Here is a 230686-nt window from a genome sequence, read left to right on the forward strand (position 1 = left end):
TACCTCTCTGAAGGCTCCCCTCGATACACGAAGGGGAGCGTGATCGACTACCTGAAGGGTCTGTAATCATGGCGTACACAGAGAAGCTTCCCAGCGGAAAGTTCCGCGGCGTTGCCAAGCAGGGCCGCTCAGTCCTGGGCAAGAAGACCTTCGCCAAAAAGAGCGATGCCCTCGCCTGGGCGCAGCGGCTGGAGATTGCCGCTGAGGGCGGCCTGGACGTGGCCGGCGGCAAGGCGAAGGTCAAGGACCTCATGAAAGAGTGGCTTGTGATTCGCGAGGCCACGGTCATTCCCGGGACTTACTCTGTCGACGTGAACGTCGTCGCCAAGATGACGCCATCCCTCAGGGCGCGATCGGTTGCCACGATCACGCCCGGGGATCTCGAGAAGTGGTACGTCCACCTGCGGAAGAACCACGACCTCAGCGATGGATCGCTCAAGCGATACCGTGAGTCGCTATCGTCGTTCTTCAAGTGGGTCATGGAGGACAATCGCCGCGCGGACAACCCCGTCCGCCGGTCGAAGCTTCCTGCTGTGGTCGACCCCCCGGAGGAGATGCACCCGTACTCAAAGGCGCAGCTGAAGCTGGTCTTCGAGCGCTGCTCGCGATTCTCGGAGCACAACGCGAAGATCATCTACATCCTCGGATGGACCGGGCTGCGCTGGGGTGAGGCCCGGGCGCTGCGTGTCCGGGATGTCAACCTCACCGGGATGCCCTACATGCGGGTCACGCGATCTCAGTCAGAGACGCGCAAGGTCAAGTCGACGAAGGGGCGCAACGCCCGCACCGTGCCGATCGTTAACGAGGTCCTGCCCTACGTCCTCGAGCTCATCGAGGGCAAGGGCCCTGACGATCTGGTCTTCACCGGCCCGAAGGGTGGGCAGCTATGGCGCCAGTCGTTCCTCATCTCGACGCACTTCGATCGAGTAGGAATGGATCGGCGGATCCATGATCTGCGGCACACTGCCGCGTGCATCTGGCTGAGCGATGGAGTGGACCTCGCGACGGTCCAGGCGTGGCTCGGCCACGCTTCGGCATCGACGACAAACCTCTACCTCCACCACCTGGGGACCACGGCGGATCAGGCAGCGCTCGATAAGCTCAATTCCTAGTGGGGGTCCACATGGGGTCCATGTCCCATGTGGGTCAACCCCGCCTTCCCAGTGGAGCTAAGGGGAATCGAACCCCTGACCTTCTCATTGCGAACGAGACGCTCTACCAACTGAGCTATAGCCCCTTTTCGACTTCAGCTTACGCCTGCCCCCTGCCCTTGATCAAAATCGCACGAGCGGTATGGGACCTCGTGAGGCACAGTGTGTCACCTGGGGCGGGCCCGGTGGAGCCACTTGAACTCGGCGAGTACAGTCGAACGAGAGTCCCCTCTACGAAAGGACCGACAATGGCAGAAGAATTCGGAACAGTCGTCATCGGCGCAGGCCTGGCAGGAGGCACCGTGGTCGAATCGCTGCGGGATGCCGGTTACACCGCTCGGATCGCGCTCGTCGGCACCGATCCCGCGGCTCCGTACTACCGCCCGGATCTGTCGAAGAAGGTGATGATCGAGGGTTCGGATCCCGCCGACTCGGCCCTCCGAGGAGAAGACTGGTACTCGGCCCACGACGTCGAGACGTTCTTCGGCACCTCGGTGACCGCGGTCGACACAGATGCTCAGACCCTCACTCTCGACGACGGCGGTGACCTGTCCTATGGTCAGGTGATCCTCGCGACCGGATCGGTGCCCCGAACTCTTGATGTCCCCGGCGCTCAACTGGGCAATATCCACACTCTCCGCGACGCCGGGGATGCCGTGGCCATCCGGTCCCAGTTCGGTGAGGGCAAGAAAGTCGCGATCATCGGCGGCGGCTGGATCGGCCTCGAAGTTGCGGCCGCAGCGAAGTCTCACGGCTGCGATGTCACGGTCATCCTCCACACCGATGCTCCCCCGCTCTCCGGTGTCCTCGGGCAGGAGCTCGGAGAGTACTTCGAAGACCTGCACCGAAAGAACGGAGTGAACTTCCTCAAGAACGCGGACACGACAGCCTTCACCGGTGACTCCGCTGTCGAGGCCGTCGAAACGTCTGCCGGAAGTGTACCCGCCGATCTCGTCGTCATCGGAATCGGCGCGGATCCCGCCGTCGATCTGGCCACCTCGGCGGGTTTGACGACCGAGAACGGCGTGATCGTCGACGAACAGATGCGCACCTCTGATGGCAGCATCTTTGCCATCGGCGATATCGCGAATGCGAAGAACGTTCTGCGCGGTGAACGTCTGCGCGTCGAGCACTGGGACAATGCAGTTCGCCAGGCCGAGGTCGCAGCCTCGACGATCAGCGGCGGGACCAAGACCTACGACTGGCAGCCGTATTTCTACACCGACCAGTTCGACCTCGGCATGGAATACGTCGGTCAAGGCGAATCCGAGGACGACGTCGTCATCCGCGGCGACAAGTCCAGCGGCGAATTCATCGTGTTCTGGCACCGAGCCGGCAAGGTCACCGCGGCCATGAACGTCAATGTCTGGGACTACGGCGACGAGCTCCGCGCCCTCATCGGCAAGGAAGTCAGCGCCGACCGTCTCGCCGACGAACAGGTGCCGGTCGGCGAACTCTGAGTCCGAGAACGTCCGAGTCGGACGGATCGCCGATCCATCGTCGACGCCGCGGGGCCGGTGACCGAATGTCACCGGCCCCGCGGCGTGCGTACCGACGTGGCAGAGAGGAATTCGCGCAGATGCGCTGCGAACGCCGCTGGATGACTGCGGTGCCAGTCATGGCCCATCCCGGGGACGAACCGGAGTTCGGCTCCGTCGATGCCTTCCGCCAACTCCCTGGCCGCAGGCCTGTTCGCGATGTCCCGCGTTCCGCACCACACTGCAGTCGGCACCCTCACCTCGCCGAGGCGGTCCCGCAGATCGGCGGCTTCGACCGCCGCGTACATGGCCAAGGTCTCGGACTTCGTCGATCCGTATGCGGCGAATGCCCGTTCCGGCAGTCGGATGGAGATCTGCCATTGCAGGCGCATCATCCACTTCGGCGGCCTCACCTGTCCACCGGAGAGAATCAGCGCGTCGAGTGCGCCGGGGTCGGCCCGGGCCGCGACCACCGTCGCCACCATCGCACCGAGGGAGAGTCCGCAGACCACTGTCGACTGCTCCGCTTCGATCCTCTGTAGAACTCGATCCGCGGCGTCGGACAAGTCGAACATTCCGTCGTCGATGACGCCGAGTTCGCCGAGGTCGATGGCGTTGCACGACCAATCGGCCGGCAGTTCGGCGATGACGTCGTCCCAGACGTCGGCGCGCTCACCGGCGCCGTGGAGGAAGATCAATTGCGGATTGGCGGCGTTCATCGCGTCTCCTCGGGTCTCGTGATCATTCTAGATCCCGCTCTGGCATCCTGGTAGACATGGATTCGCTCTTCGCCGATGAGGCCTTCGACCGCCGACCGAGAATCGTCGCCCCCGGCGCGGTCTGGGTACCGGGTTTCCTCAGCGCCGAGGCGCAGCAGTGGATCATCGCCCGCTATGCCGATTGGCAGTCCGGTCCGGTTCCTCCCCATGCGACGACGATCGCAGGGCATCCGATGAGTGTCACGACGATCGGGCTGGGCTGGCATTGGCAGCCCGGGCGCTACGACCGCCGCGCCGTCGACGTCAACGACAAGGTGGTGCTGCCCTTCCCCGATTGGATGACCCGTCTGGGCCGCCAGGTTCTGCAATCCACAGCAGCGGTCGTCGAGGCTGCACCGGATCTCGCCCCGGGTACAGCCGCCGCGTGGGGATTCGACCCCGCCGACTACCACCCGGATGTGGCCCTCGTGAACTACTACGACGAGCACGCGAAGATGGGTATGCACCAAGACAAGGACGAATTCGATCCTGCTCCTGTCGTCTCCTTGTCATTGGGCGATACGTGCCTCTTCCGGTTCGGGAACACGGAGACCCGCAACCGTCCCTTCGAGGATCTGCGGTTGGCCTCGGGTGACGCCTTCGTCTTCGGCGGCCCTGCCCGCTTCGCCTACCACGGGGTCAGGTCGATCCAGCCGGGAACTGCACCGGATGCGGGACGACTGAACCACCTCGGCGGGGGCAGGATCAACATCACGATGCGCACGACCGGACGGAACTGAGCTCACGTGATCAATGGCCGGGCAGACCCGACTGACTGAGTCGGCTCAGGAGTCCTTCGCGTCGGGGTCGATGTCGACAACCCCTTCGGGCGGCGCTGCCAGCCGATTCGGTGACGTCTTCCGGAATACCGGCTGTCCGGACAGCACCGCCGACCTGGCCAGGGTGTTGCTCGCAACCGAGGACACGATGATCAGGCACAGCACGGCGATGACCGCCATGATCAGCGAACTCCAGGAGAACCCGGACGCGTAGAGGTCGTAGATGAAGGCCGCGATGACGATGAACGGCATACCCAGTCCGGTGGCCGGAGAGAACACATTGATCCGAGACAGGGCATCACGAACCCTGAACATCGCCAGAGCGGAGCCGAGCAGCAGCAGGGAGCCGGTGATTCCGAAGATCCCGACGAGGGTCGTGGCGAGTGCTTCATTCATCAGCGGTGCCCCCTCGTGAGGATTCGGGACAGAGCGATCGTGGCGAGGATGCCCACCATGGACGACAGGAAGATCACATCGAGGACGATCGACGAGGACACGGTGATGCCGAGCATGGTGACGATGGCGATCGCCGAGAAGTAGATGAGGTCCGAGACCACCGCGCGTGAGCCCTGATCGCGAGCAGTGAGCACGCGGATGAGGCCGATGATGATGGCGGCGGCGAGGATGACCGCACAGATGCTTGCGATGACGATCACGGACGGCCTCCCTGCGGATCGGCGTGTGGCCCCGGTGCTCGTCCGCGGGTCATGGACAGCAGTCGGGATTCCATATCGATGAGTCCGTCGAGAGCGGATTCCTCCGACTCCTCGAACAGAGCATGGACGAAGATCACCGGCGGGGTCGTCGACGTGCCGGCGGCGATCGCTGTCACCAGGGTGCCGGGAGTGATGGTGATCGACGATGCGAAGAGCGTGACTTCGAGGTCGGTGGCGCAGCGCATCGGCAGTTCGACGATCATCGGCTGGGCGTAGTCGCTGCGGAAGAGTCGGGAGATGATGGTCGCCGAGCCCGTGATGATCGCCCAGACGATGAAGCCGACGTATGAGATGCCGTGGATGACTCGCATCACGGTGCCATCACCGCCTCGATGTAGTCACTGTGATCGAGCAGACCTTCGGCTGCCCGATGCGTGAGGGCGAGCAGAGGCTCCGGGAAGCAGAAGAGCGCAACGGACAGCCCGATCATGATCGTGGCGGGCACCAGCAGTCGGCCCGGGATGCGCACGCTGCGCGTGATCGGTTCGGCCGGAGCACGCCCGGTCTCAGCCGAGTCCGGACGGAACGTCTGCATCGGCGGTCCCCAGAAAGTGTTGCGCCAGGTGCGCTGAAGCGCCAGCAGACTGATCAGTGCGCCCGCGACGATGACGGCGACCAGGACCCATCCGAAGCCGCCGCCGGTGTCCGTGGAGGCCCTGACGAGTCCGACCTTGCCCCACAGTCCCGAGGTCGGCGGCAGACCGACGAGTGAGAAGAGTCCGAGGATCATGAGGACGGTCGCCCACCGCTCTCGTGAGGCGAGCCCCGAGAGCTTGCGGAAGGAACCGGTGCCGTAGGTCTGTTCGACGGCACCCATGATGAGCAGGAGGCCTGCCATCGTGATCATGTGGTGCATCATGTAGAAGGCACCGGCACCGAGAGCCGCCGAAGTCAGCAGTGTGACGCCGATGAGGATATGGCCCACACCAGCCGTCATCTGGAATCCGAGCACGTTGCGCACTCGCACCTGCCCGAATCCGGAGACCGCACCGATGAGGATGCTGGCCACCGCGACGATGAGGATGACGGTCGCCCACGGGGCAGGTTCACCGTAGACGGTGGTGTAGATGCGATAGATCGCATAGAGCCCGACCTTCGAATGCAGACCGGAGAACAGCGACATCATTCCCGCCGAGGTGTTCGGATAGGAGCGGACGAGCCACCCGTGGAAGGGCGCGCCGCCGGCCTTGACGAACAGGGAGAGCAGCACCACGCCCAGAGCGATCGCGGCCTGTCCGGTCGGGCGGCCCTGATCTGCCAGGACAGCGAGGTTGACGGTTCCGGTGGCTCCGTAGACGAACCCGACACCGATGAGCAGCATCGTCGAGGTCAGCAGGTTGACCATGACGTAGAGACGTCCGATGCCGAGCCTGCGCCAGGTACCGGTGACGGCGATGAGAGCGTAAGCGGGCAGCATCATCACTTCGACGAAGACGAAGAAGTTGAACAGATCACCGGTCAGCAGCGCACCGTAGACGCCGGTGAGCATCATCAGGATGAGGGCCGGGACGAATCTGTACTGGTCCTCTCCGGTGGAGATGAGGAACAGGCTGCTGACGAGCGCTACGAGCGAGGTGAGCACGAGCATGAGCGCGGTGAACGTGTCCGAGACGAACACGATCGCCAGGCCGGGCACATAGTCACCGACCGAATGGGCGATCACCGAGGTCGAGGCGTGCACCCCGAGCAGGACGATGCCACTGCCGCCGACGAGCACAGGAACGGCGAGCAGGAGCAGCCGGTCGAAGGTGCGTGAGGTGATGAGCACGCTCAGGGCCGAGGCCAGGAGCGGGATGCCGATGAGCAGGAGGAGCAGTGCGGAGTTCATGAGTCGCGCTCCTCCCCTGTCTCGGGATTGCGTTTCTGATCGTCATCGTGGCCGAGCACGGCCAGCGCGAGCATGAAGATGGTCACCGCCAAGGTGATGACGATGGCGGTGAGGACGAAGGCCTGAGGCAGCGGATCGGCCGCCTCGGCGAGGTCACCGCGCCCGGCCAGAGGTTCCCCTCTCCACGCGCCGACGCCAGCCGAGAGCAGGATGAAGTTCGCGGCATGGGAGATGAGGGTGAGACCGAAGACTCCCCGGACCATGGAGCGCTGCATCATGAGGTAGACGCCGCCTGTGGTGAGGACGCCGATCGTCAGTGCCAGGATCATGCTTCCTCCTCATCTCCGTCGGCTGGTGGATCCCCGTGGAGGATATGCGTCGAATTCGCGCGCACCTTCGCCTCCCCGGACGCTTCGACGCCGCGGCGGCGGCTGCGTTCGGGGCGTTCCCCGCGGATGGCCTCCATCGGACCGCTCAGCTCACCGTAGAGCAGTTCATCGGCACGTTCGCGTGTGCGTTCGACGTCTCGGCGGATGATGCCGTTGGTGAGCACATCGTCTCCGGCCGGCGTGGCCGCGGAGTCCGAGACGCCGAGGAGGTTGAACGAGAGCAGCATGAGGCCGAGTACCGCCAAGTAGACGCCGACGTCGAAGAGCATCGATGTCGTCCAATGCTGACCGGCGAATTCCGTGTGCATGGGCTGGAGGAACGAACCGGCGAGCAGGAGACCGATGATTCCTGTGACCACCGCCGTGGCGACTCCGGAGCCGATGAGATAGAGCGGCGCACGCGGCGGACCGAGCGCCCGGTCCTTCGGCGTGGACAGGTAGGCCAGACCGATGACGGCGGAACCGACGAGGGCGGCGATGAATCCGCCTCCCGGGGAGTTGTGACCGCGCCAGAAGATGAGCAGGGAGCTCAGCGCCAGCAGCGGCCCGAGAACCTTCAGAGTCAGCTGCAGAGGGATGACGTTCGGCCACGCCTCGTGGACAGCTCGATATGCGGTGGTGCCTTTGGGGCGGATCGACACCCACGGGGGCCTGGGCGGTTCCGGGATGTTCTCGGCCGGCGGGTCGATGAACTTGTCCTTGACCGTCGACATCACCGCGACGATGGCGATTCCGGCCATGCCGAGGACGGTCAGCTCACCGAGGGTGTCGAGTGCACGGAATTCGACGAGGATGGTATTGACGATGTTGTCTCCGCCGCTGATGTCCGGAGCCTTGTCGAGATAGTACTGGCCGAGGGCGGAGCGTTCCCGACGGCCGTTGAGCGCCAGAGTCAGTCCGGCGACGCTCGCGCCGACGATGATCGCCAGGAGCAGACGCGGTGTCTGCTTGCGCTTCGGGTACTTCCAGAACGAGCGCGGCAGCTTCTGCAGCACGAGCATGATGACGATGATCGTCATCGCTTCGACGAGCAGCTGTGTCAGGGTGACGTCGGGGGCGCCGAGAGCGAGGATCTGCACGGTGGCGAGGATGCCGATGGCCGAGAGCGCCACAACGGTGGTCAGTCGTGAGTGCGAGGTGCAGAGGACGAGCACAGCCACGGTGATGAGGATGAGCAGAATGATGTCCACCGGACGGCTGAGGTTCTCCTGCAGCGGCGGCAGTTCGGCGAAGACGACAGGCAGGGCCCCGATGGCGAGCACGCTCAGTCCGCCCAGGGACAGAGCGAGATAGGGCCCTGAGTTCATCGGCCGGACGAAAGCGGAGAGCCCGTATCCCAGCCGTTTGAGAGTCTTCGTCAGTGAGTCGATGACATCGGCTCCGTCGAAGGGCAGCGTGGCTTTGTGGAAGAAGACGAAGACTCGTGATCGGCGGAGGATGATGAACACGCCGATGACGATGATGAGCCCGGAGGCGAGCAGTTCGATGTTGAACCCGTGCCACAGCGCCAGGTGCACGTGTTCCGAGGCTGTCGGCACCGCTGCCCGCACCACCTGGTCGAGCGGGGTGTCGAGGAGGAACAGGACGAAGCTCAGCGGCACCGAGGCCAGGATCGGCAGGGCCGCTGCGATGAGCATGACGGGTGAACCGCGGTGGATGCGGCGCTCCTCGGGTTCGCGGCCGTCGATGAAGCTGCCCCAGACCGTCTTCGCGCAGTAGGCGAAGGTGAGCACCGAGGCACCCACGGCGACGAGCAGAGCCACCCAGCCGGCCCAGGGCCCGCCCGGGGTCTCCCCCAGCGCAGTGAACAGAGCCTCCTTGGACACGAATCCCAACAGCGGCGGAATCCCGGCCATGGACGCACAGCCGATGATCATCACCGTGAACGCCGCCGGGGCGGTGCGCATGAGCTTCGGAATCCGTGCGAGGTCTCTGGTGCCGGCGAGGTGATCGACGACGCCGACCATCATGAACAGGCCGGACTTGAAGAGTGCATGCGCGATGACGTGGAGGGTGGCGGCGGCGATCGCAGCCTCGGTGCCGACACCGATGACCGCGGTGATGAGCCCGAGTTGGGACACTGTCGAATAGGCCATGAGCTTCTTCACGTCATGTTGGTTGAGCGCGAACCAGCCGCCCAGGCAGGCAGTGAGGAGTCCGGCCGTCACGAGCAGGACGTTCCATGCCGGCGTGGCGTGGAAGGTCGGTGAGAACCGGAGCATGAGGAAAATACCGGCCTTGACGACGGCTGCGGCATGCAGATAAGCCGAAACAGGTGTGGCGGCGGCCATCGCATCGGGCAGCCATGGGTGGAAAGGGAACTGAGCCGACTTCGTCATGGCTGCAACGCCGACGAGCAGGGCCACGAGCGTCGTGACTTCGGGCTGGCCCGCCCACACCGGGGAGCTGATAGCCTCCGCGAGGTTCGTCGTCCCCGTCACGGCGATGATCACTCCGGTGGCCACCAGCAGACTGAGGCCGCCGATGAAGGTGAAGAACATCGTCCGCAGGGCCGGTGCCTGCCCGGGGGATCCGGACCGGGCGATGAGGAAGAACGACGCCAGGGACGTCAGCTCCCAGCACACGAACAGCACGAGCACATCGTTGGTCAACACAAGGGCGACCATGGAGAAGGTGAAGATCACCATCAGCCAATAGAAGCTCGTATTGCGTCCAGGGCTGAGATAGCGCGTCGAATAGACGAACACGACCGCACCGATGATCAGCGCGACATAGGTGAACACGACACCGATTCCGTCGGCGCGCAGCGCCAGGTCCACCCCGAGGCTGGGAATCCAGGGGTAGGACACTTCCGGATTCCGCCCGGCCATCACCTCGGCGGCGGTGGGAGTGAACAGGGCTGCCACGCCGAGATAGGCGATCGCCAGCGGCCAGCCGCTCTCCCGACCCGCAGAACGGGTGAGAACGGGGGTGAGTGCGACGAGTGCGGCCAGAGCGATTAGCGTTAGGATCATGACCGGGCCTCAACGGCCGCGGGCACAGGTGATCGTTCCTTCACTCACTGATCCTTCGTGCGCAAACTGATAGACACAGGCTTTCGAAGATTCAGACTATCGACTCGGAGTTCCATGAGCAAAAGCACAAAGAGCCCCCAATCATCCCCGAGGCTGTCGGTCTTCTTCGACGCACGCTTCACCCGCACGACTCATCACGACGGGATCTCCCGGTACGGTTCGTGTCTGCTCGCGGCCCTGCTGACGGCTGTCGAGGGCACGGAGATCGACGTGACCGTGATCATCAGCGATGAGGCTCAGTTGGCTCTGCTTCCCGAATGCTCGTGGGTGCAGCTGAGCGATCCCACCTCCCCCGCCGAGGTGGCCATCGCCGGGAAGCTCAATGCTCTGGGCGCCGATGTCGTGTTCTCGACGATGCAGACGATGGGCTCGTTCGGACGCCGCTACGGACTCATCCTGACCATCCACGACCTCATCTACTACTCCCACCCCGAACCGCCGGGTGACCTGCCGCTGCCGGTGAGGCTGCTGTGGCGGGCGTATCACTTGAGCTTCTTCCCGCAGCGGCTGCTGCTCAATCGTGCCGATGCCGTGGCAGCTGTCTCCGAGACGACGAAAGAGCTCATCGCCGCAAACCGGTTGACGGATCGTCCGGTGCAGGTGGTGTCCAATGCCGCCGAGGCGGTCGCTGTGCCGGCGCGGACCGTGAACCGACACGATGCGAAGACGCTCATCTACATGGGTGCGTTCCTGCCGTACAAGAACGTCGAATCCCTCATCCGTGCGCTCGAGCACCTGCCGGGGTGGACCCTGCACATCGCCAGCCGCATCGATGGCCGGAGGGAAGCTCAGCTGCGAGCCCTCATTCCCGACCGGGCGAGGGTCGTCTTCCATCGGGGAATCAGCGATGAGGAGTATGCACGTCTGCTCGACAAGTCGACTGCCCTGGTCACGGCTTCGCGGGAGGAGGGCTTCGGTCTGCCCGTGATCGAAGCGATGGCCAAGGGAGTGCCCGTGGCCGTGTCGGATATTCCGATCTTCCGGGAGATCGCCGCCGAGGCGGCCGAATACTTCGACCCGGAAGATTCGCAGTCCATCGCGAACGCGGTCGACCGGCTCACCGATGCCGGCAGGTGGGCGGAGCAGTCCGCGGCCGGCAGGCGTCAGTCACAGGTCTTCGATTGGGCGAAGTCGGCAGACTCGCTGGTCGGCCTTATCAGATCAGTCGCGGCCAACCGCAAGACAGAGGGCTGAGTCCGCGTGGGCACCGATGCACGGATGTCCGCTTCCGGCTCGGCAGTGGCGCAGCAGCCGGTGACCGATCCCGCAGCGGTGCGACCGATCGACTCAGTGGGAGAGCGTGCCCCAACTGCGCAGGACCCATCGGTCTCCGGTGTACCCGAACTCTCCGTGACCGCAGTTTCCGAGGAGCCCGAGCCGGCCGGTCCCGTTCATCTCCAGGAGGATTTCGGCGGCGGCGCGCAGCACCGCACCGTGGGCGACGATGGCGATCGTCGAGGCTTCAGCGGACTGCACGATATCGGTGATGGCGTCGGCGACTCGGCGGCCCGACTGGGTACGCGATTCTCCTCCGGGAGGTGCGATATCGGCTCCGGAGGCCCATTCGGCGAGTTCGTCCGGCCAGGTCTCCGCCACCTCGGCGCGGGTGGAGCCTTCCCACTCGCCGAAGGCGGTCTCGCGCAGTCGCTCATCGCGAACGGGTTCGAGAGCGACGTGTGTCGCCAAGCTGTCGGCGGTCGCAGCGGCGCGCGAGAGGTCGGAGGAGACGATGAGTTCCGGTTCGAGTTCGGCGAGCCGCCTGGCGACCTGATCGGCCTGCGCTCGGCCGGTGTCGTTGAGGGGGACGTCGGACTGTCCCTGGAACCGTCCGGCGACGTTGAAGTCCGTCTGTCCGTGACGCCAGAACAGAACGGTCTTCGTCATGTGTCCGAGCCGGGTTCGGGCAGCTGCAGATCAATGACCGGGACGTCCTTCCACAACCGCTCGAGCGTGTAGTATTCGCGCTGTTCGGCGGAGAAGACATGGACGACGATCTCGCCGAAGTCGAGCAGCACCCAGTCCCCTCCCCGGCCTTCGCGGCGCAGCGGGGTGCGGTCGTGGACGAGCTGCACTTCCTGTTCGATCGCGTCGATGACCGCGCCGATCTGGCGTTCGTTGTCGGCGGAGACGATGAGGAACGCGTCGGTGATGTAGAGCGTGGAGCTCACATCGAGGCCGATGATGTCGGTTCCGAGCTTCTCGTCCGCGGCTTTGGCCGCGGTTCGAAGCAGCTGGGTGGATTCGGCGATCTCGCTCACAAGATCCTTTCGCATGGATGCGGTTATCGAGGTGGTGTGTCCCGGGTGTTGCTCAGAGGAACATGACGAGGGCGATGACGATGAGGGCAAGAGCGAAGAATGCGGCCACGCCGAGGACGATATAGGGCATCTTCGAAGGCTCTTCGCCCATGAGGATCTGACCGTCCTGCCCGGTCACCGAGCTGGCACGGATGCGTGAGCCGGGAGGGTTGACGGTCTCTTCGTCTTCGTAGTCGGCGTTCGGCAGCGACCAGGCTTCGGGCACAGCGTCCATCGGCCGGGTCTCCGGATTGGCGGCCAGGGCGCGTGCCGCGTCGTCGGAGCCTGCGTCGCCGCCCGAATCATCGGTCCTGCCGGAGTCTGAGCCGGACTGCGGCTCGTCGGCACGACCGGACAGCGGCGTCTGCGGTCCGCGAGCATCGCTCTTGCGAGGTTCATCGACCTCGGGGATCTGCGCCGAGGCGGCCGTGACGACGCGGACTCCGGATGTCGAAGGCGGCTGCACGATCGGCATCCGCCGCGACCGAGACGAAGGCTCGGACTCGTCCTCGGCATCTGCTTCAGGCTTCGCAGCCGACTTGTCTTCCGGTGCAGATTCATCCGCGGGGGTTGCTGCAGCGGCAGCACCCGTGGTCGGCTTGTCGGTTGATGTGTTCTGATCCTCTGCGTCCGGCTCGTCCGGGGTCTCGGCAGGCTTCTCGCCCTCTTCCTCGGTGCCCAGTGCAGGAGCGTCGCCGTCGAGAGCCGAGTACGGCATCGACAGTGCGTCATAGGGTTCGCTCTCCACGGTCGTCGGCCGCGGAGCCGAGGCAGGCGTGACAGGCGCCTCGAAGTCGCGGGCGGCGACCTCGTCGGAGGCTCCCCCGAAACCGGCGGTGTCATAGGATTCGTGCTCAGTCACAGCGGACTTCGCGTCGGATTGCGAATCGGCTGCCGATTCCTTCGCAGCGGCTGCCGAAGCTTGAGTTTCGGCGGAGTCTGCTGTCGGCGTCGCAGATTCCGAGCTCGAGTCCGCGGATTCGGATTCCGAGACTTCCGGGATCGGTCCTGTCAGTCGACCTTCGGCAGCGGCCTGGCGTTCGGCCAGTTCCTTCTCGTCGGCCACAACGGGCATCGCGCCGGTGGACAGATCGCCGTACAGCGAAAGTCCGTGTTCGCGCAGGTATCGCTTCTTCTCAGCGCGCGATTGGAAGTGCGGCAACGGGGTTCTTGTCGGGTCGAGACGGTCTTCGGCATGTACCGGCGGCCGGGACTCCTGCGGGTGATCCGATGCCAGGGCGCCGCGCTCATGGCTGGTCCGCGGCGAGGGCTCGGGGTCGATGCGCGAGGCGGTGTCGTCACTGGTCTCGGCGGCGGGTTTCGCACCGGGCTTCTTCGGGGGCAGCGGACTGAGGAGTCCGGCGCGAGAGTTCGGAGCCTCCTTCGGCTGCTCAGGAACCTCTCGTGCTTCGAACGCCTGTTCCGCCGCCAGCCTTTCGGCTTCCCGCCGTGCTCGACGTGACGTGAACTGCTCCTCAGCCATTCTCACTCCTGTACAACTCGTATTTCGCGATGTACTGCACTACGCCGTCCGGTACGAGGTACCAGACGGGTGCACCATCCATCACCCGTTGTCTGCAATCCGTGGACGATATCGCCAGCGCAGGGATCTGCACGAGACTCAGTCGGTCGACCGGCAGTCCCTCACCGCGGAGTTCGTGCCCGGGCCGGCTGACCCCGACGAAATGGGCCAGGGAAAACAGCTCATCCACATTCTTCCACGTCAAGATCTGAGCCAAAGCGTCCGCGCCGGTGATGAAGAACAACTCGGTATCGGGACCGTAGCTGCTGGCAAGGTCGCGCAGCGTATCGATCGTGTAGGTCGGACCCGGTCTGTCGACGTCGGCTCGGGAGACGGTGAACCGCGGATTCGATGCCGTGGCGATGACGGTCATCAGGTACCGGTGCTCGGCGCTGCTGACCTCTTCGACGTCCTTCTGATACGGCCGTCCCGTGGGGACGAAAACCACCTCGTCGAGGTCGAAGGTCGCCTGGACCTCACTTGCCGCGACGAGGTGGCCGTTGTGGACGGGGTCGAAGGTGCCGCCCATGACACCGACTCTGCGTCTGTGCTCTGCCATATCAGTGGCGGTGCGAGATGCCCTTCCACGACCGAGACACAATGCCCATCGTGATGAAGATCGCCAGGGTGATGAGTCCGTACCAGATCGGATCCATCGGCAGCTCCACGTGGGCTGCGTGCTCCCCACCTTCGGCCGCGGCGGCCATAATGGCTGCGTTCACGTCATTTCTCCTTACTCAGTGATCCGTCGCGCGCAGAGCGCTTCGGGGTCGTTACCTTCTCAGTTTCTCATGAACCATCCGGGAATCCGGCATCGACATGAATTCTTCCCTCTCCGATGTCTCCCCTGGTCGGGCGGTGAGTACCCTGATCGCGGAGTGTCGGAGTCGATTCGGGCTCAGGAACGGACCTGGCCGTTGCCCATCATCACCCATTTCGTGGTCGTCAGCTGTTCGAGTCCCATGGGGCCGCGAGCATGCAGCTTCTGGGTGGAGATGCCCACCTCCGCACCGAAGCCGAGCTCTCCCCCGTCAGTGAATCGCGTGGAGACGTTGACTCCCACCGCCGCTGCATCGATGGCGGTGACGAAGGTGTCCGCGTTGTCGAGGTCCTTCGTCACGATCACCTCGGTGTGGCCGGAGCTGTAGGCACGGATATGGTCGATGGCCTCTTCGATACCGGAGACGAGCTTGATGGCGATCTCCAGTCCCAGGTACTCCTTGGCCCAGTCTCGCCGCGACACCCGTCGGACCTTCATCCCTGCCGGTGCCAGTGCCGAGACGTCCGAGTCTGCGTGGACGATGACCCCGGCGCCGTCGAGGCGTTCCAGGATCTTCGGCAGCACTCGTTTCGCGGCTTTCTCATGCACGAGGAGGGTCTCCAGTGAGTTGCACACGCTGGGTCGATGCGTCTTCGAGTTGAGGACGAGGTCGACGGAGGTCTTCACAGTGGCGGTGGAGTCGATGAACATGTGCACATTGCCCACACCGGTTTCGATGACGGGCACGATCGATTCCTGCACGACCATGTTGATGAGGTCGGCGCCGCCTCGGGGAATGAGCAGATCGACGTAGTCGCGGGCGTGCATGAGCACGTTCGCGCCTTCGCGTCCGTACTGGTCGATGCCGTTGATCGAGTCGGCAGGCAGTCCCGCCGATTCGACGGCGCGGCGGAGGATGGAGATGATCTCAGTGTTCGAGTTCTGTGCAGCCGATCCTCCGCGCAGGACCGAGGCGTTTCCGGATTTGAGTGCGAGGACGGCGATGTCGACGGTGACGTTCGGACGGGCTTCGTAGATCGCTCCGATCACGCCCATCGGCACACGGTTCTGGGTGAGTCGGATGCCGTTGGGCAGGGTGCGTCCGACGACGACGTCGCCGACGGGATCCGCGAGATCGATGACGTCCTCGACGGAGTCCGCGATCGCCGCGATGCGATCGGCGTCGAGGCGCAGACGGTCGAGCAGAGACTCGCTCATTCCGTTCTCGGTGCCGGCGGCGATGTCGGCGTCGTTGGCTTTGGCGATGCGGTCGGTGCTGCTGCGCAGCGCCTCGGCGATGGCGCCGAGAGCGGCATTCTTCTCGGCGGTAGAGGTCGTTGCCAACAGGCTCGAGGCGGATTTGGCGTTGCGGACGATGCGGGTCACTCCGCGCACGGTCTTCGGGTGGATCTCGGCTGCTGCTGTCATGTGCTATCTCCCCCCGCTCACCTGTGTGAGAACGAGATCGTTTCGATGGATGACCTCTTTACGGTAATCATTTCCCAGACGGGTGCCAAGTTCCTCGGTCGTGGAACGGAACATCAGCGGCAGCTCGTCCGAGGAGAAGTTCGACATACCGCGGGCGATGACCTCGTCGTCGAGATTGCGGATCTCGACCGGGTCCCCTGCTTCGAAGTCTCCGCTGCAGGAGGTGACTCCCGCGGCGAGCAGGGACGTCCCCCGGGAGAGCACAGCTGTTTCGGCTCCTCTGTCGATCGTGACCGAGCCGAAGGTCCGGGCGAGATGGCGCAGCCACAGCAGGCGGGTGCCCCGTCGTCTGTGGGTGACAGCGAAGTATGTGCCCACGGTCTCCCCCGCCAGCGCCGAGGCGGCCTGCGGTGCCGAGGTCAGCACCGCCGGGATCCCCGAATCGGCGACCATGATGGCGGCATCGACCTTCGTGGCCATTCCGCCGGTGCCGGTTCCGGCCGTCCCGACACCGCCGATGGCGAGGTCATCGAGGTCGCTGGGTCCGTGCACACGGCTGATCAGGCGGGAGCCGGGCTGATCCGGGGGTCCCGAGTAGAGCGCATCGACATCGGAGAGCAGCACGAGCGCATCGGCGTGAGCCAGGTGAGCGACGAGGGCTGCGAGCCGGTCGTTGTCTCCGAAGCGGATCTCCTCGGTGGCCACGGCGTCGTTCTCGTTGACGATGGGCAGCGTGCCCAGGGCCAGGAGTTTGTCGATGGCGCGCTGCGCGTTCTTGTACTGGGCGCGTCGGATCAGGTCATCGGCGGTGAGCAGCACCTGGCCGGGAACGAGGTCGTAGCGTCCCAGCGCTCGCGTGTATGCGGCCATGAGCAGTCCCTGACCGACCCCGGCCGCCGCCTGCTGGCTGGCGAGGTCTCGAGGGCGCTTCTTCAGCCCCATCGGCTCCAGTCCGGCCGCGATCGCGCCGGAGGAGACGAGGATGACCTCATGACCGGCTGATCGATGCGCCCCGATGACATCGGTGAGCGCGATGAGTTTGGCTTCGTCGAGTCCGCCGTCGATCGTCGTCAGCGAGGACGATCCGACCTTGACGACGATGCGACGGGCTCGGGCGATGTCGTCACGGAACGATCCTGCGGAAGAGTCCGCCTGAGCTGCGGCGCTCACTCCTCGCCGGCTCCCTCACCAGACTCTGTCGCAGGTGCACCGAGGCGGCTCTCGCGGTGTGCTCGTTCGGCCAACCGTTCTTGTTCGAACTCGGCCCGGGTGGCGGCCTTCGCGTCCATCTTCTCGTGATAAGCGGCCTTGCGTTCCTTGCGTGTGGAGCGCGTTTCCTCGTCGAGTCGGGCGTCCGATCCGCGGGAGCCGAGCAGTTCGGCTCCGCCGACGGTTGTGGGATCCCAGTCGAAGACGACGCCGTCGTCTCCGCCGACGACGATGGTGTCGCCGGGTTTCGCTCCGGCCTTGAAAAGAGCCTCTTCGACGCCGAGGTGCTCGAGGCGGTCGGCGAGGTAGCCGACGGCTTCGTCGTTTCCGAAGTCCGTCTGCTGCACCCACCGACGAGGCTTGTCGCCGAGGACGCGGAACAGCGGGCCATCGGAGGTGCGTTCGGAACGGACTTCGAATCCGCGATCGTCGACGGCCTTCGGACGGATGACCACGCGCTGCGGTGTCGCTTCGATCTCGGCGCGACGTTCCCGTTCGGCGAGCACGATCTCGGCCATGGCGAACGAGAGTTCCCGCAGACCGGCATGGCTGACTGCCGAGATCTCGAAGACCCGGTATCCGGCGGCCTCGAGATCGGGCCGGACGATATCGGCAAGGTCGCGACCGTCGGGGATGTCGATCTTGTTCAGCGCCACGAGCTTCGGGCGCTGCGAGAGCGGCAGGAGTCCGCTCCCGTCGTCGAGGTCGACGGCATAGGCGGCGAGTTCGGATTCGATGATCGTGAGGTCGGAGACGGGATCACGTCCGGGCTCCCACGTGGCCATGTCGATGACATGGACGAGGCCGGCACAGCGTTCGACGTGGCGGAGGAACTCGAGGCCGAGTCCCTTGCCCTCAGATGCGCCGGGGATGAGTCCGGGAACGTCGGCGACGGTGTAGCGCGTGTCGCCGGCCTGAACGACCCCGAGGTTGGGCACGAGTGTCGTGAATGGGTAGTCGGCGATCTTCGGCTTGGCGGCCGACAGCGCAGCGATGAGGCTCGACTTGCCCGCCGATGGGTATCCCACGAGGGCGATATCGGCGATCGTCTTGAGTTCGAGCACGAGGCTGAGGGTCTGCCCGGGCTCTCCGAGGAGCGCGAAGCCGGGGGCCTTGCGCTTCGTCGAAGCCAGCGCGGCATTGCCGAGACCGCCGCGGCCACCGGCGGCTGCTGTGAATTCGGTTCCTTCTTCGACGAGGTCGGCGATGACGTCACCGTTGGTGTTCTTCACCACGGTGCCCTCGGGGACGTCGACGATGAGGTCTCTGCCGTCGGCGCCGTGGCGCAGATCGCCCTTGCCGATCCCGCCGTCGTCGGCACGCACGTGCGGACGGTGGTGCAGGGGAAGCAGGGTGGTGGTCTGACGGTCGACGCGGAAGATGATGTTGCCGCCGTTGCCGCCGTCGGCGCCGTCGGGCCCGCCGAGCGGTTTGAATTTCTCGCGCCTGATCGAGGCACACCCGTTCCCACCTGCGCCTGCGGCGAGGTGAACGGTGACACGGTCTACGAACTCGGTGGCCATAATGTCCTTATATCAGATGAAGGGTGAGTCGTTCGACTCACCCTTCATGCTCCCTTTTCAGGGAGAGATCATATTGACGACGGAACGGATCCGGGAAGGATCAGGCTCCGACGATGTTGACGATCTTGCGACCGTTGCGGGTTCCGAATTCCACGGCACCGGCGGTCAGAGCGAAGAGGGTATCGTCTCCTCCACGGCCGACATTGGCTCCGGGGTGGAACTTGGTTCCGCGCTGGCGGACGATGATCTCGCCGGCCTTGACGGCCTGGCCGCCGAAGCGCTTCACGCCGAGGTACTGTGGGTTCGAGTCGCGACCGTTGCGGGTCGAGCTGACTCCCTTTTTGCTTGCCATGTGAGAAGTCTCCTCTTACTTGATGTTCGTGATCTTCAGACGGGTGAGGTCCTGGCGGTGGCCCTGACGCTTCTTGTACCCGGTCTTGTTCTTGTACTTCTGGATCACAATCTTGGGACCGCGGAGTTCACCGGCAACCTCAGCGCTGACCGAGACCTTCGCCAGTGCGTCGGGATCGGTCGTGACCGTCTCACCGTCGACAAGAAGTACGGCATCGAGTTCGACGCTGTCTCCAGCCTTCGCCTTCATTCGGTTGACTGTGATGATATCGCCGACGCTCACCTTTTCCTGGTGGCCTCCGGCGCGGACGATGGCATAGACCATGGTCGAACCCTCTTTCTGTTGAAAACAAACGAACGGCGGTTGTCCCTTGGCTGCCGCAGAACGAGTCCCGCAGACATCCCATTGAGAGGAATCACCAGCCGTGGTGCGTCACGCGCACCGACGATCAATTCTAGTCGAGAGTGCACAGCAACGGCAAACCCGCCGCTCATGCTCGAGGGGAAGACCTGCCCATTGTGAGCCATCTCTCGTTCACTCCCGGAGGCAGGCGGCTCCCCGGGCACGTCGACTCAGCTTTCGCGCGTCTCCGCGATGCGCTCGTGCCGGCGGATGACCTCGGCGACGATGAACGCCAGGAACTTCTCTGCGAACTCCGGATCGAGATGGGACTCCTCGGCGAGTTCTCGCAGTCGGGCGACCTGCCTGGCTTCCCGCGACTCGTCGGCCGGGGGCAGACCGTGGTCGGCCTTGAGTTCACCGACGCGTTCGGTGAGTTTGAAGCGCTCGGCGAGCAGGTGAACGAGGGAGGCATCGATGTTGTCGATGCTGCCTCGCAGCTCCTGCAGCCGTTCGACTGCGCGTGTTCTGTCGTCTCTGTTCTCATCCACGCTCCCAGTCTATCGATGCCCGGACATGCCCGTGCGCCGCATCCGTTTGGGCGCGGCGCACAGGCATCCTTGATCGAGCTGGTGCTCCTCCGATGTCGACGGAGGTCGGGATTCAGGCGGGCTGGTCGACAGGGACGGCGTCGGCGGTGTCCGGGTCGTTGAGCGTTCCGGCTTTCCGGTCGGCGAGGTATTTCCTCATCTCCTTCTTGACCACCGGCATGAGCATGTAGAGGCCGAGGATATTGATGAACGCGCACATGAACAGGGCCGCATCGGCGAATTCGACGACCTTGGAGAAGCTGGCGATGCAGCCGACGACGACGAAGAGGCAGACGAGCGTGCGGAAGATCATGATCGTGGCTTTCGAGCGGCCGAACAGATAGCTCCACGCCCGCTCCCCGTAATACGCCCATGTGATGAGGGTCGAGAAGGCGAACAGTGCGACGGCGATGGCCAGCAGGATCGGGTACCACGAAGCGACGGTGGAGAATGCATCCGAGGCGAGAGCAACTCCGCCGATCTCGCCCTCACCGAGGTCATTTCGGTACGAAGCCTGGTTGGCCACGATGATGGTCAGCGCGGTCATGGTGCAGATGATCACCGTATCGATGAAAGGCTCGAGCAGTGCGACGAATCCTTCGGAGATGGGGCGACGGGTCTTGACAGCGGAGTGGGCGATGGCCGCCGAACCGATGCCGGCTTCGTTCGAGAAGGCCGAACGCTGGAAGCCGATGATCATGACTCCGACGATGCCGCCGGCCACTCCCTGAGGGTTGAACGCTCCAGCGAAGATCTCGCCGATGGCGTTCGGGATGTTCGCGTAGTTGAGACCGAGCACGAGGAGGCATGACACGACGTAGAAGATGGCCATTCCAGGGACGAGCTTGTCGGTCACCTTTGCGATCGAGCGGATGCCGCCGAGGATCACCAGGGCCACGAGCCCCGCAAAGATGAGTCCGAACACGAGTGAGGCAAAGGGGCCGGCCAGGAAGCCGTCATCGCCGCCGGTGGCGGTGCGGACCTGGGCGAAGGTCTGATTGGCCTGGAACATGCCGCCGCCGACGACACCGAAGATGAGGATGGCGACGGCGAAGAGTCCGGTCAGAGCGGTCGCCACGGGCTTCGAGAAGCGTCGGAACGCAACGGGGAGGTATTTGAACGGACCGCCGTGGACGACGCCGTTCTCGTCGATCTCACGGTACTTCACCCCGAGGGTGCATTCGACGAACTTCGTGCACATGCCGAGGAGGCCGGCGACGATCATCCAGAAGGTCGCTCCGGGGCCGCCGAGGGCGATGGCTACGCCGACACCGGCGATGTTGCCGAGGCCCACGGTGCCCGACAGGGCAGAGGCAAGGGCTTGGAAATGGGTGACCTCACCCGGGTCGGACTTCGACGAGAATTTTCCGCGGATGATCTCGAGAGACAGCTTCGCCCCTCGAGCCTGGATGAAGCCGAAGTAGACGGTGAAGACCGCTGCGGCGAAGATCAGCCACAGGACGACGAAGGGGAATGAGAAGTCTCCGAAGGTGAGCGGAAAGAAGATGATGCTGCCGAACCATGTGGCGATCGGGTCGAACCAAGAGTTGATGGCATCGTCGACCGGTGAGACCGGCGCTGCTGAGATATGAAGATTGTCCATAGTGCGACAACCTACTGAGACTTGCGTCACATTCAAGCGTTCCATGTTGTGGGATCGTTTCAGTTATCGAACCGTTACCAAATGGGGCGTTCGCGGGACTTTTGAGATCCGCGTCTCATTACCTGACTTAGACTGGGGGCATGACTCAGAATCCTCAGCAGCCCGGTCAGCGACCGAATCGATCCTCGGGCCCGAACCCCGATCGCGGCCCCGTCCCCAGCGGTGATCAGAGCACACATATCCAGGCCGGACACAGTCAGCCCGCGGCCTATCCCGGGGCTGAAGCAGTGACGAATCCCAATGGCCACTATGGTTCGCAGGGTGCTCAGTCCGGGTCGATCGGCGGTTCGGGCACGACGCCACCGTATGGCCCGCCCGCCGGCGCCCAAGCGAACACCGGTGCGCCGCCGCACCACCGTGAAGGCACACCGCTGCCACCGGCACCGCAGAGTCGTCGCACGGACGGACAGCCTGCCGGTTCAGGTCCGGTCCCGTCCACCGGGTCCGGACCTGTCTCGTCGCAGGCACCGCCCCCTGGGAACCGACGGTCCGCTTCGCAGACGCCGAATTCCCACCGCGGCCCATCCGCCTCGGGGCAGGGGAATTCTGCCCCCAAGCGCATCGTCTCCCCCGATGGCGAACGTGTCCGAGAGAAGCCGGCGGGCGGGGTCTCAGGCTACTTCGCGATCGTCGGCGCCATCGTTCTGCTGCTCCTCGCCGTGCTCCTGGGCATCGTCGGGTTCGTCATGACCTTCGCCCAGGTCGCGGTCGGTGTCGTCCTCTTCATCGTGGCCGTCCTCAGCTTCATCGCTTCGATGTTCCTGTTCAAGGGCTGCACCTCGGTGGCGCCCGGACATGCCGTCGTCCTCCAGCTCTACGGCAAGTACGTCGGAACGGTCAGGCAGTCGGGTCTGCGATTCGTCAATCCCTTCTACACGAAGGATCAGATCTCTACGCGCATCCGCAACCATGAGACCTCGACGCTGAAGGTCAATGATCTCGACGGCAATCCGATCGAGATCGGCGCCGTGGTGGTCTGGCAGGTCCGCGATACCGCACAGGCGATGTTCGAGGTCGATGATTTCGAAGAGTTCGTCGCCATCCAGGCGGAGACTGCGGTTCGTCACATCGCCAACTCCTATGCCTACGATTCGTCGGATCCCGGCCGTATGTCGCTGCGTGACAACGCCGACGAGATCACCTCGCGGCTCTCCGATGAGGTCGCTGCCCGGGTCATGGCTGCGGGAGTCACGATCATCGAGTCGCGCATCACCCAACTGGCGTACGCCCCGGAGATCGCCCGTGCCATGCTCCAGCGGCAACAGGCCACGGCCGTCGTCGCCGCCCGCCAGCTGATCGTCGAAGGAGCTGTGGGCATGGTCGAGACGGCGATCGAGGAGATCGAAGGGCGCCAGATCGTCAGGCTCGGTCAGACCGAACGCAGCGACCTCGTATCGAACCTGATGATCGTCCTCTGCGGTGACCAGGCCGCACAGCCGACGATCAGCACCACCCGCAATCAGCAGTCGGCAGGCTGACCTCCCGGAGCTGGGTGTACCGCACACCGCAGCGCCCCGTCGACGTCATCCGTCGGCGGGGCGCTGCCGTGTGTCTCAGCTCAGGAGAGGTGTTCAGTCCTCACCGATGATGACGAACGAGGCAGGCAGCTGCTCCTGCTTGGGGGCAGGGGCCCTCTTCGCCGGTTCGCGCTTCTTCGCCGGAGTGCTCTTGACCGGTTCAGCGGCGGCGACCTTCGTCTCGCTGTCCGCGCCAATCATCAACGGCAGATCCTTCGGCTCTTCGGCGACTGGCTTCTGCTCGGCTGCCGGCTTCTGTTCAGCGGACTGTGTCTGCTCGTTCGCAGGCGTCGCTTCCGCCGGTGTGTGCTCAGCGCCGTTCGACTTCTCGTTGCCACTGGGCTTCTCGTCGGGCGTCGCGGCCTGCGAGTCGTCGCTCCGGTTCGAGCGCGAACGTCGCCGGCCGTTCCGTGAACGCGATCGGGACTTGCCGTTCTCGCCGTTGTTCGCCGAATCATCGGACTGAGTCTGAGCGTCGGACGTCGATTCGGGCGAATCGGCGTCATCCTTCTTCAGGGTGGCCTTCGCGATCGCGGCGACGGCTGACCGAGAAGCGTCCGATGACACTGTCTCATCTGTCGATTCGGCCTCATTGTGCTTGGACTTCGAGCCTGAGTCTCCCCGGCGCTTGCGGTCACGGCGGTTGTCGTGGTTCGCCGAGCGGCCGCCGCGGTGCGCCTTCGATCCGTCTTCTTCCGAACCCGGCAGCAGCAGGCCCCTGCCGGTGAGGTCTTCACCGGCGCTGACCAGGGATTCGGCGAGTCCGGTGCCGATGCGCTTGCGCGTCATCTGCACGAGTCCCAGCGATGTCACTTCGGCCACCTGATGCTTCGTCCGGTCGCGACCGAGGCACTCGACGAGGCGGCGCACCACAAGGTCGCGGTTGGACTCGAGCACCATGTCGATGAAGTCGACGACGATGATTCCGCCGATGTCGCGCAGGCGGATCTGCCGAATGACCTCCTCGGCGGCTTCGAGGTTGTTGCGGGTCACCGTCTCCTCGAGGTTGCCCCCGGAGCCGGTGAACTTGCCGGTGTTGACATCGACGACCGTCATCGCTTCGGTGCGGTCGATGACGAGTGAACCTCCCGAGGGCAGATTGACCGTGCGCTGCAGCGCCTTCTGGACCTGCTCTTCGATCCGGTAGTGGTCGAAGATGTCCTCGTCCTCGTTGTAGCTGTGGACGCGATCGAGCAAGTCCGGGGCGACGGATTCGACATACTCGTGGATGGTGTTCCATGCGCCGTCGCCGTCGATGACGAGCGAGCTGAAGTCCTCGTTGAAGACATCACGGATGATGCGCACGATCATGTCCGGCTCGCTGTAGAGCAGCTGTGGGGCCAGCACCTTCGTCGACTTCGACTTCTTCTCGATCGTCTCCCACCGTTTGGCGAGACGTTCGACATCACGCGAGAGATCGGAGTCGGTGGCGCCCTCGGCAGCGGTGCGCACGATGACGCCGTTCGAATCGCCGACGAGCTGTTTGAGCAGCTTCTTCAGGCGTGCGCGTTCGTTGTCGGGCAGCTTCCGCGAGATTCCGGTCATCGAATTGCCCGGAACGTAGACGAGGAACCGCCCAGGCAGAGAGATCTGGCTGGTCAGGCGGGCGCCCTTATGTCCGATCGGATCCTTCGTCACCTGCACGAGCACGGCGTCGCCGGGGCTGAGCGCGGTTTCGATGCGGCGCGCCTTGCCGTCCATGCCGAGGGCGTCCCAGTTGACTTCACCGGCGTAGAGCACGGCGTTGCGGCCCTTGCCGATGTCGATGAATGCCGCTTCCATGCTCGGCAGCACGTTCTGAACCTTGCCCAGGTAGACGTTGCCGATGAGCGAGGACTGCTGCCGGTTCTCCTTGAGGTAGTGCTCGACAGCGATCCCGTCTTCGACGACGACGAGCTGGGTCTGGTCGCCGCTCTCCCGCACCAGCATGGTCCGCTCGACGGACTCACGTCGAGCGAGGAATTCGGCTTCGGTGATGATGGGGCGGCGACGTCCGGCTTCGCGGCCCTCCTTGCGACGCTGGCGCTTCGCCTCGAGACGGGTCGAACCCTTGAGCGAAGTGACTTCGTCGCGGTCGGTGCTGCGGGTGCGAGACCGACGACGGCGGCGACGACGCGAACCGCCGTCGGAGTCATCGTCACCATCGTCCGTATCCGAATCGTCGGAGTCCCTGTGGTCGGACTCCTTGTGATCGGAGTCTTGATGATCCGACTTCGAATGCGAGTCCTCGGCGTCCGCATCGGAGCGTTTCGAACCGCGATTGCTCGACCGAGATCCCCGCTTCGACGACTTCGCGTCCTGGTTGCCGGCAGAGTCCGAGGAGTCGTCCTCGGGGTCCTTCGAGTCGTCGTCGGAGTCCGAGGAATCGTCGTGGGAGTCATCGCGACCCCGCGATCGGCGCCCGCGGCCGCCTCGCCGCCGACGCGGACCGCTGGAGGAATCGTCCTCACCACGGTCGTTCTGACGGTTTTCCTGTGGGGACGACGTGTCCTCATCGGAGTCGTGGGAATCTTCCCAGTCGTCGTCGGAGTCATCGTCGTCGATCGTGATGACCTCGGCGTGTTCGGCCTTCGGCACCTGGAAGATCAGGCCGCCGTCATAGGGCACAGCCGGAGTGGTGCGGGGTTCGGGCGCGGCAGCCGGAGCGGCCGGGGCCGCGAAGGGATTGCGCGGGTCGAAGCTCGGCGATGCCTGCGACGCAGCATCGGACTCATCGTCATCATCGTCGTCGACATCGGCATTGTCAGAGTCGTCGTGATCATCGTCAGCGTCGTCGTCTGAGTCTCCGCGGACGAATTCCTCGAAGACGAGTCCCCGATTGGCCACGGCATCGCGTGCGGACTTCTGCCCGCCTCGGCGAGGAGTCGGTTCTTCGTCCTCCTCGTCGTCACTGTCATCGGCATCGCCGATACGCAGCGACTCGGCCGCCTCGGCGATGTCATCGAGGCGCGCACGCACGCTGTCGTCGACATCCTCGTGTTCGGCGTTCTTGGCACCCGCCGACTGCTGCAGATTCGCGAGGTCCGCGAGAATGCCTTCGGTCGGATCTGTCGACTCTGTGCCGTCGTTCGACGTATCGTTCATCGTATCTCCCAGTCCGAAGACGCCGTCCACACCGTACGGATCTTCGGATCCTTGCATGGTCCGCAATGGACCGAAACCTGTGGATGGCACATCCGGCTCGCGCTCAGCGCGTAGGCCTTCCGTGCTGCCTCATCTTGTTGTCGACCTGCGAGGTCATACCCTCGACTCGGTGGAGGCACGTCTCCTGCTCGGTGTGAGAACAGGTATCCGTCCGACCATTATGTCACAGAAGTGCCTCTGCGCTGAGGTTTCGATGGGGACGGGGTTTGCCGCACGGGACATGGCCAGGCATTCTTGAGGAGTGAACACCACACTGACTCAATCCGATGACCTCGAGTCCGCCGACACCACCTCGTCGTGGGTGCTGAGATCGGTGCCGTTCGGGATCTTCCTCATCATCGCCTCTGCGATCGGCTTCCTCGCCTCGTTCTCCCTGTCGGCGGAGAAGTACGAAAAGCTGGCGAACCCGGACGTCGTGCTCTCGTGCGACCTCAACCCGTTCTTCTCGTGCGGTTCGGTCATGGAACATGCCGAAGCCGAGCTGCTGGGCTTCCCCAATCAGCTCATGGGCGTGGCGGCCTTCATCATCCCGCTGCTGCTCGGTGTGCTGATCCTGTCCGGCACCCGCCTGCCCCGCTGGGTGATGGTGGGATTGAATATCGGACTGGGCTGCGGCGTGGCGTTGGTGATGTTCCTGTTCTACGTCTCGATCTACAAGATCGGAGTCGGCTGCCCGTGGTGCATCATCGTGTGGACCGTGACGATTCCGATGTTCATGGCCGTCACCGCCCGCAATCTGCTCACCGGAGCCTTCGGTCGGCGCGCCGCCGACAATGCCGTGCTGAGGGTCCTGGCGAAGGAGAACATCGCCCTGTCGGTGCTGTGGATGCTCGTCATCTTCGCCTGCATCGTCGTACAGTTCTGGGCGTTCTTCTCCAACCTGTTCTGAGGCTCCGCAGCCAGTTCTGAACGTCTGGCTTTGTCCGCAGATGCAGTGAGGGTGCCCCACCAAACGGTGGGGCACCCTCACTTATTCGACCGGCTCGGCTCAGACGTCGGCCGCATTCGGTCTTCTGCCTGTCATCAGCCTTCGGCCGGGTACCAGATTCCGATCTCGCGTTCGGCCGATTCGGTGGAATCGGATCCGTGGACGAGGTTCTTCTGCACCTTCTCACCCCAGTCGCGACCGAGATCGCCGCGGATCGTGCCGGGGGCTGCTGCCGTCGGGTCGGTGGCGCCGGCCAGGGACCGGAAGCCGGGGATGACGCCCTGTCCGGAGGCGATGATCGAGACGATCGGCCCTTCGGACATGAAGTCGACCAGCGGCTGGTAGAAGGGTTTGCCTTCGTGCTCGGCGTAATGGGCTGCCAGTTCGGCGGCGGTGGCCGAACGGAGATCCAAGGCGTCGATCGCATAGCCCTTGGCTTCGATTCGGGCCACGATCTGTCCGACGAGTCCGCGAGCGACTCCGTCGGGCTTGATGAGGATGAGCGTACGTTCCATTCCGGTCCTTCCAATGTCGTGTGGACGTCGGTCCACAGTCTACCCGGGCACCGAGGCGCTCCCGCCTCGGCGTTCTCACAGTTCAGCCGCGCGCGGCGACCTCACGATCGATGCGAGCCGACCAGTACACGGCCACGGCCCACAGGGCGATGAACAGCGCTGCGACGAAGAACATCGAGGTGAGAACGAAGCCGGAGGCCAGCAGCAGCCCCTGCACGACCCATCCGATGATCACACCGGGACGTTTCTCACCGATCCGTCGCGGCAGCAGGATGACGGCGATGATGGCCAGCACTGCGATGACCGAGGCGCCGATGAGCAGCTGCGCCAGGGTCAGGGTCTGCGCTGACTTCACCGACAGGCCGAAGGTCGTGAGCACGGCGAAGTAGACGACGACGAGCTCGCAGATGAGGATCGATCCGCAGAGCACGGGGTACTTCGATTTCATCCCTCCTCCCCACGTCCGAGCAGCAGGCGCGCTTCGGCCACTGTGTAGATGGAGCCGGTGACGACGATTCCCGGACTCTTCGCATCGACGCTGTTGGCCAGGTCGATGGCTTTCATCAGAGCGGCATTGAGATCGGAGGCGACGATGACGGAATCCTCGTCGACCCATTCCCGCGCCGCCTCGGCGAGGTCGCCTGCCGGCAGCGCACGGGAGTTGAGATTCTCGCTGACGACGAACACATCTGCGCTGCGATGAAGCTCTTCGATGACACCGTCGCTGTCCTTGTCCGCCAGCATCGCCAGCACGATGACGACATAGTCGAAGTCGAACGCCTCGTCGAGGGTCTCGGCCAGCACATGCGCGGCATCCGGGTTATGGGCGCCGTCGACGACGACGCTCGGTCCCGTGCGCAGGAGTTCCGCGCGGCCCGGTGACGTCACGCGGGCCAGCCCCTCGGCCACCGTCTCCTGATTGAGCGGCTTGTCTTCGGCTCCCAGGAAGGCCTCGGCCGCGACGATCGCGACCGCGGCATTGTGGGCCTGGTGAATTCCGTGCAGCGGCAGGAACAGGTCGGAATAGACGTCTCTGCGGCCCTGGACCGTGATGAGCTGACCGTCGACGGCCCGCTGCCGGTCGAGGAGACGGAAGTCCCGCTCCTCAGCGGCCAGCGGAACCTCACGACGGGCAGCTTCCTCGTCGAGGACCGCCTGGGCTGCCTCGTCCTGGACAGCAGACACGGCAACAGGTTCGGGAGCCGGGCTGTCCTCGACGCTGCGGTCGAGGATCCCAGCCTTGGTCCCAGCGATCTCCTCGATGGTGTCGCCGAGGAACGCCTGATGATCGAGACCGATCTTCGTGAACACGCACACCTGGGCATCGGCGACGTTCGTCGAATCCCATCGTCCGCCCATGCCGACCTCGGTGACGACGACATCGACCGGAGCATCGGCGAACACGGCGAAGGCCAGAACGGTCAGCGCTTCGAAGTAGGTGAGCTTCGCGCGTCCTTCGGATTCGAGCTGGGCATCGACGATCTCGAGGTACGGGGCGATCTCGTCATAGATGCGCACGAAGGTGTGAGCGGACACGGGGGCGCCGTCCACGGAGATCCGTTCGGTCACCGAATGCAGGTGCGGACTGGTGAACCGGCCGACCCGGAGCTCATGAGCGGTGATGAGCGAATCGATCATCCGTGCCGTCGACGTCTTCCCATTCGTGCCCGTGATCGTGATCGTCGGGGCCGCAGTGTGGATATCGCCGAGGATCTCACACGCCCGCCGAGTCGCGTCGAGGCGCAGCTCGACCTGCGTCTCCCCCGCCCGGGCCAGCAGCAGGGCATAGACCCGGGCGAGCTCGGCCCGAGTGGCCTCATCGACGGCCGGTTCGGGCGGAGCCTCCGAAGCTTCTTCGTCCACGCTCTGCGGTTCCACGTCGGAGGTGGGGTCCTCGTCCGGGAGGGGCCCGTCGATCGGGGTGTTGTCCTCGGTCATGCCCGCTTCACCGCCAGACGGGTGCCGCCGGGGAGCTCTTCGGGGGTGAAGACCTCGGCATCGGCCGCGACCGGGCCGAAGTTCAGAGCGGTCGTCAGGGTCTCACCGGCGATGAGGTCGATGTGAGGCTCGAGCGCGGCGACCACCTCGGTGCCGGCTTCGATGGTGACGGCGATCCGGTCGGAGATGTCGAGATCGAGCTGCTTGCGGATGCCCTGGATGGCGCGCACGGCATCTCGTGCCATGCCTTCGGCCTCGAGCTCGGGTGTGACCCGCGTGTCGAGGGCGAGGAAGCCGGAGTCGAGTGCCGCGAGCTCCATGCCCTCGGTGCCGGATTCGGCCACGGATTCGAGGGTGTACTCGCCGTCGACGAGTTCGATTCCGCCGCTGACGACGGTGCCGTCGGTGACGGACCAGTCGCCGGACTTCGAGGCCTTGATGACCTGCTGGACCTGTTTGCCCAGACGGGGTCCGGCGGCACGGGCGTTGACGACGAGATTCTGTGACAGGGAGAATCCGGCGGCCTCCGCCTCGGCGACGTCGAGGACCTCGACGGTACGCACATTGAGCTCATCGGCGATGATCTCGGTGAAGTCGGAGCTCAGGTCCGTGTCGGTGGCGACGGTCAGCTGCGACAGCGGCAGGCGCACCCGCAGCTGGTTGGCCTTGCGCACCGAGGAGGCCGTTGAGCAGATATCGCGGGTGAGGTCCATTGCCGCGACGAGGTCGGCGTCGGCGGGGAATGCCTCGGCGTCCGGGTAGTCGGCCAGGTGCACCGACCGCTGCCCGGTCAGTCCGCGATAGATCTCTTCGACCGTGAACGGCAGCAGGGGTGCGGCCACACGGCAGAATGCCTCCAGGCAGGTATAGAACACGTCGAAGGACTCATGCGTGTCGGTGCCGCCGTCCCAGAACCGGCGACGCGAACGACGCACATACCAGTTCGTGAGCATGTCGAGGTAGTTGCGCACGAGTTCGCATGCCGCCCAGATGTCGAGGCCTTCCATCGCCTCGGCGAACTCGGTGATGAGGTCGTGCGTCTTGGCCAGGAGGTACCGGTCGAGGACCTGGGACGAGTCGTAGCGGGACTGTGCCTGGTAGCCGGTCTTCTCCCCCGCCGGGCCGTCGGCCGCGTTGGCGTAGGTGGCGAAGAACTGCCATGTGTTCCACAGCGGGAGCACGACCTGGCGGACACCGTCGCGGATGCCCTGTTCGGTGACGACGAGGTTGCCGCCGCGCAGGATGGACGAAGCCATGAGGAACCAGCGCATGGCATCCGAGCCGTCGCGGTTGAAGACCTCGTTGACATCGGGGTAGTTGCGCAGGGACTTCGACATCTTCTGCCCATCCGAGCCGAGCACGATGCCATGGGAGATGCAGTTCGTGAATGCGGGGCGGTCGAAGATCGCTGTGGCCAGGACGTGCAGCAGATAGAACCAGCCGCGTGTCTGTCCCACGTATTCGACGATGAAGTCGGCCGGGAAGTGGTTGTCGAACCATTCGGAGTTCTCGAACGGATAGTGCACCTGGGCGTAGCTCATCGAGCCGGAGTCGAACCAGACGTCGAAGATCTCCGGGATGCGCTGCATCACCGATTGACCCGTCGGGTCGTCCGGGTTCGGACGGGTGAGGTCATCGACCCACGGGCGGTGGAGGTCGACGTCTCCGGAGTCGTTGCGCGGCAGACGTCCGAAGTCGGCTTCGATCTCGGCCAGGGAACCGTAGACGTCCGTGCGCGGGTAGGCCGGGTCGGAGGAGATCCACACGGGGATCGGCGAGCCCCAGAAGCGGTTGCGCGAGATCGACCAGTCACGGGCGTTTTCGAGCCATTTGCCGAACTGTCCGTGCTTGACGTGGTCGGGCACCCAGTTGATCTGCTCGTTGAGTTCGACCATGCGGTCCTTGAACTCGGTGACCCGGACGAACCAGGAGGACACCGCACGGTAGATCAGCGGGTTCCGGCAGCGCCAGCAGTGCGGGTAGGAGTGCTCGTAGGATTCGTGGCGGACCAGCAGAGCACCCCGCGATTCCATCGGACCCGTGTGGTTGCGCAGATCCTTGATGATCGCCTTGTTGGCGTCGAAGACCTGCTGGCCGGCGTAGTCGGGAACGGTCGTATCGAAGCGACCGGCGTCGTCGACGGGACGGGCGGCCGTGATTCCGTAGGAGTCGGTGAGCTCCTTGTCCTCTTCACCGAAGGCGGGTGACTGGTGGACGATTCCGGTGCCGTCTTCGACGGTGACGAAGTCTGCGGCCAGGATCGTGTGCATGTTCTCGCCGAACTCCTCCTGACGGCCCTCGAAGTACGGGAACGGAGGTTCGTAGGATGCGCCGACGAGTTCGCTGCCGGGGAAGGTGCGCACAACCTGCGGTTCGGCACCGAGTTCACGAGCATAGGCACCCAGGCGCGCCTCGGCGAGGATGAGGGTCTTGCCCTGAAGCTCTTCGGCTCCGTCTTCACCGGGGATCACTGCGACGAGCGGGATCTCCGGGTTGACGGCCACGGCCTGGTTCGACGGAACTGTCCACGGGGTCGTCGTCCAGATGAGGACCCACTCGTCGGAGTCCTTGAGTCTGTATCCGAGGGTCACGGCCGGATCCTGACGCATCTTGTACACGTCGTCGTCCATGCGCAGCTCATGGTTCGACAGCGGCGTCTCGTCCTTCCAGCAGTACGGAAGCACGCGGTAGCCCTCGTAGACGAGGCCTTTGTCCCAGAGCTGCTTGAACGCCCAGATGACGCTTTCCATGTATTCGACGTTGAGAGTCTTGTAGTCGTTGTCGAAGTCGACCCACCGGCCCTGACGGGTCACATATTCTTCCCATTCCTGGGTGTAGCGCAGCACCGAGGAGCGGCAGGCGTCGTTGAATGCGGCCAGTCCCATGCGGCCGATCTCGGACTTGTCGGTGATGCCCAGCTGACGTTCGGCTTCGAGTTCGGCAGGCAGCCCGTGGGTGTCCCAGCCGAAGCGGCGGTCGACCTTCTTGCCGCGCATCGTCTGGAAGCGCGGGACGACGTCCTTGACGTAGCCGGTGAGCAGGTGACCGTAGTGGGGCAGGCCGTTGGCGAAGGGAGGTCCGTCGTAGAAGACGAATTCGTTCTCGCCGTTCTCGCCGGCATCGCGCTGGGCGATCGATGCCTTGAAGGTGTTGTCCTCCTGCCAGTAGCGCAGCACAGCGTCTTCGATGGCAGGGAAGTTCGGGGACGACGAGAGTCCGAAGGTCGAGGTCGAAACCTTGGGATAGAGAGGCTGAGTCATGAGCGTCCTTCTGGGTCACTGCGGTCACTGTCACGAGGACGACAGTCTGCCGCGGTACCACCTCGCTTATCCGCAGTCCGACCGGTTCAGGTCGGTCAGCGGATCGCTCATTCACTCAGACGATGACGGGTCCACCCGTCCGGGTCTACTGAGAACGCGGCGTTTCGAACGCTGGTTCCGTTCTTCCGGATGCTCCCCGGTGATAGCCGGATCGACGCAAGACAATCGTATACCGTCGACTCCGCCCGAGACCACTCGGCGGCGCGGGGATCTCCCTTGCCGAGGCGGCCCCGGGCTGGAGCCGTGGGTGCTCACAGCCCCCGGTTGCGTGCGACCTTATGCTGAGCGGCCTGGGCGATCGGTCGGATGACCATGAGATCGACGTTGAAGTGGTGGGGCCGGGTGAGGGTGTAGACGACGGCGTCGGCGACGTCGTCCGCGGTCAGCGGGTTCTCGACGCCTTCGTAGACCTTCGCGGCCTTCGTCTCATCACCGCCGACGCGTTTGACGGTGAACTCGTCGGTGGCGACCATTCCTGGTGCGATCTCGATGACGCGCACGGGTTCGCCGGCGAGCTCGAGGCGCAGGGTCGCTGCCATCGAGTGGGTGCCGTGCTTCGCAGCGACGTAGCCACCGCCGCCTTCATAGGCCTGATGGCCGGCGGTTGAGGACATGACGACGATGTCTCCGCGGCCGGAATCGATGAGAGCCGGCAGCAGTGCTTTGACGACGCGCAGGACGCCGAGGACGTTGATGTCGAACATGTCCCGCCACCCGTCGACCGATGCTTCGGCGACGGTGTCGGTTCCGAATGCGGCGCCGGCATTGGCCACGAGGGAATGGACGGCTCCGCCGGCGAGCACCTGTTCGGCCATGGACACCACGGCGGCGTCATCGGTGAGGTCGGCGACGATGTAGTCGGCTCCGGTCTCCTCGGCGAGGGCCTTGAGCTTGTCCTCACGGCGAGCCACGGCGACGACGTCCCAGCCCTGCTCGCGCAGCTGTCGGACCGTGGCCGCACCGATTCCGGAACTGGCTCCTGTGACTACTGCTCTGAGCTTTTCCATCTGTGTTCTCCTCTGTCGGGTCTGTCGGCGGGTTTGAGTCTGGATTCCGGAAGCGGGGTTTCCTGTTCGCATCTCAGTCTACGGAGTCGGCTCTCGGCCGCGTGCGGTGTCTTCTGAGCCGAGATCGGTCTCGAAAGGGCCGCTCCCGGCCGGCTCGGGTGGCGTCGTTTCTTCCGGGGTCGTCGACGCGGCAGGTGGGGCACCCTTCGCGCCCGGTCGGAGTTTCTTCACGCTCGGTCGGGTGTGCGGGTTGCGGGGCCCGCCTTCGCCGAAGACGGCACGGAAGCCGGGGATCTTCACTGCCACCCAGGTGACTGCGGCGCAGATGATCGCATAGGCGATCGGCATGATCACGGCGTGGAGGAGGACGCCTGGCACGGTGTCAGGCAGGCCCATGGCATTTCGGACAGGGTAGAGCAGGAGCGGATGGAGGAGGAACACACCGAAGGAATACGGGTAGAACCGGTGCAGCAGTCCGAAGCCTTCGCGCAGATGGAAATGCAGGAGGAGGTAGGCGGCCATGGAGGCGAGGACGACTCCGGGGGCGAGGTATTCATACGGGAACATCCACGGCTTCTCGCCGGGACCCAGACCTGCCCAGACCGCGGTTCCGGCGACCGCGATGATGAGGCTGACCCACGCCAGGACTGCACCTCTGACCGAGAGCACGATATCGCGCAGCACCCAGCCGAGGATGTAGAAACCGGCCATCGGCAGGAACCTGGTGGCGATATTGGCTTCGCCGACGTCGAAGACCATCGACACCCACTGGTCGGTCATGCCGATGCCGAGGAAGATCAGACCGGTCCCCCACTGCAGACGGCGGGAGCCATGGACGCTCAGCAGGCGGAAGAACGGGGTGAGCAGGGTCAGACCGGCAAGGACGTAGAGGAAGTAGAGCTGGACGAAGGGCGATCCGGTGAGGATCGCGATGCCCGGGTTCCAGGTGTCATCGTCGGGCTGCAGGTAGTAGCGGCGGAACAGAACGTACACGACTGTCCAGAACACGAGGGGGATGCCGATTCGCCAGACACGTTTGGACAGGAACCTGCGCGGTTTGCTGCCCCGGTCGGGGTCGAGGGCCAGAGCCCCGGAGATCATGATGAACACGGGCACCGACCACCGGCAGGCGGAGTCGATGGTGTTGGCCAGCCACCAGTCGGGTCCCATACTCGCGAAGTTCTCTTCGACGACGGTGCCCAGGGAATGGATGGCTACGACGGCGATGATCGCGATCGCACGTGCCGGATTCATCCACGCGGTCGACGTGGGCGGCGGATTCTCTGTCGGAATTCGGTCCAAGGGCGCCATGTGTCCATGATGTCATTGCCCGCGGCGCAGGCGACTCACTGCGCCTTCAGGGTGTGAGCCGTCCCACGCCGTCGGACTGGGGCGGCCGGGGCGCGAGTGCTGCACTCGAGCTCCGGTCGGGCTTCGCGCGGCCACTGGCGCGAACCGGTTTGGCCGATCGCGAACCGGGTGAGAAAATCAGCAATTATGAACACACCTGCCTTTTCGGACTCGACGCACGAGTCAGTGAACCTTCCTGACAAGCCGGCCCTCGAGGGGCTGCGGGACAAATGGGACGCCGCGTGGAGCGAGCAGAATGTCTACGCCTTCGACGTCGACACCGATCGCGAGCAGGTCTACTCGATCGACACTCCCCCGCCGACCGCCTCGGGGTCGCTGCATGTCGGACACGTGTTCTCCTACACCCAGACCGACATCATCGCCCGCTATCAGCGGATGACCGGCAAGAACGTGTTCTATCCCCTCGGCTGGGACGACAACGGCCTGCCGACCGAACGTCGCGTGCAGAACTACTACGGAGTCACCTGCGATCCCGGCCAGTCCTACGACCCGGACTTCCAGCCGCCGGAGAAGGCACCGAAGAATTCGCGCGACTTCGTCAAGGTCTCTCGCCAGAACTTCATCGAACTGTGCGAGAAGCTCTCCGCCGAGGACGAGAAGGTGTTCGAAGACCTCTTCCGCTCCACCGGACTGTCCGTTGATTGGAAGTACACATACCGCACGATCGATGACGATTCGCGTGCGGTGAGCCAGCGGGCCTTCCTCACCGATCTGAAGAACGGGCATGCCTATTCGCAGGACGCACCGACCATGTGGGACGTCACCTTCGGCACTGCTGTGGCTCAGGCCGAACTCGAGGATCGTGAGCGCGAAGGCGCGTACCACAAGGTGAAGTTCTTCCCCGAGGGCGCTGATGGCCTGGCCGACACCTCGGCGGAACCGATCATCATCCTCACCTCGCGTCCGGAGCTCATTCCTTCGGTCGTGGCGCTCGTCGCCCATCCCGATGACGAACGCTACGCCTCCCTGTTCGGCACGAATGTCGTTTCGCCGCTCTTCGGTGTCAGCGTCGAGATCCGCGCCCATGAGCTTGCGAAGTCCGATAAGGGCACCGGCATCGCCATGGTCTGCACCTTCGGCGACCTCACCGACGTCACGTGGTGGCGTGAACTCGATCTGCCGACCCGCGCGGTGATCAACCGAGGCGGCCGCCTCAACCTCGAGGTGCCCGAGTGGATCGCGAACTCGCCGAAGTCCGATGCTGTGGCCAACTATGAGGCGCTGGCAGGAAAGACGACGTTCTCTGCGCGCAAGGACATTGCGCAGATGCTCATCGACTCCGGTGACCTCATCGGTGAGATCGAGCCGATCACGCATCCGGTCCCGTTCTACGAAAAGGGCGACAAACCGCTCGAGGTCGTCACCAGCCGTCAGTGGTACATCCGCAACGGCGGGCGGTCGGCCGAGCTGCGGGATGCGCTCATCGCCCGCGGTCGCGAGATCGAGTGGCATCCGGGGTACATGCGCTCCCGCTACGAGAACTGGGTGGAGAACCTCAACGGCGACTGGCTGGTCTCCCGGCAGCGGTTCTTCGGTGTCCCGATTCCGCTGTGGTACCGCCTCGACGCTGATGGTCAGCCCGATTATGATGATCCGATCGTGCCCGAGTCGCTTCCGTGCGACCCCATCGCCGAGGCTCCCGCCGGCTTCACCGACGACCAGCGTGATGTGCCCGGCGGGTTCACCGCAGACCCGGATGTCCTCGACACCTGGGCGACGTCGTCGCTGACGCCGCAGCTGCTCGGCGGCTGGTCGCGTGACGAGGAGTTCTTCGACAAGGTCTTCCCCTTCGACCTGCGTCCGCAGGGACACGACATCATCCGCACTTGGCTGTTCTCCACCGTGGTCCGGGCGAACTCGCTCAACGATGCGGCACCGTGGAAGCACGCCGGCCTGTCGGGGTGGATCCTCGATCCGGACCGGAAGAAGATGTCGAAGTCCAAGGGCAATGTCGTGGTTCCGTCGGACATCCTCGGCGAGGCGAAGCCGGGATTCGGTCCTGACGCGGTCCGCTACTGGGCGGCCAGCGCGAAACTCGGTGCGGACACCGCTTATGACGTCACACAGATGCAGATCGGCCGCCGGCTGGCGATGAAGCTGCTCAACGCCTCGAAGTTCGCTCTGGCACAGGGTGTGCATGCCGGTCTCATCGGTCAGCTCGGCGCCGTCACCCACGATCTCGATCGGGCCCTGCTGGCAAAGCTTGCCGAGGTCGTCGAGCAGGCCGGGAAGCATATGGCCGCTTACGACTATGCTCATGCACTGCGTGTGACCGAGAGCTTCTTCTGGGAGTTCACCGATGACTATGTCGAGCTCGTCAAGGACCGTTCCTACGGCTCATCGGGATCTGACGATCAGCTGTCGGCGCACGTCACCTTGGCCACTGCTCTGGATGTCCTGCTGCGTCTGTTCGCTCCGTTCACTCCGTTCGTCACCGAAGAGGTCTGGTCCTGGTGGCGCACCGGTTCGGTCCACCGTGCGCCGTGGCCGGCAGATGAGGTGCTGAGCCATCCGGAATCGTCCGTCGATCCCGAGCTGCTAGCCTCGGTGGCAGCCGCACTGACCGAGATCCGCCGCACGAAGACCGAGGCCAAGGTGTCGCAGAAGACCGAGGTCGCTTCCGTGACCATTCAGGCGCCGGCCACCGTCGTCTCCGCGATCACGGCGGCAGAAGGCGACCTCACGGCGGCGGGCCGTATCAAGTCCCTGAGCACCGAGGAAGCCGGCGATGAGATCACCATTGCCTCGATCGACTTCGTCGACCAGGACTGAGCCGAACACCAGCCGGCCCTGACTGTCAGAAGAAGCAGCTTCCGGCCCCACCGGCTGAACTGAGACCCGAACTGGTCCCGCAGAGCCCCGCGACATTCGTTCCTCCGCAGCGTCGGAGCAGTGGATGCCGTGGGGCTCTGTTCATGTTCCGGAACGGATACACGAAATGACCGGGGTCTGCGTTCTCTCCGCCGTACTATGGTTATCGACCACTGAAGAAACACCGAAGTCCTCCCTGAACGAAAGGTCCCCAGAACCGTGAGAAGCGAACTCTTTTCCAAGCGCAACGCCGAGGTCCAGAACCAAGAGCGGTGGACGCTCCAGTCGAACAAGATGCTGCGTTCGGTGGTCACGCCGAACGCGCCGATGATCGCTACCAAGGGCGCGATGGTCGCCTATCAGGGCGATGTCCGCTTCACCCACCAGGGGTCGAAGTCGGTCGGCCAGTTCATGAAGAAGGCAGCCACCGGCGAGGGCGGAAACGTCATGCGCGTCGAGGGACACGGAGAGGTGTTCTTCGCCAGGGAGGCCTCGAACATCTTCATGATGGCGCTCGAAGGTCCGCAGGACGCACTGACCGTCAACACCGCGAATCTGCTCGCCTTCGACGACGCGCTCAGCTGGGAGATCAAACGCATCAAGGGCGGTGTCGGTGCGATGGTCAGCGGTTCGGGACTATTCAACCTCGAACTTGCCGGCCAGGGCACTGCCGCCATCTGCTGCAAGGGTGAGCCCATGGTCCTCGACTGCTCGCAGCAGCCGACCTTCGTCGACCCGCAGGCCGCCGTCTGCTGGTCCTCGGCGCTGGCCCCGCAGATCAAGACCGACGTCAGCGTCGGCACATTCTTCGGTCGCGGCTCCGGTGAGTCCGTGCAGCTGGCATTCCACGGCCCCGGCTTCGTCGTCGTCCAGCCCGCAGAGAACGCCGTCTACTCGGCCACCACCAGCTGACGCACCTGGCGGCCGTCCGCAGCATCACCACGCTGACGCACCCCCGACCTGCAGCTTCGGCAGCGAGTCGGGGGTGTCGTCGTCTCCCCCGCGCATCTCCCCATGTTCTCGCATCGGGCGCCCCTCACCCGTCGTGACTCAACGCCTTGGTGCACAACGGTGTTTCGACAGGACGGGAGAGGGATGCGCCAGCACCGGGGCGTAAAGACACCAACGCGGTAGAGCGAGAGCAGCACTGAGAGATGCGAAAGTACTGGAGCGTCATGGCTCTTGCAATCCGGTGCGAGTGGTACGCGGCAAGCTGCGCGACAATACCCGAAAGCGCAGAAGAGTCGGGCTATCCTGACATGTCGGAGAAACCGAGTCCGCTTGGCTCATTCGGGGCTCGACGTCGACTCTCCGCTGGGGCGTCAGGCGTTCAAGCGCACGGGTCCGGGGTGACCGGGAATACTGGCCGGAATGGAGCAGTCCCTCCGGGACGACGACTCGCGCTGATTCGGGGACGACTCGTAGCAGGAGTACGGTCGAACGTCAGGTCTGCTTGATGGATCAGGCAGTGGGGACAGTGTGCTCGTGCCCGCCGCGTTCGACCCGGTATTTCCGGAAGGTCGGAAAGGCCACCGCACAGGCGAGCACGAGAACGATGACGGCGATGCCGCCACCCGCCGAGGCGACCGTGGTGTCTGTGACTGCAGCAACGGAGCCGTGGAGGACGTCCGCGATACGAGGTCCGCCGGCGACGACGACGATGAACACTCCCTGCATCCGACCGCGCATCGCATCGGTTGCGGCTTCCTGGAGCATCGTCTGCCGAAAAGCGCCGGAGACGATATCGGCTCCTCCGCCGACCGCCATCGCAGCCAAAGCGACGACGAGTGCGGTCAGCCAGAACCCAGCCGCCAGCTCAAGGGACAGTCCGAACACCGTCATTGCCGCACCCCAGACGACGATGGCGACGATGACGGCCAGTCCCTGGCGCTCCACACGTGAGACCCACCCCGAGAAGATCCCGGCCAATGCACTTCCGCCGGCCAGCGCGGCGAAGAGCAGCGAGAAGACGATGCCGCCCTCAGGCGGACCGTCGAAGGTCTCCGCGGCGATCTGCGGGAACAGGGCCCGTGGCATTCCGAAGACCATCGCAATGATGTCCACCAGCAGAGAGACCATGACGACGGTGTTCGTCCGCAGATACCGGAACCCGTCGACGATGCCTTTGAACCCCGACCGAGTATCGAGCTGTTTCTGCGGCGGCAGCGACGGCAGTCGCATCACTGCGTAGAGCGTAGCGAACAGGAACACGGCGTCGATGACGTAGAGCAGCTGGTACCCGAACAGAGGGATCAGCGCTCCGCCGACGACAGGGCCGACGACGGCGCCCAATGTCATCACAGTCATGTTCAGCGAGTTCGCCGCGGGCAGCAGGCCGAGCGGGATGATCGACGGCAGCAGAGCTCCCCGAGCCGGCTGGTTGAGTGCGAAGAATGCCTGCTGCATCGAAAACACCGACAGCAGCAGCCAGACATTGTCGATGCTGAGCACCGCGATGAGGGCAAGTATCGCGCTCGTGACGATCAGACCGACCGTCGAGATCACGAGCAGTCTGCGTCGATCGATGACATCGGCCAACGATCCGCCCCACAGCCCGAAGACGATGAGAGGAATCAGCCCGAACGCACCGGCGAGCCCGACATACCCGGACGACCCGGTGATATGGAAGATCTGTGCGGGGATCGCCACAACAGTCATCTGCGCACCGATGACGGTGACGATATTGGCCACCCACAGTCGTCGGAACGACGCGTAGCGCAGTGGGCGTGTGTCGGCCAGGAGTCTCATGCGAAAAGAGACTCAGGCAGACTTCTTATTCGTCCTGTTCCGTGACTTCGGCACGAGGGTCGGGGCGACATTGGATTCGACGACGTCCTTGGTCACGACCACCTCGGCGATGTCTTCGCGTGAAGGCACATCGAACATGACCGGCTGCAGGACCTCTTCCATGATCGAGCGCAGGCCACGAGCGCCCGTGCCGCGCAGCAGAGCGAGATCGGCGATCGCCTCAAGTGCCTCGGTCTCGAATGTCAGGGAGACATTGTCGAACTCGAACATCCGCTGGTACTGCTTGACCAGGGCGTTCTTCGGTTCCGTGAGGATCGACATCAGCGCTGCCCGGTCGAGGTTGGACACAGTGGCCAGCACCGGCAGGCGGCCGATGAACTCCGGGATGAGGCCGAACTTGAGCAGATCTTCGGGAAGGATGTCCGCGTAGAGGTCCTCTTCGTCGTTCTTCGACTGCAGCAGGGCGCCGAAGCCGATTCCGTGCTTGCCCTTGCGGCCGGCGACGATCTCCTCCATCCCGGCGAAAGCGCCGGCGACGATGAAGAGCACATTGGTCGTGTCGATCTGCAGGAAGTCCTGGTGCGGGTGTTTGCGCCCGCCCTGCGGCGGCACCGACGCCTGGGTGCCTTCGAGGATCTTCAGCAGTGCCTGCTGCACGCCCTCACCTGACACGTCACGGGTGATCGACGGGTTCTCCGACTTGCGAGCGATCTTATCGATCTCGTCGATATAGATGATTCCGTGCTCGGCACGCTGGATATCGAAATCCGCGGCCTGAATGAGTTTGAGCAGGATGTTCTCGACGTCTTCGCCGACGTAGCCGGCTTCGGTCAGCGCGGTGGCATCGGCGACCGCGAATGGGACATTGAGGCGTTTGGCCAGCGACTGGGCGAGGTAGGTCTTTCCCGAGCCGGTGGGACCGACGAGCAGAATATTCGACTTCGCGATCTCAACCTCGGACTCGCTGGAGCCGAGGGTCTTCTCGTCACCGGACTGCAGCGAACGGATGCGCTTGTAGTGGTTGTAGACGGCTACCGACAGTGCCTTCTTCGCCGGTTCCTGACCGACGACGTACTCCTGGAGGAAGTCGAAGATCTCACGAGGTTTGGGCAACTCGAGTTCGGCCTGCTCCGGACTGGATTCGCTGAGCTCCTCTTCGATGATCTCATTGCACAATCCGATGCATTCATCGCAGATGTAAACACCAGGTCCGGCGATGAGTTTCCGAACCTGCTTCTGAGACTTCCCACAGAAGTTGCATTTGAGCAGGTCTGCTCCGTCCGCACTGCGAGCCACTGTCACAACCTTTCGCCAGGACGCTTGGCCCCAACTCTACCGCTCGTGTTTCCTGTACCTCAATAGCTTCCCATACGTGGCTGACACGAGCCCCCAGCCACGACTCGGTGTGTCGGCGGAAGGAACCGAGAACGGGTCCGTCCGATCACAATCGCACGAACCCGTTCTCAGTGTTTCCCTGTCCTCCGACAGGTGATCAGCTCGCGTTCTTGCGCGAAGAGAGCACCTGGTCGACGAGACCGTAGTCCTTGGCCTGCTCGGCCGTGAGGAAGAGGTCGCGTTCGATGTCGTTCGAGACCTGAGCGGCCTCCTTGTTCGAGTGCTTGGCCAGAGTTCCCTCGAGCCATTCGCGCATCCGCAGCACCTCAGCGGCCTGGATCTCGAGGTCAGAGGCCTGACCCTGTCCCTGCCCCTGCATCGCGGGCTGGTGGATGAGCACTCGCGCGTTCGGCAGGGCCAGACGCTTGCCGGGAGTGCCGGCGGCCAGCAGCACGGCAGCTGCGGAGGCGGCCTGACCGAGGCAGACGGTCTGGATCTCCGGCTTGATGTACTGCATCGTGTCGTAGATGGCCGTCATCGCCGTGAACGACCCACCCGGCGAGTTGATGTACAGAGTGATGTCGCGGTCAGGATCCTGCGATTCGAGGACGAGCAGCTGAGCCATGACATCGTCGGCGGAGGTGTCATCGACCTGTGCGCCGAGGAATACGACGCGGTCGTCGAAGAGCTTCGTGTAGGGATCCTGGCGCTTGAAGCCATAGGGTGTGCGCTCTTCGAACTGCGGCATGACATAACGCGACTGCGGCATGTTCGACGCCGTCGAACCCGGCATAAAGTTCATTGAATTCATTCTTCCCTCACTCCTGCTCAGTTGTTCTCGACGTCGGACGCGCGGGTGACCATCTTGTCGATGAATCCGTATTCGAGCGCCTCTTCGGCGGTGAACCAGTGGTCGCGGTCGTTGTCCTGGAGGATCTGCTCGAGCGACTTCCCGGTCTGCTGAGCAGTCAGTTCGGCCATCTGCTTCTTCATGTGCAGGATCAGTTCGGCCTGGATCTTGATGTCGGTGGCCGTGCCGCCGATGCCGCCCAGCGGCTGGTGCATGAGGATGCGGGCGTGCGGGGTCGCGTAGCGCTTGCCCGGGGTGCCCGAGGAGAGCAGGAACTGTCCCATCGAGGCGGCCATGCCCATGGCCACGGTGGAGACATCGGGCTTGATGTACTGCATCGTGTCGTAGATGGCCATTCCGGCGGTGACGGAGCCGCCGGGCGAGTTGATGTAGAGCGAGATGTCCGCTTCGGGATCTTCGGCGGCCAGCAGCATCATCTGCGCGCAGATGGCGTTGGCGTTGTCGTCACGCACTTCCGAACCGAGCCAGATGATGCGCTCTTTGAGAAGACGATTGAAGATGTGGTCGTCCAGACCCATTCCCCCACCGGCGTCGAGGCCGACGGGAGCTGTCATGTCGTATGCGCTCACGTTTCACTCCTGTGTTCTGTGGATGGCTTGTTATGGACTCTAACCGCTCTCCCCCGGGTTTTAGTCCGCGGCGAGGCCCGTGTTCGCCCTCAGCGTGATCGGACCTGCGCAGATGCGAAGACGGTGGGTGCGGATCGTGATCCGTACCCACCGTCTCATCAGGATTCCACCGCCGAGGCGGCTCGTCCTCAGTTCTCTTCGGCGGCCTCTGCAGGTGCTTCGTCCGCGGCTCCCGCGCTCTGCGCAGTCGCGTCGGCATCCTCGGCGCCGGCTTCCTCGGCGTCGTCCCCGGCGGAGGTGAAGGCCTCCATGTCGACGACGTTTCCGGCGGTGTCCTTGACCGTGGCACCGGCGAGGACGGCGGCCAGAGCCTTGCGGCGCGAGACCTCACCGACGAGGGCGTTGACCTGGCCGGAGCTGTCGAGCATCTGGGCAAACTCGTTGGGGTTCATTCCGTACTGCTGCGAAGCGGAGATCAGGTACTCGATGAGTTCGGGCTGGCTGACCTCGACGTTCTCGGCTTCGGAGACCGCATCGAGGATGAACTGCGTGCGCAGGTTGCGCTCGGTCTCCTCGGTGACCTCCTTGCGGTGCTCGTCGTCGTCCGAACGGTTCTCGGACTCGAGGTGACGCTCGACCTCGTCGGTGACGATCTTGGCCGGGACCGGGACGTCGAGGGTCTCGATGAGATGCTCGAGGACCTTGTCCCGCGCCTGGACGCCCTGCTCGGTCTCCTTGGCCTTGCCGGCCTGGACGCGCAGGTCCTCCCGCAGTTCGTCGATCGTGTCGAACTCGCTGGCCAGCTGAGCGAAGTCGTCGTCGGCCTCGGGAAGTTCGCGTTCCTTCACAGCACCCAGGGTGATCTTCACGGTGCCCTGCTCGCCGGCGTGCTCGCCGCCTGCGAAGGTGGTCTCGAAGGTCGTGGTCTCTCCCGCGGAGAGGCCGTCGAGCGCTTCGTCCATGCCTTCGAGCATCGTTCCGGCACCGACCTGGTAGGAGATGTCGGAGGCGGTGTCGATCTCTTCGTCACCGATGGTGGCGACGAGGTCGAGGGTGACGAAGTCGTCCTTGGCCGCGGGGCGCTCAACGGCGACGAGGGTTCCGAAGCGGGTACGCAGCTGCTCGAGCTCTTCGTCCACATCGGCGTCGGTGACCTCGATGGGGTCGACCTCGATGTTGATCGTGTCGTAGGCAGGCAGCGTGACCTCGGGGCGCACGTCGACCTCGACGGTGAAGCCGAGTTCGCCGTCTTCGGTTCCGTCGAGTCCGGGAACCTCGGAGATCTCGACCTCGGGCTGGCCCATCGGCTTGAGGTCGTGCTCTTCGACCGCGTTGCGGTAGAAGTCGTCAAGACCGTTGTTGATGGCTTCCTGGATCACAGCAGGACGGCCGATGCGCTGATCGATGATGCGCGCGGGGACCTTGCCCTTACGGAACCCGGGGACGGTGACCTGGGCCCCGATGGTCTTGTATGCCTCGTCGACGCTCGGTTTGAGTTCGGCGTATGGGACTTCCACGCTGATCTTGACCCGGGTGGGGTCGAGTTGCTCGACGGAGCTCTTCACAGTGTGACCTTTCAAATTCGACAGTCATGCATTTTCGGTCATCTCCGACCTGATCATCCGGGTTCGTGACCGCAAACGGTCATCTCACAGCCTGATCGGTCATCTCGTGACCTTAGAGGGAGCGAAAGTCCACGAATAGTTCGCGCACGTCCGCAAGACGCAATCCCCTATGTTACGCGAAACCCCGCCCGATACGCGAAACCGGGGTGATTTCACGAGCTCGTTCCACCTCGGTGCCCATAGAGTTCGTCGAGGGTGATGATGACGTTGGCCGCAGTCCACGACAGCGGCGCCACGGAGACCGGATCGCCGTCCCCGCTGATCTTCTCCGGCAGGGACCCTGCGCTCGTGCGGTGCTCTGCCAGCCAGTCGAGGATCGATTCGGCTCGGTCGCTGAGCCCGAGGCGCGCGAAGCCGAGCGCCATGAGCGACGTCGACGGCGTCCAGCTGGAGCGGTCGATGATCCAGCCGTGTCCGGGCTTGATCCCTCCGGCCGGCTGTTCGAGGTGGTCCCAGACGCCGGCGAGAACCTCGGGTTCGAGCGCGTAGATCCCCTCTGACCGATTCGACACGAGCCCGGCCGCAGGCAGGTAGGCGATGGCCGAATCCGATCCGCCCGAGGTGGGGTACCGCTGCATCCCATTGGCTCCGAAGGTTCGAGTGAAGGTCGCTCGAAAATCATCCGCTGCGAGCAGAACGGCTGCCGCATCCTCGCCGAGGCGGCCCCACAGTTCCGGATCCGCCTTCGTCAGTGCGGTGAGTGAGTTCATCCCGACCAGAGTCGGTCCGGCCAAGCCGAGGGTGACCTGGGATTCTCCGACCTCCCAATAGTCCGGGCCGACCGGAGGCAGGCTGCGACCGCGGTCGGTGAGGTCGAAGAGACGCCGGGTGGTCCGTCGCAGAAGGTCATCGAACTCGCCGAGGTCGAACTGAGCGGCCGTCGCCCTGGAGACCGAATGCACTTCGGAGATCGCCCACAGGACGAGACCGAGGGAGTCGAACTGCGACTCGCGATCGTCCGGAGGCAGTCCGGTCGACGGGTCGACGCGGGCGGCAAACGACCCGTCGACCGCTTGCACGGACTGCAGGCAGCGCAGATGGCTCCATGACAGTTCCGACAACCCGACCCGCGCCAGAGCCACTGCAGAGAAGGCCGTGTCCCGCGGCCAGACATAGCGCCAGGCATCGGCCCATCCGGCGACCGGCGCGGGCAGCTCGTCGCTGAGGACCCATAGGTCGAGCAGGGCGGAGACAGCGAGGTCGCGGCGATGGGCAGGCAGCGTTCCCAGCCACGATTCGCATCTGTCGAGGAATTCCCGCTGCCTCCGGGCCGGGCCCGGATCGGACAGATCCGGCATGACTCGTGACTGTGCGGGCAGGCGTCGTGCGGCGACGGCGTCGAGGGCCTCACGCCGGCCTGATCCGGTGTAGGCGGCGGTGACCGAGCGGACGGGATCCGGTTGGGCCGCCTCGGCGAGGGCTGCGGTGATCGCCGAACCGAGACCGATCGCACCGATCCCGGCGACCGCTCCGGTGAGCATCGCTCGCCGGCTGGGCCGGGCGATCGCCGACGCAGTGTCCCGCTCATCGCGCAAGGGCGTGCTCTGCGGCGGCTGATCGACTGTGGTCATCTGAGGATCTTACCCGTCCGGGAATGAAGAAACCGGCCAGACCATCAGGTCAGACCGGCTTGTGGAGGGGATGACGGGAATCGAACCCGCACCATCAGTTTGGAAGACTGAGGCTCTACCATTGAGCTACATCCCCGTGTTGCGAGTTCGACTATAGTCGAGAACTTCTTCGAGCGCCAAATCGACATTCGGTGACCTGTGTCACCCCTGCGATCTCAATGTGAGGTGCATCGCATTGACGGGTTTGCGCGATTCACAAGGTGCACGTCGCGACCCGCCTGTGGTTAGATAGGAGCCGTCGCGGGATGTGGCGCAGCTTGGTAGCGCATCTGTTTTGGGAACAGAGGGTCGCAGGTTCAAATCCTGTCATCCCGACAGACTCCAGCCGCCCGGACCGATCGGTCCGGGCGGCTTTCTCGTGCCCAAATACGCTGGCCCCAATTACTACCTGAGGGCGGCCCAGATACCTGGCGCTAGGTTGCTCAGCCGCCGTCAGGTAGTACCAAAGGAGACATCTCAGGTGAGGCTCACGCCTCGAAGTCGATGACCTGCCTGACGACCGTCCCGTCGGAGAGCGCGTCGAAGGCCTCGTTGAGCTCGTTCAGCTTGATCGTGTCGGAGATGAGCTCCTCGACGGGCAGCTTGCCTTCTCTCCATAACTGGGCATAGACGGGGATATCCCGACTCGGCACTGCCGACCCCAGATAGGAGCCGATCACGGTCCGGGCCTCGGCTGTCAGGGTCACCGGGGTGATGTGAGACTGCGCGTCCGGGGCGGGCAACCCCACCGTCACAGTCGTCCCGCCGACGGCTGTGGCCGTGAACGCGGTCTCGAAGGCCCGAGCATGCCCGACGCATTCGATGACGATCGGAGCCTTCCGCTCCCCGAGCTGTTCGGGGGTGTAGACCTCGATGGCGCCGAGTTCCTTCGCCCGCACCAGCTTGTCGGGGTTCGCGTCGACGCCGATGACTCCGGCCGTCTCGATCGACAGAGCCGTGATGAGCGCGGCCATTCCAACTCCGCCGAGACCGACGATCATCACCTCATCATCCGGTCCCGGCCGTCCCGCATTGAGCACCGCTCCCCCGCCGGTGAGCACGGCGCAGCCGAGCACCGCAGCGATGGAGGCGGGAACATCGTCGTCGACGGGAACCACGGATGCCCGGTTGACCACTGCGTGAGTGGCGAACACGGACGCACCGAGGTGGTGGAGCACCTCGGCGCCGGTGTCGTCGTGGAGACGCACCTTGTGTCCGTCGAACGGCAGGGTCCCTGCTCCGTTCGTCGCACTGCCAGGCGTGCACGGAAGTTTTCCGTCGGTGCGGCAGTTCGCGCACTCCCCGCAGCGAGGCAGGAACACTGTGACGACCTGTTGGCCGATCTCGAGATCATCGACGCCGTCGCCGAGCTTCTCAACGACTCCCGCGCCTTCGTGCCCGAGCAGCATCGGCAGCGGGCGGGGACGGTTGCCGTCGACGACAGAGAGATCCGAGTGGCAGACCCCGGCCGCCGTCATCCGAATGAGCACCTCACCGGGACCCGGCTCATCGAGTTCGAGGGTCTCAACCGACATCGGCTGCGACTGAGCAAATGGCCGAGGCCGCTGCATCTCGCGCAGCACAGCGCCGTGGATCTTCACAGTGTTCTCCCTCTTACAGAGCCTGCCGGCCCTGCTCCTCATACTTCGCCATGATGTCGATGCGGCGTTCGTGGCGCTCATCGCCGGAGAACGGCTCGGCCAAGAATGCATCGACGATCGCGATCGCTTCGGCTTCCGGGTGCTGGCGGGCACCGACGGCGACGATCTGCGCGTTGTTGTGCTGACGGGCCAACTTCGAGATCTCCGGGTTCCAAGCCAGAGCGGTGCGTGCACCCTTGACGAGGTTCGCGGCCATCTGCTCGCCGTTGCCCGATCCGCCGATCACGACTCCGAGTGCTTCTTGACCGGCGGCTTGATCGTCGACGACGGCCTGTGCCGCGGCGATGCAGAAGGCCGGGTAGTCATCGAGCGCGTCATATTCAAGGGCGCCGTGGTCGACGACGTCGTGCCCGGCCGACTCGAGGTGCGCCTTGAGCACCTCCTTGAATTCGAATCCGGCGTGGTCGGTGCCGAGGTGAACCTTCATATGTCTGCCTTTCGGTGGGATCTGTTGATCGATCGAGTCCGCTGATTGTGCGGACCGTTGAGTCTCAGTCGAAGTTCGGGCCCTGGTCACGTGTGCGCTTGAGTTCGAAGAATCCCGGCGTCGAGGCGACCGCGAGGACTCCGTCAAAGAGGCGTCCGGCGTCCTCTCCCTTCGGAGCGGGGGTGACGACAGGACCGAAGAACGCGGTTCCGGCGACACGGCAGATCGGTGTGCCGACATCGTCGCCGACCAAGCTCAGAGCCTCGTCGTGGGAGGCCTGGAGCTGCGCGTCGTAGTCATCGGTCTCGCCGTACTTCATGAGGTCGGCGGGCAGCTGAAGTTCGGCCAGAGCCTCGGACACTGCCTTCTCGAAGTCCTTCTCTCCGCCCGGGTGGATCCTTGTGCCGATCGCGGTGTAGAGAGGTTCGGCAATCTCCTCACCGTGCTCGGCGATCGCGGCGGTGACGATGCGCATCGGGGCCAAGGCCCGGTTCATCAGTGCCCGGTAGTCCTCGGGAATGTCTTTGTCCCGATTGAGGAAGTTCAGGCTCATCGGGTGGAACTTCACCTCGACGTCGCGGACCTTCGCCACTTCGAGTCCCCAGCGTGAGGTCATCCATGCCCACGGGCAGGCCGTGTCGAACCACAGATCGAGTGTTTCCTTGCTCACTGTCTCTCCTCCGTCAAACGCTCGCGGGTCCCGTGCCGGGCACCCATCGTGTCAGTGCTCAATCTATCAAGACCGGCCATCCTCGGTGACGGTGGCCGAATCGCGATCAGTCGCACCGACACCTCCGCAGCGGAGCCTGTCCATGAAAGAATGACCGAGTACACCCGGTTCCCGAAGCGAAGGTCACCTCACTGTGCCGCAACACAATCTCACACGCGACGAAGCACGCGAACGTTCAGCCATCGTGGACGTCACGAGCTACGAGCACACTCTGATCCTCACAGGAGTCGGTGAGAGTTTCCGCGTCCGTTCACGTATCCGGTTCACCGCGGCAGCGGATTCGACGACATTCATCGACGCCATCACCGCGAGTGTCGAGCGCGTCCGACTCAACGGCACCGACCTCGACCTCGCCGAGGTGGTCGCACCGGCCCGCATCACCCTTCCCGGCCTCGCCGCTGAGAACGAACTCATCGTCGATGCCCATTTCGCCTATATGAACACCGGAGAAGGTCTGCACCGATTCGTCGACCCGATCGATGACGAGGTCTACCTCTACTCTCAGTTCGAGGTCCCTGACGCCCGCCGTGTCTTCCCCGTGTTCGAGCAGCCCGATATCAAGTCTCCGTACTCCTTCACCGTCGTCGCGCCGGAGAAGTGGACCGTCGTCTCGAACTCCCCCACTCCGACTCCGAGCGACGCGAAGGAGACCTTCGCCGAGCTCGGAGAGGAACCGCAGGAGGGCATGGCGGTGTGGCAGTTCGCCCCGACCACGCCGATTTCGTCGTATATCACCGCGATCATCGCCGGCCCGTATGAGTCCGTGCATTCGCAGCTGACTTCCTCCGACGGTTCGATTGTTCCTCTGGGCCTCTACTGCCGCGCGTCTCTGCTCGAACACCTCGATGCGACGAAGCTGTTCCGGATCACGAAGGCCGGTTTCGAGTTCTTCGAACGCGAATTCGGTGTCTCCTACCCGTTCGAGAAGTACGATCAGCTCTTCGTGCCCGAGTTCAATGCCGGAGCGATGGAGAATGCCGGCGCCGTGACGATCCTCGAGAACTATGTGTTCCGGTCACGTCCAACCGAGGCTCTTGTTGAGCGCCGGACCGTCACGATCCTCCACGAGCTCGCCCATATGTGGTTCGGCGACCTCGTCACCATGCGCTGGTGGAACGATCTGTGGCTCAACGAGTCCTTCGCCGAGTTCATGTCGACGCTGGCGACGGCCGAGGCCACCGAATTCGCCGATGCGTGGACGACCTTCGCCACGATCGAGAAGTCCTGGGCCTACCGACAGGATCAGCTGCCGAGCACGCACCCGATCGTCGCCCCGATCGAGGACCTTGCCGACGTCGAAGTCAACTTCGACGGAATCACCTACGCCAAGGGCGCTTCCGTGCTCAAACAGCTCGTGGCCTGGGTCGGTCGCGAGGAGTTCTTCTCCGGCCTCAAGAGCTACTTCGACAAGCACGCGTGGTCGAACACCGAGCTCTCCGATCTGCTCACGGAGCTCGAGGCCACCTCGGGCAGGGATCTGGAGAGCTGGTCGAAGCTGTGGCTGGAAGAATCCGGAGTCAACCTCCTCGAGGCCGTCGTCACCACTGAAGCCGGTGATGGCACGGCCAAGGCATCGGGAACGGACGAGCAGACGATCTCGAGCCTGCGCGTGACTCAGCAGCCCTGGTCGATTCCGGGTCAGCCGACCCCGTCGCTGCGTCCGCACCGGCTGGCCGTCGGCTTCTATTCGGACAACGGGCAGGGACGTCTGCAACGCACTCATTCCTTCCCCCTCGACATCGACGGAGAATCCGCAGAGGTGGACGAGGCTCGAGGCCTGGCCCTGCCCGATGTCATCGTCGTCAACGACGCCGATCTCAGCTATGCGAAGGTCCGCTTCGACGCCCGCAGCATGGACACTGCGGCGAACAGACTGGGTGACTTCGACGATTCGCTCACCCAGCTCCTCGTGCTGGCAACGCTGTGGGATGAAGTCCGTGACGGAGAACGGCCCGTCCACGACTACATCAACACCGTGCTCACGCACCTGAGCGCCATCACCCATTCCTCCGGACTGCTCACACAGATGCGCCAGCTCGATACCGCGGTCGGCTCCTACCTGCCGCCGCAGGAGCGCGAGGCGATGCACGCCGAGGTGGCTGACCGTTTCCTCGAGGTCCTCGAGGCGACCGAGGAAGGATCGGACCAGGCCTTCCAGTTCGTGCGCGGATTCATCCGTCACGCGACCACACCCGTTCAGCTGGAGCGTCTGAAGTCCTGGCTGCGACCGGAGACCGAACGCGTCTATGGGATCGCCCTGGACACCGATCTCACATGGGAGATCATCATCGGCCTGTGCTCGAACGACGCCGTCGACGATTCGACCGTCGAGGAGATGAGCCGCAGAGACCCCAGCGCCACCGGCGTCCGCCACGCCGCGACCGCACGGGCCAGCCGCCCCACCTCGGCGTCGAAATCGCAGACCTTCACAAGGATGGTCGACGATGCAGATCTGCCGAACTCGGAACTCGGGGCGCTCGCTCTCGGCTTCGGCACCGGGCTGCAGACGAACTCCGGGGATTCCATCGCCGCCGAGGCGCCGCTGCGGTCCTTCGCCGACGAATACTTCGCACGGGTGGCAGGCTGGTGGGAGACGCGCACCCTGGAGATGGCGCAGACGATGACTCTGCGGCTGTACCCACCGGTGAGTTCTGCCACAGTCGACGCCACGTCACAGTGGCTCGACGATCACCCCTCAGCGCCGAAGGGCCTGGTGCGGCTGATGCGGGAGAACCTCGCCGATGCGAATCGGGCGCTGCAGGTTCAGCGTGTGTCCAGCGCTTCCAAGGGATCATTGAACCTTCACAGTTAGTCTCGAAAGATCATGACAACCGATGCAATAGACTCCACTGTTCAGAACGCAAGTGACTTCGATTGGGCAACGTTCCTCCTCGGCGCTCCGCTGAAGATCACCGTGATCATCATCGGCGCCATCGTCGTCAACCTCATCATCCGGCTCTTCATCCGCCGGTTCACCACTGCGGTGGCCAAGGGCACGGTCGGCAGCGAGAAGGCCGAAAGCGCGGGACGAGCGAAATTCTCCGCCACCGCGCTTGAGGCTCAGCGGACCGGGATCGATGAGCAGACGATCAAGCAGCGCCGAGCCCAGCGGGCGAAGACCGTGGGGCGCATGCTGTCGTCGGTGACGACGATCCTCGTCAGTGTCATCGCGGTCCTCATGATCCTCGATGCGCTCAGCTTCAACATCGCCCCGATCCTCGCTTCTGCCGGTATCGCCGGTGTTGCCATCGCCTTCGGTGCTCAGGAGCTCGTCCGCGACTACCTGTCGGGATTCTTCATCGTCATCGAAGACCAGTATGGAATCGGTGACACCGTCGACCTGGGCGAAGCCGTCGGCGAAGTCGAGGACGTCGGCCTGCGCCGCACCCAGATCCGTGACCTCACCGGCACCCTGTGGCATGTGCGCAACGGCGAGATCCTGCGTGTGGGCAATCTGTCCCAGGGTTGGGCTCGTGCCGTGCTCGACATCCCGCTCGACTACCGGACCTCGATGGATGAGTACCGCGAGATGACCGCGGACATCACGCGCACTCTGCGGAAGGATCCCGAGCTGGCCAGTGCGATGTTGGAGGATCCCGAGATCGCCGGTGTCCAGTCGCTGTCGGGCTCCCACCGGGTCATCCGCACGATGGTCAAGACCAAGCCGAACCTGCAGTGGATGGTCGAGCGTGCCTTCCGTGCCGAACTGATGACCCAGCTGGCAAAGCGCGGCGGACAGATCGGTATGGTGCAGGAGACGGTTCTGCGCACCCTGCCCGCTCAGGAGAAGGCGATGGCTCCGGCAGTCGCCGAGGATTCCGAGAATCCCTCGCCTCTGCCCAGTGACCAGGAGATCCGCAGCACCGTGCAGGAGGACTCCCCCAGTGAAGGATCGAGCGATGTCGCAGACAACTGACGGTTCCATCTTCGAGGCCGTCGGCGGGCATGACACGTTCACCCGCCTCGTCGACGTGTTCTACCAGCATGTCGATGCGGATGCTCAGCTCATTGCGATGTATCCCGACGGCCATGAGCTGGAGGGGGCGAAGCACCGTCTGCAGATGTTCCTCGAGCAGTATTTCGGGGGACCGTCGACCTACCAGGAGCAGCGAGGTCACCCGCGACTGCGGATGCGGCATTTCGACTATCCGATCGATTTCGATGCCCGGGACCGCTGGCTGCGCTGCATGCGCGCGGCGCTCGACGATGTGAGCCTGCCGCCGCTGTACGACGAGATGTTCTGGGACTACTTCCAGCGGGCAGCGACCGCGATGGTGAATACGAACCCGAACATCCGGTGATCACTCTCCGGTGACCACAGACCGCTGATCACAGTCCGCGGGCACGCGTGAGCAGGTGACCGCCTGGGTTGACGAGACGCAGCCAGCCTCCGGATTCCATGATGCGCAGCTGACGGTCGTCATCGCGCCCCGGCGGTGGAATGAAGCGCAGCGCAGCGGCTGCGAAGGCCAATCCTCCTGGCATCCCGGTTCCCTGCTCACCCGTCATCGGACGTGACCACACGCGTGAACGCAGAGCTTTGACCGCGTGTCCCCCGGAACCCTCGGGCGCACCGGTGCTGATCTCTGCGATACCCGACTCCGCAGTCTCGTGGAGCCGTCCGACGCTGATCGTGTCGTACTCGGACCAGCCCCCGCGCGGAGGCGCGATCCCGGTCCACGACACGAGCACCGAATTCGGCGGCACCGGCAGAGTGGTTCCATTCTCGTCTCGGGCGAAGCGGTCGAGCAGATTCGACAGCGGCACCGCCTCGTCGAATCCGTCTTGTTCGTGGTCGTCCAGGCGCAGCATACGCATGGCCAGCACCAGCGGTGTCGAATCGCCGAGCCCGTGCGGGAACAGCGGGGCCACGGTGGCGGCCAGGACGTCGGAGGCGACCTGCAGTCGCATCGCTCCGTCAGCATCTGCCCTGTGCGCCAGAGAAGTGAAGGCGGAGAGATCCCGCATCGCCAGCGGGTCACTGATATGCAGATCCGTCATCGTCGAGCCCTCCGCAGCGGAACGGGCGTGCCGAGCACCGATTCCATGGCGACGGTCTCGGCTTCGCTGAGGCGTCGCGGCCGGCCGCTGGCGATGTCGATGAAGACGATGACGGTCTCGGCGACCGTGTAGGTGCGCGAACCGTCCGGTTCGCAGATGACATAGCCCACCGTCACCGAGGCGGGTCGCACATCGCTGATGACGAGATCGACGGCGATGGGTCCGGTCCGATAGGGAATCGGGGCACGGTATTCGATGGCGTGGGAGGCCACGAGCAGCTCGGTGGTGGCAGAGGCGTCGGCGAAGATCGTCGGTATCTCGACCCCGCTGACCGTCTCGGACACCCCATGCTCTCCCGGCGTGGTCGGTGCATCGGAGCTGTGGGTGGGAGAGCCGAGAGCACGGACGCGAGCCTCTTCCAGCAGTTTGAGCTGGGTGACGTTGTTCACATGGCCGTAGGCGTCCATATCACCCCATCTCAGTTCCAACAGTACGCGGGTGAATTCGTCGAGAAGGGGGTTGGTGGCGCCAGAGTGCATGCCTCCCATCATGCCACCTTCCTCACGACGGTGCCGCACGCGATAGGATCGTGACTCGTACGCACGATTGGCCCAGTCATCCGAGGGAGAAGCCCATGACCGACGAAGCATCCTCCGAAGCGGAGGCGAACGTAGCTCGGCTGCACGAGATCCTCGATCTGCGCCGGCTCGAGTTCACTGCGGCGTCCAGCGAAACGGACTTCTTCATCGGGCACAGCCAGTACAAACCCGACGGTCGAGTCTTCGGCGGGCAGGTGCTCGCACAGTGTGTCGTCGCAGCAGCTGCCACACTTCCCAGTGACCGCCTGATCCATTCGCTCCACGGATATTTCCTGCGCGCCGGCGATGTCAGCGAGCCCATCGAATTCGGCGTCGAACGGCTGCGTGACGGCCGTTCGTTCTCTGCCCGCCGCGTCCACGCATATCAGAAGGGCGCGCCGATCCTGTCATTGAGCGCTTCATTCCAGGACGACCAGCCGGGTCTCAGCCATGCCGAGCAGATGCCGACCGGTCTGCCGGCTCCCGCGGACTGCCCGGAACTGCTTGACTATATCGGTGACGAGGATTCTCCGGTCGTCAGCGACTGGCTGCGGAAGCGTCCCTTCGAAGTCCGTCCTGTCGAGCCGTCCCTGCACACCTCGGGCGTCTCCGATCCCTCGATCACCGAACAGCATTCCTGGTTCCGAGCCAGTTCGAGCTTCGGCGACGATCCAGTGCTCAATGCTGCGGCTCTGGCCTATGCCAGTGACTTCAACCTGCTCGAACCCGTCCTTCGTCATCACGAACTGACGTGGCGAACCCCGGGGCTGCGGGTGGCCAGCCTCGACCACGCGATGTGGTGGCACCACCGGGTGCGCGTCGACGACTGGATGCTCTATGTGCAGGAGTCTCCTGCCGCACAGGGTGGGCGCGGTCTCGGCTACGGCCGCATCTTCGCTCAGGACGGAACCCTGCTGGCCACTGTGGCCCAGGAAGGCATGGTCCGGGTCAAGGAGGTTCAGTGACGAGTAAGGACCCGACGATGATGGACATCATCGGCACCATCCTCAGCCGACTGGTCAACGTGGCGCTTTTCCTCGTCATCGGGCTGCTCAGCCTCGTGGCGTTCATGGGACGCACGGATCTGCATGTGGCGGTCTGCGGGCTGTTGGCAGTCGTATGTGGAGTCATCGGCACGATTCTCGTCCGTCTGCTGTTCAGAGAGATCGCGAACCTCGGCGGACTCACCCGCCGGTCAGAGGACTGACTCTTCTCCTCACTCGGTCGCGGCTTCACGCTGGCCCGCTTGGACCGTCCGCCAGCGGACGCAGTACACGTCTCCCACCGATTCTGTGCGGGCGCGTTCATCGTCCACCGGTTCCGCAAGGATACAGTGATGCCCCGGTCTCTATGACCGGGGCATCACTGTGTTCGAAAGAAGAGTCGGAACCGTTTCGGCTCAGACCGAACTGAGCTCAGTCTCGGGTGAGACGACGGTGGGTGACTCGGTGCGGTCGGGCCGCATCTTCGCCGAGTCGCTCGACCTTGTTCTTCTCATAGGCTTCGAAGTTGCCTTCGAACCAGTACCAGTTCGCCGGGTTCTCCTCTGTGCCCTCCCACGCGAGGATGTGCGTGGCCACACGGTCGAGGAACCAGCGATCGTGCGAGACGACCACTGCGCAGCCGGGGAACTCGAGCAGAGCGTTCTCCAGCGAGCCGAGGGTCTCGACATCGAGGTCGTTCGTCGGCTCATCGAGCAGGAGCAGGTTTCCACCCTGTTTGAGGGTGAGAGCGAGGTTAAGGCGGTTGCGCTCACCGCCGGAGAGGACTCCGGCTTTCTTCTGCTGGTCCGGGCCTTTGAATCCGAACGCGGAGACATAGGCACGGGAGGGCATCTCCACCTTGCCGACCTGGATGAAGTCGAGTCCGTCGGAGACGACCTCCCACAGGTTCTTGTCCGGATCGATTCCGCCGCGGGACTGATCGACATAGGAGATCTTCACGGTCTCTCCGACCTTGAGATCTCCGCCGTCGAGCTCTTCCATACCGACGATCGTCTTGAACAGCGTCGACTTTCCGACGCCGTTGGGGCCGATGACGCCGACGATGCCGTTGCGCGGCAGGGAGAAGCTCAGGCCGTCGATGAGTTTGCGCCCATCGAAGCCCTTTTCGATCTTGTCCGCTTCGATGACGACATCACCGAGGCGGGGGCCGGCCGGAATCTGAATCTCTTCGAAGTCGAGCTTCTGCGTCTTCTCCGCCTCGGCCGCCATCTCTTCGTAGCGGGCCAGACGTGCCTTCGACTTCGTCTGCTTCGCCTTGGGGTTCGAACGCACCCATTCGAGTTCGTCTTTCAGCCGCTTGGCGAGTTTCGCGTCCTTCTTACCCTGGACCTGAAGGCGCTCCTGCTTCTTCTCGAGGTAGGTCGAGTAGTTGCCCTCATACGGGTAGAGGTGCCCACGGTCGACTTCGGCGATCCATTCGGCCACGTGGTCGAGAAAATACCTATCGTGGGTGATCGCGATGACAGCGCCCGGGTAGGTCTTCAGGTGCTGCTCGAGCCACAGCACCGATTCCGCATCGAGGTGGTTCGTCGGCTCGTCGAGGAGCAGCAGATCGGGCTTCTCGAGCAGAAGCTTGCACAGTGCCACACGGCGACGTTCACCGCCGGAGAGAACGGAGACGTCCGCGTCCGGCGGCGGGCACCGCAGAGCGTCCATCGCCTGTTCGAGCTGGGAGTCGAGATCCCAAGCGTCAGCGGCGTCGATGGCCTCCTGCAGCTTGCCCATCTCTTCCATGAGGGCGTCGAAGTCCGCATCGGGATCGGCCATCTCCTCGGAGATGGCGTTGAAACGATCGACCTTTGCCTTGATCTCGCCGACGCCTTCTTCGACGTTGCCGAGGACGGTCTTCTCTTCATTCAGGGGCGGCTCCTGCATGAGGATGCCCACCGAGTACCCAGGGCTGAGTCGAGCTTCACCGTTGGAGGGCTGCTCGATACCCGCCATGATCTTCAGAATGGTTGATTTGCCGGCGCCGTTGGGGCCGACCATACCGATCTTCGCTCCGGGGTAGAACGACATCGATACATCGTCGAGGATGACTTTGTCACCGTGCGCTTTGCGCGCCTTGTGCATGGTGTAGATGAATTCGGCCATAGTGCACTCAGGCTATCGGTTCGGCGCACCCCAGCGCCACTTGACGCTCGGCATCCGCCGGGGATGTCCGAACTTCCGCCGAGGCGGCCAGACCTGCGTTGACGAGCGCTCAGCCTCCGCCGAGAGACGGGGCTTCACCCGAAGTGCCACCCTCGCTCGAAGTCTCCTCGGACCCGCCCTCACCGGAGGATCCGTCGGTGCCCTGAGAACCATCGGTTCCTTGGGAACTGTCAGTGCCTTCGGAGCCCGCAGTCCCTTCCGCTCCCCCGGTGCTTGCCGACGAGGAGCCGTCTTCACTCGGCACGGGGCTCTCGGTTTCCCCATCCTTGCCGTTGATGTCCTCGCCGGGCAGGTGGCCGGCACCGTTCGAGTCGCCGTCTTCGTCGCGCTTCTCGCCCTTCGGCGCTTTGACACCTTTCGGCCGTTCCACTTCGCCGAACAGGCAGGAGCCCGTCGATTCCGTGGGCTGGACGAGGTCGGCGGTGGCTTTGCCCCTCCGGATCTCGCCGACGACGCAGCCCTTGTCGGTCTTGACTCCGAACATCTTCGAAGGAACTTCATTGCCGAGCGGCGATTCGTCGATCGTCGCCTCCAGCTGTTCGGGCTCATATCCGGCGTCGAGCATCGTGGAGAAGAACTTCTTCGTCGACGGCACCGATTCCTTGTCACCCGTCAGCGGTTTGAGTGCCTTGAGCACCTTGTCGACTTCGGCAACGGGCTTCGCCTGGGTCTGCTTCGGCTGCGGCTGCGAATCATCGGCACCGAAGCCGAGAAACGAGCAGCCCGACAATGCCAAAGTCAGTGCCGCAGCACTCAGCACAGGAACAAGACGCATCTGCAACCTCGGCGAGAGGGGACGATTGACAGTCTCACTCTAGCGGATGACACGGGCCGCGAGGCGCATCGATTCTCCAGGACGGCAAGGAATTCACGCGATCAGAAGGGCGCCGCGACTTTTGCGGTCTCCTGCGCGATCGGATCATCTTCGGCACCGGTGTCGATGTCGGCATCGGCGCCGCTCGCGGGATCGACGATGTCGCCACGATCGGTGTCGCCGTCGGATTCGGACTCCGGCGGCGTTTCTGCGGTGCCCAAGGTGTTCCAAACCGAATCATTCGATCCGGATGACTCAGAGTTCGACTCTCCGGTCGTCGACTGTGAGCGGTCGGCTGCTTTAGCGCGCTTGTAATGAGCGGTTCCGTACCTCAGGTCGGGGCCGATATGCTCCGCGACCACCGTCGGCGAGATTCCGCTGCGCTCCTCGGTGGCCCATTCTCGATTCCTCAAGCTGCCCGACACGATCACTGCGGCGCCCGTGTTGAGCGACATCGCGGAATTGCTCGCCAGGTCGCCGTAGCAGTCGACGCCGAACCACGAGGTGCCGTCTGTGACGAACTCACCGGTGTTCTTGTCGACTCTCCAATGGTTGACGGCCAGCCTGAACGAGGCGCAGGCTCGCCCGGACGGCAACGTACGCGCGCTCGGCTCGGTGGCGATGGTGCCGGTGACGGTGATCGGGATTGCGGACATCGGAGTCTCCAAATCGGTGTGATGGAACCATACGGTCGTCTGCGTCCGCATGGATCTCCAGTCAGCCCGGTCCATCGCTCCAGTGTCCAGAAACATGAAATGCCCTGTGGACAGAGGTTCTCCGTCCACAGAGCTTCAATGTCCGAGTCGCCCACGGAGTGTGTTCGAGTCGGAGACGCGCGTCTGCGTCTCAGCCGAGCATCTCGTAAGCCCGTCGGTGCTCTCCGATGACGCTCTTCACCGAGTTGAGATACGAGCTCTGGGCGACGCGGCCGACCGCGTCCCGCAGCTTGCCGTCGACCTCGGAAGCCGCTTCCTTCGCGCCTCTGGCCCGCGCAGACTTTGCCATCAGAGAGGTCACGAACGAACCGATGCAGCCGATCAGGAACAGCCCGATGCTGACGATCCAACACCACGTCGGCAGGGCACCCGAACCGATTGCGGCGACGAGGGCGGAGACGATGATGCCGAGGAGACCGACGATCGAAGCGACGAAGAAGATGATCTGCAGGGTGTGTGCCAGCGACCACCAACCAGGGCTCTGGCGAGTGATATCCACAGCCGTGACGGCCGAGTCGAGATTCGCCGACAGCTCGTCGGTGCTCTTCTTCTCTGCTTCCGCGGCCTCGTTCTGCCATGCCTGCGGCATGGTCGACACGGATTCTGCGATGAGTTCGTGCGCCATGAGCCGGACGTGGGAGCTCTGTGCCTTCGTCGTCGCCGGCACCGATGCGCGGACGAGCTCGTCCCTGTCCTGACCGTGCTTGGCACCCAGCGGATCGGGCGCATTGCGCTGGGCCCATGCGAGGATGGGGTAGCCAGTCTTGCGATAGGAACGGCGGATGTAATCATCGTGCACGGTCTGTGCCACGGCTTCGACACCGGCGGCTTCCGACATCGTCTCGACCAGTCGGGATGCACCGGCCAACTCGTCGGGCGAGGAGACCGGTTCTCCGAGTTCCTTCCGGATCCGATTGGCCATCGCCTGCATATCGGCCAACAGCCTCTCGGCCGCTGCATCGTTCGAGTCGACGGTGTCGGCGAGGATGCTGCGGATCTCCGGGATGCCCTCACGGGTCACGGCCGAGGAGATGCGCACATTCGTCTCGCTCAGCCCATCCTCGTTGAGCAGCTGGCGCAGATGGTCGGTTGCGGCCTTCTGCTCCTCCGGACTGAGTTTGTCGATCTGGTTGAGGACGACGACCATGTTCGCACTGTTCTCGGCGAGTTTGGTCAGGTACTCGGAGTGCAGCGAGAAGTCGGCGTACTTCTGTGGGTCGACGACCCAGAACACGACGTCGACGAGTCCCACCAGACGATCCGACTCGACACGGTGTTCAACTGCCGTGGAGTCGTGGTCGGGCAGGTCGAGCAGGATCAGACCGTGCAGGCGTCTCTGATCGTCGCCGTCGAGCGCGGACTCGCGCCAGGTGCGGCTGCGTTCGGGAACATGCAGCCAGTCGAGGACATCGTTTCCGCCCTCGCCCCAGACGCATGCGGTCGGTCGTGAAGTCGTCGGCCTGCGCACACCGACACGGGCGATCTCGAGACCGGCCACTGCGTTGAACAGTGAGGATTTGCCGGAGCCCGTCGACCCGGCGAACGCCACGACGGTAAAGTCCTCACCCAGGCCCAGGCGGTCTTCCGCCCGGTCGAGCAGATTCTGAGCATCGGTGCGAACCTCTCCGCCGAGCTTGTCCTCACTCAGCGACAGGGCGTGTGAGATGCCTTCGGCGAGACGCCGGATCTCGGTCTGTGCGGAACTGTTCACAATGCCACCTCAAGTCGTTCACCGGAGGCGCGCAGGGCGCCCGCTTGCCGCGCCGGTACCGCGGATAGTCTCAGTGCGTTGTCGAAAGGAGTACGGCAGCCCGCCACGATGCCCACAGCCGCGTCGAGGAAGCGCTGTCGGATCGATGCGATGAGACCGGCCGCCTCGTCGGCTCCGAAGATCGTCTCCGCAAGATTGAGTGCGACTCCTGCCCCTTGTCGGGTGCTCTGCCCGCCTTCGCCGGCGCTCCGCGGATCCCAGAAGGCCGCGTATTCGACGACGGCGCAGACTCCTGCAACGCCGAAGGACAGGATCCGGGCCTTGGACTTCTTGCCCTGACCGATATCGCGCACTAGCGCGTTGACTTCATCCGACCACGTGGCCACCGCCGACTTCACTGAGTCCTCGAGCCCCGCGGCCACCGTGCGCAGTTCAGGCTGATCTTCGATGAGGGCCGCACCTGCAGCGGTGTTTCGCCACTCGGCATTGACTTCATCGACCACGTCGATGGCCTGTTCGCGCAGCGACACAGCCGCGCTGCGCAGGATGGCGACATGCAATGGAGTAGCCGCGTCATGTTTGCCGGTCACCGCTGCGGAGATGCGATCGCGCATTCGAGCCATCGTCGGCTCCAGTCCGCGGAAGAGCTGGCCTGTGCCCACGAAGTCCTGCCAGCGGGCATTGACCTCTCCGTGCAGGACCCGTCCGTCGGAGAAGACTTCGGCAAGTCCGGATTGAGCCGATCGGAAGCTCTTCTCCACTGAGCCGACCAGGGCGATGTGGGCCTGTTCCTGAGTTTCGGCGAAGTCGGCGAGCTCCCTGACCCGTGCGGGCAGGGCAGCGATCGCACCCGTCAGCGTGCGATTGCGGATACGTTCGAGTGAGGTGCCCTCCGTGCCGACCTGAGAGATCCAGGAGCGAATAGGGTAGATCGCCGCATGAGGCAGCAGACCGTCTTCCAGCTCGAGCTCGGCGACGGAGAAGATCGGTGAGTTCGCCAGTCCTGCATCAGCGAGAAGACTCGACAGGTGATGCCTGACTTCGCGGTTGGCTTCAGGTGGAACTCGATCGAGAACGATGGCCACCGAAGTGCTTCGCGCAGCGGCCGTCTTCAACAAGGCCCACGGGGCGGCATCGGCGTACCGGTTCGCCGTTGTCACGAAGAGCCACAGGTCGGCGCTGAGCAGAACCCTGCGCGAGAGCGCACGGTTCGTCTCCGAGATGGAGTCCATGTCCGGACAGTCGAGGATGGCAGTGCCCGCTTCGATGTTCTCATCTGCGATGAGCACGACTCCGGGCATGGCCCACTGAGGATCGGAGCTGCGCGGCAGGTCAGGCAGGTAATGCTCTGATTCGAAGAACTTCGCATCGGCGGGGTTGAAGATGACGACCGGGTTGCCCGTCGTCGGTCGACGCACGCCGGCAGGACTGACATTGCGCCCTACGAGGGAGTTGACCAGTGTCGATTTGCCGGCACCTGTCGACCCGCCCACGGCGATGAGGAACGGAGTCCGCGAACGATTGATCCGCGGCAGCACGTAGTCGTTGAGTTCCGCAGTCAGTGTCGAGTGTGCTGTGCGAGCGTCGGCGAAGTCTTCGCTGCGCAGGGTGAAGCGCGTCTCCGAAACTCGCTTGACGATATCGTTCAACGCTTGGCCGACCGGCGGCGTCACGGCGCTCTTGCTCTCAGTCATCACGCCTCCACTCTCTATGTTTTCCCAGCTTGGCACCAACTGCCACGCCGTATCGGCGCGGAATTGCTCAGCGACAGCAGGGATCAGACGGACCCGCCCGATCAACGGATGCGGGCATGAGAAGCGCCCCCGGCGGGGCTCGAACCCGCGACCTACCGCTTAGAAGGCGGTTGCTCTATCCGACTGAGCTACGGAGGCTCAAATATCGTAACCGATGCCCGGATGAGAACAGAAAGCGGCCCCGGGTCGGTGCGGACTGTCTCGTCCGTCGGCTCGAACCGGGGCCGATGCGCTGCCGTGAAAGCTCGGCAGGAACATCTCAGTAGTGACGGGCTGCGTTCTCCATCGACTTCCTCACCGTCACGAATGACACGGCCACCACTCCCGTCATCGCAAGAATGACTGCCACGGCTTCGATCCCGAAGGCGAAGTCGACGATGATCGGGAAGAATCCTGCGAGCATGAAGCCCAGCAACGCGACAAGCGTGAGTGCCGTGGCAACTGAGAAGAGCTTTGCACCATTCATTGTCCATCTCCTTCGATCGATGCATCCGATGGAGAAAGACTAACGCCAGATGAGACTCACGTCACTGAGAATTTCAGAAGAATTCGACTCAGCCTTCGCCCCGAGCGTCGATCGCCTTCTCCAGACGCTCGAGTTTGCCGTCGATCTCGCCGGTGTAGCCGGGACGGATATCGGCCTTGACCACCAGGGACACTCGAGTGCCGAACTGGCCGACAGCCTCGGTGGCCTCTTTGATGACCGCGAAGACCTCGTCCCATTCCCCTTCGATGGTCGTGAACATCGAGTCCGTCCGGTGCGGCAGACCGGAATTGCGGACGATCTCGACAGCCGCTGCCACGGCATCGTGGACCGAGGCGTCGGCCCCTTCTCCCCCACTGGGAGCGACTGAGAAAGCTGCGAGCATGTTGATGGTCCCTTCTGTCCGGTCCGGTGGGGAGCCGATCGGCTCCCCACCGGTTCATCTGGCTGAATTGAGGTCGAACGACTCGGCTCAGGCCTGAGCGGGCACTGTCACGATGAGCGAGTCACCCTGCCCGCCGCCTCCGCAGAGTGCGGCGATACCCGTGCCGCCGCCTCGGCGCTGGAGTTCGAGGGCAAGGGTGAGGACGACCCGGGCTCCCGAGGCACCGATCGGGTGGCCAAGTGCGACGGCGCCGCCGTTGACGTTGACCTTGTCCTCGTCGATGCCGAGGTCCTTGGCGCTGGCCAGGCCGACGGCGGCGAAGGCTTCGTTGATCTCATAGAGGTCGAAGGAGTCGGCTGCGACGCCTTCACGCTCGGCAGCGACCTTGATCGCCTGTGAGGGCTGGTGCTGGAGAGTCGAGTCCGGTCCGGCGGTCCAGGCATGCGAACGGATCTCGGCGAGGATCGGAGCGCCGAGCTCTTCGGCCTTCTCACGCGACATGACGACGACAGCGCAGGCTCCGTCGGAGATCTGCGAAGCGTTGCCGGCGGTGATCGTTCCGTCCTTCCGGAAAGACGGCCGCAGCTTGGACAGGGACTCGGCCGTCGTGTCAGGACGCACACCCTCGTCTGCGGAGATGGTGACATCGCCCTTGCGCGAGCTGATGGTCACTGGCACGATCTCATTCTCGAAGGCACCGGCCTTCTGTGCCGCCGCCGCGCGCTGGTGCGAACGAGCGGAGAACTCATCCTGCTCAGCGCGCGAGAACTCGCGGTCACCGGCATTGGCCTCTTCGGTCAGTCCGCCCATAGCCTGATCGGTGAATGCGTCCCAGAGTCCGTCGTAGTCCATATGGTCCTTGGCGACGACATCACCGTACTTGTACCCCGAACGCGATTTCATCAGCATGTGCGGGGCCTGGCTCATCGATTCCTGCCCGCCCGCCACGACGACGTCGTACTCGCCGGCTCGGATCAGCTGAGCCGCTTGGGTGATCGTGTTGATTCCCGACAGGCACAGCTTGTTGACCGACACAGCCGGAACGGACATCGGAATGCCGGCTTTGACTGCCGCCTGTCGACCGGGGCCCTGACTGTTTCCGGCCTGCAGAACCTGGCCCATGATCACGTAGTCGACGTCGGAGCCCTGAATGCCGGCACGATCGAGTGCCCCGGCGATGGCTTCGGCGCCGAGCTCGACGGCACTGAGTTTCGACAGCTCTCCCTGCAGTCGCCCGAACGGTGTGCGCGCTCCGGCGACGATCACTGCATCAGCCATATTTCCTCCTCGGATATCCGCGCTGCGGACGCGTGTCCGCAGCACGTATGCATTTCGACATCCACCAGCCTAGTCGAGGCCCATGTGGCCTGCATCACGGGGTCCGCGCGGCCATGGATCAAGCCCTCGTCCACACTCTCGCATTCGCACCCAACACTCATGGAGTCTCCGTTAGAGTAGGACGAGGACAGCCTAAGAACACCCCCTTTCCAAGATGACAGGAGTTCGCTTCAGTGACGCCCACCGAAGAATTCCGCACAGCGATGCGCGGCTACGAGAAGAGTGAAGTCGATTCGCGACTGCAGCAGCTGCGCACCGAGGTCGAGTCGGTCCGCAAGGCCCTGGCCGATGCGCGCAGTCAGGTCATCAATGCAGATCGGGCGAAGCTGCAGATCGCCGGTGAGCTCTCCGAAGCCAAAGCACAGCTGAAGAAGGCTGCCAACGACAATGCAGAGGCGGCAGGGCCTCCCGGAAGCCGCATCGACCATCTTCTCAAGATCGCCGAGTCGCAGGCCCGCGAGACCCTGGCTCAGGCCAATTCCGATGCCGAGACGATTCGGAACAAGGCCCGCGCCGAGGCGGCGTCCGCTCGCGCTCGGATGCACACCGAGAGCAACGACACACTGTCCAATGCGCGCTCGGAAGCCGATGCGATCACTTCCTCGGCCGAGCTGCGCGCCGAAGAGACGATCAAGGCCGCTGAGAAACGCGCAGCCGAGCTCAGCGCAACCACCGAACGCGAGACCAACCAGGCCAAGGAAGCGAATGCCGCTTCCGCCAAGGAGGCTCGTGAGAGTCTCGATCTCGAGCTCTCCGAACTGCGGGCGACCGCTGAGAAGGAAGCTGCGGATCTGCGTGCCGAGGCCAAGACCGAGGCAGAGGAGACAGTGGCGGCTGCTCAGGCGCAGGCCGATGAGCTGCTCAAGTCCGCGAAGGCACGCGACGAGGCATCGAAGAAGGCCGGAAACGACTTCGACGTCGAGCTCGCGAACAAGCGCAAGGAAGCCGAGACCGAACGCAAGAAGCGCTACGAAGAGGCTCAGGTCGAGAACAAGAAGCTCGTCGAAGAGGCTCAGGCACGCGCAGCGAAGGCCGACACCGAGGCCAAGGAAGCTGCCGAGCGTGCGGAGCAGACTCGCACCGACGCGGTGAAGAAGGCCGACGAGATCATCGCCGACGGAAAGTCCCGCGCACAGACGCTCATTGCGGAAGCTCGCGCCACCGCCGAGGCAACCATTGAGGAATCCGCGGCAGAGGCCAAACGCAATGTCGCCTCCGCACAGTCGCAGGTCGATCTGCTCACGAAGCAGCGCAAGACGATCACTGCTCAGCTCGACCAGCTCCGTTCGCTGTTCGCTATGCCCGGGGTCATGGGCGGCGACTCAGTGGATCCGGCGAAGGCCGAATCGGCGTCTCACGCCACCGAGCAGATCGCCGACGGTCAGGAGCTCGAAGACCTGCTGGCCGACGATGACTCGTCGGATGCGCCCAAGGCCGACGACTCCGCGAAGTCGACCGATGACGCAGGATCGAACGACGCCGAAACCTCGAAGTCCGGATCTGCCTCGGGCGGGGGTTCGAAGTCGACCGGTCCTGCGAAGAACGATGGTGCCGGAGCCGAGGACAACGGCCCTGCGAAGGCTTCCGACGAGTCGGCCGAAAGCTCGAAGTCGACTCCTGCTTCGAAGAACGCTGCGGAGTCGAACGCTGACTCTGCCGCTGATGAGAAGGACACGGCAGGCGAAGATCTGCCCAACGGCGCCACCGACGAGGACACGATCTCGATCAACGCTCAGGTCTCCGGCTCGAAGGACAACTCGAAGACCTCGCGCTCGCGCAACTCGCTGCGCTGAGATCGATTGAGTCGAGACCGACTGCGTCCAGACGAATCGAACTGAGACGGGCCGAATCGACTATGAGAAGGGACCCGCTGACGCGGGTCCCTTCGTCACTATGAGGCACGTTGGCTGACTGAGGTCTCAGTCGACTCCAGCCCTGTTGACGACAGCCCGGAGATCATCTGACCTCACCGGAAGCGGTCGAAGCAGTGCTGGTGCCAGTGCCGCCTGCTTTCGACCCCGATCTCGATTCCGTGGGGAGCATCCTGACGCCACGCAACGACATGGCTCGAGGCGGCGCTGACGTCGCGACCGCAGCCGGGGCAGACATAGACCTTGCCGGATTCGTTTCCCTTCACGGTCTGCACGGACCAGGTTCCGTCCGGCAGTGAACGGCTTGTCCTCATGCCTGCCACAGAGTCGGACAGATCGCGGGGAGACTGCTGCCATTTGTTCTTGCGACGCGAGGATGAAGATCGTGGCATTGAGTCATTGTCTCACGTAGGCTGAAGCGCGTGCGTCTAGTCATTGCCCAATGCTCCGTTGATTATGCCGGTCGTCTGACCGCCCACCTTCCGATGGCCACCCGCCTCATTATGCTCAAGTCCGACGGCTCGGTGCTCATCCATTCCGACGGCGGTTCCTATAAGCCCCTGAACTGGATGACTCCCCCGTGTACGGTTCGGCATATCGAGCCCGACGCCGAGCAGGCCGAGGCCGGCCTGACGGAGCTGTGGGAGGTTTCCCAGACGAAGACCGGTGACCGTCTCGTCATCTCCATCGCCGAGGTCCTCGCTGACGACTCCTATGAGCTCGGGGTCGATCCCGGGCTGGTCAAGGACGGGGTCGAAGCGCATCTGCAGGAACTGCTCGCCGAGCATATCGAGACCCTCGGCGAGGGCTACAGTCTGGTGCGCCGCGAATACATGACCGCGATCGGTCCGGTGGACATCTTGGCTCGTGACGACGGACAGAAGTCTGTGGCGGTGGAGATCAAGCGCCGCGGCGATATCGACGGTGTCGAACAGCTGACCCGCTATCTCGAGCTGATGAATCGCGATCCACTGCTGAGCCCAGTCAACGGAGTCTTCGCTGCTCAGGAGATCAAACCGCAGGCACGTACTCTCGCTGAGGACCGCGGCATCCGCTGCGTCGTTCTCGACTACGATGCTCTCCGCGGAATGGACGACCCCGAGACGCGCCTCTTCTGATCACCCACGATCAGCCGGCGAATCAGCCCACGGTCAACCTGCGAGATGGCCGGCCACCAACTCCAGCGTCGCCGATCAACCCGCGGGAAAGCCGGCCACTCACTTCAGCCGCGCCGATCAAGCCGAGCCGTGTCGCTCCCTTCGTGCAGCGTCCGTAGCTCCTCAGCGCGGGCCCACACCGTCGATCAAGGCGAACAGCGTTTATCGCCCTGTCTCCGGAACGAATTACGCTGTCCGCCTTGATCGAGCGTCAGGATCACGCTTCGCGACGGCTGTCGTCCATGACCAGTCGTCGTCGCACTGACTCTCCGATCCGCAGGAAGAGGTCGGCGGAGAAGAGATCGCTCCACCGGACACGGAAGACCAACCAGCCCTCGTTGCGCAGCGCATACTCGCGGCGCCGTTCACGTTCGAAAGTCACTTGCGGATCCGCTCCGTCGAGGTGGTACTTTCCTGCACCATCGAACTCTGCGATGACCTTCGCCCGTCTATTGGCGAAATCGGTACGGCCCAAGTGTTTGCCGGCTCCATCGCGAATGTCGACCTGCGGCTCGAACCCCGGAATCGAATGCTCGACTAACCGCACCGCGCAGATCGACTCAGCGACGCTCTCGCGGCGTGCATCGACATTCTCCAATACCTTGACGATCTTCCGTGTGCCTGTGCGAACAGGATGCGCTTCACTGAAGGAACGCATCTGTTCGACGGTCACGACCGAGCTGCGCACCGCTGCATCGAGCGCCGCGACAGAGAATGCGAGCGGACAGTCCCGAGCAATGTCGAGCAGCGTCTGCAGGACCGTCGTCACCGGGATCCCATCGACGAACTCGTACCCTGCACGATCTGAGGCGCGTCGCCGCACAAGCATCTTCGCCAGACGAACTCCGCTGCGCGGACGCACCGATTCGGCGAAGACATCGTCCCGCTCGACGTATGGAATCGGAAGGCCGTGAACGATGAGTGCACTGCGGTGAGAGAATACTGCGTCCGGAGGCAGGCGATCGACGTACGACCGGACGAGGATTCTCAGATCCTCCACGCGTTTGCGCAGGCCCGTCGACTCTATCGGCAGTGTGGTTGTGGGAGCCGCGGCTATCGCACTGACGAAACTGTGCGCCGGATCAGAACATTCTGCGGTGACAACATATCGCCCTCGTTCCAATCGTCGCAGACAGCATCGCTCGGCGGCTCTGATCCGATGACAGTCCCACCCGGCCTCGAGCAGTGCGGCAGTCGACAGACATCTATACATGCCTTCAAGCATGCGTGACGAGACGCGGGAGAACCAGGATGAGAAGTCGGGCTGTGGACAACCCTCGACTCTTCCACACAGACCGCATCGTCACGAGGAACGGCCGACGTGCAGGACCGCGGAACCACCGCGCAGGCCCTCGAACGGCGGTCGGCCGCAGTCGCCGTTCAAGGCGAAGCGCGAATTCCGCGCCGTTTACCTATCGACAGACGAGGGCGACCTTGAACGAGAGAGCGAACCTCGGACAGACGGGGGCCCGCTTGAATGAGTACGACGACTACCGAAAACCGACGACCGACTTGCACGAACGAGGCATCTCCTGACAGCCAAGATCCGCGAAGTTCGTCGAGTGAGAGAACTAGTCGAAGCTGAGGACGTCGCGCCTCTCGACGCGTTCGATGTCGACACCGAGGGCGCGAAGATTGTCGACGAAGTTCTCGTAGCCGCGTTCGATGTGATCGATTCCCGATACCTCGGTCACTCCCCCGGCCCGGAGGGCGGCCATGACCAGGCCCGCTCCCGCGCGGATATCGGAAGCTTCGACTTCGGCACCGGAAAGACTCTCGCTGCCGGTGACGAGTGCATGGTTGCCGTCGATGCGGACCTTCGCACCGAGGCGGGCGATCTCCTGCACGAAGCGCCAGCGCGCTTCGAACAGATTCTCAGACAGCAGACCGATACCGTCGGACACCGAGTTCAACGCGATGACGAACGGCTGCAGATCCGTCGGGAATCCCGGGAACGGCATGGTGGCCACCCGGATGGCTTGGGGACGCGAGGCGCCGATGACGCGGAATCCCTTGCCCCGCGTTCCGTCACCGAGGATGATCTCACCGAGGTCTTCCACCGTGGCGCCAGAATCCCGAAGCTTCATACCGATATTGGGCATGATGTCGAGCCCGACTCCGCGTACGGTCACATCGCCCGCGCTCAATGCGGCGCCGAAGGCGAAGGTTCCGGCGACGATGCGGTCGCCGACGGTGCGGTGGGTGACCGGCTGCAGCGATTCGACACCGGTGATGGTGAGGTCAGAGGTGCCGATCCCCTCGATCTGCGCCCCCATCTCGACGAGCATCGTACAGATGTCGACGATCTCGGGTTCGCGCGCGGCGTTGGCGATGGTCGTGGTGCCATGGGCGAGAGTTGCCGCCATGACGAGGTTCTCGGTGGCTCCGACGGAGGGGAACTCGAGGACGATCTCGGTACCGCGCAGACCCGTCGGAGCCTCTGCGACGAAATAGCCGTGGTCGAGGTGGACGACAGCGCCCAGGGCCTCGAGACCGGCCTGATGCATGTCGAGTCCCCGGGAACCGATGGCGTCACCGCCGGGAAGAGCCACATGTGCGGCACGCATCCGTGCGGTCAGTGGGCCGAGGACGGAGATCGAAGCCCGCATTGCGCGGACGAGTTCGTAGTCGGCTTGGATGCCGACTTCGGCGGGGACGTCGATGCTCACGACGCCGTCTTCGGCGTCATAGTCGACCTCGCAGCCGAGGCGGACGAGCAGTTCGACCATGATCCGCACGTCGAGGATGGCCGGGACGTTGGTGATAGTCGTGCGTCCCACGGCGAGGAGACTCGCCGCCATGAGTTTGAGGACGCTGTTCTTGGCGCCTCTGACGTCGATGGTTCCCGCCAACTGCGCGGGCCCGGTCAAGCGGAAGACATCCATTAAGTGAAACGTCCCATCGTCGGATTGAAGCCAGGAGGTGATGATTCGAGCCACGAAGCCATCGTGGACAGGGATTCGGTGTCCATTGCCAGAGACACGGAACGCGGACGACCGTCCGCCTTGCCGTACGAGCAGTCGACAACGACCGCTTCGGGCAGAACCGAGTACTGCTCACCGGAGGTGGGCTTGCGCCGGACGAGGATGTCGAGATCCGCGCGCGGCAATCGGAACGCGGCGCGCCGCGTCAGTGCGAAGACCGGATACCAATCCAGGGAGGTGACCGAGAACACGGCCACGCCCAAACGCCAACGTGGGCGAGAAGAATACTCCTCGCCCACGTTGATGGAACAGTCAAAGGCACCCGAGAGCTTCGAGATCGACCTGCGTCGGATCGTGACGACCACGATCAGAGCAAGCGCAAGTCCTACCAACGAGAGCAGAACGATCAGCAGGACAGAAGGGTTCACGGTTGCCAGTGTAACCTGCGGATCAGAGAAGTTCGGCCTGATCAGCGGCAATGATCACACGGTTGTTCTCCACCGAGAGGAATCCGCCATCGGCTTTGACCCTGATGGTGTCCTCTCCCGGGGTGAGAATCCGTGCTTCGCCGTCGGCGACGACACCCAGCACGGGCTCGTGGCCCGGCAGGATGCCGATCTCGCCGTCGAGGGTACGGGCGATGACGCGCTTGGCCTCACCGACCCATACCTCGCGATCAGCAGCCACGACATTCACTTCGAGTGTCGCCATGGCTTACTTCTGCATCTCTTCGTAGTTGCGCATGACATCGTCAAGGCCGCCGACGTTGAAGAATGCCTGCTCCGGGATGTGGTCGACTTCGCCCGAGCAGATCTTCGAGAAGCCTTCGATCGTGTCGGCCAGCGGCACGGTCGAACCGGGAACCTGAGTGAACTTCTCAGCGGTGTAGGTGTTCTGCGAGAGGAACTGTTCGATACGACGCGCACGGTGAACGACGAGCTTGTCCTCTTCACCGAGTTCATCGACACCGAGGATGGCGATGATGTCCTGCAGTTCCTTGTTCTTCTGCAGAATCGCCTTGACCTCGTTGGCCACGCGGTAGTGCTCGTCACCGACGATCAGCGGATCGAGGATGCGCGAGGACGATGCGAGCGGGTCGATCGCCGGGTACAGACCGCGCGAAGCGATGTCACGGCTGAGCTCCGTGGTCGCGTCGAGGTGGGCGAATGTCGTCGCAGGAGCCGGGTCGGTGTAGTCATCGGCGGGAACGTAGATCGCCTGCATCGACGTGATCGAGTGACCACGCGTCGAGGTGATGCGCTCCTGCAGCAGACCCATCTCGTCAGCCAGGTTGGGCTGGTAGCCCACGGCCGAGGGCATGCGACCCAGCAGGGTCGAGACCTCGGAGCCGGCCTGGGTGAAGCGGAAGATGTTGTCGATGAACAGCAGCACGTCCTGGTTCTGCACATCGCGGAAGTACTCCGCCATGGTCAGCGCCGACAGCGCCACGCGCAGACGGGTGCCTGGCGGCTCGTCCATCTGGCCGAACACCAGCGCGGTGTCCTTGAAGACTCCTGCCTCATCCATTTCCATGATGAGGTCGTTGCCCTCACGGGTACGCTCGCCCACACCGGCGAACACCGAGGTGCCCGAGTGGTTGTGCGCGATACGGAAGATCATCTCCTGGATGAGCACGGTCTTGCCGACACCGGCGCCGCCGAAAAGACCGATCTTTCCACCCTGGACGTAGGGGGTGAGGAGGTCGATGCTCTTGATGCCGACTTCGAGGATCTCGGTCTTGGACTCGAGCTCGTCGAACGACGGTGCCGGACGGTGGATGGGCCACCGCTCGGAGATCTCCAGCTCCTCGCCGTCGGCGAGGTTGAGGCAGTCACCGGTGGTGCTCCACACATGGTGCTTGGTCACGTCTCCGACGGGAACGGAGATCGGTGCGCCGGTGTCGACGACTTCCTGTCCGCGGACAAGTCCGTCGGTCGGCTGCAGCGACACTGCGCGGACCAGTCCGTTGCCCAGGTGAAGTGCGACCTCGAAGGTCAGCTTCCGGGTTCCTTCGGACAGTTCCACCGACGCGGTCAATGCGTTGTAGATCTCGGGCACGGAGTCGAGCGGGAACTCGATGTCGACAACCGGGCCGATGACTCGGGAAATCCGGCCGAGGGCAGTGCCCTGTGCCGGAGAGGTTTCCGTTGCTGTGGCAGTCATGGTCTCTTTCTCTCTGCTCTCGCCGGTCAGTCGCCGGCTGCCGATGCCGCGAGGGCATCCGCCCCACCGACGATCTCGGTGAGTTCCTGGGTGATTTCCGCCTGGCGAGCCGTATTGGCCAACCGGGTGTAGGTCTTGATGAGATCATCCGCGTTGTCCGTGGCTGTCTTCATCGCCGCCTGTCGCGAGGCCTGCTCGGATGCTGCTGCGCTGAGCAGCGCCGACAGAATCCGCGAATCGATGTATCGCGGCAACAGTGCGTCGAGCACAGCCTCCGCACTCGGTTCGAACTCATAGAGCGGGAACGCGGGTGCATCGGACGATTCCCCAGACTGTCCGCCGGTCGATGCCTCTTCGGCGTCGACGACCTCCAGCGGAAGCAGTCGCCGGTATTCCGGGTCATGCGTGACGCTGGAGACGAAACGGGTGAAGACGATGTAGATCTCGTCGATCCCTGAGTCAGCCGACTCCGGGTCGAAGTTCTCCAACAGCGCCTCGCCGATCTCACGTGCGTGTTCGGCCAGCGGGTTCTCGGAGATGCCTGTCCAGGACTTCTCGATCTTGCGATCGCGGAAGGTGTAGTAGTTCTTGGCCTTGCTGCCGATCGTGAACAGGTCGACGCTCTTGCCCTCGTTGCGCAGCAGCCGAATGAGTTCCTCGGCTTCGCGCAGCAGGTTCGCCGAATAGGCGCCGGCGAATCCGCGGTCGGGTCCGATCACGAGGACGGCAGCGTGCTTGACGTTGTCCGACTCCGTGGTGAGAACGTGGTCGACGTTCGACTCGCTGGCCACTGCCGACACGGCCCGGGTCAGGGCGTTCGCGTACGGGCTTGCGGCCTGCGAGCGGGCAATGGCCTTCTGGATCCGCGAAGCAGCGATGAGCTCCATCGCCTTGAAGATCTTCCTCAAGGACTGAGTCGAGCGGATCTTCTGTTTGAAGACCCTCTGCTGGGCTCCCATCAGTTCTTCCTTTCGCCGTTACGGAACAGGTTCAACGCTTCTGCCGAACGATCTGCTCCTGCTCGACCTCGTCGGAGGACGCGGCTGCGGTGTCTTCGCTGCCGGCCTTCGAACCGCTCTGGTCCGAGCTGGCGAAGTTCTGGGTGAACTCGGCCAGGACGCTCTTCAGCTCTTCGGTCGTGTCGTCGTCGAGCTTCAGGGTCTCACGGATGGTCGTGAAGATACCGGTCTTGCGCTCGATGTGATCGTGCAGTTCGGACTCGAAGCGGAGCACGTCGTCGACAGGGATCTCGTCGAGGTAGCCGTTGGTTCCGGCGAAGATCGACACGGTCTGCTTCTCGAACGGCATCGGAGCGTACTGACCCTGCTTGAGCAGCTCGGTCAGTCGCGCACCCCGGGCCAGATCGCGCTTGGTCGCGTCGTCAAGATCGGATGCGAACATCGCGAAGGCCTCGAGCGAACGGTACTGAGCGAGCGAGATCTTCAGCGTGCCCGAGACTCCCTTGAGAGCCTTCGTCTGAGCGGCACCACCGACTCGAGACACGGACACACCGACGTCGACAGCGGGACGCTGGCCGGCGTTGAACAGATCGGACTGCAGGAAGATCTGACCGTCGGTGATCGAGATGACGTTGGTCGGAATGAACGCACCGACGTCGTTGGCCTTCGTCTCGATGATCGGAAGACCGGTCATCGAACCGCCGCCGAGCTCATCGGAGAGCTTCGCGCAGCGTTCCAGCAGACGCGAGTGCAGGTAGAAGACGTCGCCGGGGTAGGCTTCACGGCCCGGCGGACGACGCAGCAGCAGGGACACGGCGCGGTAGGCCTCAGCCTGCTTCGACAGGTCATCGAACACGATGAGGACGTGCTTGCCGTCGTACATCCAGTGCTGACCGATTGCGGAACCGGAGTATGGAGCCAGGTACTTGAAGCCTGCTGGGTCAGACGCGGGAGAGGACACGATGGTCGTGTACTCGAGCGCACCGGCCTCTTCCAGCGAACGGCGGACGCCGGCGATGGTCGAACCCTTCTGGCCGACGGCCACGTAGATGCAGCGGACCTGCTTCTTCGGGTCTCCGGTCTCCCAGTTGGCCTTCTGGTTGATGATCGTGTCGATCGCCAGAGCGGTCTTACCGGTCTTGCGGTCACCGATGACCAGCTGACGCTGACCACGGCCGACGGGGATCATCGCGTCGATGCTCTTGTAACCGGTCTGGAGCGGCTCACGCACTTCCTGGCGGTCCATGACGCCGGCGGCCTGAAGCTCGAGCTCACGGCGGCCGACGGTCTCGATGTCGCCGAGTCCGTCGACGGGACGACCCAGCGGATCGACGACACGGCCGAGGTACCCGTCGCCGACCGGAATCGAGAGGACCTCTCCGGTACGGTACACGTTCTGCTCTTCGGCGATTCCGGAGAACTCACCGAGGATGACGACGCCGATCTCGCGTTCGTCGAGGTTCTGTGCCAGGCCCAGTGTGCCGTCTTCGAACCGCAGGAGTTCGTTGGCCATGGTGCCGGGCAGGCCCGAAACGTGAGCGATACCGTCACCAGCGGTGACGACCTTGCCGACCTCGGTCTTTTCCGAGCTCTCCGGGTTGTACGAGTCAACGAACTTCCCGAGAGCGTCCCGGATCTCTTCCGGGCGAATTGTCAGTTCCGCCATCTGGTTTCCCTGCTTCCTTTACTCAAATCTTGCGTCCGACGACCGGTGGGCCGCCGATGCCGGAGAAGCCGGCCACTAGTGTCAACCTGCGAGCTTGCGCTGCACATCGGCCAGTCGATCGGCCACGGTCGAGTTCATCATCTCGTCGCCGACCTGCACCCGGACTCCCCCGAGAACATCGGGGTCGACCTGGACATTGAGGACGAGTTCGCGACCATAGCTGGCCGACAATGCCGCCTGCAGCCTTTCGGTCTGCGACTCGCTCAGAGGTCTGGCGACGGTGACGTCCGCAACCGACCGCTGCTGGCGGGCGGCGAGGATATCGCTGTACTGGTCGAGCGCCTTCGCCACGCGGAGTCCGCGCGGGTGCAGAGCTGCCTGTTGGACCAGCTTGATGGTGTCTGGCTGTGCCTTGCCGGTGAGCAGGTCCGAGACGAGAGCGCGCTTGCTCTCATCGGTGGCCTGCGAATCAAGCGCGCGGGACAGCTCGTGGTTGGATTCAAGCAGACGCGCGAAGCGGAAGATCTCCTCTTCGACCTGTCCCAGCTTCCCGTCGGCCTGTGCGGCAGCGGCGATCGCTGTCACACCGGCGACTTCGACGCTGGTGACGAGGTCCTGGGTCCGCGCCCAACGATGACCGACGGCCTTGTCGCTGATACGCAGAACCGCATCCGTGATCCGAGTCGAGAACAGAGTCCGCAGCAGCTGCTGCTTCCTCTCGGCCGACTCGGAGGAGTCTGCCAGAGCCTTGCGCAGTCCGACATTCTCGGCGAGGACGCCGACGAGTGCCAGAGTCTCCTCACCGATCTGTCGGGGGTCTCCCCCGGAGATCTCGGAATTCGCGGTCTCGAGGACGGCCTGCAGGGACAATCTGCTCGACTGGAGCATCACGCCCCCTTGACCGGCTGCGCGGACGAGTTGGACTCGAGATCGGAGATGAAGCGATCAACCACATTGGCCGAACGCTGGTCATCGGTGAGTGACTCACCCACGATGCGCGATGCCAAGTCCGTGGCAAGAGTGCCGACCTCGGAACGCAGCTGCACCATGGCGGACTGACGTTCGGCGTCGATCTGGGTCTGTGCCTGAGCGATGATGCGATCAGCCTCGGAGTGAGCCTGGGCCTTCATGTCGGCGATGATCTGGGCGCCTTCTTCCTGAGCCTCGGCGCGCAGTCGTGCAGCTTCGGCACGACCGTCGGCGAGCTGCTTCTGATACTCGGCCAGAGCCTGATCGGCTTCGGCCTGCACCTTCTCGGCCTTCTCAATTCCACCCTGGATGCGCTCAGCGCGCTCGTCGAGGGTCTTGTTGAAGGCGGGAAGGACGTACTTCCAGACAACCAGGAAGACGATCAGCAGACAGACGGCACTCCAGACGATGTCGTACAGCGCCGGGAGAAGCGGGTTCTCCGCGGAGGCGACGATGTTTACCGGAGTCATCTTTCAGTCCTCTTCGAGATCAGGGCAGGAAGAACGGGGTGGCGATACCGATGAGGGCCAGGGCCTCGATCAGAGCGATACCGAGGAACATGTTTCCGCGCAGGGCGCCGGCCATTTCGGGCTGACGGGCGGTTCCCTCGATGGTCTTGCCGATAACGATTCCGACACCGACACCGGGGCCGATTGCGGCGAGGCCGTAGCCGATGGTGCTGAGGCTACCGGTGATCTCAACTGCAGCGAGCGTATCCATAGGATGCTTTTCCTTTCATATGGCAGCCGGGTGGTTGGCCCGGCTTTGTAACACTAGGGGGTTACAGACTGGGTGCGATCTCAGTGTTCGTCCGAGATCGCGGCATTGATGTACACACAGGACAGAAGAGCGAAGATGTAGGCCTGCAGCACGACGATGAGCATCTCGAGAATGAAGACGAACATGCCGCCGGCGAAGGTGACGATGCCGAAGAACTGGAATCCGTTGGCGGCGTCGAAGAGGAAGAAGCTCGTAGCGGAGAAGCAGAGGACGAGCAGGAGGTGGCCGACCATCATGTTCGCGAAGAGTCGGATCGCCAGAGTGAACGGCTGGGTGACGAACTTCGTGATGAACTCGATCGGGATGAGCAGGATGTGCATCGCCGGCGGGACGCCGGGCAGGATGAGCGAGTCCTTGAGGTAGCGGCCGAGGCCCTTCTCCGCGATGCCGGCCCAGTGGTAGGTCACATAGACCACGAGGGTCAGCACGATCGGCATACCGATGACGCCGGTTCCCGGCATATTGAGGAACGGAATGAGCTTCGTGACGTTCCAGAAGAGGATACCGAAGAAGATCGCCACAATGAGCGGCATGAACTTCTTGGCTTTCTCCTTGCCCATCGAGTCTTCGGCGATGCCGACGGTCACGAATTCCATGGCGAGCTCCATGCTCGACTGGAAGCGGGACGGGATGAGCTTCATGCGCTTGGCCCAGACGGCCAGCAGCACAACGACGGCGACGGTGGCGATGATGCGGATGAGCATCACGCGGTTCATTTCGAACGGTGTGCCCTCAAAGAGGAACGAGGCTGGAAAGAATTCAGCCATCGACGGTGCGTGGAAGCCGCCTTCTGCAGCACTGACTGTTGTGTTCGCGGCGTTGAGTGTTCCCACGTTTTTACTACTCTCCCATGGTCAAGGGCCCTGATGGCCTGGCCTTGGCCCCGCACTGAAGGCGAGGCTTGAGGTTCAGGAGCGACAAAGGGCGAAGATCCGCCCAAGCACCGGGTCTACTCTACCAACTGTAGAGAGTGACCGACAAATTCATCAGGCTTCTCTGTGCAATTTCTGTCAACGATTTTATACGACACGTCATTCGTCTTGCGCCTCGCCCTACGACGCGTCTCAAATGGGAGCGAGGATTGGTCTCCCCGACTAATTCGCCTCCGGATCGACATAGGGAACCCGTCCCTTGACCACGGTGATCGCCTCGACGAGCGAGGAGCCGATGACCGCGACGACGATGGTGAAGAAGGCGACCGTGCCTTCGAGCCAGGTCGCATCCTTGATGCGCCAGATGACGATCATGAAGATGAAGGCCTTGAAGAGGAACCCGACGCCGAGGAAGCCGGCGATCGCGGTCAGTCCCATGTTCCGTCCGACGTACATGACGACGAGGGTGATGATGATGAAGACCGCAGCCAGTCCCCCGCCGACGGCCCCACCGACGAGTCCAGTCATCCCCGAGACCAGCCAGCCGATGCCCATGCCGAGGGCCGCGACGACAAGGACGAGGATGATGCCCCGGATGAGCAGCGTCCTCCAGACGCGGGTCCAAGCTGCTTCGACTTCAGTCTCTCGGCGCGGTATCGGATCGGTCACGAGATTTCCTCTCTGGCTTTCTGACGCATGCGAAGGGGATAGAAGGTGAAGATCAGGGTGATGGCAGCGAGGCCGCCGATGACGCAGGCCGAGAACAGCCAGCCCTTGAACAGGAGCAGCACCGATCCGAAGGCGATGAGCGCCGTCCAGGTATAGAGGATGAGCACCGCACGCGCGTGGGAATGTCCCAGACGCAGCATCCGGTGGTGGAGGTGTTTGGCATCGGCGGAGAACGGAGACTGTCCGGCACGCAGCCTGCGCACCACGGCCAGTCCGAGGTCGAGCAGCGGCAGGAACATCACGGCCACAGGCAGGATGATCGGCATGAATGTGGCGAACGCTCGCTCTTGGCCGATCAGCGCCGGGTCGACCTGGCCGGTGACCCTGATCGTCGAGGCGGCGAGCAGCAGGCCGATGAGCATCGACCCGGAGTCGCCCATGAAGATCCTCGCCGGATTGAAATTGTGCGGGAGGAAACCGAGGCAGGCGCCGACGAGGATCGCGATGATGAGCGAGGCGAGGTTCGCATACGACTCCGGTGAAGCGTCACGAGCGAGCCAGTAGGAGTAGATGAAGAAGGCGCTACCGCCGATGGCGACGACGCCCGCGGCGAGACCGTCGAGTCCGTCGACGAAGTTCACCGCGTTGATCGTCACGAGGACGACGAGGACCGTGACGATGATCGACATCCGCGGGGAGCCGATGATGACTCCGCCGAAGGGAATCGACAGCAGCGCCACTCCCTTGATCGCCATGAAGCCTGCGGCGAGAGCCTGACCGGCGAGCTTCGCCATCCAGTGGAGGTCCCAGATGTCGTCGATGACTCCGAGCAGACACAGCAGGCCGGCGGCTCCGGCGATTCCGATGATCGGGCCCAATTCGACGAAGATCCGATTGAGGAAGGGCATCTGGGAGGCGAAGATGAGGCCTGCCAGAAGCCCGCCGAACATCGCGACTCCGCCCAGCCTCGGCGTCGGAATGGAATGGACGTCGCGGTCACGCAGCGGTGAGAAGATCTTTCCTCGTTCGGCCACCCGCTTGACCATTGGAGTCAGCAGGTACGCCACGAGGGCGGAGACGACGAGGATGAAGAGGTAGGCGCGCACTCAGCCGTCCAGGTCGATGAGTTCGGGGACGATTTCGCGCAGGTCCTCGGCGGTGATCGGACCGCGGCGCAGGATGCGGGGCACGTCGCCGCTGAGGTCGATGATCGTCGAGGACAGCCCCGACTCCCGCACTCCCCCGTCGACGTAGATGTCGACATCGTCGCCGAGCATCTCCTGCGCTTCGTCGGCGGTCCTGGCGGCGGGCTGTCCGGAGATGTTCGCACTCGACACGGCCAGAGGCCCGGTGCGGCCGAGCAGGGCCAGCGCCGACTCGTCGTCGGGCATGCGCACGGCCACGGTTCCGTGGGTATCGCCGAGGTCCCAGTCGAGGGAGGGCTGAGCGTTCGCGATGATCGTCAGCGGTCCGGGCCAGAATTTCGCGGTCAGTGCCAGCACGGTCTCATCGACCCCGTCGACGAGCCCGAAAATGGTCTCCGCGCGTGGGACGAGAACCGGAGGCGGCATGTCCCGTCCCCGGCCCTTGGCCGCGAGCAGAGCCGCAACGGCCGATGCGCTGAAGGCATCGGCGGCGATCCCGTAGACCGTATCGGTGGGGATGACGAGCAGGTTGCCTGTGTCGACGACTCGCGCGCACTCGTCGAAGACGAGTTCACGGATCTCTTCTTGGCTGACGTCGAATCGTCTCGACACGAGTTCTCCGTTTCGAATGTTCGGGTTGTGGTTTCGGTACTGGGCAGTACGCGGCGGGAATTCGTCTCCGAGATCCCCTACGCCTCACGGCGCGCCACTGTATAGCGGTCGCGTCCAGTGTAGTCCTGGAATGTGGCGGCATGTCTCAGACTGGCCGTGGCCTCCAGGAGTTCCCGTGCCCCTTCGCCCTGTTCCTCGCTGTGTTCCATGAGAAAGAGTCCGCCTGATCTCAGCAGCTGCTCGGCTTGACTGATGATGAGTCCCGGAATCTCCAAACCCGAATCCCCGCCGTAGAGCGCGGCCGCGGGATCGTGTTCGGCGACCTCCGGGTCCCGCGGCACGGCGGAATCGGGGACATAGGGCGGGTTCGTCACCACGATGTCGGCACGCCCGCACAGATCCGGCCGAGCCTTCGTGATCGTCGTCGCATCACCGGAGATGAACTCGACCGTCGACTCGCCGAGGCGGCACTGCTCGAGGTTCTTCAGTGACCATTCCAGGGCCGCGGATTCGCGTTCGACGCCGAAGACGTCGACGCAGTCGAATTCGGTGGCAACGGAGAGGGAGATCGCTCCCGAACCGGAGCACAGGTCGATGACGAAGGGACGCCGAGCCTTGTCGTTCTCCGTCGTCGAGTCAGTTTCGGCGAGTTCGGACAGTTCGCTCAGAACGGCTCCGGCGAGCAGCTCCGTCTCCGGTCGGGGCACGAAGACTCCGGGGCCCACCTGCAGCTGCAGATGCCGGAAGTGGGCGATGCCGGTGAGATGCTGCAGCGGTGTCCGCCGCCGCCGCTGGTCACAGAGTTCGGCGAATCGAGTGCTCACCGACTCCGGCACGGGTTCGTCGAAGAGACGGCGGCGGCTCAGCGATGCCCTGTCGATCGACCATGCGTGGGCGAGCAGTTCGAGCGCATCGGCTTCGGGACTCGCTATGCCTGCTTCGGTGAGGAGCGTGGTCGCCCCGCGAAGGAGGTCGGAGACGAGAGTCGGCCTGACAGTGTCCAGGTCAGTCCCCCAGTGCGTCGAGGCGTGCGGCCTTGTCGGCGTCGCGGCAGGATCCGATGACCGGATCGAGGTCGCCGGCGAGCACCTGATCGAGATTGTAGGCCTTGTATCCGGTGCGGTGATCGGTGATCCGGTTCTCCGGAAAATTGTAGGTGCGGATGCGTTCCGAGCGATCGACGGTGCGCACCTGCGAACGACGGATGTCTGCGGCTTCCGCTGCGGCCTCTTCGGCCTGCTTGGCCAAGATCCGAGCACGGAGCATGCGCATCGCTGCGTCTTTGTTCTGCAGCTGGGACTTCTCGTTCTGGCAGCTCGCTGTGATTCCGGTCGGCAGGTGCGTGATGCGCACAGCGGAGTCCGTGGTGTTCACGGACTGGCCGCCGGGTCCGGACGAGCGGTAGACGTCGATGCGCAGATCGTGTTCGTCCAGCTGGATCTCTTCGGGTTCATCGACTTCGGGGAAGACGAGCACACCGGCTGCGGAGGTGTGGATGCGTCCCTGCGATTCGGTGACCGGCACCCTTTGGACACGGTGCACTCCGCCTTCGAACTTCACCCAGCCGTAGGCGCCGTCGTTCTTCGCCTTGACGGCCATGGTGACGTCCTTGTATCCGCCGAGATCCGAATGCGTGGCGTCGAGGATCTGGCTCGACCAGCCGCGCGAGTCGATCCACCGCTGGTACATCCGCAGCAGGTCACCGGCGAACAGTGCGGATTCGTCGCCGCCTTCGCCGGCTTTGATCTCGATGATGGCGTCTCGGGAGTCATCCGGGTCGCTGGGTACCAGGAGATCTTTGAGCTCACCCTCGGCCGTCTCCATCTCTGCGGACAGACGCTTGGCCTCCGCAGCGAAGTCGGCGTCGTCCTCGGCCAGCTCCACGGCGGCTGCGTGGTCGGCTTCGAGTTGGGCGAAGTGCCGGGCGGCCGCGGCGACCTTGTCGAGTTCCGCGTACCGCCTGGTCAGCTTCTTGGCCCGGCCGGCGTCAGCGTGGACCGCGGGGTCGGAGAGTTCCTCCTGCACCCGGGCGTGCTCATCGAGCAGTGCGCTGACGCTGGCCGTGAGGGTGTCGTCGACCATCTCAGCTGTTGTCGGTCGACGACTTCGGCAGCGGGGTCGTCTTCTGCACCTGCATGAGGAACTCGACGTTCGAGCCGGTCTCCTTGAGCTTCGACATGAGCAGTTCGACAGCCTGCTGCTGCTCGAGGCCCGAGAGCAGTCGGCGCAGCTGCCACATGACCTTCGTCTCTTCCTTGGTCATGAGCATCTCTTCGCGGCGAGTGCTCGAGGAGTTGACGTCGATGGCCGGGAAGATGCGCTTGTCGGCAAGCTGACGGCTCAGACGCAGCTCCATGTTGCCGGTGCCCTTGAACTCTTCGAAGATGACTTCGTCCATCTTTGAGCCGGTCTCGACGAGAGCCGTGGCGAGGATGGTCAGCGAGCCGCCGCCTTCGATGTTGCGTGCAGCACCGAAGAACTTCTTCGGCGGGTAGAGCGCATTGGCGTCGACACCGCCGGAGAGGATCCGACCGGATGCCGGCTGGGCGATGTTGTAGGCACGTCCCAGGCGCGTGATGTTGTCGAGCAGCACGACGACATCGGAACCCATCTCGACGAGGCGCTTGGCGCGTTCGATGGCGAGTTCGGCGATCGTGGTGTGGTCGTCGGCCGGACGGTCGAAGGTCGAGGCGATGACTTCGCCCTTGACCGCACGCTGCATGTCCGTGACTTCCTCGGGACGTTCGTCGACGAGGACGACCATGAGGTGCGCTTCGGGGTTGTTCTCCGTGATCGCGTTGGCGATCTGCTGCATGATCGTCGTCTTGCCGGCCTTCGGAGGCGCGACGATGAGTCCGCGCTGGCCCTTGCCGATGGGGGTGATGAGATCGATGAGACGGGTCGAGTGCAGCTTCGAGGTGGTCTCGAGGCGCAGACGATCCTGGGGGTAGAGCGGAGTCAGCTTCGAGAACTCGACACGGCTGCGGGCATCGTCGACGGTGAGTCCGTTGACGGAATCGAGGCGGACGAGGGCATCGAACTTCTCGCGCTTGTTGTTCCGCTGTTCGTTCTCACGCGGCTGACGGATCGCGCCGGCGACGGCGTCGCCCTTGCGCAGACCGTTCTTGCGCACCATGGATGCCGAAAGGTAGACGTCGTTCGGCCCCGGCAGGTAGCCGGAGGTGCGGAGGAAGGCGTAGTTGTCGTGGACGTCGAGGATGCCGCCGACGGGGATGAGCACATCGTCGTTGCGGATGTCCGGCTCGTCGTTGCCGCGACCGCGGCGCTTGCGGTCACGACCCCGTCCGCGGCGGTTGTTGCCGCGATCGTCATCGTCGTTGCTGCGGTTGCGACGATCGTTGCGGTCGTTGTTGCCGCCCCGGTCGTTGCGGTGGCTGCGATCGTTGCCGCCGTCCCGGTCATTGTTGCCCCGGCCGTTGCCGCCGCGGTTGTCGTCGGAGCGGTCGTTGTTCCGGCTGCGACGGTCGTTGTCGCGCCCTCCGCGATGGTCACGGTCGGAGCGGTCCTGGTCGCCGGAGCGATCCTGGCCGCCGCGGTCGGCCGATTCCTCACCGTTGCCGTCGCGACCCTCGGTCTGGGACTCGGAGCCGCGGGAGCGAGAACGGCTGCGGCGAGAGCGCTGACGATCCTGATCGCCGCTGTTCTCCTCGGAGGCTGCTCCCCCGGACTGGTCCGCACCGGACTCGTTCGCCGTCGAAGACGACGAGGACTCGGTGTTCGGTTCGATGATGAGCGCCGGAGCGTCCTCGGACGCGGAAGCGGCAGAGCGACGCGAAGAGCGACGGTTCGTCGACTCCTGCTTCTTCTCGTCCTGCTTCTCCGCCGGCTTCTCAGCCTTGGCGGCCGCTTCCGCGGCGGGCTTCTTCTCGGTGGGGGCAGATTTCTTCTCAGCAGATCCGCCCGAGTGGCTGTTGATGGCGTCGATCAGTTCGCTCTTGCGAAGGCGACGGTAACCCTTGATTCCCAGCCCGGCAGCCATTTCCTGGAGCTGAGGCAGCCGCAGCGCTGTGAGGCTGCCTGTGCGCGGGGTGGAATCCTGAGTGGTGGTTTCAGACACGAAGGTCCTTCTCCCTCTTTCGGCCGTGCGGCATGTGCCGTTTGCTCACGGCGACGGAAACACCATTGACGGTGCGTTGTGAAAGAAAACCTGCTAAAGAATGAGCAGGAGATGTTCCAGAATGTATGACATCGGCGACGGACCTGTGAAGAACAGCGGGAAGCCGTGCCCTGTCGGAACACCCACAGTCTACTTGTTCGGAGACGATCTGGCGAATCGTTTCCTCAGATTTCTCGGCTCACCCGGTAACCACCGAGGTCAATCGCGGTGCGCTGAGCGACGAAGCCTTCCGGCACGAGGGCGTCGGGAACCGCCTCGGCGAGGACGAGCACCGTCGGTCCGGCGCCGGAGACGACGGCCGGGAGACCTTCGGCGCGCAATGCGTCGACCAGAGCCATCGACTCCGGATAGGCGCCGCGGCGGAACTCCTGATGGAGCTGGTCGCGGGTGGCTTCGAAGAGCACCTGGGAGTCATTGCTCATCCCATGGACGAGCAGGCCCGCCCGAGCCGAATTGTCGGCCGCGATCGCGTGATCGATGTCTGCGGGAATGAGTCCACGGGCGACCTCGGTGTCAAGGCGGAACGAGGGCACGAGCACGGTGACCGCCTGGACGGTGCGCACTGGCACCTGCCACGACTTCACAGGCTCCGACAGAGAGACGGTGAGTCCGCCGAAGATCGCGGGGGCGGCGTTGTCCGGATGCCCCTCGACGGCGGTGGCGATCTCGAGGATCCGGTCCCGGCTCAGCTCGACTCCGGTCGACCAGGCTCCGAGCTCCGCTGCGAGGGCGATGCCGGCTACGACGGCCGCGGCCGAGGAGCCCAATCCACGGGAATGAGGGATCCGGTTGTCGCACTCCAGCGACAGACGCGGCCTCAGCTCTGCCGCGACGGCGGGAAACTCCGAGTCGAGCACCTCACCGATGATGCGCATGATCAGGTGCGAGCCGTCCCGGGGCAGCACCTCGGCGCCCTCCCCCGTGACCTCGACGCAGCGGTGAGGATCGACCGCTGCGTCGTGGACGGTGAGGATGAGGGTGTCGACGATGTCGAGGGCCAGCCCGTACGAGTCGTAGCCGGGCCCCAGATTCGCCGAGGTGGCCGGGACCTCGAGTCGGACGCGCACCCTCAGCTGTCCTCGAGTCCCAGGGCGCGTGCGGCGCTGACGGCGTCGACGGAGACCCGCTTGGTCTCGATATCGGACCCGTCGGCGGTGTGCAGGGCCCAGCTGGGGTCCTTGAGTCCGTGACCGGTCACGGTGACCGCGATCGTCGCATCGGCAGGGACCCGACCGGCGTCGGCCATCTTCAGCAGACCCGCCACCGAGGCGGCCGAACCGGGTTCGACGAAGATGCCCTCTTCGCTGGACAGGATCTTATGGGCGGCGAGGATCTCGTCGTCGGTGACCGAATCGATGAGACCGCCCGAGTCGTCACGCGCCGCTTCGGCCTGCGTCCAGCTGGCGGGGTTGCCGATGCGGATGGCGGTCGCCACCGTGTCCGGTTCGTCGACGGGGTGGCCGAGCACCAGCGGTGCGGCACCGGCGGCCTGGAAGCCCCACATCTGAGGCAGCTGCTTGGAGATCCCGTGTTCGCGGTATTCGTTGTAGCCCTTCCAGTACGCCGTGATGTTGCCGGCGTTGCCGACGGGCAGAACATGGATGTCGGGAGCGTCGCCGAGGACGTCGACGACTTCGAAAGCCGCGGTCTTCTGACCTTCGATGCGATCGGGATTGACCGAGTTGACGAGGTGGACCGGGTAGGACTCCGAGAGCTTGCGGCACAGCGTCAGGCAGTCGTCGAAGTTTCCGTCGACTTCGAGCAGGGTCGCTCCGTGGGCGATGGCCTGGCTCATCTTCCCCGGCGCGATCTTGCCGGTGGGCACGAGCACAGCGCAGGTCAGTCCGGCCTTCGTGGCATAGGCGGCGGCAGAGGCCGAGGTATTGCCCGTCGAGGCGCAGATGACGGCTTTGGCACCGTGGGCCACAGCCTTGGTGATCGCCATCGTCATACCGCGGTCTTTGAACGACGCAGTCGGATTGAGGCCTTCGTACTTCACCCACACCTGGGCACCGGTGCGTGCGCTGAGCTTCTCCGCCCTGATCAGCGGGGTCCCGCCCTCACCGAGTGTGACGGCAGGAGTGTCAGCGGAGATGTCGAGGAGGCTGCGGTATTCCTCGACGACGCCCTGCCACTGGTGTCTGGGGTAGTTCATAGTCACTGTCCTTCTACGCGGATCACGGATTTGACGGTGTGGACGACAGGCAGATCGACGAGTCGATCGACCGTCTTCTGCAGAGTCGAGTCGGTGTTCGAGTGGGTGGCCAGCACGAGCTTCGCGTGCTGGACGCCGTTGTCGTCGATGTCCCCGATCGTCTGTCGCATCAGTTCGATGGATGCCCCTTCATCGGCAAAGACCTCGGAGACCGCGGCGAGCACACCGGGACGGTCGACCACGTCGAGGGTGATGTGGTACCTGGTCGTGATCGCCGAGATCGGCAGGATCGGGTAGTCCTCGTGGAAGGGGCGTTCGTACTGTCCGCGTCCGCCGAGCACCTTGCGCCTGGCCACGGACACGAGGTCGCCGAGCACGGCGGATGCGGTCGGTGCTCCACCGGCTCCCTGTCCGTAGAACATCAGCTCGCCGGCGGCTTCGGCCTCGATGAACACGGCGTTGAAGGCACCGCGGACGGATGCCAGTGCGTGTCCTCGGTCGAGAAGCGCCGGATAGACGCGCGCCGAGAGACCGGCCCCTGCCGGTGATGAGGCCACACGTTCGCACACGGCGAGGAGTTTGATGACGAAGCCCTGGTCCCGGGCGGTCGCGACCATCTCGGCGGTGACGCCTTCGATGCCTTCGACGTGGACGTCATCGATCGACACGGGTGCATGGAAGGCCAGCGAGGACAGGATCGCAGCCTTCGCCGCCGCATCGTGTCCGCCGATGTCAGCGGTCGGATCGGCCTCTGCGTATCCGAGCCCTTGGGCGGCAGTGAGGGCCTGGTCGAAATCCCAGCCCTCGGAGTCCATCTGGTCGAGGATGTAGTTCGTCGTGCCGTTGACGATGCCCATGATGCGTTCGATTCGGTCCCCGGCCAGCGAATCGCCGACAGGTCGGATGATCGGGATCGCCCCTGCCACCGCTGCTTCGTGCTCGAGGCGCACACCAGCGTCGTCGGCAGCGGACATGAGCTCGCCGTAGCTGGCGGCCAGCAGAGCCTTGTTCGCGGTCACGACCGATGAACCCTGGCGCAGCGCTGCGGTGATGAGCGAGCGGGCGGGTTCGATTCCGCCCATCAGCTCGACGACGATATCGGCTCCGGCGATGGCCGCCTCGGCGTCGGTCGTCAGCAGCTTCTCGTCGATTCCCGGACGGGCCTTGGAAGCATCGCGGACGACGATTGCGCTCAGCTCCAGCGGAGCGCCGATGCGCTCGGCCAGGCCCTCCGCGCGATTCTGGATTCGGGCGGCGACCTCCGTGCCGACGACTCCGCATCCGAGCATGGCAACCTTCAGTGCCTGCATTTCCTCACCTTTTCCGCTCTCGTCTCTCGCACTCATCAGTTCGACGCCACTCCCCCGGCCATTCCCGGGTCCGTGGCGAACATCTGCGTGTGGTCTTCGGGGGTCACGATCCACTCAACTCTATCGGCCTCGACGGCCAGCACGCCCGGCCGGGGCAGATGGTTGTAGTTGTTGGCCAGCGAGCGGCAGTACGCCCCGGTGGTGGGGACCGCGACGAGATCGCCTGCGGTGACGTCTGCGCCCATGTATTCGTCGCGGACGATGATGTCACCGGATTCGCAGTGCTTGCCGACGACCCGCACGATCGCAGGCTCGGCGTTCGAGTTCCGGTTGGCCAAGGTGCACGAATAGTCCGCGTCGTAGAGTGCCGTGCGGATGTTGTCGCTCATTCCCCCGTTGACAGCGACATATGTGCGAGTGCCGCTGTCCGTGCTCACCTGTTTGACGGTGCCGACCTCGTAGAGAGTGAACACCGCCGGGGAGACGATGGCGCGACCGGGTTCGATGGAGATCCTGGGGACGCTCGTGCCCAGGCCCCGGCATTCCTTGGCCACGACGGCGGCGAGCTCTGCGGCCATCTCCGCGACCGGGATCGGGGTGTCCTGGGAGGTGTAGCGGATGCCGAAGCCGCCGCCGAGGTCGACATCGGGCAGGTCGATGCCGTGTTCGCCCATGATCTCGGCTCGGAAGGCGAGTACGCGGGCGGCGGCGACCTGGAATCCGGAGATGTCGAAGATCTGCGAACCGATGTGGGAGTGGAGACCGTCGAGACGCAGATGTTCGGATTCGGCGACCAGCCGAGCGGCCCGGGCGGCGGTGCCGTCGGCGAGCGAGAGCCCGAACTTCTGGTCTTCGTGAGCCGTGGCGATGAAGTCGTGGGTGTGCGCTTCGACGCCGACCGTGACTCGCAGCATGACCGGGGCGACCGTTCCTCTGGCCGCAGCGATGGATTCCAGACGTGCGACCTCATCGAGGCTGTCGACGAAGATCCTGGCCACGCCGTAGTCGAGTGCGTATTCGAGCTCCGCCGTCGATTTGTTGTTTCCGTGCAGCCCGACGCGGTCGCCGGGGACATCGGCGGCGCGGGCGATCATCATCTCGCCCAGGGAGCAGGTGTCGAGGCCGAGCCCGGCCTCATGCACCCAGCGGGCCACAGCTGTGCACAGGAATGCCTTCCCGGCGTAGAACACATCGGCGCCAGCCAGTCCCTTCTCCACGGAGAAGGCGTTGGAGAATGTGCTCAGGTAGGCCTCGGCACGGCTGCGGAAGTCAGCGACGTCCATGACGAGAGTGGGGGTCCCGTAGCGTTCGGCCAGGTCCGTCACGGAATGACCGGCGATCGTGAGCACTCCGTCGTCGGTCTTCGTGACGTTGTCCGACCACAGACTCGGCAGCAGCGCATTGACGTCATCGGGATAGGGCAGCCACACCGGGGCCGGTGTCGCGTGCAGAGTCCCTGCGATATGTGCGGGCATCAGATCCTCTCCGGGGCCGAAGCGCCCAATTGTCGTAGTCCTGCGGCGAGGACGATGATGACGGCTCTCAGAGCGAAGAGCCGGGAGGCATGGGTGACGGTGATGTCCTCGTCGACCGTCGGAGTGACCGGACAGCGGCGGATCCAGTCCTCGACGGCATCGCCGAGGTCGATAAGAGCGTTGACGAACAGATCGTTCTCGCCGAGGCGGCGCGAGCGTTCCAGCGCTGACGGCAGTCCCGCCACGGCATTGAGCATTCGCGTCTCGCTCGGATCCTCGAGTCTCGCCGCATCGACGGCCTCGGACCGGATTCCCGCCCGGTGCGCCCGCCGCTGCTCACGGCAGGCGGCGGCATGGCCGCGCTGCAGGCTATTCACCGCGACCGGGTCGACGTCACGGTCGTGGTCGCCGGCGACGGGCGCCTGTGCCGATTCCCGGTCCGCAGCGACGAGCAGGGTGCGCAGCGGCGACCCGTCCTGTTCCGCTCCCTCGATCGAATCGGTCTCCCCCGCTGCGGTGATGATGTCGTTGAGCACATGTGCTCGGCCAGCGGGAGTGAGGGTCACGTTGACGAAGCCGGGCCCGGCGATGACGGCATCCGCCACCCCGGTCAGGGCATGCAGTTCGGTGCACAGATGCGCGGCGAGCTCGGTCCGCTGCTCGGGTGCAGCGGCGGCGCGCAGCGCCACGGGCGTCGTCCAGTCACCGAGTTCGGAACGGTTCGGAGCCAGGACGTCGATCTGCATGGCGAACCCCGGTGCGACGAGGCCTGCCTCGGCCGTCGCCAAGGCGCGCGCGAGTGCAGTCTGCAAGTCTTCCGGGGTCACTCGAACAGAGTACTCGGGCCCGGACGGCGAGGACGAATCCGATGTCATCTTCGCTCTCATGACGAGACGGAGGCCCGCCGGGCTTCAGATGGCGCCGGGTCGGCAGGCGGCGTGGCTGACGAAGAATTTGACGGCCACCGAGGCGAGCACCACGACGAATGCCGGCCACATGCTGTCGAAGCTCTGGAGGAGAAAGGCGAAGATCAGCGGGCCGGTGGCCGCGAGGAGATACCCTCCGCCCTGGACGAAGCCGGACAGGGAAGCCGCCGCCTCGGCGTTTCGCGCCCGGAGGGTGATGAGTGTCAGAGCGAGTGGGAACGTGGAGATGCCGATGCCCAGCAACACTGTCCACAGCACGGGAGCCGCTGTCGGCAGCAGCCACAGACCCAGGTACCCCACGGCCAGGCTGAGGCAGAAGCCGACGACGATGGGATAGGCCGATGTCATCTTCTGAGCCAGGGTCGGCAGGACGAATCCGAGGACGAGAGGGATGGCTGTGACCAGCGCGAGCATCGCCCCGCCGAAGGCAGCATCGAACCCGGAGCGGGTGAGCAGACCCGGCAGCCAGGTGAAGAGGATGAAGTTGTTGAACGACGTCAGACCCGTCATCGTCATCAGCGCCCAGGCCCGAGGGCTGCGCAGAAGGCGGGAGAGCTCACTGCCGCCGACGACGGCGACGGCCACCTCGGCGGCGGGTGCGGGCCTGGCCATGCGGATGACGATCCACACGACCGCACCCAGAGCCGCGAAACCGGCCCAGACGAGCAGTGAGCCTCTCCAACCGACACCGGAGGCGAGGGGAACCGCCACGAGCGGCGGAATGAACGTCCCGAACTGGAGGAGCCCGACGTGCACGGTCGACATGAGGGCCACCCTGTCGGGGAAATACGATTTCACCAGGGGCGGGAGGACGACGTTTCCGATGCCCATTCCCAGCAGGGCCAGCACGCTCAGCGCCAGGAACAGCGACGGCGAATCGATGACCGAGCGGACACCCAGTCCGATCATGACCATCACCATGGCGGCCAAGGTCAGGCCGAGTCCGGAGAAGCGGGCATAGAGCCGCGGGGTGATGAAGCCGCTGATGCCGTAGAGCAGCGGCGGCAGCATGCCGATGACGGCCAGGAACACCGCGCTCAGTTCGATCTCTTCGCCCATGGTGTCGAGCAGAGGCGAGAGCCCGGTGACTCCGGGGCGCAGATTGAAGGCAGCGAAGACGATTCCGAGGACGATCAGAATGCGGATGCGCGCGGAGTTCATGAGCTCTTTCCTATCAGACACCGACGTCCGGTTCGGTGGCCGGGGCCCATCAGAAGTCGAGTTTGAGACCTTCGACCGGTGAGAGTCGGGACGCTCGCCTGGCCGGTGCCAGAGCGGAGAGGATGCCGGCGACGACCGCCACGCCGAGGATGCCGAGGAAGGACGGGGCAGAGAAGTCGACGATGAGGTCGGTGGAGTAGTCGTGGGTGACCAACCGTGTGCCGACGATGCCCAGGGCACCGCCGAGCACGAGTCCCAGCAGTGCAGCCACCGATGAGATGAGCACCGCCTCGAGCGCCAGCAGAGTCCGCAGCTGCGCAAGGCTCAGCCCCAGCGCCCGCATCAGCGCGTTCTCCCGCCGGCGCTCGATGACGGAGAGGCTGACCGTGTTCGAGACGCCGATGAGCGCGATGACCACGGAGACGAACAGCAGAGCCACGGCCCCGGCCAGCATGACATCGATGAGTTCGGAATAGGCGCCCCGGGCGACGGCCGAGCCGCCGACCTCGTCGCTGGAGACGTCGAGCGTCTCGGCCACGGACTGACGGATGCGGGTGATCTCGTCGACGTCGACATCCTCGTCGAGGCGGACGAGCACGGCCGTCGTCGTCGCCGAGATGCCGAGATCGTTGCCGACGTCGGGGGTGGTGAAGAAGGCGAGACTGGAGAGGCCGTCCCTGTGCACGGGCACGCTCATCTCGTTGAGCCCTTTCACCCGCACTGTCGGTGAAGGATAGTCTTCGGGGACTGTGACCCGTCCGGACACGATGTTCGCGGCCGCGTCTCCGAGTACGGTCTCGGCGCTGTCCGGGTCGATGACGAAGATCTCGGGACGGGAGCCCTTGAAGTCTTCGACCGCCTCGGCGCGGTGGGCGATGACCGCGGTGGACACGCCGGGGATCCCGCGCACATCGTCGAGTTGGTCATCATCGACGAGGCCCGACAGCGGCACGGAGATGTCAACGGGATAACGCTGGTCGAGGCCGTGGCTGAGCGTCGCTTTCGTCGACATGCCGCCCACGAGGATCGTCGCCACCAAGGTCACGCCTATGATGAGCGCCGTGGCTGTGGCCGCGGTGCGACGCGGATTGCGCAATGTGTTCAGGGTCGCCAGCTGACCGGGAACGCCCCAAGGGCTGAACAGCACCTCCCCCGTCCATGCGACGACGGGCGGGATGATCTTCGCCGCGCTGATGACCAGCCCCGTGACCACGAGTCCCCCACCCAGCGCTCCGCCGAGGATCCAGAGCTGCGAAGCCGACACCGCATAGACCGAGACGATGACGAGAACCACACCCAGCCCGATGCAGCCGAAACCCACGAGGTGGCGCGGACGAGCGCGGGTGCTCGGCGAGATGGATGCGTCGAAGGGCTGGAGTGCTTCGAGCGGGGTTACAGCGATGGCACTGCGAGCCGGTCGGATGGTGGCCACAATCGTCAGCAGGGCACCGACGACGACACCGCTGAACAGGGCGGAGACAGGAACGGTGAGAGTGTCGTAGGGGAACTCCTGCGGCCAGTAGCGCACCGCTACAGCCATCAGTCCGCGACTGCCGACGACCCCGGTGAGCACACCGAAGATCGACCCGAGCAATCCGACGAAGAGCCCTTCGGCCACGACCGAGCCGTACATCTGCAGGCGGGTGGCGCCGAGGCAGCGCAACAGAGCGAATTCCCGACGGCGTCCGGCGACGATGACGGAGAAGGTATTGGAGACGACGAGGATGGCGACGATGACGGAGATTCCGGCGAAGACGAGCAGGAGACCGGTCACGACGGCGTTGCCGCCGGAGAGGCGGTCGGTCTTCGCTTTCACGGCATCGTCCACGGAGAGCGCTTCGAGGCTGCCGCTCAATTCCGAACCATCGATGACCCTCTGCAGCTGAGTACGCACAGCCTCTGGGTCCGCGCCGCTCTCCAGGGCGATCTGAATGGCGATGACATCGCCCTGCTGGGCGAAATACTCCTGATAGCCCGATGCTGTCGTCAGCGCTCGAGTGGCGCCGGGCAGGGCCGGATCCTGCCCCATTTCGGCGATGCCCACGACGGAGAAGGTGACGCTGCTCTGACTCGGACCCCGGTAGATCGGCATGTCATCGTTTCCGCTCTCCACTGGCACAGCATCGACGGTGAAGCGAATCTCATCGCCGACTCCGACGTTGAGATCGCTGGCCGTGCGAGTGTCGAGCACGAGGTCCGTCGTCGCTTCCGGTCGCTGACCGGAGACCATATCGAACGTGTCGAGCCGTTCATCGGCGGGCACCGGAGACAGCGCAAAAGAGCTTTCGGAGAATGCGGCACCTCGGCCCGTGGTCACTGTGCGGGCCGACAACGACGCGGTAGCCACCCCGTCGACTTCGGCCAAGGGGCGCAGCAGCGGAGAGGCCTCGTCTCCCCCGACGAAGACGTCTCTGTCCGGGACGACGGTGAGGTCGGCTTTCTCGAAAGAACGGCCGACGGCGTGTTCGAGGCTGTCCTGCAGCGAGGAATTGATGATCAGGGTGGTTGCGACGAATCCGGATGCCAATGCGATGCCGAGGCCGATTGCGAGGAATCGGGCCCAGTGGATCCGAATCTGCGCGAGGGCGACTGCGATCACAGAGAGCTCAGTTCACTCAGCGCCGTGACCACGCTCTCGCGCGTCGGCTGACGAACTTCACCCGTGGCTCTCCCGTCCTTGAGCAGAACGACCCGGCCGGCGTGCGATGCCGCGACGGGGTCGTGGGTGACCATGATGATCGTCTGCCCGTACAGGGTCGTGGCCCGACCGAGCAGGGACAGGACCTCCGCTCCGGCGTGGGAGTCGAGGTTTCCCGTGGGCTCATCGGCGAAGATGACATCCGGCCGCGTCAGCAGAGCCCGGGCCACGGCGACTCTCTGCTGCTGACCGCCAGAGAGCTCGTGCGGACGATGCTGCAGACGATCGCCGAGTTCGAGTCGTTCGACGACTTCGGCCTTCCACTCACGATCGATCTTCTTCCGGGCCAGCGAGACCGGCAGTTCGATGTTCTGTTCAGCGCTCAGCGTCGGGACGAGGTTGAAGGCCTGGAAGATGAAGCCGACGCGGTCACGCCGCAGCTGGGTCAGCTGCCGGTCGTTGAGACGGGTTATGTCCTGCCCGCGCATGATGATCGAGCCCGAATCGACACGGTCGAGTCCGGCAAGCACATGCATGAACGTCGATTTTCCGGATCCGGAGGGCCCCATGATGGCGGTGAAGCGTCCCGATTCGAAGTCGACGCTGATGTCGTCGAGAGCGTCGACTGCCGTATCACCGCGGCCGAAGCTCTTGCGCAGACCCTGCGCTCGGAGGACGATCTCATCGTCCCCCGCGCCGGTCTGGACGGGCTCTTCAGCAGATTCCGACATCGTATGCCTCACATCGCGGTCCGGGTCTCGTCTCCGACTACCTTAGATCCTGTCTGCACCATCGACCACTCGGACCGCGAATGCAGAACCGCCCACCTCAGAAGTTGAGATGGGCGGTGTCGTGGTGCCCGCGACAGGATTCGAACCTACGACCTTCTGCTCCGGAGGCAGACGCTCTATCCACTGAGCTACGCGGGCAACGGATGCAACTCTATCACCGTTGGGCACCACCTCCCAAAACGGCACCGCGGGCAGTCCTCGAGGACTGCCCGCGGTGCCGTAGGGCTGTGATCAGCGATGTTCGAGCAGATCAGGCACCCTTCATAGCCTTGCGGCCGGGCACGTATTCCCAGTGCCAGAGCTCATAGGAATTGCGCTTGGCCCAGTCCGGATTCTCCCACCCGAACTTCTCGGCGTTGGCGACGAGCCATTCGTACTGCTGGCCGGTTCCGTTCTGCGTTCCCGCGCCGAGGTCCAGTGCCAGGCCCCAACCGTGGTTGGAGGTTCCGGGACGAGCCGCGAAGCCGGGTTTGCGTGCGGCGACGGAGACCTGTGATTCCAGCGAACGGTAGGAGTCGGTGACTGCGAGGTCTTTGCCGGTGTCCTTCTTGAAGGCAGCGTTCATCTTCGCGAACGACACGGCCGCATCGGAGCGCAGCTTGTGATTGCCCACGCCGATCTCGCACAGCCATCCGTCGGGCAGCTCGCCGTTGCTCGCCTCACCCTTCGGGGCTGCTTCGTCACAGCCGGGCAGAACGGTCTTCGTGATCGCGCGAGACGCCGCGTCGACCTTGGTCTGCTTGGCGCTCGGGGCGCCGATGGTCATCGAGGTCTTGTCATCGTCGTCGACCTTGATGTCGGCGGAGACCGATTCGGCGTTGATCGCACGCGGCTGGGACTGTGCAGCCGTGTCGTCGACCTTGACTTCCTGGTTGCCGCTCATGTTGCCGGCGACCATCACGGCAGCGATGGCGGTACCGGTGACCGAGACGGTGGCCAGAGCGGAGAAGGTGGTGACTTGACGGCGGCGGACCGAGCGCAGCAGCGAACCGTCGGAACCGCGGTTGCCGAGCTGAGCCGCGGCCAGCGTCGACGTATGACCCGCAGTGGTCATCGGTCGAGAAGCCTCTTTGGCCATCGCTGCCCGTCGCGGTGAGCCCACTGCTGCGCGGGCCTCGGCGGCCATCGCCGCGCGACGAGGTGAGAGGACTGCGGATGCGCTGTTCCGCGACTGCGATGTCACGGGATGCGAAGAGTTGATCGTCGAAACCTGCGAAGAGGCGTTCTGCTTCCGCAGATCACGTCGGCGGACCGGCGGCGCCTCGACGGTCGAGAGCTCACTCGACATAGTGCTCCATACTGTTGGTGAAGATTGTGCGGTGGAAGCCCTCTGCCGGGCGCCCGAAAGCTTATGTCACAACACTATAACGACATCGTTACAGAATGTCACCTTCAGTTCATACACAGCGTGTGACCTGGTCATTTCCTGACGATGCATGGTCACAGATCACTACAGGCGCCCTACTCCAGCTGTCCTGAATCACTGTTTCGTTACGAACCGTTACACAGTCGGTCACGTCTGGGACTCCGCGCCGAACGGCACTTCCCACGAGCACAGGCATGGGCTCACGGCCGAACACATGGCCCCGCGCACCGGCACAGCGCCGGGAGCGGACGCGACGCCTCGACGGCGGCCTCCCCGCAATCAGGAGGCCGCCGTCTAGGCGAATGGGTGAGCCGGGCGGATCGGCCGGCGCAGAACGCTCAGCGGCGGAAATCGAATCGTCCCCGCTGCATCGCGTCCTGGACTTCGCCGACGAGCTCTTCGAGCACGTCTTCGAGGAACAGCAGGCCGAGGACCTGCGCCTGAGAGTCGATGACGCGGGCGACATGGATTCCCGCCTTCTGCATCTGCGCCAGCGCCTCTTCGACCTCGTCATCGGCGGTGACCGTGAACAGGGGGCGGAAGCGCTTGCTCTGCACTGGAGCGTCGAAGGCCTCTTCGGTGTCCGCGTAGAGGACATCCTTGATGTGGAGGTAGTCCTGCGGATACCCGTCGTCACCGACGACGAAGTATCGGGAGAAGCCTGTCTTGCCGACCAAGGTCACAAGCTCGTTCGGGGTCACCTTGTCCGAGATCGTGATGAGTTCGGACATCGGGACCATGATGTCGGACGCAGTCTTGTCGCTGAACTCGATGGCGCCCTTGAGCAGCCCAGTATCATCACTGAGCAGTCCCTCGCGCTTCGACTCGGCCACGATCGATTCGACCTGCTCGATCGTATAGGCCTCATTGACCTCGTCACGGGCCTCGATCTTGAACAGGTGGAGGACCCCATTGGCCAGGCCGTTGAGGGGGCGGATGACGAAACCGAAGACCCGCGCCAGGAACACCAGCGGTGTCGCCAGCAGCATCACGGCCTGGCCGGAGGCGGCAAGCGCCAGGTTCTTCGGCACCATCTCACCGATGACCACGTGCAGGTAGGTGACGACGCCGAGCGCCAGGACGAAGGAGATCGTCGAGGACAGTCCGGCGGGAATGCCCAGGCCCTCGAGGGGACCGGCGAGCAGGTGGTGGATGGCCGGTTCGGCCACATTGCCCAAAAGCAGGGAGCACACGGTGATGCCGAGCTGGCAGATCGCCAGCATCAGTGATACGTGCTCCATCGCATAGAGAGCGGTCTTGGCCGCCGCGGAGCCTTCGGCCGCTCGCGGTTCGATCTGTGATCGCTTGGCAGCGACAATCGCGAATTCGGCGGCGACGAAGAAGGAGTTGCCCAGCAGGAGAACGACCAGCCAGACCAGTCCGAACCAATCGGCGCTCATCGAGTCTCACCTCCGGTTTCGAAAGCCCCTGCGTCGGCGGCGCGCAGCACCACCCGGAGGCGTTCGATGCGTCGTCCGTGCATCCGTTCGACCACGATGCGGGCATCGTCCATGCGGACCTCGTCACCCGGTTCGGGAATCCGCCCGAGCTCCTTGAGGACGAATCCGGCCAGAGTCTCGTAGTCCGAGTCCTCCGGGATCGTGACCCCTATCGTCGACGAGATCTCATCGGGCCGCAGCTGACCGGGCACGATCCAGGAGCCGTCGCGAGCCGGTCGTGCCGCGACGCGCATCCGATCGTGCTCATCGGCGACCTCGCCCACGAGCTCCTCGACGACATCCTCGAGCGTGACCACTCCAGCTGTGCCGCCGAACTCATCGACGACCACAGCCATCTGCAGACCGGTGGCGCGCAGCTCCAAGAGCAGCGGGTCGAGGCGCTGCGTCTCCGGGATCTCACGGACCTCGGTCATCAGCCCTCCTGCGTAGGCGTCGTCGCGGTTGCTCGGAGGCACGGCGAAGGCCTGTTTGACGTGAACGACTCCGACGATGTGGTCCTTGTCCTCGTCAGCCACGGGGAACCGGGAGAATCCGGTGTCCCGAGCCTGTTCGATGATCTGTCGAGCCGTGGTGTCCTTGTCCACCGTGGACATGCGCGTGCGCGGAGTCATCACGTCTTCCGCGGTGCGCTCGGAGAAGCTCAGAGTCCTCTCCAGCAGACCTGCTGTCTGCTCATCGAGCACGCCCTCTTCGGCGGAGTGCCGCACGAGTGAGGTCAGCTCCTCCGGGGAACGCCCCACCGAGCCTTCTTCCTGCGGCTCGATGCCCATCGACATGAGGATCTTGTTCGCCGTACCGTTGAGGACGGCGATGACGGGCTTGAAGACGATCGAGAAGACGTACTGCATCGGTGCGGCGATGCGACCGGTCGCCAGCGGAACAGCGATGGCGAGGTTCTTCGGCACTAGCTCTCCGAAGATCATCGATCCCACGGTGGAGACGATGAGGGCGATGGTCAGCGCCAGCGGGGCCGCGAGGCCGGGGCCGACGCCCCAGGCCTCGAACAGCGGCGCCAGCAGCCTGCCCAAGGACGGTTCCATGAGGTAACCGGTGAGCAGAGTGGTGATCGTGATGCCCACCTGCGCTGCCGAGAGCTGGGTGGACAGGTGGGTCATCGAACGCCGCAGCGTCTTCGCGCCGACGACACCTTCTTCAACCGCTTTATCGGCTGTATGGCGGTCGAGCGTCAGCAGCGAAAATTCGGCTGCGACGAAGACTCCGGTGCCGAGGATGAGCAGCAGCGCGAGGGCGAGGAGTATCCATTCCATCAGTGACTGTCCCCGCCGATCGCTATCTGCTCAGCAGAGCAGTTGAGGTGTGAGACCCTCGCGGGGTGAGGGTCGTCATCTGGGGCGCCGGCTTCCCGCCGGCCGGGACTGTCACTGTGCATGAGGAGATCTTACCAACTTCCCGACAGCGGTCGGCCCTCTTCGTAGCCGGCGGCGCTCTGAACACCGACCGCGGCCATACGCGCGAATTCTCCGAGATCACCGGCCCCGGCATAGGTGCAGGAGCTGCGGACGCCCGAAGTGATGCCGTCGAGCAGGTCCTCGACCCCAGGAGATTCAGGGTCGATGTACATAGTTGACGAAGAGATGCCCTCTTCGAACAGTCCCTTCCGAGCGCGCGCAAAGGCCGATTCCGCTCTGGTCCGGTTGGCCACGGCCCGAGCCGAAGCCATGCCGAAGCTCTCCTTGTACTTCCGACCCTCTCCGTCGACGAGCAGGTCGCCGGGCGATTCGTGGGTCCCGGCGAACCAGGATCCGACCATCACCTGAGAGGCCCCGGCCGCCAGGGCCAGAGCGACATCGCGGGGGTAGCGGACTCCGCCGTCGGCCCACACGTGGGCACCCAGCTCGCGAGCCGCCTCGGCGCATTCGAGCACTGCGGAGAACTGGGGACGACCGACCGCGGTCATCATCCTGGTCGTGCACATGGCTCCCGGGCCGACTCCGACCTTGACGATGTCGGCGCCGGCAGCGACGAGGTCGCGGACCCCTTCGGCCGTGACGACGTTTCCGGCCACGATCGGCACCCCGAGCTCGGCATCCGCGATCGCCGACAGTGTGTCGAGCATCTTCACCTGGTGGCCATGGGCGGTGTCGACGACGAGGACGTCCGCGCCGGCTTCGACCAACGCAGCGGCACGTTCGACCGCGGCACCGTTGACGCCGATGGCCACGGCGATCTTCAGCCGTCCTCGATCGTCGACATTGGGCGTGTAGATGGACGAGCGCAGCAGCGACTTCGGAGTCAGGCTGCCGAGCACCGTGTTCTCATCGTCGACGACAGCGGCGAACTCGGCTCGCGACTCCGTCATCGACTCGAAGAGGGACTCCAGCTGTGCAGCGTCCTCCCAGTCTACCTCGGAAGCGCGGATGACATGCGGTGAGGAGTCCAACAGCTCCGCCACCGAGGTGAAGCGATCGACTCCGCGCAGATCTGCAGCATTGATGATGCCTTCGAGCCTTCCCCCGTCGTCGACGACGACGCCGAAGCCGTGCGAACGCTTGGCCAGCACGTGCAGAGCGTTGAGCACTGTGTCATCAGGCGAGAAGCGCAGCGCGGATTCGAAGATCCGGTCGCGGCTCTTGACCCAGGCGATGGTCTCCTGCGCGGCGGTCAGCGGCATGTCCTGGGGCAGCACCGCCAGTCCCCCGCGACGTGCCATCGTCTCCGCCATCCGTCGACCGGACACAGCAGTCATATTCGCTGCGACGAGCGGCGTCGTCGACCCGGTCGGATCGGTCGCCGTGAGGTCGACTTCGAAGCGCGAAGTCAGTGCCGACGAGTTCGGCACGAGGAAGACATCGGAGTAGGTGAGATCGGTGTTCGGGTCATTTGAGATGAAACGCATAACACTATTGTCCCTTAACTGCACATTCGATGGCACATCACGTTAGGCTTGGAGATGTCGTTAAGCAGCAAGTCTTGAATCAGGAAGTAGGCGATCAACGCCGTGTCCGTCAATACTCCGAACCGCACCGTTGAAGACTTCGGGTCGAATGAGTGGCTGGTCGAGGAATTGTATGAGCAGTACAAGTCAGATAAGAATTCGGTCGACCAGTCCTGGTGGCCCTTCTTCGACAAGTACGAGAAGAACGGCGGAGGCGCTCAGTCCGCTGCCGAGCCCGCCGCCAAGCAGGAGGCGAAGCCGGCCGCGAATAAGTCGGATGCCAAGGCCCCTGCTTCAGCTGCAGCCCCGGCGACCTCCCGTGAGACCTCTCGCGGCGTCTCCCCGTCTTCGGCTGAGTCCGAGACGCTGAAGGCAGAGACCAAGTCCGTGCCGAAGGTCACCGCGAAGGAAGCCGCACCGAAGCCCGCACCGGAGGAGACGATCACTCCCCTGCGCGGCCCCGCGAAGCTCATCGCCAAGAACATGGATGAGTCGCTCGAAGTCCCGACCGCCACCTCGGTCCGGGCCCTGCCTGCCAAGGCGCTCATCGACAACCGGATCGTCATCAACTCGCACCTCAAGCGCACCCGAGGCGGGAAGGTCTCCTTCACCCACCTCATCGGATTCGCCGTGATCCGCGCCCTGCAGAACTTCCCCTCGCAGAACGTCTCCTACGACGTCCGCGACGGCAAGCCCGTGATGGTCTCCCCCGCCCACATCAACTTCGGCCTCGCCATCGACGTGCCGAAGAAGGACGGATCACGCACCCTGCTGGTGCCCAACGTCAAGAAGGCCGAGACGCTGACCTTCCGCCAGTTCGTCGACGCCTACGACGGCCTCGTCGACAAGGCACGGCAGGGCAAGCTCACCGCCGACGACTTCGCCGGCACCACGGTCTCGCTGACGAACCCCGGCGGAATCGGCACGGTCCACTCCGTTCCGCGTCTGACCAAGGGCCAAGGCTGCATCATCGGTGTCGGCGCGCTCGACTACCCCGCCGAGTTCCAGGGTGCCAGCCAGCAGACCATCAACTCTCTGGCCGTGTCCAAGGTGCTGACCCTGACCTCGACCTACGATCACCGCGTGATCCAGGGAGCCGGTTCGGGCGAGTTCCTCAAGCTCGTCCACAGCTACCTGCTCGGCGAAGACGGCTTCTACGACGATGTCTTCGAATCCCTGCGCCTGCCCTACGAGCCGGTGCGCTGGGTTCCCGACGTCTCGGCCGAAGACCAGGACGACGTCAACAAGACCGCACGCGTCATCGAACTCATCGATGCCTACCGCACGCGCGGTCACCTCATGGCCAATATCGATCCTCTCGTCTATCGTCAGCGGTCCCACCCGGATCTCGACATCAATCAGCACGGTCTGACCCTGTGGGATCTCGAACGCGAGTTCCCCACCGGCGGGTTCGGATCGAAGCCGATGATGCCCTTCCGCAACATCCTCGGACTGCTGCGTGAGAGCTACTGCCGGACCACCGGCTTCGAATACATGCACATCGCCGACCCGGTCCAGCGCCGTTGGTTCCAGTCGAAGATCGAGGTCCCGCATCAGGAACTCACCCGTTCGGAGCAGGGACACATCCTCGGTCGTCTCAACGCCGCCGAGGCCTTCGAGACCTTCCTCCAGACGAAGTACATCGGACAGAAGCGCTTCAGCCTCGAAGGCGGAGAATCTGCGATCGTCCTGCTCGACGAGATCCTCAACCAGTCCGCCGACACCGGCCTCGACGAGGTCGCCATCGGCATGGCCCACCGTGGTCGCCTCAACGTGCTGACGAACATCGCCGGCAAGTCCTATGCGCAGATCTTCCGTGAGTTCGACGGAACCATGTCCCCGGACAGCGTCCAGGGCTCCGGCGATGTGAAGTACCACCTGGGCACCAAGGGTTCGTTCACCTCGCCGGCAGGCAACACCACCGGCGTCTACGTCGCGGCCAACCCCAGCCACCTCGAGACCGTCGATCCGGTCCTCGAGGGCATCGTGCGCGCCAAGCAGGATCTCGTCGACCAGGGCGAGTCCGGCTTCACCGTACTGCCGGTCCTCGTCCACGGCGATGCCGCATTCGCCGGACAGGGTGTGGTCACCGAGACGCTCAACCTCTCCGAGCTGCGCGGCTACCGCACCGGCGGAACGGTCCACGTCATCATCAACAACCAGGTCGGGTTCACCACTCCCCCCGCCTCGGCGCGGTCCTCGTTCTACTGCACGGACGTCGCCAAGTCGATCAACGCCCCGATCTTCCACGTCAACGGCGATGACCCCGAAGCCGTCGTCCGGGCGGCCCGCCTGGCCTTCGAATACCGCCAGGAATTCAACCGGGACGTCGTCATCGACCTCGTGTGCTACCGCCGCCGCGGCCACAACGAGGGCGACGATCCGTCGATGACCCAGCCGACGATGTACTCCCTCATCGAGAAGAAGGGCTCGGTGCGCAAGCTCTACACCGAATCCCTCGTCGGCAGGAAGTGCATCACCGACGAAGAGGCCGCCGAGGCGCTCAAGGACTACCAGTCCAAGCTGGAATCGGCTTTCGCCGAGACCAAGGAAGCCGAGACCGGCTCCTACGACGGAGAAGCGTTCAACGCTCCCTACGAGCCCAGCGACATCGAGACCTTCAACGATGCCGAGACGGCCATCAGTCCCGAGACGCTGCAGCGCATCGGCGAGGCCTTCACCGAGATCCCCGAGGGCTTCACGGTTCACAAGAAGCTGCGGGCGCTGCTCGAGAAGCGCAAGGAGATGTCGCTGTCGGGCGGAATCGACTGGGGCTTCGCCGAGCTGCTGGCCTTCGGTTCGCTGCTCATGGACGGCGTGCCGGTGCGGCTGGCAGGTCAGGACTCCCGTCGCGGGACCTTCGTCCAGCGCCACTCGGTGCTCATCGACTCGGTCAACGGCAACGAATGGACGCCGCTGCAGAACCTCACCGAGGAGCAGGCTCGATTCTGGGTCTACGACTCCCTGCTCAGCGAGTACGCCGCTGTCGGCTTCGAATACGGCTACTCCGTCGAACGCAAGGACGCCCTCGTGGCGTGGGAGGCTCAGTTCGGTGACTTCGCACAGGGTGCGCAGACCGTCATCGACGAGTTCATCTCCTCCTCCGAGCAGAAGTGGCAGCAGAACTCCGGTGTCGTCATGCTCCTGCCCCACGGCTATGAGGGACAGGGACCCGACCATTCCTCGGGTCGCATCGAGCGTTACCTCCAGCTGTGCGCGGAGAACAATATGACGGTGGCCTACCCGTCCTCGGGCGCCTCGTACTTCCACCTGCTGCGTCGCCACGCCTCGACGACGAACAAGCGTCCGCTCATCGTCTTCACCCCGAAGTCGATGCTGCGCCTCAAGGCTGCCGCGAACTCGCCGGAGGACTTCACCTCGGGCAGGTTCCAGGCCGTCATCGACGATACGGACGTCGATGCCTCGCAGGTCGAGCGCGTCGTCCTCGTCTCCGGCAAGCTCTACTGGGAGCTCAAAGCCAAGCGGGAGAAGGACAACGACACGAAGATGGCGCTCGTCCGCCTCGAGCAGCTCTACCCGCTCGACGAGGCGGCCATCACCGCTGTGCTCGACCGCTTCCCGGCCGATGCCGAGATCGTCTGGGCCCAGGAAGAGCCGGAGAACCAGGGTGCATGGCCGTTCATGGCACTGCACCTGCCCGAGCTCCTCGGCGGCCGTGAGGTCAAGGTCATCTCCCGTGCCGCTTCTGCCGCCACCTCGACCGGGCTCAAGCACTTCCACGAAGCTCAGCAGAAGGAACTCGTCGACCGGATCTTCAGCCGGTGAGCAGCGACGTCACCACAACCATCGCCGTGGTCGGAGGCCCTTTGGTCGCCGGCCACGGCGATGGCCGTGGCCTCGGGTGGGTCGGTCGGGTGACGGCGAGGACTCTGCCGAGTCTGCCTGAACTCAAGGTGTATCCCCTGGCCGTGCCGGCCGAGGATTCGGCTGGTCTTCACGGTCGGACCATCGCCGAGGCGTCCCTGCGGTTCACTCGGGAAGGGGACAATCGTCTGGTGCTGGCTCTGGGGTCCGGGGATCTCGATTCGGGGCGTTCGGTGGCCAGGGCCCGGCTCGATGTGGCCAACATCCTCGACGAGGCGTTGGCTCGGAAGGTCTCGACGTTCGTGCTGGGCCCTCCGCCTGAACACGACGGTGACCGCAACCGTCGCATCGCCGAGCTCAATGCCAGCTTCTCCGATGTGGCCAAGCGGCGCGGCATCACCTATGTCGACACCTTCACGCCCCTCCTCGGCCATCCCGTGTGGCAGCGCGAGGTCGCATCGTCGCGGGACCATCTGCCGGCGCAGGAAGGATACGGTCTGTTGGCCTGGCTGGTTCTCCATCGCGGCTGGTTCAACTGGCTGGGAGTCCAGGACGTCCTCGGCGACAGCTGAGCCGTCGATGAGGTGCCCGACCGAAGATCTCTGCGGGTGCCCGGCCGACGAAGAGCTCAGCCGTGACAGTCGCATCATCTTGTCAGACGAATTCGGCAAGGCGGGTGACCTGGTCCGACTTTGCTCTGCTCGGGTGATCATGAGACAATTGAGCGTCTATCAAAGGAGGGCACAATGAGCAAGCGTGGCCGTAAGCGTCGCGATCGCCGCCGTAAGAAAGCAAACCACGGCAAGCGTCCAAACGCATGATTCGCTGATACGTTCGGTGAATGACGAAGGCGGGAAGAGATTCGAATCTCTTCCCGCCTTCGTTGTGTCCGTGGACTCCCCTGTGCCTGGGCGCCGGTCAGGAGTTCTGTTCGAGCGCGATCCGCTGCCGGATCTTCTCTCGCAGTCCCATCGGGGCACGGTCGTGGCTGCACGAACGACGCACGAGCTCTTTGAGCAGCGCTTCGATCTCGTACTCGTCATGACACGACGGGCACTGTTCGAGGTGGATCGAGATCTCGCGGATCTCCGTCGTCGTCAGTTCTCCGTCCAGGTAGTGGTAGATGCGCATCAGTGACTCGGTCCTGACGCTTTCGCAGCATCCTTCGTCGCTCATTTCGCACCTCCCTCTGGACTCACGAAACCGCGCTCGGCGGCATAGTCGGCCAGCATCTCTCGCAGCTGTCGGCGACCGCGGTGCAGTCGGGACATCACAGTGCCGATCGGCGTCTCCATGATCTCGGCGATCTCCTTGTACGGCAGTCCTTCGACATCGGCATAGTAGACGACCATGCGGAAGTCTTCGGGCAGTGCCGAGAGTGCTTCCTTGACGTCGGAGTCGGGAAGGTGGTCGAGGGCTTCGAGTTCGGCGGAACGACCGCCGGAGGACGAGTGGCTGTTCGCCTGTGCGATCTGCCAGTCCTCGATGTCTTCGCTGCCGTGTTCCTGCGGCTGACGCTGCTTCTTGCGGTAGTTGTTGATGAAGGTGTTCGTCAGGATCCGGTACAGCCAGGCTTTGAGGTTGGTTCCGGGCTTGTACTGGTGGAAGGCGGCATACGCCTTCGCGTAGGCTTCCTGGACGAGGTCTTCGGCGTCGGCCGGATTCCGGGTCATACGCAGAGCAGCTGCGTAGAGCTGATTGACATATTCCAGAGCATCCCGTTCGAAACGCGCCGACCTCTCGGCGTCGGTTTCGGGGGCTTCTTTGACTGATTCGGTCATCGCAGTCAATGGTACGCCCGTTCTCTCCAGGACGGCAGTGGCGCTCATAGACTTCTCCTTCTGCCTGTCGACTTCCCGACGGGTGCACCCGTCGAATGGCTTCACCCCGTACAACATCGGACCGACGTCCCACTATTCCCACCTCAGCAGTTATGCTTGCCAGTGAGATGACCGCCACGTAGGAAGGACCACTGTGTCTCCCATTCGTCTTATCGCACGGCCCATGCTGGCCGCCGGCTACATCCTCAACGGCGTCGAACGACTGCGCAAGCCGGAGGCAGCGGCCGCATCGGTCGGCCCGCTCCTCAACCAGGCTCGCAAGCAGGTCGACGTCCCCGTCGACGCAGTGACTCTCGCCCGAGCCACCGGTGTTGCACAGGTCGCTGCCGGTTCGATGCTCGCCATCGGACGCTTCCCCCGCCTCAGCGCATCGATCCTCGTCGGCACCTACCTGCTCGACACCGTCGGTGAACGTCTGTCTGCTGACAAGACGACGTCGAAGGAGGAGAAGAAGGCTCGCAACGAACGCACTCTTCTGCGGACCTCGATGCTCGGCGGTGCCCTGCTCGCCGCCGTCGACACTGCTGGACGCCCCGGCCTGTGGTGGCGGACCCAGCACGCGGCCGAAGACCTGTGGTCGAGCGTGGAAGACACCTCGAAGCAGGCTCTGAGCGCACTCGGAGTTGACTGACATCTCCACGCACACTCCCCCGGCGACCGGCGACTGGCAGCCGCCGGTCGCCGGTTCCGCCGTCTCTGCCACTGTGACCGTTCCCGGTTCCAAGTCTCTGACGAACCGCTATCTCATCCTTGCGGCTCTCGCCCGTTCCGGATCCGATCTCAGGGGATGGCTTCGCAGCCGCGACACCCTGCTCATGGTCGACGCCCTGCGTCGTCTCGGCGCCGTGATCGACGAAGACGGCGATGAGCTCCACATCGAGCCGATCCCCTTCCCGGACGGACACGTACCCACAGACGCAGCTGCACAGGACTCCGCACCGATCACCATCGACTGCGGTCTCGCCGGAACCGTGATGCGCTTCATCCCCCCACTTGCCGCGCTCACCGGTCGTGAGGTCGTCCTCGACGGCGACGAACAGGCCCGCGTGCGGCCGATGTCGGTGACGATCGAGTCGCTGCGGGAGCTCGGTGCGTCGATCACCTCCGCAGCGAGCACATTGCCGATGACGATCCACGCCGACTCTCAGCTGCGCGGAGGCCACCTCGGCATCGATGCCAGCGCCTCCAGCCAATTCGTCTCTGGTCTGCTCCTCGCCGCTCCCGTCATGCCTTTGGGACTCGAACTCACCAACACTGCGGACTCGGTGCCCAGCCGAACGCATGTGGATATGACGATCGAAGTCCTCCGCGACGCGGGCGTCGACATCAGCGAGCCCGAACCCGAGCGCTGGATCGTCGAACCAGGACTTCCGCGCGGTCTCGACGTGCAGGTCGAACCCGACCTGTCCAATGCCGCAGCCTTCGCAGCGGCGGCCGTGGCCACCGCCGGATCCGTGACCATCGCCGACTGGCCCGTGCACACCACGCAGGCAGGTGACGGCTTCCGCGAGATCGCCGAGGCGTTCGGAGCCACGGTGCGCCTCGATAGGGAAGGACTGCACGTGCAGGGCCCGGACCGGCTCACCGCTGTCGATCTCGACCTGTCGGCCGTCGGCGAGCTCACCCCAGTGGTCTCGGCTCTCGCAGCTATGGCAGAAGGAACGTCGCAGCTGCGCGGAATCGGGCATCTGCGTGGGCACGAGACCGACCGTCTGGCGGCTCTGACCAGAGAGTACGGTGCCATCGGCGTCGATGTCGTCGAGCACGCCGAGGCACTGACGATCACCGGCACCACACACCTGCGCCCGGCGCTGTGGCATACCTACCACGACCACCGCATGGTCATGGCCGGTGCCGTCCTCGCCCTGCGCAATGACGGAATGGTCATCGAGAACGCCGGCACCGTGGCCAAGACTCTGCCTGCCTTCACCCAGCTGTGGGAAGCCATGCTCACCCCCGGAGCCTGATATGGCGAAGATCTTTCGCGATGAGGACTACCGCCCCCGGCCGAACCGACGCGGTTCACGACCGCGGACGAAGAACCGCCCTGACCACAAAGACGCTGTATCGGGCCTGGTCACCGCGGTCGATCGGGGCCGGTACCGGGTCATCCTCGCTGACGACGACGGGAACTTCCCGTCGAGTCCCCCGATTCGGAAGAAGGGGAAGCGGTCACGGGGGGCCACCTCGGTGACGGCGGTGCGCGCCTCGCACCTGCGCAAGCAGGCGATCGTTCCCGGAGACGTCGTCCGCCTCGTCGGCGACACCTCGGGGGCCGAGGGGACCCTGGCCAGGCTCGTGGAGATCACCGAACGGCAGACCCTGCTGCGCCGCAGCGCCGATGACACCGACCCGACCGAGCGCGTCCTCGTCGCCAACGTCGACGTCATGGGCATCGTCACGGCCACCGTGGACCCGGATCCCTCTTTCGGTCTCATCGATCGCGCACTCGTCGCGGCCTTCGATGCCGGGATCACTCCCCTGCTCATCGTGACGAAGACCGATCTGCGCCCGGCGACGGAGCTGAAGGAACGCTTCTCCGCGTCCGGGATCGACATCGTCGAATCCTCCATCGATCCCGACGCCGAGCCGACCGATACGACAATCGCCGCGAACGATGCGGCCCGCGACGAGACAGAACCTCACGCCGAGGTGGCCGAGCGTCTCCGTGGACGCATCAGCGTCCTCGTCGGCCATTCCGGGGTGGGCAAATCCACGCTGACCAACGTTCTCGTTCCCGCCGCCGAGCGCGCGACGGGCCATGTCAACGACGTGACCGGACGCGGACGTCACACCTCGTCCTCGGCCGTGTGCCTGCCGTTGGAACGCGGCGGATGGCTCATCGACACCCCGGGAGTGCGTAGCTTCGGCCTGGCCCATGTGGACCGGGAGACCCTGCTCTCCGCCTTCCCCGAACTCGTCGAGGCCACGGCCGATTGCCCCCGCGGATGCACTCACCTCGCGGACTCTCCCGGCTGCCGACTCGATGAATGGGTGGCCGACGGCAAGGCCGGACCGGGAGGAGTCTCACGGCTGGAGTCCCTGCGCCGGCTGCTGCCCTCGACTGGATAGGCTGGAGGCATGAACGACCTCGACTTGGCGATCGAACTCGCCGATCTCGCCGATGCCATCAGCCACCCGCACTTCCGGGCACAGGACTTCGCCGTCGAAACCAAACCCGATCTCACCCCGGTCACCGAATGCGACCGTGCGGTGGAGAAGGCGATCATGGATCGCCTCACAGAGGTTCGACCCGATGACAGCGTGCTCGGTGAGGAATTCGGTGCACACGGGCAGTCATCGCGACGGTGGATCATCGATCCCATCGACGGAACGAAGAACTTCGTGCGCGGGGTGCCGGTGTGGGCGACGCTGATCTCCCTCTACGACGGTGACCAGCCGCTGCTGGGAGTCGTCTCCGCTCCCGCGCTCGGTCGCCGATGGTGGGCAGTAACGGGCCAGGGCGCCTACGCGACCGAGCTCGGGTCCCCGGCCGAACGCATCGCTGTGTCATCCGTCGATTCTCTCGCCGATGCGTCCCTGTCGTATTCGTCGCTGTCGGGCTGGAAGGAACTCGGCATCCTCGATGAGTTCCTCGATCTCTGCGATTCGCTGTGGCGCACTCGCGGATACGGCGACTTCTACTCCTATATGCTGCTCGCCGAGGGTGCTGTCGACCTCGCCTGCGAGCCCGAGCTCGCGCTCTACGATATGGGAGCGCTCGTACCCATCGTCCTCGAAGCCGGAGGCACCTTCACGAACACGGCCGGACTTCCGGGGCCCTTCGGCGGCAATGCCCTGGCCAGCAATTCTCGCCTCCATGAAGCCGCACTCGACCGACTCGGTCGGGTCGCTCCCGCGGAGGTCTCCTGATGCCGGACATCATGGGAGCCCCGCTGTGGCATGAGATGGCCGAGGCCGCAGGGCTCACGAATCCGGACGGGTCGATCGGTGAGACGATCTACGGGCAGATGACGAAGTTCGCCGCCGAGGTCGGAGCCGTCAACCTCGGACAGGGCGCTCCGGGCACGGAGCCTCCGGACGAGCTCATCGCCGCAACGGAAGAGGCGATGCGGGCCGGTTTCAATCAGTACGCCCCCGGTCAGGGATACCCGCAGCTGCTCGAAGCTGTGGGCGCTCAACGCGGACGCGATTTCGGACAGCACGTCGATCCGGACGAGGTGCTCTACACTGCGGGCGCCACGGAGGGCCTGACCGCCGCGATCCTCGCACTGCTGCCGCCGGGCGGCTCTCTCGTCGCCTTCGAACCGTTCTACGACTCCTATCCGGCGGCGATCGCCGCCGCCGGCGGAACACTGCACACGGTGCCGATCCTGCCCGATGGCCGTGGTGACTTCGCCCCGGACTGGGAGACTTTCGACCGAGTGATCGCCGAGGTCGATCCGGCGATCATCCTCGTCAACACTCCGCACAATCCCACCGGGTTCATCTTCTCTGCCGCTGATCTCGGCCGGATCGGACGAGCCGCCGAGGCGGTCGACGCCTGGGTACTCTCCGATGAAGTCTACGAGCAGCTCGTCCTCACTGATCTGGGGCATGTGCCTCCCGCAGTTGCCATCGAGGATTCTGCACGCGTCGTCACGGTCTCCTCGGCGGGCAAATCATGGAACACGACAGGATGGAAGATCGGCTGGGTCATCGCCTCTCCCGAGGTTCGCCAGGCCATTCAGACCGTCAAGCAGTTCCTGTCGTTCACGGCCGGCGGTCCGATGCAGATCGGAATGGCCGATATGCTGGACGGCGATTCGCAGTTCGTCGCCGAGAACCGAGCTTCGCTGCGGGCACGCGCCGATGTCCTCGTGCCCGCCTGTCGCTCGGTGCCGGGCGCTGAAGTGTCCACTCCGCGCGCCGGCTATTTCACAGTGGTTGACTTCTCTGCGCTGACGGATCGCGATGCCTTCGAGCTCAATGAGCTGCTGGCCAGAGAATTCTCCTTGGTCGGAATTCCCGTACCCGCTCTGTGCAGGCAGGGCAGCCCGGCGTATGAGGCCTATAGGTCCTCGATCCGATATTCGTTCTGTAAGTCCGTTGCCGATGTCGACAAGGGCGCACAGCTATTCAACGCACTCGGAGGGCACCTGCGGGAGCACCCGGACGCGCTGCGTCGGAGGAACTGAGTATCGCTGGCTTTCGTGGTCGAGGCACAATGAGTTCCTGATACGCGGGACGGCACGGGCATCGCCGCGCCGAGGGACAGGAGTCGCGGCGCCCAAAGACGCCAGAAGGGGCGAACCGCATAGACGGTTCGTCCCTTCTGTCTCGGGCAGCGACGCTGCCCGCTGAGTCTGGCTCCGTGTCGGCGCACGCGCCGATCAGCAGCCCAGCTCAGGGCATATCAGGCTTTGACGAGCTCCAGTTCGAGTTCGATCTTGATCTTGTCGGAGACGAGAAGCTCTCCTCCGCCGAGGACGGCTTCGAAGGACATTCCGAAGTCCTTGCGGTTGACCGTGGCGGTGGCCGAGAGGCCGGCGACCTGGTTGCCGTTCGGATCGGTGGCAACTCCTGCGAATTCGGTGGCGAAGGCGACTTCCTTGGTCACGCCGCGCATCGTCAGTTCGCCGACGGTCTCGAACTCATCGGCGCCGTCGGCCTTGATCGCGGTCGACTTGAAGCTCAGCTTCGGGTGTTCCTCCGCGAGGAAGAAGTCACCGCTCTTGAGGTGACCGTCGCGCTGTTCGTTGCGGGTGTTGATCGAGTTCGCTGAGGCCTCGGCGGACACGGCGCTGTCTTCGAGGGTCTCACCGACGTTCACGCTGCCGGCGATCTCTTCGAAGTGGCCGCGGACCTTCGAGACGCCCGCGTGGCGAGCGGTGAAGGTGAACTCCGAGTGGATGGGGTCGATGTTCCAGGTTCCGGCGGTGAGTCCCTGAGGCAGAGCAGTCATGATTTCTCCTTTTGGTTGAAATTTGAAGTACAAGAATGACTATAGTTCAACTTTCAACCAGATGCAACCGCTGCAGATGAACGGCAAGTGACCATGTGGCGGAGGTCACCTGTATTCGGTTTGGCCGCCAGGTGACCCCTCGTGTAAAGTTAAGAACACGCCGCGGGGTGGAGCAGTTCGGTAGCTCGCCGGGCTCATAACCCGGAGGTCGGGGGTTCAAATCCCTCCCCCGCCACGATAGCGGCAGAACCCCCAGTCAGTTCTCTGACTGGGGGTTCTTCTCATTCACACCCCTTGCCGACCGACTTTGCAGAGCCGATTCCCTACCGACCGCTCGGCTCAGCGTCGACCGCTCGCCGCATAACTCGATACAGTGACGGCAACTCGAGCGCTCGGCACGTCGAACGCCATCAAGCACCCAGGCAGATGACGATCTGCAGAGCGCACGGTCTGTTTCACCGCACAGCCTTCATCTCGCATCAAGCCGATGCCGAATCTCGGACTGACGCAGCGCCTCAGACAGGTGCGTTGCCCTCAGCTGACGCAGCACCTCAGACAGATACCGCGCACCTAGGCTGACGCAGCGCTGCGAGTGCGTCCAGAGAAGCGAGCGACGCCGGTCTCACCTCCGGCGAATCCATTGCGAACGACGAACGCCCCTGGGATGTCCCAGGGGCGTTCGTCGCGGAAAGTCCGAACTCGGTCGGCACGGCCTCTCAGCGCCGTACCGGTTCGCCTCCGACTCAGTTGCCCGAGTCGCCGCCTTCGTCAGCCGGCTCCGAGGCAGGAGCGGAGGATTCCTTGCCCGCCGCATCCTCGGCCAGCGACGGGTCAGCGGCGACGGCATCCTCAAGTGCCTTCTTCAAGCGATCCTGAGCCTTTCCGTACTCCGCGAAATCGCCGTCCTTCAGCGCGGCATCGGAGTCCTCCATGGCCTTCTTCGCCTCCTGCAGAGCATCGTTGAGAGCCTTGTCCGGCGAGCCGGACTTCGAATCCGCGTCCTCTCCGCCGGAGGTCGATCCCGACTCGCCGTCTCCGCTGTCCTCGGTTCCGGCGTCACCGGCCGAGGCTCCGGAGTCTCCGCCGAACACCTGGTCGAGCGCCTCGTCGAGGGTCGGAGCGAACCCGATGTCCTCACCGAAGGCCACGAGCACGTGCTGCAGCAGCGGATAGGAGGTCTCACCGGCAGACCGGACATAGACCGGCTGGACGTACAGCAGACCGCCGCCGATCGGCAGAGTCAGCAGGTTGCCGTTCTCGACTTCGGACTCACCCTGACGCAGCAGGTTCAGACTGCGCTGCACATCGGGTGCGGTGTTGAAGTTGTTCTGAGCCTGACCAGGTCCGGGCACAGTGGTGTTGCGCGGAAGCTGCAGCAGCCGCAGCTTGCCGTAGCCCTCGGCTGTCTCGCCCTTCTTATTGCCGGCATCGGCATCGGCAGAGAGGAACCCGGTGAGGTTGTTTCTCGACTGCCCCTCGGACGATCGAGCCGGGATATACGAGCTCGTCAGCGAGAAGGACGGCGACTGCTGGCCCGGCATCTGCAGGGTCATGTAGAACGGCGGCTGCGTCAGTCCGCTGCTCGCCTTCGTCGTCGGGTCGGTCGGCAGGGTCCAGAAGTCCTGACCGGAGTAGAACTCACTGGCGGAGGTGACATGGTACTTCGTGAGCAGGTCGCGCTGGACCTTGAACATGTCTTCCGGGTACCGGACGTGGCTCATCAGATCGCCGGACATCTCCGAGGACGACTTGATGAGTCCGGGGAACACCTTCATCCAGGTCTTCAGGACCGGATCGTCCTTGTCCCACTGGTACATGTCGACGGAACCGTCGTAGGCATCGACGGTGATCTTCACCGAGTTCCTGATGTAGTTGACCTCATCGTCCGGCAGAGTCGCCACCGAATTCGGAGCCGACGCCGTGGTCGAATCCTCGGTGGCCTGCTGGAGCGGCTGCGGTGTCGAGTACGGGTAGTCCTCGGCAGTGGTGTAGCCGTCGAGGATCCACTTGATCTTCCCGTCCACGACGGCCGGGTACGGATCTCCGTCGACCTTGAGGAAGGGTGCGAGCTTCTCCACACGCTCGCGCGGGTGACGATCGTAGAGGATCTGGGACTCGTCGTTCAGCGCGTCCGAGAGAAGGATCTGCTCGTCCTGGAACTTCAGGGCGTAGGCGAGGCGGTTGAACACATTGCCCACCGACGGTCCGCCGTCACCGGAGAAGGTGCTGTTGACCTGGCCGGAGCCGCTCTTCTCATCGGAGGGGTAGTCGAGCTCACGCGGAGTCGCGCCCTTCGGGGCGCCCACGATCGAGTAGTCCGGAGATGACTCTCCGAAGTACACACGCGGCTCGTAGTCGGGGAACTCGCCCTTCGGCGGAATATCCGACTCCATGAACAGCGGCTCGCCGTCCGGGTTGCGCTGGTTGCCGTTGGCTGCGACCACACCGAATCCGTGGGTGTAGACGATCGCCCGGTTGAACCAGCTCTGGTTGTTCACCGAACTCGGGGCGAGTTCACGCACCGAGATGACGGTGTCGCGCATGTCTCCGTCGATGTTGTAGCGGTCGACGTCGAGCTTCTGCGGGAACGAGTAGTACGGTCGCACCTGCTGCAGCTGCCGGAAGGTGTCCGAGACGAGGTTCGGGTCCAGCAGACGGATCGACGCCGCGGTCTCGGCGTCCTTGCGCAGGTCGCCCTTCTTGCCAGTGGTGCTCGGCGAGTACGGAGTCACTTCGATGTCATCGAAGTCGAACGCATCGCGCGTGGCATCGATGTTGTGCTGGATGTAGTCAGATTCCTTGCTCTGCTGCGACGGATTGACCTGGAACTGCTGAAGCAGGGCCGGGTACGCGATGATCGAAACGCCGCCGAGCACGATAAGGGTGAGCGTGGCGATGATCGAGATCCGCCAGTTGCCCTTCCACGCGGTGTAGACGAACAGCAGTGCGACCAGGACGGCGGCGATGGCAACGATCGCCATGGCCGGCAGGGCGGCATGATCATCGACGTAGGTGACGCCGGGGACGATCCCGCCGGCAGCGGTCATCCGGTCGTAGCGGGAGAGCCACAGCCGACCGGCCTGAACGATGACGAGAACCGCCACGGTGATGCCCAGCTGCCACTGGGCAGCCTTCGTCAGGATGACGCCCTTCTGCTCCCCCGGACGGATTCCGCCGAAGAGGTAATGGGCGACGAGGGCGGCGATGAGCGCCAAGAGCAGCGCCATGCCAAGCTGGTTGCCGATGAGGCGCAGGCCAGGAAGGACGAAGACGAAGAACGACTTGTCGAGACCGAACTGAGGATCCTTCGAGCCGAAGGACGTCGAGTTGATCCATTCGAGGATCGTGTTCCAATGCGCCGAGGCGGTGATGCCGGCGAGGACACCCATGACCGCGGGAATCGCGATCGTCGCGACCCGACGCAGAGGCTCGATGGCCTCACGATAACGGTCGAGGTTCTCCTGTCGCGGGGTCGTCGGCGCGTAGACCGGACGATGGCGGTAGGCCAGATGAAGACTCAGCCAGACCGGGACGGCCATGAGGATGAATCCGCCGAGGAATGTCAGCCCGCGGGTGAGCCACATGGTTCGGAAGACGTTCGCCGCGTCGATCTGGCGGAACCACAGCACCTCGGTGTAGACCTGGGTGAAGGCGATGAAGGCGATCAGCAGGATCGCCACAGACACGAGGGTGAGCAGCAGCGGCGAACGTCTTGGCCGATTCGCCGGCATGCGTGCGGAGGTGGGTGAGGACGAGGTGCTCACTACTGCCCTTTCTCATTGTTGTCGGCACCATCGGCGGGACATTTCGGCAGGTCCGAAGTGTTGCCGGCGGCGTACTGCTCCACGGTGGTCTGCGCGTCATCGAGCGTGTCGATGCGCGCCACCGTGATCTTGGATTGGTCCGCGGCGGCCATGACCTCCGCGCAGTTGTCGGCGGGAGAGAGGAACAGCGTCGCTCCCTTCTCGGTGGCGGCGGCCACCTTCTGGCGAGCACCGCCGATCGGGCCGACCGTTCCGTCAGGGGTGATCTCTCCCGTGCCAGCCACATGCTTGCCGCCTGTCATCGCACCGGGAGTGAGTTCATCGATGATGGCCAGCGCGAACATCGTCCCGGCTGAGGGACCGCCGACGCCGTCGACGTTGAACTTCACGTCGACGGGGAACTCGAAGTCCTGCTTCATCGTGATGCCGATCGCCTTGCGGTCGTCGACCTTCGCGGGAGTCAGGGAGATCGTCTTCGATTTCCCGTCGCGTTCGATGCCGAGCTCGACGGAGTCCGTCCCCTGCACTGTCCTGCTCATGATCTGCGCGGCCTGGGGATCGGAATCGAGCTTCTTGCCGTTGACCGACATGAGTCGGTCTCCCTTGCGCAGCTTGCCCTGAGCCGGAGCATCGGCGACGACGTCATCGACCGACAGATGCACGGAGTACGACTTGTCCATCTGGCCCATGGCGGCGGCGATGGCGACATCCTGGCTCGAGGACATCTCGACCGCATTCGATTCGGTCACGTCCTCGCGAGTGGTGTCCAGCGGGTAGTACGCCTCCGTGGGGACGACGGTCTGTTCGCCGTTGATGAGTGCGCCGAGTGCCTGAGAGGCAAAGATGTCGCGACCGGGTCCGCCGCTGACGGCGACGGTGAGCATGTCGATGCGGCCTGCAGTCGGATAGGTCTTGGCTCCGGAGACGCTGATCATGGGGTCGCCCTGGTAGTCGCCGAGGGTGTTGAAAACCGGTCCCGGCAGCTGAAGCATGTACGGAACCGGCAGAAGCACGGCCAGCGCGATGAAGACGTAGGTGAGGACGCCCGAGGTCGTGGCCAGACGTGGAGTCCGTCGTCGTTTGGTGCCGCGTGTCGGTGCCGGTGACGCCGGCACGGCCCGAGGGGCGTTCTCTGTCATGTAATCCTTTCGCTGCACCGCCCCACCAGTCTAGTTGAAACCTCAGCGTCCGTTTCACAGACTCCTTTCGCCCGGTGCGAACATCCTGCGAAACCTCCCGGAATTGGGAAGCTTCGCACATTCGGAACCGTTAACGTTGATGTCAAACCGATTCTTGGGGGCTGTAGAACAATGACCGATGACAACAACAACGAACAGAATCCGTTCGAGCAGATCTTCGGAATGCTCTTCGGCGCCAATGGTCCCGGATCCGGTCAGGGAGATGACAAGAACAGTTCGGGCATGCCGCAGGGCTTCTCGATCGATCCGGCGATGATGTCCACGATCATGAATCAGATGCAGGGGCTCTTCGGGCAGGGTGCCGATTCGCAGGCCCAGGCAGTGTCGATCGCTCAGAAGGCGGTTCCGACTCCCGACCCCTCTGTATCCGAGGACGCTGAGCGGGCGACGACCGATGCGTTCCGTCTGGCCGAGCTCTGGCTCGCCGAGGCCACCGACTTCTCCGTCGCCAACCGCTCCGCCCGTCCGCTGCGCCGAGCCGACTGGGTCAAGGAGACGATGCCCGGTTGGCAGAAGTTCGTGCTGCCCATCAAGGAGAACATGTCCTCGGCCCTGACGGACACGCTCGAGTCCCAGGTCCCGGCCGAGATGAAGGGCATCCTCGCAGGCGCATCGTCGATGTTCGGATCGATGAGCGATTCGATGTTCGCCATGCAGATCGGACAGGCCGTCGGCGCGCTGTCCGAAAGCGTCCTCACCGGCACCGAGGTGGGACTCCCGCTGCTGCCCCACGACACTGCCGTGGTCATCGAGAAGAACGTCGAGACGTTCGCTTCCGAGATCGACGTCGACGTCTCCGAGGTCCGCATCTACCTCGCGGCTCAAGAGCTCGCCCACCTCGCTCTGTTCGAGCGCGCCCCGTGGCTGAGCGCCCAGGTCGAGACCGCTCTGACTCGTTATGCGCAGGGACTGAAGGTCGACACCTCGCAGATCGAGGACATGGCGTCGAACATCGATCCGTCGAACATCTCCGACCTCAGCGACAATATTCGCCAGGGACTGTTCAACCCGCCGACGACAGACGATCAGAGGAAGGCGCTGACGTCTTTGGAGAACCTCCTCGCCGTCATCGCCGGGTGGGTCGACGTCGTCGTCTATGAGGCGTGCAAGCATCTGCCAGGTCGCGATCAGATCCGCGAAGCGCTGCGCCGTCGGCGGGCAACCGCGGGACCGGCGGAGAAGACCTTCTCAACCCTTGTGGGTCTCGAGTTCAACCCCCGTCGCCTCCGCGATGCCGCCGCGCTCTTCGCGTATCTCGAGACGCAGGGCGGCGCCGAAGCCCGCGATCGCGTGTTCTCCCATCCGGATCTGCTGCCGACCACGCAGGATCTGGACGACCCGCTGGGCTATTCCGAGCGACGTCAGGCCGAATGGACCAACGAATCGAGCATCGATGAGGCCCTGTCCCGCATTCTCGCCGAGGGACTTGAGGGAGCCGGCGGCAGCGATGCGAAAACAGAGTCCGAAGAGACGGATCGCAACGACTCTGCGCCGACCGATGACAGCAGCTCCGACGACGACAGCTCCGACGATCGCGACGATCGCTGAATGATCGATCTCGATACCGCCCGGCAGGAAGTCGAGCGCGGACCGCGGAACTCATTCTCCGCGTCCTTCGCGGAGCTATTCGACCGGCAGGGTGCCGATGCCCTGCACCGCTCCGGCGGTGAGCACCATCTCACAGCCAGCTGTCTGGTCATCGATCCGGTCACCGAGGCGGTTCTGCTCAACCACCACCGGAAGGCCGGGCTGTGGGGTCAGTTCGGAGGACACCTCGAATCTGTCGACACCTCGCTGCATGATGCCGCTCGCAGAGAGGCCGAAGAGGAAAGCGGTCTGCGCCCGCTCGCACGAGTCACTGCCGATCCCATCGACGTGCATGTGCATGACCTCTCGGCCGCGTTCGGGACCTGCACCCGACACTTCGACGTCGTCTTCGCAGCCCAGGCTTCGACTGACGATTCGCCGAATGTGTCGGAGGAGTCCTTCGACGTCGCCTGGTTCACTCTGGACCGACTGCCCGCTGACCTCATGCCCGACCTGCCGGACCGGCTGCCGGGCCTCTTCCGCTCCGCTGTGTCAGCGCTCAGCTCCCACGCCTGAAACGCTCCCCATCGCTGAATCCTTCGAGATAGATCTTTGCGTCGGTCTGCCGCGGATGGCGATCGGCCAATGCATGGAATTCCTTCGAGTGGGGACCGATCTGGAGATGGACGAGTTCATGGACGACGACCGTCTCCAGCACCCAGCGCGGCACGGCCTGCAGGCGATGGGAGACGCGGATGTCACCCGTCGACGTCGTCGTTGACGCCCATCTGCTGACATTCTGATTCGTCACCCAGCGGATCGACGTCGGTCGCAGCCTGCCGCCGAAGAAACGACGGCTCATCTCCTCAGCCAGCTCGGCGAGGTCGGCATCCGACGAGTGATCACGGGCGGAGAGGCGATTGAACAGATCCGTCAGCGAACGGATGTTGCGCTCCACGCTGTAGCGCTCAGGAGTGCGCAGCACGTAGGTCTCGACCTCCTTCGAGACGGCGACGGTCTTCTTCCGCCGTACCGATCGACGCACTTCGATCTCACCCCGGGCGATCGCCCGCAGCACCTCTTCTTCACTCCACCGCTGTGCTCTGCTCACCGGACCATCATAGGAAACCGCACTGACACGGTGACAGTGCCACCGGCACCGTGGCGGCGTCTCTGCAGCGGTTCTGAAGACGAACAGCCTTCGGAGTTTGTGAGTTTCCTGAGTCTGCCGAAAAGTTGAGGTCGAATCCCCCGTCCACAGCCGCCTCCGAGAACGCAGTCCCCGCAGAACGGGAGCTGATCCGACCCGGGAGCGTGTTTATCAACAGTCATATCGACACTCAAGGCGCCTTTCCTCCACAGACTCCACGGCGATTCCCACAGGTTATCCACAGGCTGTTGACGTGTCTGTGCATGACGGTGCATTGACGCGGAGGCTTTTGCGGAATAAGTTCTATGCTTGACCCCGGAAAACCCGAGGATGCGTGCGGAAGGGGAAGCCGCACGAGTCCTCGCGAGCGCCTGGGGCACTATGCGGCTGAGGGCATGCCGAGACGCGCTTCCCGGCCTGTCCTCAGCCGTTTTTCCACAGGATTATCCACAACTTCTCTCCTGCCGTGGCCATTCCGGCTCTCGTTCACTACTGTGGAAGTCTCCACGATGGCGAGGCGAAGGGGCCGAGATGTTCAGAATCTTTCCGAGTGTTCCCATCACATGGCGTTCGTCCTCGTGCATCCAGTTCGGCGCAGATGATCCTGTGCTCATCGATGGGCTGCTGCTCGGTGACGCCAGTCTCATCGAAGATCTCCGTCTCGGCATCGGCTCGGCTCAGTTCTATTCACGCGCTCAGGAACTCGGGGTCGACCTCAGCAGGGCGAGCTCCCTCATCACCCTCCTCGGCGAGGCAGGTGTCCTCATCCCGGCCGACGCGGACGGCGGCACCGTACCGAAGGGGTCCCCGGTCTTCGCCGCGGCGCGCATATTCAATCTGTCGCCGGATCGGGTCTCCCAGGTCCTCAGGTCCCGGCCCGTGCTGGTCACGGGTCCATTGCGCTCCCATGTCGAAGGGCAGCTGGCGGCTCTCGGATTCGCCGTCGCCGCGGCTCGCCGTGTCGAGGAGCTCGATCTCATGGCTTCACCGGTGGTGGTCACGAGTTCTCACCTGGTTCCGGACCTCAATTCCGCCATGTGGCTCAGTGATCGCGAAGTCGACCACTGTCAGGTCGTCCTCGGTGAGCAGTCTGTGGAGATCACGGGACTCATCCGGCCCGGTTCGACACCGTGCTCTGTGTGTTCCTGCCTGCACCGGAAGGACAGCGATGCCGGTTGGCTCGATCAGCATCCGCGTCTGCGTGCCCTGCCGGAGCGTGAGAGCCTCAGCGATCCCGCCGCACGCATCCTCGGTTCGGCGCATGTTGTTCAGATGCTTCGTCAGGCGCTGCTGCGCCCCGAAACAGCACCGATCCGACGCGTGGTCACCTTGGATGCCGGCGAGGTCACGGATAGTGGAATGACCTTCCACGATCGCTGCCAGTGTCGCACGCCGGTCCCGGATTTCGGGTCAGTCGCCGAGCAGACCCAGTAGGTGAGTTCCGTAGAGTTCGAGCTTCGTCGCACCGATGCCGGGGACCCGCGCAAGTTCGTCGAGGGTGCGGGGACGGACCTCCGCGATGACTGACAGCGAGGTGTCCGTGAGAACGAGGTACGGCGGCAGTCCCTGCTCCATTCCGATGCGCACCCGCCAGCGTCGCAGACGGTCCAGCAGCTCGAGATCGATGTCGGCAGGACAGTCCGGACATCGTCCGAGTGCACGGTCGAGGTGCGAGACCAATGCCCTCCCGCAGCCGCGGCAGCGGTTGAGCGCCGCAGAGTTCGACGCTGTGCGGCCATCTCCCATCGTCGGTCCCGACTGCCCGAGTTCGGCGAGGAAGCGTGATGACCTCCGCGGTCTCTGTTTGGAGTCGAACCGGGCCAGCGACCAGCTCATCCGCAGGTCTGTGCCTGCACGCGTCAGCGCCACGTAGAACAGGCGACGTTCCTCAGCGATGGCTCGAGGCGTCTGGGCATAGCTGATGGGCAGCAGACCTTCGCTGAGACCCACCAGGTGCACACTGTCCCATTCCAGGCCCTTCGCCGCGTGGAAGGAAGCCAGAGTGACGCCTTCGATGTCCGGGGCGAACTGGTGCTCGGCACGATCCGACAGGTCGCTGAGGAAGACCTCCATCGGCACAGGGAGTTCCTGACCGTGCTGATGCTCCTCGGCGAGGTCGACGAGGGCTTTGAGCGATTCCCAACGCTGTCTGCCGGCTCCGGCGGCCGGCGGCTCTCGGGTGAATCCGAGAGAGCCGAGAACCTCTGTCACGGCTTCGGTCAGACGCTGTCCGCTCGAGGTCGCGCGTGCGGCCTTGAGCATGAGAACGGCCTCCTTGACCTCTTTGCGCGCGAAGAAGCGCTCTCCGCCGCGCAGCACATAGGGAATCCCGGCTGCGGCCAGAGCCTGTTCGTAGGAGGGACTCTGTCCGTTCGTGCGGAAGAGGACTGCGATGTTGCGCGGACGACGTCCGGCCTGGATCTCTGCCGAGATAGCCTGGACGACCCCGGTGGCCTCGGCCTCGTCGGTCGGATACTCCACCATGCGCGGCAGGCGGCCCATCGGGTTGTCGGTCCGCAAGGTCAGCGCGGTCCGAGAGGTGTGTCGCAGCAGATTGTTCGCGGTGGACACGATGGCCTGGGACGACCGGTAGTTGCGCACCAGGCGGATCGTTCTGGCCTCGGGCATCGACGTGCTGAGCGAACCGAGCAGGCTCGCATCGGCTCCCGCGAAGGTATAGATGGTCTGAGCGGGATCGCCGACGACGCAGAGATTGTCACGGGGGCCCAGCCACCGGGAGAGAACATCGTATTGGAGCGGCGAGACGTCTTGGAACTCGTCGACGACGAAGTGCCTGTACTGTTCGCGGATCTCGGCTGCGATCGCCGGATACTCGGCCAGAACTCCCGAGAGCACGAGGAGCACATCATCGAAATCGAGCAGCCGTCCCCGTGTCTTCGCCTCCCCGTAGGCTTCGAAGATCCGCACCATATCGTCGACGCTCAGCTGACCGGGGAGGTCCCGGGCCGCTGCCTTCGTCGCATAGTCGTCGACGCCGAGCAGGGACGAGGCCGCGAACTCGATCTCCGACGCGACGTCTCTGGTCAGTTCCCGACTGGTCTCCAACCCGAGGCTCTGCATGACCGAGCCGATGATGCCCGCCTTGTTCTCGATGATCCGCGGAAAGTCTCCTTCGGCGAACCGGTCCCAGAAGAACCGCAGCTGACGCAGCGCTGCGGAGTGGAACGTACGGGCTTGGACCGCGGGGACTCCGAGTCCGCGCAGGCGTGAGCGCATCTCCCCCGCCGCCTTGGCGGTGAATGTCAGCGCGAGGACATGGTTGGCAGGGAACACATCCGACGCAATTCCAAAGGCGATCCGGTGCGTCATGGCGCGGGTCTTACCGGTGCCGGCACCCGCGAGGACGATCACCGGTGAGTCGAAATGGGTGGCGACGGCGCGCTGTTCCTCGTCCAAGGCCTCGAGCAGGGCCGTGGCCGAAGCATTCATGCGTTGTCCAACCAGCTGTACAGGAGCTGACCGGCGATGGAGATCGTCGATGGAGCGCGCACCTCGCCGTTCGCAATGGCAGCGCGCAGCTCCGCCCGGGTGAACCAGCGCAGCGAGGCGATCTCAGCCTCGTCGGCGGCGAAGTCTCGGCTGGGAGCGACGGCCGAGAAGCCGAGCATGAGCGAACAGGGAAACGGCCACGGCTGAGAGCCCAGATACCGAGGTTCGGTGACTTCGAGATGAGCTTCTTCCCAGATCTCGCGGATCACCGCGTGTTCGAGTGTCTCACCCGGTTCGACGAATCCGGCCAGGAGCGAATACCGGTCGGATTCCCAGGCGGCGTTGTTGCCCAACAGGACACGTTCGACTCCGTCGTCATCGGTGTTGACGATGACGACGATGACTGCCGGATCGGTGCGGGGAAAGTGTTCGCTTCCGGTCACCGGATCGCGGCGGACCCATCCGCCCATGATCGGAGTGGTCGGTGCGCCGGTGCGCGGGGAGAACAGGTGTGCACGATGCCAGTTTCCCAAACCGACGATCTCGCAGGCCAGGGATACCTGCACATCGTCAAGGGCTTCGGCGAGATGACGCAGGGTCAGCCAGACGGGTTCGGAACTGTCGATCCCCTCTCCCGGAGCGGTCAGCAGATCGGTGGCGTCCCGGGCGCGAGAGGCGTCCAATCGGGAATCGACGTGGCTGCGACCGTCGTCGTCCAAGGACACTCCGATATAGCGGGTGCCCTGTGGGTCTCGGCCGAGGTAGACCTCCGTCTGGCCCTCCGGCACAGCTTCGCGGTCGGTCAGGAAGAGCCCGCCGCCGGCGACGAGCAGCGATCCGCGATGTTCGAGGACGGCGAGGGCCCCTGAGGCCCAGATCTCGCTGAGGTCTCCGTCGTGGCCCCGAGTCAGATGGTCCCGATCGATTCCGTGTCGGGCGAGGCTGATCGGCTGCACTGGAGGCAATGGCTTCATGCCCTCCACGATATCTCAGCGTCCTGACACTCAGACCGTGGCCGTGAATGCCTGACCGGACCCGAATGTCCCCTCGGCAGACACGCTCGACGGCGAGTCCCGTGTCTCAGTCGAACCCAGACGGTAGATTGGGGAAGGTGGATACCAAGGCGCTCAAGTTGACTGCGATCGCGGCGACGATGCTCGACGGCTTCGTCCCGACGACATGGACACCCCTGCCGCCGCTGGATGCCGGAGTCAGAGTCCTGCTCGGCGATGACGATCAGCAGCTCGTCGCAACGGCTCAGACCCAGCTCGATCGGACCGCGGACATCGGCTCAGCAGCCGAGGCGGGACGAATCTACGAGTCCATGTATCCACACGCTGACTTCGTATGGCCGCGCCTGCGGGCCATCACCGAGGTGGACGCCGACTACTTCGACACGTCGTCCCCGACGACTGTGACACTAGCCGATCCGCTGCCGGGTGCGCCGCTGGGCGATGTGCCCATCTCCGACACTGCGCGGGCCAGTTCGCTGGCCCAGGCTCTGGCGACTCTGCATTCGGCTGCGCCCGAGCCCGTCGCCGATGCCGGTTTCCCGGTGGAGGATCCCTCTCGATCACAGTTCCTCATCCTTGAGCGCCTCGACCAGGCGGCGAGCACCGGACGAGTCCCGTCGTCTCTGCTGCAGCATTGGGAGGAGGAATTCGAGAAGGTGGCGCTCTGGCATTTCCTTGCCACGCCCATCCACGGTTCTCTCGATGAGACGAGCGTCTATACCGATCAGGAGCGAGTGCTCGCACTCGCCGAGATCGGTCGTCTGCGCGTCGCCGATCCGGCCATCGATCTGGCGGCGGCCTCCGCGCTGATCGATCCTGCCGCCCTGCCGACCTTCTACGAGGAGTACCGCAATTCCCGGCCCCGCGCCGACGAGCATGTCATTGCCCGCGCCGAGCTGTTGGCCGAATTCGCAGTGCTCGACTGGCTGCTCGAGGCGGTCGACTCCGGGGATGAAACCGCCGTCGAGGATGCCGCCGGGCTCCTCAGCTCGTTCAATGAGGTCCTGTTCGGTTCCTCGGCCGATGCAGCCGCCTCCACTGAGGAACCGACTTCTGAGTCCGCGATCGAACCTGCAGACGGTGGAGACACTCGCGGAGCGGCCCCGAATTCCTCTGCCCCGGCAGCGGCCGATGCTCCCGACGTGGAAGCCGCGATCACGGAGACCGCAGCCCCCGATGTGTTCATTCCCGGAGCTCAGCCTCCGTCGGCGCCCTCGGAAGACGATTCGGAGTTCGACTCCGAGCCGGGATCGCAGGTGCGGACCGAGCCGACTCGGGACGCCGACGAAACTGATGACGGGGAAGAGACCGGCCGGATCCGCTGATCTCAGCCCATGTCGTTGTCTTCCAGCCATTCGACGACTTCGGCCTCATCAGGCAGATCTGTGAACTGCACGATGTCGTCACTGCCGACGAAGTAGAACGTCCCCGTCACCTCGGCGATCTCCGGATGCACCCTGAGAATCGCGAACCGGTAGAGCGCCAGCTGCCATTTCATCACTTCGAGCACTGCCGCATCGGGTTTCTTCGAGGTCTTCCAATCCACAACTTCGGCATGATCCCCGGTGATGAAGACCGCATCGATCTTCCCCGGCACCCGGAATCTGCCGAGGACGAGTTCGAAGGACATCTCCACATGGTCGGCCCGACGCGTCGCGAACTCGGAGGCTGAGAATGTCTCCTGCAGCCGTTGGACCGTCGCGGCGTCGATCGGTCTCACTGATTCGTCTTCGCCGATTTCGATGCTCGACTGGCCGAAGTGCTGTTCCACCCAGGAATGGAAGGTCGTTCCGATCTCGGCCGCCCGGCTGGGCGGAGCCGGGATCGGACGCAGGGTCTGCGTACGGAAACCCTGCGGGTCCCTCCTCCATGCGACCAGCGCCGTTGCCGACAGACGGTCGGGCATGGCCGCAGCGGACACCGCTTCGGGCCGGTCACCGATGCGCAGGGCCTGAGCGGCGAAGCGCCCGATCGTTCCCGGATTATCGGCCAAGGACTCCAAGCTGACGTCCGGGCTCGCTTCGACCCAACCGGCGGCTCGCTGTGCGGCGGCGACCTGCTTCGTGCGCGGCACCGGCCATGGAGTGGTCTCGATGCGGTCCTCCGCCGTGTCGTCGGCAGGTTCCGGAATCTCCACTTCGAGGCCCAAGGCTTCGATCGCTTCGGTGAGGAAGGGCGAGGGGTCGTCGGGAACCGCGCGCGAACCCATCAGTTCCGCCCCGAGCCACAGATGCCTCTTCGCACGAGTGAACGCCACGTAGGCGAGGCGTCGCTCCTCCCCCTCGTGCGCGTCGGCGATCCGTGGACGGATGAAGTCTCCGATCCACTCATCCAGGGCCTTCTTCGTCTCGAATTCGGCCTCCCGCAGGTCGAAGTCGACGAGGTGTGCGCGGTCACCGCGCAACGGGTACGGCAGAGCCGTGCGATCCATCCACCCTTCCTTGTCCCGCGGCTCGGTGGGAAAGTCCTTGACCACCAGAGACGGAACGGCGACGGCGTCGAACTCCAGACCCTTCGAGGCATGGACGGTCATGATGTTGATCGCATCGGCTGCCGTCGTCGGCTCGGCGACGCTCAGCGCATCATGAGCTTCCATGAGACTGAGCCAGGAAAGGAAGCCTGTAATCGAGGGTTTGTCATCGGTGGCCGAGTACTGGCTGGCCGCGGAGAGGAAAGCGTCGACGGAGGCTCTGTGCAGATTGCGCAGCGAATCGCCGAGGCCCCAGATATCCGAATCGATTCCGGTCTCGGACATCGCGGTGCGGATGATCGAAGCCACGGTGCCGGTTCCCGACCGGGTGGCCCGCAGCGCGCGAGCCAACCGGACCAGACGATGCAGCGCCTCCGAGCTCAGACCGGACCGCTGATAGTCGGCGATGAGTCCCCTGTCAGCAGCTGTCCGCGCTCCTTGGTCGAGGACGCGCCGCACTTCGATGAGCTCATCGATGCCTTCGACGATCGTCGCCTGGTCGATAGCTTCGGCGATCACCTCCTCGGCGGCCGGTTCGGTTCGCTCGGACGCTCGCCGCTCGGTCTGACGGCGAGTGAAGGCCTGCAGCCCCGCGATGTCGCCTGCGCCGAGGCCGAGCATGCGTCCGCTGACGAGCCTCATGATCTCGTCGCCGGCCATAGGATCGACCGCAGCGGTGAGCACCGCGCGCAGATCTGCGACGAAGGGATCGGTCAGCAGCCCGGAGGAACCGTGCACGTGTACAGCGAATCCGGCGGCTTCCAGCGCCGCCGCGACCGGCGCGAAGTGGGCACGTTTGCGGCACAGCACGGCCTTCGACGAACCTGCGGGGATCGTGTGGAACCAATCCGTGAGTGCGCGCAGGCCCGTGGTGAGGAAATCGGGATCGTGGGCACCCGAGCTGATTTCGACACAGACTTCGCCCTCACCGGCATCATCGCGGGCCGACAGCGGAGACTCGCTGCTGTCAGCGAGTCCGGCGGCGATGCGGTTGGCCACCTGCAGGATCGAACGGTCGTTGCGCCAGCTTGTGCTCAGCGACAGTGATTCGACGTCCCGGAAGTCCGATGAGAAACGCACCATGTTGTCGGCGCTGGCGCCGCGCCAACCGTAGATGGCCTGGCGGGGATCACCGACTGCGGTCACTGCGGTGGAGTGGAAGAGGTCGCGCAAGAGCTTCAGCTGAGCCACCGAGGTGTCTTGGAACTCGTCGAGGAGGACGATCTTCCACCTGGCTCTCTCGGCCTCGGCCGCGGCGGGCACCTCGTCGAGGATGCGTTGGGCGAATCGCACCTGGTCGGAGAAGTCCATGGCCAGATTGCGCCGTTTCGCGCGCATATAGGCATCAGCCAGTCGGGCCGTTCGGATCTTCGCTTCGAGCTTTGCCCGTCGTCCATTGGGATCGACGGGCTTGCCCTTGCTGGACACCAGGGCAGCCAGGCACTGCTCAAGATAGTCCGTGACGTCGTCGACATCACGACCGTGATCATTCATCTGCCCTGCCAGGGCGATGACATCGGCGATCATCGTCTCGCGGGAGAAATCGCCGGGGATCTCGTCGGGTGGCGTCGAATCGATGAGAGTCCCGGCGATGGTGTGTGCCGCGGCGTCATCGAGGAGGACAGTTTCGGGTTCGATGCCGATGCTCACCCCGTGTTCGCTGACGATGGACGCGGCATAGGAGTTGTATGTGGACACGGTCGGATTGTCGAGACCGGGCAGTGAAAGGTCCTGACCCCGGCCGAGGTTGTGCCGCAGACGCGACAGAAGCACTCGGATGCGTCCGCCGAGTTCTCCGACTGCTTTGCGGGTGAAGGTCAGGCCGAGGATCTCTTCGGGAGAGACGAATTCGTTGGCGACCAGCCACACCACACGCTGGGAGATGACTGTGGTCTTTCCCGATCCGGCCCCGGCGGTGACTTTCATCGACTGTGCCGGGTCGGCCTCGATGATCACCTTCTGCTCCGGGCTCGGAGGGAGGGCCTGGGCAGGGTCGGCAGCCGTGAGCTCGGCAAGCCGCTCGGCGGTGAAGCGCATCAGTTCTCCTCCAACATCTTCGGGCCGATCGCCGGGCACGATGATCGGACGGGGCACGACTTGCACTTCTGCGGGTCGACCCGTGCGGGGAAGCTCGCGGCACGCATCCTGCCGGACACGTCGTCGATGAGTTCACGAGCCCAGTCGGGGTTCTCATCGACGTCGAGCGCCGACTGCTCCCGAACAGTGCGAGCCGACTTGCGCAGGAAGACGAGTTCAGCGCCGAAAGCGTGTGCATCGAGCTCCTGGTCCTCACCGATCCTGATGGTCCCGGAATTGATGGCTTCCTGATACACACCCAGCTGTGCATGCCGGTCCATCTCCTTGCCGGCGACGACGTTCCTGCCGGTCTTGAAGTCGACGATGCGCAGTCCGCCCTCGACCTCCTCGACTCGGTCGAGGCGTCCGGTGACCTTCCACTCACGTCCGTTCGAGTCGGCACCGACCGCATAGACCTGTGCTTCGACTCCGACGAGGCGGCCCGGAGTCTTCTTGATGTAGTCGCCGAGCCGGTCGGCCATGGTCATCGCCACATCGAATTCCCGTTCCCGTTCCCATTCTGCGTCGAATTCCAAGGACGCGAACTCAGTTTCCACGAAGCTGCGGATCGCGGAGGTGGGGCCCTCCGGATAGTTCTCGGCGGCGGCGTGGATGATGGTTCCGAGACTTTGGGCTGTCGACATCGGGCGGTCACCACCGTTGCGGGTGAGGAACCACCGCAGAGAGCAGTCGGTGAATGCTTCGACCTGGGAGGGTGAGACGCGAACCGTATCGGAGTCGGTGAAGAGCGGCTCATTCGTGGTGATGTCCTCAGCCTCGCGCCACTGCGTCGGTGACCCCACCGCCCCGCCACCAGCTGAGAGCGCCCGCATCAGCGCCGCCCATGACCGCGTGTCCGCGTCCGGAATCGCAGAGCTTTCGGCGCTTTCGGTCGTGGTGGCGTCCACAAGCGTCGACGATGGCCCCGCAGCTTCGACATCGGCCGCGGCAGCCGTCTGCAGCAGATGAGCGCGGGCATGTGCTGCCATCTCCGGTACCGTCAGCGGAGGCAGCTCATCCTCGTGGGTGATCGCATAGCCGTCGGCCGCCTCGGTGCCCTTGGCGGAGCCAGCGGCGAGCACATCGAAGAACGGGGACGGCTCGGTCTCCGCATCGGTGACGGCGGTGACGATCACGCGTTCCTGCGCACGGCTGAGCGCGGTGAAGAACAGCTCGCCCTCTTCACGCAGATTCGTCCGTTTCGCATGCGCGTGGTAGCCGGGGTCACCGGTGACCGTCTCACCCGTGGCGAGCACCGCCGTGAGATCGGTGAGGCCGAGGATTCCGCCGCGCAGCTTCGGGTTCGGCCAGACGCCTTCGTTGACTTCGGCGATGATCACCAGAGGCACACGCACATGGGCCAGTGAGGACGGGGTGCCCACCAGCACGTGGTCGGCGAATCCTGCGGTATCGGCCAGGGAATCCTGGGCGATGTCCTGTTCGGCGACGATGCCGGCGAACGAGCGAGCGGTGAAACCGCCGCGGTCGGCGATCTTCTCGGCCAGCGCGAACAGCCGGAGCACCGAATCGAGATAGCCGTTGGTCACCGATTCCGGGTCGCGCAGGGCTTCGATCTGCCATTTCTCAGCGACTCCGGCCGCGTCCCAGATGCTCCAGAGCGCTTGGTGGGGGTCGGTGGTGCCGACCTCAGCAGCGGCGTGGAGCATCCGTGAGATCGTGGCCAGTCCCTGTGGGGACGAATCGTCGATCGGGCTGCGCAGTGCCTGAGCCAGCGACGCCGTGCTGCTGGACGCCGGGAACTGTCTGCGCACTGCTCGCCGGAAACGGCGGATCTGCACGGGGTCGAGGCGGACGTAGATGCTGCCGGCCAGGGACAGAGCGAGGTCGGCGATCGACTCGTCATCGTCGAAATCAGGGGCGGCCGAAAGCAGGTCCAACAACGGTGCGGTCGCGGGGTCGACATTGAGCGGCTGCATGAGAGTGGCGATCGAGACCCCTGAGGCTCTCAGCTCATTGGCGATCGCGCGAGCACTCGACGAATTGCGGCAGATGAGTGCGACATCGGACCAGCTGTGCCCCTGTTCGACGAAGTTCGTGATCCGACGGGCCAGATATCGGTGTCCGGACGCACTGCCCTCGAATACGTGCGTCTCCACGGCAGGCTCGGACGACACGGGAGACAGCTCTTCAACCGGTGCCGCTGTCGGAGCTGATTGCGGCACGGTCGCCGACGCCTCAGCGGAAGCCGCAGAATCAACAGCATCCTCGAGGGGACGTGGGCGCGGCATATGACCGGTCGACCAGCGCGTGGTGATCCTGGCTCCGAAGCCGTCGATGGTCGTCGCCAATGCAGGGTCGACATCCCACTGACGATCGAGCACGACCGTTTCGAAGCCGGCCTCGGCCGTCGCCCGATCGATGATCGACGCGTCGGCTCCGTGGAAACGTCCGGTCACCGTCTCGGGCGAGCCGAACAGAGCGATGGCACTCCCCCTGGCCCGCAGCTGTTCGAGGATTCCCCAACTGGCGGCAGGGAAGTCCTGGACCCCGTCGGCCAGAACCACTGTGGGCAATCGGTCAGGGGCGAACGTCCACGAACGTCCGGCCGTCACCTCGGCAGGTTCGCGGAGGATCTCGAAAGCGGCAAGGGCGAGAACGGTCGCGGAGTCGACGCCCCCGTAGCCGGGCATGGACATGATGCCCAGATATTCGTCGAGGATCTCAGCCACGGCCTGCCACCGAGGGTCGGGGTTGTCGGCAAGGGCACGATCCAGGGCGCTGCGACCGAAGTCGAACACGTGTTCTGCGATCTCCTGCGACGTGTCGGGCGTGCGCATTCCGAAATCGAACTCCATCACTCGGTTGAGCGCGTCGCGGACCTCGGTTCGGAAGGCCGAGGTCGAGCGCACCTCGGCGGTGATCTCCGACGGCCACGCCGGGCCGCGGGAACGACCGAGTTCGTGTCCGGCGAGGAGATCGGCGAGGAACACATCCTGATCGGCACCGGAGATGAATTCGAGATCCTCCCCGGTCCGCGTCGTATGTGCGGCACGGGCGATCCCGTACGCGAACGACGCCAGACTGCGGGCCGGGGCGGAGGAGAGAACCGCGTCAGCGGGCAGCTCGAGACGATTGCGCAGCACATCGGCGTGATCACGGTCGGGTGTGAGAACGAGGACCGAGGCGGGGTCGATCGCCGACACCAGCTGTGCATAGAGCGACTCGAGCAGAGTCGTCTTCCCGGTTCCCGGCCGCCCGATGATATTCAGGCAGCCGCCCGAGAGCAGGGTGCTGCCCATCCGCTGCGTCATCTCATCCATACTCGTATTCCATCACGGCCCGCTGACATGAGACTTCCGAGCCCCTGACCGGCGCGTCGTCAAAGTGACAGCGCGGATGCCCGGTGCACAGCCTGTCTTCGCGTAGCATTGAAGAATGTCGAGTCCACAACAGAGATTGCCCCGTGACCAGCGCCGCGACCAATTAGTGGGAGTCGCACGCTCCGTTTTCGCCACCCGTGGATATCGGACGACCTCAATGGACATGATCGCCGAGGCAGCCGGTGTGTCCAAGCCTGTGCTCTATCAGCACTTCGATTCGAAGCAGGACCTCTATCTGGCGCTCATCGATTCCTCGGCGGCGCTGCTCGACTCTCGGCTCGCCGAAGCTCTGGGATCGACGACAGATCCGCATGAGCAGGTCCACGCGACCTATCGCGCGTATTTCGACTTCGTGGTCTCACACCGCGAAGAGTTCGTCATCATCTTCAATTCGGACGTCTACGAGCCGAAAGCCGAACAGAAGCTGCGCGCGCTGCGGGAGAGTTCGGCTACACGGGTCGTGTCGGCGCTGAAGAACTTCGCCCGCCTCAGCGACGATGAGGCACAGCTGCTGTGCCGGGCTCTCATCGGCACCGCCGAGGTCGTCGTCAAGCAGATCGACTCTCAGCGCGGTGTCGACGTCGACACAGCCGTCGAACTGCTCACCCAGATGAGCTGGGGCGGACTGCGGTCGTTCGCAGATCGCTGACGTTCCACCGGCCGCTCAGCCTTCAGCAGAATCCATGGGGAAGAAACCCAAGTCTGCGGACGTTAAGCTGAACACAGTCCAATCCGTCATCGATCACCGAGCATCGGCACAAGGAGCACCATGGAAATCAAGATCGGCGTCAAGCAGACTCAGCGCGAGATCACCCTCGAAACGGACGAGGATGCGAAGGCTCTCGCCGCCCGCGTCGAAGAGAAGATCCAGTCCGATGGACTGCTGACCTTCACCGATACGAAGGGCCGTCAGGTCTACGTCCCCTCCGCTTCGCTCGGCTACCTCGAAATCGGTGCCGAGACTTCACGTCGCGTAGGTTTCAGCGCCTGAGCTGCGCCTGAGCGGAAGGGCCCCGGTCGCAACGACTGGGGCCCTTTTCGCGTTCGCGGCGGAACCATGCGTCCCTCGCAGGATCCGCAGGTTCGTGCTGCAGACGCGGAATCGTGCTCCGCTGCCGGTGCAGGCGCCTATAGTGTGATCAGGCGACGAGACCGAGCGCCGACATCCGCTTCGAGTGATTCGACGTCACCGCCGGGATCAGCTCGACGACGAGATCTTCGTCGAGGCCGAGGAACGGATCGGTGAGCAGACTGCGTGCCCGTCCCAGGGTCTCGGCCACGAGCTTGCGGCCCCACAGGGCCAGCCGCGAGGCCAGCTGTGTGTCGACAGCCACTTCGGAGGTCAGACGATTGCGCGCATATTCGCTGGCACGTGTATCATCGAGAATTGCAATAGCCAGGCTGTATCCGGGCTCCGCGAGTTCGTCCACCGCCGTGCGGTAGAAATCATTCATGATTCCGTCGAAGACGAATCCCTTCATGAGGCTTTCGTACCAGTCGCGAGGACGAGTCCTTTCAGCCAGAGTGCTGAAGGTCGGTTCGAAATGCTGACAGAGCTCGATCACATCCTGGCCCATCTGATCGATGTGCTGTGAGAGCTGTTCGAAGTTCGCGAATGACTGAGAGGCCAGCCGCGCCAGGATGACCTTGTCATCCAGATCCGCTGCGGTCGTCGCGTTTGTGGCCATACGTTCGAAACCGGTCAGCTCGCCGAACGCCAGAAGTGCGAGCGTTGCAGCATCATTACCGGCCAATGGGACAGAATCGGGCATAGTTCAAGACTACCGGTTCGCACCATGACAAGCGCGTACGCGCTAAAAGGAGTTTGGAATATGGCGGAGACAGAAGCGGATTTCGCGGAGCTGGGAGTCGCCGGACCGATCGTGGCCTCACTGGCCTCGGCAGGAATCACCCACCCCTTCCCCATTCAGGCGCTGACACTGCCCGTGGCACTGTCGGGAGCCGACATCATCGGGCAGGCGAAGACGGGCACCGGAAAGACCCTGGGATTCGGAATCCCCCTGCTCCAGCGTGTCGTCGGCAAAACCGAGGACTCGTCGGTCACCTCCGACCCCGATTCGACTCCCGACAGCGTGGGCGATGCCAAGGAGCCGCGGCTGCCGCAGGCCCTCGTGGTCGTTCCCACCCGTGAGCTGGCCAAGCAGGTCGCGGCCGATCTCGTCACCGCCTCGGTGCAGCGTGACATCGACATCATGACCATCTACGGCGGCATGGACTTCGATCCGCAGATCAACCGGCTCAAATCCGGCGTCGACGTCGTCGTCGGCACCCCCGGCCGCCTCCTCGATCTCTACGGTCGCAAGATCCTCAAGCTCCACCGCGTCCGCACCGTCGTCCTCGACGAAGCCGATGAGATGCTCGACCTCGGCTTCCTGCCCGACGTCGAGAAGATCATCAACGCGGTGCCCGCCCACCGGCAGACGATGCTGTTCTCCGCGACAATGCCGGGGGCGGTCATCACCCTCGCCCGCCGCTACATGAACCAGCCCACCCACATCCGCGCCCAGGACCATGAGGACCTGTCGCTGACGGGCAAGAACACCACACAGTTCGTCTACCGCGCCCATTCGATGGACAAATCCGAGCTCGTCGCCCGCATGCTCCAGGCCGAGGGTCGTGGTCGCACGATCATCTTCACCCGCACCAAGCGCACCGCCGACAAGCTCGCAGCCGAACTCGAGGATCGCGGTTTCGCAGTCAAGGCGCTCCACGGCGATCTCGGTCAGTCACAGCGTGAGAAGGCTCTGAAGTCCTTCCGCGACGGAAAGGTCGACGTGCTCGTGGCCACGGATGTCGCGGCCCGCGGAATCGACATCGACGATGTCACCCACGTCGTGAACTACCAGTGCCCCGAGGACGAGAAGACCTACGTCCATCGCATCGGACGCACCGGTCGAGCCGGCAACTCCGGTGTCGCCATGACCCTGGTCGACTGGGATGACATGCCCCGCTGGCGTCTCATCAACAAGGCCCTCGGCCTCGACTTCGATGAACCCGCCGAAACCTATTCGACCTCGCCCCACTTCTTCTCCGAGCTCGGCATCCCGAAGGGCACCAAGGGCCGACTGCCGCGCCAGCACCCCGAAAGCGAGGACGAGAAGTCCTCCGGTGAGCGCCAGCCCCGTGAGTCTGATCGTCGCTGTTCCGGCCGTGGCCGTTCGGATTCTCGCCGAGGCGGCTCATCCGACCGTCGTGACGCCTCGTCCGCATCCGGCGAGGAGAGCCGCAAACCGCGCCGCCAGCGCAGCCGTCGCCGCACCCGCGGCGGCAAGCCGGTCAACCGCGCGCAGGGCGGCCAGGCGGGTCAGGGCGGTCACCCGGCCACCGACTCCAGCGAGGACTGACCTCTCCGCTGGCGAGACCTATTCTCCGTACCGTCTGCACGAAGGGCCCCGACCACTCGGTCGGGGCCCTTCGTGCATCCTGTATTCGACTCGAGCCCTGATCCCGTTCGATTCTGTGACCGATGATGTTCGCACGCTTCATCATCCATCACGCGCATGCGCTGCGTCCGCCGAATCCTCGGCCGATCTCAACCGCCGGATGAAGGCTGGCGCAGATCGGAGCCGGGCTCAGCCCTGGATGTAGTCGACGCCCCCCGGCCGTGATGCCGCACGCTCGAGCAGCTTCGCGAGCATATGGTCGGAGGTGACGTGCTCGCCGAGGCGGTTGGGTTTGCCCGTGCCGTGATAGTCGCTGGAGCCGGTGACGATGAGGTCGTGCTCATGCGCCAGACGTCGCATCGCCTCTCGCTCCTGCGGAGGGTTGTCCCTATGGTCGACCTCGAGTCCGTCGAGACCGGCGGCGATGAATTCGGTCATCGCCGAATCGGGCACGACCCGACCGCGCATGGCTGCGCGCGGATGGGCGAAGACCGAGACTCCCCCGGCCTCCCGAATCAGCCCGATCGCGGTGATCGGATCGATCGTCGGCAGGGACACATGATATTTTCCCTGGCTGGACAGAATCGACGAGAACGCTTCGGTGCGGGACTCGACGACGCCGGCCGCGACCAGCGCATCGGCGATATGCGGACGTCCGATCGTGGCGTCCTCTCCCGAGACGGAGAGCACCGCATCCATGTCGATCGGATAGTCTTCGGCCAATCGTTCGATGATGAGGTGGGTGCGATCGAGTCTCGCCCGCCTGGTCTCCTGCACGACCTCGGCCAGCCCCGTATCGTACGGGTCGTGGAGGTAGGAGAGCAGGTGCACGCTGATCCCCTCGTAGCGGCAGGAGATCTCCATTCCCCTCACCAGGCCGAGCCCGTAGACGCGGGCGGCATCTTCGGCAAGGGTCCAACCTGCAGTGGTGTCGTGATCGGTGAGTCCGACGACGTCGATGCCCTCCATCGAGGCTTCTGAGATGAGTTCGGACGGGGTCTGGGTCCCGTCCGAAAATGCGGTGTGCACGTGGAGATCGATGACCATGGTCACAGTCTATCTGCATCTGTCGTTCCGACTTCCACGTGTACACACCATGTCACTCCGCCCGTCTAGACTGGCGGCATGACAGAGCACAACTCAGATACCCCAGACTCGACTCAGGACCTCGCAGACCGCGTCAACAACCGCTCGCATCGCCCGAATTCCGCCGCCTTCCGCGACTTCGTCGCCTCCGGTTGGGATCGCACTCCCCTCAACGCCGAGGCTCTCGCCGCCGCCGGTTTCACCCCTGCCCGTCGGGACGCGGTCTCGGCGGCATTTCCCGGCGAACGGCTGGTCGTTCCCGCCGGCGGACTCAAGGTCCGCTCGAACGACACCGATTATCGCTTCCGCGCTCATTCCGCGTTCATCCACCTCACGGGTCTGGAAACCGACTCCGAACCCGACGCCGTGCTCGTCTTCGAACCCGAGGGCGACGGCCACGATGTGACGCTGTACTTCCGTCCCCGCGCCGGTGCCGAGACGGAGGAGTTCTTCTCCGATTCCCGCTACGGAGAGTACTGGGTCGGACCGCGTGCTGATCTCGAAGCGATGTCCACCATGACCGGCATCGCAACTGAGAGCTCCGCCACTGTCGATGACGCCATCACGAAGGATCTCGGGGCCATCTCCGTGCGCCTCGTCCGACAGGCCGACGCCCGCATCGACGGAGTCATCGACCTGGCTCGCAGCCAGGTCCAGGCCGATCTCGAGACATCCGAGGCAGGCGACGCCGAACTGGCCCAGCTGCTCTCCGAGCTGCGCCTGATCAAGGACGACCACGAGATCGCGCAGCTGCGCGAAGCCGTCGCCATCACCCGCGCCGGTTTCGACAACGTGGTGGCAGCGCTGCCGAAGGCACTCGGACACCGTCGTGGTGAGCGTGTCGTCGAGACCGCGTTCGAGACCGCCGCTCGCTCCGACGGCAACGGGGTCGGCTACGACACGATCGCCGCCTCGGGCAACAATGCCTGCACCCTGCACTGGATCCGCAATGACGGTCAGGTCCGGGACGGTGACCTCATCCTCGTCGATGCCGGAGCCGAAGCCGATTCGCTCTACACCGCGGACATCACCCGCACCCTGCCCGTTTCGGGCACCTTCACTCCGGTGCAGGCGAAGATCTACGATGCCGTGCTCGAAGCCTCCGATGCCGCGTTCGCTGTGGCCGCAGATCACCCCAACCGTCCTGTGAATTTCCGTGAGGTCCACGAGGCGGCCATGGAGGTCATCGCGAAGCGTCTCGAAGAGTTCGGTGTGCTGCCGGTCTCCGCTGCCGTTTCGCTGTCACCGGAAGGACAGCAGCACCGTCGATGGATGGTCCACGGCACCAGTCATCACCTCGGCCTCGACGTCCATGATTGTGCGCAGGCGAGAGCGGAGATGTACTTGGACGCGACCATCGAACCGGGAATGGTCTTCACCATTGAACCCGGACTGTACTTCAAGTCAGACGACCTGCTCCTGCCCGAGGAGTTCCGCGGCAACGGTGTCCGCATCGAGGACGACGTCCTCGTCACCGCCGACGGAGTGGAGAATCTCTCGGCCGACTTCCCCCGCACCCGCGCCGAGATCGAGGCCTGGGTGCAGAGCCGAGCCCAGGACCGCTGATGACCTCGGATACCGCACGCGGTTCGGGCTCCGAGGCACGACCCGGCCCGTTCCGCGGGCGCGGAGTCCTCGAGATCCCCGGTATCCGCCTCGGCCATGCCGGTGAGTTCACCGACAGCCGGCTGACCGGGATCACCACCGTGCTGCCACCGATCGGTTCGACCATCGGCGTCGATGTCCGCGGGGGCGGTCCCGCCACCCGTGAGACCGATGTCATCGCAACGGGAACACATTCCTATGGTGCCGATGCCATCGTCCTCACCGGCGGATCCGCATTCGGGCTGGGTGCCGTCTCCGGAGTCGTCGATACCCTCGCCGAGGCGGGACTCGGATTCCCTGCTCCCGGACTTGCCGATGCGGTCATTCCGCTCGTTCCTGCCGCCGCGATCTTCGACCTCGGCCGCGGAAACGGTTCCGTGGCACCGCCGAGACCGGACGAAGGCGCCGAGGCGACACGAGCGGCGCTGTCCGGACGGACGGACGACGTCCGAGGCAGCATCGGGGCAGGCATCGGAGCCCGGTCCGGATTCCAGAGTGTGCGCGGAGGGCTCGGATCCTATGCCGTCGGGCTCCCCAGCGGAACCATGGTCGCGGCGCTCGTCGTGGCGAATTCGCTGGGAACGATCGGCACGCCGTCGGGCGGTCTGTGGTTGGACCCGCTGCTGCGCTCGATCGGCCTCGATCTGCCGAAGGTGCTGAGTCTCCCCGACTCGGCAGCGCCGGTCCCGGGGACTGCTGCGAAGAACACGACGATTGCGATCGTCGCAACCGATGCACGCCTCGACTCGGCACAGACCACGCGGATGGCATCGGGTGCGCACGCGGGCATCTCCCGAGCTGTGCGGCCCTCGCACACCCTCTTCGACGGCGACACGGTCTTCGGCATCGCCACCGGAGCGCAGGATCTGCCCTCCGATCGTGACGCCGCCACCCGAGAGCTCGTGATGATCTCCGCGGCGGCAGCCGATGCGCTGAGCTTGGCGATCCTCGACGCCCACGCTTCGGCGACACCCGTCGACAGCTCGTGGGGGCAGCCGCCGACGCTGAGCGAGATCGCACCGGATTTCGCCTCGGAGTTCAACGCTCTCTGATCACGGAGACGGGGCCCGCCGTTCGGCGGGCCCCGCTCCTCTCAGTTCTCCGCAGCTTCCAAGCGCCATCATCCGACAGCCGCACGAAGCTGCAGCTCCTTCTTCAGCTGTCAGTCGTTGCGAGCCGACTGAGCCTCTTCGGAGTCGAGACCCTTCGGGTCTCGGACTTCCTTCTTCTGCTGAGTATCGAAGCCATCCTGACGCAGCAGCTTCTGCGATTCGGTCTTCGCCGCGGCCTCATCCTCGACCACGGTGAACCGGACCGACTCGGTGAAGTCACGACCGTAGCGGTCGGTTCCGGTCACCTCGGCGGTGTGGGTGCCCAGGTCGAGGTTCGAGGGGATCTCGGTCCGCCACAGGTGCGAGCTCGACTGGCCCACATTGCCGGAGGTGCGCAGATTCTGAGATGCCGTGTACGGATCGGTGTACTCCCAGCCCTTGGCCAGAGCTTCGCCCTTGCCCGGCTGAGTGTGCTCGGACTGCTTCGGTGCTTTGCCGTCGAAGCTGACCTCCACTCGTGCGTCCGAGGTGCCGGCGAGGAAGCTCGAGGTCAGCCAGGTCTCGCCCTGCTTGAGGTCCTCGCGGGTGACGACGCGTTCGGAGATCTCCTTCGGAGCGGTGCCCTTCTTGTCCGCGTCTTGCCATTCCTGGGCTTTCTGCGCCCAGTCGCGCCACTCGGGCGAGTTCACGCCGAGCAGCAGCTGGTGGTCGTCGGATTCGTTGCGCACGGTGTAGCGTTCGCTGCGCGAAGCACCGTCGTATTCGAGGGTGAGCACGCCCGGTTCCGAAGCGTCCTGAGTGAATGAGTACGGCAGCCCGTCGGCGTTGAGGCCGCCGGAGTACCAGTCGCCGGAGACGGCACCGGCGACGATCTGCGTGTTCGGCAGCTTCTCGATCCCGGCTGCAGCCCATTCCTTCCTCGTCTCGCCTGCGACGAGGTTCTCCTGAGTGTGAGTGTGTCCGCCGACGGTCACGGCGTTCGGGTAGTCGGAGATGACGTCGTAGAAGTCCTTCGCGTTGTCGACGACGACCTCTTTGTGCGTGAGAATGGGCGCGTGGGTGGCGACGACGACCTGTGCGTTCTTCGGCACGTTCTTCAGATCGTTCTCCAGCCAAGTCAGTTGATCCTGACTGATCTTCTCCTTGTACTTCTTCTTGTTCGCCTTGCCCTCGTATTCGATGCTGTCGAGGACGACGAAGTGGGTTTTGCCGACGTCGTAGGAGAAGTAAGAGGGTCCGAACTGGTCACGGAAGGTGTCGAGGGCGTGAGCGTCGTCGACCGCGTCGTAGTCCTGGTCATGGTTGCCCGGGGCCACGCGCACGGGTCCGTTCATCTGGGAGTAGATATCGCGCAGTTCATCGTTGAGACTGAGGTCGTCACCGACGTTGTCCCCGAGCAGCAGCACTCCGCAGGCCCCATAATCACTGCGATCAGCAAGGTCACCGACGGCTCCGTCGCGGGCGTAGCCCATCTCTGTCTTGTCATAGGCCTGGGTGTCGGAGGCGATCGGGCAGTTCTGCTCGCCCTTTGCCGAGGCCTTCGACTCGACCATCGGGAAGTTCACGGCCTTCGGCGTGTCCCCTGTCGGTTCGATGCCGCCGTATTCGAGATCACCGGACCCTTCGGGCAGGTGGTTGTAGCTGAACTGTGCGACCTTGTCCTCATCGACGGGAACCTGCCAGCCGGACGGCTGAGTGATGGAAACGGTCATGTTGTCCCGCACGGGCAGCTCGTAGCGGCCCTCGCCGTCGGTCTGGACGACGTCGACGCCGTTGGACACCGCGACTCCGGCCACTCCCTTCTCGTCGCCGTCGAGCTTCGAGTTCTCGTTCACGTCATCGAAGACCTGACCGGTGAACTTCTTCGGGTCGGCGGCCTTGCCGCGGTCGACCTGGACGTGGCCCTCGTAGAGTTCAGCCGGTGCGTCCGCGGCCGTCGCCGAGGTCGGCGAGAGAAGCGGAGCGAAGAGCGAGAGCGCGGCACAGGCTCCCAAGCCTGCGGCAGCGGTGCGCGGGCGGATTCGTCGTGTCTGCATGGATTTCTCCTGTATTCGACTATGGCGGGTTCTGCCGAGAAATGACCCTAGGGAGACGGGGCGACATCGAGATGAAGCAGACAGGACGGCTTGATGAATAGGAAAAGTGGGCGAGTGGAACCCGACGCCCACTGCGTTCACCGCCCGCGAATGTGATCTCGATTCAATTCGTGGAGGCGATCACTGAAAACTCCATGCACCACGTAGTCTGAGAACATGAGTGGTCCACCGAAAAGAGTCTTCGTCGCCCGACTCGTCTCCGCCCCCGTGTTCGACCCTCTCGGCGATCAGGTCGGCCGTGTCCGTGACGCCGTCGTCGTCTATCGTGCGACGATGCGGCAGTTCCCGCGAGTCATCGGCCTCGTCGTCGAAGTGCCGGGCCGTCGCCGAGTATTCGTGCCGATGGGCCGGGTCACCGCGATCGACTCCGGCCAGGTCATCACGACCGGCCTGGTGAATATGCGCCGCTTCGAACAGCGCGAATCCGAGACCCTGGTGATGAATGACCTGCTCGACCGACGGTTGCGTCTGCGCGAAGACAACTCACCGGTGCTCGTCGAGGACGTCGGCATCGAACAGCAGGTGAACAAGGACTGGGAGGTCACCAGGCTGTTCGTGCGTCGTGTGCCCGAACGCAGCGCCTTCGCCGCGTTCCGCCGCCGCGGCGAGACCAAGCAGATCGACTGGACGGATGCCGACCATCCTGTGGATTCCGAGGTCGATCAGGAAGCCACTCAGCTCATCGCCGCCTATCAGGACACGAAGCCTGCCGACCTCGCCGATGTGCTCTTCGAGATGAACGCCGCTCGCCGCCTCCAGGTGGCCCGAGCCCTCGATGACGAACGCCTTGCCGATGTCGTCGAGGAGCTGCCGGCCGAGACCCAGATCGAGATCCTCACCGGACTCGAAACCGAACGAGCCGTGACCGTGCTCGAAGAGATGGCTCCAGACGATGCGGCAGACCTCCTCGGCGAGCTCAGCGATGAACAGGCCGAACGATTCCTGACTCTGATGGAACCGGATGAGGCCGAAGATGTGCGTACGCTTCTGGCGTACGACGATGACACAGCCGGCGGTCTGATGACGACCGAACCGGTCATCCTCACCCCGGAAGCCACTGTCGCCGAGGCGCTGGCCCATGTCCGGCGGGAAGACCTGCCTGCGGCGCTGGCTGCCGCGGTCTTCGTCTGCAGGCAGCCGGTAGAGACCCCGACTGGCAAGTATCTGGGTCTCGTCCACATCCAGGAGATGCTGCGCCATCCGCCGCACGAGGCCGTGGGCATCATGCTCGACACCGAGGTCGAACCGCTGTCGCCGGAGACTCCGCTCGGCGAGGTGGCGAAGCTGCTGGCCGCGTACAATCTGGTGTCGGTGCCGATCACCGACGACAACGATCGCCTCGTCGGTGTGGTCACCGTCGATGACGTCCTCGACGAGCTGTTGCCCGAGGACTGGCGAACCACCGGTCGAGACGATCGCAGCAGGGGGTAGATATGGCCGTCGATGATTTCGAGATCCCGCGGTCGAGCAAGCGCCGACTGCCGAGCTTCACCGTCTCCCCCGAGACCTTCGGACGCGGAGCCGAGGCCTTCGCTCGGTTCATGGGCACTCCCGCGTTCCTCGTCGGGATGACGGTGTTCTGTGCGGTGTGGCTGCTGTGGAATACCCTGCTGCCGGAATCGTGGCAGTTCGACCCGCGATCGCTCAACTTCACCCTGTTGACCCTCATCCTGTCCCTTCAGGCCTCCTATGCCGCGCCGTTGATCCTGCTCGCGGAGAACCGCAGCACCGACCGGGACCGCGTCGAGTTCGAACACGATCGGCAGCGCGCCGAACGCAACCTGGCCGACACCGAGTACCTCGCACGAGAGGTGGCGGCGCTGCGCATCGCCATGCGCGAGGTCGCCACTCGTGACTTCATCCGCTCCGAGCTCAAGGATCTGCTCAAGGAGCTCGAGGAGGAGAGACAGGACGAAAACGGGACCGACAAGGTCGATCCCCGGGCCTCCGAAAAGCGCCGAGGCGGCCCTCGAGGCGGATGACGAGACGACCGCCGAAGCGGTAGTGTTGAGGGCCCGGGAGCACTGTTCCGGGAAGGAAAGGACGTGGGCATGACTGGTCCCTCTGAGGACGCCGTGAGAGAGGCGCTGACCGGGGTCATCGACCCTGAGATCCGCCGCAGCATCGTCGAACTCGATATGGTCGAGTCGATCGTGATCGAAGGCGGCAAGGTCACCGTCACAGTTCTCCTCACGATCGCCGGGTGCCCGCTGAAGGACACGATCACCAAAGACACCAAGGCTGCGGTGGCCGGTGTCGACGGGGTCGCCGAGGTGGCTGTCGTTCTGGGCACGATGACCCCCGAACAGCGCAAGGAGATGAAGGAGAAGCTGCAGGGCTCCGGCACCCGCGATATCCCCTTCAATCGCCCGGAATCGCTGACGAAGGTCTATGCCATCGCGTCCGGAAAAGGCGGAGTCGGAAAGTCGTCGGTGACCGCGAACCTCGCCGTGTCCCTGGCGGACAAGGGCCTGCGTGTCGGCATCGTCGATGCCGATATCTACGGCTTCTCCATCCCCGGTATGCTCGGTCTCTCCGGCAAGCCGACCCGAGTCGATGAGATGATCCTGCCCCAGGTCGCCCATGACGTGAAGGTGATGAGCATCGGCATGTTCGTCCCGCCGAGCCAGGCCGTCGTCTGGCGCGGTCCCATGCTCCATCGCGCTCTGCAGCAGTTTCTCACCGATGTGTTCTGGGGCGACCTCGACGTGCTGCTGCTGGATCTGCCTCCCGGCACAGGTGATATTGCGATCTCCGTGGCTCAGCTGCTGCCCGGATCCGAGCTCCTCGTCGTCACCACACCGCAGTCGGCGGCCGCCCAAGTCGCCGAACGTGCGGGATCCATCGCCACACAGACGAAGCAGACGTTGGCAGGAGTCATCGAGAACATGTCATGGATGGAGATGCCCGACGGCACTCGGATGGAGGTGTTCGGCTCCGGCGGAGGTGCCAGCGTGGCCGAGAACCTCGCCGCCGCCCTCGACCAGGAGGTTCCACTGCTCGCCCAGATCCCCTTGGACACTCGTCTGCGGGAAGGTTCGGACGCGGGTACCCCGGTCGTGCTCGGCGGTCCAGATTCGCCTGCGGCGAGGGCTTTCGACACCCTTGCGGAGTCGCTGCGGCGACGCAGTCGCGGCCTGTCCGGCAGGTCCTTGGGACTGAGCCCGGTCTGAGTCGGTGTCTCCTCTCTCCCCTCGCGATACCCTCGTCTACTCTGCCTTCGTCGGCCTCAGCGCTCTGACCACTCTCGTCCTCTTGGCCGGAGCTGTCGTCACTGCTCTTCGAGATGACCCCACCCCCGGACGGCCGGTGGAATCCGCGCAGCGAACGATCGCCGCCGAGAACCGGGACGCTCTCTCCGCAGTGCTGCGCAGCTACGCGCTCGTCTCAGACGAACGCACGCCGCGACTGGACGTCCACACCTTCGGTCTGCCCACGGCCGCCTCGTTGAATGCGGCGATCGAAGAACATGTGCTGTCTCTCATCGACGGTTCCGGAGGCTTCGCCGACCGCGCTGCCTTCGACCCCGTTCAGACAGCCCCTGTCCACAGGTGGCCGGCGACGGCTTTCACACCAGCCCAGACCAGCATCGATGACGCTCCTGCGTCTCGAGTCGACCCGCGTGCTGTGGACATCAGCACTCGGGTGTTGGCAAGCGGCGGGAAATTCGTCGTGACCGCAATCGATGTTCAGTCGCCGCATCCGCAGACAAGGCTGCTGCTGACCGATCTCGCCCACGACAGCACAGTCAATGCCCGCCGGCTCTTCGCCGCACCGGTCGACCCGGCCGCCGTCGGAGCCGATGACACCGGCACGCTGACGATCAATGACGATGCCGTCTCCGACACCGATCTGTCCTCCATCGGCGTCCGTGTCCAGAAGGCGCTGCACAGCAGTCTCGAACTGCCGCAGCCGTTTGATCTGCGCTCCCCCGACTTCTCCTGCGCGCTGCTGCCCTGTGTGGCGCTGACCTATGACGACGGTCCCGGAGAGGCGAAGACCGAACAGACGATCCTCGACGCAGCCGATGAGGCGAACATCCGTCTGACCTACTTCTTCCTCGGGAAGAACACGGTTGCCTTCCCCGAAGTGGCCGAGCGCATCATCTCCGCCGGCCATGAAGTCGACGATCACACGTTTTCGCATGTCCAGATGGACAAGACCTCCTCGGCGACGATCCGCAGAGAGCTCGACCGGACGGACAGATCACTGCGATCGGTCGGAGTGAAGGACGAACCTCTCGTCCGTCCCCCGTACGGTGCCCTCGACAAACGCGCAGCACATGCTCTGGGTGGCCCTGCGATCATATGGGACGTCGATACCGGAGATTGGCAGCACAGAGATGCGAAGAAGACGGTCCGACGTGTGCAGTCTCTGACCAGGCCCGGATCAATCGTGCTCATGCATTCCATTCATCCGTCGACCGCGAAGGCGGCTCGGGAGGTGTTCTCGGCCGTGGCGGACAAGGGCCTCTACGCAGTGACCGTGCGCGAGCTCTTCTCCGGGATCGAATGGAAGAAGGGCGGGTCGTACTTCTGCCGCGGCTACGGCGATGAGCTGTGCTCGAATCCCGAACATCCCGCGGTGATGAAGAACTGAGCCACTGACGCTTGCACGGAGGTGGGAATGCAACATTCCCAACAGACGCCGTCGGCCCCAACCCCAGGTGGGTTCCGGGGGCGGCTCAGGTGGCTTCGGGGTCGAACGGTGCCGCAGCGGAACGGTCGCGCTGGTCGATCTGAGCTTGGAACCGTTCGATGGGTGATTTCTCCCGGGTAGGGGTCGCCCCGGTGTCGGTCTCAGTGGACAGGGCAGCACCGGAGGACTCAGCGGATGACAATTCTTCAGAGGCCCGTTCCTGACGTTTGGACTCGCGGATGGCTGCATCCTCTTCGACGAGTGCCTCACGTACGATGCGGCGGGGATCGTACTGGCGCGGATCGAGCTTCTGCCAGTCCACGTCCTTGAAGTCGTCGCCGAAATCGCGTCGGACGCTGTCTTTCGCGCCTTCGGCCATGCGACGCATCTGCCGCACGAAGTCCCGCAGCTTCTGAGCGTATTCGGGTAGGCGTTTGGGTCCGATGACGACCAACGCCACAACGACCAGAATCACCATTTCGGTGCCGTTGATACCGAACATGGTCTCAAGTCTACCGTGGACGGCGGTAGCATCGACTCATGGTCAGCTCAGGTTCGACATCCCGCTGCCGGGAGGTGCAGTGGACGAGATAGCAGTCGAACGGGTGCTGCGCATCATCGAACTCGTACCCGCCGCACGCGTCGTCGCCTACGGGACAGTCGGCGCCGTTGCCGACTGCTCACCCCGCTATGTCGGACGGGTGATGAGGGAATTCGGATCGAACGTCACTTGGTGGCGAGTCGTCAACGCGGCCGGGATCCTGCCGCCCGAGATCTTCGCCCGCGCCCGCATCCACTGGGAAGAGGAGGGCACACCGCATTCAAATGAGCGGGTCGAACGCGCGGCATTCCTCGAAGTCGATGAACTCGATCGACTGTGGCGCAACCAAGGAATCGACCCCGATTGCAGTTAGACTTGGGAGAACTCAGCACCAGAAGGGAGGGGCCGGTTGGCACGCGAAAATGCAGGTGATCTCACCTTCTCGGAACAGTACAACGGTCCCGATCCGCTGCTCGACGCCGCTCGCACCCACTCTCATGAGTTCGGGATCGCACCGGTGTCGCAGACCACGGCGAGGACGCTGACGCTGCTGGCCCGACTGCTCACACCGGTCGCGGCCGTCGAGGTCGGCACCGGTGTGGGAACGTCGACGCTGTCACTTCTGCGCGGGATGCCGACCGCCGGGATACTGACGTCGATCGACACGAATTCGACGACCCAGAGCGCAGCTCGTGACCTCGCCGACATGGCAGGAATCCGGCCGGGGCGATTGCGTCTGATGAGCGGTCGAGCCGAAGAGGTGCTCAAACGTCTCGCGCCTTCGGCCTATGACATGGTCTTCATCGACGTGGAGCCGGGCAGCCTTGAGAGGATGATCCAACCCTCTCTCCGCCTGCTCGATGCCCAGGGCCTGCTGGTCATCCACAAGACTCTGCTCAAGGGCGCCGTCGCCGATCCCGTCGATCGCAGTCCCCGGACTCAGGCGGCACGGAGCATGCTCAACCGCATCGCCGAACAGGAGCACCTCGAACGGGTTCTGCTGCCCATCGGAGAAGGGCTGCTGCTGCTGCAGAAGACCCGGTGAATGCAACAACAGCAGAGACTTACAGGTAAGTCTCTGCTGTTCGTGCGTCTCCGTCCGGCCGTGTTCTGCGGCCGTCGGCTCAGAGCCCCAGCGTCTGGGCGAGAGTGTCGTGGAGTCCGGTGGCTTCATCTCTGCTGAGTTCGATCACCAGACGGCCTCCGCCTTCGACTGGAAGCCGCATCACCATGCTTCGGCCTTCTTCGGTCACTTCCAGAGGTCCGTCGCCGGTGCGGGGTTTCTGGGCTGCCATATGGGCTCTTCCTTCCGTTGTCATTCAAAGACGGTTCACACCAGGTGGACCGAATGATGTACCTACGATTATTCCATGATCCGCGCGTTCCCGGTAACTCTCCCGCCCAACGGACGGTGACGGGGGCAGATCAGCAGGCGATCACGGCGGCAGATCGGCCGGCGGAGTGAAGTGCCACAGGTAGGCGACCCATACGATCTGAAGCAGGATATAGGCCACCAGCATCGCGGCCCGATAGCCTCGTGAGCGCACCAGCGACAACGTCAGGGCCAGCGGGAACAACGGCAGCAGCAGACGCAGGGTGGAGGTCTGCGGATTGAAGAAGATGAGCAGATACAGGCCGTACCCGAGGCAGAACAGCTGCAGTGTCCGTCCCATATGCGCTCCCGCCGGGGAGAAGATCAACGCGAGCATTCCGGCGACGACGATGACGAGAAGCACCGGACCGAGCGGACCGATGAGGCTGATCGACCGAGCCACCCACTGGACGACGAACGTGGTCTCGCCGGTGTGCCAGGCCGCCTCGGTGTCGGTATAGGCCGTCAGCGATCCGGTTGCCCACCAGGCATGGACCGGGTGGATGAGGGCCGCTGCGCAGGAGAGCACACCCAGGGCCCAGGACCGGATCACCTCGCCGGTCGGATACGGATCGCTGCGGCGGCGGAGGAAGCGGTCGATGAGGTGGAAGAGCATGAAGAACGAGAACGCCACGCCGATCGGCCGCGACAGATCCATGAAGACGACGACCGGGATCGCCGTGAGATAGCGGCGTTCGACGACGAGGAACAGCGCCGACGCCTGCAGCAGGAGGGTCAGTGATTCGGCATAGCCGGTGGAGAAGATCGCGGCCGGTGGGAAGAACATCACGAGCGCTAGGCCCATCAGCGCCTGACCGGCATCGACGTACTTCCGGAAGAGGTGGAGGATGACGATCGAGGCCAGACCGGCCGCGATCGTGGACACGATCGGCGAGATGACTTCGTAGCTCAGCCCCGTGAGGTCGGCCAGAGTGGACACGATCGAGGGGTGCAGCGGATAAAACGCCCACTGGTTCTCCGCGACCGCTCCGGATTCGTCGACGGGCAGGATGCGGGGATAGCCCTCATCGGCGACGCGCCCGTACCAGCCGCCGTCCCAGAAGTTGAGGAAGTCATTGAGCGTCGTCGTCACAGGCGACGACGACCAGTTCGCCGGGTCCTGCCGTTTGAGGACTGCGGCGAAGATCGACATGCTCACGACGCGGGAGGCGAAGTACACTGCCACGGCCTGCAGCCACACGGGCAGAGCCATGAACAGTGCGCCGAGGCGGCTGAAACGGGAGGAGTCGAAGACTTCGGGGGCGAGGGTGATTCCGGGGAGGTCTGCGGGGCGGCTCATCGTGGTCCGGCAGCCGTTTCCGGTCCGTCAGGTGAGGTTGTCGGTCTGGTGGGCGATGCCGCCTCGGCGGGGGCGGCTGCGGTTTCGAGTTCGCTCAGGCGTGCCCGCAGCATCGCCATGGCCGCGTCGACGTCTTCCATCCGGTAGCCGCGCAGGGCGGGCCGGAACCGCACCGATTCCAGGTCCTTGACGGTGAACTCCGCCGGCAGCCCGGTCCAGCTCTCTTCGGCCTCGTCGACGGTTTCGGAGGAGAAGACGTTGAAGGTCGCTGCGACGACGAATACGAGGACGAAGACCGCAGCTGCGACACCGATGACAATCCACAGAGGCATGCCCCCATTTTCGCATAGGCGCCTGCACGGAAGGCTCAGCGCAGTCCGCGCACGGTGTGTCTCGGCGCCGCTTCGCCGGTGATCGCCACGGTCACGTCGATGGCGTCGGCAGTGGCCCTGACATCGTGGGTGCGGATCATCGCCGCTCCCTTCTCGACGGCCAGCGCGGTCGCGGCGATCGTTCCGTACAGCCGGTCCGACGGGGCGACCTCACCGATGGCCTCACCGACGAAATCCTTGCGTGAGATCGCCAGCAGCACCGGATAGCCGGTGGCGGCGAATCGGTCGAGTTCACGCAGCAGACGAAGCGAGTGGTACGTGTTCTTCCCGAAGTCGGGAGTGGGATCGATGATGATCCGGTCTTCGCGCACCCCTGCTGCACGCGCCGCCTCGGCGAGGTCGATGACGCCTGCCAAGGTGGAATCGACGACGTCACCGGCCTTTAGGCCATAGCGGTTGCGGTGGGCGTCGGTGCGCGGATCCAACCCCCCTGTGTGGGAGCAGACGATGCCGACATCATGTCGGGCGGCCACCTCGGCGAGCTTCGGGTCGATCCCGGCCCAGGTGTCGTTGAGCAGTCCCGCACCGGCCCTGCAGGCAGCCTCGGCCACTTCATGGCGCCAGGTGTCGACGCTGATGAGCACGTGCGGGTGGGACCTTGCGACTGCTTCGATGGTCGGGCACACGCGGTCGATCTCCTCGGCCACGGAGATCTCCCGTCCGCGGCCGGCGCGCACTCCCCCGATATCGACGATCTGAGCACCCGCCGAGGCGGCCGCCTCCACCGCCGTGATCGCCTCGTCGAGGGTGGCGGCGGATTCGTAGAACGAATCTGTGGTGCGGTTGATCACGGCCATGATCGCCGGGGTTCCGGGCCGAGCCCGGGCCAGATCGAACCGTTCGCCCTCCGGCACTGATGAGATGTCGCCCCTCATGGTCGACCGTTCGCAGGATTCGCCGCGGCCGAGTCCTGGCCGTGTCCCGGTCCGATCGCGGCGACGACTTCGTCGATGTCATCGGTGAGGGTGAACATGTTCAGGTCTGTTTCGCTGATCGTCCCTGCGGCCAGCAGGGTGTTCTGCATCCAGTCGACGAGCCCGCGCCAGTAGTCGGTCCCGAAAAGCACGATCGGGAATGAGGTGATCTTGCCGGTCTGGACCATGGTGAAGGCTTCGAACAGCTCGTCCAGAGTGCCCAGGCCTCCGGGCATGACGACGAATCCGCGCGAGTATTTGAGGAACATGGTCTTGCGGACGAAGAAGTAGCGGAAGTTCACGCCGAGTTCGACATGCTGGTTGAGTCCGGTCTCGAAGGGCAGCTCGATGCCCAGCCCGATGGACACTCCCCCGCCCTCGCAGGCACCGAGGTTGCCGGCCTCCATGATTCCGGGTCCCCCGCCGGTGATGATCGCATTACCGTTCTCGGCGATGCGGCGAGCGATCTCGCGGGTGTCCGCATAGGCCTGGGTGCCGGCTTTCAGACGGGCTGAGCCGAAGATGGACACTGCCGGTCCGATCTCGGCCAGCGAGCCGAATCCTTCGACGAACTCGGCTTGGATGCGCATGACACGCCACGGGTCCTCATGCACCCAGTCGGTGCCCGACTTCGATTCGAGGAGGCGCTGGTCCGTCGTCGTCGCCGGCACCTGGTCACCGCTCAGCCTCAGCGGGCCCTTGCTGTAGAAGCCCGGGTCACCTGTTGGGTCGTCTCCCCGGTCGCCTGTCTGATCGTCGGCGGAAAGGCGCCCGGGAGCACTCGAAAGCTCGCCATCGACGTCGTCTGTCGCTCTGGTCATCTCGTTCACCGGCCCTGAAGGTAGCTGCGCAGAGTTGCGGTGGCCTGTTCCACCTCGGTGACTCTCACATGCTCGTCCGACTTATGGGCGTACAGAGGGTTGCCGGGACCGAAATTCACCGCCGGAACGCCGAGGGCGCTGAACCTGGACACATCCGTCCAGCCGAGCTTCGGTGCCGGGGACAGACCGAGGGTGTCGATGAAGTCCTGGGCGATCGCCCGGTCGAGTCCGGGGCGGGCCCCCTCGGCGGCATCGGTGACGACGACGTCGAATCCGGTGAAGAGCTCGCGCAGGAAGGATTCCGCCTCGGCGGCCGACTTGCTCGGAGCGAAGCGGTAGTTCACGGACACCACGCACTCGTCGGGCACGACGTTGCCGGCGACTCCCCCGCGGATGTTCACGGCGGACAGGGATTCGCGGTAGTCGAGCCCATCGACCGTGACGGTGCCCGTCTCGAATTCGGCGAGCCGGGTGAGGATCTCGGCGGCAGCATGGATGGCGTTGACACCCATGAAAGCACGGGCCGAGTGGGCCCGGACTCCGGTGGTGGTGACGTCGACGCGGATGGTTCCGTTGCAGCCGCCTTCGACGGAGGCGTTCGAGGGTTCGCCGAGGATCGCGAAGTCACCGGCCAGCCAATCGGGATGGCTGCGAGAGACGCGGCCGAGTCCGTTGAGTGAGGCATCGACCTCCTCATGGTCGTAGAAGACCCAAGTGACATCGCGGTTCGGACTGGTCAGCGCGGCCGCGGTGGACAGCTGCATCGCCACTCCGGCCTTCATATCGCAGGCACCCCGCCCCCAGATGACCTCATCATCGGGGTAGTCGTCTCCGGACATGTGGGTGCGTACGGGCGGAAGGTTGTCTTCGACGGGAACGGTGTCGAGGTGGCCGGCGACGACGATGCGCTCGGCCAGCCCCAGGTTCGTGCGAGCGATGACGGTGTCTCCGTCGCGGAGGATCTCCAGGTCCGGTCCCGGACCCGCGCTGATCCTCTCCAGCACAGCGACGACGGCATCGGCGAGGACGGTTTCGTTCCCGGACACGGATTCGATGGCGCACAGTCGGCCGGTGAGTTCGGCCGGGTCACCCACCGCGGCGAACAGGTACTCGCCGAGGTCGCCGACGGGCGCGAATATGGCATCAGTCTCAGCAGATGGATCGACAGTCATGTCTCTTAGCCTAGTACGGCGCCACCGTCTAGGCTTGAGGCATGACAGAACGCATCGTTTCCGCACGTGGACTCGCCACGATCCATTCCGACACCGTCCTCTCCGTCTGGTACCCGGTACTGAGCACCGGCGATACCCACGACACCGCCGAGGCGGCCGCCACCGCTCGCGCCGCCGACGACGGTCTCGACGCCCTGGAGGGCACCGATGAGGCTCGCGGCACCCGCTCAGAGGTCGTCACCACCACGATCGATCTCGACGCCGGTCCCGCCTCGGCGGCCGACGCCTACCTGCGTCTGCACGCATTGTCCCACCGCGTCGTGACCCCCAACGACGTCAACCTCGACGGAATCTTCGGCCATATCGCCAATGTCGTGTGGACCTCCTTCGGCGCCTGCTCCCCCGAGGACTTCGAGGCCACTCGCGCCAAGCTCCTCGCCCGCGGCCCTGTTGCCGTGTACGGGCTCGACAAGTTCCCGCGGATGACGGACTTCGTCATCCCCTCCGGCGTGCGCATCGCCGACGCCGACCGTGTCCGCCTCGGCGCTCACCTTGCTCCCGGCACCACCGTCATGCACGAAGGCTTCGTGAACTTCAATGCCGGGACGCTCGGTTCGGCCATGGTCGAAGGCCGCATCTCCCAGGGCGTCGTCGTCGGAGACGGCTCGGATATCGGCGGCGGAGCCTCAATCATGGGTACGCTCTCCGGCGGCGGCACGCACCGCATCTCCATCGGCTCGGGCAGCCTCCTCGGCGCGAACGCCGGTGTCGGCATCTCCATCGGCGATGACTGCATCGTCGAAGCCGGTCTCTACATCACTGCAGGCACTCGCGTGACGGTCCCTGGCGAAGACGATGCCGTGGTCAAGGCCGCCGAGCTCAGCGGGAAGAACAACATCCTTTTCCGCCGCAATTCGGTCACCGGCACCGTCGAGGCGATCGCTCGCGACTCAAAGGGCATCGAGCTCAACCCCGACCTCCACTGAGTCAGCCTCCGGCGACCGGCGAAACGGGTCTCATCGACCGACCTGCCGTTCGCTGGAAAGATGAGGGCACCTTGTTGACGGTGAGGCGGAAGCCGAATCGCCTGCGAAGAGCAGCCAAGGGCGCGTTCACATCATGTGGACGCGCCCTCAGCGCATTCACTCCTCCGATAACGCGCCCCATCGCTGCAGTCCTAGCGAACACGCACGCATCTGCCTCGCCTGCGAGCATGCATCCACCATGGCTCGTCGCAAATCACTCCGCTTGAGGCAAAACATCTCGCGCGTGCCATAACGCCCCGTTCCTGCAGGAGGTTGTGGCACCAACGGTGACGCATGCCCAAGCACGTGTAGGAGAAGCCACCACCGGCGCATAGTGGCACTACCGGTGCGGGATGGCGAACGAAGGCCCACGCTGAGGACATGTTGGCGACGGGAGGCCTGCCGGAGAAATGCACCTGTGAAAAGGGCAGCGCGGAACAGCGCAGCCGGTGCGGGGGAAAGGGCAGCGGCGCGGGACGGACCTGGGCAGTTACGACTGTGCCGGGCAGGTGAATGCACAACGGCGCCGGGCAGACGAATCTGCTCCGACGCCGTTGCGTCCGCTGGGACTCAGCGTTCGCTGATGTCCTTGTAGTTCCGGTTGTATTCGCCCGTGTAGATCTGTCGGGGACGGCCGATCTTCGTCTCGGGGTCCTTGATCATCTCGCGCCACTGGGCGATCCAGCCGGGCAGGCGACCGACCGAGAAGAGCACGGTGAACATATTCGTCGGGAATCCGAGAGCCTTGTAGATGAGGCCCGTGTAGAAGTCGACGTTCGGGTAGAGCTTGCGCTCGACGAAGTAGTCGTCGGCCAGCGCGATCTCTTCGAGCTGCTGAGCCAGTTCGAGCAGCGGGTCGCCGCCGGACCGCGCGAGAACCTCGTCAGCCGTCTTCTTGATGATCTTCGCGCGCGGATCGTAGTTCTTGTACACGCGGTGACCGAAGCCCATGAGACGGACGCCGTCTTCCTTGTTCTTCACGCGTTCCATGAACTTCTTCGGTCCGTCATCGGAGGCCGCGATCTGCTCGAGCATCTCGAGCACTGCGGAGTTCGCGCCGCCGTGCAGCGGTCCGGCCAGGGCGTTGACGCCGGCCGAGATCGACTGGAACACGTTGGCCTGCGACGAGCCGACGAGGCGAACCGTCGAGGTCGAGCAGTTCTGCTCGTGATCGGCGTGGAGGATGAACAGCTGATCCATGGCCTTGACCGCCAGCGGATCCGGTTCGTATTCCTCAGCGGGAACGCCGAAGTTCACTCGCAGGAAGTTCTCCACGAGGCTCAGCGAGTTATCCGGGTGGATGACCGGCAGGCCCATGTTCTTCCGATGCGCAAGTGCCGCGATGGTCGGCATCTTCGCGAGCAGACGGAACGACGAGGTGTCGATCTGGTCTTCGTCAAAGACATCGAGGTCATCTTGGTAGAACGTCGACAAAGCCGCGACGGCAGCTGCAACCATAGGCATCGGATGAGCGTCGTACGGGAACGCTCGGAAGAAGCGCCGCAGGTCCTCGTGGACGATGGTGTGTCCGCGCAGGCGAGCGTCGAAGGCATCGTACTGTTCCTGAGTCGGCAGCTCACCGTAGATGAGGAGGTAGCAGACTTCGACGAAGTTCGACTGTTCCGCGAGCTGTTCGATCGGGTAACCGCGGTACTGCAGCTCACCGTTGTCACCATCGATGTAGGTGATGGACGACGAGGTGGTTGCAGTGTTGGCAAACCCTGGATCGTATGTGACCGCGCCGGTCTCTTTGAGCAGAGAACCGATACGGTATCCGTTGTTGCCCGCTGTTGCTGACACCTCGGGCAGTGTCAGCTCCGTATCAGCGATCCTGAGGTTCGCCTCCGAAGTCATTCGATCTCCTCACCGTTGACCGACCCCAAGAACTTCCTGAGGTGTTTTGCACAGTTCTTTCAAAGACTACCGACAACTGCGGGAATCAGAAAATCACTGCACGCTTCATTTACTGGCTGGTAATACGTCTGACCAGGGCAGATAACAGTTTTTCGCCCTGCATGAAGTCTTAGCAGGAACTTAGCGGACGCTCGGAAACCGTCGACTTCCTCGCACCGTGCCCCGCCCTCGTAATCATCTCGCGGCGGCCCGAAGACGCTCGGCCGCGGCTCGAATGCGTTCGTCGGTGGCGGTCAGCGCAATCCGCACATGGTCGGCAGCCGCCGCTCCGTAGAACTCTCCGGGACCCGCCACGATGCCGAGTTCGGCAAGGTCAGCCAGGGACTCCCAGCAGTTCTTGTCCGCGGTCGACCACAGGTAGAGACCAGCAGTCGAATGGTCGATGCGGAATCCGTACTCTTCGAGACCAGTTCGCAGCTGCTCGCGTCGTGACCGGTAGGTCTCCTTCTGCGCCAGCACGTGTTCGGTATCGCGGAGTCCGGCGACCATGGCTTCCTGAATCGGGAACGGCACGATCATTCCCGCGTGCTTGCGTGAGCGGGTGAGATCGGAGATGAGCTCGGCGTCACCGGCGACGAACGCCGCGCGGTAGCCGGCGAGGTTCGACTGCTTCGACATCGAGTACACACTCAGCACACCGGCATTCGACTCCCCCGCGGCTGCAAGTACGCTCGGCGCCGGCTCATCGGATTCCCAATTGAGCAGTCCGTAGCATTCGTCCGATGCGACGACGACTCCGGCGGCACGAGCACGGCGAACCACCTCGGCGATGGTGTCGACGTCGAGGACCTCACCGGTCGGGTTGCTCGGCGTGTTGATCCACAGCAGACCGACACCGTCCAATGACTCGCCGTCGACGATCTGCGCGGCGTCGAGACGGCGGCATTCGACACCAGCGATCGTCGCACCCATCTCGTAGGTCGGGTAGGCAGCGGAGGGACAGGCGACGGCCAGTCCTCGCTCGCGCAGTCCCAACAGGGTCGGCAGCCAGGCTACGAGCTCCTTCGAGCCCACAGTCGGCAGGATCTCCGTGGCGGGATCGAGCTGAACCGAGTGCCAGTTCTCGTACCACCAGGCGATGGCTTCACGAAGCTGTGCGGTTCCGGCGGTCGTCGGGTAGCCGTGCGCATCCCCTGCGTCCGACAGCGCACGCCGGATCACCTCGGGGGTGGGGTCGACCGGAGTGCCGATGGAGAGGTCACACACTCCGTCGGGATGCTCGGCGGCCCGGTTGCGGTATTCCGTGAGACGGTCCCAGGGGTAGTCCGGGAGGTTGAGTCCGAAGGCGTTCGTCATCGGTCAGTCGTCGTGGTTCTGCGGCGGCAGGGCGGAGATGATCGGATGGTCCTTGCCGGTGTTGCCGAGCTTCGCGGCACCGCCGGGCGAACCGAGGTCGTCGAAGAATTCGACATTGGCCTTGTAGTACTCTTCCCACTCATCGGGCACATCGTCCTCATAGAAGATGGCCTCGACGGGGCACACCGGTTCGCACGCACCGCAGTCGACGCATTCGTCGGGGTGGATGTACAGGCTGCGTTCGCCCTCGTAGATGCAGTCGACGGGGCATTCGTCGATGCAGGCCTTGTCCTTGAGGTCGACACAGGGCTGGGCAATGATGTACGTCACTGGGCTGACTCCTCGAAAGACTCACAGATGGTGCGCATATACATCCCACAATACGCCTTCGCCCGATTCCCGTGACCACCGGTCTCAAGTGATTCGCATTGCATCTGACATCCCTGACCACGCCTGCACCCGACCGGGGCGCGCGTGTCATAGGGTGGGAGGGCATCAATTTCGCGGAGGAAGGCCAGAAGTGGACGATCTGCAGCCCGGCAGACGAGTGGTCGTGCGGTATTCGCTCGCACCCGGTGACACCCATTCGACGTCGGATGCCCTCGGCGTCGTCACAGCCGTCGACGAGGCGGGGCTCGAGATCGATACGAAGCGCGGTCCCCTGCGCATCGCTCGCGCCCAGATCCTCCTCGTCCACGAGGTGCCCCCGGCTCCGACGAAGGCCGGGCGCACGCATGAGATCGTCTCCGCCGTGGATCTGCGGCGCATCTCGGCCGCCGCCTGGCTTCCTCACGACGTGTCCTGGCTGCACGTGGAGAATCTGCGCAACGAAGGCACCGAGGCGGCCGCCGAGGTCAGCCTGCTGCAGAAGGGCTGGCTGCTGCGGCATTCGGAATCAGCGACCCGGCGCGCCAATTCCTGCCTGCCGGTGACCGACACCGGACTCGGGTGGGAACAGGGACTCGATGCCGTCGAGGAGTGGTATCGGACCCGAGGCAGGCCGAGCCGCGTCCAGATCTATTCCGCTGACGATTCCTCGACGCTGGCACCCGAATGTGAGGGGCTCGCTCCCCTGCTCTCGGCTCGCGGCTACACCCCTTCCGAGGCCACACTTCTGCTCACGGGCGCCACGGCAGAGGCAGCCGGCGGTGCATCCTCCCCCGCCGAGGCGGCCGCGGCCGGACTGATCGTCGACGTCTCCGATGCCCCGACCTCCGAGCATTTCGCCGCATGGACGTCGCAGCGCAACCCCGGTGAGGAACCGGGTTCAGCTGAGGCGTTCAAGACGCTCATCGAAGCCGATCAGCCGTGTGAGTTCGTCACCGCCTACGCCGAGCATCCCGATGGGTCCCGGACTATGGTGGCGGCCTGCAGGGTGGTCGAGCGCAGCAAATGGGGTGTCATCACCAACCTCATCACCCGTCCCGATCTGCGCAGACGCGGTGCCGGACGTTCGGTGGCCGCAGCCGCGGCAGCACTGCTCGCTCAGCGCGGGGTCAGGTCCTACCTCGTCGACGTCGAGTCGAGCAATGAGGCATCACTGGGCCTCTTCGCCTCTCTCGGAGCCGCAGTGCGTCACCGGTCCTGGTACGCCGAAGCACGCTGACCGGTCAGCCGGCCGGAATCCAGCGGGGAGGGCTCAGCCCTTGCACTCGACCTTGTTCACCGGCCGGTACACCGTGGTGAAGCCGTCCTTCGTGGTCTTACCCGAAGCGATGTCTTTCATGGTCCGGGTGATCCGGATCGACCAGCCGCCCTTCGGCGACTGCGGGGAGCAAGAAGGCCCGCTTTCGGTGACCGACCCCGGTGACGTGTGGTTGAACCGGTCCGAGGCGTCGGCCGACACATCGTACTTCTTGACGCCGAAGACCTTCGCGTGGACCTCTCCGTCTTTGAGGTACATGTCGAGGACGACCGGAGTCTTCGAGTTGTTCGTGAACTTCATATCGATCGACGACCAGTCGAGGGTCGACTCGCGGCCCTCCGGGTAGCGGGAGATATAGCGCGAATGCGCCTGGTGTTCGTCGAGTTCGAAGCCGGCGAAGAACGCCGCATTGAACAGGGTCGTCGACACCTGCGAGACGCCGCCGCCGTAGTCTTCCTTCATCTGCCCTTCGGAGATCACGCCGGCAGGTTTGTAGCCGTTTGCGGCGGTGCGCTGGCCCAGAGCTTCATTGAGGGAGAACTGCTCACCGGGCTTGAGAACCGTGCCGGAGACCCTCTTCGCGGCCACCCGCAGGTTCGTATCGCGGTTGGGTTCGGAGCTGTAGCCGGTGGAGAAGTGGGACACGGTGTCGGAGACATCGGCCTTCTTCGCGTCCTTCGTCGTGAACTCGGGTTTGACCGAGGCCAGAGTGACCGTGGGCTTGTCCTCCTTGCCGTTGATGGCGTCGGTGACCGCGGCGGTCAGTTCCTTGGCCTTGATTCCGATTCCATCGCGGGATGGCACGACCTCGGGCTTGCCGTCCTTGATCTCGAAACTCGCGTCTTCGGCCGGTCGCCCGATGTCCTTGTTCGCGGCCAACACGGACTTCTGCAGGGCCTCCTGATCGAAGACAGGCTTGAGCTTCGAGTCCTCGGCCTTGAACGTCAGAGTCTTCGCGACGGTCTTCGGAGACACGGTGAGGTCACCGCCCTTGACCTTCGAATCCGCATCCTTCCCGGGCTTCGCCGTGATCGTGAGGTCCTTGCTCACCGCGTCTTTCGCGAATCCGTCGGCCATGTCCTCGGCTTCGGACGTGGTGATATCGGGGTCGACGTTCGTCGGACTGACCGGGAGAGCATCCTCGGTGCGCAGCCAATGATCGTCGACGGCGTTGCGCACGGCGGCGGTCTCGACGGTCTGGCCCTTCTTGCCGTCCTTGACCTTCGGTGTGGTCTTGTCGAACTCGAGTTCGGCGTCCTTGGGATCCACGGCCAGGGATTCCGTGACCTTCGCAGTCTCCTTGTCGAACTTCTCCTCGTCGACCTCGATGACGGGATCGACTTCGTCCTCGCCGAACAGGCGGTCCCAGATGACGGTGGGGTCGAGGCTGAAGCCGGTGATGCGCTCGACTGTCGCTTCCGCGTCGAAGGTGATTCCGGCCTTCTCCGGGTCGAGCTTCGCCGTCGGTTCTCCGGCCTTCAAGACGATGTCCTTCTCCGCGTCATCGCGCAGGTCGTTGCGCAGGGTGTTCTCGGCGTCTGTCGCGGACTTGCCGCCGATGTCGATTCCCGCCACGGTCGTCCCCGGCGCGAGCATGCGACCGCTGAAGAAGCCGATCACCACATAGATGGCGGCCAGCACAACGACGGCCACGAGGATGAAGGGCCAAACCGACTTCTTCCGGGCAGCGCTGCCGGACGGGTCGGGCCCGCCTGCGTTCGAGGTTCCATCGGACAGGGTATTGGTCGGCATCATTCTCCCGAGGGTGTCGATAACGACTGATTCGGTGCGGTTCGCACGAGTCTAGCGAGTGCGATCGTGCCCGCGCACGTTGATGAAGGAGAAGACGGCAGCCAGGACCATCGGTCCGAGCAGCCACACAACGGAACGCAGCAGTCCGGTGACGATCATATCTGCGCCGGGCAACCACTTCGGCTGGCCGAAGACGAAGGACAGTACGGCGATGATCACGGCGGCGACCAGCATCGGGGCGCTGCTGCGATACATCGTCTTCAGGTGCCACAGTCCCGCCGCGGCCAGAGCCAGGGCCAGCACGAGTCCCCACGGCAGGATGATCGGGGTCTCGCCGAGGTTGACCACCGTGACGTTGAGGTGCTGCATGGTGCCGAGGAACGCGATGAGCAGTCCGAGCACAGCGGAGTGGAGGTAGGCGAAGACTCCGGGCTTCCGCGGCTCCCGTCGCCGTCGCAGGGGCTGAGCCGCCGCGTTCTCCTGAGCTTCGACCGCTGCGACGTCGAGGCCGGTGAGCACGTGCGGGGCCGGTCCGGTGTTGAGGATCTCGGATGAGATCGGAGTTCCTGCCCCGATCGAGAAGTATTCGCGATCGCCGATCTTTTGACCGACACCGTTGGACAGAGCGAAGAAGCCGCCCGACACACTTACCTGCGTGCGGTGAGCGTCCAGCGCTGCCCGTTTCGCCGGCAGCACCGCGCTGACGTCCTGGTCGATGACGATCTGACCGACCGGCGGTTTGGCCGGGATCGTCTCGGCGGGGGCGAATCCGGTGTCTGCGAAGCCTGCCTGGTGCGGGTCGAACGAATGGCGGGCAACCTCGGTGGGGGTGTCGACGTAGAGCAGTCGACCGGTCCGCCATTCGGCGAAGTCGATTGCCGCGGTCGTGGCCTCGTGCACCCGCACGTGGTCGGGGTGACCATAGCCCCCGTTGGCGGCGTAGGTGATGATCGCATGCGGTTCGAAGGCGTCGATGACGGCGGCGATGTGTCTGGCCACGGTCGTGATGTCGGCTGCGCACAGAGCGTTGTCGGTCATCGATGCCGCGGGTCGAGCGTGACCGTCCGGTCCCCATTCCATTCCCGAATCCTCGAAGGTGCGCGTGGTCCCGCCGAGGAAGGTGTGCATACGCACACCGAGAGCACGCATCGCCTCGGCGATCTCCTGCTCCCGGACCCGGGCGAGACCAGCCCGGTCGCCCTCGAGCTGCTTCAGCTCTGCGGGGATGACCTCGCCGCCCTCACCGCGGGTGGCTGTGAGCACCATGACCTCGGCACCCTCGGAGACCAATTCGGCGATCGTGCCGCCCGTCGTGATCGTCTCATCGTCGGGATGAGCGTGCACGAAGAGGACGCGTGGCGTAACAGTCATTGGTTCCTGGGTGCTCGAGGTCATTCGGTGCTGCCGGATCAAGGAATCCGGCTCAGGCGTTCTGGCGGCGCATCTTCGCGTAGAGCTTTGCGCGTTCCTTCTGATCGAGTTCGACCTTGCGGATGCGGATGGCACCCGGGGTGACCTCGACGCATTCGTCCTCACGAGCGAACTCGAGGCTCTCCTCGAGGGTCAGCTTGCGCGGCGGAGTGAGGTTCTCGAAGCTGTCGGCAGAAGCCGAACGCATGTTCGTCAGCTTCTTCTCCTTCGTGATGTTGACGTCCATATCGTCGGCGCGCGAGTTCTCGCCCACGATCTGGCCTTCGTAGACCTCGGAGGTCGGTTCGACGAAGAAGGTACCGCGGTCCTGCAGGTTGATCATCGCGTACGGGGTCACTGTTCCCGCGCGGTCGGCCACGAGAGATCCGTTGATGCGGAACTCGATGTTGCCGGCCCACGGTCCGTATCCGGCCGAGATCGTGTTCGCGATACCGGTGCCGCGGGTCTCGGTGAGGAACCGAGTGCGGAATCCGATGAGGCCGCGAGCGGGGACCTTGAACTCCATCCGCACCCAGCCGGTGCCGTGGTTCGTCATGGTCGACATGACACCCTTGCGGGCAGCCAGCAGCTGGGTCACGGCGCCGAGGTAGTCCTCCGGCACATCGACCGTGAGCTCTTCGAAGGGCTCATGGACCTTGCCGTCGACCTGTTTGGTCACAACCTGAGGCTTGCCGACCGTGAGTTCGAATCCTTCACGGCGCATCTGCTCGACGAGGATGGCCAGAGCCAGCTCACCGCGACCCTGGACCTCCCAGGCGTCGGGGCGTTCGGTCGGGACGACCTTGAGCGAGACGTTGCCGACCAGCTCCTGGTCGAGGCGGTCCTTGACCATGCGGGCGGTGACCTTCGTGTTCTTCTCACGGCCGGCCAACGGGGAGGTGTTGATACCCACGGTCATCGAGATCGCCGGATCGTCGATGACGATCGCCGGCATCGGCTTCGGATTGTTGATGTCGGTGAGCGTGTCACCGATCATGATGTCGGGAATGCCGGCGACGGCGACGATGTCACCGGCCGAGGCCTCCGTGGCGGGCACCCGGTCGAGACCCTGGGTCTCGAGCAGTTCGGTGATCTTCACCGAGCTGATCTCGTCACCGCGGGCCCAGGCGACCTGCTGCCCCTTCTTCAACGTGCCGCCGAAGATGCGCAGCAGAGCCAGACGGCCGAGGAACGGCGAGGCGTCGAGGTTCGTGACATGTGCCTGGAGGATGCCGTCGGAGTTGATCTCCGGTGCCAGGATCGTCTCGAGAATGGTCTTGAACAGCGGTTCGAGGTCGGGGTTGTCCGGGACCGCTCCATCGGCGGGCTGTTCGAGGGAGGCGGCACCTGCCTTCGCGGCCGCGAAGACGACGGGCACATCGAGGACGGAGTCGACGTCGAGGTCGGGGACTTCGTCGGCGAGGTCGGAGGCCAGACCCAGGAGCAGGTCCTGAGCTTCCTCGACGACTCCGTCGATGCGGGCATCGGCACGGTCGGTCTTGTTGATCACGAGGATGACGGGCAGCTTCGCGGCCAGCGTCTTGCGCAGGACGAAGCGGGTCTGCGGCAGCGGACCTTCCGATGCGTCGACGAGGAGGACGACGCCGTCGACCATGGACAGTCCGCGCTCGACCTCACCACCGAAGTCGGCGTGCCCGGGGGTGTCGATGACGTTGATGACGATGGGGTCCTCGCCGGCCGAGGGACCGTTGTAGAGGACGGAGGTGTTCTTCGCGAGAATGGTGATGCCCTTCTCACGTTCGAGGTCGCCTGAATCCATGACGCGTTCGGCGAAGTCGCCGTGTTCGCTGAACACACCGGTCTGCCGGAGCATGGCGTCGACCAGCGTGGTCTTGCCGTGGTCGACGTGTGCGACGATTGCTACGTTTCGGCGGTTTTCCCGTCGTGTGATGGCTTCAGTCATCAAGAACCTTTTTGAGATAGAGAGATCGGTCCAGCCCGGACCCAACAGACAATTATACGGCCACCCGCACGCTCTCGCGTGCAGGTGGCCGTCAGCTTGGGCGGACTCAGGCGTTCATCGTGGCCTCGAGAACCGCGTCCCTGGCCTCCCGACGCTTGCGCTGCTCCTGCGGATCCGGAACGGGAACCGCAGACAGCAGACGCTGTGTGTACGGGTGGACGGGGTTCGACACGACCTGTGAGGACTTGCCGATCTCGACGAGGTAGCCGTGGCGCATCACCGCGATGCGCTCGGCGATGCGCTCGACCACGGCCAGGTCGTGGCTGATGAACAGACACGCGAAGCCGTATTCCTTCTGCAGGCCTTCGAACAGGTCGAGGACCTTCGCCTGCACGGACACGTCGAGGGCCGAGGTCGGCTCATCGGCGATGAGCAGCTTCGGGCGCAGGGTCAGGGCACGGGCGATGCCGATGCGCTGACGCTGACCTCCGGAGAGCTCATGCGGATAGCGGTTGCGCATAGAAGTCGGCAGTTCGACCGCGGTCAGCAGCTCCTCGACCCGCTTGCTCAGCTCCGGCCCTTTCATCCCCTCGTGGAGGTAGAGCGGCTCACCGATCGACTCTCCGACCGGCAGTCGCGGGTTGAGCGAGGAACCGGGATCCTGGAACACGATCCCGACTTCCTTGCGCAGGGGCCTCATCTGCTTATTGCTCAGGCCCTTGATGCTCGTGCCGTTGACGACCATGTCGCCTTCAACGGTGGGCAGCAGCCCGAGAGCGGCGCGCCCGATCGTGGTCTTGCCCGACCCCGACTCCCCCACCAGGCCCACGACTTCGCCGGGGGCGATCATGAGATTGATGTGATGAGCGGCGCGGAAGGCCTTCTTCCGTCCGATTGCGGGGTACTCGATCGCGGCGTCACGCAGCTGCAGGGCAGAGGGCTTCGAGAAGTCCGCCTGCGAACCTGGATGGTAGTACGTCTCCGTGGAGTCCATCTCGATATCGGGACGGTCCTGCGCGGTCACCTGAGCGCGCGCCTCGGCCACGGCCATATCGGCAGCCCCGGCCTCGGAGAGACCGTCGCCACCTACGGCGGAGTCCGGTGCGCCGACCGGGTCATCGGCGTGCGAGGCCTGATCGGAAGTGATATCGGACAGCGAGGCCTCGACATCGTCGATGCTGCCGCCGAATGCTTCGCTGTCGGTACCCTCACCGAGGTGAGGAACAGCCTCGAGGAGCTGCTTCGTATACGGATGCTGCGGGTTGTAGAAGATCTCCTCCGCGGTACCCGATTCGATTACCTTGCCGGCGCGCATGACGATGATGCGATCGGCCATATCCGCCACCACGCCCATATCGTGCGTGATGAGGATGATGCCCGCATCGAGCTTCGACTTCAGTTCGCGCATGAGCTTGAGGATCTCGGCCTGCACCGTGACGTCGAGCGCCGTGGTCGGCTCATCGGCGATGAGCAGCTTCGGCTGACAGGCCAGAGCCTGCGCGATCATGATGCGCTGACGCTGACCGCCGGAGAGCTGATGCGGGAACGAATGGAACCGATCCTCCGGATCAGGGATCTCCACCAGCCGCATGAGCTCGAGCGCCCGTTGCTTCGCCTCACTGGGACCGATGTCGAGGTGGACGCGCAGCGTCTCCACGATCTGGTACCCCGCGGTGTAGACCGGGTTGAGCGCAGTCATCGGCTCCTGGAAGATCACGGAGATGTCGTTGCCACGCACGGCCTGCATCTTCTCCGGAGGCATGCCGATGAGTTCGCGCCCATTGAGCTTCGCTGAGCCGGTCGCACGGCCGTTGCTCGGCAGGAGGCCGAGCAGTGACATGCTCGACTGCGACTTTCCGGAGCCGGACTCGCCGACGATCGCAAGAACCTCGCCGGCATTGACCGTGTAGTCGAGGTGTTCGGCGGCCATCCACCATTCGTCGCTGACCCAGAACTGGACTCCGAGGTCATTGACCTCGAGGATCGGGGAGCCCGTCTTCGGCTGGGCCTCTGCTTTCTTCTCAGCCATCACTTCGCTTCTTTCTGTGCCATGCGCTCGGCCTTCTTCATCTTCCTCCAACTCGGGATGGTCTTCATCCGCGGGTCGAACGCGTCGCGCAGACCGTCGCCGATGAAGTTCACACACAGAGCGATGACGATGATGAACAAGCCGGGCCACCAGAACAGCCACGGACGAGTGGCGAAGGAGGTCTGGTATTCGCTGATGAGCTGTCCCAACGAGATGCCGGGCGGTTTGATGCCGAAGCCGAGGTAGCTCAGCGAGGCTTCGAGCACGATCGCCTGACTCATGATCAGCGTCGTGTTGACGATGATGACGCCCATGGCATTGGGCAGCATGTGCTTGAACATGATCCGGAAATCGCTGGCCCCGGCCACGCGGGCCGAATCGACGAACTCCCGTTCGCGCAGCGACATGAAGTCACCGCGGACGAGACGTGCAAGACCCACCCAGAGGATGCAGCCCAGCGCCACACCGAGCAGCGGGCCGTTCGCTCCGCCGACGAGCACACCGAGGATCGATCCGACCACGATGACCGGCAGGATGACGAAACCGTCGGTGATGCGCATGAGCACCGAATCGACCCAACCGCGGTAGTAGCCCGCAACAGCACCGACGACCGTGCCGATGATCAGGCAGACGATGCCGATGATGAACATGACGACGAGAGAGATCTGTGTCCCTTTCATCACTCGGGAGAAGTTGTCACGACCGATCTCATCCTGACCGAAGGGATGATCACCGAGTGAGAAGAAGTTCGCAAACGACCAGGTCGGGGCTCCGCCGGGGTTGACCACGGGCCCGGACGCCGTATGACTGAATTTCCACCAACCGGGGATTCCCGCAAATCCCTGTGCGCTGAAGGCGAAGATGGCCACGAGCACAAGGACGACGATGGAGATCATCGCGCCTTTGTGACGGAGGAATTTGCGCAGGACGATCTTGCCCTGGGAAAGACCTTCGGTTTCCTTCGACTCGATCGCATTGTCCCCGACTTCGTCGAGGGCGAGAGCGTTCTGTTTGTCGTTGTCAGTACTCATGCGTTCACTCGGATTCTCGGGTCGAGGACGGCATAGAGGAAGTCCGCGACCAGGTTGGCGATGATAGCGAGCAGGCCTGTGATCAGGATGTAGGCCATGACCGGGTCGAGCTCTGCCTGTCTCAGCGAATCGATGAAGAGCTTGCCCATGCCGTTCCAGCCGAAGATCGTCTCCGTGATGACGGCACCGCCGATCATTGTGATGATGTCGACGGGAACGACCGAGGCCAATGGCAGCAGCGCATTGCGCATAGCGTGCCGCATGATCACCGTACGTTCGTTGAGACCTTTGGCTCGTGCCGTGCGGATGTAGTCCTGGCCCAGGACCTCGAGCATCGAACCGCGGGTATAGCGGGTGTACGAGGCGAAGGAGATGAGGACGAGAGCGATCGATGGCAGCAGCAGGTGAGTGAACGAGTCGAGGTTCGTGATCCAGAAGTCGCCGTCGATATTCGGCGCCGATGCACCGATCGTCGCGATCGGACGATTGTTGATGGCCGGGTCGTCCGAATACTCCTGCCAGCCCTGCAGCACACGGTCGGCGAAGATGAGCACTGCCACGATGATGGCCGTGAAGCTCGTCGTGCGCGCGGTATCCCAGGGATCCGGGCCTCGGAATGCCAGACCGATGCCGACGGCGACGGCGATCGCAACGATGAAGAGCCCGAACATCCACAGCCAGTTCATGTCGACGTAGTAGAAGAGGTTCATCAGCGGCCAGTAGAGCAGCGCGCCGACGGCCACCGTGATGAGTGTGGCATAGAGCACGCGGCGGTTCTTCAGGCCCGTCGACAGGTACGTCATGACGATGGCCGCACCGGCGCCGATGACGACCACGCCGAGGAGGCCGATCGTCGGGTGCTGCATCCAGCCGCTGGCGAGGATGTAGTAGATGGTGCCGAAGGTGATGACCGCTGCGGCGACGAAGGTGATCACGCGACGCTTCGCGCTGCCGCCGAGCGCACCCATCCAGAACAGCCCCATGGCCACACAGCCGATGATGATCGGCCACCAGGATTCCAAGGTCGGATCGTTGATGAAGTTGTTGATGTCGATCGCTCCGTACTGCTTGAGCAGCACCGCCACCCAGAAGACGGGCAGCGAGTAGAGGAGGAACGAGACGAAGGTGATGAAGTAGTCGAAGCCCGAGTACTGGCGGATGGCCGAGATCATGCCGACGGCGATGCCGAGGATGATGGCCACGATCGTCGAGGCGGTGATGAGCTTGATCGTGTTGACGATCGCGCCCTGCAGCTGTTCGGTGACTTCCTGACCCGACTTCCAGGCGATGCCGAAGTCACATTGGCCGATGGCGCAGCCGCCGACTCCTGCCAACCACTTGAAATAACGGACAATGGCCGGAGTGTCGAGGTCGAGGAGACGTCGACGCGACTCGTAGAGAGCTTCGATGTTCGGTGATGTGCTCGCGCGCAGGTCCCAGAAGAAGTCGAGCGCGACGTTGAGGAGCAGGTAGAGGACGAAGGTGACGACGAGGAGCACGAGCGCTGTCGACAGCAATCGTCGGAGGATGAATCTGATCATGATGGGAGTTCCGTTTCAATCTTCCGAAAACGCCGCTGTGGGGACCACACAGTGATCCCCACAGAAGGCTTGAGTGGAGAAGAACCGATCGCGTCAGTCGCGGATCAGTTGACTTCCCACTCCCAGTAGTTCCAGAACATCGTCGGCGACACAGCGGTCGACTTCACGTTCTTCACGCTGTCACGGTAGATCGTCAGTTCGGGGAACTGGAAGATCGGCGCACCGAAGGCATCTTCGGTCAGCTGCTTCTCCATGTCGATGAGGAGATCCTGCTGCTCCTCTTCCTTGGACACGAGAAGCTTGTCGAGGATCTTGTTCATCTTCTCGCTCTTGTAGCCGCCGTAGTTGTTCTGCGCACCGTAGCGGAAGTTCGCATCGTTCTCGGACACGCCGGTGCCCTCGGACTGCCAACCGAACAGCGAAACATCGTAGGTGCCGTCACCGAGGCGGGTGCCCCAGTTGACATCTCCGACATCCTTGATCTTGAAGCCGGCCTTCTCAGCCGATTCCTTGATCAGCTGGAACTCCTGCTGACGACGCGAGTTCGTGTTGTCGTACATGACACGCACGGTCGGGGAGTCCACTCCGGCTTCCTTGAGCAGCTTCTTCGCGGCCTCGACGTCACCATCTGCGGCATCGGCGACGCCGTTGACCTTGGTGATCGCGTCGTACATCGGCGAACCCGGCACCTGCGAGTACGAATCACGGGTGACGGCTTTGTCGTTGAGGGGCTTGATGATCTTCTCGACGATGTCCTCACGCGGCAGAGCCTTGAGGAACGCCTGACGGACCTTCTTCGCCTTCTCCTTGTCGCCGCCGTTGGCAGCAGGATCGAAGGGACCCTTGTTGTCGAAGGTGAAGTCGACGTGCTCATACGTCGCACCATCGGCGGCATCGACATTGACTCCGTCGATCTTCTCGGCGGCGGAGAGGACGTCAGCGGTCGCCTGCGGCTGAGTCATATCGACCTCACCGTTCTCGATCGCCTGGATCATCGCCATCGGGTCGCCGTTGTAGCGGACCGTGACTGTCTTGACCTTCGGCTTCACCGGACCGGTGTACTTGTCGTCGAGTTCGAGGGTGACATACTGTCCCTCCTCGAACTTCGTCATCTTGTACGGACCGTTGTGGACCAGCAGGTCCTCGTCCTTCGGCATCGAAGTGAAGTCGAACCCGGTGTTCCAGGTGTTCGAGATCTTCGACAGCTTCTCGGTGTCCTTGTCCTTGATGGCCTTGAGGATGGCCTCCTTGCCCTTCTCGGCATCGTCGATCCCGAGAGCCTTCTTCGCCACGATATGAGCGGGCACACCGACGCCGTCGGCACCAGTGCCGAATTCGGTCTGCCAGTCGGCGAAAGGCTTGGAGTATTCGAGGGTGATCTCCTTGCCGTCGTCGGAGATCTCGGGGAACTTCTTGATCAGAGCCGAACCGGCGGTCGAGGAATCGAAGTAGACGGTCTTCGCGTCGTTCTTCTTCACCGTTCCGTCGTCGTTGTTGTTGGCTTCGACGGTGTTGAAGTTCGCCGAGGTGCCGGCCCAGGTCAGCGCCAGGTCGGCGGCGTCGACGGGGGTGCCGTCGGACCACTTGGCATCATCATTGAATGTGTACTTGACCTTGAGCGGGTCTTCGGAAACCTGTTCGACCTTGCCGAGGGCTCCGTCCTGAACTTCGAGGTCACCATCGTAGTACCCGAAGTTGTCATTCATCATGTAGGTGAGAATGGCGTTCGAGGTTGCATTGCCGTTGGCGGTCAGCGTATTCATCGACCGGAACGATTCGTTCCAACCGATATTGATGGCGGTGTCCTTCGATGCTTCGTCGTCATCGCCTCCGCCAGGGGGTGTGCAGGCGGTGAGCACCATTGCAGCGGCAGCCACAGAGGCACCAGCCGCGAGGAAGCGCTTGTTCACGTTCTCTCCTTGTTGTTCTAGGGCGAGTCACCCTCGTTCTTGCACCCCAAAGCCGGAGTGCATTCCGGTCACGTGAAGCATTTCGGCAGAGACCGAAGCGCATGTGACCGCGTTCATGTTTTTCACATGGATTGCAACAAAGTTAATTCACCGGCGACTGTGACGGAGTCCACATAATGAGCAAATTTCGGAATCGTTACCGTTTCGAAACCAAGGGAACAGACAACTTTTGTTCAGTCTCAATGGATAGGATGATCAGGTGGCTGACAGTGAGATAGATCGCAATGAGACCGAGCCGACCGTCGTGCGGACGACGAGTTCGACGGCCCTGTTCTTCATCGTCGGCGGGCTCTGCGCCTTGGGCGTGCTCTCAATCCTCTTCGGCGATTTCACGCTGCGCGGTCTGGCCGCCGCAGGCATCCCTCTGGCCGTCGGCACCTTGGTCTTCGTCTTCTACCGGTTCCCCCGCGTCGAGCTGCACAGACAGCAGCTCATCTTGGTCAATCCGCTGCAGACCGTGACGATCCCGTGGAACCTCGTCGACGGCTTCGAGACCCACTTCGGTCTGAGCGTGCGCACCCATGAGAAGAAGTTCGCCTCATGGCCGCTGGCCGGCAAGGGCAAGAAGTGGGAGAAGGACGAGCACGATATGCGCCGGCTCGTCGAGAATCCGAGCCCGGCCGTCGACACAGTGCTCGAGCGCTATTCGTCGCTCAGCGACGCAGAACTCGCCAACCCCGGTGGGCAGCGTGTCATCGAGACGAGATGGAACATCGGCATCATCGCCGTGGGTCTCCTCGCCATCGTCTGGGCGCTCTTCGGCTTCGCGGCACTGCCGAGCTGAGGTCACCAGCCGCGTTCGCGCCACTCCCCCAGTTTCGGACGTTCCTCGCCCAGGGTGGTCGAGTCCCCGTGTCCGGGCAGGACGAGAGTCTCGTCCGGAAGTTCGCCGAATACCCGCTCCTCGAGGTCGTCCATGAGTGAGGTGAAGTCCTCCGCCGACCAGGTCTTGCCCGGCCCGCCCGGAAACAGCGAGTCACCGGAGAACAGGATCGTCTGACCGCCGTCGCGCAGAAGCAGTGCGATCGAGCCGGGAGTGTGCCCGCGCAGTGCGATGGCTTGGAGGACGAATCCGCCGAAGTCTCCGACATCGAGGTGATCGACAGAGTGCGCGATCTCCACTCCTTCCGCCTCGGTGATGGCGGCCGCGTCCGCGGCACCGGCGATCGTCATCGCCTCCGGATAGTTCGCCGAGGTGGCCGGCAGTGCCCGAATATGATCCCAGTGCTGGTGTGTGGTGATGATCGCTCGCAGCATGGGTTCCGCGTCGGTGTCCTGGGCTCCCGAGTCGATGAGCTCGGTGATCGCCTCGGCGTCGTCGGCGGCGTCGATGAGCACCTGGGAGCCGGTCTCTTTGGCGGTGAGCAGATAGACGTTGTTCGCCATCTCGGAGACCGCGATAGAGCGGATGATGACGTGCTCGGTTTCGATCGTGTGCATTTCCAAACTCCTCAATCTGTGCTGATGCTTCCGAGGTTCAGGGACAGGTCACCAGGCTCCGCGGGTGTACTGCGGAGGGTAGGGTCCGGGTTCGACTCCGAGGACATGGGCGGCCCGCTGCGGCCAGGAAGGTTCGCGCAGGGCTGCTCGGGCCATGAAGATCGCATCGGCCTGTCCCGTGCTGAGGATGGTCTCGGCCTGCTTCGGATCGGTGATGAGTCCGACGGCTCCGGTCGGCACGCCCTCGGCGCGGATCGCCGCGGCCAGCGACACCTGGTAACCGGGACCGATGGGGATCCGCACCGGATAGTTGCCGCCCGAGGAGACGTCGATGAGGTCGACTCCAGCCTCCGACAGCGCACGGCTGACATCGGCGGCTTCGGCGATGTCGAATCCGCCGTCGGTCCATTCGCTGGCCGAGATGCGTACGAACACCGGCACATCCTCACCGACCTCGGCGCGGACGGCCGCATAGACCTCGTGGAGCAGTCGGGACCGACCGGCGAGATCGCCGCCGTATTGGTCGCTGCGCTGGTTCGACAGCGGGGACAGGAAGGAATGGAGCAGATAGCCGTGGGCTGCGTGGAGCTCGACGAGGTCGAACCCGGCATCGATCGAACGTCGGGCAGCGGCCGCGAAGGCGGCGACCACCTCGGCGATGTCGTCCTTCGTCATCTCCACGGGCTCGGCCAGCTGCGGATAGGCGATGGAGCTGGCGCCGAACGTCGGCCATCCGCCCTCGGACTCGGGGACGCTGCCCTTCGGTTCACCGGTGAAAGGACGATAGGTGCTGGCCTTGCGGCCGGCGTGGGCGAGCTGAATCCCGATGATGCTGCCCTGGGAGTGGACGAAGTCGACGACGGCCGACCATGACTCGGCCTGGTCGTCGTTCCAGATTCCGGCGTCCTGTGGTGAGATTCGACCTTCGGGGACGACTGCGGAGGCTTCGGTGAGGATGAGCCCGAATCCGCCCTGCGCCCGGGCACCGAGGTGGACGAGATGCCAGGGGCCGGGCATTCCGTCTTCGGCTTCGCAGGAATACTGGCACATCGGTGCCAGCCAGATGCGATTGGGGATCTCGGTTCCGCGCAGTGTCAGCGGTTCGAACAGCTCAGTCATGACATCAGTCTGCCAGTTCCGCTCGGACTCAGACACTGGTCCCGAATACCGGAACGGCGAAGATGCCGCGGTCCCCGCCCCTCTAGAGCTGGCCGCAGAACTCCTGGATGTGATCGACGACGATCTCAGGGTGTTCGACCATCGGCAGGTGAGCGGAGTCCGGGATCGTGGCGAAGTGCGAACCTTCGATCTGTTCGGCCATCTCCGACATCGCTTCGGGAGTGCAGCCGGAATCCTGGGCGCCGGCGATGACGAGCGTCGGGGTGGCGATCGAGCCGAGCTTCCCACTCAGATCGTAGGTCTTCAGCGCCGAGGCGGCCGCGATGTACGCCTCGTCATCGACCAGGGCGAGGTCGGACAGGATGAGGTGGCCGGTGGCGATGTCCTCGCCGAGGAACCCGGCGGCGAACCACCGATCGGCGGTGTCATCGACAAGTCCCTTGGTGCCGTCGGCGCGGACTTCGCCGATGCGTTCGTCCCAGGATTCCGGAGTGCCGAACTTCTCGGCCGTCGCACAGGCGACGAGTCCGGTCAGCGAATCGGGGTGGTTGAGCGCCAGGGTCAGACCGACGCCGCCGGAGATCGAGACTCCGCAGTAGATGAAGGACTCCACCCCGAGCTCGGCGAGGGACTCGACGACACCGGAAGCCAGCGCTTCGACTGTCAGCGGGGCGGCCGCCTCGGCGAGGGAATCGCCGGCGGGAAGGGTATGTCCGGGAAGGTCGGTGAGATAGATCTGGAAATCGTCGGCCAGACGCGCGGCCACGGAGGTCCACAAAGGCATCCGAGTGCCCAAAGCGTTGCCGAAGACGAGGACGGGAGAACCGGGATTGTCGTTGAAGGCACGAACGGCGATGCGCATGGAGGCTCCTTGAGAACTGAAAGTGCGAACGGATTTCGACTGGATACGACGGTCGTCGATGAGCTGGATTCGACGGGGAAGCTGTGTCGGGATCGGTCAGGAGTCTGTCGTTAACAGCCTACCGCCGGAGTACTCGAGATAACAGCTCGGGCACAGTGACTCATAGGTCACGGAATTGCCGTCGATGGCGACCTGATCGCCGTCGAAGATGAACTGTCCGTCGACGAGGCGGCCGTTGAACATCGCCTTGCGGCCGCAGCGGCAGATCGTCTTGAGTTCCTCGAGGGTGTGGGCGATCTCGAGCAGTCGCGCTGAACCGGGGAATGCCTTCGTCTGGAAGTCTGTGCGGATTCCGTAGCACATCACCGGCACCGAGGCGGTGGTCGCGATCCGCATGAGCGAATCCACTTGGACGGGGCTGAGGAACTGCGCTTCGTCGATGAGCAGGCACGCGACCGGGATCTTCGGGGCGTCGATGGATTCGATGAGGGCATCGTGGTCGACGTAGTCGGCATGTTCGGCATAGATCCGCTCCACGTCACCGTCGGCGGGGATGACGAAGTCGACCTCACGGGTGACGCCCAATCGGGACACGATCTGCGATGCGCCTTTGGTGTCGATCAGCGGCTTGGCCAGCAGAACGCGCTGGCCGCGTTCCTCGTAGTTGAAGGCCGCCTGCAGAAGAGCGGTCGACTTGCCGGAATTCATCGCCCCGTACCGGAAGTAGAGTTTGGCCACTGTCGTCCTCTTTCTGTTGTCCGTGCCGACACAGAAGACTACCGGGTGCCACCTGGGGATGTGAGCACCATCATCGGCCGGGGCCGCCTACCGAAATGGCCCAGAAGGTAGGATGGAGGGCGATAAACCCCAAGAAGATGCGGAGTGGTCCTTAACTATGGCTAAAATCATTTACACGCGCACGGATGAAGCGCCGCTTCTGGCGACGTATTCGCTCAAGCCGATCATCGAAGCCTTCGCCACGTCGGCCGGTGTCGAGGTTGAGACCAGGGACATCTCTCTCGCCGCACGCGTGCTGGCCCAGTTCAACGACCGTCTGCCTGAGGAACAGCAGGTCGGCGACGCACTCGCGGAGCTGGGCGATCTCGCCAAGACCCCCGATGCCAACATCATCAAGCTGCCCAACATCTCGGCGTCCGTCCCGCAGCTGAAGGCGACGATCTCCGAACTGCAGTCCCAGGGCTACGACCTGCCCGCCTACCCGGAAGAGCCTTCGACCGATGAGGAGAAGGACGTTCGGGCACGCTACGACAAGGTCAAGGGTTCGGCCGTCAACCCGGTGCTGCGGGAGGGCAACTCCGACCGTCGCGCTCCGCAGGCAGTGAAGAACTTCGCCAAGGCCCACCCGCATTCGATGGGCGAATGGTCCAAGGACTCGAAGACCCGCGTCGCCACCATGGGCTCGGACGACTTCCGCGACAACGAGAAGTCCGTGATCATCGAGGCCGATGACACCCTGTCGATCCGCCTGCGCACCGCTGCGGGAGAGACGAAGGTCCTCAAGGAGTCCCTGCCCGTTCTGGCCGGCGAGATCGTCGATTCGACGAAGATGAACGCCGCCGCCCTCGACGAATTCGTCAAGGACCAGATCGCCGCGGCCAAGGCCGACGGCGTCCTCTTCTCCGTCCACCTCAAGGCCACGATGATGAAGGTCTCCGACCCCATCCTCTTCGGCAAGGTCATCGAAGCCTTCTTCCCCGACGTCTTCGCCGAGTACGGTGACGTCCTCGCCGAGGCGGGACTGACCTCCGACAACGGACTGGCCGCCATCCTCGCCGGGCTCGACACCCTGCCTGCCGAGGCGGCTGCCGGAGTCAAAGCCGGAATCGAGAAGGGTCTGGCCGACGGGCCCGACCTGGCCATGGTCAACTCGCACAAGGGCATCACGAACCTCCACGTGCCCTCCGACGTCATCGTCGATGCCTCTATGCCGGCGATGATCCGCGTCGGCGGCAAGATGTGGAACAAGGATGACCAGACCCAGGACACCCTGGCCGTCATCCCCGACTCCTCCTACGCCGGCGTCTACCAGACCGTCATCGAGGACTGCCAGGCCAAGGGCGCCTTCGACCCGCGGACCATGGGCACCGTGCCCAACGTCGGTCTCATGGCGCAGAAGGCCGAAGAGTACGGCAGCCACGACAAGACCTTCGAGATCCCGGAGGCCGGAACCGTCGAGGTCGTCAACTCCACCGGCGATGTGCTGATGAGCCACGAGGTCGCTGCCGGTGACATCTGGCGTGCCTGCCAGACGAAGGACATCCCAGTGCGCGACTGGGTCAAGCTCGCCGTCACCCGTGCCCGCCTGTCCGAGACTCCGGCCGTGTTCTGGCTCGACGAGACCCGCGCCCACGACCGCAACATCACGTCGAAGGTCGAGGAATACCTCAAGGACCACGACACCGAGGGCCTGGACATCCGCATCATGAACCCGGTGGAGGCCACTCAGTTCTCCATCGACCGCATCCGTGAGGGCAAGGACACCATCTCGGTGACCGGCAACGTGCTCCGCGACTACAACACCGACCTGTTCCCGATCCTGGAGCTCGGCACCTCGGCGAAGATGCTCTCCGTCGTTCCGCTCATCGCGGGCGGCGGGCTGTTCGAGACCGGTGCCGGCGGCTCGGCTCCGAAGCACGTTCAGCAGCTCGTCGAGGAGAACCACCTGCGCTGGGACTCCCTCGGTGAGTTCCTCGCCCTGGCAGAGTCCTTCCGCCACGAGTTCAACGTCCACGGAAACGAGCGGGCCGGAGTGCTGGCCGACACCCTCGACGCCGCGACCGGCAAGTTCCTCGAAGAGAACAAGTCGCCGTCGCGCAAGGTCGGCGAGATCGACAACCGCGGCAGCCACTTCTACCTCACCCTGTACTGGGCGCAGCAGCTGGCCGAGCAGACCGCGGACGAAGCTCTGGCCGAGGCCATCGCCCCCGTGGCGAAGGCACTGGCTGAGAAGGAGGACGCCATCGTGGCCGAGCTCCTCGAGGTTCAGGGCGGCCCGGTCGACCTGGGTGGGTACTACTACCCGAACGATGCGAAGACCGAAGCCGCCATGCGGCCTTCGGCCACGCTCAATGAGATCATCTCCTCGCTGAGCAAGACCGTCTGATCAACTGATCGACACCCCTTAGGAAAGAGTCCCGGCAGCGGTTGCCGGGACTCTTTCTGCAAACCTGCCTTATGCGCCCCATCAGCAGTTATGATGGGGCGCATGAGTACTCAAGACCCGCGTGGCGATTCGCAGACGCCCGAAGAGCTCCTGGCCGAAACCGATTCAGTCCTCGGCAGCGATACTCCCGCGACGGGCGAGACCGCTGCGGTGGACAAGACCCGAGAGATGTCCCCGCAGGAGAGGCATGAGCAGACCCAGCCTCCGACGGGACACACCGGTGAACTGCCGTCGACGAAGGCCGGATCCGGAATGTCCGCGGGAATGTGGGTCTCCCTCATCCTCGGCGCCCTCATCGTCGTCCTGCTGCTCATCTTCATTCTGCAGAACAATGTCCCGGCCGAGTTCAAGTACTTCGGCTGGCAGTTCGAACTGCCCCTGGGCGTGGCGATGCTCTTCGCTGCGATCGGCGGCATCCTCATCGCCGGAATCATCGGTTCGGTGCGGATCTTCGTGCTCAACCGCAAGCTGAAGAAGATCAACAAGGCCCTGGGCCGCTGATCGATGGCGCACCACCCCAGCTTCACCGAACTGCCCACCGAGTTGCCCGTCACTCTCATCCTCGCCGATACCTCGGCCGAAGCGGCCTGGGCGCGGGATGACGATTCCGTGCTCACCGAGCAGGAACGCAACTATGCGAAGGAATTCGACGCCGAGGCGGCCGCCACCTGGTCTGCCGGCCGGGTCGTCCTCCGCCATGTGCTCGGAGCGCATCTGAGTCAGGACCCCGCCGCGATCGAGATCCGCCTCGACTCGGCGGGCAAACCACGTCACGACGAGTGCGAGTTCTCGGTCTCGAGGTCTCGTCGCCTCGTCCTCATCGCCGTCTCCGACGACCCGGTCGGACTCGACATCGAAGCGATCCCCGAGCGAGATGTCGCACTGGAGGCGATGCAGCTGCTCCATGAGAGAGAACGGGCAGAACTCGAAGCGCTTCCCGATGACGACTTCGCTGCCGGCTTCGTCCGTGTGTGGGCGCGCACCGAAGCTTTTCTCAAGGCGCTGAGCACGGGCCTGGCTCGCGATCCGGGTCTCGACTACATCGGCGCCGGACCGGAACCGAACTCACCGCATCCCGATGTCGACATCCACGATCTCGAGGCCGGTATTCCCGACGGCCATATCGCGGCCATCGCCTTCAACCGCTGAGCGCACGCCGTGCCGACGTCAGCTGCGCGCCGATCAAGGCCTACAGCAGATACGTGCCGGTAGACGGGCGCACAAGTGCGCCAACGCTTGATCGACGGAGAGCGGCGCGCAGGAACGCTTGATCGACGGAAAGCACCGTGCGGGAACGCTTCATCGGCGTAGGGCGGCGTGCGACAGCGGTCAGGGGTTCTGCGGCTCGTCTTCGCTGAACGACGGGCCGTTCTCGCCGGTCGTGAAGACCACGGCGATGCCCAACGAGCCCACTCCGACCAATCCGAAGAGGACCCAGGCGCCGGCAGGGTTGCTCGCAGCGGCGAGGATGAGGCCGACGACGACCGCGACGATGAGAAGCGCGTCGAAGACCATCGGGAACTTCAGGTAGCGTTTCTCCCCCTTGGTCACGGCATAGGAGATCTGGGTGGCAGCGCTGAGGAAGAGCAGCACCAGCGCGGTGACGACCAACCAGCGTGGGGCGAGGAAGAAGTCCTCGAGCCCGCCGATGAAGATGAAGCCGAGCACGGCCAGCAGCAGCTTGATGATGCCGTCGACTGCAAATCCGGAATTCCTCATGACTGAATCCTACTCAACAGGGACTTCACCGCCCCCAAGGCCTCCCGCAGCGCAGGGGCCTCGACGTTCGAATGGGCGATGACCAGACCGTGTCGAATCTCGTCGCCACCGGTCCAGCCGCGAGCCAACGAGGCGACGAGGATGCCGCGCTCGGCTAGCTCCCTCAGGAGGCTTTCGGCCTGGGCCTGAGACGTTTCGATGACGAGGGTGCGTCCCTCGTGGACGAGACCGGGGATCGGGCCGATCTCGGATACGACATCCTCGGCGGCCCGGAGTCGCCGCCGTCCCCGGGAGATGCGGCGACGCAGCCCACCGGAGCCGAGGTAGGAGGCGATGGCCATCTGCAGAATCGGCGAGTAGGCCGGCCCGAGTGCCGCGCGCAGGCTCATGAGCTCCTCCGAGATCGGTCCGCGAGCGATGACGTATCCGGTCGATACGGCCGAGGTCAGCAGGGCAGAGAAGGTGCCGATGTGGACGACCTGCGCGCTGCTGCCGGTCGATGATGCGAGGTCGAAGAGGGTCGGCAGCACTGTGCGGGTGAAGCGGGCCTCACTGTCGTAGTCGTCCTCGACGATGAGGACGTTTCCTCGAGCTGCCCAGTCCAGCAGGCGGGCACGCTGGTCGACCGGCATCGGTGTTCCGTGCGGGAACTGGTGATTCGGTGTCACGACGGCCGCAGCCACATCGGCCCGTGCCGGCGAGGAGCCGACCAAGTCCAGAGGCACAAGCTGCTGGTCGGTCATCGCCTGGCGCAGACCCGGGAAACCGGGATTCTCCACGGCGATGGATCCGGAGACGCCGAGGCTCAGCAGCAGGCGCAGACCATCGCGAGACCCGCTGGTGAGGATGATCTCGTCGGGGTCGACGGCCATCCCACGAGTCAGCCGCAGATAGTCGGCGATCGCCCACCGGGCACGGGGCTGGCCCAAGGGGTCGATCGGGCCCGGGTCGAGGTCGAGTGATTCCCTCCAGGCCCGACGAAAGGCCGGTTCGCGCAGAGGATCGTCACCGCCGAACCCCGGGCGCAGGTCGACATAGTTGCGCAGGCGCCGCCTCGGCGAGTCCGGAACTCGGCGCTTGGGACGCACCGTCGTCGAGGCGGCGGGCAGGTCGGGATTGATCCGCGTGGCCGAACGCTCGGCGGCGATGAGGAATCCTTCCACGGCAAGCTGCGCATAGGCGGTCTCCACACTGCCGCGAGAGATTCCGAGATGCTTGGCCAACCGACGGCTCGAAGGCACAGCATCCCCCGGCCGCAGAGTCCCCTCCGAAATCAGACGACGCAGCTCCTGAGTGAGCTGATCCGGCAGCGGAGTCGACAGACCTTTGTCGACGTTCACCGGCAGAGCGATGCCCTCGGCCTGAGTGCCGTTCGGTGACTTCGTGACCATGAGTCGATCATAGAGCGATCACGTCTATCTGGCCTAAAATACTTGCATATTACTGGCTCTCTCAATGAGCCACTCATCGGTTTAGGCTGGTCGAGAACGGCCGTTCACCCCGAAGAACCACGATCCCTCCGACCTCCGGCAGCAGACAGAGATCCCTCTGTTCTGTTCCCCGTGGCGACCCGGATCGACTCCGCGACAGTGAATGGATCTACACCACAATGACCGAAACACAGACCCTGCTCAACACCGGACTGGCTCAGATGCTCAAGGGCGGCGTCATCATGGACGTCGTCAACGAAGAGCAGGCACGCATCGCCGAGGCGGCCGGCGCTTCCGCAGTCATGGCCCTCGAACGCGTCCCTGCCGACATCCGCGCACAGGGTGGAGTCGCCCGGATGAGCGACCCCGACCTCATCGACTCGATCATCAGCGCCGTGTCTATCCCGGTGATGGCCAAGGCCCGCATCGGCCATTTCGTCGAGGCCCAGATCCTCGAGACCCTCGGTGTCGACTACATCGACGAATCGGAGGTCCTCTCCCCCGCCGACTACGTCAACCACATCGACAAGTCCGTCTTCAAGGTGCCGTTCGTCTGTGGTGCGACCAACCTCGGTGAGGCTCTGCGCCGTATCCAAGAGGGCGCATCGATGATCCGCTCGAAAGGCGAGGCAGGAACCGGCGACGTCTCCGAGGCGATGCGCCACCTGCGGACCATCAACTCCGAGATCCGTGCACTGGGAGCGAAGAGCGAAGACGAGCTCTACGTCGCGGCCAAGGAGATCGCCGCCCCGTACCACCTGGTCAAGCAGGTCGCCAGCCTCGGCCGTCTGCCCGTCGTGACCTTCGTCGCCGGCGGCATCGCCACCCCGGCAGACGCAGCGATGATGATGCAGCTCGGTGCCGACGGCGTCTTCGTCGGCTCCGGCATCTTCAAGTCCGGCAACCCGGAGGCCCGTGCGAAAGCCATCGTCGAGGCGACCACGCACTTCGATGACCCGCAGGCCGTGGCCGAGGCATCCCGCGGACTCGGCGATGCGATGGTCGGCATCAACGTCGCCGACGTCCCCGCACCGCACCGCCTGGCCGAGCGCGGCTGGTGAGAGTCGGCGTCCTCGCCCTCCAGGGAGCCTTCCGTGAGCACCTGCTCATGCTCGACTCCCTGGGGGTCGACACCCTCAAAGTCACCAGGTCCGAACACCTTACGGGCCTCGATGCGCTCGTTCTGCCCGGCGGTGAGTCCACTGCCATGGTGCGCATCGCCGCCGGCACGGATCTCTTCGCGACTCTGCGCGAACACATGGCCGGCGGTCTGCCGGTCTTCGGCACCTGTGCCGGACTCATTCTCTTGGCCGACCGGCTCAGCGACGATTCGCTGGGTGGGTATGACCGCCTCGGCGGGCTCGATATCATCGTTGCCCGCAACGCCTACGGTCGACAGCGCGAGTCCTTCACCGCCCCGCTGACCGTACGCGGACTGGACGAACCGGTCGAGGGCACATTCATTCGTGCCCCGCAGATCCTCGAGCTCGGGCCTGACACCGAGGTGCTCTCCCGTCACGACGACGTGCCCGTCCTCGTCCGGCAGGGCTCGGTCTGGGGTGCCAGCTTCCACCCGGAATTGGGCACCGACGGACGAATCCATGCAGAATTCCTCCACCACCTCGGTGCCGCTGTGTAAAGATTGACTCATGACTGAGCAGGCGTTGCAGACACTCAAAGACGGATACACCTTCGACGGCGAGACACTCGATCTTGGGGTCGCCCTGAACGGTGAAGAACCCTCGAAGGAGACCCCGATCTCCATCCCGTTGTCCATGCTCAATCGGCACGGCCTCGTCGCCGGTGCCACGGGAACCGGTAAGACCGTGACCCTGCAGGTGCTCGCCGAGCAGCTGTCACGGGCCGGAGTGCCGGTGTTCGCCTCTGACATCAAGGGCGATCTCTCGGGCATCGGCGCTGCCGGCGTCGAATCCGACAAGCTGCGCAAGCGCCTCGATGCCGCCGGTCAGGACTGGCAGTCGCGGTCCAATCCGACCGAGTTCTACACTCTCGGTGATTCGGGGCTCGGCACTCCCCTGCGAGCGACGGTGACCTCGTTCGGGCCGATTCTGCTGGCAAAGGTGCTCGAACTCAACGACACTCAGGAATCCGTCCTCTCTCTGGTCTTCCACTATGCCGATCAGGCAGGGTTGGCGCTGCTCGACCTCTCCGACCTCAAGGCCGTCCTCACCTTCCTCACTTCTGACGAGGGAAAGGCCGATCTCGAAGGCATCGGCGGGGCGTCGAAGGCCACCGTCGGCGTCATCCTGCGCAAGATCTCCGAACTCGCTGCCCAAGGCGGCGACGTGTTCTTCGGCGAACCGGAATTCGACACCGCTGATCTGCTGCGCACCGACGACAACGGTGCCGGAATCGTCTCTGTGCTCGAACTGCAGAAACTCAGTCAGTCGCCGGCCCTGTTCTCCACGTTCCTCATGTGGCTGCTGGCCGACCTGTTCCAGGACCTGCCGGAGGTCGGCGACCCGGACAAGCCCTCGCTTGTGTTCTTCTTCGACGAAGCCCACCTGCTCTTCGCCGGCGCGTCGAAGGCCTTCCTCCAGTCGGTGACGCAGACCGTGCGACTGATCCGCTCGAAGGGCGTCGGCATCTTCTTCGTCACTCAGACGCCGAAGGATGTTCCCGAAGATGTGCTCGCACAGTTGGGTTCGCGCATTCAGCACCAGCTGCGGGCACATACACCCAACGACGCGAAGGCTCTCAAAGCGACCGTGCAGACCTTCCCGAAGTCCGACTACGACCTCGAAGAGCTGCTCACCTCGCTCGGCATCGGCGAAGCCGTGGTCACCGTCATGGACCCCGATGGTGCTCCGGCCCCGGTGGCACCGACGCGAATGCGAGCCCCGGAGTCGAAGATGGGGCCGATGAGCGAGGACGAGATCAAAGCGGCTGTGGCGGAGTCGCCCCAGCATGAGAAGTACGGGACCGCGATCGACAACGAATCTGCCCGCGAGATCCTCACCAAGCGCCTCGAAGGCGGGTCAGAAGCTCACGCCGAGGAACGGAAGTCAGCTCCTGCCGATGCGCCCGCCGAGAGTCAGGGTCGCGACGCATCGGCGGACAAGATCGATTTCCCGGAGGAGTCCGGCGGCTCCGGGAAGAAGTCGGCGAAGAAGGACGACGAGAACCTGTTATCCCAGGTCGTGAAGTCCTCGGCGTTCAAGCAGTTCACAAGGACCGCGGCACGCGAGATCGCACGCGGAATCTTCGGTACCTCACGACGCCGGCGCTGATACCCGCAGTGTCTTCTCACCGGCGTTCACCCGCAGCTCCAGGCAGTCGCCGATGAGGTCGCCGTCGAGTTGTGCCGGTACCGGTGACTCGACGGTGACCGTCACCTCGGTCGTACGGCGATAGTTCATGAGCGGGTGGGCCTCCGGTCTGCCCTGCAGGCATGCCGCGGCGATTCCTGCCCAGGCTCGGCACCGCGCCATGGGTGAGTGCGGAAACGGGCCGACGGTGAGCACGGAGAAGGCCGGAGCATCGATGTGCGCTTCGGGGAACACGGCTATGGGACCGGCAGGACGGGCCACCTTCGACGCCATCACCGACCACACCGGCGCCGAGGCGGTTCGCTCCCACATACTTGCGGTGTCCCACGTGCTCGCGATGAAATCTGCGGCGAAGAGGGCCTGCGCGGCTCCCCAGGCGTAGCCGAGCAGCCCGAGCGAGACATGGTGGTGGGCGACGGCCCGGGCGTCTCCCCCGATTCCTGCGAGACTGATGAACTCGGTGCGATGTCGAGCGCCGTCGGCCGTCTGGTACTCCGCAGTATTGATCGGAACGTTCCGGAGGTTCGGCGGATAGCCGTCACGGATGATCGAGGCGATCGTGCGCTTGCAATGGTCAATGGCGTGCCGGGAGGATCGGAGGCCGATATGGCGGCTGAGCACGTTCGCGGTCCCGGTCGGGACGAGGAACGTCAGGATGTCCGCCTCGGCGAGTACCGGCGCTGTCGCTCGGATGGTGCCGTCGCCACCGAGGATGATGACGATGTCAGCGCCCCATTTGACGAGCTGTTCGGCTTGCCGACGACCGGAACGGTCGACGCTGGTGGTCATGCTTCGGTAGTGCGCGCCGGTATTGCGCAGTTCCGGCACGAGCTCGGCATACGCCCGCAGGGTCGCCGGGTGTTTGGGATTGAGGATGATCCCGACGGCAGTTCGGCCCGCAGGCGATGCCGGTCGGTCGCCTTCACCCACACGGCTGGCCCACTGTGTGCGTGTCATGTGGCGATCGTCCACCGTCGGTCGTCTCTGCGTGCTCAGACGAAGGCCGGGTGGGTTGCACTCACCGATTCGACGGCCTCGAGGTCAACCTTCTCCCCTGGGAAGGTGTCGACGCGGACCCGCGGACCGGTCTTGAGGGGTGATCGTTTCCAGGTCGCGCGTGCGCGGGTGCCGGTCACCACCGTGTTCTTGAACATTCCGTTGCCTCCGGGCACAACGAGTCTCTCATTCGCAGGGTCGAGTGTGGCGCTGCGGTCCTTGTACCCGAGGATGATCTCGTCGAATCCCGGCAGCAGCATGGTCTCCTGCGCCGCCGTCTCCCATTCGGCCAGTCGGTCCTCCAGATCCGGTGCGTGAGCGTAGTCGGTGCCGTCGATGTCGGTGCTCACGATCTCTCCGGCATCGATTCCGGCGCGGATGGCCTTTCTCATTCTCGTCTTCGGCAGTCCCGTCCACCGTGTCGCGTCATCGACTGTGACCGGTCCGTGACTGGTGACGAAGCGTCTCATCCATTCGTGGTCGGCCGCCTCGGTGTCCAGCTCTGTAGGTGTGGGCACCCAATCGGCGGTGAGCACGTATTTCATGTCATCTTTGCCCTCGATCACGGGGGCTTGGACGATGATGTTCTGCAGCGCCAAGGAAGTGATGAGGTAACGGGCGTGGCCGTATTCGTCTCCGGCACCGATGGGAGCGAACGCTTCGAGCAGCTCTTCGCGCGTCAGCGGTCCCCGGTCCCGGATGGCCGCTGTGGCGAGTTCCGCTGCAGTATCGAGCATCGCGTCGGTGATGCCGAAATACTCGCGCCGCTTGGCCGTGGATTTCATGATCCGTGCCCCGGTGAGGCCGAGGATCCACCCGATGTCCTTGGCCGTGGTCAGATGGATGGTGCCGCGCTGGGTCCAGGATCGCACGATCTCTCCGGAATCGATGGCGGCACGGACCGCGGCCACACCGTCAGTGACATCCGGTCCTAGGCGCAGGGCGATGGAGATCAGTGCACCGCCGAGAGCTTGGGCTTGGACACAGCCGAGATGCTCGACGACTGCGCCGGCGGTTGAGAGGTCGGTTCCTGTCGGTGACTCGGGTGGAGGTCCGATGAGTCCCTGCGAGATCAGACGGGCTGCCGAGATCTGATGTGCGTCCATGGTCCAACGGTAGTGCACGCCGGTGACATGGCGGTTGTGAAAAGACGACAGAGCTGGGATCGTAGACGGCGATCGTACAGTTGACCGTTCAGCCCATGATGTCGATGAGTCCGGGCACCCGCACCCGCGGCAGTGTGCCCGAGGAGGCGAATTCGCCCCAGGTCCGGCGCAGCTCGGGACCGGCGATATCGGTGGTCGCACCGTAGTCGAGGAAGGAATCGTGCCAGATATCGCCGGGGAAGATCAGCGGCAGATCTCCGGAGTGGGCCGCGTCGAAGAAGCTCCTGTCTCCGCGGGAGACGATGAGCAGGCGGGCTCCTTGACCGCCGGACATCCGGTGGCGGTCGTAGAATTCGCGTCCGGCCCGGGTATAGACCGCCGACGTGATTCCGGAGATGAGGGATTCGAGCATCGGCGAGGTCAGGGTGCGGTCGTGGAGGCGACGCAGTGCGGGAACGAAACCGGCGAAGAACGCCATCTCCCGTTCCGTGCGAGTCATGAGCACGTCGAATTTCGAAGCGACTTCGGCCCAGGCCTCGGCTGCCTTCGAGCGCGATGGCAGAGGGTACTGGCCGTAGCGGACTCCGAAGCACATTCCGGCATGCAGACCCCCGACGAGGGCGGCCTTGTGCACTTCTTCCTGCGCTCGGAGGATGCCGTCGACGCTGGCTTCAGGGTCGATCTTCGCAGCGACTTTCCCCATTGCCCAGTTCATTGCGTCGGTGCCGCCGGCGAGCCCCAGGGGTGCTGAGGCCATGAGCACACGATGGAAGAGTCCTTCGGTGCCTTCGGCGATCATGAGGTGGGCGCAGGCGTCTGCTCCGGCGCTTTGCCCGGCGATCGTGACGTTGTCCGGGTTGCCGCCGAAAGTGGAGATGTTCGTCTGCACCCAGCGCAGGGCGGAGATCTGGTCGAGCACTCCGAGGTTGAGGTGTTCGTCTCGGCCGGTTCCGAGATATCCGAGCACTCCGAGGCGGTAGGTCACGGAGACGACGATGATGTTCTGCTCGGCGGCCAGGGCGTGCGGATCGTAGATCTCCGCGTCCCCGGCCCCGGCGACGTAGGCTCCGCCGTGGATCCAGACGAGGACGGGAAGCCCCGCCTCGGTGATGGTGTCCTTCGGCATAGTCACGCTCACGCGCAGACAGTCTTCGCTGATGGGCAGCCCGCCGAGCTGGTCGAAGGTCATTCCGGCATTCGGGTCGCGGCGCAGCTGCGGGCTTGCCGGGCCCGGTCGACCGCCGTCGATGAAGTCCACCGGAGGTTCATCGACGGGAGGGAGGAAACGACCTGCACGGGCGTAGCGGATGCCCCGTGCGCGGATCACGTCGTCGTTGACGTAGGCGCGCACGCGTCCGCACGGGGCGGCGATGTCCCGTGTCTCCTCCATTTGGTCAGCTTACTTGCTGGGTTCGACCGGGGGTTCGGCCGACCAGGGGAAGACGATCCACTGATCGGTGCGCTTCCACACGAAGTCCGGGTCGATGATCGATGCGGACTTCGCGTAGATGACGGCCGACTGGGCTTCCGCACCGTGTTTGCGCAGCAGTTCGAGGACGAGGGCGAGGGTGCGGCCGGAGTCGGCGACGTCATCTACGACGAGCAGCTTCTTGCCCTTGATCGCTTCGATGTCGAGCATCGGGGCGAGCAGGATGGGGTCGGGCAGGGTCTCGTGGACGTCGGTGTAGAACTCGACGTTGATGGCGTCGGAAAGCTTGAGTCCGAGCGCGTAGGCGAGTGCTCCGGCGGGCAGCAGTCCACCGCGGGCTACGGCGATGACGATCTCGGGATCGTAGTCGGAATCCGCGATGGTCTGCGCCATCTCACGCGCCGATCGGCCGAACATGTCCCAGCTGAGAATCTCTTTTTCGTCGAGATCGGTCGAATCGGCGTGATAGGCCATGGATGCTCCTCGTGTCTGCCCGTTTGTGGTTCGAGCTTCAAGGATACGCTGTCGCCGGTTCAGCGCAGAAATACCTCGAGTCCGGCTATCTCCTGCGCCTGCGAACCGGTATGGGTCGGCGGGTTCGGGTTGACCCAGTACTCCCCCGTGTGGGCATTGCGTTCGAGCAGGCGGTAGTCGATGAGTTCGCGACGCAGCAGGGCGAAGTCCGGATGGAAATCCCCGAGGATGCCGTTGAGTCGTTTCTCGGCGTAGACCTGGTCCGGGTCGAGGGCGGCGAGGACTTCGATGAGGACGAGCACGAGGGCGCGTCGTTTCGTCGGAATGGCGACGATGTGGCCGTCCGGCATGAACGTTTTCAGTGTCTTCGCCCGAAACCGTGCGATCTCCGGGGCGATGACGGATTCGCTGCGGGAATCACTGTTGGATCCTGAACCCTGGTTCGCGGCGACCAGCGCGGTGCGGGCCGTGGTGTAGTTCTCACCGGTTTCGGTCATCCGCGTGCGAACGAGCTTCTTGAAATCCTTGTCCTTGGTCATGGTGTCACTTCCTCAAACGACCAAGTCTCCCCCAGCACGAAACCTGGTCAGGAAATCACCGTGCCGGTTTCGTCCGAGGATTCTCTCCCCTTCGCCATGCGGTCGGTGTGCTGGGAACACGACCTCGGCTGGGCGTTGGATGCGCCGAACACCAGTATAGACACAGTGGTCGGCGTTCGAAGCCGTTGCCGGTTGTCAGCTCTCGAGCGCTTCGAGGTACATCCACCGCCCGGCACGGCGGACGAAGGAGGAGTTCTCTTCGAGGACATGATCGCCGAGGTGGTCCCGGAATCGCGCACGGAACTGCACGGTGCCGGTGACATCGTCGAATCCCCCGCCCGTGGTGGACACGATTTCGAGGCCGAGCCACGTGGTGGCGTCATCGACGCCGACATCGTCGGGTCGGGTCTTGGCATGCCAGGTGCGGAAGAGGTGGTCTTCGTTGCCGCGGACGAAGGCGGTGTAGCGGGAGCGCATCAGCGCCTCGGCGGTGGTGGGCCAGGAATCACCGTCGAGGGCGGGGCGGCAGCAGTCGTCGTAGGCGGTGCCGGGAGGCATTCCGGAGCAGGGGCAGATCATCAGTCGATGATATCGGCAGTGGACAGCCGTAGGCGGCGTGCGAAGATGGAGTCATGACTTCACTGTTCCTGTCTGGAGATCCGAAGGCCGATGCACTCTTGGCCGAAGACCGCTTCGCTCTGCTTGTCGGGATGCTGCTCGACCAGCAGGTGACCATGGAGAGCGCCTTCGCTGGGCCGGCCAAGCTGGCCGACCGGCTCGGCAAGCTCGATATCGACGAGATCGCCGAGATGAACCCGGACGATTTCCTCGACATCTTCGCGCAGACTCCCGCGGTCCACCGGTTCCCGAAGTCGATGGCTGGACGGGTGCAGAAGCTGGCCGCGGCCATTGTCGACGAATACGACGGCAACCCCGAGGCTATCTGGACTGAGGGCGACCCCAGCGGCGCCGAGGTCCTCAAACGACTGAAGAAACTCCCCGGTTTCGGTGATCAGAAGGCCAAGATCTTCCTGGCGCTGCTCGGCAAGCAGTTCGAACTCCAGGCCGAGGGCTGGCAAGAGGCTGCCGGCGACTACGGTGACGCGGACGCCCGTCGTTCGATCGCCGACGTCGTCGATGACGTCACTCTGCAAGAGGTGCGTGCTTTCAAGAAGCAGCAGAAGGCTGCGGCCAAGGCGGCGAAGGCCGCGAACAAGTAACCGCAGTCGCCGAAAGGTCGGTGCTTCCACGCACTCGGGCGTGAGTTATCCACAGATTCGACTTCGCCTGTTCTAAAAAGCGTGCCTGTCGAATAATGTAGGGAATCCGGGTGTCGGCCGACGGGGTCGCGCCGCAGTTGCAGACCACAGAGGCGTGGAATGAGAACTGGATCGTCCCGACCGTATCGTCGAGCTTCCCAAATATTCGTTGCCGTTTTTTCCGCGCTGAGTATGGTCTCGGTTGTCGGCTGTGCCGATAATTCTCCGGTAGCCGCACCGACGTCGACCCTGCCCGCGCAGCAGCCCGACGGAGGGTCGACCGATAATCCCGCCGAGGTGGCCATCCCCGACTACGAAACCGACCTTGACCTCGACAAAGAGGAAAAGAAGGCCGTCGAGGGCGCGCTGGTTGCGTTCGTCGGATACATCGACACAATCAACCGGGTATTTTCTTCAGGCGGGAAAGACTTAAACGATATTGAGAATTACGCCGCCGCCGATTCTCTGGAATCACTGCGCCAGAGCGCCAGCGATCTAGAAAGAGACAGCCAGTATATGGCGGGAGAGTACGACTACTACAACATTCGAGTTCCGGATGTTGGCATAGATTCGAACTCGCCAGACAAACACACGGTCAAAATTCTCTTCTGTTCACACGACTCAAAACACGCTGTCGTCGACAATGGCGATTCGATGCCGAACCAGCCGAAGACGAGTCTTACGATCCTACAAACAGCCAGCAAGCACAGTGGCAAATGGAAGATATCCAACCAGGAACTCTGGAGCAAGAAGTGCGAGTAAGTTTGCACCTGTTTGTCGTGAGTTTGTTTGTAATATCCGCCTGTACGCTCCTAGCTCAACCTGCACCTGCTGACAGCGGACCCGCTTGCAACTCACTCCAAGAGCGCGAGTGCAGTGTTGTAAAACCCCCGGTTCCCCAACCGCCTCCGGGCGGAGGGGGATCTGACGGCGGCGGAGGCTCCGGAGGTGGCGGCTCTGGTGGAGGAGGCAACGGCGGCGGTGGTTCCGGAGGCGGAGGTGGCGCCGGCGGCGGCGGTCAGCCTGACTGCCCGACTGAAGACGTCGGCTATCTGTGCGTAAGTGAACCCGGCCCCGGTGGCGGAGGGGGCGGTGGCGGCGGCGCTCCGGCTCGGCCCGATCCCCCGACCCACATCCCGGAATCGCAGTTCCAGAATTTCGACATACCGGCTCCCACAATCTATGCCTGGCCGAAGGATTGGGCTGTCGTCGGCAAACCGGCGGCCTTCTGGACGGACATCGACGTCAGTTATATCGACATGACCCTGCTGACCTATGCGGTCAAGGTCAAAGTCACCCCAGAGCGCTTCAATTGGGACTTCGGAGACGGCTCGGGCACGACCACTAATACGAAAGGTACGAAGCCCCTGCCCGGCGGCACACCCCAGATCGGACACGAATACCAAAAATCCGGCAAGGTATCCGCGTCGATGACCGCGACATTCAGCGGAGAATTCTCGGTCGACGGCGGGCCCTGGCTCCCTATCGACGGATTCGCTCACGTCTCCAGCAACGACATCGGCATCGAGGTCTACCGCTACCACCGCTACCTTGTCGACGAAGACTGCTATTCCAATCCCCGCGGGCCGGACTGTGCCCAATCTGCCCGATGACGCCGTGACGTTCTTATTCGGAAAGGCTCGGCCCATCGCCCGGCCATGATCAGTGAGCCCTTGACTAGAGAAACCTGAAACAATGGCCCCATGGTGTGCCGAATCAACGAGCTCCTGATCGACTCTCATTGGCCTATCGTCATCATCGGCGCGGGCCAAGCCGGACTGTCCGCAGCACATTACCTGTGGCGCGACGGCCTCGCACCGGGCAAAGACTTCATCATCCTCGATGCCGGAGACGGCCCCGGTGGTGCCTGGCGAGAACGGTGGGACTCATTGACCCTGGGCACCACCAACCACATCTCCGACCTGCCTGGGTTTCCTCTCGGACGTCCCGACCCGAACGTCCCTGCCTCCGAGATCGTCTCCGACTACTACTCCCGGTTCGAACGCGAACTCGAACTCTGCGTCATCCGGCCGGCTGAAGTGGACACCGTCCGGTCCGAAGAACCCGGACAGGGACGATTCACCATCACAGCCACCGTCGACGGTGAACACGTGACGCTCTCCAGCGACTACCTCATCAACGCAACCGGCACGTGGACCCAGCCTTACGTCCCCTTCGTCCCCGGCATCGCGGAGTTCGAGGGCCACCAGCTGCATACCGTGAACTTCCGTGACGTCGAAGACTTCCGGGGACTGCGCACGCTCGTGGTCGGCGGCGGAATCTCCGCCACGCAGTTTCTCCTCGAACTCGCCGAAGTGACCGACACTCTTTGGGCCACACGCCGTCCCCCGAACTTCACGTCCAGGGACTTCGACGGCCAATGGGGACTTGAGGTCGAACGAGCCGTTCGCGAACGAACTCTGTCCGGTCTGGCCCCAGCCAGCGTCGTCCGCACGACTGGCCTGCCGATCCGCAGAGAGTTCCGGGAAGGAATCGACTCGGGAGTTCTGGTGTCTCGAGGCATGTTCGACCGCATCCTTCCCCACGGCGTCCACTTCCCCGGACTCGGCGACACCGAGCTTCCGACCACGTCGGAAGGCTTGGGTCCTTCGGCCAGCGACTACCTGGCGGTGCCCGAATCATGGGCGCCGTTCGACGAACCCCATGTCGAAGAGGTCGACGTGATCTTCTGGAACACCGGGTTCCGAGCAGCACTCAAACACCTTGCACCGCTGCGCCTGCGCACACCTGATGGCGGAATCTCCATGGAAACCGAGGTCGCGGTCAAAGACGATCCACGGCTGTTCCTCGTCGGCTACGGATCAGCCAGTTCCACGGTCGGCGCGACCAGGGCCGGGAGGATAGCGGCTCGAGAACTGCTCAAACGCATGTCTGGCAGTCGGCAGCCTCAGCGCAGGTCTGGGGCTTTGAGCACCTGATCGCCAAAGCGAACCGTCGGCAGCATCTGTCGGAACTGGTCTTGAGCCTCTGTGTCATCGGCTTGCGCAAGCATGTCGACGCTGACCTTGAAGAGTCGACCGTCGACAGATATTCCGGCAACTGCACCGAACATCACGGAGTCCTCTTTGTCGACAGCTCGCATGTCATCGGGTGCCAAGGTGCCGTGGAAGACCCAGTACTCTCCACCGCTGAGTGATCCGGTGGCCTCACTGGTCATGGACGATCCCGACGTGCTGAACATCCTCTCCCGCGCCTTGTCCACCAATTCTTGAGGTGACGACTCGTCGTCATCAATGCAGTTGACAGTGATGATCGCGCCAGAATCAGCTTCGTAGAGCCGATAGCCGTCGTAGCCGGACCCATCTGCCCAGTCGGCGCCCAAGGCCAAACTGACTTCGACGGGACATTGTCCGCCCAGGTCGACAGTGGACTCGCTCATCCCGTTGGGAATCGTCGGGCCGGTTGCGGTCGGCGAAGGCGACTGTCCGTCGCCGATTCCCACATTCGCCGGTTTGGATCCCGCATCTTCGGAGCTGCTGACCTTGAACGCCGAACATCCGCTGAGAGTCAGGCCCAGGGCCAGCGTCACCGCTACGAGTGGTCTGTTCATCATTGTCTGCCTTCACTCGATCGGTGGGGTCCTCCACATCGTACCCAATCATCTGGTCGTCCCTGGTCTCTGGCGCAAGCGTCAACTGCCGCCTAGCCTGGACTCATGACTGAGATCCCGCTTTTCGATGACTCCGATATCAACCGTGTGCTCTGCGTGGTCGCCCACCCTGACGATATGGAATACGGGGGTTCGGCAGCCGTGTCGAAATGGACCGATGAGGGCAAAGAAGTCGCCTATCTTCTGCTCACCCGAGGGGAAGCAGGAATCCGGGACATGAGCCCGGAGGAAGTGGCACCGCTGCGCGCCGAGGAACAGCGTCGGGCGTGCAATATCGTCGGCGTCGACGATCTGGAGATCCTCGACTTCCCGGATGGTCTGCTGGAACCCACGCACGAGTTGCGTCGGGCAATCGCACGGAAGATCCGCGAGTTCCGCCCGAATGCGGTTGTCGTGACGACCTTCGACCTCCAGGTGCAATGGGGGCTCAATCATGTCGACCATCGCCATGCCGGCGTTGCCACCGTCGATGCAATTCGCGATGCGGACAATCCCTGGGTCTTCACCGATCTCAAGGATGAGGGACTGGAAGCGTGGAAGGCTGATCGGCTGCTCATCAATGGTGCCCAGCCCACTCACGCCGTGGCGCTCACTGCTGCGCACGTCGACCGTGGTGTGCGATCGCTTGAGGCGCACAAGGTCTATTTGGACGCCCTCAGCGATCATCCGGCGCCGAAGGATATGATCCCCGGCATTACCACGAGCGGTGGAGAACTCGCCGGCGTCGACTACGCCCTGCCGATCACAGTCGTCGATATGTGAGCACTTCGCCAATTGCTCCTTGTCAGCAGCCGGTGCTCCGAACCACTTCGACCGGCACGCTGCTGATAGAGAACAACCGGGTGGGACGCGTGTGCGTCCCACCCGGTTCGTATTTCACGAGTCAAACCTTCGACTCGCGGGAGAAGATCAGGCTTCCAGAGCTGCGATTGCCGAGTCGTAGTCGGGTTCGGTGGTGATCTCGTCAACGAGCTGCGTGTACGTCACGGTGCCCTTCTCGTCGAGGACGACAACGGATCGGGCGAGCAGACCAGCGAGCGGACCGTCGACCATGGTCACACCGAAATCCTTGCCGAACGAGCTGCGGAATCCCGACGCCGTCACGACGTTCTCGATGCCTTCAGCGCCGCAGAAGCGAGCCTGGGCGAACGGAAGGTCGTTGGACACGCAGAGAACAGTGGTGTTCTCCAGGCCGGAGGCGAGTTCGTTGAACTTGCGCACCGAGGCGGCGCACACTCCCGTATCGAGGCTGGGGAAGATGTTGAGCACGACACGCTTGCCCGAGTTGTCCTGTGAGTTCACATCACCGAGGTCGGCGCCGACGAGGCTGAATGCCGGGGCTTGTTCGCCCTTGGCGGGCAGTTCGCCGACGGTCTTGACCGGAGATCCCTGAAATGCTGTGTTGGCCATGCTTGACTCTCTCCTTCTTCAGAGCTGACTGCTGTCACCCTCACTCTACGTGAGACGGCTCCGAGGGGAACACGACGAACATGGACCGGACTTTCGCCGGCCCTCGGATTGATGAATCCCACAGATGGCCGACAGCCGCTCAGCGACGACGGCGGCGTGAGACGACCACGAGTGCCGAACCGAGTGCGATGATCGCAGCAGCGAGGCCGATGCTTGTGGCAAGCTCGAGGCCTGTCCGCGGCAGGTCGGCCCCGCCACCTGCACCGGTTGCCGAACCGTCAGCTTCACGGCCGTCGGCGTCGCCGCCGTCAGAATTGCCGTCCAATGCACTGTTCGTCGAGCCGTCGTTCTCGGATGTTGCTTCTCCGGCATTGTCCTCCCCGTCAGCGCTTCCGGAGCTCCCGGAACCCGCGCCGTCGGAGGCTCCAGCGGCATCGGACTCGGCTCCGGCGGACGCATTCGAGCCTGCCTCGGCAGTGGCTTCGCCGGAACTGTCGGAATCCACGCTGTCACCGGAATCGTCATCGTCTCCGCCTGGTGCACGGCTGCTGGTGACGACTTGCCAGTTCTCGTCGAAGAAATCGTCGGGGTCGACGATCTGCTTCTCCTCCGCCCAGTCGATGAGTGCCTGACGCACCTCGACCTGTTCGTTGTAAACCTCTTTGAGTCCGTCGACCGGGTAGCCACCTCCACCGGACTGACGATAGTTGTTGATGGCGAGGATGAACCGGTCATCGTCTCCGATTTCGCTGCCGTCGGCCAGCGTGAGGTTCTCGATCCTCTCCCCGGTCGGTTTGGAGACATTGATGTCGTAGTCGATTCCGGCAAGCGCATCGTAGTTGTAGTCCGGGATCGGAGATTCCGAGACTTCGTCGATCGCGTTCGTGCCGTCCACCGGGTCGAATTCGGCGCCTTCCTCGGTCTGCTTGAAATAGCGTGCCGAGAATTCGAGGTAGTCGCGCAGTTGAGCACCGTTGATCTCGACACCGGCAAGAGTGTTGTCGTAGACGTAGAGTCCTGCCACATCTCGGATCGTGATGTCGCCCGCCGGGAACTCTGCGGTGCGGCTGAAGGGTGATGCCTGCGAGATCACGGGAAGATCGGCATAGTCCGTTCCCTTCAGTCCTTCTTCAACCGTCTCGGTTTGGACATGGGAGATGAAGTCGAGGATGGCCGTGTCTTCGTAGTAGGAGGTCTTCGCCGACAGTGTTTCGGTGACCGATCCGATCTTCGTGTTCACGTAGTCGATCGTGGTCTGGTGCTGCTCATCGACAAGGTCATTGATCTCCTGGTCCTCAGCGACCTCCCCTTGTGTGGCAAGAGCGTCTGCGTGCGGCTCGGTCTCGCCCCAGTCCACGTGGTGGGTGTCAAGATTGATCGGCAGTCCCACCTCGGATACCGATCGCGCCCAATAGTTCGGTTGGGTGATGAGCACTTGGGTGCCGTCGTCACGGGTCACGACCTGACTGGGTTCGTTCTGATGAGTATGGCCGGCGACGAGGACATCAACTCCTGGCACTTTCGCTACCGAGGTGCTGACGTTCTCCTGCAGCTGGTCCGGATCCCAGCTCTGTCCCTTCGGATCTTTGCCAGAGTGGGACAGTACGACGATGACGTCTGCGCCCTTCTGTTTCATCTCGGGCACATACTTCTGTGCCGTCTCGACCGGATCGTCGAAGTGCACCTTCCCGGACAGGTTGTTCTTGTCCCAGATGCGGCTGCCGGGTGTGGTCACGCCGAGAACGCCGACGGTGATCGTCTCACCATCGACCTGCTTCTCCACCATCGCGTACGGGTCCAAATGGGTCTGTCCGTCGGCATCTGCGATGACATTGGCTCCGACCAGCGGAAAGTCGACCTGGTCGCGGTAGGTAGCCAGCAGATCGAGGCCATAGTTGAATTCGTGGTTGCCGACGACCTGTGCGTCGTATTCCAGGTGGTTAAAGGTCTTGGCCAATGGGTGGGTTTGGCCACTCGTCGTGATCGGTTCCTGTTTGGCGAAGTAGTAGGCCAAGGGATTGCCTTGGATGGTGTCGCCGTTGTCGACGAGGAGCACGGAATCGGCACCTTTGTCCTCACGCACTCCCTTGATGAGAGTCGAGGCTCGGGACATGCCCAGCTCCTCCCCTGCCGGGTAGGGCTTGTTCGCGAAATAGTCCCAATTGAGTACGTTGCCGTGAACGTCAGTCGTCGCCAACAGAGTCAGTTCTCCGGTTGTCGCCGCCTGAGAGTCGGCGGGGGCGTCGGCACTGCCGAGGCCAGTCGCGGAGGCGGCCGCGGGGCCGGTGACGATGAGAGCGAGGGCGAGTGTGGACGAGGTCAGGGTGCGCAGACGCATGAGTCTCCAGAGAACTGGTCAGAGAGGATGAAAGTGATCCAACTCTCTTACCCTAGTGGGCGCTGATCGTTTTCTGAATGGATCTTGAGAGAAATTTGCACAAACTCTCTTGCGTTCACGCTGTGGCGGAATCGGCTCTATCAGCCTCATCCTTCGCAGACGCAGATTTAGCCTCGACGATGATGAGGATGACGACGACGGCCGCGCCGAGGACCGCAAGCAGGATCGGACCGAGTACCGGATCGACGGGGGCCAGCAGGCCGCCCGCTCCGTGTTCTTCGCCGTCGGCGCCCACCTCTGCAGATGACTGCCACGGCCAGAGCGCGCGGAGGGAACCGAACATCAGTCCTGCCATGACGATGAGGGTCCACCACCGGTGGTTGTGCAGGAAGTATTTGAGAATGTTGACGAAGACCGCCAGGCCGAGGATCGCGCCGAGCATGAAGATTCCGAGGTACCCGAAATCGCGTGAGTCCACGGCCCGCAGAGTGGTCGAGTACATACCCACTGCCAGCAGGAAGAACGATCCGGACACTCCGGGCACGACGAGAGCGCAGATGGCGATAGAGGCGACGAAGAAGACGGCGATGAGCGGTGGATTCTCCACGTCTGCCCCACCTGCCAGACTCGTCATCCAGAATGCGAGAGCGGCGGCGACGATGAACGCCAGAACGCCGAGGAGCACGGGCTGTCGCGAGGAGCGTGCCGGCAACATCCTCAACGGCACCGCGATGCTGGCGGAGACCAGGCCGAAGAACAGACCCCGGGAGAGTTCGGGGTTGCTGGTGACGAAGCTTTCCATGACACCGGCGATGGTGAACACTGCCGCGGCCATGCCCAACAGAACGGGGATGACGAGGAACCAGTCGGTGCGCCGCAGTTCCGCCAGAGCCCCCGCCGCACGGTTCGGTCCTGTCACGAGAGTCTTCGCGGCCGAAACGACGTGAGATGCGGAGTCGATGAGCTGGTCGTAGACGCCGGTGACCAAGGCGATGGTTCCGCCGGAGACCCCGGGGACGAGTTCCGCGCTGCCGATGAGAAAGCCCCGGATCAGGTCGAGCGGGAGGAGTGCTTTGGATCTCTTCGGCGCAGCGGCGGTATCGGTCGGCGGGGTGTTCGTCATACTTTCCAGCCTATTAGATCCACCGGGCGCCGATGAGGTGCGACTCAGTCGCCGATCTCACCATCGATGTCTTCGCGGAGGATGTCCGCATGACCTGCGTGACGAGCGTACTCTTCGATGAGATGAATGAGGATCCATCGGACGTTGAACTTCTCTCCGTCACGGTCTCCTCGTTCGGTGAGCGTGTCGAGGTCGGCCACCTCGGTGAGGATTTCACGGGACTTCTCACAGGCCTGCTCGTGGTCCGCCAGGAGCTCGTCCGCGGTCATCCCTGACGCAGACTCGAAGTCCCAATCACGGTCGCTGTTCCAGTCGACGCTCGACCACGGCTCCCCCAGGTCCCGGCCCTGCAGCACTTCGACGAACCAGCTCTCCTCGACGAGCGTGAGATGGCGGAGGATGCCGCCGATCGTCAGAGACGATGAGGCCACGGTGTGGTCGAGCTGCTCGGGCGTCAGCCCATCGACCTTGCGTCTGACCACCTGTCGGAAGTACTCGACGAATTCTTCGAGCCCACGACGTTCGTTCGGGGAGTTGCTCGGATCGGTCAATGGCAGGGTCATGCTGAGCCTCTCTGATCATGCAGACGGCCTGATGTTCGAACCAGGTGTATGAGGCTCAGTCTAGTTTTCGCCGACCGATGTCGAAGAGATTTCCTTCGGGATCTTTCAGAGTCGTCCATTCGATCCCATATTCGTCGAAAGACGCGAGCTTATGTGCACCCAAGGAGACCGCGCGGTCGACGTCCGCCGGATAGTGCGGATCGTCGAGGTCGATGTGCAGCGGGTTCTTCCCCTCTGCCCGTTCGTCGACCTTGAGGAAAAGCATTCCCGGGGTCGGTGACTCGCTGTTGTGAACTCCCCCGATGCTCGCAACGAACTCGTTGGCGCCGGGATCGATGTCGGCACCGAGGAGGTCTGCCCAGAAGATCGATTGTGCTTCCACATCGAGGCAGTCGAAGGTGATGCTCAAAGATGCCAGCGACGCCATGAGCGCGGTCCTTTCGCAGTCGGATAGGTGTTGATCCGACTCTAGAGCACCCCACAGACATGACAAGTCGAAGGCGTCATCGTCGGTTATCCGCCGTCATCGTCGCGTCACCCGCGGGGCTGGCGCGCCAACTGCCGCGACTGAGCGACGAGGCGACCGGCCGAGTCCCACAGTTCGCAGTCCTCTTCGAACATTCCGCCCGCGATGTTCCGAGTGTACAGTCGCGCGCTGATCCAGCCGGGAGCGGGCAGGGCGCGGACGTGTGCGGTCAGTTCCATCGTCGGCGCCCAGTTGAAGCGACCGAGGTCGAACATCACCGGCGGAAACGAGTCGAGGAAAGTCAGCAATGACAGCGGGTCCGGGTCGGTCCCGTCGATGAGCCGAATCCAACCTTGCAGCACTCCACGACCACTGGGTTTGCCGACCGCGAATCCTGCGGTGGCCGGGTCGAGGCGCATATCGAACCGTTCGATAAGCGGCGCCGCCTTCTTGAAGTCCTCGCTGGCTTCGGCGACACCGACGCATTCTTCCGGTGGGGGCAGCTGGGGCGGCGTGGCTGTCGTGCCGACATCGTCGGGAAGGTCGCCGAGGTTGCCCATCGTCGCCATCGCCGAGATCGTCGGTGCCCCGTTCTGGGAGAGTTCGATGCCGTAGCTCGCCGTCGATCGGCCTTCGCGCAGTGTGCGCGTGGAGATGTCGACCGGACCTTCTCTGCTCGGTCCGAGATAGAAGGTGGAGATGAGGAGGGGGTCCGGGGTGCTCGGGTTGACGGCCCGCAGGGCTTGTCCGGCGACTCCGAGGAGGTAGCCTCCATTCACGGCTCCGGCGACTTTCCAGCCGGCGTCGAGGTCGGCGGTAAAGCTGTGGTCGCCTTGGCGGGTGACTGCGGTGGCCTGTGAAAACTCACTGACGGTCGATTGACTCATATCACATACAGTACCAACAACTGAACGAACGTCCAGCCAGATTCAATGCCGACCGGACTGTCGTTCGTTGCCGTGACGATAGTGACCTGTTGCCCGTGCCAACAGCTGCTGGTCGGTGTCGTCATCTCGGCCGAGTTTGGGAATGAGCGCGGCAACCTTCTTTCCGCCGAGCTCCATGACGGTGCGGCCGCCTCGGCGAATGAAGAGGATTCCGGATTTGGTGATTTGGTAGTCGAATGGATCGTCTTCAAGGCTCATGTCTGGACTCCTTCGTCGGGCGCACCTCGTCGCTTTCATCTCTGCGTTGAGTTGCTGTGAGCGCTCACCGATTAGTCTAAGCGCATGAGTGTGAAGCTGACCCGGGTCGATCCACATGGCTGCGACGATCATGATCTGACTGAGTTCTACACCACGGAAGAGTTCCCTTTCCACGCCAGGCTGTCTCGCTGGTCGGCAGAAGAAGTCCGCCAACGGATTGCGGACGGCTATTTCATCAGCGAGGAGACCAAGACGTTCTGGCTCGTTCACAGCAAGCTGGGCCGGATCGGCATCGTCCGTCTGGAGGATCTTCGTGACGAGACGCCGATGTTCGACCTCCGATTAGCTTCGCGATTTCGAGGTCGGGGCCTCGGCGTTGAGGCATTGACCGCCATTACCGCTCATGTCTTTTCCACCACGGGAGCGATTCGACTCGAGGGTCAGACGCGCGAAGACAATCACGCCATGAGGGCGGTCTTCGACCGGGCAGGCTGGACGAAAGAAGCTCACTATCGCCGCTCGTGGCCTGTAATCGGCAGCGATCCGCTGGATTCGGTCGGCTATGCGATCCTGCGCGAGGAATGGGAGACAGGCGTCGTCCATGAGCTGCACTGGCATGATCGACGTCATTTCCGTGAGCAGACTCGTGCCGGGATCACGTATTCGTCGAATACTCCGCCATCGTGCAGTGAGATGCTCGCGCTCTACAACTCAGTCGGATGGTCGGCGTACACGAACGCCCCGGAACGACTGGTCCGCAGTGTCCTCAATTCTTCGCACGTGGTTTGTGCTCACCAGGCAGAGCTGCTCGTCGGATTGGCGCGCGTGGTCAGCGACTTCGGAACACTTGTCTACCTCCAAGATGTCCTGGTCGCTCCAGGAATGCAGCGGCGCGGCATCGGGGCTGAACTCGTCGCTCGCGTCCTCGAACCTTTCGCCGATGTCCGACAGACCGTCCTGCTCACCGACGCCGATCCCGGACTGGCTGAGTTCTACACGTCGCTCGGCTTCAGCGAAGCCGCCCCGTCTGCAGGGGCGGCGGTCCGTGCTTTCGTCCGATGACGTGAAAGTGCCCCTGGCCAGAAGGCCAGGGGCACTTTCTCTCAGTCGGTCAACGAGTGACCGTCAGAGTGTGTTTCAGTTGTTCTTCTTGCGACGCATGGTCAGAACAACAGCGGCTCCACCGACGAGGAGCAGTCCGGCTCCGGCGGCCAGGCCGGTCAGCTCGGCACCGGTGCGAGGCAGATCAGATCCGCCGCCGTCACCGTTTCCATCATCGTTGCCGTTGTCGTCACCATCGTTGCCGCCGCCGTTGCCGTCTTCGTCGGCAACAACCTGGAAGGAGCCGGTGAGGGCCTCTTCGTCTTCGGTGTCGTTGGCGCCGGTGACCTGAACGTCGTACTTACCGAGGTAGGCCTCGGGGTTCGAAGCGCTGGTGCCGTAGATCGAGAATCCGACGACTCCCTCAGCGTTGGCAGTCTGCGTCATCTCGTAGTCCTTGACGCCTTCAGGCCCGTCGACAACCTTGAGGGTCACTTTCTCTCCCTCTTCGAAGCCTTCAGCCGTGATCTGCACGCCCTTGTCTTCCTTCACGAAGTCCGAAGCAGCGATCTCCTTCGGCTCGACAGTCAGCTTGCGCTCGGCCTCTGCAGCCCGAACAGTCACCGTGAAGTTAGTGGCTTCCGAGGTCTGTCCGTTAGCTGTGACCGTAGCGGAGTAGGCGTATTCGCCAGCTTCAGCAGGAGCCTCGGTGGAGAAGTTTCCATCAGCATCGGTCTTGACCGTGACGCTGCCCTCAGCCGGTGCGGCCTGGGCCTGAGCGGAACCTGCCTGGGCATCGCCAGCGGGCTTCCAGGTCAGCTTGACGTCAGCGTTCGGAGCAGCCTTGCCGGTGATCTTTCCGCCTTCAACGACTGTCTGGTCTCCGACCTTGGGAGCTTCAAGCTTCTCGTCACCGTCGGCGTCGGAATCGGCCTTGTCATCCTTGCCATCGGCTGAGGAGGAAGCATCGGCATTGTCGCCATCGGCGGCAGCGGAAGCGTCAGCCTCTGCTCCGTCTGCGTCGGCCGAAGCTTCAGCGTCGTCGCCTTCCGCAGCGGACGAAGCATCAGCTTCCTTGGCGTCGGCGTCAGCGTTGTCGGAAGCGTTTGCGTCGTCTCCCTCGGCAGCGGCCGAAGCATCTGCATCTTCACCGTCGGCAGCAGCGGAAGCGTCAGCTTCTGCCTCATCATCACCCGGAGGCTCTTCGTTAGGATCAGTGAACGAGATCGACTGTCCGGACTTCTCGAGCGAGTAGTCGAGGTCGGCTACCCAGCTGAAGTCGATCTCCTGACCGTTCTCGTCCTCTGCAGGACCGCCGCCGGAGATGACGCCGACTGCAGTGTCTCCCTGGAAGACGCCGCCACCGGAATCGCCGGGCGCGGAGAACGGCTTGCCGGACGGTGCCTTAACACCGAAACCATGGACGAAGCGTCCGCTGACGTTGACGAAGTCGAACTGCTCGTTGTAGGCAGTCCATGTCTCGTTCTCGGTCAGTCCGGTCGTCCGGCCGGCCTTCTGAACGGTACCTTCGCTGTGAGCGCCGACCTTGGTGATATCAGTGGCGAGCTTCGCAGCCAGATCGTCGTCTCCGGCGGTCGACCAGTCAGTCACACCTGTCTTGACGTTGTACTTCGAAGCATCGACATTGATGACCGCGAAGTCGATATCGTCGTCATTGGGCTGAGCGTCTGAACCCGGAGGAACCAGTTCGCCGCCGAACTTGTTGTAACCCCAGCTGCCGATGACGCCGAGTCCGGTCTGCTTGAATCCCTCTCCACCGACCGCAGGAGCAGTGGAAGGCTGTTCGGTCTCGTCGACCGTCGTGTCGCCCTCAAATTCCCCGCTCTGCTCGTTGATGATCTTCGCGCAGTGACCAGCGGTGAGCACGATCGGCTTTCCATCAGCATCCCAACCGGAGAATCCGGTTGAACAGGCTCCGCCGCCCTCGCCTGCCTTGACGAGGTAACCTGCGCCGCCAACCAAGTCGTTGCCGGCATAGGCCTTCAGCTCTTTGACTCCCTCAACGACCTTGACGTTCGAGAAATCCTGCTCAAGCTTCTTTGTTGTCTTGTCGGCCTTTTCAACACCGATGGTGAGCTTGCCGTTCTTGGCGCCGTATGCGTTGACACCGGACGCCTTGTCCAGAGTCTTCTGCACAGCCGCATCGCTCTGCACATTCAGCTTCTGCGGACCGTTGTCAGCGACGGCCGGAGAAGCAGCGAACGCTCCGCCCAGGCCGAGCGCCGTTGCCGCTGTGAGCGCCAGCGAACTCTGTACGAGTTTCTTCTGCATAAGTTGTTGTCTCTCTGTTCTGAGGGATCAATGTCACAAGTTGATGACCTAAGTCACGATAAGGTTACGGGGCGCACTCAGTGACTACCAAAAAAGTAGGCCGAAGACTGTGAACTTAATGTACGAAACTTCAGTAGATGTATACAAAGAGACTTGCTGTTATCGCCTCTAGGCAGTCGCCATGAATAGACGATGCCCCCGGTCAGAAGACCGGGGGCATCGTCAGTGTCAGTTCGCCAGACCGTCAGACGGCCGGCATCACAGCACTCAGTTGTTGTTCTTGCGACGCATGGTCAGAACGACCGCGGTTCCGCCCACGAGGAGCAGTCCGGCTCCGGCGGCCAGGCCGGTCAGCTCGGCACCGGTGCGCGGCAGGTCAGAACCGCCGTCACCGTTTCCGTCATCGTCGTTTCCGTCGCCGGCTCCGCCGTCGGCATTGCCGTCGTCGTTGTTGCCGTCATCGTCTCCGCCGGATCCGCCGCCGGAACCGTCTTCGTCAGCGACTACCTCGAACGTACCGGTCAGTGCCGACTCGTCCTCGGTATCGTTGGCGCCGGTAACCTCGACGTCGTACTTACCGAGGTAGGCCTCGGCGTTCTCGGCGCTGGTGCCGTAGATCGAGAATGCGGCGGCACCGTTCTCATTGGCGGTCTCGTCCAGCTTGATGCCCTCGACGCCTTCAGGCCCGTTGGCAACTTCGAGGTTGACCTTCTCGCCCTCGTCGAAGCCCTTAACCGTGATCGTCACGCCCTTGTCTTCCTTCACGAAGTCGGACGCGACGATCTCTTTGGGGTCGACGCTGATCTCACGCTCGGCAGGAGCGGGAGTCTCGGACTCGTCCTTCTCAACGGTCACATCGAATTCGGTCGTCTTGGATTCCTGTCCGTCAACGATCGCCGTCGCAGTGAAGTTGTAGTCGCCTTCGGCCTTGGGGCCCTCGACGGAGAAGTTTCCGTCCTTGTCAGCCGTGACGGTCTCAGAACCGTTCTCGGCTGCCTGAGCACCTTCAGCGGGTTCCCACTTGACCTCGACCTTGGCGCCAGCCTCGGCCTTGCCCTTGACCTTGCCCTCAGGCTCGATGGTCTGGTCTTCGGCCTTCGGAGCGGCAGGTGCCTCAGGGGTCTCCTCACCCGGCTTCTTGAGGTTGAAGTCCGTGCCGGACTCCTCGAGCGAGTGGTCCAGGTCGGCAACCCAGGTGAACGAGGTGTTCGCATCGAGGTCGCCGCCGCCGGAGATGACACCCACGGCGGTGCTGCCCTGGTAGACGCCGCCGCCGGAGTCGCCCGGCTGGGAGAAGGGCTTGTCGATCGGCGCGGTCACGCCGAATCCGTGGACCCAACGACCGCCGACATTCTGGTAGTCGAAGTCGTACTCCGAGCGGGGCAGAACTTCGCCGTCGGTCTTACCGGTGGTGCGACCGGACTTGCTGATGGCGCCGTCCTTGTGCGCACCGACCTCGGTGATCTCGGTGGTCGACTTGGCCAGATCGTCCGAATCGGCGGTCGACCAGTCGGTGATGCCGTTCTTGACGTTGTACTTCGACTCGTCGACGTTGATGACGGCGAAGTCGATGTCGGACTCGCTGGGCTCAGGCCACTTGTTCTGGTCGGCGCCCTCGAGGAGGTCGCCGCCGAAGTTGTGGAAGCCCCACTTGCCGATGACGCCGCTGCCGGAGGCCTGGAAGCCTTCGCCGCCGTTGGCCTCGGAGATTGAGGGCTTCTCGGTCTGATCGACAGTGGTGTCGCCGTCGAACTCGTTGGTCTGCTCGTTGATGATCTTCGAGCAGTGACCGGCGGTCAGGACGACGGGCTTGCCGTCTCCGTCCCAGCCGGAGAAACCGGTCGAGCAGGCCCCGCCGCTCTCGCCGGCCTTGACCAGGTAGCCGGCACCGCCGACGAGATCATTCTTCGCATAGGGCTTCAGTTCCTTGACGCCCTCGGTGACCTTGATGTTCTGGTACTTCTTTTCGAGCTTCTTGATCTCGTCGGTCTTCTTGGCAACGCCGATGCTGAGCTCGCCGCCGTCGGTGCCGTAGGCGTTGACGCCTTCGATACCGGAAAGTGCCTTCTGGACGTGAGCTTCACTCTGAAGGTCCAGCTTCTGCGGGGCGTTGTCAGCCATCGCCGGTGAGGCGACGAGCGCGCCGCTCAGGCTCAGCGCCGCAGCGGCGCTGATCGCCAGTGAACTCTGCACGAGTTTCTTCTGCATAAGGTTGATTCCCTTGATCGTTGTCGATGCTTCGATTGCCCGACCCCGTCAACAGGCTTCGCCGCGACTCGGCGGTTCATGCTTCCGGTGTCAGATTTCCAACCGTGTGAAAGGTTACGGTTTGATCACGACGCAATGCAAGAACCATCAATGTCGCAGGTGAACACAACTTACAGAAGTCGGACTACACAAGCTGTCCTGTGTTCTTCCAGGTCGCTCGAAAACGGTGCCGTTATGATCAGGGGCATGCCGAACCACACAAAGCTTCGCCCCCTGGCCTCCGTAAGACCCGCCTCGAGGCTCGCGCTCGGACTCGCGGCCCTTGCTCTCACTCTGCCGCTGGCAGCCTGTGATACCGGCAACGACCCCCGAAACCCCAGCTCCCCCTCCCCCACCGAGTCCAGCGAAACCACGTCTCCCAGCGACGACGCCTCCAAGCTCGATCCCACCGGTAAATGGACCTCACCGGAGAAGGGCGACCCGTTCCTCGAATTCTCTGACGACGGCTCGCTCGAAGGCTCTGACGGCTGCAACGCGATCGTCACGAGCTGGAAGGTCAAAGGCGACGAGATCACCATCGACTCCTTCATGTCGACCCAGAAAGCCTGCGCTGGCGTCGACACCTGGCTGAGCAAAGCCTCAACGGCGACTATCGAAGGCGATGTCATGAAGGTCAAAGACAGCAACGGGAAAGTCATCGGCGGACTGGAAAAGGACGACAAATGACACAGGAACTCATCGGCCGCTGGACGGCCGAGACGAACGAGCGGGCCTTCCTCGAGTTCACCGAGGACGGCTCACTGCACGGCAGCGACGGCGCCAACAACCTTATGACCTCATGGTCGGCCGAGCCCGAGGGTTTGATGATCAAGTCCTCGATGATGACGCTCAAAGCCGCTCCCGGAATGGTCACCTGGGTTCCCAAAGCCAGGAGAGTCGAACCCGACGGCGACCGTCTGCACCTCTTCGACGCTGCCGAGAACCACCTCGGCGACCTTCATCGTCAGCTGCCCGGCCCAACTCACAAGCTCGGCGGTCGTTAGATGGCCGGAGGTCTGATCGCACTCCTCGACGATGTGGCCGCACTCGTCAAACTCTCGGCTGCCAGCCTCGACGATGTCGCCGCAGGTGCGTCACGAGCCGGTGCGAAGGCGGCTGGGGTCGTCATCGACGATGCCGCGGTGACGCCGAAGTTCGTCGAAGGAGTGGACCCCAAACGCGAGCTTCCGATCATCCAGCGCATCGCTTTGGGCTCCCTGTTCAACAAGCTCGTCATCATCCTCCCGATCATTCTCCTGCTCAGCCAGTTTCTGCCCTGGCTCCTCACTCCGCTGCTCATGATCGGCGGCACCTACCTCTGCTATGAGGGTGCCGAGAAGGTCTTCGAGAAGCTCGGCTGGATCGCCCACCACGAGAAGGACACCCCGGCCGCCGAACAGTCGACCGATGGCAAGGCGGCAGAGAAGAAGGTCGTGCGATCGGCCATCACCACCGATTTCGTCCTCAGCTGCGAGATCATGGTCATCGCCCTCAACGAGGTGGCCGCCGAATCCCTGACCAGCCGTGCCGTCATCCTCGCCGTCGTCGGCGTTGCGATCACCGTCGGCGTCTACGGTGTCGTCGCACTCATTGTGAAGATGGATGACATCGGTCTGCATATGGCGAAGAAGGACTCACCCGGGCAGCAGAAGTTCGGTCGGTTCCTCGTCGGAGCGATGCCGAAGCTACTCGCTCTGCTCTCTGTCGTGGGCACCTTCGCCATGCTGTGGGTCGGAGGACACATCATCCTCGTCGGCACCGATGAGCTCGGCTTCCACGCCCTCTACGGCTTTGTCCACCACCTCGAAGAGCCGGTCGCTGCGATCGCGGTCATCGGCGCCTTCCTGGGTTGGCTGGTCAACACGTTCTTCTCCCTCATCCTCGGTGCGATCTGGGGAGGCATCGTCGTCGGCGTGATCTTCGGAGTCAAAGCGCTCGTGAAGAAGGACGGCAAGAAGGACACTGCTACCGCCTGAGCTGCGGCGGCGTCCCTTGTCGCTCGGGTTCCGGGCTCCGTGAGTTGGGTTGGGCCGGTGAGAGAAGGGCTGGCCCGGTCGCCTACTTTTTGAGCATGTCCTCGATGCCGCTGTCGGTCACCAGCCAGTCGAGGCTGGCCGGGCTGGCGGCATTGACGGCGGTCGCGAATTCGGCGTCGATGAAGGCTGCGGTGCCGTTCTTCACCGACGGCAGCGAGTCATAGCTCGGATTGTCAACGACCTGCTTCTTCCCGTCGTCGTCCATGGCCCACACGAAAAGGTAGTCTGCGTCGAGCTCGTCGAGGTTCTCGGCCGAGAGAGTGAACTTGTTGATCTCTTCAGGCGTCTGGTGCTGCCCGGGTTTGAGGCCGAAGAGTTCCAGCGGTGCGGCGTTACCGAAATAGATCCCTTCGGCCCGCGGCGAGATCAGCTGATATGACTTCCCGTCGACCCCGAGGTCGGCACCGACGGCTTCGAGCTTGTCTTTCGTCGTGTCGATCAGTTTCTCTGCCTCATCAGACTTCCCCAGAGCTTCGCCGACCTGTTCGGTCATCTCATCCCAGTCGGGATTCGCCGACTCCGTGTCCGGAATGATCACCGGAGCGATGTCGGAGAGCTGCTCGTAGGTGGAGTCGTCGGCGATATTCCAGGGTGCTGCGAAGATGACATCCGGTTCGTATTCCGCGATCTTCTCGAGGTTCGGCGCATATTCGGCGTTGATGAGCGAATCGTCCGCGACATCGTCGGTGACGCCCTTCTGCCACGGCATGATCTGGTCTTTCGTGGATGCAACGGCGACCGGTGTCACGCCCATTCCCGCAGCCGCGTCAGCGGCAGGCGAATTGAGGACGACGACGTTCTTCGCACCAGCCGGGACTTCGACCTCCCCCTTGAGAGTGTCGACCGTGACCGAGTCGGCGTTGTCCGCCGCCTCATCGGTTCCGCCGCATCCTGCCAGCAGCAGCGTCGAGGCCGCCAGCACCGAGATGACTCCGAGAGCGGTCCTTGTCATTAGGGTTCTCATTTCCGGGATACGTGCGCTCAGCGCTGAGCGAATGTCTTCTTCGGTGCTCCCGCCACGATCATCGGCGCACCCGTGACCGGATCGTCGATGACTGTGCAGTCGATGCCGAAGACCTCGTTGACGAGTTCCGAGGTGATGATCGTCTCCGGAGCCCCCTGAGCGACGATCGAACCGTTCTTCATGGCGATGATCTCGTCGGCGTAGCGGCAGGCTTGGTTGAGGTCGTGGAGGACGGCGACCAGCGTGTGCCCGTATTCGTGATTGAGCTGCGAGAACAGGTCGAGCAGCTCGATCTGATAGGCGACGTCGAGAAAGGTCGTCGGTTCGTCGAGCAGCAGGAGGGAAGTCTCCTGAGCGAGCACCATGGCCACCCAGACGCGCTGACGCTGACCGCCGGAGAGCTCGTCGACGAGCCGTGAGGACAGCTCTTCGGTGTTCGTCGCCCGCAGCGCCGACAGCACAGCTGCTTCATCGGCGTCGGTCCACTGGCGCAGGAACGACTGATGCGGGTGCCGCCCGCGGGAGACGAGCTCGGCGACCGTGATCCCGTCCGGGGCGATGGACGACTGCGGGAGAAGACCCAACCGCTGGGCGATCTTCTTCGTCTTCATCTTCTCGATGTTGTTCCCATCGAGAAGCACAGTGCCCTTCGCCGGCGGCAGCAGTCGCGCGAGAGCACGCAGCAGAGTTGATTTGCCGCAGGCATTGGGGCCGACGATGATCGAGAACTTACCGTCGGGAATGCTCACGTCGAGATCGCTGACGATCTGGCGCTGGTCATAGGCCAGGTCGAGGTTCTCGGCGATCAGCGGGGAGGCTGCGCCTGCGGGGTTGGGAATGCTCATGATGCCTTCCGAGCTTCTTGGATGAGGAGCCAGATGAGGTAGATGCCGCCGATGCTCACGGTGATGACGCCGACGGGCAGTTGGATATCGCCGAACGCATGTTGGGCGATGAGGTCGGCGGCGACGAGGAGCAGTGCTCCGACAGCCGCGGAGGTCAGCAGGCTGGTGCCTTGCGCCCGCGCGATCCGCCGCCCGATCTGCGGTGCGGCCAAGGCGACGAAGGCAATCGGACCGGCCGCGGCCGTGACCACGGCGACGAGGGCGACGGCGATGACGATGAGAACGGCACGGATGGGCTCGTTGCGTACGCCCAGCGCTTTCGCCGTATCGTCACCGAGTTCCAGAGTGCCGAGATCTCGGGAGAAGAGTCCGCAGGCCAGACCGAGGACGATGGTGGCCACAGCCGCCGGTGCGATCGTCGACCAGCCCATTCCATTCAGGGTTCCGGCACCCCATGTGGCAGCGGCCATGGCGAGCTCGAGATCGGCGCGCATGATCAGCCAGGTGTTGAAGGCGTTGAGCATCGCCGTCAGTGCGATACCCACGATGATGAGCCGGAAGCCCTGGACCCCGCCTTTCCAGGTGAGCAGGTAGACGACCACGGCGGTCAGGAGTCCGCCGATAATCGCGCCCGCCGCGGTGGAGACGAAGCTCGTGCCGAAGACGATGATCGTGACGATGCCGCCGGTGTAGGCACCGGTGGAGAAGCCGATGATGTCCGGGGAGCCGAGAGGATTGCGTGTCAGCGATTGGAAGACGGCTCCGGAGACTCCGAGTCCGGCGCCGAGGACGATGCCGGCGATGATGCGCGGTGCCCGCCACTCCCCGACGACGGTATTGACGATGCGCTTCTCAGCGGCCCCGAACAGGCCCTGGAACACTTCGGTCGGAGTCAGCGAGAACTTGCCGAGCATGAGACCGGCGAAGCCGCAGGCCAGCGCGATCAGCGTGATGATTCCGGCGGTGATGACAACCCGCAGGTCGATGCGGAATCCGAAGACTCGCAGCATGGGCCGGCCGAAGTCGACTTTCTCCCCCGGCAGTGCATGCGGGTGCGCGGTGAGGCTGCGGTCGGTGACAGCGAGGTTGGTGGTCTTCACAGGCCGCTCGCCTTCTTTCGACGGACAAGGGCGATGAGCACCGGAGCACCGACGAACGCGGTGACGACTCCGACTTGGAGTTCGCCGGGTTTCATCACGACTCTGCCGATGACGTCCGAGGCCAGGAGCAGAATGGGAGAGAGGACGAGTGAGTAGCCGAGGATCCAGCGCTGGTCGGGACCGACGATCCAACGGGCGATGTGCGGAATCATCAGGCCGATGAATCCGATCGGTCCGGCAGCGGCCGTAGCCGCTCCGGCAAGGAGGGTCACCGCGAGGATGGAGAGCACTCGGGTGCGGTTGACCGAGGTGCCGAGGCTGGCGGCCAGATCGTCGCCGAGGGCCACGGCGTTGAGTGAGTGGGACAGTGCCAGTGCGAGCACGGTGCCGATGACCATGAACGGCAGGATCGCGGTGATCGTATCTAAATCGCGGCCGGCGATCGCGCCGACGTCCCAAGATCGGAAGGCGTCGAAGGCGCGTTCGTTGGTCAGCAGGATGGCTTTGGTCAGTCCGGTGAGCACAGCGGCGACGGCGACTCCGGCCAGAGTCAGGCGGATCGGATCGACCGTGCGGCTGCGGCCCGCGGACCCGATGACATAGACGCCGACAGTGGCGACGAGGGCGCCGGCGAACGCGAACCAGATGTAACCGGTGATCGAGGAGATCCCGAAGAATGCGACGCCGATCGTGATCGCAAGGGACGCACCCGCGTTGACGCCGAGGATGCCCGGATCGGCCAGGGGGTTGCGCGTCAGGGCTTGGATGAGACCGCCGGCCAGGCCCAATCCCATGCCGACGAGGATGCCGAGCACGGTCCGCGGCAGGCGCAGTTCGAGGACGACGAGCTGATCGTCGCTGCCGGTGGGCGCGAAGAAGGCTCGGAGGACCTCCGAGATCGGCATGTCCCTGGCGCCGATCGCCAAGGAGGCTGCGATCACGACGATGAGCGCAATGATCGCTGCGACCAGTCCCAGTACTCTTCTGATCCGCAGGCTCCCACCGGTCGGATGACTGGTGTCGGTATGCGGTTTCGCCTCGGCAGAGGTGGCGGAACCGGTCATCGAGGTGGTCCTTTGAGTGAGGTGGCGGTCAGGTGACTAAGGGCAGGCTAACCACACTGTAACTCACCGGACCACCTCAGCCAAGCGAGAGAGGTCTCACTCGGCTGTGATCTTGCCGATCCTCTCGGACACCTGCCGCTGGATCCGCGAGAGCATTCCGCTCATTCCGCGCAGCCTCAGCGGGCTGACGATCTCCGACATCGACAGCCGCAGGGGCAGGTCGGCTGGAACCGACAGGATCGCCTCGGCGGTGGCTCCGTCGAGCCCTTCGTGCAGGATCCCGGCGAAGCCCCGCGTGGTCGGCGCCTCCGGGGGCGCGGAGAAGTGCAGGCGCACTTCCGCCCGCTCCCCCGCCTCGGGGTCGGTCACCTCGGTGACGAGGAAGATCGGCGACTGGCATTCGGGTACCGGCTCGAGCAGCTCCGGGTGGTCCGTGTACTTCTCCGGCAGGTCGGGAAGGTCCGTCGCGAACTCCAGCAGCACCTGGAGACGGTCGTCGGACGGGGTTTCGGCGAAGTCCGTGACGATCTCCGCCAGAGCCTCCGGCAGATCGTCGGTCTTAGGCGTCGTCGTCTCGCTCATCAGCGTCCGGGCACCTCTCCCGGCTCCGCTCCGGTGACGATCGGCACGCCGACGACATTGCCCCATTCGGTCCAGGAGCCGTCGTAGTTGCGCACGTTCTCATATCCGAGGAGGTGCTTGAGGACGAACCAGGTGTGGCTGGAGCGTTCGCCGATCCGGCAGTAGGCGATGACCTCGTCGCTGGCGCCCAGCCCTGCCTGCTCGGTGTAGAGCTCCTTGAGTTCGGCGGCGGACTTGAAGGTGCCATCTTCGTTGGCTGCCTTGCCCCAGGGCATCGACTTCGCGCCGGGGATATGGCCGCCGCGCAGTGCGCCTTCCTCCGGGTAGGCGGGCATGTGGGTGCGTTCGCCGGTGTATTCCTCCGGGCTGCGCACATCGATGAGCGGCAGGTCGCCGAGGCTGTCGCGGACCTCGGGCAGGAAGGCGCGGATGACCGAATCGTCGCGTTCGACGACGGGGTATTCGGTCGGTACAGGCTGCGGCTTGTCCGTGGTCATCTCGCGGCCCTCGGCCTGCCATTTCGCGCGACCACCGTCCATGAGGCGGACGTCTTCGTGGCCGAAGAGAGTGAAGACCCACAGCGCGTAGGCGGCCCACCAGTTGGACTTGTCGCCGTAGACGACGATGGTGTCATCGCGGGAGATGCCCTTGGCGGACATGAGTGCGGCGAATCCTTCGCCGTCGACGTAGTCACGGGTGACCGGGTCGTTGAGTTCCGTGTGCCAATCGACCTTGACCGCTCCGGGAATATGCCCCGTCTCGTAGAGCAGCACGTCTTCGTCGCTTTCGACGATGACGAGTCCGGGATCGCCTGCATGCTCAGCCACCCAATCGGTGCTGACCAGTCGGGTTCCGTCCGCGTATTCGGCGAACTTCTCTGCGGGATCGGCCGGGATCGAAGTGCTCACGCATTCCTCCTGAGGGTTTGAGTCCAATTGTGCTCGCTGTGGCAACGTCGAGCGCGTTCAGCATATTCCCTTTCAGGGCCGGCTGAGGAATGCCGTCAGTGCTGAGACGAACTCACGCGGTTTCTCCGAATGCACCCAATGCCCCGAGCCTTTGACCGTGAGAAGGGTGGTGCGGGGGAACAGACTGCGCATCTGCGGCAGGTCGTCACGGTCGACATAGTCCGATTTCTCACCGGCGACCCAGAGGACCCGATGGTCGAAGACGGCACCGCCCAAGTCCGGGAAGCCTCCGATGATGTCGAGGCTCGAATGCAGCAACGCGAGGTTGGGCTGCCAGGAATACCCCGCCGAGGTGGGGCGCAGGTTCTGCAGCAGGAATCCCCTGATCGCAGCCTCGGGGATCGGGTCCCGAAGCGCCTCATCCGCGTCGGTACGCGATTCGATCCGGTCGAGGTCGAGGGAGGCGAGACTGGAGAGCAGATGGTCGAAGACTCCGGTGGACCCGCCGGCATCGGGGCCGATGTCGACGACGACAAGGCGGTCGATGAGTTCCGGGTGACGCAGGGCGAGAACCATGGCGACCTTTCCACCCAGGGAATGCCCGACCAGGTGCACGGGCTGATCGCCGGGATCGACCGCCTCGGCGATATGGGCCGCCACGGCATCGGCGAGCTCGACATAGTCGAAGGTCTCTGTCCATTCGGACTCACCGTGGTTGGGCAGGTCGACGAGGAGACTGGAGAATTCGGGCTCGATGTCCTTGGCGATGCGGGTGAAGTTCTTGCCTCGGCCGAACAGGCCGTGGAGGAAGACGACCAGGCGCCCGGACTCGCCGATTCGAGTGCTGTTGATGGTGGTCACGATCCCAGCCTAGCCCGTGCCGTTCTGCATATCAGCAGCCCTGTTGAGATTCTCCCCGGGCGGTCACTGCTGACGCGGGTAGGGTGAGGTCATGCACTTCTCCGAATATGACACCCGACTTGCCGGTTATGCGGTCATCGTCAATGACGACGACGAAATCCTCCTCAGCTGGTTCAACGGCGGAAAGGACCGACTGCACGCGATCTGGACGCTGCCCGGAGGCGGAATCGAGTTCGACGAGAGCATCGAAGCCGGCACGGTCCGTGAGATCAAAGAGGAGACCGGGTTCGACGCTGAGGTCGTCCGCCCGCTGACCACTCATTCCTTCACGGAAGCACGTCGCAATCCGATCTTCAGCGATTCGACGGATCGTCCTTTCAAAGGCGTACGCGTCGTCTACGAGGCGCGGATCACCGGCGGCACCTTGGGCACGCTCGAGGTCGATGGGACGACGGATCGGGCGGAATGGCTGCCGATCGATTCACTTCAAAATGTGCGGCACGCCCGCATCATCGACCTCGGCCTGGATGCGTGGCGTGCCGCTGTGTGAGTTCTGCGCATGGGCGCGCAGCAGCGCTCGTCAGTCGGTTACTTCACCTTGTCGGCGATGAGTCCCGGAAGCTCCTCTGCGGTGTACTTGGCCGAGAGGATCGAGTTGAGTGAGAAAGCCTTGCGGATGTCGTCATTGTCGTTGGTCAGAACGAGGTCGTGCCCGTCCTTGACGGCAGGAATGCGCTTGTAGGCAGCATCCTCGGTGACATCCTTGTCCTCGATGTAGATCGGGAACGTCAGGAGCAGGTCCGCGTCGAGCTGATCGAGGTTCTCCTCGGAGATCGGCACGGAGAAGCCGTCCGCCTTCATTCCGGCGATCGTCTCGGACTGCTTGAAGCCGAGCTGCTCCATGACCTGCACGCGACCTGATTCCTCGACGTAGGCACCCCATCCCTCGGAGGTCTTCGCTGCCACGGTCACGGACTTGTCCTTGAACTCCGGATGGGCTTCGCGCGCATCGGCGTAGGTCTCGTCGAGGTCGTCGAGCAGCTTCTTCCCGTCGTCTTCCTTGCCGAGCGCCTGGGAGACGAGGTCGACCTGCTGGTCCATCGTCGTCAGGTAGTTGTCGCCGCCTTCCGGCACTCCGACCGTGGGAGCGATCTCAGAGAGGCGGTCGTAGCGCTCCTTCTCTCCGGAGCTGTTCGTATCGAGGATGACGTCGGGCTCAAGTGCGGCAATGGCCTCGTAGTCGGGTTCCATCGTCGCGATGATCTCCGGAGCTTCGTCGTAGAGATCTTCGGCCCACGGCCCGACGCCCTTGCCGCCGAACTCGACCCAGTCAGAGGCGCCGACGGGCTGGACTCCGAGCGCCAGAGCGGTCTCGGCATCGCCCCATCCCAGCGCCACGACCTTCTGCGGGTCGGCGGGCACCTCGACGGCGCCGAACTTCGTGTCGACGGTGGGCCCCGAGGCCTCGTCGGCTGAATCTGCTCCTCCGCCGCAGCCGGCGAGGACGAGAACGGAGGCAATCACTGGGGCGAGAATACGGCGCATGGAATCCTTCTTGAGTAGTTAGGCGAGCCTAGCTTAACCCATTTCTCCGGCGGTTCGAATCCGACCGCACGGCCGCCTCGGCGAGGAATCGACCAAGGGATCAGGGAGCCTTGATCTCGAGCCCTTCGACGTCCATGTCATCGAGGGCGACCATGCGTGAGCGGCGGCCCGTGACGATGCGGTGGATGACCCACAGAAGCAGGAACGCAGGAAGCCCTGCATAGGCGCTGGCGACCTGGAGCAGCTGCCCGTTGACGATCGCCTGCACGTTCTGCCCGATGATGACGACGATGAGCATGATGAGCGCGATGACCGGGCCGATCGGGAACAGCGGCGCCCGGTACGGCAGGTCCGCTACAGCGCGCCCCTGCCGCACATAGGCGCGGCGGAACCGGAAGTGGCACCAGGCGATGCCGACCCAGACGATGAAGCCGGAGAGTCCGGAGACATTCATCAGCCAGGTATAGGCTCCACCGTCACCCATGATCTCGGTGAGGAATCCGAACAGTCCGATCATGGCGGTGGCCAGCAGCGCCATGACGGGGACTCCGCGTTCGTTGAGTCGGGCGAACAGCCTCGGCGCGGTTCCCTCTTTCGCCATGGCGTAGAGCATGCGGGTGGAGGCGTAGAGGCCGGAGTTGCCGGCGGAGAGGATTGCGGTGAGGATGACGGCGTTCATCATTCCGGCGGCCACGGCGATTCCGGCGCGTTCAAAGACGAGGGTGAACGGTGAGGCCGTGATGTCCTCATTGTTCGCCGAGGCCAGCAGCGAGGGGTCGGTATAGGGCAGGAGGAAGCCGATGACGGCGATGGCGCCGATGTAGAAGAGCATGATGCGCCAGAACACGGTGCGGATGGCGCGCGGCATGTCCTTGCGCGGGTTCTCCGACTCCCCCGCGGTGACGCCGACGAGCTCGGTGCCCTGGAACGAGAATCCGGCGATCATGAAGACACTGATGACGGACATCCAGCCGCCGACGAAAGGAGCTTCTCCCGTCGTCCAATTGCTCACTCCGGGTGAGGTTCCGCCGAGGATGCCGGCGATCATGAGCACACCGAGGACGAGGAACGCCAGCACGGCCGTGACCTTGATGGCGGCGAACCAGAATTCACCTTCGCCGAAGGCCTTCGCCGACAGGAAGTTCAGCCCGGCCAGCAGGATGAGGAAGACCGCCGCCCAGATCCACGAGGGCACGTCGGGGAACCAGAAGGACATGATGACGCCCGCGGCGACGAGTTCGGCAGCCAGGGTGATCGCCCAGTTGAACCAGTAGTTCCAGCCCATGGCGAATCCGAACGAGGGACTGACGTATTTGGTCCCGTAGGTGTGGAACGATCCGGCCACGGGCAGGTGGGTCGACATCTCGCCGAGGGACTGCATGACGAAGAGGACCATGATGCCGATCGCGGCATAGGCCAGCAGGGCGCCGCCGGGGCCGGCCTGTGAGATCGTGCCGCCGGAGCCGAGGAAGAGCCCGGTGCCGATGGCACCGCCGATGGCGATCATCTGCAGGTGGCGGGACTTCAGTCCCCGTCGGAGTCGGCGTTCTTCGTTCGCCGAGGCGGCTGGCATTCCCATGGTCATCCTCGTTCGTGGTTCGGCAGGTCCGCGCACGAGGACCCTGGCCATTCCTACCACAAACGGAGGCATCCACGGCCGACGAAGATGCAGGGTGGGAGGAGGGTCACACCCTCTTCGGCGGGGATTCGAGCAGATGCAGTATCGGCTTGAGCGCGGTGCGGATGCTGATGAAGCGGAACGCCTGGTCGCGGCCGAAGGCGAAGAGGCGGGATCTGCCGAACATCAGTCGCGCCAGGGACCGCGAGTTGTCATGAGCGGCCTCGACTCGCGGCCGCTGGCGGGCCTCGAAGCGTTCGAGTGCGGCGAATGCACCTGGCCCGGTCGTCAGGGAGGAGAGTTCGTCGGCGAGCACTCCGGCCGATTCCATCGCCATTCCGGCGCCGATTCCGGCGGTGGGAAGGAACCCGGCGGCGGCATCGCCGAGCAGAGCGGCGCGACCATGCCTCCACCTGTGCGCCCGCGAATCTCTCAGCGGCCAGAAGAACGGCGCTTCGGCCTCTTCGACTGCGGTGAGGCAGGCGTCGATCCGCGGAGTCAGCATCGTGAGTCGACTGCGGACTTCGGCTGCAAAACGTCGGGGGCCGAGCGGCTGACGGGTGTCGGGACAGCCGAGAAAGACTCCGACGGCGCCCTTGACCGGATATATGCCGAGGAAGAATCCATCGCCCCAGATCTCATCGACGGCGCCCTGATCGTCATCCGCCTCGGCCCAGCAGACCCATCCGCCCCATGTCGTGTCCACTGTCGACACCGGCGAAGGCGTGCCCGAGCCGGCAACGGCGGTACCGTCGGAGTCGCTCGTGGCGATCGCGGCGAGTTCTCTGGTCACGAGCCGGCGGGTGTGGGAATTCATTCCGTCTGCGATGACGACGGCATCGAAGTCGAGGACCTGCTCCCGGCCATGGCCCTTCTTCTGTCCTCCTTGGCCCTCCCGGGCCAGAGTCACAGTGGCGCCGTCGCCGGACAGACCGGTCACTGTGGTGCCGAAGGCGATCGGGCAGTCGCTGCCGGTGAGCACGTCGAGCAGCGCTGAGCGGGAGATCCCGCGATAGTCGCCGAAGTCGGCCAGAAGATCACCGAGGTGGTCCTGTCGGAGGACTTTCCCGGTGTGTGCATGGGCGATATAGCGATCGATGCCGACGCTGGCTTCGAGGTAGGCTTCCCGGCACTCGAGTTCTTCGATGATGGGATCGACCATGGGCATGAGGGCGAGCATATATCCGGCACGATTGTCACCGATCATCCGACCGGAATCGGCCGACCGATCGATGAGGGTCGGGTGCATCCCGCGACCCCGGAGCAGCTGCGCCAGGGTGATCCCGGCGATTCCGGCTCCGACGATGAGAATGCGCGGCTCGTCCGAGTCCACGTGCTTCAGCTGCTCGTTGACCGTTGCCGCGATGATCATGCGTGGTCTCCTTCGTCGGGCCGAGGCTCACACAGCGTCGGTCCGCAACTCCCCGTCAGCGGCCGGTGCCTGAGGCAGCCCGCGGACGAGCTCGGGACCCAAATCAGAGATGCTCCGGGCACCCATGAGTCCCATGGCGGTGAGGATTTCCTGTCCGATGAGCTCGATTGCCCGCTCGACGCCTCGCTGGCCTCCGGCCATGAGCCCGTACAGGTACGCCCGGCCGATGAGCACGAAGTCGGCTCCGGCGCACAGCGCGGCGACGACATCGGTGCCGGACATGATCCCGGAATCGAAGATCAGCTCCATCTCCGGTCCGACCTCCGCACGGACTTCGGCCAGTGAGGTCAGCGAGTCCGGAGCCCGATCAAGCTGCCGGCCGCCGTGATTGGAGACGACGAGTCCATCGGCTCCGATCGACTGAGCGCGGCGGGCATCCTCGGCGGTGAGAATTCCCTTGACGAACAGGCGTCCGTTCCACTGTTCGCGGATCCACCGCAGGTCATCGAGGTCGAGGGTCGGGTCGAACATCGTCTTCGTCATCTCCGCGAGGGACTGGGAGGTGTTCGACAGCGACGCGTATTTCGGCGGTTCGGTGGTGAGGAAGTTGAACCACCAGCCGGGTCGATAGGAGGCGTCGAGGATGGTTCCCAGCGTCAGTCGGGGCGGGATCGTCAGACCGTTGCGGTGATCGCGCAGACGCTGACCGGTGATCGGAGTGTCGACGGTGACCAGCAGGGTCTCGTAACCGCTGGCGGCGGCCCGCTGGATCAGATCGAGGCTGCGCTGCCGATCCTTCCACAGGTAGAGCTGGAACCACCGGGTGGAATCCGGCGCCGCCTGCGCGACGTCTTCGACCGAGGTCGTGCCCATCGTCGACAGTGAGAACGGGATTCCGGCCTTCGTCGCCGCACGCACTCCGGCGACCTCGCCTTCGGAGTGCATCATGCGGGTGTAACCGGTCGGGGCGATGCCGAAGGGCAGCCGGGTTCGGGCACCGGCGATCGTCGTCGACGTATCCGGCGCATCGACTCCGTGGAGGATGCGCGGAAGGAGCTCAACGTTGCCGAGCGCCTCACGGTTCTTCGCCAAGGTCCGCTCGTCCAGAGCGGCACCGTCGACATAGTCGAACGGCGCGGTCGGCGTCACGCGCTTGGCGATGCGGCGGAGGTCCCAGATGTCTGCGGCCGACTCCAATCTGGCTGCGACCCGGTCGAGTCGGGGCAGGTCGAACTGCAGCAAGGGGGCGAGTTCTCTCAGATCGGGCAGTCGGCGCTTCATCTCTCTCCTCGTTCTCGGTTGAGGTAGGCGAGCACTGCCGCGACACGGCGGCTCGTGGTCTCCCCTGCCTGGAGGCCGAGTTTATCGAAGATGGAGCTGATCGCCTTTTCGACGGAACTGACCGAGACGAAGAGCCGTTCGCCGATTCCCCGGTTCGACAGTCCTTCGGCCATCGCCTCGAGCACTTCGCTCTCACGTGGAGTCAGCGTCGACAACGTATTCTGCCTCTCCGAGGTGGTGAGCAGCTGCCGGACGACGTCGGGGTCGATGACCGTTCCTCCCTCTGCGATCCGCTGTACGGACTCGAGGAACCGGTCGATGTCGGTCACCCGGTTCTTCAGGAGGTAGCCGACGCCCACCGATTCGGTGCTCAGCAGCTCCGTCGCATACTCCCGCAGCACATACTGGCTGAGGACGAGGACTCCGATATCCGGGAAGCGACGTTTGATCGCCAACGCCGCTTCGAGTCCTTCGGTGGTGTGAGTCGGAGGCATCCGCACATCGACGATCGCCAGGGTCGGGCGCAGCTCGGCGACCGCCCGCAGCAGCTCCCCTCCGTCTCCGACGGACGCGACGACGCTGATCCCTTCGTCTTCGAGCAGACTGCGGACGCCCTCTCGCAGCAACACCGCGTCATCGGCGAGGACGACGCGCATCCGGTTCTCTGTCTGGACCTCTGTCGTGTTCACTTCTGTCTCTTCTCCTTCGTCGTGCTGCCGTCCTGTGCGTCGGTCCCGAACGGGATCCGAGATCGAACTGTGGTGCCTGCGCCCTCAAGGGAGTCGACCTCAAGATTCCCGTCGAGCGCTCCGACCCGCCGTGTGAGCCCTTGGAGCCCTCCCCCGCGCGGATCGGCTCCACCGACACCGTCATCGGAGACGGTCACGGTCAACGCGGTCCGGGGCTCGGCGACGATGCTCACCGTGATCGCGGACGCCTCGGCGTGTTTGACGACATTCGTGACGGCTTCACGGACGACGAAGTAGGCGGCAGATTCCACTGCGGGCGGAAATCTGCCTTCCGGCACGGTCACGAGGGTCAGCGGAATAGGACTGCGACCGGCGATCCTCTCGAGCACGGTTCGAAGACCATGGTCGTCCAGCGCAGTGGGATAGACCCGCCAGGCGACTTCCCGCATCTCGTCGATGAGGTCCTGGGACTGGACCAGCGCATCGTCGAGCAGCGCTTGGGACTTCGCCGGGTCAGAGGCACGCCTGGCTCGGGCGATGAGCACGGACAGGGAGACGACATTCTGCTGCACGCCGTCGTGCAGGTCCCGTTCGATCCGGCGTCGTTCCTCGTCGATGGCGAGCACGACTCCACGGCGGGTCGTCAGCAGCTCGCTGATGCGGGTGTACACGGCGAAGGGACGCTCCACCTCGACGAAATGAGCGTCGATGCGACCATGCGCCCAGCTTGCCGCCTCGGCCAGAGCGACGGCGCCGATGAGGTTCGCCGCCCCGTAGAGGACACCGACGAAGAGCGTGGGTTGCGAGATCGACCACATGTCGAACCCGATGTTGACCGCTCCCCCGATGAAGAATCCTTGGAAGAGCGATCCGAGAGTCACGACGAAGAATCCGCCGAGGAGGTTCGCGGTGGGAATGATGGCGAGTGCTGCGACCAGGCCGTTGCCGAGCAGGAACCGACGTTTGGTCGGCTCGTCGGCAAGGACGAGTCCGAACCCGCGAGAATGCCGAGCGAGTTCCCAGCTCCGCACCTTCGCGGCCATGCGTGAGGTGGGCGGAAGCACGGAGGCCATGAGCAGCGGCAGACACAGCAGACCGCCCCACGCGACGGCGAGTACGGACCGCGCCCACCGCGCGGTGAACATCCGTACTTCGGGAGGAAGGCGGGTGGACAGCGCGCTCGGCCAGGGCATGAGTCGATCGTAGCAACGCCTGACGCCGCCTCCCAGAGGTTCGGCCGCAGTCTAGGATTCCGGTTTTCCGCAATGGCGGTTGTTGTTCGACCGCACTGACTGTGCGCCCGACCGCGTACCGGCCCTGCCGTCTTGTGCCTAGCGTGGATGAGTATGGATCTCGCACTCGAGCTGCTCACTGCCACCCTCACATCTCCATGGGTGTACCTGCTCATAGCCGTGGCCGCGGCACTGGACTCGCTCATGCCGATTGTGCCGTCGGAGACTCTACTCATCACCGCTGCGACCTTCGCCGCGACGGGGCACCCTCACCCGGCAGGACTCATCCTCGCCGCTGCCGGAGGGGCTCTCCTCGGGGATCTGGCGGCTCACCTCGTCGGCCGATTCGCTGCGACCGGGGTCGGCCGATGGCGACGGTGGGCTCGCATCGCGAACCTGCTCGACTCCGCCCACACGGTCTTCTCTCGCCGAGGCGGGACCGTGCTCATCGCCGGCCGATTCGTTCCCGGGGGCCGCAGCCTGGCCACCATCGGCTCCGGTCTGCTCGGGTTCCCGATCCGCACTTTCCTCCTCTGGGACGGGATCGGCAGTCTCGCTTGGGCGCTCTATTCGACGGCGATCGGACTCATCGGGGGAATGATCTTCGAGGACCGGCCGCTGCTCGGAGTCGCCGTGGGCATCGGCATCGCCCTGGCCATCACCGGCAGCGCCGAACTCATCCGCCGACTACGCCGGCGCCGCAGAGGACACACTCGGCACCGATTCACCGAATTCCAAGACCGAGATGTCACGATGGCAGGGATGTCTCAAACATATGTGTGGTACGTCAGCTACGGATCGAATATGGCTCGCGATCGGCTCGCCTGCTATCTGCAGGGCGGGCGACCGCCCGGGGCGATGGTCACCTATCCAGGTGCCAGGGACGCAACACTGCCCCGCGCAGAAGCCGGGATCGAACTGCCCGGAACGATCTATTTCGCCGGCGAGTCCAAGGTGTGGGGCGGCGGCATGGCCTTCTACGATCATTTCCTCCCCGGACCGACCCCCGCCAAGGCCTACCTCATCACTGCCGAACAGTTCGCCGATGTGGCGGCACAGGAGATGCACCGACCGCCCGAACCGGACAGTCCGCTGGAACGCCTCGTCTTCGATCTGGCAGCCGGCAGCTCCCACTCTCTGGGTCCGGGCGGGTACGAGACGCTGCTCGTCCTCGATGATGTCGACGGTGTCCCGATGGTCACGTTCACCGCCGCGCATCGTTCGTCAGACGTCGAACACGCTCAGCCGCAGGAGCCGTATCTGGCGATGCTGCGCACCGGCATTGCCGAAGTCAGAGCCGCTTCTGGGCTTCCCCTGCCCGCAGCTGCACAAGTGTGAGGTCGAGCAGCGGAGTCGCCACTCCCAGATCCTCCGCCTTGATCGACAGGTCGCCGAGGATGTGCTCCGTTTCGCTCGGCAGCCCTGCCGTCACATCCCGGTAGAGGGATGAGGTGAAGGCGGAACCGTCCTCGGTGAGCATCTTGATAGTCATGGCGTGGGAGGCTTCCGACACCGGGTGTCCTGCCGCAGCCGCCACGGCTTCGAGTTCATCGATGATGGCATACACGTGCGATCTGCCGCCGGCTTCCATGATCGCTCCGACCGGGGCGCGGAACAGGCAGGTGACGACTCCTGCCGCGGCGATGAAGATCCATTTCTCCCACAGCCCGTCGATGATTCCATCGACGGTCTGGAGTTTGAATCCGGGCACATCGAGCGCCTCGGAGATGCGTGTGGGCACTTCGGCGCCGTGGAGATCTCCGATGGTCATCACGGCCAGGTCGGTGAGCTGGACGACGGCTCCGTCCCTGATGGTGCCGACGATCTTGACGAACCCTCCGAGCACCTGTCCGGGGTATCTGCTCTGCAGCTTCTCGATCTGAGCCATGCCGTTGAGGAACGGAATGATCGTCGTCTGCTCGCCCACAGCCGGTCCGATATCGGCGATGACCGAGTCGAGTCCACCCGCTTTGACCGCGACGATGACGAGGTCGAAGGTTCGTGATGCGGCTGTGAGTTCCTCAGCGGTGATGACATCGACCTGATTCGTCCGATCATCACCGGGTGCAGTGAAGCGCAGTCCCTCCGCGCGGACCGTCTCCGCCCGTGCCTGCCGGAGCAGGAAAGTGACATCGCGTCCGGCCTCCTGCAGATAGGTGCCGAACGCTCCGCCGGTCGCCCCCGCCCCGGCGATGAGAATCGACAGGTCAGCGCCAGCACCGATTCCGTCGGATGCTCTGTCAGCTGCTTGGGTCATTCCAACTCCTCCTTGAGCTCCCGCGCGGCCGCAGCGGGATCCTCAGCCGAGGCTATCGCACGGACGACGACGGTACGCCTCGCGCCCGCCTGCCGGATCGCGTCCAGCCTCTCCCCGGTCGCGATACCGCCGATCGCGAACCACGGTTTGGCCGCCTCGGCGGCGGTGGCGGTCAGCAGCGCCGTCCCCACAGAGGCGCGGCCTGGCTTCGTCGGGGTCTCCCAGACCGGCCCGACACAGAAATAGTCGGTCTCCGGGTCCGCCTCGGCGGCGAGCGCCTGCTCGAGGGAATGGGTCGAGCGGCCGAGGATGACATCGGGTCCGAGCACAGCCCTGGCCTGAGCACTGGTGAGGTCGCCTTGACCGACGTGGAAGACGTCGGCGTCGGTGAGGAGCGCGACGTCGGCACGGTCATTGACGGAGAAGAGCTTGTCGTGACGAGTGGCAGCATCCTTGAGGACCTCCAAGGCCGCGATCTCGGCGCGAGCCTCGAGGCTCTTGTCCCTCAGTTGGATGATGTCGACACCCCCACGGTAGGCGGCATCGAGGAACTCGGCGAGGTCACCTTGAACGGTCCGGGCATCGGTGCACAGGTAGAGCTTCGCCTCTGCCAGTCGGGCCTCTCTCCAGGCTCTCTTCGTCTGCCGCGCTGCGGTGCGCGGTGGCATCTGTGTGGTCATGGTCATAGAGTAGAGGAGTTCGCGGGAGCCTCCCAACGAGGCTGAGAGGGCGTAAGAGCCGACCGTCAGACCTGATGCGGATCATGCCGCCGGAGGGAGAAGCTGTGAGAGTCATTGTCGTCGGCGCCGGGATCATCGGCCTGTCCACGGCCTGGTATCTGCGCCGACTCGGTGCCGAAGTCACCATCATCGATCCTGCGCCCGCCCAGGGTGCGAGCCATGCTGCCGCAGGGATGCTCGCCCCCGCCGCCGAGGTGGTCTGGGGGCAGACTCCCCTGTATCCGCTGATGCGGGCCTCCGCGCGGATGTATCCTCAGTTCTCCGCCGAGGTGACGATCGCTGCCGGCAGCGATCTCGGTTTCTCGGATGCCGGAACATTGGTGTGCGCCGGTGACCGAGCGGACCTGCAGGCTCTGCGGGAGCTGCGCGATGCACAATCGCGATCCGGTTTCGCCACCGACCTCATCACGGGCAGTGCTGCCCGCCGGATTGAGCCGTCGTTGTCGCCTGCCGTGGCCGGGGCCGTGCACATTCCAGGCGATCACTCGATCGACCCCCGTCGGATCACTGCCGCACTGCTGACTGTCCTGTCCGCTGACTCAGCGCGCTTCGTTCGGCAGCGGGCGGTAAAACTGATCAAGGACGGCGATACGACTGTGGGAGTCGCTCTGGGCGACGGCCGTCGACTGGAGGCCGATCAGGTGATCATCTGCGCCGGCAGCGCTGTGTCCGCGATCGTCGGTGCCCCGCAGCTGCCTCTGCGTGAGGTCTGGGGTGATGTTCTGCGACTGCGCGCCTCCGCGAAGGCGACTCCGCTGCTGAGCCGCACCATCCGCGGGCTGGTCAATGGTCGCCCCGTCTACCTGGTTCCTCGCCCGGACGGCGAGATCGTGCTCGGTGCCAGTTCGCGTGAGGACGGACTCTCCGGCACCCCGGCCGGGGCGATTCACCGGCTGCTCGCCGACGGGCAGCGACTGGTCCCGGGCATCCTCGACGCGGAGATCACCGATATCACCACCCGTGCCCGGCCCGGTTCTCCGGACGACCTGCCGATGATCGGCCGCATCGATCCCGGCTGCATCGTGAGCACCGGGTATTTCCGCCACGGCATCCTCTTGGCCCCGTTCGGCGGCAGGCTCGGTGCCGAGCTCGCCCTGGGCGTCGCCTCCGACTGGCCTCCTGACGGGACGCTCGAGTCCGTGTCCCCACACCGCTTCACCACAGACCACACCAGTGCCTACCCGATGAGGAGCATCTCATGACCGACCACGACCACTCGCCGACCATCGTCCTCAACGGCGCTCGCCATGAGCTGCCGGGTGCCACCTCGGCGCTCGACCTCATCGCCGACGTCACCGGACGGGAGCTGAACCCCGATGGGACACCAGCCGACGGTGGCCGCCTGGGCATCGCCCTGGCCGTCGACGGTGAAGTCATCCGTCGCGGTGCCTGGTCCGATTGCACCCTGGCCGACGGGCACACCGTCGACATCGTCACCGCTGTGCAGGGAGGTTGAGATGACCTGGACGATCGATGATGTGGAGATGTCGTCTCGCCTCGTGATGGGCACGGGAGGGGCGAGTTCCCTGAGCATTCTCGAAGACGCACTCGTGGCTTCGGGAACCGAGCTGACCACTGTGGCGATGCGCCGTTTCGACGCCGAGTCCCGCGACTCAGTGTTCACCATGCTCCAGCGTCTGGGTATTCGGGTGCTGCCGAACACCGCCGGCTGCTATACGGCCCGAGACGCCGTGCTCACCGCCCGACTGGCCCGAGAGGCGCTGGAGACGAATTGGGTGAAGCTCGAGGTCATCGCCGATGAGGACACCCTGCTGCCGGATCCCATCGAGCTCTTCGCCGCAGCCGAGGAGCTCGTCCTCGATGGGTTCACGGTCTTCGCCTACACGAACGACGATCCGGCCCTGGCGAAGCGTCTGGAGGACGCTGGTGTAGCTGTGGTGATGCCGGCCGGTGCTCCGATCGGCAGTGGGCTGGGCATCCTCAACCCTCACAACATCGAGACCATCGTCTCCCGTGCACAGGTGCCCGTCATCCTCGACGCCGGTGTCGGCACCGCCTCCGATGCCGCTCTGGCGATGGAGCTCGGGTGCACCGCGGTGCTGCTGGCCTCGGCGGTCACCCGCGCCCACGATGCTCACGCCATGGCCCGGGCGATGGCTTTGGCCGTCGAGGCCGGGCATCTGGCGGCCGGAGCCGGGAGGATTCCCAAACGACCGTTGGCATTGGCATCATCGCCGTTCGATGGAATGGTCGCAGCACGATGACCACCGTTGCCGCCACTCCTCCGTCGCTGCCTCCTCTCGTCGACCCCGTGGAGTCTCTGTCCCGGACGGAGCTGGAACGCTACTCCCGGCACCTGAGCCTGCCGGGATTCGGACTCGAGGGACAACGGCGTCTGCGGGCCGCCTCGGTGCTGGTCATCGGCGCCGGCGGGCTCGGGGCTCCAGTCCTCAACTATCTCGCGGCCGCAGGAGTCGGGTCGATCACGATCATCGACGATGACGTGGTGGAGGCCTCGAACCTGCAGCGCCAGATCATCCACCGGAATGCGGATGTGGGCCGACCGAAGGTCTCCTCTGCCGCCGATGCCGTGCACCGGCTCGATCCGAACGTCGAGGTTCGCACGATCGCGGAACGGCTGAGCCCGGAGAATGTGCTCGGTCTCTTCGCTGAACACGATGTCGTCGTTGACGGGGCGGACAACTTCGCCACTCGGTACTTATCCAATGATGCCGCCGAACTCACCGGCACCCCGTTGGTGTGGGGCACGATCTTCCGCTTCGCCGGTCAGGTGAGCACGTTCGTTCCCGGTCACGGGCCGATGCTGCGCGATCTGTTCCCGGATATCCCGGAACCCGATTCGGTGCCCAACTGCGCCGAGGGCGGAGTCCTCGGTGTGCTGTGCGGAACCGTGGGCTCGGCGATGGCAACCGAGGCGATCAAGCTCATCTGCGGCATCGGTGCCCCATTCATCGGTCGGCTGCTGCGCTATGAGGCGCTGACCGGGGAGTACTCGACCCTGCGGTTCTCCCTCGATCCCGACCGTCCCCCGGTCACCGACCTCACCGAGGTGGCTGCCGCCTGTGCTGTGGACCTCGACGGCGGCGGCGTGGCAGAGCCTGCGGCGGATGAGATCGACGTCGCCGAATTCCTGTCCGTCGAAGACGATGTGTTCGTCGTCGATGTGCGGGAGGACTGGGAACGTGAGCTGGCGGCCATCCCCGGCTCGATGCATCTGCCGCTCGGCGCCCTCCGAGACGGCGGGTGGCAGGCGCTTGAGTCGTTGCTCGGTGCCTCCGGCCGGGCTGAGGCACCGGTCGATATCGTCTTCCACTGCAAGTCCGGGGCCCGATCGGCCGAGGCCGCCCAGATTCTGTCCCGATCGGTCCCGACCGGAGTACGTCTGCGCTCGCTTGCCGGGGGCATCGAGGCGTGGGAGGCCGCCGCTCGGGCCTCGGCAGACCAGAGGGACCAGCGACCGGCAGATTCGAGGACCTGGGTACCGGTTCGCTCAGGAGCCGGGCCGGTCGGCCAGTCGTGATCGCAGTCCCCGTTCGCCGGCTCTCATCACTGCCCCATGCATGAGTCCGGACAGCGGTCGCATCGCTCTGATGATCGTTCTGCTCGTCGTCACACACCACAGAGAATCGATTGTCGTCACCCCCTCGGAGGTCGTCAGAGTCCATCGGCCTTCGCCGCGCAGATCACCACTCGCCCGGAACCGGATGTGATGGGGTGCGTCGACCTCCTCGACTTCGATGGAGAACCGCAGAGACCACCCGACCGGTGCGTGGACCAGAAGGCGGGCTCGGCTGCCTGGGGTCACCGGCAGATCGGCGGCATCAACGTCAGCCTGTGCGGCCCCGACCCTTTCGGCTGCTGTCAGTCCCGGCCACCACCCAGGCCACTCGTCGACCTGTTCCAGAACCGCCCACACCGATTCGATTCCGGCGTAGGTGATCCAGCGGTCGTTGAAATGGAAGGGTGCGGACTCTCCGGGCTGTGGGGTCACATGATCGTGGCTCATGGTACGACGGTAGTGTGAAAGATGTGAGTGAGGACAACTTCGTCAGCAATCGACGGCCATCCCCTCTGGGCGGTCGCAAACCGACCAAGGACGATCTCGCGGCTTTCGCCACGGACGATCCGGATGCGATCGACGATATTCTGCCGAGCGATTCCACCGGGCTGAAGATGCTCATCGTCGGCATCAACCCGGGGCTGTGGACGGCAGCGGTGAATGCGCCGTTCGCACGTCCCGGCAACCGTTTCTGGCCATCTCTGCATCAGGCGGGTCTCACCGATCACCAAGTCGATGCCTCGTGTGGGCTGGAGTCTGCGGATGAACTGCAGCTGCTCAGTCGTGGAATCGGTCTGACCAACCTCGTGGGGCGAGCCACTGTCCGCGCCGACGAACTCTCCCGGCAGGAGCTGCGTGAAGGTGCGGCTCACCTCATCGAGCGTCTTGCCGATATCCGACCCCGGGCGGTCGCGATCGCCGGGATCACAGCGTTCCGCACCGGCTTTCAGGTGCCGAAAGCTCGGCTCGGTCGACAGGATACGACGCTGATCGACGGGTGGCCGGCTGATGTGGCGCTGCATGTGGTTCCGCAGCCGAGCGGCCTCAACGCCCACTATCAGATCCCAGACCTCGCGCGGATCTGGCGAGAGGTCTGGGACAGCATCGACGGCTAGGACCGTTGGACAGATCCGGTCAAGCTACTCGGCCCCGGTGAAGTGCTGCCGACAGCGAGCGACATAGGTATCCAAGCCACCGATGTGGCTGGCGTCGATCTCAGTCGCGGCCAGAGTCGCCTCGGGTGGCTGAACTGTCCGTGCTGCGTCTGGTCCGTTCGGGCTCTCTGCCTGCTCCAAGCGTTGGTGGAACACAGCGTCCTTCCCACAGACTGTGCACACTGCGGTGAGTCGGAGGACGTCTTCGGCCACGGCCATGAAGCTGGGCAGCGGTTCGAACGGCTGCCCGTCGAAGGTCACGCACAGTCCTTCGACGATGACGTCGAGTCCACGGCTGAGGAGGTCCTCGACGGCGG

208 protein-coding genes, 6 tRNA genes and 1 riboswitch (2 of these 215 cut by a window edge) are annotated in these 230686 nt (G+C 64.1%); of the genes, 66 read left to right on the plus strand and 148 right to left on the minus strand.

Going from position 1 to position 230686, the window contains the following annotated elements; genetic code table 11:
• Both ACU4IU_RS00410 and ACU4IU_RS00415 read left to right on the plus strand, forming a co-directional pair.
• Nucleotides 1–66, plus strand: partial view of a helix-turn-helix transcriptional regulator gene (locus tag ACU4IU_RS00410; protein ID WP_446655640.1) — the 3' portion only. It extends 123 nt beyond the left edge of the window; 66 of the gene's 189 nt are visible here — the last part of the coding sequence; its start codon lies off the left edge, out of view; it ends in the stop codon at nt 64–66.
• 2 nt (nt 67–68) lie between these two features.
• A complete protein-coding gene (locus ACU4IU_RS00415) occupies nt 69–1112 on the plus strand; it encodes a tyrosine-type recombinase/integrase (RefSeq protein ID WP_446655641.1) in 1044 nt (347 codons plus the stop codon).
• A gap of 52 nt (nt 1113–1164) precedes the next feature.
• Here the strand turns inward: ACU4IU_RS00415 and ACU4IU_RS00420 are convergent.
• Nucleotides 1165–1237: transfer RNA gene (locus ACU4IU_RS00420), tRNA-Ala, on the minus strand.
• Nucleotides 1238–1399: 162 nt separating this feature from the next.
• Here ACU4IU_RS00420 and ACU4IU_RS00425 point away from each other — a divergent pair.
• Nucleotides 1400–2611 (plus strand): NAD(P)/FAD-dependent oxidoreductase, encoded by a 1212-nt coding sequence (locus ACU4IU_RS00425; RefSeq protein ID WP_446655642.1) that lies wholly within the window; start codon nt 1400–1402, stop codon nt 2609–2611.
• 68 nt (nt 2612–2679) lie between these two features.
• Here ACU4IU_RS00425 and ACU4IU_RS00430 read toward each other — a convergent pair whose 3' ends face one another.
• Nucleotides 2680–3348: an alpha/beta fold hydrolase gene (locus ACU4IU_RS00430; protein ID WP_139467054.1), complete on the minus strand. Its 669-nt coding sequence runs from the start codon at nt 3346–3348 to the stop codon at nt 2680–2682.
• Between the two features lie 56 nt (nt 3349–3404).
• Here ACU4IU_RS00430 and ACU4IU_RS00435 point away from each other — a divergent pair, with 56 nt between their 5' ends.
• Entirely contained in the window at nt 3405–4127 is a 723-nt protein-coding gene (locus ACU4IU_RS00435; protein WP_139467053.1) for an alpha-ketoglutarate-dependent dioxygenase AlkB family protein, read from the plus strand.
• 45 nt (nt 4128–4172) lie between these two features.
• Here ACU4IU_RS00435 and ACU4IU_RS00440 read toward each other — a convergent pair whose 3' ends face one another.
• Genes ACU4IU_RS00440 through ACU4IU_RS00465 form a run of 6 tightly spaced genes read right to left on the minus strand, consistent with a single transcriptional unit; the run spans nt 4173 to nt 10074 of the window.
• Nucleotides 4173–4562, minus strand: coding sequence for a cation:proton antiporter (locus tag ACU4IU_RS00440; RefSeq protein WP_101545629.1), 390 nt, complete (start codon nt 4560–4562; stop codon nt 4173–4175).
• Nucleotides 4562–4822, minus strand: coding sequence for a monovalent cation/H+ antiporter complex subunit F (locus ACU4IU_RS00445; RefSeq protein ID WP_139467051.1), 261 nt, complete (start codon nt 4820–4822; stop codon nt 4562–4564). The genes ACU4IU_RS00440 and ACU4IU_RS00445 overlap by 1 nt, the downstream gene beginning before the upstream one ends.
• Nucleotides 4819–5193 (minus strand): Na+/H+ antiporter subunit E, encoded by a 375-nt coding sequence (locus ACU4IU_RS00450; protein ID WP_139467420.1) that lies wholly within the window; start codon nt 5191–5193, stop codon nt 4819–4821. The genes ACU4IU_RS00445 and ACU4IU_RS00450 overlap by 4 nt, the downstream gene beginning before the upstream one ends.
• Entirely contained in the window at nt 5193–6710 is a 1518-nt protein-coding gene (locus ACU4IU_RS00455; protein WP_139467049.1) for a monovalent cation/H+ antiporter subunit D family protein, read from the minus strand. The genes ACU4IU_RS00450 and ACU4IU_RS00455 overlap by 1 nt, the downstream gene beginning before the upstream one ends.
• Nucleotides 6707–7039: a sodium:proton antiporter gene (locus ACU4IU_RS00460; protein WP_139467048.1), complete on the minus strand. Its 333-nt coding sequence runs from the start codon at nt 7037–7039 to the stop codon at nt 6707–6709. The genes ACU4IU_RS00455 and ACU4IU_RS00460 overlap by 4 nt, the downstream gene beginning before the upstream one ends.
• Nucleotides 7036–10074 carry a DUF4040 family protein gene (locus ACU4IU_RS00465; RefSeq protein WP_139467046.1) on the minus strand — a complete coding sequence of 1013 codons (3039 nt, stop codon included), beginning with the start codon at nt 10072–10074 and terminating at the stop codon, nt 7036–7038. The genes ACU4IU_RS00460 and ACU4IU_RS00465 overlap by 4 nt, the downstream gene beginning before the upstream one ends.
• Before the next feature lie 114 nt (nt 10075–10188).
• Here ACU4IU_RS00465 and ACU4IU_RS00470 point away from each other — a divergent pair, with 114 nt between their 5' ends.
• Entirely contained in the window at nt 10189–11328 is a 1140-nt protein-coding gene (locus ACU4IU_RS00470) for a glycosyltransferase family 4 protein (protein WP_180345517.1), read from the plus strand.
• 93 nt (nt 11329–11421) lie between these two features.
• Here the strand turns inward: ACU4IU_RS00470 and ACU4IU_RS00475 are convergent, their stop codons facing one another.
• From ACU4IU_RS00475 to ACU4IU_RS00530, 12 genes are all read right to left on the minus strand, one after another.
• The gene (locus ACU4IU_RS00475; RefSeq protein ID WP_446655643.1) at nt 11422–12018 is read right to left on the minus strand and encodes a histidine phosphatase family protein; all 597 of its coding nucleotides are present in this window, start codon (nt 12016–12018) and stop codon (nt 11422–11424) included.
• Nucleotides 12015–12392, minus strand: coding sequence for a ribosome silencing factor (gene rsfS, locus ACU4IU_RS00480; protein WP_248283834.1), 378 nt, complete (start codon nt 12390–12392; stop codon nt 12015–12017). The genes ACU4IU_RS00475 and rsfS overlap by 4 nt, the downstream gene beginning before the upstream one ends.
• Nucleotides 12393–12444: 52 nt before the next feature.
• The gene (locus ACU4IU_RS00485; RefSeq protein WP_139467043.1) at nt 12445–13914 is read right to left on the minus strand and encodes a hypothetical protein; all 1470 of its coding nucleotides are present in this window, start codon (nt 13912–13914) and stop codon (nt 12445–12447) included.
• On the minus strand, nt 13907–14512 hold the full coding sequence (nadD, locus tag ACU4IU_RS00490) for a nicotinate-nucleotide adenylyltransferase (protein WP_139467041.1): 606 nt from the start codon (nt 14510–14512) through the stop codon (nt 13907–13909). The genes ACU4IU_RS00485 and nadD overlap by 8 nt, the downstream gene beginning before the upstream one ends.
• Nucleotide 14513: 1 nt before the next feature.
• The gene (locus ACU4IU_RS00495) at nt 14514–14675 is read right to left on the minus strand and encodes a hypothetical protein (protein ID WP_167443897.1); all 162 of its coding nucleotides are present in this window, start codon (nt 14673–14675) and stop codon (nt 14514–14516) included.
• Between the two features lie 176 nt (nt 14676–14851).
• Nucleotides 14852–16141: a glutamate-5-semialdehyde dehydrogenase gene (locus ACU4IU_RS00500; RefSeq protein WP_139467039.1), complete on the minus strand. Its 1290-nt coding sequence runs from the start codon at nt 16139–16141 to the stop codon at nt 14852–14854.
• 3 nt (nt 16142–16144) lie between these two features.
• A complete protein-coding gene (gene proB / locus ACU4IU_RS00505) occupies nt 16145–17311 on the minus strand; it encodes a glutamate 5-kinase (protein ID WP_139467037.1) in 1167 nt (388 codons plus the stop codon).
• A complete protein-coding gene (gene obgE, locus ACU4IU_RS00510) occupies nt 17308–18873 on the minus strand; it encodes a GTPase ObgE (protein ID WP_446655644.1) in 1566 nt (521 codons plus the stop codon). Before obgE ends, proB begins: the two co-directional genes overlap by 4 nt.
• A gap of 100 nt (nt 18874–18973) precedes the next feature.
• Entirely contained in the window at nt 18974–19225 is a 252-nt protein-coding gene (gene rpmA, locus ACU4IU_RS00515; protein WP_025776788.1) for a 50S ribosomal protein L27, read from the minus strand.
• Nucleotides 19226–19240: 15 nt separating this feature from the next.
• Nucleotides 19241–19549, minus strand: a complete 309-nt coding sequence (gene rplU / locus ACU4IU_RS00520; protein WP_025776790.1) for a 50S ribosomal protein L21 — start codon at nt 19547–19549, stop codon at nt 19241–19243.
• A 248-nt stretch (nt 19550–19797) separates the two neighbouring features.
• Nucleotides 19798–20115, minus strand: coding sequence for a chorismate mutase (locus ACU4IU_RS00525; protein WP_139467033.1), 318 nt, complete (start codon nt 20113–20115; stop codon nt 19798–19800).
• A gap of 112 nt (nt 20116–20227) precedes the next feature.
• Nucleotides 20228–21757, minus strand: a complete 1530-nt coding sequence (locus tag ACU4IU_RS00530) for an alanine/glycine:cation symporter family protein (protein WP_172169268.1) — start codon at nt 21755–21757, stop codon at nt 20228–20230.
• A 140-nt stretch (nt 21758–21897) separates the two neighbouring features.
• Here ACU4IU_RS00530 and ACU4IU_RS00535 point away from each other — a divergent pair, with 140 nt between their 5' ends.
• Nucleotides 21898–23295, plus strand: coding sequence for an SPFH domain-containing protein (locus ACU4IU_RS00535; protein ID WP_229663909.1), 1398 nt, complete (start codon nt 21898–21900; stop codon nt 23293–23295).
• 93 nt (nt 23296–23388) lie between these two features.
• Here ACU4IU_RS00535 and ACU4IU_RS00540 read toward each other — a convergent pair whose 3' ends face one another.
• Nucleotides 23389–26418: an Rne/Rng family ribonuclease gene (locus tag ACU4IU_RS00540; protein ID WP_446655645.1), complete on the minus strand. Its 3030-nt coding sequence runs from the start codon at nt 26416–26418 to the stop codon at nt 23389–23391.
• A gap of 301 nt (nt 26419–26719) precedes the next feature.
• Between ACU4IU_RS00540 and ACU4IU_RS00545 the strand changes: the two genes are divergently transcribed.
• On the plus strand, nt 26720–27367 hold the full coding sequence (locus ACU4IU_RS00545; RefSeq protein WP_446655646.1) for a vitamin K epoxide reductase family protein: 648 nt from the start codon (nt 26720–26722) through the stop codon (nt 27365–27367).
• Between the two features lie 134 nt (nt 27368–27501).
• Here the strand turns inward: ACU4IU_RS00545 and ndk are convergent, their stop codons facing one another.
• The 6 genes from ndk to ACU4IU_RS00575 all read right to left on the minus strand — a co-directional run bounded on the left by ndk (nt 27502) and on the right by ACU4IU_RS00575 (nt 35497).
• Nucleotides 27502–27921, minus strand: coding sequence for a nucleoside-diphosphate kinase (ndk, locus tag ACU4IU_RS00550; RefSeq protein WP_039210750.1), 420 nt, complete (start codon nt 27919–27921; stop codon nt 27502–27504).
• Between the two features lie 82 nt (nt 27922–28003).
• Entirely contained in the window at nt 28004–28369 is a 366-nt protein-coding gene (locus ACU4IU_RS00555; RefSeq protein ID WP_139467025.1) for a DUF4233 domain-containing protein, read from the minus strand.
• Entirely contained in the window at nt 28366–29859 is a 1494-nt protein-coding gene (locus ACU4IU_RS00560; protein WP_446655647.1) for a bifunctional folylpolyglutamate synthase/dihydrofolate synthase, read from the minus strand. Before ACU4IU_RS00560 ends, ACU4IU_RS00555 begins: the two co-directional genes overlap by 4 nt.
• Nucleotides 29856–33119: an isoleucine--tRNA ligase gene (gene ileS, locus ACU4IU_RS00565; RefSeq protein WP_446655648.1), complete on the minus strand. Its 3264-nt coding sequence runs from the start codon at nt 33117–33119 to the stop codon at nt 29856–29858. The genes ACU4IU_RS00560 and ileS overlap by 4 nt, the downstream gene beginning before the upstream one ends.
• 311 nt (nt 33120–33430) lie before the next feature.
• Nucleotides 33431–34186, minus strand: coding sequence for an SDR family oxidoreductase (locus ACU4IU_RS00570; RefSeq protein ID WP_139467019.1), 756 nt, complete (start codon nt 34184–34186; stop codon nt 33431–33433).
• A gap of 78 nt (nt 34187–34264) precedes the next feature.
• Nucleotides 34265–35497, minus strand: coding sequence for an acyltransferase (locus ACU4IU_RS00575; RefSeq protein WP_139907952.1), 1233 nt, complete (start codon nt 35495–35497; stop codon nt 34265–34267).
• 186 nt (nt 35498–35683) lie between these two features.
• On the opposite strand from ACU4IU_RS00575, the gene valS reads away from it, so the two are divergent.
• Together valS and ACU4IU_RS00585 are read left to right on the plus strand one after the other, a co-directional pair.
• On the plus strand, nt 35684–38329 hold the full coding sequence (gene valS, locus ACU4IU_RS00580; protein WP_139467016.1) for a valine--tRNA ligase: 2646 nt from the start codon (nt 35684–35686) through the stop codon (nt 38327–38329).
• A gap of 258 nt (nt 38330–38587) precedes the next feature.
• Complete coding sequence (locus ACU4IU_RS00585) at nt 38588–39280, plus strand: AIM24 family protein (protein ID WP_139467014.1); 693 nt, start codon at nt 38588–38590, stop codon at nt 39278–39280.
• Nucleotides 39281–39829: 549 nt separating this feature from the next.
• Here the strand turns inward: ACU4IU_RS00585 and ACU4IU_RS00590 are convergent.
• From ACU4IU_RS00590 to ACU4IU_RS00620, 7 genes are all read right to left on the minus strand, one after another.
• Complete coding sequence (locus ACU4IU_RS00590) at nt 39830–41116, minus strand: MFS transporter (protein WP_172169250.1); 1287 nt, start codon at nt 41114–41116, stop codon at nt 39830–39832.
• Nucleotides 41117–41128: 12 nt separating this feature from the next.
• Nucleotides 41129–42412, minus strand: a complete 1284-nt coding sequence (gene clpX, locus ACU4IU_RS00595) for an ATP-dependent Clp protease ATP-binding subunit ClpX (RefSeq protein ID WP_139467011.1) — start codon at nt 42410–42412, stop codon at nt 41129–41131.
• A gap of 196 nt (nt 42413–42608) precedes the next feature.
• Nucleotides 42609–43253: an ATP-dependent Clp protease proteolytic subunit gene (locus ACU4IU_RS00600; RefSeq protein WP_139467010.1), complete on the minus strand. Its 645-nt coding sequence runs from the start codon at nt 43251–43253 to the stop codon at nt 42609–42611.
• A 26-nt stretch (nt 43254–43279) separates the two neighbouring features.
• The gene (locus ACU4IU_RS00605; RefSeq protein WP_101545567.1) at nt 43280–43876 is read right to left on the minus strand and encodes an ATP-dependent Clp protease proteolytic subunit; all 597 of its coding nucleotides are present in this window, start codon (nt 43874–43876) and stop codon (nt 43280–43282) included.
• Between the two features lie 203 nt (nt 43877–44079).
• Nucleotides 44080–45456: a trigger factor gene (gene tig / locus ACU4IU_RS00610; RefSeq protein ID WP_446655649.1), complete on the minus strand. Its 1377-nt coding sequence runs from the start codon at nt 45454–45456 to the stop codon at nt 44080–44082.
• Between the two features lie 212 nt (nt 45457–45668).
• Complete coding sequence (locus tag ACU4IU_RS00615) at nt 45669–47087, minus strand: hypothetical protein (protein WP_446655650.1); 1419 nt, start codon at nt 47085–47087, stop codon at nt 45669–45671.
• Nucleotides 47088–47149: 62 nt separating this feature from the next.
• Nucleotides 47150–47223: transfer RNA gene (locus ACU4IU_RS00620), tRNA-Gly, on the minus strand.
• Between the two features lie 165 nt (nt 47224–47388).
• Here ACU4IU_RS00620 and ACU4IU_RS00625 point away from each other — a divergent pair.
• A tRNA-Pro gene (locus ACU4IU_RS00625) sits at nt 47389–47462 on the plus strand.
• A gap of 152 nt (nt 47463–47614) precedes the next feature.
• Here the strand turns inward: ACU4IU_RS00625 and ACU4IU_RS00630 are convergent.
• From ACU4IU_RS00630 to ACU4IU_RS00640, 3 genes are all read right to left on the minus strand, one after another.
• Nucleotides 47615–48727 carry an alcohol dehydrogenase catalytic domain-containing protein gene (locus ACU4IU_RS00630; RefSeq protein ID WP_259356729.1) on the minus strand — a complete coding sequence of 371 codons (1113 nt, stop codon included), beginning with the start codon at nt 48725–48727 and terminating at the stop codon, nt 47615–47617.
• Nucleotides 48728–48740: 13 nt separating this feature from the next.
• Nucleotides 48741–49214, minus strand: a complete 474-nt coding sequence (locus ACU4IU_RS00635; protein WP_139467007.1) for a ribose-5-phosphate isomerase — start codon at nt 49212–49214, stop codon at nt 48741–48743.
• A gap of 64 nt (nt 49215–49278) precedes the next feature.
• Complete coding sequence (locus ACU4IU_RS00640) at nt 49279–49884, minus strand: mycothiol-dependent nitroreductase Rv2466c family protein (protein ID WP_139467006.1); 606 nt, start codon at nt 49882–49884, stop codon at nt 49279–49281.
• Nucleotides 49885–50077: 193 nt separating this feature from the next.
• Here ACU4IU_RS00640 and pepN point away from each other — a divergent pair, with 193 nt between their 5' ends.
• Genes pepN through ACU4IU_RS00655 form a run of 3 tightly spaced genes read left to right on the plus strand, consistent with a single transcriptional unit; the run spans nt 50078 to nt 54245 of the window.
• Complete coding sequence (gene pepN / locus ACU4IU_RS00645; protein WP_446655651.1) at nt 50078–52756, plus strand: aminopeptidase N; 2679 nt, start codon at nt 50078–50080, stop codon at nt 52754–52756.
• A gap of 12 nt (nt 52757–52768) precedes the next feature.
• Nucleotides 52769–53860, plus strand: coding sequence for a mechanosensitive ion channel family protein (locus ACU4IU_RS00650; protein ID WP_139467004.1), 1092 nt, complete (start codon nt 52769–52771; stop codon nt 53858–53860).
• Nucleotides 53844–54245, plus strand: a complete 402-nt coding sequence (locus tag ACU4IU_RS00655; RefSeq protein ID WP_264801534.1) for a globin — start codon at nt 53844–53846, stop codon at nt 54243–54245. The genes ACU4IU_RS00650 and ACU4IU_RS00655 overlap by 17 nt, the downstream gene beginning before the upstream one ends.
• 28 nt (nt 54246–54273) lie before the next feature.
• Here the strand turns inward: ACU4IU_RS00655 and ACU4IU_RS00660 are convergent, their stop codons facing one another.
• Both ACU4IU_RS00660 and ACU4IU_RS00665 read right to left on the minus strand, forming a co-directional pair.
• Complete coding sequence (locus tag ACU4IU_RS00660) at nt 54274–54945, minus strand: hypothetical protein (RefSeq protein ID WP_446655652.1); 672 nt, start codon at nt 54943–54945, stop codon at nt 54274–54276.
• Nucleotides 54942–55493: an acyl-CoA thioesterase gene (locus tag ACU4IU_RS00665; RefSeq protein WP_446655653.1), complete on the minus strand. Its 552-nt coding sequence runs from the start codon at nt 55491–55493 to the stop codon at nt 54942–54944. Before ACU4IU_RS00665 ends, ACU4IU_RS00660 begins: the two co-directional genes overlap by 4 nt.
• An 86-nt stretch (nt 55494–55579) precedes the next feature.
• Here ACU4IU_RS00665 and ACU4IU_RS00670 point away from each other — a divergent pair, with 86 nt between their 5' ends.
• Nucleotides 55580–56488, plus strand: coding sequence for an acyl-CoA thioesterase (locus ACU4IU_RS00670; RefSeq protein WP_446655654.1), 909 nt, complete (start codon nt 55580–55582; stop codon nt 56486–56488).
• Nucleotides 56485–56730, plus strand: a complete 246-nt coding sequence (locus ACU4IU_RS00675; RefSeq protein WP_446655655.1) for a hypothetical protein — start codon at nt 56485–56487, stop codon at nt 56728–56730. The genes ACU4IU_RS00670 and ACU4IU_RS00675 overlap by 4 nt, the downstream gene beginning before the upstream one ends.
• Before the next feature lie 208 nt (nt 56731–56938).
• Here the strand turns inward: ACU4IU_RS00675 and ettA are convergent, their stop codons facing one another.
• From ettA to ACU4IU_RS00720, 9 genes are all read right to left on the minus strand, one after another.
• Nucleotides 56939–58621 carry an energy-dependent translational throttle protein EttA gene (ettA, locus tag ACU4IU_RS00680; RefSeq protein WP_262776804.1) on the minus strand — a complete coding sequence of 561 codons (1683 nt, stop codon included), beginning with the start codon at nt 58619–58621 and terminating at the stop codon, nt 56939–56941.
• Between the two features lie 109 nt (nt 58622–58730).
• Entirely contained in the window at nt 58731–59456 is a 726-nt protein-coding gene (locus ACU4IU_RS00685; RefSeq protein WP_446655656.1) for a DUF6993 domain-containing protein, read from the minus strand.
• 101 nt (nt 59457–59557) lie between these two features.
• Nucleotides 59558–60151 (minus strand): single-stranded DNA-binding protein, encoded by a 594-nt coding sequence (locus ACU4IU_RS00690; protein ID WP_446655657.1) that lies wholly within the window; start codon nt 60149–60151, stop codon nt 59558–59560.
• 190 nt (nt 60152–60341) lie between these two features.
• Nucleotides 60342–61922: a GTPase gene (locus tag ACU4IU_RS00695; RefSeq protein WP_446655658.1), complete on the minus strand. Its 1581-nt coding sequence runs from the start codon at nt 61920–61922 to the stop codon at nt 60342–60344.
• Nucleotides 61919–63616: a dynamin family protein gene (locus ACU4IU_RS00700; protein WP_446655659.1), complete on the minus strand. Its 1698-nt coding sequence runs from the start codon at nt 63614–63616 to the stop codon at nt 61919–61921. The genes ACU4IU_RS00695 and ACU4IU_RS00700 overlap by 4 nt, the downstream gene beginning before the upstream one ends.
• 124 nt (nt 63617–63740) lie before the next feature.
• Nucleotides 63741–63814: transfer RNA gene (locus ACU4IU_RS00705), tRNA-Arg, on the minus strand.
• Nucleotides 63815–63935: 121 nt separating this feature from the next.
• Nucleotides 63936–64142, minus strand: coding sequence for a hypothetical protein (locus tag ACU4IU_RS00710; protein WP_139466994.1), 207 nt, complete (start codon nt 64140–64142; stop codon nt 63936–63938).
• 88 nt (nt 64143–64230) lie between these two features.
• Nucleotides 64231–64545, minus strand: coding sequence for a thiamine-binding protein (locus ACU4IU_RS00715; RefSeq protein WP_139466993.1), 315 nt, complete (start codon nt 64543–64545; stop codon nt 64231–64233).
• Nucleotides 64546–64632: 87 nt separating this feature from the next.
• Nucleotides 64633–65823, minus strand: coding sequence for an acetyl-CoA C-acetyltransferase (locus ACU4IU_RS00720; RefSeq protein ID WP_264801520.1), 1191 nt, complete (start codon nt 65821–65823; stop codon nt 64633–64635).
• Between the two features lie 233 nt (nt 65824–66056).
• Here ACU4IU_RS00720 and ACU4IU_RS00725 point away from each other — a divergent pair, with 233 nt between their 5' ends.
• A complete protein-coding gene (locus tag ACU4IU_RS00725; protein ID WP_172169205.1) occupies nt 66057–67676 on the plus strand; it encodes a cell division protein in 1620 nt (539 codons plus the stop codon).
• Between the two features lie 173 nt (nt 67677–67849).
• On the opposite strand, the gene ACU4IU_RS00730 is transcribed toward ACU4IU_RS00725, so the two are convergent.
• Complete coding sequence (locus ACU4IU_RS00730; protein WP_446655660.1) at nt 67850–68146, minus strand: hypothetical protein; 297 nt, start codon at nt 68144–68146, stop codon at nt 67850–67852.
• Between the two features lie 30 nt (nt 68147–68176).
• Here ACU4IU_RS00730 and nucS point away from each other — a divergent pair, with 30 nt between their 5' ends.
• The gene (nucS, locus tag ACU4IU_RS00735) at nt 68177–68872 is read left to right on the plus strand and encodes an endonuclease NucS (protein ID WP_446655661.1); all 696 of its coding nucleotides are present in this window, start codon (nt 68177–68179) and stop codon (nt 68870–68872) included.
• 256 nt (nt 68873–69128) lie between these two features.
• Here nucS and ACU4IU_RS00740 read toward each other — a convergent pair whose 3' ends face one another.
• From ACU4IU_RS00740 to guaB1, 30 genes are all read right to left on the minus strand, one after another.
• Entirely contained in the window at nt 69129–69911 is a 783-nt protein-coding gene (locus tag ACU4IU_RS00740; protein ID WP_446655662.1) for a hypothetical protein, read from the minus strand.
• Nucleotides 69912–70482: 571 nt separating this feature from the next.
• On the minus strand, nt 70483–71796 hold the full coding sequence (gene murA / locus ACU4IU_RS00745; RefSeq protein ID WP_446655663.1) for a UDP-N-acetylglucosamine 1-carboxyvinyltransferase: 1314 nt from the start codon (nt 71794–71796) through the stop codon (nt 70483–70485).
• Entirely contained in the window at nt 71796–72263 is a 468-nt protein-coding gene (locus tag ACU4IU_RS00750) for a DUF2550 domain-containing protein (RefSeq protein ID WP_025776910.1), read from the minus strand. Before ACU4IU_RS00750 ends, murA begins: the two co-directional genes overlap by 1 nt.
• Nucleotides 72264–72285: 22 nt before the next feature.
• On the minus strand, nt 72286–72546 hold the full coding sequence (locus ACU4IU_RS00755) for a F0F1 ATP synthase subunit epsilon (protein ID WP_101545515.1): 261 nt from the start codon (nt 72544–72546) through the stop codon (nt 72286–72288).
• Between the two features lie 3 nt (nt 72547–72549).
• A complete protein-coding gene (atpD, locus tag ACU4IU_RS00760; protein WP_446655664.1) occupies nt 72550–73998 on the minus strand; it encodes a F0F1 ATP synthase subunit beta in 1449 nt (482 codons plus the stop codon).
• A 26-nt stretch (nt 73999–74024) separates the two neighbouring features.
• Nucleotides 74025–74957: a F0F1 ATP synthase subunit gamma gene (locus ACU4IU_RS00765; RefSeq protein WP_446655665.1), complete on the minus strand. Its 933-nt coding sequence runs from the start codon at nt 74955–74957 to the stop codon at nt 74025–74027.
• Between the two features lie 31 nt (nt 74958–74988).
• Nucleotides 74989–76623, minus strand: coding sequence for a F0F1 ATP synthase subunit alpha (gene atpA, locus ACU4IU_RS00770; protein ID WP_139907924.1), 1635 nt, complete (start codon nt 76621–76623; stop codon nt 74989–74991).
• Between the two features lie 81 nt (nt 76624–76704).
• Nucleotides 76705–77511 carry a F0F1 ATP synthase subunit delta gene (locus tag ACU4IU_RS00775; protein ID WP_446655666.1) on the minus strand — a complete coding sequence of 269 codons (807 nt, stop codon included), beginning with the start codon at nt 77509–77511 and terminating at the stop codon, nt 76705–76707.
• Nucleotides 77511–78062, minus strand: a complete 552-nt coding sequence (locus tag ACU4IU_RS00780; RefSeq protein WP_039210678.1) for a F0F1 ATP synthase subunit B — start codon at nt 78060–78062, stop codon at nt 77511–77513. Before ACU4IU_RS00780 ends, ACU4IU_RS00775 begins: the two co-directional genes overlap by 1 nt.
• A 19-nt stretch (nt 78063–78081) precedes the next feature.
• Nucleotides 78082–78312: a F0F1 ATP synthase subunit C gene (atpE, locus tag ACU4IU_RS00785; protein WP_139907920.1), complete on the minus strand. Its 231-nt coding sequence runs from the start codon at nt 78310–78312 to the stop codon at nt 78082–78084.
• An 80-nt stretch (nt 78313–78392) separates the two neighbouring features.
• On the minus strand, nt 78393–79139 hold the full coding sequence (gene atpB / locus ACU4IU_RS00790; protein ID WP_446655667.1) for a F0F1 ATP synthase subunit A: 747 nt from the start codon (nt 79137–79139) through the stop codon (nt 78393–78395).
• Between the two features lie 327 nt (nt 79140–79466).
• Nucleotides 79467–79913 (minus strand): hypothetical protein, encoded by a 447-nt coding sequence (locus ACU4IU_RS00795; protein WP_446655668.1) that lies wholly within the window; start codon nt 79911–79913, stop codon nt 79467–79469.
• Nucleotides 79910–81019, minus strand: coding sequence for an MraY family glycosyltransferase (locus ACU4IU_RS00800; RefSeq protein ID WP_139907914.1), 1110 nt, complete (start codon nt 81017–81019; stop codon nt 79910–79912). The genes ACU4IU_RS00795 and ACU4IU_RS00800 overlap by 4 nt, the downstream gene beginning before the upstream one ends.
• Nucleotides 81020–81670: an L-threonylcarbamoyladenylate synthase gene (locus ACU4IU_RS00805; RefSeq protein WP_139466979.1), complete on the minus strand. Its 651-nt coding sequence runs from the start codon at nt 81668–81670 to the stop codon at nt 81020–81022.
• A 77-nt stretch (nt 81671–81747) separates the two neighbouring features.
• Entirely contained in the window at nt 81748–82674 is a 927-nt protein-coding gene (prmC, locus tag ACU4IU_RS00810; protein ID WP_446657567.1) for a peptide chain release factor N(5)-glutamine methyltransferase, read from the minus strand.
• A 1-nt stretch (nt 82675) separates the two neighbouring features.
• Nucleotides 82676–83752 carry a peptide chain release factor 1 gene (gene prfA, locus ACU4IU_RS00815; RefSeq protein WP_139466978.1) on the minus strand — a complete coding sequence of 359 codons (1077 nt, stop codon included), beginning with the start codon at nt 83750–83752 and terminating at the stop codon, nt 82676–82678.
• Between the two features lies 1 nt (nt 83753).
• Complete coding sequence (rho, locus tag ACU4IU_RS00820) at nt 83754–85748, minus strand: transcription termination factor Rho (RefSeq protein WP_446655669.1); 1995 nt, start codon at nt 85746–85748, stop codon at nt 83754–83756.
• 224 nt (nt 85749–85972) lie between these two features.
• On the minus strand, nt 85973–86875 hold the full coding sequence (gene thrB, locus ACU4IU_RS00825) for a homoserine kinase (RefSeq protein WP_259356727.1): 903 nt from the start codon (nt 86873–86875) through the stop codon (nt 85973–85975).
• A gap of 2 nt (nt 86876–86877) precedes the next feature.
• Complete coding sequence (gene thrC, locus ACU4IU_RS00830) at nt 86878–87963, minus strand: threonine synthase (RefSeq protein ID WP_139907907.1); 1086 nt, start codon at nt 87961–87963, stop codon at nt 86878–86880.
• A gap of 2 nt (nt 87964–87965) precedes the next feature.
• Nucleotides 87966–89273, minus strand: coding sequence for a homoserine dehydrogenase (locus ACU4IU_RS00835; protein WP_446655670.1), 1308 nt, complete (start codon nt 89271–89273; stop codon nt 87966–87968).
• Between the two features lie 35 nt (nt 89274–89308).
• Nucleotides 89309–90748 carry a diaminopimelate decarboxylase gene (gene lysA / locus ACU4IU_RS00840; RefSeq protein ID WP_446655671.1) on the minus strand — a complete coding sequence of 480 codons (1440 nt, stop codon included), beginning with the start codon at nt 90746–90748 and terminating at the stop codon, nt 89309–89311.
• Nucleotides 90748–91575: a DALR anticodon-binding domain-containing protein gene (locus tag ACU4IU_RS00845; RefSeq protein WP_420095545.1), complete on the minus strand. Its 828-nt coding sequence runs from the start codon at nt 91573–91575 to the stop codon at nt 90748–90750. The genes lysA and ACU4IU_RS00845 overlap by 1 nt, the downstream gene beginning before the upstream one ends.
• Nucleotides 91576–91659: 84 nt before the next feature.
• Entirely contained in the window at nt 91660–92835 is a 1176-nt protein-coding gene (locus ACU4IU_RS00850; protein ID WP_446655672.1) for an MFS transporter, read from the minus strand.
• Nucleotides 92836–92884: 49 nt separating this feature from the next.
• Nucleotides 92885–95434 (minus strand): ABC transporter permease, encoded by a 2550-nt coding sequence (locus ACU4IU_RS00855; RefSeq protein ID WP_446655673.1) that lies wholly within the window; start codon nt 95432–95434, stop codon nt 92885–92887.
• The gene (locus ACU4IU_RS00860) at nt 95431–96204 is read right to left on the minus strand and encodes an ABC transporter ATP-binding protein (protein WP_139466969.1); all 774 of its coding nucleotides are present in this window, start codon (nt 96202–96204) and stop codon (nt 95431–95433) included. Before ACU4IU_RS00860 ends, ACU4IU_RS00855 begins: the two co-directional genes overlap by 4 nt.
• A gap of 122 nt (nt 96205–96326) precedes the next feature.
• A tRNA-Arg gene (locus tag ACU4IU_RS00865) sits at nt 96327–96402 on the minus strand.
• A 112-nt stretch (nt 96403–96514) separates the two neighbouring features.
• On the minus strand, nt 96515–97552 hold the full coding sequence (locus ACU4IU_RS00870; protein WP_446655674.1) for a M15 family metallopeptidase: 1038 nt from the start codon (nt 97550–97552) through the stop codon (nt 96515–96517).
• 416 nt (nt 97553–97968) lie between these two features.
• On the minus strand, nt 97969–99030 hold the full coding sequence (locus tag ACU4IU_RS00875) for a hemolysin family protein (RefSeq protein WP_101545483.1): 1062 nt from the start codon (nt 99028–99030) through the stop codon (nt 97969–97971).
• On the minus strand, nt 99027–100358 hold the full coding sequence (locus ACU4IU_RS00880; RefSeq protein ID WP_139466966.1) for a hemolysin family protein: 1332 nt from the start codon (nt 100356–100358) through the stop codon (nt 99027–99029). The genes ACU4IU_RS00875 and ACU4IU_RS00880 overlap by 4 nt, the downstream gene beginning before the upstream one ends.
• A 131-nt stretch (nt 100359–100489) precedes the next feature.
• Nucleotides 100490–101947 (minus strand): GMP reductase, encoded by a 1458-nt coding sequence (guaB1, locus tag ACU4IU_RS00885; RefSeq protein WP_446655675.1) that lies wholly within the window; start codon nt 101945–101947, stop codon nt 100490–100492.
• 102 nt (nt 101948–102049) lie between these two features.
• Here guaB1 and ACU4IU_RS00890 point away from each other — a divergent pair, with 102 nt between their 5' ends.
• The 3 genes from ACU4IU_RS00890 to ACU4IU_RS00900 all read left to right on the plus strand — a co-directional run bounded on the left by ACU4IU_RS00890 (nt 102050) and on the right by ACU4IU_RS00900 (nt 106632).
• Complete coding sequence (locus tag ACU4IU_RS00890) at nt 102050–105772, plus strand: multifunctional oxoglutarate decarboxylase/oxoglutarate dehydrogenase thiamine pyrophosphate-binding subunit/dihydrolipoyllysine-residue succinyltransferase subunit (RefSeq protein WP_139466964.1); 3723 nt, start codon at nt 102050–102052, stop codon at nt 105770–105772.
• Nucleotides 105769–106383 carry a GDSL-type esterase/lipase family protein gene (locus ACU4IU_RS00895; protein ID WP_139466963.1) on the plus strand — a complete coding sequence of 205 codons (615 nt, stop codon included), beginning with the start codon at nt 105769–105771 and terminating at the stop codon, nt 106381–106383. The genes ACU4IU_RS00890 and ACU4IU_RS00895 overlap by 4 nt, the downstream gene beginning before the upstream one ends.
• A 174-nt stretch (nt 106384–106557) precedes the next feature.
• The gene (locus ACU4IU_RS00900) at nt 106558–106632 is read left to right on the plus strand and encodes a 50S ribosomal protein bL37 (RefSeq protein WP_098731028.1); all 75 of its coding nucleotides are present in this window, start codon (nt 106558–106560) and stop codon (nt 106630–106632) included.
• A 97-nt stretch (nt 106633–106729) separates the two neighbouring features.
• Here the strand turns inward: ACU4IU_RS00900 and rsrA are convergent, their stop codons facing one another.
• Nucleotides 106730–106987, minus strand: a complete 258-nt coding sequence (gene rsrA / locus ACU4IU_RS00905) for a mycothiol system anti-sigma-R factor (protein WP_039210641.1) — start codon at nt 106985–106987, stop codon at nt 106730–106732.
• Nucleotides 106984–107640 carry a sigma-70 family RNA polymerase sigma factor gene (locus ACU4IU_RS00910; protein ID WP_373284066.1) on the minus strand — a complete coding sequence of 219 codons (657 nt, stop codon included), beginning with the start codon at nt 107638–107640 and terminating at the stop codon, nt 106984–106986. The genes rsrA and ACU4IU_RS00910 overlap by 4 nt, the downstream gene beginning before the upstream one ends.
• A gap of 145 nt (nt 107641–107785) precedes the next feature.
• Here ACU4IU_RS00910 and ACU4IU_RS00915 point away from each other — a divergent pair, with 145 nt between their 5' ends.
• The 5 genes from ACU4IU_RS00915 to ACU4IU_RS00935 are packed head-to-tail and all read left to right on the plus strand — an operon-like array spanning nt 107786 to nt 112790.
• Nucleotides 107786–108283, plus strand: a complete 498-nt coding sequence (locus tag ACU4IU_RS00915) for a DoxX family protein (protein ID WP_139907894.1) — start codon at nt 107786–107788, stop codon at nt 108281–108283.
• Nucleotides 108276–109619, plus strand: a complete 1344-nt coding sequence (gene aroA, locus ACU4IU_RS00920; protein ID WP_219922131.1) for a 3-phosphoshikimate 1-carboxyvinyltransferase — start codon at nt 108276–108278, stop codon at nt 109617–109619. The genes ACU4IU_RS00915 and aroA overlap by 8 nt, the downstream gene beginning before the upstream one ends.
• A gap of 1 nt (nt 109620) precedes the next feature.
• Nucleotides 109621–110724: a ribosome small subunit-dependent GTPase A gene (gene rsgA / locus ACU4IU_RS00925; RefSeq protein WP_139466960.1), complete on the plus strand. Its 1104-nt coding sequence runs from the start codon at nt 109621–109623 to the stop codon at nt 110722–110724.
• Between the two features lie 9 nt (nt 110725–110733).
• Nucleotides 110734–111525 carry a histidinol-phosphatase gene (gene hisN / locus ACU4IU_RS00930; RefSeq protein WP_139466959.1) on the plus strand — a complete coding sequence of 264 codons (792 nt, stop codon included), beginning with the start codon at nt 110734–110736 and terminating at the stop codon, nt 111523–111525.
• A complete protein-coding gene (locus ACU4IU_RS00935; RefSeq protein WP_139466958.1) occupies nt 111525–112790 on the plus strand; it encodes an aminotransferase class I/II-fold pyridoxal phosphate-dependent enzyme in 1266 nt (421 codons plus the stop codon). The genes hisN and ACU4IU_RS00935 overlap by 1 nt, the downstream gene beginning before the upstream one ends.
• A 218-nt stretch (nt 112791–113008) precedes the next feature.
• Here the strand turns inward: ACU4IU_RS00935 and ACU4IU_RS00940 are convergent, their stop codons facing one another.
• Entirely contained in the window at nt 113009–113557 is a 549-nt protein-coding gene (locus ACU4IU_RS00940; protein ID WP_139466957.1) for a YceI family protein, read from the minus strand.
• Nucleotides 113558–113718: 161 nt separating this feature from the next.
• On the opposite strand from ACU4IU_RS00940, the gene ACU4IU_RS00945 reads away from it, so the two are divergent.
• Nucleotides 113719–113792, plus strand: a tRNA-Met gene (locus ACU4IU_RS00945).
• Between the two features lie 508 nt (nt 113793–114300).
• On the opposite strand, the gene ACU4IU_RS00950 is transcribed toward ACU4IU_RS00945, so the two are convergent.
• Nucleotides 114301–117321 (minus strand): UPF0182 family membrane protein, encoded by a 3021-nt coding sequence (locus tag ACU4IU_RS00950; protein ID WP_139466956.1) that lies wholly within the window; start codon nt 117319–117321, stop codon nt 114301–114303.
• Nucleotides 117321–118460, minus strand: coding sequence for a YlbL family protein (locus tag ACU4IU_RS00955; RefSeq protein WP_139466955.1), 1140 nt, complete (start codon nt 118458–118460; stop codon nt 117321–117323). The genes ACU4IU_RS00950 and ACU4IU_RS00955 overlap by 1 nt, the downstream gene beginning before the upstream one ends.
• A gap of 171 nt (nt 118461–118631) precedes the next feature.
• Here ACU4IU_RS00955 and ACU4IU_RS00960 point away from each other — a divergent pair, with 171 nt between their 5' ends.
• Nucleotides 118632–120068 carry a zinc-dependent metalloprotease gene (locus tag ACU4IU_RS00960; protein WP_139466954.1) on the plus strand — a complete coding sequence of 479 codons (1437 nt, stop codon included), beginning with the start codon at nt 118632–118634 and terminating at the stop codon, nt 120066–120068.
• Entirely contained in the window at nt 120069–120623 is a 555-nt protein-coding gene (locus ACU4IU_RS00965; RefSeq protein ID WP_139907689.1) for an NUDIX hydrolase, read from the plus strand.
• Here ACU4IU_RS00965 and ACU4IU_RS00970 read toward each other — a convergent pair.
• Complete coding sequence (locus tag ACU4IU_RS00970) at nt 120607–121158, minus strand: M48 metallopeptidase family protein (protein WP_139466952.1); 552 nt, start codon at nt 121156–121158, stop codon at nt 120607–120609. The two genes, ACU4IU_RS00965 and ACU4IU_RS00970, sit on opposite strands and share 17 nt — an antisense overlap.
• 570 nt (nt 121159–121728) lie before the next feature.
• Here ACU4IU_RS00970 and ACU4IU_RS00975 point away from each other — a divergent pair.
• The gene (locus ACU4IU_RS00975) at nt 121729–122631 is read left to right on the plus strand and encodes a hypothetical protein (RefSeq protein WP_446655676.1); all 903 of its coding nucleotides are present in this window, start codon (nt 121729–121731) and stop codon (nt 122629–122631) included.
• On the opposite strand, the gene ACU4IU_RS00980 is transcribed toward ACU4IU_RS00975, so the two are convergent.
• Entirely contained in the window at nt 122608–124647 is a 2040-nt protein-coding gene (locus ACU4IU_RS00980) for a UvrD-helicase domain-containing protein (RefSeq protein ID WP_446655677.1), read from the minus strand. The two genes, ACU4IU_RS00975 and ACU4IU_RS00980, sit on opposite strands and share 24 nt — an antisense overlap.
• Nucleotides 124644–125621 carry an NAD(+) diphosphatase gene (gene nudC, locus ACU4IU_RS00985; protein ID WP_139466949.1) on the minus strand — a complete coding sequence of 326 codons (978 nt, stop codon included), beginning with the start codon at nt 125619–125621 and terminating at the stop codon, nt 124644–124646. The genes ACU4IU_RS00980 and nudC overlap by 4 nt, the downstream gene beginning before the upstream one ends.
• A gap of 137 nt (nt 125622–125758) precedes the next feature.
• Here nudC and ACU4IU_RS00990 point away from each other — a divergent pair, with 137 nt between their 5' ends.
• Nucleotides 125759–126985 carry an aminoglycoside phosphotransferase gene (locus ACU4IU_RS00990; RefSeq protein WP_229663904.1) on the plus strand — a complete coding sequence of 409 codons (1227 nt, stop codon included), beginning with the start codon at nt 125759–125761 and terminating at the stop codon, nt 126983–126985.
• 2 nt (nt 126986–126987) lie between these two features.
• On the opposite strand, the gene ACU4IU_RS00995 is transcribed toward ACU4IU_RS00990, so the two are convergent.
• Together ACU4IU_RS00995 and ACU4IU_RS01000 are read right to left on the minus strand one after the other, a co-directional pair.
• Nucleotides 126988–130167, minus strand: coding sequence for an ATP-dependent helicase (locus ACU4IU_RS00995; RefSeq protein WP_139466948.1), 3180 nt, complete (start codon nt 130165–130167; stop codon nt 126988–126990).
• Nucleotides 130167–133487 (minus strand): PD-(D/E)XK nuclease family protein, encoded by a 3321-nt coding sequence (locus ACU4IU_RS01000; protein ID WP_446655678.1) that lies wholly within the window; start codon nt 133485–133487, stop codon nt 130167–130169. Before ACU4IU_RS01000 ends, ACU4IU_RS00995 begins: the two co-directional genes overlap by 1 nt.
• A gap of 115 nt (nt 133488–133602) precedes the next feature.
• Between ACU4IU_RS01000 and ACU4IU_RS01005 the strand changes: the two genes are divergently transcribed.
• Both ACU4IU_RS01005 and ACU4IU_RS01010 read left to right on the plus strand, forming a co-directional pair.
• Nucleotides 133603–134196 carry a TetR/AcrR family transcriptional regulator gene (locus ACU4IU_RS01005; RefSeq protein WP_253903686.1) on the plus strand — a complete coding sequence of 198 codons (594 nt, stop codon included), beginning with the start codon at nt 133603–133605 and terminating at the stop codon, nt 134194–134196.
• A 120-nt stretch (nt 134197–134316) separates the two neighbouring features.
• Nucleotides 134317–134538: a DUF3107 domain-containing protein gene (locus tag ACU4IU_RS01010; protein ID WP_139466946.1), complete on the plus strand. Its 222-nt coding sequence runs from the start codon at nt 134317–134319 to the stop codon at nt 134536–134538.
• 148 nt (nt 134539–134686) lie between these two features.
• Here the strand turns inward: ACU4IU_RS01010 and ACU4IU_RS01015 are convergent, their stop codons facing one another.
• Nucleotides 134687–135319 (minus strand): ferritin-like fold-containing protein, encoded by a 633-nt coding sequence (locus tag ACU4IU_RS01015; protein ID WP_039210607.1) that lies wholly within the window; start codon nt 135317–135319, stop codon nt 134687–134689.
• Nucleotides 135320–135379: 60 nt separating this feature from the next.
• On the opposite strand from ACU4IU_RS01015, the gene ACU4IU_RS01020 reads away from it, so the two are divergent.
• Nucleotides 135380–136912, plus strand: coding sequence for a DEAD/DEAH box helicase (locus ACU4IU_RS01020; protein ID WP_446655679.1), 1533 nt, complete (start codon nt 135380–135382; stop codon nt 136910–136912).
• Between the two features lie 228 nt (nt 136913–137140).
• On the opposite strand, the gene ACU4IU_RS01025 is transcribed toward ACU4IU_RS01020, so the two are convergent.
• Complete coding sequence (locus ACU4IU_RS01025) at nt 137141–137998, minus strand: PHP domain-containing protein (protein WP_139466944.1); 858 nt, start codon at nt 137996–137998, stop codon at nt 137141–137143.
• A 78-nt stretch (nt 137999–138076) separates the two neighbouring features.
• Between ACU4IU_RS01025 and ACU4IU_RS01030 the strand changes: the two genes are divergently transcribed.
• Together ACU4IU_RS01030 and ACU4IU_RS01035 are read left to right on the plus strand one after the other, a co-directional pair.
• A complete protein-coding gene (locus tag ACU4IU_RS01030; RefSeq protein ID WP_446655680.1) occupies nt 138077–139603 on the plus strand; it encodes an aminopeptidase P family protein in 1527 nt (508 codons plus the stop codon).
• Entirely contained in the window at nt 139603–140694 is a 1092-nt protein-coding gene (locus tag ACU4IU_RS01035; RefSeq protein ID WP_446655681.1) for a P1 family peptidase, read from the plus strand. Before ACU4IU_RS01030 ends, ACU4IU_RS01035 begins: the two co-directional genes overlap by 1 nt.
• Nucleotides 140695–140804: 110 nt before the next feature.
• Here ACU4IU_RS01035 and ACU4IU_RS01040 read toward each other — a convergent pair whose 3' ends face one another.
• Entirely contained in the window at nt 140805–142730 is a 1926-nt protein-coding gene (locus ACU4IU_RS01040; protein WP_172169129.1) for a calcineurin-like phosphoesterase C-terminal domain-containing protein, read from the minus strand.
• 216 nt (nt 142731–142946) lie between these two features.
• Between ACU4IU_RS01040 and ACU4IU_RS01045 the strand changes: the two genes are divergently transcribed.
• From ACU4IU_RS01045 to ACU4IU_RS01060, 4 genes are all read left to right on the plus strand, one after another.
• The gene (locus ACU4IU_RS01045; RefSeq protein WP_101544936.1) at nt 142947–144221 is read left to right on the plus strand and encodes a magnesium transporter MgtE N-terminal domain-containing protein; all 1275 of its coding nucleotides are present in this window, start codon (nt 142947–142949) and stop codon (nt 144219–144221) included.
• A 2-nt stretch (nt 144222–144223) separates the two neighbouring features.
• Nucleotides 144224–144772, plus strand: a complete 549-nt coding sequence (locus tag ACU4IU_RS01050) for a DUF1003 domain-containing protein (RefSeq protein ID WP_229663902.1) — start codon at nt 144224–144226, stop codon at nt 144770–144772.
• Nucleotides 144773–144841: 69 nt separating this feature from the next.
• Nucleotides 144842–145963: an Mrp/NBP35 family ATP-binding protein gene (locus tag ACU4IU_RS01055; protein WP_181270429.1), complete on the plus strand. Its 1122-nt coding sequence runs from the start codon at nt 144842–144844 to the stop codon at nt 145961–145963.
• Between the two features lie 4 nt (nt 145964–145967).
• Entirely contained in the window at nt 145968–147389 is a 1422-nt protein-coding gene (locus ACU4IU_RS01060; protein WP_139466939.1) for a polysaccharide deacetylase family protein, read from the plus strand.
• Nucleotides 147390–147474: 85 nt separating this feature from the next.
• Here ACU4IU_RS01060 and ACU4IU_RS01065 read toward each other — a convergent pair whose 3' ends face one another.
• Nucleotides 147475–147930, minus strand: a complete 456-nt coding sequence (locus ACU4IU_RS01065) for a twin-arginine translocase TatA/TatE family subunit (protein WP_139466938.1) — start codon at nt 147928–147930, stop codon at nt 147475–147477.
• A 79-nt stretch (nt 147931–148009) separates the two neighbouring features.
• Here ACU4IU_RS01065 and ACU4IU_RS01070 point away from each other — a divergent pair, with 79 nt between their 5' ends.
• Nucleotides 148010–148342 carry an MGMT family protein gene (locus ACU4IU_RS01070; protein ID WP_446655682.1) on the plus strand — a complete coding sequence of 111 codons (333 nt, stop codon included), beginning with the start codon at nt 148010–148012 and terminating at the stop codon, nt 148340–148342.
• Between the two features lie 36 nt (nt 148343–148378).
• Nucleotides 148379–149014 carry an O-methyltransferase gene (locus ACU4IU_RS01075; RefSeq protein ID WP_139466936.1) on the plus strand — a complete coding sequence of 212 codons (636 nt, stop codon included), beginning with the start codon at nt 148379–148381 and terminating at the stop codon, nt 149012–149014.
• A gap of 79 nt (nt 149015–149093) precedes the next feature.
• Here the strand turns inward: ACU4IU_RS01075 and ACU4IU_RS01080 are convergent, their stop codons facing one another.
• From ACU4IU_RS01080 to dapE, 6 genes are all read right to left on the minus strand, one after another.
• On the minus strand, nt 149094–149264 hold the full coding sequence (locus tag ACU4IU_RS01080) for a DUF3117 domain-containing protein (protein WP_064485784.1): 171 nt from the start codon (nt 149262–149264) through the stop codon (nt 149094–149096).
• Nucleotides 149265–149405: 141 nt separating this feature from the next.
• Nucleotides 149406–150641 (minus strand): hypothetical protein, encoded by a 1236-nt coding sequence (locus ACU4IU_RS01085; RefSeq protein ID WP_139466935.1) that lies wholly within the window; start codon nt 150639–150641, stop codon nt 149406–149408.
• Nucleotides 150638–150973, minus strand: a complete 336-nt coding sequence (locus tag ACU4IU_RS01090; protein ID WP_139466934.1) for a DivIVA domain-containing protein — start codon at nt 150971–150973, stop codon at nt 150638–150640. The genes ACU4IU_RS01085 and ACU4IU_RS01090 overlap by 4 nt, the downstream gene beginning before the upstream one ends.
• Before the next feature lie 35 nt (nt 150974–151008).
• Nucleotides 151009–151908: a dihydropteroate synthase gene (folP, locus tag ACU4IU_RS01095; RefSeq protein WP_216656715.1), complete on the minus strand. Its 900-nt coding sequence runs from the start codon at nt 151906–151908 to the stop codon at nt 151009–151011.
• A complete protein-coding gene (locus ACU4IU_RS01100) occupies nt 151905–152768 on the minus strand; it encodes an LOG family protein (RefSeq protein WP_172169112.1) in 864 nt (287 codons plus the stop codon). Before ACU4IU_RS01100 ends, folP begins: the two co-directional genes overlap by 4 nt.
• A 5-nt stretch (nt 152769–152773) precedes the next feature.
• Nucleotides 152774–153940, minus strand: a complete 1167-nt coding sequence (gene dapE, locus ACU4IU_RS01105; RefSeq protein WP_446655683.1) for a succinyl-diaminopimelate desuccinylase — start codon at nt 153938–153940, stop codon at nt 152774–152776.
• Between the two features lie 41 nt (nt 153941–153981).
• On the opposite strand from dapE, the gene dapD reads away from it, so the two are divergent.
• Entirely contained in the window at nt 153982–154926 is a 945-nt protein-coding gene (gene dapD / locus ACU4IU_RS01110) for a 2,3,4,5-tetrahydropyridine-2,6-dicarboxylate N-succinyltransferase (protein WP_139907645.1), read from the plus strand.
• A 609-nt stretch (nt 154927–155535) separates the two neighbouring features.
• Here the strand turns inward: dapD and ACU4IU_RS01115 are convergent.
• The 3 genes from ACU4IU_RS01115 to fdxA all read right to left on the minus strand — a co-directional run bounded on the left by ACU4IU_RS01115 (nt 155536) and on the right by fdxA (nt 158505).
• On the minus strand, nt 155536–156819 hold the full coding sequence (locus tag ACU4IU_RS01115) for a citrate synthase (RefSeq protein ID WP_101544913.1): 1284 nt from the start codon (nt 156817–156819) through the stop codon (nt 155536–155538).
• Between the two features lie 234 nt (nt 156820–157053).
• Nucleotides 157054–158175, minus strand: a complete 1122-nt coding sequence (dapC, locus tag ACU4IU_RS01120; RefSeq protein ID WP_172169106.1) for a succinyldiaminopimelate transaminase — start codon at nt 158173–158175, stop codon at nt 157054–157056.
• A 3-nt stretch (nt 158176–158178) separates the two neighbouring features.
• A complete protein-coding gene (fdxA, locus tag ACU4IU_RS01125) occupies nt 158179–158505 on the minus strand; it encodes a ferredoxin (RefSeq protein ID WP_025776980.1) in 327 nt (108 codons plus the stop codon).
• 190 nt (nt 158506–158695) lie between these two features.
• Here fdxA and ACU4IU_RS01130 point away from each other — a divergent pair, with 190 nt between their 5' ends.
• On the plus strand, nt 158696–159781 hold the full coding sequence (locus tag ACU4IU_RS01130; RefSeq protein ID WP_139907636.1) for a GNAT family N-acetyltransferase: 1086 nt from the start codon (nt 158696–158698) through the stop codon (nt 159779–159781).
• A 33-nt stretch (nt 159782–159814) separates the two neighbouring features.
• On the opposite strand, the gene ACU4IU_RS01135 is transcribed toward ACU4IU_RS01130, so the two are convergent.
• The 7 genes from ACU4IU_RS01135 to ACU4IU_RS01165 form a co-directional block, all read right to left on the minus strand.
• A complete protein-coding gene (locus tag ACU4IU_RS01135) occupies nt 159815–161575 on the minus strand; it encodes a VanW family protein (protein ID WP_248283831.1) in 1761 nt (586 codons plus the stop codon).
• A 48-nt stretch (nt 161576–161623) separates the two neighbouring features.
• Nucleotides 161624–162943 (minus strand): PIG-L family deacetylase, encoded by a 1320-nt coding sequence (locus tag ACU4IU_RS01140; protein ID WP_446655684.1) that lies wholly within the window; start codon nt 162941–162943, stop codon nt 161624–161626.
• A gap of 52 nt (nt 162944–162995) precedes the next feature.
• A complete protein-coding gene (typA, locus tag ACU4IU_RS01145) occupies nt 162996–164906 on the minus strand; it encodes a translational GTPase TypA (protein ID WP_446655685.1) in 1911 nt (636 codons plus the stop codon).
• Between the two features lie 106 nt (nt 164907–165012).
• Nucleotides 165013–166935: an ABC transporter ATP-binding protein gene (locus ACU4IU_RS01150; protein WP_446655686.1), complete on the minus strand. Its 1923-nt coding sequence runs from the start codon at nt 166933–166935 to the stop codon at nt 165013–165015.
• A complete protein-coding gene (locus ACU4IU_RS01155) occupies nt 166935–167966 on the minus strand; it encodes an ABC transporter permease (protein ID WP_139466925.1) in 1032 nt (343 codons plus the stop codon). The genes ACU4IU_RS01150 and ACU4IU_RS01155 overlap by 1 nt, the downstream gene beginning before the upstream one ends.
• Nucleotides 167963–169507 carry an ABC transporter permease gene (locus ACU4IU_RS01160; protein WP_139907628.1) on the minus strand — a complete coding sequence of 515 codons (1545 nt, stop codon included), beginning with the start codon at nt 169505–169507 and terminating at the stop codon, nt 167963–167965. The genes ACU4IU_RS01155 and ACU4IU_RS01160 overlap by 4 nt, the downstream gene beginning before the upstream one ends.
• A gap of 104 nt (nt 169508–169611) precedes the next feature.
• The gene (locus ACU4IU_RS01165) at nt 169612–171417 is read right to left on the minus strand and encodes an ABC transporter family substrate-binding protein (RefSeq protein ID WP_446655687.1); all 1806 of its coding nucleotides are present in this window, start codon (nt 171415–171417) and stop codon (nt 169612–169614) included.
• A gap of 259 nt (nt 171418–171676) precedes the next feature.
• Between ACU4IU_RS01165 and ACU4IU_RS01170 the strand changes: the two genes are divergently transcribed.
• Nucleotides 171677–172261, plus strand: coding sequence for a hypothetical protein (locus ACU4IU_RS01170; protein ID WP_229663900.1), 585 nt, complete (start codon nt 171677–171679; stop codon nt 172259–172261).
• A gap of 2 nt (nt 172262–172263) precedes the next feature.
• Here the strand turns inward: ACU4IU_RS01170 and ACU4IU_RS01175 are convergent, their stop codons facing one another.
• The 4 genes from ACU4IU_RS01175 to ACU4IU_RS01190 form a co-directional block, all read right to left on the minus strand.
• The gene (locus ACU4IU_RS01175) at nt 172264–172917 is read right to left on the minus strand and encodes an MBL fold metallo-hydrolase (protein WP_139466922.1); all 654 of its coding nucleotides are present in this window, start codon (nt 172915–172917) and stop codon (nt 172264–172266) included.
• A 48-nt stretch (nt 172918–172965) separates the two neighbouring features.
• Nucleotides 172966–174036 carry an NADH:flavin oxidoreductase/NADH oxidase gene (locus ACU4IU_RS01180; protein WP_446655688.1) on the minus strand — a complete coding sequence of 357 codons (1071 nt, stop codon included), beginning with the start codon at nt 174034–174036 and terminating at the stop codon, nt 172966–172968.
• An 82-nt stretch (nt 174037–174118) separates the two neighbouring features.
• A complete protein-coding gene (locus tag ACU4IU_RS01185; RefSeq protein ID WP_139466920.1) occupies nt 174119–174898 on the minus strand; it encodes an alpha/beta fold hydrolase in 780 nt (259 codons plus the stop codon).
• A gap of 96 nt (nt 174899–174994) precedes the next feature.
• On the minus strand, nt 174995–175636 hold the full coding sequence (locus ACU4IU_RS01190; protein ID WP_139466919.1) for a thymidine kinase: 642 nt from the start codon (nt 175634–175636) through the stop codon (nt 174995–174997).
• A gap of 157 nt (nt 175637–175793) precedes the next feature.
• Here ACU4IU_RS01190 and ACU4IU_RS01195 point away from each other — a divergent pair, with 157 nt between their 5' ends.
• The 3 genes from ACU4IU_RS01195 (at nt 175794) to ACU4IU_RS01205 (ending at nt 179231) form a co-directional block, all read left to right on the plus strand.
• Nucleotides 175794–178022 (plus strand): NADP-dependent isocitrate dehydrogenase, encoded by a 2229-nt coding sequence (locus ACU4IU_RS01195; protein ID WP_181270422.1) that lies wholly within the window; start codon nt 175794–175796, stop codon nt 178020–178022.
• Nucleotides 178023–178124: 102 nt separating this feature from the next.
• Nucleotides 178125–178583, plus strand: a complete 459-nt coding sequence (locus ACU4IU_RS01200; protein ID WP_139466917.1) for a LapA family protein — start codon at nt 178125–178127, stop codon at nt 178581–178583.
• A gap of 3 nt (nt 178584–178586) precedes the next feature.
• Nucleotides 178587–179231: a 4'-phosphopantetheinyl transferase family protein gene (locus ACU4IU_RS01205; protein WP_446655689.1), complete on the plus strand. Its 645-nt coding sequence runs from the start codon at nt 178587–178589 to the stop codon at nt 179229–179231.
• A 180-nt stretch (nt 179232–179411) separates the two neighbouring features.
• On the opposite strand, the gene ACU4IU_RS01210 is transcribed toward ACU4IU_RS01205, so the two are convergent.
• Both ACU4IU_RS01210 and pdxR read right to left on the minus strand, forming a co-directional pair.
• Nucleotides 179412–179801 carry a hypothetical protein gene (locus ACU4IU_RS01210; RefSeq protein WP_172169086.1) on the minus strand — a complete coding sequence of 130 codons (390 nt, stop codon included), beginning with the start codon at nt 179799–179801 and terminating at the stop codon, nt 179412–179414.
• Complete coding sequence (gene pdxR, locus ACU4IU_RS01215) at nt 179798–181192, minus strand: MocR-like pyridoxine biosynthesis transcription factor PdxR (RefSeq protein ID WP_172169083.1); 1395 nt, start codon at nt 181190–181192, stop codon at nt 179798–179800. The genes ACU4IU_RS01210 and pdxR overlap by 4 nt, the downstream gene beginning before the upstream one ends.
• A 218-nt stretch (nt 181193–181410) precedes the next feature.
• On the opposite strand from pdxR, the gene pdxS reads away from it, so the two are divergent.
• From pdxS to ACU4IU_RS01230, 3 genes are read left to right on the plus strand one after another with little or no spacing between them, the layout of a single operon-like run.
• The gene (gene pdxS / locus ACU4IU_RS01220) at nt 181411–182292 is read left to right on the plus strand and encodes a pyridoxal 5'-phosphate synthase lyase subunit PdxS (RefSeq protein WP_139466913.1); all 882 of its coding nucleotides are present in this window, start codon (nt 181411–181413) and stop codon (nt 182290–182292) included.
• Nucleotides 182289–182870, plus strand: a complete 582-nt coding sequence (gene pdxT, locus ACU4IU_RS01225) for a pyridoxal 5'-phosphate synthase glutaminase subunit PdxT (RefSeq protein ID WP_446655690.1) — start codon at nt 182289–182291, stop codon at nt 182868–182870. Before pdxS ends, pdxT begins: the two co-directional genes overlap by 4 nt.
• Before the next feature lie 10 nt (nt 182871–182880).
• Nucleotides 182881–184482: a helicase HerA-like domain-containing protein gene (locus ACU4IU_RS01230; RefSeq protein ID WP_446655691.1), complete on the plus strand. Its 1602-nt coding sequence runs from the start codon at nt 182881–182883 to the stop codon at nt 184480–184482.
• Here the strand turns inward: ACU4IU_RS01230 and ACU4IU_RS01235 are convergent.
• From ACU4IU_RS01235 to ACU4IU_RS01260, 6 genes are all read right to left on the minus strand, one after another.
• Nucleotides 184465–185478 carry a diacylglycerol/lipid kinase family protein gene (locus ACU4IU_RS01235; protein WP_446655692.1) on the minus strand — a complete coding sequence of 338 codons (1014 nt, stop codon included), beginning with the start codon at nt 185476–185478 and terminating at the stop codon, nt 184465–184467. The two genes, ACU4IU_RS01230 and ACU4IU_RS01235, sit on opposite strands and share 18 nt — an antisense overlap.
• Before the next feature lie 35 nt (nt 185479–185513).
• Nucleotides 185514–186623, minus strand: a complete 1110-nt coding sequence (locus tag ACU4IU_RS01240) for a winged helix DNA-binding domain-containing protein (RefSeq protein ID WP_172169074.1) — start codon at nt 186621–186623, stop codon at nt 185514–185516.
• Between the two features lie 88 nt (nt 186624–186711).
• Nucleotides 186712–188013 (minus strand): carboxylesterase family protein, encoded by a 1302-nt coding sequence (locus tag ACU4IU_RS01245; RefSeq protein ID WP_446655693.1) that lies wholly within the window; start codon nt 188011–188013, stop codon nt 186712–186714.
• 9 nt (nt 188014–188022) lie between these two features.
• Complete coding sequence (locus tag ACU4IU_RS01250; protein ID WP_025778180.1) at nt 188023–188526, minus strand: phosphoribosyltransferase; 504 nt, start codon at nt 188524–188526, stop codon at nt 188023–188025.
• 59 nt (nt 188527–188585) lie between these two features.
• The gene (locus ACU4IU_RS01255) at nt 188586–189065 is read right to left on the minus strand and encodes a DUF2087 domain-containing protein (protein WP_139466907.1); all 480 of its coding nucleotides are present in this window, start codon (nt 189063–189065) and stop codon (nt 188586–188588) included.
• Between the two features lie 195 nt (nt 189066–189260).
• Nucleotides 189261–189644 carry a YchJ family protein gene (locus tag ACU4IU_RS01260; protein ID WP_248283830.1) on the minus strand — a complete coding sequence of 128 codons (384 nt, stop codon included), beginning with the start codon at nt 189642–189644 and terminating at the stop codon, nt 189261–189263.
• A 53-nt stretch (nt 189645–189697) separates the two neighbouring features.
• On the opposite strand from ACU4IU_RS01260, the gene ACU4IU_RS01265 reads away from it, so the two are divergent.
• The 4 genes from ACU4IU_RS01265 (at nt 189698) to ACU4IU_RS01280 (ending at nt 193263) form a co-directional block, all read left to right on the plus strand.
• Nucleotides 189698–190285 carry an HhH-GPD-type base excision DNA repair protein gene (locus ACU4IU_RS01265; RefSeq protein ID WP_139466906.1) on the plus strand — a complete coding sequence of 196 codons (588 nt, stop codon included), beginning with the start codon at nt 189698–189700 and terminating at the stop codon, nt 190283–190285.
• 159 nt (nt 190286–190444) lie between these two features.
• On the plus strand, nt 190445–191086 hold the full coding sequence (locus tag ACU4IU_RS01270) for a hypothetical protein (RefSeq protein ID WP_446655694.1): 642 nt from the start codon (nt 190445–190447) through the stop codon (nt 191084–191086).
• A gap of 497 nt (nt 191087–191583) precedes the next feature.
• Nucleotides 191584–191937, plus strand: a complete 354-nt coding sequence (locus ACU4IU_RS01275) for a hypothetical protein (RefSeq protein WP_181270415.1) — start codon at nt 191584–191586, stop codon at nt 191935–191937.
• Between the two features lie 90 nt (nt 191938–192027).
• Entirely contained in the window at nt 192028–193263 is a 1236-nt protein-coding gene (locus ACU4IU_RS01280) for an NAD(P)-binding domain-containing protein (RefSeq protein WP_181270414.1), read from the plus strand.
• On the opposite strand, the gene ACU4IU_RS01285 is transcribed toward ACU4IU_RS01280, so the two are convergent.
• A complete protein-coding gene (locus tag ACU4IU_RS01285) occupies nt 193233–193895 on the minus strand; it encodes a hypothetical protein (protein WP_446655695.1) in 663 nt (220 codons plus the stop codon). The genes ACU4IU_RS01280 and ACU4IU_RS01285 overlap by 31 nt on opposite strands.
• Before the next feature lie 105 nt (nt 193896–194000).
• Between ACU4IU_RS01285 and ACU4IU_RS01290 the strand changes: the two genes are divergently transcribed.
• Nucleotides 194001–194717, plus strand: coding sequence for a PIG-L deacetylase family protein (locus ACU4IU_RS01290; RefSeq protein WP_139466901.1), 717 nt, complete (start codon nt 194001–194003; stop codon nt 194715–194717).
• A gap of 147 nt (nt 194718–194864) precedes the next feature.
• On the opposite strand, the gene tpx is transcribed toward ACU4IU_RS01290, so the two are convergent.
• The 7 genes from tpx to ACU4IU_RS01325 form a co-directional block, all read right to left on the minus strand.
• The gene (gene tpx, locus ACU4IU_RS01295) at nt 194865–195365 is read right to left on the minus strand and encodes a thiol peroxidase (RefSeq protein ID WP_181270412.1); all 501 of its coding nucleotides are present in this window, start codon (nt 195363–195365) and stop codon (nt 194865–194867) included.
• Nucleotides 195366–195504: 139 nt separating this feature from the next.
• Nucleotides 195505–197703, minus strand: a complete 2199-nt coding sequence (locus ACU4IU_RS01300) for a bifunctional metallophosphatase/5'-nucleotidase (protein WP_181270411.1) — start codon at nt 197701–197703, stop codon at nt 195505–195507.
• Nucleotides 197704–197818: 115 nt separating this feature from the next.
• Nucleotides 197819–198826, minus strand: a complete 1008-nt coding sequence (locus tag ACU4IU_RS01305; protein WP_181270410.1) for a DUF368 domain-containing protein — start codon at nt 198824–198826, stop codon at nt 197819–197821.
• 44 nt (nt 198827–198870) lie between these two features.
• Nucleotides 198871–199389 carry a DinB family protein gene (locus ACU4IU_RS01310; protein WP_139466897.1) on the minus strand — a complete coding sequence of 173 codons (519 nt, stop codon included), beginning with the start codon at nt 199387–199389 and terminating at the stop codon, nt 198871–198873.
• 55 nt (nt 199390–199444) lie between these two features.
• Complete coding sequence (locus ACU4IU_RS01315) at nt 199445–199816, minus strand: VOC family protein (RefSeq protein WP_101544850.1); 372 nt, start codon at nt 199814–199816, stop codon at nt 199445–199447.
• Between the two features lie 107 nt (nt 199817–199923).
• The gene (locus ACU4IU_RS01320) at nt 199924–200742 is read right to left on the minus strand and encodes a thioesterase family protein (RefSeq protein WP_446655696.1); all 819 of its coding nucleotides are present in this window, start codon (nt 200740–200742) and stop codon (nt 199924–199926) included.
• 42 nt (nt 200743–200784) lie between these two features.
• Nucleotides 200785–201000: a hypothetical protein gene (locus ACU4IU_RS01325; protein WP_139466894.1), complete on the minus strand. Its 216-nt coding sequence runs from the start codon at nt 200998–201000 to the stop codon at nt 200785–200787.
• Nucleotides 201001–201084: 84 nt separating this feature from the next.
• Between ACU4IU_RS01325 and ACU4IU_RS01330 the strand changes: the two genes are divergently transcribed.
• On the plus strand, nt 201085–202062 hold the full coding sequence (locus ACU4IU_RS01330; RefSeq protein ID WP_446655697.1) for a GNAT family N-acetyltransferase: 978 nt from the start codon (nt 201085–201087) through the stop codon (nt 202060–202062).
• 75 nt (nt 202063–202137) lie between these two features.
• On the opposite strand, the gene ACU4IU_RS01335 is transcribed toward ACU4IU_RS01330, so the two are convergent.
• Nucleotides 202138–204333 carry a S1 family peptidase gene (locus ACU4IU_RS01335; RefSeq protein WP_181270409.1) on the minus strand — a complete coding sequence of 732 codons (2196 nt, stop codon included), beginning with the start codon at nt 204331–204333 and terminating at the stop codon, nt 202138–202140.
• A 267-nt stretch (nt 204334–204600) separates the two neighbouring features.
• Nucleotides 204601–206541, minus strand: coding sequence for a S1 family peptidase (locus tag ACU4IU_RS01340; protein ID WP_181270408.1), 1941 nt, complete (start codon nt 206539–206541; stop codon nt 204601–204603).
• Nucleotides 206542–206787: 246 nt separating this feature from the next.
• Here ACU4IU_RS01340 and ACU4IU_RS01345 point away from each other — a divergent pair, with 246 nt between their 5' ends.
• The 3 genes from ACU4IU_RS01345 to ACU4IU_RS01355 are packed head-to-tail and all read left to right on the plus strand — an operon-like array spanning nt 206788 to nt 208556.
• Nucleotides 206788–207267, plus strand: coding sequence for an META domain-containing protein (locus ACU4IU_RS01345; protein WP_172169032.1), 480 nt, complete (start codon nt 206788–206790; stop codon nt 207265–207267).
• On the plus strand, nt 207264–207584 hold the full coding sequence (locus ACU4IU_RS01350; protein WP_139466890.1) for an META domain-containing protein: 321 nt from the start codon (nt 207264–207266) through the stop codon (nt 207582–207584). The genes ACU4IU_RS01345 and ACU4IU_RS01350 overlap by 4 nt, the downstream gene beginning before the upstream one ends.
• On the plus strand, nt 207585–208556 hold the full coding sequence (locus tag ACU4IU_RS01355) for a DUF808 domain-containing protein (protein WP_139466889.1): 972 nt from the start codon (nt 207585–207587) through the stop codon (nt 208554–208556).
• Nucleotides 208557–208638: 82 nt separating this feature from the next.
• On the opposite strand, the gene ACU4IU_RS01360 is transcribed toward ACU4IU_RS01355, so the two are convergent.
• The 7 genes from ACU4IU_RS01360 to ACU4IU_RS01390 form a co-directional block, all read right to left on the minus strand.
• Nucleotides 208639–209568, minus strand: a complete 930-nt coding sequence (locus tag ACU4IU_RS01360; protein WP_172169026.1) for an ABC transporter substrate-binding protein — start codon at nt 209566–209568, stop codon at nt 208639–208641.
• A 29-nt stretch (nt 209569–209597) separates the two neighbouring features.
• Nucleotides 209598–210425: an ABC transporter ATP-binding protein gene (locus ACU4IU_RS01365; RefSeq protein WP_181270407.1), complete on the minus strand. Its 828-nt coding sequence runs from the start codon at nt 210423–210425 to the stop codon at nt 209598–209600.
• A complete protein-coding gene (locus tag ACU4IU_RS01370; protein ID WP_139467407.1) occupies nt 210422–211435 on the minus strand; it encodes a FecCD family ABC transporter permease in 1014 nt (337 codons plus the stop codon). The genes ACU4IU_RS01365 and ACU4IU_RS01370 overlap by 4 nt, the downstream gene beginning before the upstream one ends.
• 86 nt (nt 211436–211521) lie before the next feature.
• Nucleotides 211522–212589, minus strand: coding sequence for an iron chelate uptake ABC transporter family permease subunit (locus tag ACU4IU_RS01375; protein WP_446655698.1), 1068 nt, complete (start codon nt 212587–212589; stop codon nt 211522–211524).
• Between the two features lie 96 nt (nt 212590–212685).
• Nucleotides 212686–213171 carry a SufE family protein gene (locus ACU4IU_RS01380; RefSeq protein ID WP_181270406.1) on the minus strand — a complete coding sequence of 162 codons (486 nt, stop codon included), beginning with the start codon at nt 213169–213171 and terminating at the stop codon, nt 212686–212688.
• Nucleotides 213171–214079 carry a sulfurtransferase gene (locus ACU4IU_RS01385; protein WP_139466884.1) on the minus strand — a complete coding sequence of 303 codons (909 nt, stop codon included), beginning with the start codon at nt 214077–214079 and terminating at the stop codon, nt 213171–213173. Before ACU4IU_RS01385 ends, ACU4IU_RS01380 begins: the two co-directional genes overlap by 1 nt.
• 72 nt (nt 214080–214151) lie before the next feature.
• Nucleotides 214152–214940: an alpha/beta fold hydrolase gene (locus tag ACU4IU_RS01390; RefSeq protein WP_139466883.1), complete on the minus strand. Its 789-nt coding sequence runs from the start codon at nt 214938–214940 to the stop codon at nt 214152–214154.
• Between the two features lie 91 nt (nt 214941–215031).
• Here ACU4IU_RS01390 and ACU4IU_RS01395 point away from each other — a divergent pair, with 91 nt between their 5' ends.
• Complete coding sequence (locus ACU4IU_RS01395; RefSeq protein ID WP_139466882.1) at nt 215032–215490, plus strand: NUDIX hydrolase; 459 nt, start codon at nt 215032–215034, stop codon at nt 215488–215490.
• 38 nt (nt 215491–215528) lie between these two features.
• On the opposite strand, the gene ACU4IU_RS01400 is transcribed toward ACU4IU_RS01395, so the two are convergent.
• The 6 genes from ACU4IU_RS01400 to ACU4IU_RS01425 form a co-directional block, all read right to left on the minus strand.
• Entirely contained in the window at nt 215529–216485 is a 957-nt protein-coding gene (locus ACU4IU_RS01400) for an ABC transporter substrate-binding protein (protein WP_139466881.1), read from the minus strand.
• A gap of 100 nt (nt 216486–216585) precedes the next feature.
• Nucleotides 216586–218064 (minus strand): amino acid permease, encoded by a 1479-nt coding sequence (locus ACU4IU_RS01405; RefSeq protein WP_446655699.1) that lies wholly within the window; start codon nt 218062–218064, stop codon nt 216586–216588.
• Between the two features lie 106 nt (nt 218065–218170).
• The gene (locus ACU4IU_RS01410; protein ID WP_446655700.1) at nt 218171–219475 is read right to left on the minus strand and encodes an FAD-dependent oxidoreductase; all 1305 of its coding nucleotides are present in this window, start codon (nt 219473–219475) and stop codon (nt 218171–218173) included.
• A 27-nt stretch (nt 219476–219502) separates the two neighbouring features.
• The gene (locus tag ACU4IU_RS01415) at nt 219503–220756 is read right to left on the minus strand and encodes an alpha-hydroxy acid oxidase (protein ID WP_139466879.1); all 1254 of its coding nucleotides are present in this window, start codon (nt 220754–220756) and stop codon (nt 219503–219505) included.
• Nucleotides 220753–221412, minus strand: a complete 660-nt coding sequence (locus tag ACU4IU_RS01420) for a response regulator transcription factor (RefSeq protein ID WP_139467405.1) — start codon at nt 221410–221412, stop codon at nt 220753–220755. The genes ACU4IU_RS01415 and ACU4IU_RS01420 overlap by 4 nt, the downstream gene beginning before the upstream one ends.
• A gap of 29 nt (nt 221413–221441) precedes the next feature.
• Entirely contained in the window at nt 221442–222638 is a 1197-nt protein-coding gene (locus tag ACU4IU_RS01425; RefSeq protein ID WP_420096834.1) for a sensor histidine kinase, read from the minus strand.
• Nucleotides 222639–222791: 153 nt separating this feature from the next.
• On the opposite strand from ACU4IU_RS01425, the gene ACU4IU_RS01430 reads away from it, so the two are divergent.
• Entirely contained in the window at nt 222792–224015 is a 1224-nt protein-coding gene (locus tag ACU4IU_RS01430; protein ID WP_446655701.1) for a DedA family protein, read from the plus strand.
• On the opposite strand, the gene ACU4IU_RS01435 is transcribed toward ACU4IU_RS01430, so the two are convergent.
• Together ACU4IU_RS01435 and thiE are read right to left on the minus strand one after the other, a co-directional pair.
• On the minus strand, nt 223969–224934 hold the full coding sequence (locus tag ACU4IU_RS01435) for a ketopantoate reductase family protein (RefSeq protein ID WP_139907532.1): 966 nt from the start codon (nt 224932–224934) through the stop codon (nt 223969–223971). The genes ACU4IU_RS01430 and ACU4IU_RS01435 overlap by 47 nt on opposite strands.
• Nucleotides 224931–225614 (minus strand): thiamine phosphate synthase, encoded by a 684-nt coding sequence (gene thiE / locus ACU4IU_RS01440; protein WP_446655702.1) that lies wholly within the window; start codon nt 225612–225614, stop codon nt 224931–224933. The genes ACU4IU_RS01435 and thiE overlap by 4 nt, the downstream gene beginning before the upstream one ends.
• A gap of 11 nt (nt 225615–225625) precedes the next feature.
• Nucleotides 225626–225729: riboswitch (TPP riboswitch) on the plus strand.
• Here thiE and thiO point away from each other — a divergent pair.
• The 4 genes from thiO to moeB all read left to right on the plus strand — a co-directional run bounded on the left by thiO (nt 225719) and on the right by moeB (nt 229176).
• Nucleotides 225719–226876, plus strand: coding sequence for a glycine oxidase ThiO (gene thiO, locus ACU4IU_RS01445; RefSeq protein ID WP_446655703.1), 1158 nt, complete (start codon nt 225719–225721; stop codon nt 226874–226876). (Overlaps the previous riboswitch by 11 nt.)
• Nucleotides 226873–227130, plus strand: coding sequence for a sulfur carrier protein ThiS (gene thiS / locus ACU4IU_RS01450; protein WP_259356676.1), 258 nt, complete (start codon nt 226873–226875; stop codon nt 227128–227130). The genes thiO and thiS overlap by 4 nt, the downstream gene beginning before the upstream one ends.
• Before the next feature lies 1 nt (nt 227131).
• Nucleotides 227132–227899 (plus strand): thiazole synthase, encoded by a 768-nt coding sequence (locus ACU4IU_RS01455; protein ID WP_139907529.1) that lies wholly within the window; start codon nt 227132–227134, stop codon nt 227897–227899.
• Entirely contained in the window at nt 227896–229176 is a 1281-nt protein-coding gene (gene moeB / locus ACU4IU_RS01460) for a molybdopterin-synthase adenylyltransferase MoeB (RefSeq protein WP_446655704.1), read from the plus strand. Before ACU4IU_RS01455 ends, moeB begins: the two co-directional genes overlap by 4 nt.
• Here the strand turns inward: moeB and ACU4IU_RS01465 are convergent.
• Nucleotides 229147–229662, minus strand: a complete 516-nt coding sequence (locus tag ACU4IU_RS01465) for an SRPBCC family protein (protein ID WP_259356673.1) — start codon at nt 229660–229662, stop codon at nt 229147–229149. The genes moeB and ACU4IU_RS01465 overlap by 30 nt on opposite strands.
• Before the next feature lie 23 nt (nt 229663–229685).
• Here ACU4IU_RS01465 and ACU4IU_RS01470 point away from each other — a divergent pair, with 23 nt between their 5' ends.
• Nucleotides 229686–230330, plus strand: coding sequence for a mismatch-specific DNA-glycosylase (locus ACU4IU_RS01470; RefSeq protein ID WP_446655705.1), 645 nt, complete (start codon nt 229686–229688; stop codon nt 230328–230330).
• A gap of 24 nt (nt 230331–230354) precedes the next feature.
• On the opposite strand, the gene ACU4IU_RS01475 is transcribed toward ACU4IU_RS01470, so the two are convergent.
• A protein-coding gene (locus ACU4IU_RS01475) for a thymidine kinase (RefSeq protein ID WP_446655706.1) crosses the window boundary here: on the minus strand, nt 230355–230686 show its 3' portion. Its footprint extends 289 nt past the window's final position; only the last 332 of its 621 coding nucleotides appear in the window; its start codon lies off the right edge, out of view — the gene reads right to left on this strand; the stop codon is at nt 230355–230357.

Source organism: Brevibacterium sp. CSND-B09 (assembly GCF_052906525.1).

Bases quoted from the DNA above. Each gene is read 5' to 3' on its own strand.
- ACU4IU_RS00415 (WP_446655641.1), top strand. From the start codon at position 69: ATGGCGTACACAGAGAAGCTTCCCAGCGGAAAGTTCCGCGGCGTTGCC.
- ACU4IU_RS00425 (WP_446655642.1), top strand. From the start codon at position 1,400: ATGGCAGAAGAATTCGGAACAGTCGTCATCGGCGCAGGCCTGGCAGGA.
- ACU4IU_RS00430 (WP_139467054.1), bottom strand. From the start codon at position 3,348: ATGAACGCCGCCAATCCGCAATTGATCTTCCTCCACGGCGCCGGTGAG.
- ACU4IU_RS00435 (WP_139467053.1), top strand. From the start codon at position 3,405: ATGGATTCGCTCTTCGCCGATGAGGCCTTCGACCGCCGACCGAGAATC.
- ACU4IU_RS00440 (WP_101545629.1), bottom strand. From the start codon at position 4,562: ATGAATGAAGCACTCGCCACGACCCTCGTCGGGATCTTCGGAATCACC.
- ACU4IU_RS00450 (WP_139467420.1), bottom strand. From the start codon at position 5,193: ATGCGAGTCATCCACGGCATCTCATACGTCGGCTTCATCGTCTGGGCG.
- ACU4IU_RS00455 (WP_139467049.1), bottom strand. From the start codon at position 6,710: ATGAACTCCGCACTGCTCCTCCTGCTCATCGGCATCCCGCTCCTGGCC.
- ACU4IU_RS00460 (WP_139467048.1), bottom strand. From the start codon at position 7,039: ATGATCCTGGCACTGACGATCGGCGTCCTCACCACAGGCGGCGTCTAC.
- ACU4IU_RS00465 (WP_139467046.1), bottom strand. From the start codon at position 10,074: ATGATCCTAACGCTAATCGCTCTGGCCGCACTCGTCGCACTCACCCCC.
- ACU4IU_RS00470 (WP_180345517.1), top strand. From the start codon at position 10,189: ATGAGCAAAAGCACAAAGAGCCCCCAATCATCCCCGAGGCTGTCGGTC.
- ACU4IU_RS00475 (WP_446655643.1), bottom strand. From the start codon at position 12,018: ATGACGAAGACCGTTCTGTTCTGGCGTCACGGACAGACGGACTTCAAC.
- ACU4IU_RS00485 (WP_139467043.1), bottom strand. From the start codon at position 13,914: ATGGCTGAGGAGCAGTTCACGTCACGTCGAGCACGGCGGGAAGCCGAA.
- nadD (WP_139467041.1), bottom strand. From the start codon at position 14,512: ATGGCAGAGCACAGACGCAGAGTCGGTGTCATGGGCGGCACCTTCGAC.
- ACU4IU_RS00500 (WP_139467039.1), bottom strand. From the start codon at position 16,141: ATGACAGCAGCAGCCGAGATCCACCCGAAGACCGTGCGCGGAGTGACC.
- obgE (WP_446655644.1), bottom strand. From the start codon at position 18,873: ATGGCCACCGAGTTCGTAGACCGTGTCACCGTTCACCTCGCCGCAGGC.
- rpmA (WP_025776788.1), bottom strand. From the start codon at position 19,225: ATGGCAAGCAAAAAGGGAGTCAGCTCGACCCGCAACGGTCGCGACTCG.
- rplU (WP_025776790.1), bottom strand. From the start codon at position 19,549: ATGGTCTATGCCATCGTCCGCGCCGGAGGCCACCAGGAAAAGGTGAGC.
- ACU4IU_RS00530 (WP_172169268.1), bottom strand. From the start codon at position 21,757: ATGGACAATCTTCATATCTCAGCAGCGCCGGTCTCACCGGTCGACGAT.
- ACU4IU_RS00535 (WP_229663909.1), top strand. From the start codon at position 21,898: ATGACTCAGAATCCTCAGCAGCCCGGTCAGCGACCGAATCGATCCTCG.
- ACU4IU_RS00540 (WP_446655645.1), bottom strand. From the start codon at position 26,418: ATGAACGATACGTCGAACGACGGCACAGAGTCGACAGATCCGACCGAA.
- ndk (WP_039210750.1), bottom strand. From the start codon at position 27,921: ATGGAACGTACGCTCATCCTCATCAAGCCCGACGGAGTCGCTCGCGGA.
- ACU4IU_RS00555 (WP_139467025.1), bottom strand. From the start codon at position 28,369: ATGAAATCGAAGTACCCCGTGCTCTGCGGATCGATCCTCATCTGCGAG.
- ACU4IU_RS00560 (WP_446655647.1), bottom strand. From the start codon at position 29,859: ATGACCGAGGACAACACCCCGATCGACGGGCCCCTCCCGGACGAGGAC.
- ileS (WP_446655648.1), bottom strand. From the start codon at position 33,119: ATGACTCAGCCTCTCTATCCCAAGGTTTCGACCTCGACCTTCGGACTC.
- ACU4IU_RS00570 (WP_139467019.1), bottom strand. From the start codon at position 34,186: ATGGAAAAGCTCAGAGCAGTAGTCACAGGAGCCAGTTCCGGAATCGGT.
- ACU4IU_RS00575 (WP_139907952.1), bottom strand. From the start codon at position 35,497: ATGGCGCCCTTGGACCGAATTCCGACAGAGAATCCGCCGCCCACGTCG.
- valS (WP_139467016.1), top strand. From the start codon at position 35,684: ATGAACACACCTGCCTTTTCGGACTCGACGCACGAGTCAGTGAACCTT.
- ACU4IU_RS00590 (WP_172169250.1), bottom strand. From the start codon at position 41,116: ATGAGACTCCTGGCCGACACACGCCCACTGCGCTACGCGTCGTTCCGA.
- ACU4IU_RS00600 (WP_139467010.1), bottom strand. From the start codon at position 43,253: ATGAACTTTATGCCGGGTTCGACGGCGTCGAACATGCCGCAGTCGCGT.
- ACU4IU_RS00605 (WP_101545567.1), bottom strand. From the start codon at position 43,876: ATGACAGCTCCCGTCGGCCTCGACGCCGGTGGGGGAATGGGTCTGGAC.
- ACU4IU_RS00615 (WP_446655650.1), bottom strand. From the start codon at position 47,087: ATGACCACAGTCGATCAGCCGCCGCAGAGCACGCCCTTGCGCGATGAG.
- ACU4IU_RS00635 (WP_139467007.1), bottom strand. From the start codon at position 49,214: ATGAAGGTTCACCTCGGCACCGACCACGCCGGATTCGAATTCAAGGAG.
- ACU4IU_RS00650 (WP_139467004.1), top strand. From the start codon at position 52,769: ATGACAACCGATGCAATAGACTCCACTGTTCAGAACGCAAGTGACTTC.
- ACU4IU_RS00655 (WP_264801534.1), top strand. From the start codon at position 53,844: ATGTCGCAGACAACTGACGGTTCCATCTTCGAGGCCGTCGGCGGGCAT.
- ACU4IU_RS00660 (WP_446655652.1), bottom strand. From the start codon at position 54,945: ATGACGGATCTGCATATCAGTGACCCGCTGGCGATGCGGGATCTCTCC.
- ACU4IU_RS00665 (WP_446655653.1), bottom strand. From the start codon at position 55,493: ATGGGAGGCATGCACTCTGGCGCCACCAACCCCCTTCTCGACGAATTC.
- ACU4IU_RS00670 (WP_446655654.1), top strand. From the start codon at position 55,580: ATGACCGACGAAGCATCCTCCGAAGCGGAGGCGAACGTAGCTCGGCTG.
- ettA (WP_262776804.1), bottom strand. From the start codon at position 58,621: ATGGCCGAATTCATCTACACCATGCACAAGGCGCGCAAAGCGCACGGT.
- ACU4IU_RS00685 (WP_446655656.1), bottom strand. From the start codon at position 59,456: ATGCGTCTTGTTCCTGTGCTGAGTGCTGCGGCACTGACTTTGGCATTG.
- ACU4IU_RS00690 (WP_446655657.1), bottom strand. From the start codon at position 60,151: ATGTCCGCAATCCCGATCACCGTCACCGGCACCATCGCCACCGAGCCG.
- ACU4IU_RS00700 (WP_446655659.1), bottom strand. From the start codon at position 63,616: ATGACTGAGAGCAAGAGCGCCGTGACGCCGCCGGTCGGCCAAGCGTTG.
- ACU4IU_RS00710 (WP_139466994.1), bottom strand. From the start codon at position 64,142: ATGAATGGTGCAAAGCTCTTCTCAGTTGCCACGGCACTCACGCTTGTC.
- ACU4IU_RS00715 (WP_139466993.1), bottom strand. From the start codon at position 64,545: ATGCTCGCAGCTTTCTCAGTCGCTCCCAGTGGGGGAGAAGGGGCCGAC.
- ACU4IU_RS00720 (WP_264801520.1), bottom strand. From the start codon at position 65,823: ATGGCTGATGCAGTGATCGTCGCCGGAGCGCGCACACCGTTCGGGCGA.
- ACU4IU_RS00730 (WP_446655660.1), bottom strand. From the start codon at position 68,146: ATGCCACGATCTTCATCCTCGCGTCGCAAGAACAAATGGCAGCAGTCT.
- murA (WP_446655663.1), bottom strand. From the start codon at position 71,796: ATGGATGTCTTCCGCTTGACCGGGCCCGCGCAGTTGGCGGGAACCATC.
- ACU4IU_RS00755 (WP_101545515.1), bottom strand. From the start codon at position 72,546: ATGGCGACACTCGAAGTGAATGTCGTGGCTGCTGATCGCGAGGTATGG.
- atpD (WP_446655664.1), bottom strand. From the start codon at position 73,998: ATGACTGCCACAGCAACGGAAACCTCTCCGGCACAGGGCACTGCCCTC.
- ACU4IU_RS00765 (WP_446655665.1), bottom strand. From the start codon at position 74,957: ATGGGAGCCCAGCAGAGGGTCTTCAAACAGAAGATCCGCTCGACTCAG.
- atpA (WP_139907924.1), bottom strand. From the start codon at position 76,623: ATGGCGGAACTGACAATTCGCCCGGAAGAGATCCGGGACGCTCTCGGG.
- ACU4IU_RS00775 (WP_446655666.1), bottom strand. From the start codon at position 77,511: ATGCTCCAGTCGAGCAGATTGTCCCTGCAGGCCGTCCTCGAGACCGCG.
- ACU4IU_RS00780 (WP_039210678.1), bottom strand. From the start codon at position 78,062: ATGACTCCGGTAAACATCGTCGCCTCCGCGGAGAACCCGCTTCTCCCG.
- atpE (WP_139907920.1), bottom strand. From the start codon at position 78,312: ATGGATACGCTCGCTGCAGTTGAGATCACCGGTAGCCTCAGCACCATC.
- atpB (WP_446655667.1), bottom strand. From the start codon at position 79,139: ATGGCTGAATTCTTTCCAGCCTCGTTCCTCTTTGAGGGCACACCGTTC.
- prfA (WP_139466978.1), bottom strand. From the start codon at position 83,752: ATGGTCGACGACACCCTCACGGCCAGCGTCAGCGCACTGCTCGATGAG.
- thrC (WP_139907907.1), bottom strand. From the start codon at position 87,963: ATGAACTACCCCAGACACCAGTGGCAGGGCGTCGTCGAGGAATACCGC.
- ACU4IU_RS00835 (WP_446655670.1), bottom strand. From the start codon at position 89,273: ATGCAGGCACTGAAGGTTGCCATGCTCGGATGCGGAGTCGTCGGCACG.
- lysA (WP_446655671.1), bottom strand. From the start codon at position 90,748: ATGCCCGCACATATCGCAGGGACTCTGCACGCGACACCGGCCCCGGTG.
- ACU4IU_RS00850 (WP_446655672.1), bottom strand. From the start codon at position 92,835: ATGAACTCCGCGCGCATCCGCATTCTGATCGTCCTCGGAATCGTCTTC.
- ACU4IU_RS00860 (WP_139466969.1), bottom strand. From the start codon at position 96,204: ATGTCGGAATCTGCTGAAGAGCCCGTCCAGACCGGCGCGGGGGACGAT.
- ACU4IU_RS00870 (WP_446655674.1), bottom strand. From the start codon at position 97,552: ATGTCGAGTGAGCTCTCGACCGTCGAGGCGCCGCCGGTCCGCCGACGT.
- ACU4IU_RS00875 (WP_101545483.1), bottom strand. From the start codon at position 99,030: ATGAGCGCCGATTGGTTCGGACTGGTCTGGCTGGTCGTTCTCCTGCTG.
- ACU4IU_RS00880 (WP_139466966.1), bottom strand. From the start codon at position 100,358: ATGGAATGGATACTCCTCGCCCTCGCGCTGCTGCTCATCCTCGGCACC.
- guaB1 (WP_446655675.1), bottom strand. From the start codon at position 101,947: ATGCGTTTCATCTCAAATGACCCGAACACCGATCTCACCTACTCCGAT.
- rsrA (WP_039210641.1), bottom strand. From the start codon at position 106,987: ATGAGCGACGAAGGATGCTGCGAAAGCGTCAGGACCGAGTCACTGATG.
- ACU4IU_RS00910 (WP_373284066.1), bottom strand. From the start codon at position 107,640: ATGAGCGCCACTGCCGTCCTGGAGAGAACGGGCGTACCATTGACTGCG.
- rsgA (WP_139466960.1), top strand. From the start codon at position 109,621: ATGGCGAAGATCTTTCGCGATGAGGACTACCGCCCCCGGCCGAACCGA.
- hisN (WP_139466959.1), top strand. From the start codon at position 110,734: ATGAACGACCTCGACTTGGCGATCGAACTCGCCGATCTCGCCGATGCC.
- ACU4IU_RS00935 (WP_139466958.1), top strand. From the start codon at position 111,525: ATGCCGGACATCATGGGAGCCCCGCTGTGGCATGAGATGGCCGAGGCC.
- ACU4IU_RS00940 (WP_139466957.1), bottom strand. From the start codon at position 113,557: ATGACTGCTCTGCCTCAGGGACTCACCGCCGGAACCTGGAACATCGAC.
- ACU4IU_RS00955 (WP_139466955.1), bottom strand. From the start codon at position 118,460: ATGACAGAGAACGCCCCTCGGGCCGTGCCGGCGTCACCGGCACCGACA.
- ACU4IU_RS00960 (WP_139466954.1), top strand. From the start codon at position 118,632: ATGACCGATGACAACAACAACGAACAGAATCCGTTCGAGCAGATCTTC.
- ACU4IU_RS00965 (WP_139907689.1), top strand. From the start codon at position 120,069: ATGATCGATCTCGATACCGCCCGGCAGGAAGTCGAGCGCGGACCGCGG.
- ACU4IU_RS00975 (WP_446655676.1), top strand. From the start codon at position 121,729: ATGTTCAGAATCTTTCCGAGTGTTCCCATCACATGGCGTTCGTCCTCG.
- ACU4IU_RS00980 (WP_446655677.1), bottom strand. From the start codon at position 124,647: ATGAATGCTTCGGCCACGGCCCTGCTCGAGGCCTTGGACGAGGAACAG.
- nudC (WP_139466949.1), bottom strand. From the start codon at position 125,621: ATGAAGCCATTGCCTCCAGTGCAGCCGATCAGCCTCGCCCGACACGGA.
- ACU4IU_RS00995 (WP_139466948.1), bottom strand. From the start codon at position 130,167: ATGCGCTTCACCGCCGAGCGGCTTGCCGAGCTCACGGCTGCCGACCCT.
- ACU4IU_RS01000 (WP_446655678.1), bottom strand. From the start codon at position 133,487: ATGGATGAGATGACGCAGCGGATGGGCAGCACCCTGCTCTCGGGCGGC.
- ACU4IU_RS01005 (WP_253903686.1), top strand. From the start codon at position 133,603: ATGTCGAGTCCACAACAGAGATTGCCCCGTGACCAGCGCCGCGACCAA.
- ACU4IU_RS01010 (WP_139466946.1), top strand. From the start codon at position 134,317: ATGGAAATCAAGATCGGCGTCAAGCAGACTCAGCGCGAGATCACCCTC.
- ACU4IU_RS01015 (WP_039210607.1), bottom strand. From the start codon at position 135,319: ATGCCCGATTCTGTCCCATTGGCCGGTAATGATGCTGCAACGCTCGCA.
- ACU4IU_RS01020 (WP_446655679.1), top strand. From the start codon at position 135,380: ATGGCGGAGACAGAAGCGGATTTCGCGGAGCTGGGAGTCGCCGGACCG.
- ACU4IU_RS01025 (WP_139466944.1), bottom strand. From the start codon at position 137,998: ATGGTCATCGATCTCCACGTGCACACCGCATTTTCGGACGGGACCCAG.
- ACU4IU_RS01030 (WP_446655680.1), top strand. From the start codon at position 138,077: ATGACAGAGCACAACTCAGATACCCCAGACTCGACTCAGGACCTCGCA.
- ACU4IU_RS01035 (WP_446655681.1), top strand. From the start codon at position 139,603: ATGACCTCGGATACCGCACGCGGTTCGGGCTCCGAGGCACGACCCGGC.
- ACU4IU_RS01040 (WP_172169129.1), bottom strand. From the start codon at position 142,730: ATGCAGACACGACGAATCCGCCCGCGCACCGCTGCCGCAGGCTTGGGA.
- ACU4IU_RS01045 (WP_101544936.1), top strand. From the start codon at position 142,947: ATGAGTGGTCCACCGAAAAGAGTCTTCGTCGCCCGACTCGTCTCCGCC.
- ACU4IU_RS01050 (WP_229663902.1), top strand. From the start codon at position 144,224: ATGGCCGTCGATGATTTCGAGATCCCGCGGTCGAGCAAGCGCCGACTG.
- ACU4IU_RS01055 (WP_181270429.1), top strand. From the start codon at position 144,842: ATGACTGGTCCCTCTGAGGACGCCGTGAGAGAGGCGCTGACCGGGGTC.
- ACU4IU_RS01065 (WP_139466938.1), bottom strand. From the start codon at position 147,930: ATGTTCGGTATCAACGGCACCGAAATGGTGATTCTGGTCGTTGTGGCG.
- ACU4IU_RS01080 (WP_064485784.1), bottom strand. From the start codon at position 149,264: ATGGCAGCCCAGAAACCCCGCACCGGCGACGGACCTCTGGAAGTGACC.
- ACU4IU_RS01085 (WP_139466935.1), bottom strand. From the start codon at position 150,641: ATGAGCCGCCCCGCAGACCTCCCCGGAATCACCCTCGCCCCCGAAGTC.
- ACU4IU_RS01090 (WP_139466934.1), bottom strand. From the start codon at position 150,973: ATGCCTCTGTGGATTGTCATCGGTGTCGCAGCTGCGGTCTTCGTCCTC.
- folP (WP_216656715.1), bottom strand. From the start codon at position 151,908: ATGAGGGGCGACATCTCATCAGTGCCGGAGGGCGAACGGTTCGATCTG.
- ACU4IU_RS01100 (WP_172169112.1), bottom strand. From the start codon at position 152,768: ATGACCAGAGCGACAGACGACGTCGATGGCGAGCTTTCGAGTGCTCCC.
- dapE (WP_446655683.1), bottom strand. From the start codon at position 153,940: ATGACTGTCGATCCATCTGCTGAGACTGATGCCATATTCGCGCCCGTC.
- dapD (WP_139907645.1), top strand. From the start codon at position 153,982: ATGACAGAACGCATCGTTTCCGCACGTGGACTCGCCACGATCCATTCC.
- ACU4IU_RS01115 (WP_101544913.1), bottom strand. From the start codon at position 156,819: ATGACTTCGGAGGCGAACCTCAGGATCGCTGATACGGAGCTGACACTG.
- dapC (WP_172169106.1), bottom strand. From the start codon at position 158,175: ATGACGAACGCCTTCGGACTCAACCTCCCGGACTACCCCTGGGACCGT.
- ACU4IU_RS01135 (WP_248283831.1), bottom strand. From the start codon at position 161,575: ATGATGCCGACCAATACCCTGTCCGATGGAACCTCGAACGCAGGCGGG.
- ACU4IU_RS01140 (WP_446655684.1), bottom strand. From the start codon at position 162,943: ATGACTGTTACGCCACGCGTCCTCTTCGTGCACGCTCATCCCGACGAT.
- typA (WP_446655685.1), bottom strand. From the start codon at position 164,906: ATGACTGAAGCCATCACACGACGGGAAAACCGCCGAAACGTAGCAATC.
- ACU4IU_RS01150 (WP_446655686.1), bottom strand. From the start codon at position 166,935: ATGGCTGAGAAGAAAGCAGAGGCCCAGCCGAAGACGGGCTCCCCGATC.
- ACU4IU_RS01155 (WP_139466925.1), bottom strand. From the start codon at position 167,966: ATGAGTACTGACAACGACAAACAGAACGCTCTCGCCCTCGACGAAGTC.
- ACU4IU_RS01160 (WP_139907628.1), bottom strand. From the start codon at position 169,507: ATGATCAGATTCATCCTCCGACGATTGCTGTCGACAGCGCTCGTGCTC.
- ACU4IU_RS01175 (WP_139466922.1), bottom strand. From the start codon at position 172,917: ATGCACACGATCGAAACCGAGCACGTCATCATCCGCTCTATCGCGGTC.
- ACU4IU_RS01180 (WP_446655688.1), bottom strand. From the start codon at position 174,036: ATGACTGAGCTGTTCGAACCGCTGACACTGCGCGGAACCGAGATCCCC.
- ACU4IU_RS01185 (WP_139466920.1), bottom strand. From the start codon at position 174,898: ATGCGCATCGCCGTTCGTGCCTTCAACGACAATCCCGGTTCTCCCGTC.
- ACU4IU_RS01195 (WP_181270422.1), top strand. From the start codon at position 175,794: ATGGCTAAAATCATTTACACGCGCACGGATGAAGCGCCGCTTCTGGCG.
- ACU4IU_RS01200 (WP_139466917.1), top strand. From the start codon at position 178,125: ATGAGTACTCAAGACCCGCGTGGCGATTCGCAGACGCCCGAAGAGCTC.
- ACU4IU_RS01205 (WP_446655689.1), top strand. From the start codon at position 178,587: ATGGCGCACCACCCCAGCTTCACCGAACTGCCCACCGAGTTGCCCGTC.
- ACU4IU_RS01210 (WP_172169086.1), bottom strand. From the start codon at position 179,801: ATGAGGAATTCCGGATTTGCAGTCGACGGCATCATCAAGCTGCTGCTG.
- pdxR (WP_172169083.1), bottom strand. From the start codon at position 181,192: ATGGTCACGAAGTCACCGAACGGCACTCAGGCCGAGGGCATCGCTCTG.
- pdxS (WP_139466913.1), top strand. From the start codon at position 181,411: ATGACCGAAACACAGACCCTGCTCAACACCGGACTGGCTCAGATGCTC.
- ACU4IU_RS01230 (WP_446655691.1), top strand. From the start codon at position 182,881: ATGACTGAGCAGGCGTTGCAGACACTCAAAGACGGATACACCTTCGAC.
- ACU4IU_RS01235 (WP_446655692.1), bottom strand. From the start codon at position 185,478: ATGACACGCACACAGTGGGCCAGCCGTGTGGGTGAAGGCGACCGACCG.
- ACU4IU_RS01240 (WP_172169074.1), bottom strand. From the start codon at position 186,623: ATGGACGCACATCAGATCTCGGCAGCCCGTCTGATCTCGCAGGGACTC.
- ACU4IU_RS01245 (WP_446655693.1), bottom strand. From the start codon at position 188,013: ATGGAGGAGACACGGGACATCGCCGCCCCGTGCGGACGCGTGCGCGCC.
- ACU4IU_RS01250 (WP_025778180.1), bottom strand. From the start codon at position 188,526: ATGGCCTATCACGCCGATTCGACCGATCTCGACGAAAAAGAGATTCTC.
- ACU4IU_RS01255 (WP_139466907.1), bottom strand. From the start codon at position 189,065: ATGACCAAGGACAAGGATTTCAAGAAGCTCGTTCGCACGCGGATGACC.
- ACU4IU_RS01260 (WP_248283830.1), bottom strand. From the start codon at position 189,644: ATGATCTGCCCCTGCTCCGGAATGCCTCCCGGCACCGCCTACGACGAC.
- ACU4IU_RS01265 (WP_139466906.1), top strand. From the start codon at position 189,698: ATGACTTCACTGTTCCTGTCTGGAGATCCGAAGGCCGATGCACTCTTG.
- ACU4IU_RS01270 (WP_446655694.1), top strand. From the start codon at position 190,445: ATGAGAACTGGATCGTCCCGACCGTATCGTCGAGCTTCCCAAATATTC.
- ACU4IU_RS01275 (WP_181270415.1), top strand. From the start codon at position 191,584: ATGACCCTGCTGACCTATGCGGTCAAGGTCAAAGTCACCCCAGAGCGC.
- ACU4IU_RS01280 (WP_181270414.1), top strand. From the start codon at position 192,028: ATGGTGTGCCGAATCAACGAGCTCCTGATCGACTCTCATTGGCCTATC.
- ACU4IU_RS01285 (WP_446655695.1), bottom strand. From the start codon at position 193,895: ATGAACAGACCACTCGTAGCGGTGACGCTGGCCCTGGGCCTGACTCTC.
- ACU4IU_RS01290 (WP_139466901.1), top strand. From the start codon at position 194,001: ATGACTGAGATCCCGCTTTTCGATGACTCCGATATCAACCGTGTGCTC.
- tpx (WP_181270412.1), bottom strand. From the start codon at position 195,365: ATGGCCAACACAGCATTTCAGGGATCTCCGGTCAAGACCGTCGGCGAA.
- ACU4IU_RS01300 (WP_181270411.1), bottom strand. From the start codon at position 197,703: ATGCGTCTGCGCACCCTGACCTCGTCCACACTCGCCCTCGCTCTCATC.
- ACU4IU_RS01305 (WP_181270410.1), bottom strand. From the start codon at position 198,826: ATGACGAACACCCCGCCGACCGATACCGCCGCTGCGCCGAAGAGATCC.
- ACU4IU_RS01310 (WP_139466897.1), bottom strand. From the start codon at position 199,389: ATGACCCTGCCATTGACCGATCCGAGCAACTCCCCGAACGAACGTCGT.
- ACU4IU_RS01315 (WP_101544850.1), bottom strand. From the start codon at position 199,816: ATGGCGTCGCTGGCATCTTTGAGCATCACCTTCGACTGCCTCGATGTG.
- ACU4IU_RS01320 (WP_446655696.1), bottom strand. From the start codon at position 200,742: ATGAGTCAATCGACCGTCAGTGAGTTTTCACAGGCCACCGCAGTCACC.
- ACU4IU_RS01325 (WP_139466894.1), bottom strand. From the start codon at position 201,000: ATGAGCCTTGAAGACGATCCATTCGACTACCAAATCACCAAATCCGGA.
- ACU4IU_RS01330 (WP_446655697.1), top strand. From the start codon at position 201,085: ATGAGTGTGAAGCTGACCCGGGTCGATCCACATGGCTGCGACGATCAT.
- ACU4IU_RS01335 (WP_181270409.1), bottom strand. From the start codon at position 204,333: ATGCAGAAGAAACTCGTACAGAGTTCGCTGGCGCTCACAGCGGCAACG.
- ACU4IU_RS01340 (WP_181270408.1), bottom strand. From the start codon at position 206,541: ATGCAGAAGAAACTCGTGCAGAGTTCACTGGCGATCAGCGCCGCTGCG.
- ACU4IU_RS01345 (WP_172169032.1), top strand. From the start codon at position 206,788: ATGCCGAACCACACAAAGCTTCGCCCCCTGGCCTCCGTAAGACCCGCC.
- ACU4IU_RS01350 (WP_139466890.1), top strand. From the start codon at position 207,264: ATGACACAGGAACTCATCGGCCGCTGGACGGCCGAGACGAACGAGCGG.
- ACU4IU_RS01355 (WP_139466889.1), top strand. From the start codon at position 207,585: ATGGCCGGAGGTCTGATCGCACTCCTCGACGATGTGGCCGCACTCGTC.
- ACU4IU_RS01360 (WP_172169026.1), bottom strand. From the start codon at position 209,568: ATGACAAGGACCGCTCTCGGAGTCATCTCGGTGCTGGCGGCCTCGACG.
- ACU4IU_RS01365 (WP_181270407.1), bottom strand. From the start codon at position 210,425: ATGAGCATTCCCAACCCCGCAGGCGCAGCCTCCCCGCTGATCGCCGAG.
- ACU4IU_RS01370 (WP_139467407.1), bottom strand. From the start codon at position 211,435: ATGCTGCGAGTCTTCGGATTCCGCATCGACCTGCGGGTTGTCATCACC.
- ACU4IU_RS01375 (WP_446655698.1), bottom strand. From the start codon at position 212,589: ATGACCGGTTCCGCCACCTCTGCCGAGGCGAAACCGCATACCGACACC.
- ACU4IU_RS01380 (WP_181270406.1), bottom strand. From the start codon at position 213,171: ATGAGCGAGACGACGACGCCTAAGACCGACGATCTGCCGGAGGCTCTG.
- ACU4IU_RS01395 (WP_139466882.1), top strand. From the start codon at position 215,032: ATGCACTTCTCCGAATATGACACCCGACTTGCCGGTTATGCGGTCATC.
- ACU4IU_RS01400 (WP_139466881.1), bottom strand. From the start codon at position 216,485: ATGCGCCGTATTCTCGCCCCAGTGATTGCCTCCGTTCTCGTCCTCGCC.
- ACU4IU_RS01405 (WP_446655699.1), bottom strand. From the start codon at position 218,064: ATGGGAATGCCAGCCGCCTCGGCGAACGAAGAACGCCGACTCCGACGG.
- ACU4IU_RS01410 (WP_446655700.1), bottom strand. From the start codon at position 219,475: ATGATCATCGCGGCAACGGTCAACGAGCAGCTGAAGCACGTGGACTCG.
- ACU4IU_RS01415 (WP_139466879.1), bottom strand. From the start codon at position 220,756: ATGAAGCGCCGACTGCCCGATCTGAGAGAACTCGCCCCCTTGCTGCAG.
- ACU4IU_RS01420 (WP_139467405.1), bottom strand. From the start codon at position 221,412: ATGCGCGTCGTCCTCGCCGATGACGCGGTGTTGCTGCGAGAGGGCGTC.
- ACU4IU_RS01425 (WP_420096834.1), bottom strand. From the start codon at position 222,638: ATGCCCTGGCCGAGCGCGCTGTCCACCCGCCTTCCTCCCGAAGTACGG.
- ACU4IU_RS01430 (WP_446655701.1), top strand. From the start codon at position 222,792: ATGGATCTCGCACTCGAGCTGCTCACTGCCACCCTCACATCTCCATGG.
- ACU4IU_RS01435 (WP_139907532.1), bottom strand. From the start codon at position 224,934: ATGACCCAAGCAGCTGACAGAGCATCCGACGGAATCGGTGCTGGCGCT.
- thiE (WP_446655702.1), bottom strand. From the start codon at position 225,614: ATGACCACACAGATGCCACCGCGCACCGCAGCGCGGCAGACGAAGAGA.
- thiS (WP_259356676.1), top strand. From the start codon at position 226,873: ATGACCGACCACGACCACTCGCCGACCATCGTCCTCAACGGCGCTCGC.
- ACU4IU_RS01455 (WP_139907529.1), top strand. From the start codon at position 227,132: ATGACCTGGACGATCGATGATGTGGAGATGTCGTCTCGCCTCGTGATG.
- moeB (WP_446655704.1), top strand. From the start codon at position 227,896: ATGACCACCGTTGCCGCCACTCCTCCGTCGCTGCCTCCTCTCGTCGAC.
- ACU4IU_RS01465 (WP_259356673.1), bottom strand. From the start codon at position 229,662: ATGAGCCACGATCATGTGACCCCACAGCCCGGAGAGTCCGCACCCTTC.